This window comes from Undibacterium sp. Ji42W (genome assembly GCF_049340405.1).
Classification (GTDB): domain Bacteria; phylum Pseudomonadota; class Gammaproteobacteria; order Burkholderiales; family Burkholderiaceae_D; genus Undibacterium.
On sequence record NZ_JBMPOV010000003.1, the window covers coordinates 287,452 to 510,690 of the forward strand.

Genomic DNA, 223,239 nt, shown 5'->3' on the forward strand with positions numbered 1-223,239 from the left:
GGCGACACCGACGGTCGCATCGGTAGCAACAGCAACTGCCGTTACCGTTCCAGCGGCGGCCAGTGCTACACCAGTCACACCAGTAGCACCTGACAAACCTGTTGCACCTGTCAGGCCGGAATTCAGTGCAGCGGTGCCAGCACCAGCAGCAAAACCAGTCATGTCTGCCACGGCAAACGAAGTTGTGGCAGAAAGCAAGCCAGAATCCAAGCCGCAACTCAAGCTGGAACCCAAGCCACTGCCAGCAGAACATCTGTCGTCCCTGATCGAACCTGAGCCCAATTTTGAACAGACGCATATAGTGCCGCCGTCTCCCGTCACTCCTGTGGGTCGCTTCTTTCCGCCCGATGCGCTGCCGCAAGAAGACATGCTCTTACCAGACAGTCTGGTGCCACCAGAAAGGCCCGCAGCTGTCGGCAAGCCAGCAAGCAGCGCGACTGCCAGGCCTGCAACAAAAGTGCTGGCTGCCATCAGCAAAGCCGAGCTGGAATTTGAGGCAGAAACTTTTGACATGCCCAGGGATATTCCTCCGGCAGTCAGGCCCGCCGTGGTTACTCCTGCCGCTGTTACTCCCGCCGTTGTTGCTCCAATCAGCACAACGCTCACCACCGCAGAGACGCAAAAACTTGAGCCGGTGCTTGACCCGCTCAGCCAGTTCAAGGCTGACCTTGAACCGGCAGGTTTAAAAAAAGAACCTGTCATCACTAGCTCATCGGCTCTCGATTTTGACCTCGGTGATGGCGGCTTCCTGTTGCCGTCTGAAGAAGTGCAGGAAGCTGATTTGTCCCGCATGGAGCTGGAAACCCGCGCCGCCCTGATGGACCCGCCAACGGCTGACTGGTCAGTCAGTGAAGGTGCAGATGACGCGGCAGACAGCAAAGAAAAACTGCCAGAATTCCCTGCCACAGAAATAGCCGATGCACATAATGCCAGCAAGGTCTGGCGTCATAAAGACCATGCTGATGTGGCCGCGCCAGATGATGCTGTGTCCATCAATGACGAGGTCGCGGCGGGGCCTACCGGCAATACTGCCGATGGCTTACAGGGGGCATCCTATATAGGCGAGGCCGAGGCCGCGCTCGCCCAGCAGGCCGCCGCCAATGAAGACTCCAGCAGTGATCCTGAAGAAGAGCCGGCCAAACCCAATTTTGTCATCCAGGCAGAAAAACAGCGTGCCCGCAAACGTATGGCCAGCATCATGCTGGGCCTGATGGTCGGCTTGCTGCTGCCTTTATTGCTGGGCCAATCTGCCTATATCTTCCGTAACCAGCTTGCTGCCCGTGTGCCGGAAACCAAACCCTGGTTGCTGCTGGCATGCAAATACCTGAATTGCCAGGTGACTTTGCCTGCACAGATAGAAAAGATTGCCGTTGATTCAAATGAATTGCAAAACCTTGCACCAGAACGCAATGTCTTCATGCTGGTCATGCAAATCCAGAATCAGAGCGACGTTGTGCAGACCTGGCCAAATATAGAGCTGGTCTTGAACGATGTCAAAGACAAACCCCTGTTGCAGCGCGCTTTCACCCCGGGTGATTACATGGCAGAAAAAGACAAGCTGGCAAAAGGCTTTGCTGCTGGCGGCGAACAAAGCATCAAACTGTATTTTGAGTTACCGGTACTGAAACCGGCAGGCTTTCATGTGGGTGTGTTTTATCCTTGATGTGCATGACATAAATATGCTGATAAGCACATACTGCCCAATACATCCTGATGCGCATACCCTGATACAGCGAAGCTCGAAAAAATTCATTTGCATCTGATCTCAAATAAAAATTATATCCATGTTCAGAAATGCAGATCTATCGAGAAGCCGAAGTCGGGCAACCCACAGTCCCCCTGGTTGAATACCAGGAATGCACAAATGAAGATATCAGTCCTTTGCCTGCTGCACCCGCCACAACCGCAACCATGGCCAGCAAGGCCAAACAGCCAAGCATGCCTGACTGGTATTAACTTAGTTTCATCAGGCACATGAATGAAGAAGGCTTGCCACCCGCCCGCCTGGCTGATGCACTGGAACGTATGGAGAAAATGCACAAGCGCAAAGCTGCACAGGAACCCACCAACAAGCGTATCACGCAATGCATGTCCAGCCATCCTGTGACTGAGGACAGGGTGGCAAGGTTCAGGGCGGCGGCAAAATAATTCTATTAAGTAACGCTAAGATAAAGCAACGATAAAGCAACGATAAAGCAACAGCGCGCATAAAAGTATGTAACAAAATTTTACAAAATCATTTATCTTATGTTATTTTGCTCTGCCCCTGCCAAAAGTGCAGGGCAAAAAACATCAAACCATAAGACCGTAAAGATTTTCAGGCATGCAAATACAAACCGCCGCTACAGCTATGTGGCCGCCTGCTATAGATACCCAGCCCGCAACGGCCATTTCAGACCACCATGCAGCGGCAGTTGCCAGTATCGCGGTGGCGAGCGAACAGCAGACTGAATACCATCTGACATTCACTGGCACAGGCAAAGAATATTTTCGTATCTGGATCGTCAATCTCTGCCTGAGTATGGCGACTTTGGGTATGTATTCCGCCTGGGCAAAAGTACGCCGTCTCAAGTACTTTGACCGCAATACGCAATTGAACGGCGCGGTCTTTAATTTCCATGGTGATCCCAAAACCATCTTCCGCGGCAGGGTCATCGCAGTGATACTACTGTTTTGCTATCACTATCTGTTCACTTTTTCAAAAACCCTGGCACTGAGTTTGTTTGCGATGTTGTTGCTGGGCGTGCCGTGGATGATACGCAGTGCCTTGCGGTTTCGTCTGCGCAATACCAGTTACTTTGGTTTGCGCTTGCAATTTCATGGCACGCTTGCCGGTGCTTACACGACGTATTTGCCGGTTGCTCTGATTACCTTGTTGCCGGGTTTGCTTGGCGTTTTCTTTCCCTATCATGTGGGCATTTTTGCTTTCACATTCATCCCTTATCTGAGCTGGCCATGGCTGCATGCGCGCATGCGTATCTACCAGCACAAAGAATTGGCTTTTGGCGAATTGAGAAGTAGTTGCAGCCTCACCAAAGGATCATTTTTCTTACCGTATTTCATCTCTGCCGTGGCCTTGCTGATCTTTGTCATGATGATAGGCATGGGCAGTGCGGTCTTTTTGTCGTCACTCAAAACGCGATCTCCTGCGGATTACCAACTTTTCATGGACGCCTATAGCTGGCTTTTGTTGCCGCTGGGGTTTCTGGCAGTTTTGCTGGTATATGCCATCTTCCTCAGTTTCAGCGCCTTGTTGCAGGTCAAAGTCTGGAACAAATCCTGGAACGCAACCCGCTTTCCTGGCATAGAAATAGATTCGCATTTGCCTTACAGAGCTTATTACTTTTTACAGGTAAAGAATCTCATCCTGACCATGTTGACGCTGGGTCTGTACCGGCCTTTTGCGGTCGTGAATATTTATCGCTTCCGCTTGCAACATGTCAGTCTTAACGCTGCTGACTTTGGGTAATTACTGGCCGCCCAGCATGCCCAATCTACGCAAAAAGGACAAGCGGGCCAGGTAGGTCAGGCTAGTGGTGACAGCACTGCAGACGTGTTTGGTTTTGATTTGTCCTGGTAGGAGGCATTTATATGATACAAGCACATTATTTCGACCACCGTCAGGCCTTGCTGCACAAAGTCATTCTGTATTTCCAAACTACTGGCGTCAGTCTGGCAGGTGAGGGTATAGACAGACGAATAGACAGGAGTCAGTTGCAACTGGAAGAGGCATTCAAAGATGCTCCTTGCATACTTAATTTTGCCGATGGCAGCCATTGTGAGATCCATGCCCAGGCTGACAAGCAAAGCTTGCTTGCACACCTTGGTTATCACCCATCGACCATAGAGCGCTGGCAGCACAAATGGCAAGCAGCCTTGCTGGCTGTCATCATCATGGGTGGTATCGTGTTTTCGGCTTATCAATGGGGATTACCTGTGTTGGCGGACAAGGTTGCGATTCTGGTTCCGGTCAGCTATGAACGTGCGCTGGGCGCCGGAGTGATGAATGTGTTGGACCAAAGCATTTTCAAGCCGAGCAAGCTCAGTGACAGCGGCATCGCACGCGTAGAACAATTATTGCACCGTCTTCGCCCCACAGATACACGCGTACCTATACATCTGGAAGTGCGCAATGCGCCAGAAATGGGGGCGAACGCCATCGCTTTGCCTGGTGGTACGATAGTTGTGACAGATCAACTGGTTACGTTACTCGTCGGCGATGCAGACAGGGAATTGAACGGTTTTCTGGCCGAACAATTGTTTGGCGTGATGGCACATGAGCTCGGCCACATAGAGCAGCGTCACGGCATGCGCAGCCTGATAAGCCAGGGTTTCCTGACGGTTGCGCTGGGTAGCCTGTTCGGCGATGTCAGCTCAGTTGCGGCTCTCGCACCTGCGGCTTTAATCAGTAAGGAATATACTCGTGAGATGGAAGCCGAGGCTGATATCTATGCCATCCATCTTTTGACACAAAGACATATTTCACCTGGCCGGCTGGCTGACGCACTTGCTTTTATAAATAGCCAGAACAGAAGAAGCAGTAAAGAGGTTACGCCAAAGTGGCTACGCTCAGTGTATGACTATACCGCCAGTCACCCCGCCACAGACGAGCGTATTACACGCTTCAGAAAAGCAGCATTTGCGACGGAGTAAGGAGGCTGGCAAGAGCTTGGTCAACAACATTAGCGATTACAGTTGTAAGGTGCCAGAGCTTCGATCAACATATAGTCTTGTTTTTCATTTTCTTCATCGATCAGCGTCATGGTTTTACCATCCTTGCTGAGAATGACAGGCTTGCCTTGTTTCGCCGGGCGATCATTTTTACCTTGCAGCAGCAGGTGCCTGTCTTGTACTTTCCATGTACCGTCCAGACCGCTGTATGGAGAAGTGCCCATGATACCAGCACTGCTTTGCATGCTGCCATCTTTATCCAGGCGCACTATTTTTTGTGTGCTGGTACCTGTAAATACCCAGTTGCCCATCATCGCGCATGGCAAGCTGGAATCCAGACGCTTATCTTTTGGTATGCTGATTCTCCAATGCGCTATACCTATCACGGCAGCGATGAAAATTGCCGTACCTATTGCCCATTTTAGCGGGCGGCCAGGTGGTGGGCATATATCCTCATTCAGGCTGGCGCGCTGTCTTGCGGAAAGGCCCAGGATGCTTGGCCGCAAGCCCGCATCCTTGAGCTGGCGATTGACTTCATCATTAATGGCCAGCAAGATAAAGGTATTTACCAGCGGTACCATGGAGCCGTAAGCGATGACCTTTCTCATGGTGTTGTTGAAACCCATATTGGCAGCCAGTTTTAAATAACCGGCAAAGAACATGACTTCAATGGGCAGCAGGCAAAATGCAATCGTGAAAAAACCGATAACATCGCTCTTCATGCTGAGTACTGCAAAATTCAGCGCGACAGCATAAATCAACTGCTTTTGACCATCGGCCAGTTCCGCAATGCGGATATCGTCGTAGTTAACGATCTCCGGTTCAGGCTTGTCAGCCGCTTCTTTCTTTTTGCCCGTATTGTTATAAGCTATCCAGCGCTGCATGGCTTCGTCCGCGTCTGCGGACGGTGTCGTGGCTGCTGCTTGTTCTGTGTTTTCTATGGGTGCAGTGCTGCCCGGTTCTGCGGTGGCGCTGGTGCTGGCGACGATTATCTCTGGCTCCATGATGCAGACGCAGCCATATTGCACCAGGGTAGCCACATAGGTTTGGGCGACAATCTGCGTCAGGTCTTTTTTCAGCACCAGACCTTGTTGCGCCAACATGTCTGCAACGCGCGCCGGTGTGCGCTTGAACAAGGGTGCCAGTTTGTCAGCTACAGCATTCACAGTCATGTCTTCTTTGACACCCTGTAGCACGATGCGATAGCGCTGCGGCCTGTGTATCACGCCTTGCTGCTCATCAATCACGGTCAGCCCTAGCGTATTGCCAAATCGCAATATCTGCGGAATGACTTCTTCATGTCTTTGCGAAATGCCGACGACACCCATGTCGCCAACAAAATTATTGATCAGCGGACCATCCGACCAGGGGCAGGCATCCATGGCATCGTCATCCGCGCAACTGGACAGGCAGGGGAACAGGCGCGTAATGGCATCATGAAATTTGACCAGTACTTGGTCTGCCGCTGCATCATTGTTGTGATAGGTTTCCCGCTTGTCGTTCAGCCAGGCGTAGGTCTCGGCATCGCTGGCCGGTGTCTTGGCAGCGAAAATCGTCAGCATGTAACTCATGGCGGGCAGGAAATGAAAAAACGATATTGTATTTCAGCTACCCCTGATAAGGGTATTTAGTGGAAGGGGCGGTGCGATATCACCACAGGAGCACGTAAAGAATTGAGCGGGACTGCTGTGCGCCATCCCGCTTTATTGTTTATTTCCGTGTTGCCGGACTTATTCTTCTGCCCCGGCTTCCGCCATGATGGCACGCAAGTTAGAGGCATTGGCCCGCTCAGCAGTCTTGCCATGGCCGCTGCGTATGTCGTCCTGATCGCGCAAGATCAGGTGCACGCCTTCATTCTTGTACATGAAGCTCAGGGTTTCTATGCTTTCATTGCGGTTATTGAAACTTTCAGAGACCTCGAATTGCACGTCCTTGTTCAATAAATAAATGGCAACATCCTTGGTATTGTCCGCAAACAGATACAAATGAATGTCGGAATGGTTGCCTGCCGTGCCATTCAACACCGCACCAACCACATAGGGATTGTAGCGTTCCAGTTCTTCCATCAGTTCAAGAGTAAGTTGTCGTAAATGTAATAAACGCTGCGGCTGGGTATCGCCAAAGAACAATTCATTGTATTCGCGCACTTCTTGCTCAATTTGGGCATTGTCAGGCAGGACGTCGCCCTTGACTTTATGGTTGCCCAGCAACTGCTTGGCTGCTTTGCGCTTGGCCGAGGCATAATCTGCCCCATCCTCGGCGATCATGCGCGCCGCCAGCGCCGCAATCTCAGCACGCAGGCTTTCTGCTTCATTAGGTGTATGGATCATCATGGGGTAATCATAACTGAATACATAAGACCCCTCAACACTGCTTACTATGGCCGCTCTCAGGTAGAATTGCGGGATTCTGGAATTTGGTTCAATTATGCATATTCATATTTTAGGTATCTGCGGCACTTTCATGGGTGGCCTGGCCGTATTGGCAAAAGAAGCAGGTCATATCGTGACGGGCTGTGATACCAATGTCTATCCGCCCATGAGCACCCAGCTCGAATCCCAAGGTATCAGCCTGACCCAGGGTTTTGGCGCAGAGCAGATAGCGCTGGAACCAGATTTGTATGTCGTAGGCAATGTCGTCTCGCGCGGCAACCCGCTGATGGAAGAAATCCTCAACCGTGGCTTGCCCTATGTCTCTGGCCCGCAATGGATGGGCGAGCATATCCTGCATGACAAGTGGGTACTCGCTGTCGCTGGTACGCATGGTAAAACAACAACATCTGCCATGCTGGCCTGGATTTTGGAATATGCAGGGTATTCGCCTGGCTTTTTGATTGGCGGGGTGCCGCTGAATTTTGGTATCTCTGCGCGCTTGTGGGGCAACCATGCCTCTGATTTTTTTGTCATCGAGGCTGACGAATACGATACCGCCTTCTTCGACAAGCGTAGCAAGTTCGTGCATTACCATGCCAAGACTGCTGTACTCAACAATCTGGAATATGACCATGCCGACATCTTCCCGGATGTGGCCGCCATAGAAACCCAGTTCCATCACCTGGTGCGTACTGTACCTGGTTTAGGCCGCTTGATCGTCAATGGTAACAATGAATCGCTGGAACGTGTCCTGAAACGTGGCTGCTGGAGTGAAAAAGAATTTTTTGGCAATGACCAGGCCTGGCGTCTGGCCATGCAAGACGGTGAAGACTTTGATGTGTATTTCAATGATCATTTGCAAGGCCGGGTGCAATGGAATTTGAATGGCGAACATAACCGCCAGAATGCGCTGGCCGCTATCGCCGCTGCCCGCCATGTCGGCGTCACACCAGAAATTTCGATAGAAGCCCTGGCCCAGTTCGTCAGCGTCAAGCGCCGTATGGAAGTGCGCGGCGTGGCTGATGGTGTCACTGTCATCGACGATTTTGCCCATCACCCTACCGCCGTTGCCACCACTGTTGAAGGCTTGCGCCACAAGGTCGGCAATGCCCGCATCCTGGCTGTGCTGGAACCACGCTCAAACACCATGAAGCTGGGTACCATGAAACAGGCCTTGCCCGGTAGCCTGGAACAGGCTGACCTGGTTTTCGGTTTTGGCGAGGTAGATGGCAAGTCAGCTTTAGGCTGGGATCTGGCAGAAGCATTGGCACCCTTGGGTGACAAGGTCGCCTGCCATCACCAGATAGATCAACTGGTACAGGACATCGTCACCAAGGCCAAGGCGGGTGACCATGTACTCATCATGAGTAATGGTGGTTTTGGTGGCATCCACCAAAAATTGCTGGATGCCTTACAAAACCGCGCACAGCAGGCTGGTAATCAAGGCGGCAATCAGGCGATTGCAGCATGATTCTCTACCTGCACGGCTTTCGCTCATCGCCTGATTCTTACAAGGCGCGTGTCATGCTTGCGCATATGGCGAAGCTGGGCCGCAGCGATGAGATAGCCTGCCCCGACCTGTCACCTTCTCCGGCACTGGCAATACAGCAGGCCGAGGCTTTACTGGCCGGGTATAAGGCAGAAGACATTTGCATCATAGGCTCATCTTTGGGCGGTTACTATGCAACCTGGCTGGCAGAAAAATACGGCTGCAAAGCCATCTTGCTGAACCCCGCTGTCAAGCCACCGCGTGACCTGGAAAGCTATGTAGGTGTAACCACTTATTACCATAGCGATAGAGTCTTTGAATTCAAGGCAGAATACATGCCTGAATTGCGTGACCTGACCGTGGAACAGGTTACCCGGCCTGAGCGTTATTTTTTGATTGCCGCCACTGGTGATGAAGTGCTGGACTGGCGCGAAATGGTCGCTCATTATCCGAATGCCAGACAATTTGTGATTGAAGGCAGCGATCATGGCATTGCAGAATTTGCCGATTACCTGGATCAGGTGATGGCCTTTGCAGATGGCGGGGCCTGATTTGGAAGCTGCAATGTTGCATACGAGTTTGCGGGCAGGTCAGCAAATGCAGCGCCCACAGGCCGCGCAATGGTATGCGCATGTGAATGCTGTCGATAGCAGTGCATTGATGAAAGACTGGCTGACTAACCGCGATTCCCTGACTGCCAGGCTGGTGGCCCGGTGCCAGCAGTTTCGCGTACAGCGTTTATTGCAGCACAAGGCAGTGTGCCTGCAGGATGAATATGCTGCCATAGGTTTGGCCCGTGCCATGAAGGTGCATGAGCGCGAAGTGTTTTTGCGTTGCGATGGCGAGGCCATGGTGTATGGTCATACGATAGTGCCGTTGAGTGCCACGGCGAACGAATGGCCGCTGTTTCATGCGCTCGGTGAAAAGTCTTTGGGCAGCACCTTGTTCAATGACCCACTGGTGCGCCGCGGTGATTTGCATTACGCCAGGCTAAGACAGAGCCACCCGCTGATACGCCGCATCGTGGCGAGACAGCCTGAGCTGGCAGGCGTGCACAGCATGCTGGCAAGACGGTCTTTGTTCTGGCGCAAGGGCGGGTGCTTGCAGGTGACGGAAGTGTTTTTGCCGGGGGTTGAGGGTTTGCGTTTGGTTTAGCTTTAAAAATCTTAAGACCTCTCAATACAGAGACACTGAGACACCGGACACCGAGACACAGAGGTGTCACAAGAGGGCACAGAGAGCAATTAAAGAGTTGGGAGTAGAGCGCGAAAGAGAGCAATTAGCGTGACTCACGTTTCGATTGAAGCTGCACTCTCAAAGTCGTCATTCCTGCGAAGGCAGGAATCCAGCGGCGTTCGTGGCAAACAGATGCAGCCAAAACGCAAGCTGAAATGTATTTAGCTCCTCCCCCTTCAAGGGGAGGTTGGGTGGGGGATGGGGTCTAACGCAATTTGATGACGGACTGATCAACCGAACCCCATCCCCACCCTAACCCTGCCCATGAAGGGGATGGGAGTGAAATAGGTATATGAATGATTTCCCGCTTTGCTGATAAAAGCAAAGTCAATATAGAACAGCAGACATCTCAAGCAGAGACGCAGAGCAAAAACAGAACGAGTAAATGACAAAGATTTTCTCAGTGCCACCTCTGTGTCTCCGTGCCTCTGTGTTGAACTTTTTGGTCTTAAAACATAAAGAAGTATTGAATGAATTTATTTTTCGAAGAATCCGGTGATTTCAAGGCAGGCAGCATCATGACGCATGCTGGTGAGGCGTATCAGGTCGAGATGGCCAGCGGCAAGCGCACGAAGGTCAAAGCCAAGGATGTGCTGCTGCAATTTGCCTCGCCCGATCCCGCCAGCCTGATAGAGCAGGCGAAAGCCGCTGCGGCTGAGATAGACCTGGAATTTCTGTGGGAAGTCGCCGGACAGGAAGAATTTGGTTTTGCTGAACTGGGTACTGAATACTTTGGCCATGCACCACAACCGGTAGAAGCGGCAGGCCTGATCTATGCCCTGCATAATGCGCCAGTGTACTTTTACAAAAAAGGCCGTGGCCGCTACAAGGCTGCGCCTGAAGCATCTTTAAAAGCCGCACTGGCCGGTATAGAAAAGAAAAAACAGCAAGCTCTGGTGCAAGCTGGCTATGTCGAAGAGCTCAAGCAAAACCATCTGCCAGATGCAATGAAATCGCTGGCCCTGCAACTCTTGTTCAAGCCCGACAAGAACAGCATAGAGTACAAAGCCCTGGCTGAAGCCTGCGATGCCATGCAAATGTCACCGCAACGCCTTATGCTGGCTGTGGGGGGCATTGCCAGCCCCAAGCATTTGCACCTGGCCAAATTCCATTACGAGCATTTCCCCAAGGGCGTGGGCTTTCCGGCGATTACCTTGCCAGCTTTGCCCACTGATTTGCCGGTGGCAGATGTACAGGCTTTCTCCATCGATGACGTCACCACCACCGAGATTGATGATGCTTTCTCTGTCGTCGATCTTGGCAATGGTCAGTTGCGGGTCGGCATACACATTGCCGCGCCAGCCCTGGGCATACAGCGTGGTGACGGGATAGACCAGATCGCCCGTGGCCGCATGTCCACCGTGTATATGCCTGGCGATAAAATCACCATGCTGCCGGATGAACTGGTCAATGTTTATACCCTCGGTGCAGGCCAGACCCGCCCGGCTGTATCGCTGTACGCAATCCTGAATACCGAAGACTGGTCCGTCATCAGCACCGAGACCAAAGTAGAAGCCGTACCCATGGCCAGCAATCTGCGCCACAATGACCTCGATGCGCTGGTGACTGAAGATAACCTGGCTAATGACGCCGGTGAATATCCGCATAAGGCCGACATCGCCCAATTGTGGAAATGGGCGTTGGTGCTCGAACAAGGCCGTATGGTCAAGCGCGAGAGCTTTGGCATGAAGCCCGAGCAAAACAACCGCGTCGATTTCAATTTCTATGTAGAAGAGGATGTAGTCTCCATCGTTCGCCGCAAGCGTGGTGCGCCGCTGGACAAGATCGTCGCCGAACTGATGATCTTTGCCAATAGCACCTGGGGCAAACTCATGGCAGACCATGGCATCCCCGGCATTTACCGTGCCCAGGGCGTGGCAGGTGGCCGTGGCCCCGGCGGCTGGACAGCGCGCATGCAGGTACGCATGCTGACCCATGCCGCGCCGCATCAGGGTCTGGGTGTCGATCAATATGCCTGGAGCACATCACCACTGCGCCGATATACCGACCTGGTCAATCAATGGCAAATCATCGCCTGTGTGCAACATGGCATCACGGCACCGCTGGTCGCGACCTTCAAACCCAAGGATGCCGACCTGTTTGCCATCGTCTCAGGCTTTGATGCCGCTTATGCCGCTTATGCTGATTTCCAGAACAATATGGAACGCTACTGGTGCCTGCGTTGGCTGGGCCAGCAAGAGCAGCGCCAGGTAGAAGCTGTTGTTTTGAAAGACGAAGTCTTGCGCCTGGTCGATATTCCGCTCATCATCCGTTTGCCGGGCATGCCGCAGACAGCACGCGGTGCCCAGGTGCGCCTGGATATCCTGCGCTGGGATGAAGTTGATCTTGAAATCGAAGCGCGCCTGCTGGAATTGTTATCTACCGTCACCGAGCTTGAGGAAGAAGAACTGGATGACGAAACCAACACTGAAGTTGCAGAAGACTTCAGCGCAGAAGAAGGCGCACCTGCAGCAGAGACAGTAGCAGAGGCGGAGAACGCGACAGCAGAGGTGGCAACTGAGCTTAGCAATGAGCTTGCCAATGACGACGCGAATACTCCAGACAAAGAACAGCCACAAGCCTAGTAATGAAAAGTCAGAATAAGAAAACCAAACCTGTAAAACAGGTTAAACGAGAAAAACAGCCTGATGAGCAGGTTCAGCTTGCCAAGGCAGGGGATGGTGTCACTGCGGCTATTGCCGCGACTGGGAGCAAAGCTCCTGTAGTGAGCACAAGTACAGGTAAAACTGCGCAGATCAGTGCAGGCAAATTGAGTTATGAAAAACTGATTTTTGGTGTCGCCATCACAGCGTCGCTAGTATTGCACGCAACGGCTTTGCTGATACATTTTGTCGCGCCCAGGACGGCAGACAATAAGCTGCGTGAGCCAGATCTGGAAGTTATCCTTGTCAACGCAAAACATGAAAAGCGACCCGTCAAGGCTGAAGCGCTGGCACAAGCGGATCTTGATGGTGGCGGCGCGCACGATAGTGGTCGCAGCAAGTCACCTTTGCCGGACATGAAGCTGAGCCAGGATGGCGATGCAGTACGTGCTGAAACCCGTCGTATCACTGAGCTTGAAGAACAGCAAAGACAATTGTTGGATCAGGCAAAGCGACAAGAGAAACTGCGCGTTGAAGAGCAAGACAAACGCTTGAAAGATGATAGGCCCAAACCTGCAAATGGTACTGACCAGGCAGATACAAGTAAGCCTCTGTCCCGTACCGCGGCGGAGATTGATCAGCACATTGAAGATCAAAATAAACGTCCTCGCAAAACCTTCATTACACCGAGTACCCAAAAAGCTGGTTATGCGCAGTATTACAAGCTAATGACAAAGCGCATCGAAGATATGGGAACACTCAATTTTCCTCAAAAAGACGGGAAAAAAATGTATGGTGAATTGACCGTATATATTCCAGTATTTCAAGATGGCACCATCTTTGAAGCTGAGGGCGGTCCAAGAGTTGAAAAATCTTCCGGCAACAGGGCTCTTGACGCTGCGGCTTTGAATATTGTGCGTCGTTCAGCACCATTTGGCGTATTTCCCAAAAATATGCGCTCTGAGGATAAGACGGATGTATGGGCTGTCATCACTAAATTTACTTTCAATCGCGATCTTCAATTGCAAACCGAACTGCGTGGGGCACCAGAATGAGCACTGACCACTACGTTGTCATCGGCAACCCAATTGCACATAGCAAGTCACCTGCCATTCATGCCCGCTTTGCAGAGCTGACAGGCCAGCAAATTGATTACCAGCGTCTGCTGGCGCCGCTGGACAGTTTTTCCCATTCAGTGCATGACTTCATCGCGCAAGGTGGCAAGGGCGCCAATGTGACCCTGCCATTCAAGCTCGAAGCCTTTGCTCTTGCGACAGAATTGAGTGAGCGCGCCAGGATTGCCGGTGCTGTCAATACCCTCAAGTTTGAGCACCGCCATATCTATGGCGACAATACAGACGGCATAGGGCTGGTGGCCGATATCGTGCGCAATGCCGGTGTCAGCCTGCGCGGCAAGCGCCTGCTCTTGCTGGGTGCCGGCGGTGCTGCCCGTGGTGCCTTGCTGCCGCTGTTGCAGGAAGAACCCGCTTCATTGACGATTGCCAACCGTACGCTTGCCAAAGCCCAGGATTTACAGCAACAGGCCAGCAGCCTGAGTGATCGTTGTGAGCTGCAAGCCTGTCGTTTTGAAGATTTGCAACAGCCTTTTGATGTCATCATCAATGCCACCTCGGCCAGCATCAATGATGATGTGCCGCCCCTGGCTACGATAGTATTTGGCAAAGCCACACTGGCCTATGACATGATGTATGCCGCTGCACCCACCGCATTTTTGCGGCTTGCTGCCAGCCACGGTGCGCAATGCCGTGATGGTCTGGGCATGCTCGTCGAGCAGGCAGCAGAAGCCTTTGCCCTATGGCGTGGCGTGCGCCCGCCATCGGCACCGGTACTGGCAGAAATGCGCGCCGCCCTGCAAGCGAGCTTGTGATGAAATTATTTGGCCGCATCCTGTTCTGGCTGGTACTCGTACCCCTGCTGCTGTTCACGCTGTTGCAGGCCTATTACCTGGCGCATGTATGGTGGTGGATAGACCATAACCCTACCTCTACCAGCTTCATGCGTCAGCAACTCAGTGTCTTGCAAGAGAAAAAGCCAGACTTCCAGCTCAAGCATAAATGGGTGCCTTATAACCGTATCTCCAATCACCTCAAGCGTGCTGTCATCGCTTCAGAAGATGATGGCTTTGTCGATCATGAAGGAGTTGACTGGGAAGCGATGCAAGCCGCCTACGAAAAAAACCAGAAAAAAGGCAAGGTCGTTTCTGGTGGTTCCACCATTACCCAGCAATTGGCCAAGAACCTGTTTCTTTCGCCTGACCGCAGCTATTTCCGCAAGGGCGAAGAACTGATCATCACCTATATGCTGGAAAAATGCATGGACAAGCAACGCATCCTGGAGATTTACCTCAATGTGGTGGAGTGGGGCGTCGGTGTCTTTGGTGCAGAAGCAGCAGCCCAAAATTATTACCATACAACTGCTGCCAACCTTGGGCCATCTCAAGCTGCCAGACTGGCCGTGATGTTGCCCAAGCCACGCTATTTTTATAAAAACCCAGGCTCTGGCTATTTGCAAAGACGTAGCGAAGTCATTCTGCAGCGCATGAATAATTCTGAACTACCATGAAATATACAAAACAACGCGGGCTGAGCCTGATCGCCGTCGCCATTCTCTCCATGCTGGTCGCTTCATTAGGTATGGGCTTTCTCTACTACATGCGCTACGGCCACCTGCCCATGCAAGATATATGGGCACGCTTTGGCAAGGCGGCTGCTGTCATCAGCAATGACGTCAAAGAAACCACAGGTCTGCCAACCGGCAGCAGTGAGGGCCCCGGCATGCGCCAGGCTGCCACCACCAGCGAAGGCGTGCGTCGCTGTACCATTGATAGCAAGACCGTGTATTCAGACACCCTGTGTCTGGACAATAACCCTACGACCAAAAAAATCAAGCTCAACGACTCCAAGGGCATGGAGCCGCCAAAAACTGCGGTTGCCAGAGAAGATGGCGGCAAAGGCGCAGATAATAACTACCCGGCTTCCATGAGCAATGAAGAAATGAAGAAAAAAATCATGGAGCAGGCACTCGGTAAAAGCGCCCCGGCATCCAGTGCTGAGGAAGACCTGCATCTGAAAGCCATGAACCGTGCGATTGATAAGGCAACGAAATAGGTTGGACAGGGCTGCTTACAGCACGACTATCGCTTGCCCATACCTTTACTGATTCGTAGGGTGCGCCATGCGCACCATTCGTTTTACGGCGATAAATTGACTGGAATCTCAATTTTTATAAGATAACGACATGGAATATGAGGATATATTGGCTGCTTTAAATGTGAAGCAGTTAAATAAACTAAAAGATTCCAATCTACGATTTAGCGAAATTCTTGGGCTTGAAATTCCATTTCATGATGGTTTCGGTTTTCCTCCTGCCCTTATACCCATTGCAAATTCAATTGGGTCCTTTCAGTATTTTGGTGCGTTTTTGTATGACATCGTTGATTCTAAAGTTAGGGAATCTCTGATTAAGTAAACGCAATCTGATTCAGAAACGTTAATAGAAGCATCATCCACCGTCAATGATTAAAGCCATGAGACAGACTACATTTGCCCAAGGAAGCTTTGAACGTTACGCGAAGACGACGAAGCGGGCGGTATTTCTGTCCGAGATGAATCAGGCTGTGCCCTGGTCAATGCTGTGCGAGCTGGTTGAGCCTCATTATCCGAAGGCTGGAAACGGACGTCCGCCGGTAGGTGTAGAGCGTATGCTTCGCATCTACTTCCTGCGGCAATGGTTCAACCTGTCTGATCCAGCCGTTGAAGAAGCCTTGTACGAATCAGTTTCCATGCGCAGTTTTGTCGGCATAGACCTGGGCAGCGAGCCTGTTCCTGATGAAACGACGGTGTGTAAATTTCGGCACTTACTGGAACGGCATGCACTTGGCAAACGTATTTTTGAGGAAGTAGGCCGTCATTTGCAAGAGCGTGGGATGAAGGTGTCGGGCGGCACTATCGTTGATGCCACCATCATTGCTGCCCCGTCTTCGACCAAGAATAAAGAGGGAGAACGTGATCCGGAAATGCGTCAAACCAAAAAAGGGAATCAATGGCACTTCGGCATGAAGGGACACATTGGTGTGGACAGCAAGACCAAATTGATACACAGCGTTGTCGCAACGGGTGCCAATGTTCATGACAGCCAGGTATTACCGGACCTGCTGCACGGACAAGAGACGCGTTATTGGGGTGATTCCGCCTACCTGGGCCAAAAGCAGGCTGCGCGTAGTAAGGCACCCAAGGTGAAAGATTTTACTAACTGCCGTGCTACACGCAGTCATGCATTAACAGATGCAGAACGTCTGACCAACCGTCGCAAGTCAAGCATCCGGGCCAAGGTAGAACATGCCTTTGGGATCATCAAGCGCGTGTTTGGATTTGCGAAGGTGCGTTATCGCGGATTGCAGAAGAACGCGCATCGCTTGTTTGTCACTTGTGCGCTAGCGAATCTGTTCATGGTCCGCAGGCGCTTGATGCACATGCAAGGGGCATAGTGTGCCGATTGCGCGAGAAATCGCGCAAGAACAAGGGAAATTCGGAGAAATCTGTCCCAATTCCCACTAAAAAACATGCTCTTGTGAGCATGTTTTATGAATGAGTAGCACTTGGTTTCGAAGTTTAAGAAAATTAGAACTTAATCAGATGTTCCTTAGTTTTGTTGACTTGATGATTGATGACTCTGAACTTTTTGAAATCGGCCTCAATGAAAAGCAGTTCTGTTATTACTTAGCTAGAAGGTCTTTACAAGATTATTTGGAAGAAGATTCAGATATTTCTAGTGAGATTTATCAGTTGTGCAGCTTATTGGGCGTCGATGAATTCAATAGCTTACAAACAATCGACGAACAAAATTATTTGAGACTGGATGTCTTCAGATCGGGTGTTCCAAAATATCTTCAGAACCGCCAAGGTGGAACTACGTATGGGAAGACCGGCTTTGACTTAGCCAGCAACGGGATGCAATTGAACTTTGATCTCAGTGCAAGTTTCAGTGACGCAATCAGTAATAGTGATTATCAGCTGGCTTGGGAGGTATTAAATAGCCCTGGATGGTTACTTGAGGATGCGAAAAGCGCATTTAAGAAATTAGTTGACCATACTGGTAATCAACTATTATCTGGCATGTATAGCAAATGGGCATCACTCAATCATCCTCAACAAGGCTATTGACTCGTATGAAGATTCTCAAGGATGAATATTGCTGAACACGCCAGCGGTTTCTTCAGTTGGTGAATACCTTAAGCCATCCTCTTGGCCTGATGTATCAACTCAAATACCTGTTTCGCCCCGGCGATGGATTGAAACTGCGTCATCGTCTTCGCATTCATCCTGCCAGGCAGGCTTGAGAGTCCGCCAAACAGGGTTGCCAGTGGGTTATTGCCAAACACGATACTGCCTTCGCCCTCTTTAGCCTCAGTCAGGCTGATTTCACCCAGGTTTTTGAGGTCCAGTGATTTCAGATTGCTGTTGAACAGGCCGGAGACGATCAGTATGCGTTCACTGGTGACGGCATAATAAGTGCCAGCTCTTTGCCTTGCTTCAAGAAAGAAGCGGCCCCCTATCATGTGCAAACCTATCAGTACAAAAGGGATGCCCCACAAGCAAAAAAACAGGGGAGCGCCAGAAGTGATGACGCTGTATTCCCAAAATAGCGCAAAGCCACCCCATAGCAGGCTGAAGGGCACCATGAACAAATCAGTGAACTGGAACATCATGCCCTGGCGCGGCTGGCCTGACCATAGCAGGCGTTCATGGGAGAATAATGCAGAATTAATTTGCGGGAACTGGTTGGTAGTCATTGTCCGGTAGTCATGTAGTTTCTGGAGCACTGCAAAAGCTGCATTGATAAAATTTTTCAGAAGGCTGCTAAGAGTGTGCGCGCATGGGTCTAATAATTATACCTTCGGCGCATAGAAACGCAGATGCAAAAAAAATGCGCTGCTGCAGAAATGGAAGGACGCCGGCGGCCAGCAAACCAACCGCATGTTCATCGGCAAGACCCATGGCAAATCATCTGCCATCATCATGGCCAACGCCAAAGGCAAGCCGCGCATCATGATGCTGGTGACACCAGAAGGCCCAGGCCATGTTGAATTTCCTGCATGACAAAGGTGAGGTGATACAGAGTTTTCCGCAGGTAGAGCAGGGGGCTGTAAAAAACAAATAGAAGTTAAATGATTTGGGGCTTCAAAATCCTGGTAGGGTGCGCCGTGCGCACCGGTTTTGCGTAAGCTGCACGAACTGTGCGCACGGCGCACCCTACCAAATTTATCCTACAAATACAGCATCTTCTGTCTTTGCTCCTCAGTCAGATTAATATCCCTGGCTTCGTAAAACGCAAAAATCGCATCGACGATATTGGCTGGTTCATCGATGAGTTGTACTAGGTTGAGGTCATCATGGTTGATCATGCCGTTGCCTGCCATTTGCACCCTGATCCAGTCCAGCAAACCTTGCCAGAAACTAGTGCCTACCAAAATCACCGGGATGTTGCGGGTCTTGCCGGTTTGTATCAGTGTCAAGACCTCACTGACTTCATCGAGAGTGCCAAAGCCACCAGGGAAAACCACATAGGCATCGGCATATTTGACAAAAGCCACCTTGCGCGCAAAAAAATGACGGAAGGAGAGGCTGATGTTTTGCCAGGGATTACTACGTTGCTCATGTGGCAATTCTATATTCAGGCCGACTGAGGGCGATGCCCCCTCGAAAGCGCCCTTGTTGGCAGCCTCCATGATGCCGGGGCCACCGCCAGAGATGACAGCAAAACCTTCGTCCGACAAACGACGCGATAAATCCACGCATTTGACATAATCAGGGTGGTCATCCTTGGTACGGGCAGACCCAAAAATCGTCACTGCAGGGCGGATCGATGAAAGCCTCTCGGTGGACTCGATAAATTCTGCCATAATCGTGAACATATGCCATGATTCCCGCGCTTTCAGCGAAGTTGCTTTTTCCTGATCGATAATCTGGCGCAACCTCGTTACATCTTTTCTGTTTCCGTTCATATGCAAAATACTCTCTTGTTAGTTGATGGCTCTAGCTATCTGTACCGCGCCTTCCATGCTCTGCCCGACCTGCGTAATGCACAAGGCGAGCCAACGGGTGCCATACACGGCATGATCAATATGTTACGCCGTTTGCGTACTGATTACCCGGCAGCCTACATCGCCTGTGTGTTTGATGCCAAAGGCAAAACCTTCCGCGACGACCTGTATGCTGAATACAAGGCCCAGCGCGCGCCCATGCCTGACGATTTGCGCCTGCAGATAGAACCCATCCACATCGCCGTCAAGGCCATGGGCTGGCCTATCCTGATGGTCGAAGGGGTAGAGGCTGATGACGTTATCGGCACACTGGCAGTAGAAGCCACCAAGCTGGGCATGAACACCATCGTCTCTACCGGTGACAAGGACCTGGCGCAACTGGTCAATGCTAATGTCACCCTGATCAACACCATGAGCAATGAAAAGCTCGACGAGCCCGCCGTGCTGGCCAAATTTGGCGTGCCACCCAACCGCATCGTCGATTACCTGACATTGATAGGCGACACCGTCGATAACGTACCTGGCGTTGCCAAATGCGGCCCCAAGACCGCCGTTAAATGGCTGGCTGAATACGACAGCCTGGATGGTGTCATCGCCAATGCCGACAAGATCAAGGGTGTAGTGGGCGACAACCTGCGCAGTGCGCTGGACTGGCTGCCACAAGGCCGTGTGCTGATCACCGTCAAGACCGATTGCGACCTGACCGGACATTACACGTCCATACAAGACAGCCTGATCGCCAAAGAAGAAGACAAGACAGAACTGGTTGGCTTTGCCGGCCGCTGGGGCTTCAAGACCTGGCTGCGTGAACTGACTGGTGACGCTACTGCCGGTGCGACGCCGCTACCTGCCGCCAAAGCAGCCACCAGTGGCAGTAATTCAGTGCAGGCTGGTTTGTTCAATGATGATGCGACAGACACTGACAGTCCCGCTACGCCAGTTCAACAGAACTATGAGACCATCCTGACCGAAGCCGCATTGGATGAGTGGCTGGCCCGCATTAATGCTGCGACGCTGACATCGGTGGATACGGAAACCACTTCACTGGACCCGATGACGGCACAAATGGTCGGCATCTCGCTATGTTGCGAAGTAGGGCATGCAGCCTATATACCGGTCGCCCACAACTACCCTGGCGCGCCTGATCAATTGCCCAAGGCATTGGTGCTGGATAAACTCAGGCCATGGCTGGAAGACGACAGCAAAGCCAAGGTCGGACAAAACCTCAAATATGACAGCCACATCTTTGCCAACCAGGGCGTGAATTTGCGCGGCATAGTCCATGACACCCTGCTGCAATCCTATGTCTTTGAATCGCATAAATCGCATGACATGGACAGCCTCGCCATGCGCCATCTCGGCAAGAAGACCATCAGTTTTGAAGAAGTCTGTGGCAAAGGCGCAAGCCAGATCTGCTTTGACCAGGTAGACATAGAACGCGCCACCACCTATGCGGCTGAAGACGCCGACATCACCCTGCAACTGCACCTGGCCATGTGGCCAGAGATAGAGCCGGATGCCAATTTGCTGCGCGTTTATCGCGAGATAGAAATACCGACCTCGGTCGTCTTGCAAAAGGTAGAGCGCAATGGCGTGCACATCAACAAAGACCTGCTCGATGTCCAGTCACATGAAATTGGCAAGCGCCTCATTGAACTCGAAAACAAGGCCTATGAACTGGCTGAGCAACCCTTCAATTTGAATTCACCCAAACAACTGGGTGAGATTTTCTTTGGCAAGCTGGGCCTGCCTGTCGTCAAGAAAACGCCTTCCGGCGCACCATCGACCGATGAAGAAGTCTTGCAAAAACTGGCCGAGAATTACCCCCTGCCCAAAGTCTTGCTTGAATACCGTGGCCTGGCCAAACTCAAATCCACCTACACCGATAAATTGCCCAAGATGGTCAACGCCAGCACAGGCCGCGTCCACACCAATTATGCGCAAGCCGTGGCCGTCACTGGCCGCCTGTCATCGAATGACCCCAATTTGCAAAACATCCCCGTGCGCACTGCCGAAGGCCGTCGCATACGCGAAGCCTTTGTGGCAGGGCCGGGCAATGTCATCATCTCTGCCGACTATTCGCAAATCGAATTGCGCATCATGGCCCATATCTCTGGTGATGCCAGTCTGCTGGCCGCCTTTGCCAATGGCGAAGACATTCACCGCGCCACGGCTTCCGAGATTTTTGCCGTACCGTTGACAGAAGTAACGAGTGAGCAGCGCCGCTATGCCAAGGTCATCAACTTTGGCCTCATCTACGGCATGAGCGCTTTTGGCCTCGCCAGCAACCTCGGCATAGAACGATCAGCTGCGCAAAGCTACATCGACAAATACTTCCAGCGCTACCCCGGCGTCGCCCAATACATGGCCGACACCCGCACCAAGGCCAAAGCCCACGGCTATGTAGAAACCGTCTTCGGCCGCCGCCTGTGGCTGGCAGAAATCAATTCCCCCAACGGCCCCCGCCGCGCCGGAGCAGAGCGCGCAGCGATCAACGCCCCCATGCAAGGCACAGCAGCTGACCTCATCAAACTCGCCATGATCGCCGTGCAAAATTGGCTGGAGACAGACAAGCTGCAATCCAGAATGATTATGCAGGTACACGATGAACTGGTGCTAGAAGTGCCAGAGGCCGAGCTGGAACTGGTCAAGCAAAAACTGCCAGAGTTGATGGCGACCGTGGCGAAGCTGGATGTGCCTTTATTGGCTGAAGTGGGCGTGGGGGGGAATTGGGAAGAGGCGCATTGAGGGGCAGCCGTAGTTTGTGCCCCTGGTTAGTTAATCATGTGTTTGCAATCTCGTAGGTTGGGCTACGCTTTATCAGCCCAACATTGGGCGCTTGATAAAAGTACTCATTAAATGAGGAAGTGAAGTTTCAATAGTAATGAATACCTCTGAGCAAGTTAAATTTCTATTCAATTGGGAGAGGAATTGTTTTTTAGAAAAATGTTAAATCAAAATCCTATAATTGAAATAATAGCTTCTGCTGTTCAGCCACTAGTTTTTGAAACCGGAATTTCAGAATTTCCGTATTCTTTGAGTGGCACAGTATTTCTGGCCGAATTCAATGGGAAACCCTTTGTAATAACAACTCGCCACTCCCTTAGACCTGAATCACTTGGTCCGATTTGTATATTTCCATCGGATCAATGCTCAAGATTTCTTCCTTTAAAGGATGTTTTTTTTGTTTCAGAAGCGTCCGCAGACGACGATTTTGTGGACATTGCAGTAATTGCAGTAGACACTTCCAAAATTGGTAATCAAGATTTTCCTTTGATGTCTTTTATTCGCTTATCAGACGATTTAGAAGATTGGCTAGCTTGCAAAGATAACTCGAATTTTTTCTTATTAGGATATCCAGAAGAAAAGAATTTTATTCAAAATGACGAATCAATGATTTGCAATGAGCGAATAATACTCAGAGGAAATTATCTGGGCGAGTCGCAAAATTTTATTCACGAGTTGGAAATATCAGATACATTTGGATTGTCGACCTTTAGTGGTTTTAGTGGAGCTCCAGTTTTCACAATTGTTGCAAACTCAAATGAAATATCAAAAGTAGTTTTTTGTGGAATGGCAATCCGAGGTACGCCCACTTCCAAAAAAATTCATTTTTTAAATCGATCTGTACTTATCGACGCGTTGAAAGTAAAACAAAGTCTTCCTCAAAACAATGTAGGATAGATAGAGACTTCATTGCTTATGAATAAGCATATTCATCAAAGCGTGAGTGTTGGACTGGTGAAGCGTAGCCTGGCGAGGCCCGGCCCAACCTGCGTGCTAATACGGCGGCAGTAAACGCCTGAAACCATGCAGTAAAACAATCACCAAAAAAATAATATTGCGTGGAAATAGCCAAAAAGAAAAATGTAGCCCGGCTTTCACTTCAGGATCATTCACCTTGCTAGCCAATATCTGTAAGTATTGGCGGCTATGTGGCCAGTCCATCAAACCATCACGCCACTCTTGCGGGATGCCAGCTAGCCCTACACTGGCACCTGCCAATGCACCTGCAATAGCGGCTACGCTATCTACATCTCCACCAGCATTTACCACTGCGTCTATCGTATTGTGATAGCTGCCAAAATGCCGGTACCAGGCAATGATGGCGAATGGCACCGTATGCATGGTGTAGCCCGAGATGCCATGCTTGCCGCCAAAATGGTTTTGCGCAATTAATGCAGGATCGGGTGCAAGACAAGATTCTTGTATGCCTTTAACGGCAGCTTGCCATTCAGTGTCGTCTGACAAACTGTTCAGCAGGTTAATCAATTCATCCAGAGAAGGCCTGGTTTGCCATGTCTGATTGACCAATCGTGCTGCGATTTCGGCAATCGCCAGTGCACCAGTAAAAGCCTTGGTGTCAGTATGCGTAAGCAGGGTAGATGTCTGTACATGGGCATTGCGTGCTGAGGCGTCATTTGAGAGTATAGCTCCTATCATGGCGCTGCGCATGCTGGGGCCGTTGCCAGCCGAGTAGACTCCGCTGTTTGTAAACCCCAGCCACAGCTTGATGATGCTTCGCAGGGTAGCAAACCCTAGGCCCGCAGGCAGGCATATCAACCAAAGGCGCAAACGCCAAGACAGAGACTTCTTGAATTTACCGATATCTCCCTTGCTCTTGATCAGCGCCTGCGTGACAAAGATCGCGTGATCAGTATCATCACTGATCATGCCATGAGCAAAGAAGAAACGATATCGTAGTGACCCTTTACGCAAACGCGCTATCCTGCGTGGCGATAGGCCTTCAAACGGCAAGCCCATGGCATCGCCTACTGCGCCGCCCATCAGGCAGCCCGCGATTGCATCAGATGCTGAAACTGGCATAGCCTCTTTCTGGATAGTTATGGATCGCATTGCGTCATCATCATCTTGCAAGAGTAATCGGGTTTCAAATGGCATTAAATGACATCAAACCGCACAAGCGTATGATCCATGCCATCCAGTTCTTCTTCAATGATGGCTGCAATCTTTACCCAGTCGCCACCAGCAAGGCCAGCACATATCAATGGATACGCAATACGCAAGCCATCGAATTCTTTACGTATTGCGGCAAATGCCTTGCGTATTGCTGCATAGTCGGCTTTCACCCCCTGACCACGCCAGTCAAATTGGGTATAGGCATTGAGGATGACAAACTGCCTGTCGCCTCTTTGTATCCTGGCCTGGCTATAGCTGCCCAGCTTGGCATGATCGGCAGGCAAGGTGGTTTGATCTGCTGTATAGGCTTCAGGGAACTGTTTTTTGATGCTCTTGGCGATGCCAGCGCCCATATTGCAAAAACAATTGCAGCCATGGACGATAACGTCAAACTCCCCTTGCAGGGCGAGTACCAATAAGTCTCCTGTGCATTCTTTCATGCTGACTCTCTTGCTGGTGAAATGTCTCTCCTACCAAACCTCTCATACAAGTCCCGCGCCATGCGCAATATTTCTTCGCGCATGGCGAGGCGCTCCAGCCATTTTGCAGGGATGCCTTCTACCCCGTAATAGGCACCGGCAATTTGCCCTGTGATGGCGGCTGTGGTATCTGCATCGTCACCCAGGTTGGTAGCGGTGAGGATGGCGCTTTCAAAGCTGTCGGTGTGCATGAAGCACCATAGCGAGGCTTCGAGGGATTCAACCGAATAACCGCTGCCGCATATTTGTGTACTGTCTTTATCAATGAAACCAGCTTTGCTGAGAGCTACGATTTTTGGCTCGGTCGGCGTGAAAGACAGGTCCGTAAATAAGTCAGCCTTGCTACATCCGGCAAACAACTTGCACAGTATCGCCGCCAGCAACTGACAGCTTTGTATGGCTTCTGGCGCGGCGTGGGTGGTGCGTGAACTTTCTCCTGCATAGTGGATGGCTGCTGGTATATCCGGGTAACCAAACATCACGACCGGGGCAAGCCGCATCAATGAACCATTGCCAGCCGTGCTGGGATGTTCTGCGCCAGCGTAGGGTTCACCGCTGCTAGCATAGCGCGACAGGGCAGCACGAACGGTATTGCCTATGTCAAAGCAGATACCGGTAGAACTCAGGTAACCCCATTTCCACCAGTTCAGGTAACGTCCCATCTGGTCTTTGGCGTCGAAGCCATCTTTCGTCAGCAGGCTTTCTGCCAGGCACAATGCCATCGAGGTGTCGTCTGTCCACTCACCAGGCAGCAAGCCAAAAGGGCCCTTGCCAACCATGTCAGTCACAGGTGTGAAACTGCCGCGTGCTGAGAATTCTACCGTCGTACCTACGGCATCACCGCAGGCCAGGCCAGCCAGTGTACCGAGATAGCGTTGTTCTAAAGTGATACCCATGATTTATTCCATTCTTGGCACGCTCAAAGCTTGCGTTAAGTAGTTCTATCAACAGATATTAATCTTGTTAGTATTTAATTGCAACTATCTTAGTTTTATTTTGAATAAAAGAGAGATTCCTGCACAACTATTAACCTGTTGCGAGCCCCGCGCGCACTAATATGTACAAACGCGGTGTAAATACGGGAGGAAAATTTGGTACGCATGGCGCATCTGATTGACTACACCACCAGATAACCGCGTCTATCGGCAACGCCTATCTCTGCCGTCAGGCCTGCGTTAAATTCCAGGTAATCCGCTTCTATGCCATCGCTGAAGATGACCCCATGTTCCGGCATCAGGGAGGTGACTTGCAGCTTGCTGTCTTCCTGGATTTGACCACGGACTAAAGTCGCAGATGAAGTCTTGCTGGGGAAGGGTTCGCGTACGGCGAACATCAGTTCGCGGGTATCCCAGTCTGCGGTGTGTGTCAGCGGCTCGGTGGCGATGTTGTATATCATCTGACGCGGATCATCAATCTGCTCGTGCAGGGCTGCTGCACCTGTCAGTATGCTCTTCATCCAGCCTGTGGAACCCATGCCGGTAGAGATGATGATGCCGCTCGATGATTGTCGTTCCTGGCGTTCTTGCAGTTGTATGGTGTAGCTCGCAGAGATATGGGATTTGGGCCCGATGAAGATGTCGTTCACGCCCAGCATGGTCTGGCCGTTGTTCAGCCTGGCCATGGCCATGGTGACTTCGCGCACCGGGCGGCGCTGTTGCAGTACTTCGGGGACGATTTTGGGTAAATCCCTGACCTGGAAAGGCAGCAGTACGCCATCCCAGCGCTGCACATCAGGGTTGATGCCTATCAGGCGCTGGCCATCCAGATATTTCATGGTGTTCACGACCAGGCCGTCCTGTCCGAGGGCGATGATGATATCGTCGCGGCCAAAGATCATGTTAGGCAAAAAGCTGCGATCTATCTTTTGCAGACGTGCAATTTGCGTGAGACTGATTTCTGCCGCACTGACACAGGCCAGGTAATTGTCATGCTCAGCCTGGTAGGCGGCAAAATCACCACCCAGATGCTCTATGTAAAATCGCGCCTGACCGACCGTGTTGTACTTGACAATGAGTTCTTCCAGCCTGGTCTTGCGGGTGATCAGGATGATTTTGTTTTCTGTCAGGCGCGCTGAGATACTGGTACTGTTGCCGATGCTGCTCATATTATTTCCCCGGTTCATCCAGGCTGGTTCATCAATTCACGCAACAGGTCTGGTGTGATATTCAACTGGCCTATGGAGCCCGCTTTTTCTGCCAGTTCCTGGAAGGCGAGGGCGATCAACTGGCCGGATTGCATATTGCTCATGGACAGGGCCTGCAAGACTTTAGGATCAACACCGTTATAGGCATTCATCAGAGTTTGTGCAGCATAGGCGCGGCTGTCGGCTTCTGCCCTGGCATTTTCTGTCGATAGTTTGACGAGCGTGGTTTGCTGGTTTTCTTCTGCGATTTTGGCTTGTACCTGGGCGAGTTTCAGTTCGCTTTGCTTTTGTTGTATGCTTTTTTCTGCTTCCATCTGGGTCTCGCGTATCTGGCGTTTTTTGCTTTCGACAGCGATTTCGGTATTCAACTCATTCTCGCGTATGCGGCGCTCTTGTTCAACGGCGGCATTGCGGCGTTCATAAATGGCATCATCCGCGCATTTGAGGATTTGTTCGCGCGCCTGCGCTTCCAGTGCCTTGGCTGCTTCTGGCGTGGGTTTGAGGGCCAGAAAACTCAATCCTAGCAACTCCACCCCCAGTGCCTGCAATTCCTTGCTGTCGCGTACTGCCATGGTCACCGCAGAACCCAGCGTATCAGCCGCTTTCAGGGCGTCACGCAGGGCCAGGCTTTGCAAGCCCTTACGTGTCAACACTTTCACCAGGTTGACGATGCGTTGTGGGAGTTTTTGCGGGTCATCTGAAATGTATTGTTGCGTCACTGGATTGATGGCGAAATTGAGCAGTGCGCCTACCTTTTGCGGATCGCTGATGCGGTAAGTGACTTGCCCCTGCACCGTGACAGTCTGAAAATCAGCTGTGTTTTCTTCAAAGATAAAAGGTGTATCGGTACTCGCCATAGGGATGGCGAGCATGGTGGTTGTCGGAGCATAGTAAAAGAAAGCCAGCCCCGCACCTTCGCGTCTGATATGACCATTCTTAAATTGCAGCACATAGGTAGTGGGCTGGAACTTGATGAATTTGATGCTGAACATGGCTATTCCTTTTTTTTGTTTCAAGTACGCAGAGTTGTTTTGGGTTCATTTATGTAGATGAGCGGCAGCATTTTCCCTCTGCTTGAATACAGAATAGTCTACTTAAATATAAAATGCAACTAAGTTATTTAATTATTGTAACTAAGATGATGAGGCGATTGAAAGATTGCACACTCTACAGTTTCGTTATCCTGAAATTTATAGGCAAAAAGCGTGGGCTTGTTTACACTGCCGAAGGTATTCACATTCGATTTAATACTCCAGGTGACAGTTTCATCAATGAAAAATAAAACTCCTCCAGCGGTAACGTCATTGCTTGCAAAAGTGGTTTGGCGCGAGTGGTTGATCTGGCGGCACGCGCCGGCATGACCAAGCAAAGTATGGGCTATCTGGTTGATCAGATGCAGGCTGCAGGCCTGCTGGAGATAGCACCTGACCCGCATGACAAGCGCGCCAATATCGTCAGGCTGACAGCGCGGGGAGAGAAGGTTGTGAACGCCAGTATAGAATTATCCAGACAGGGTGAGGCTTACCTGTCAACGCTGGTAGGGGAGGGGAAGATCAGGCAATTGAGAAGTATCTTGCAAGAGATTTATCAGCATTTGGAAGAGCCAGATCAGGCAGGTAAATCCTAGCAATATCCCGGTTTGTTGGCAGCTTCATACTGTATCTGGCGGCCCTTTCAATTCGACGACGTTACTTTCCGGGTCACTGATGTAGATTGATAAGCCTTCCCCTTCGGCCCCATAACGCTGGCCGACTTCGCCAACGGTGACGCCATGTTTTTGCAGATGGGCTTGTATGCTGACCAGATCAAACGGCTCAACGCGCAGGCACAGATGGTCCATATTGCGGCCTTCTTTACCAGGTGCTGCACCACCCATGCGGCCCAGTTTACATGTAACCGTTATCAGGTCTATCAGTGACCTGCCTGCACGCAACTGCGTCAGGCCAATCTCTTCCTGCCTGCGTTCGGTAGCGCATCCCAGTACATCACAATAAAAATGCAGCATGCTGTCCAGGTCTTTTACCCGTAGGACCAGATGATCGATTTCGCGTATCTTGAACATGGTTAAGATTCGTCAGTAGTGGCGATTTCTTATATTAAACCTGTTTGATCGATTGTGCAGGGGACGTAAGTAGGGTGCGCTTGACGCACGCGCAGCACCGTGGGCGGTGTTCACAATCGGTGCGCACGGCGCACCCTACAGGATATCGAAGATCGTAGGGCGCGTTGTAATGCACCCTGCAAACATATATTGCGACGATTGTGCGTTGATGAAGCAGGCAACAAGTCTTACTCAAACATTCTCAGAAAAATTAAGCTCTATGCCATTGCCTTCAGGGTCACTAAAAAATACCTGGTGCTGGGTTGCAAAACCTGCTGATGCTTCCACCGTGGCATGGCGATACACAATGCCATCGGCCTGCAATTTTTCCAGCATGGCAGGCAAATCCGTACAGGCAAAAGCGACATGGTCGAAGCCGGTTTTCAATGCAGTCTGGCGCGTTTCACCCGGACGGTTTTCTGACAGGTGCAAGACATCGCGGCTACCGGCATATAACCAATAGCCAAAGCTCTTCAGTGGCCGGGGACCTTCTGTCAGGCCCACATAGCGTATATAAAAATCCTTAAGCTTTTCCAGCGTGGCACGGTCGCCGCGCAGATTGTAGTGACCAAGAGCGATGGCAGGCATATGTTTTCTTCCTAAAATCTGTTTTTAATAGGACTTATGCAAAATTGTCCCAGCAAGGCTATTGCTTTAAGAGGCATCCCTTGCAAGGGATGCCCGTTACGTCGGCGGGCAACATGTTCCCTGAAACCCCGACTACACCGCGGCGACGAAGACAGTACTTTAGTACCGAATTTTACTAACTACTGGAGCTGCAACGCAGCTGGAGCGATTTTGCGTAAGTCCTGTCATTTGAGCCAGCCGCGACGGCGGAAGTACCAGAACGGCGTAATTGCAGAAGCCAGCATCAGCGCCAGTGCGAACGGGTAACCGAGTTGCCAGTCCAGTTCCGGGAACCAGCCCTTGAAGTTCATCCCATAGATACTGGCGATGAGGGTAGGCGGCAAGAAGGCCACGCTGGCGACCGAGAAAATCTTGATGATCTTGTTCTGGTTGATGTTGATGAAACCAACGGTCGCATCCATCAAAAAGTTGATCTTGTCGAACAGGAAGGAAGTATGACCATCCAGCGATTCTATATCACGCAAAATCTGGCGTGCTTCTTCAAACTGGTCGGCATTGAGCAAACGGCCGCGCATCAAAAAGCTGACAGCGCGGCGGGTGTCCATCATATTGCGGCGTATGCGGCCATTCAAATCTTCTTCTACTGCAATCGAGTTCAGCGCGGCGGCGGCATCCTGATCGCTGAAGTTTTTTTGCAGTACACTGCGGCTGACGTCTTCCAGGTTTTGATAGATGCCTTCAAGCGCATCCGCAGAATATTCTGCATCTGTCGCATACAGGTCGAGCAGCACATCCTTGTAATCAGCGATAGAGCCGGGCCGTGAACGTGCACGCATGCGCACCAGGCGGAACACTGGCAGGTCTATGGTGTGGACAGAAAATAAAATATCGCGCGCCAAAATAAAGGCCACCGTCACTGTACGCGCTGGCTCATCATCATCGTCAATCAAGAAATCGGTGCGCAGATGCAAGTCGCCATTATCGGCTTCGTAATAACGTGCCGATGCCTCGATATCCTTGACCTCGTCTTCGCCCGGCAAGGTCACGCCATAGATACTTTTTACCCATTCACGCTCTTCTTCATTGGGGTCAGTCAGATCGACCCAGATAGGAAGGGTATTTTCAAGATCAGCGCGGTTTTCCACATTGATCTGGCTCAGGCGGCCATTGTGCAAGACGAAGACATTAATCATAGGCAAATTCCAGGAAAGCAAAGTCTTTGGTTTGGCTGGATTGTAAACCCGTTTTATGCCTGTGGGCTGGTTGGGCCAGTATTTTATTTGGGTTTTTGGTGGGGATTTATATGTCTTTTGTTTAATTTTTTCTGATTGAAGGGGATTTGACATTTTTGTAGGGTACGCCATGCGCACCATTGCCATGTCTTTAAACCAGCGTAGATGTCCTGGGCGAACTATTGGGGTTGATACGAACCGGTGCGCATGGCGCACCCTACTGGGTACTGGCACACATTCCTTGCCTATCTGTGATAAATTTCTCTGCTCATTGAAATGAACAAACCAGTGTAAAAATTAATTTGAAGAACAGCATGAGCACAAACACTTACCAGGCGGTTGCCGCCATCCCTGATATTGCCACCTACTGCCACTTGCGCAAGGCATCCGGTTTAAGCACAAAGACAGTAGAAGCGGCGGCGCGTGGTTTGCCAGCCAGTCTGTTTGCCGTGCAAATCATGCAGGGCGAGTTGGTCGTTGGCATGGGGCGTGTTGTTGGTGATGGTGGCACTTCATTTCATGTCGTCGATATCGCAGTCTTGCCAGAGCATCAGGGCAAGGGCCTGGGCAAGATGATCATGCGCGAGATCACGCATTACCTGCAAAAAAATGCGCCAGAGTCAGCCTATGTAAGCCTCATTGCTGATGGTCCGGCGCAAGATCTGTATGCGCAATTTGGTTTCAAACATACGGCCCCCGCCTCGGTGGGCATGGCTTATAAAATCTGATTTTAATGTAGCATCTAATTTACGGAAACATGCATGGAAGAATTTCTGGCAAGCAGCATCTACATAGACTGGCAACATCCCGCCGTACTGGCACAGGCACGGCAACTGGCTGCCGTCGGTGGTGATCAGGTTGAAGTCACACGACGCTGTTTTCATTTTGTGCGCGACCAGATCAAACATAGCTGGGATTACCACCAAAATCCTGTGACCTGCAAGGCATCTGATGTGCTGAAGCATGGCACCGGTTATTGCTATGCCAAGAGTCATTTGCTGGCTGCCCTGCTGCGTGCCAATGGCATCCCCGCAGGCCTGTGTTATCAACGCCTGACCATAGGCACGGAACCACCATTTTGCCTGCACGGGCTAAACGCGGCCTACTTGCCAGAACATGGCTGGTACCGGCTGGATGCGCGTGGCAACAAGCAGGGCGTGGATGCAGAATTTTGTCCGCCAAAAGAGCAGCTGGCCTTTGCTATTGCCATGCCAGGCGAGCAAGATTTCGCAGGTGTCTGGGCAGAGCCGCATGCAGCAGTATTAGCGTCATTGTTGACGCAGCCAACGGTAGAAGCGGTGATGGCCCATTTGCCTGATGGTGATTTGAGTACTGATCCCACACCCGCCCGCCTGGCGCATTTACTGTAATAGGATTACCTGAAACCATGACAACCAACAATGACCTGAGTCCTGAAACCGTCGTCCAGGCGCAGCTCGATGCCTACAATGCCCGCGATATCGAAGCCATACTCAAGACCTATGCTGTCGATGCGCAACAATTTGAATTTCCGGGCAAGTTGCTGGCAACAGGCCACGCAGAAATACGCCCACGCATGGCGGTGCGCTTTGCTGAACCCAATCTGCACGCCAGGCTCATACGCCGTGAAGTGATAGGTCACATCGTCATTGATCATGAAGAAGTCGCGCGTACTTTTCCTGAAGGCACAGGGCGCATGGAAATGATCGCGATTTATGAAATTAAAAATGGGCTGATACAAAGCGCTTCCGTGGCTTTGGGTGCCAAGATACTGGATTGATGCCGGATTAGCATCGTAGTAGCCACTGATGGTCAACAATGGTCAGCTATGGTCACCGATTTGCGGGCATATTCAGGTCTTCGCGGTAAAATAAGGCTTTCCCAGTCTTACTCCCTATCATGGCCCGTCTGCAACTGCATTTCCCCGAAGACCAATATTATTTCACTACCCAATTGACAGTCAGGGTGACTGACATCAATGGTGCCAACCACCTCGGTAATGATTCCATGATCTCCATGATTTCTGAAGCGCGGGCACGTTTCCTGTATGACTTTGGCATACGCGAAACTGCCGCTGGTGGCAGTGGCATCATCGTGACTGACCTGGCAACGACGTACAAGGCCGAAGCCCATGCGCGTGACCAGCTATTGTTTGAAGTGGGTGTCATGGACTTTAACAAATATGGTGGCGACATTACCTTCCGCATCAGCCGTCCGGCAGACCAGACCGCCATTGCGATGGCGAAATCAGGCTTTGTATTTTTTGACTACCGTGCCGGACGCGTAGTGGAAATGCCGGAAGACTTCAAGGCCAAGTTTGCACGGGTGAATTTTCTGGATTAATTTTCCTGAAACGCAGGCCATGTCTTTCTTAGCTAAGATATGTGGCCAGATGAAGGAGACATGCCTGCAACGTGGGTTTAGCAGCTGGAGTCCTGCGCCAGCATGCGGCTGGAAGGGCTGTCTGCCACCGTCAGCAAGCCAGATCAAGTGTATGTTTAAAATGAATGCCATCTTTTGAGCGCCACTCCATTTCTACCGGGCCAGCGAAGGCTCGATAATCACCCGAGGTAAACCCGGGGTACCGCGTTTCATCTTCCGTAGTTTTTTCCCTTGCCGTTCTGCCTATTGCTATTTCATGAGGAGAGCCAGCATACAAAAGTCGAAAATCACCTGCGCTATATATTTGGAGATCGAGTTCGTGTGCATCGAATTTCAAAAACTTCATCTTCTGCTGCCATGGCGAGGCTTCCCATTTGTGTCTGTAAAAGAATAGTCAGTATAGACGTCGTCCATTTCAGCACTTTTCTTCTTGATACAGTGTTAGTTTTTACCGTTAACATTTGCAATTAGATCGTGATAGTGCACATTGATCGTATCAGTTAAGGTTAAGAAATGAGTGTGGAAATAAAATAATTTTTGTGCACTCGCAGTGCGAAATTGCCCATAGCTCCTTGCATCATTCCGGCACGCAATATCTATAGCACTGATGGTGTGGAAGGATCTATCTTTGAGGGATGCCTGCATCATGGGGTGACCATGTCGCGTGCCAGTGGGAGATTGAAAGGGAAATGTACATCAGCCAGCGATTGCTACTCTCCAGGCCGAAGAGTAGCAATAAGTACTAAATCATCATGCGCCAAACTTGTAATTGACTTCCACCCAGCCCTGGCGACCAACCGGGCTGAATGAACCAACCGGGTAGTTAGGCCAGCCGCCGCTATAGTCATACTTGATCTTGTTCAAGACATTGTTGACGATGACAGAAACGCTCAGGTTCTTATTGGCCTGATAGACTGTGCTCCAGTTGGCGATGCCTGTCGGTGACAGGTAATACTGGCCAGAGCCATTCGGTATCTTGCCATAGCGCGTGACTGTCAGGGTATTGGAAAAATCTCCTTTTACCCAGTTGATGCTGGTGATGAGCTTGTCGCGCCAGTCGCTGTTGCCAAGGTCGGCCAAATCATCATACAGGGCATCGCCTTCAAACTGCTTGGATTTTTTGCTCAGGGTCTTGCTGTAATTGGCCTTGACGATGAAGCTGCCATAAGCGCTGGTCTTGAGCTGATACTTGCCGCTGATGTCGATGCCGCTGGTGGCCTGGTAAGCCGCATTGATGGGGTTGACCCAGATCTCCTGTATTTCACCGGCATGGCTCAGTGCATCTTTTGGATAACGCTTGATGCGGTTGATGGTATCGGCACACAGGCTGGAGCCTATATCGCGCTTGCCGGTGCGGCAATCAGCTTCATCGCGCAAGAGCTGGTCGGCACTGAGGTTGACCACCATGTCACTGATTTTGATATTCCAGTAATCGAGCGAGACATCAAACTGATTGCTCGGCGACCAGACCACGCCCAGGCCAAAGGATTTGCCTTTTTCTGACTTCAGGTCGGGGCTGCCAAACTGCACATAGTTGGCACCTGGTGAATAATTCGCATAATCACAATCCTTGAGTTCCTGGCCTTCAGCCTTGCAGCGGTAATAGTCAGTGGTGCTGGAATAATAACCTGTGCCACGCGCCTTGAAGATATAGTTCATGTCCGGTGCGCGGAAGCTGGTGGCGTAATTGGCACGTAACAAGAGTTCAGAGGTAGGGCGAATCTCAAGGCCACCGTTATAGGTCAGCTTGCCATCCTTGCGGCCAGCGAAGTGATAATCATCGTAGCGGCCAGCCAGGCTGGCAGTGACTTCCTTGAGCAGTGGTACATAGACTTCTGCACCGAGTGCATAACGCTGGCGCGAGCCACGCACATCATCTGATTTGGTGACAGTATTGAACACACCCTGGTTGATTTTTGGATCAGGCAGGTTATCAAAACTCTGGCGGCCTATCTCGGCAATGGCCGCAGTCTTGACAGCGCCTGCGGGCAGTTTCCATAATTCAGTGTTGACAGCCAGGCTCAGGGTCTGTGTGCGTGAACTGTCTGAGCTGCGTGATGCCGAGGTGATCTGGTCAAATTCTGCCGGTGTCAGTCTTTGCGTCAGGCGTTTTGGATCAGGTGCATAGATGGCGATGCCTGCGGCATCCAGACCTAGTTTTGGTCCCAGAAAAAACTGGTCTATATTGGCCAGCGTACGCGGTGCCACGTTTTCGCTGCGGTAAGCAGAAGCGCTATAAGCTGCTTCATAATTCCAGTGCGTGCCAGGGATCACGCCTTTGATACCGAGATTGATACCAGCAGACTGGTCATCCCAAAGGCGGTTGAAGCGGTTCACGCCATTGATTTCTTCCGGTGCGAATACTTTGCTCCAGGCTTCATAGGCATTGCTGTTCTTGTTCCAGAAATAGCTCTGGTTGGTCGAGGACGATACCCAGCTTGGCGAGCGGGTATCGTTTTCTGTCTTGTTCTTGCCCAGTAAAATATCGGCGAACAGAGTCGTGTCAGCATTCAGATCCAGGTTACTGCTGGAGAAAAAATTCAGGCTCTGGTTTTTTGTTTGTACACTCCAGTGCATGGGGCTCAGGCGTGGGCTGGCGCAATAACTGCCCTTGCTGGTTTTATAGCTGATTTGCGTGCCTTCAAAAAGATCACTGAGCTGGCTACAGGCATCACCGAGATCCAGGTATTTGCCAGACTTGATATCCTTGCGGTACAAGGTTGCGCTGGGGGTGCTGCGGCTCGCCATGAAATCACGCTGGGTCGCACGCAGTGGTTCACGCTCGCTGTATTCCAGGCTGAACAGGCTGCGCAACTGATCAACATTGGCGGTGCCAGAGAGTTGCACGCGCTTGTTGCTGCCGCCACCGCGGTCAGTATCGCCGAGTTTGACATTCAGGTTATAACCCTGGCTTTGTTTTTTCAGGATGATGTTGACCACACCGGCAATCGCATCAGAACCATAAATTGCCGACGCACCACCATTCAGAATTTCTATGCGCTCGACAATATTCGAAGGAATATTCGCCAAATTGGTAAAATTGACCGTGCCCTCATAAGCAATAGGGAAATCAGCCATACGCCTGCCATCAAGCAGTATCAGGGTATGGTTGGGCCCCAGACCGCGCAGGCTAATGGTATTGGCGGAAGGCGTGAAAGTATTGCCGAAATCTTCGCCCTGGGTAAAGCCAGAGTTTTGTACCGAGTTATTGATCGCATCATAGACATTCTTGTAGCCTTGCCTGGTGATTTCTTCTGCGGTGATGATGGTGACTGCGGCTGGCCCTTCCAGGCTGGCGCGGGGTATACGTGAACCGGTGATGACAACGGCTTCAGGTTTGCTTTCTGCGGTCTGGGCAAAGGCAGTGCTGGTATAGGTCTGGCTGTAAAAGAGTGCCAGTAAACACGCTGTTATTGGCTTCAATACCGGCTTCAATACCGGCTTCAATGCGGTTTTAAGTACAGGCTTAATGGTAAGTTTAAGTGCGGGTCTGGTTGCAGGGTGACAGGAGTGGGTTTTATGTTGCATGAGTCTTCTCAGAAATGAACGAAGACCGAAAAATATCAAGGATATATCTATATTAATACGAATATATCCGTATATCCACATGCATAGCATGATTGGTATTACTACTTATACTCCGGCCCTAATCAACATTCGCATAGGGAATGTGTGGCACACTTACGAAAGTGGTTTCGTTTCCATTAACATCAGAATACACGCAGTGCTTTTCAAAAAAAACTTGCACAATATGATTTGCATCCTGCTGTGCTGCTTCGCCAGTCTGGGTAGCATGCACAGCCAGGCAGGAACTATCACGCTCGTCGGTGAGGATAGCTGGTATCCGTATTCTGCCGTCAAGGATGGACAGAACCGTGGCTTTGCCGTCGATGTCATCAAGGCTGCCTATGCGGCGGTGAATGTTGATGTCAAATTCATCTCCACCCCATATTCACGCTGCCTGATGCTGGTCAAAAGCGGGCAGGAGCTCGGTTGTTTCGACAGCCTCAAAGACACTGCACTGGAACCGGATTTTATCTTCCACAAGGAAGCCATCTTCAAGGCCAGTGTCGGCATTTACGCCAGGACAGACAGCCCACAATCAAGAGTCAGCAAGATCAATGTGCAGGAATTAAATAAATATATCATCGGTGTGACCCATGGTTATACCTATGGCAGCGCATTTGAAAACGATACCCGCATCGTCCGTGAAAGCGCACCAAATGACATGTCCAACCTGCGCAAACTCTTGCTTGGCCGCTCAGATTATTCCCTCATCTATACCCGCATTGCAGATTACCTGAGCAGCGTCCACCCTGATGAGTTTAAAGGGAAAATCCAGCAAACCGGTATCCTGCTGGAAGACAGTCTGTACGTGAGTTTTTCCAAGCGCCGCCCGGAATCTCAGCAATATGCAAACGCCCTCGACCAGGGCCTGCGCCAGATCAAGTCGAATGGCGTGTATGCGGCCATAGAAAGGAAATGGGCCCGGCCTGAGCCATGAACGAACAACAAGCTGCGTCTCTAACGGCAAGATGCGCTTCCATCATTAAACAATCTCTTTGCCGTTGAAAACGGCAAGCATCCAAACTATTTCATGTCTGAACATTCAAGCAAAACAAGTCTTATCAACAAAACTGACTCGGCACATCGCCTTTCCACCCGCCTCGCTTTCCTCGCAGCTGGCCTGGTTGTTTCTGCATGGGCGCCGCTGGTGCCGTATGCCAAAGACAGACTGGGTCTCGATGAGGCTGCCCTGGGTTTGCTCTTGCTCTGTCTCGGCGGCGGTTCTTTATGCGCCATGCCCATGACAGGCATGCTGTGCGCGCGTTTTGGCTGCCGCAAGGTGATCTTGGCAGCAGGTGCGCTGACTTGCCTGATTCTGCCATGTCTGGCGGTGGTAAGCAGCCCCTTGTTGTTTGGCCTGACACTATTCCTGTTCGGTGCCTCGGTAGGTACGCTGGATGTGGCCATGAATATACAGGCGGTGATCGTAGAAAAAAACAGCGGTGCCGCGTTGATGTCCGGTTTTCATGGCATGTTCAGTGCCGGTGGTTTTCTTGGTGCGGGCACCATGGCCCTGCTGTTGTGGCTGGGCATGCCTGTCCTGGCCGCCAGCATCTGCCTGAGCTTGCTGGTCGCATTGATGTTGCTGATTGCCAGCCCGAATCTGCTGCATGAACTCGAAGCAGCCGAGCGTGATGGCCCGCAATTTGTAATACCGCACGGTGCAGTGATTTTTATCGGTGTCTTGTGTTTTGTGGTCTTTCTCGCTGAAGGTGCCTTGCTCGACTGGGGCGCACTATTACTGACCGCAGGGCGTGGGCTGGATGCCGGGCAGGGTGGCATAGGCTATGCCGCATTTTCGGTCGCCATGACACTCGGTCGCCTCACGGGTGACCGCGTAGTCGCGCGTCTGGGTGGCAAGCTGGTCATGCTGGCTGGGGGCGTGTGTGCGGCGCTGGGTTTTTTTGCTGCCGTACTGGCCAGCTCAGCCGTCATTGCCATCCTGGGCTTTATTTTGATAGGCATAGGTGCATCGAATATCGTGCCTATCTTGTTCAGCGCGGCAGGTAAGCAAAATGCCATGCCTGCCAGCCTGGCCATTGGTGCCATCACCACCATAGGCTATGCCGGTGTGCTGGCTGGCCCGGCCCTGATAGGCTTTGTTGCCCATACCATTAGCCTCAACATGGCATTTGCAGGACTGGGTGTGGCGATGTTGCTGGTGGCTGCCAGTGCAAGGTTGACACTGTTTGCCGGTAGCTCAGTCTGATTGATTTGTTGGCGTCAAGTTGTTTAAAAAAATCTTCAGCTACAATAGGCTTTCATTTTTCAGCCTACAATTTTCGCCATGATTTCATCTGCATACCGTAAATTCGCCCAGCCACAATTATCCGAAGCCAGCATACAGGCCGTGGCCGATGTGCTGCGTTCCAACTGGATCGCGACTGGTCCCAGGGTCAGTGAACTGGAACAGGCGTTATCAGTCACTTTCGGGCATCGCCCGACCAGGCTGCTGACTTCGGCCACAGGGGCGATGGAGGTGGCGCTGGCACTGTGTAATATCGGCGAGGGCGATGAAGTCATCACGTCTGCCCAGACTTTTTTCTCAGCCATGAACATGATTGTCAAATGTGGTGCCAAACCCGTGTTTGTCGATTGTGATCTGGTCACCCGCGCCATTGACCTGGCCCAGGTCGAAGCTGCCATCACGCCTAACACCAAAGCCATCATGCCCACGCATTTCCCCGGTGCGCTCGGTGATATGGATGCGCTGTATGCACTGGCAAAAAAATATCAATTGCGTGTTATTGAAGATGCCGCGCTGGTGCAGGGTTCGAAGTGGCAAGGCAAGCCTGTAGGTTCATTTGGCGATATCGCCATCTTCAGCTTCCATCCAAACAAAAACATGACGACGATAGAAGGCGGCGCGATTGTCGTTAACGATGAGGTTGAGGCACAGCGGGTAGATGTACTGCGCTTTCACGGCATTGCCAAACTGCCAGACCAGACCCGGGATGTGGTAGAGGCCAGCGGCAAATTCAATATGTCGGACGTATCAGCCGTGATCGGCCTGCATCAACTTACACAGTTCGACGACTTCATGGCCCAGCGCCTGGTGCTGGCAGATCGCTATTTCAACAGCTTCCCGCAGCTACCTGGTGTCGTGCTGCCACCGCAGGGCCAGCCAGACCAGACCTGGAATATGTTTTGCGTGCTCATCCCTTACGAAAACTTTGGCCACACCCGCAGCAGCTTCCGTGCGGCGCTGCATGATGCCGGTATAGGTACGGGCGTTTCGTATGAAGCCTGTCACACGACCACCGTGGGCAAGAGTTTTGGCTATGGCGATGGTATGTTCCCGAATGCAGAACGCATCGCCCGCGAAACTGTGACCCTGCCTTTGCATGTGGGTTTGACGGTGGGGGATGTGGATGAGATTTGTGCGGCGGTGAAGAGGGTGTTGGTGGGGTGAACATCGCAAGAATTGGATAAACGCTCGAGAAAAACTATGGCAGCAATAACTTTATTTAAAACAATAATCGCTACCTGCTCATTTTTTTTTGCGGCGGTAACAAGCTTTGCAGCGCCGCCTTCAACGTATAACCAGGTACAGGCGGCTTTGCCGTATTTGGATGCGGAGTTGACCAAGAGTTCTGCCGCATTGTATCCGCGCGTTTTGGCTAGAGTCCGGGATGGTAAAAAGAATGAGATTTTTTGGTTAAGTGGTATCCGTAAGGCAGGAGATTTTTATACTGGCAAACTGGAAACAGCGCCCGTACAAATTGCGAATGTGGAACTGGGTCAGACTATATCAGTCGCAAAAAAAGATATTCTTGATTGGAGTTATCAAGATCCAATCAGCCGGAAAATCTACGGAAATTACGGGGTCTGCATGGAGCTACAAGCGCTTCCTGCTGAAGAGCAATTAGAACGAATGACTTTTTGGGGTCTTGAATGCAAACCAGCAAAGTAGATCAACTGTTTCATTCGGTTATGTAAATATCGTAGGGCGTATTGTAATACGCCGCATGAGATCGTGAAATGAAGGCTACCTGCTGCCCTGGCAAACGTGCGGCGCATTGCAATGCGCCCTACATTCAGAGTAATGCGTTGGCCTGGGCAGTTTTACTACTGACTCAATCACCCGCGTCCTTGCGCTTTTCCGGCGCATCCGGTACTACCACTTTTTGCCCATCTACGCCTGCCTTGCTGAGCTGGCCTTTTTCCCAGAACAGCATTTCACCCTTGACACCGCCCTTGATGCCGGAATCTATAGAAATGACTTTGCCCTGGTAGTGGGAATACACACCATCCATGGTGGTGTGGCCAACGACGATGCGTTCGAGCTTGAGTTGCTGCAACATTTTATCAAGGTCGGCAACAGGTAATTTGGGGGCATTGAAATAGCCACGGTACCAGAGTGGCCCTACGCTGCCATACAGCCAGCTCAGCACATCGTCAGTCTTGATTTGTGCTTTGCTCAAACCCAGTGTGCTGCGGTATTTTTCATTGATTTGTTGCAGGCTCATGTTGAGGTTTTGATGATCGGGATGCAGGCCGCCATGCATGAAGAGCATGTCATTGACCTGAACGATCACAGGCTTGCTGCGCAGCCAGCGGCCAAGCACGCTGCTATTGTCAAACATTTGCTGGTAACTGATATTCAGGTGCTGGGCGACGGCGGCATATTTTTTATTCAGGTAACGCACGTCGCCTGCCATGGAGATGGCTTCATGGTTGCCCAGCAGCAGATGCACGCCGCCACCAGCGGCGCTGGCCTGTGCTTCAAGTGCATATAGCAGCCACAGGGCTTCAGTAACTTTAGGGCCGCGATCCAGCACATCACCAGTGATGACGAGATGGCCTTTGCCATATGTCCATTGCCAGTCCTGGTTGATGATGCCATTGGCCTGCAAGAGCTTGAGCATGAGGTCAAACTGGCCGTGGATGTCACTGATGGCGGCGAGCTTGTCGGTCTTGAATTTGATGGTCACGGGAAAGGCAGTTTCTGCCGGACGTATCGTCAATGCCTGCGGATAACCGCAAGCTGCAGGCAGGCTGATGTTGGCAGAAGTGCTGAAGCTTTGCTTTTGCAATTGATCATTGCATATCCAGTTCACATCCAAGCCACCCTTGTCGGGCTGGTTCGGCGACTGGTAAAACGCATACGGGCCATCATTGATACCAGTGACCGGTGTTGCGGACGTTGATACCGCAGATGCCGTAGATGCTGCAGCCGCAGCCGATGTAGGCACTGGCGCAGCATTTTGCGCCAGCGCCGTACTCAGCATTAAGAGGCTGGCGAGGGCGGCAACGCTACTGCGCAATGCGAATGAGTTGAATGAATTGAACGAGCGAAGGCGAAATAGTGATGCTGATGCTGACATGATCTATCTGGAAAATTTTTGCTTAGTTTTTTAGATAATAAACTTCACCCCGATAAATCTCGGGTTTGGCTTGATTCGTGTTCAAGACAGGCAAGACCAGCCTCGGCGGCAGGTTGCCGAGCTTCCATTCGCTGGCCAGTGTCATGGCTTGCTGTATTTCTTCTGTCTTCAGGCGGAAGGCCAGACCCAGTTTTTGTTTGTTGGGCATGTCCTGCATTTCCTTGTTGGTATCGAGCCTGTCGGCGATAGAGAAATACAGGTAGGCGCGGGGTAGGTCGGCGGCAATGCCATTGCCTTCACTATAGACATTGCCCAACCAGGCAAACGCCCGTGCATGGCCCTGGCGGGCAGCCTGCGCCAGCAGGTGGATGGCAAGATTGACATCGCGTGGCATGCTGGCACCCGACAGGTATTGGGTAGCCAGATAAGTCAATGCCTGAGGGTGGCCTTGGCCGGCTGCCTGTGCTGCATAAATATTGGCAACACGTTGATCGACCTCAGTACCCAGGCCCAGGGCAAAGATGCGTGCCAGACGGAACTGGCCCTCTGCATCTTGCTGGTCAGCAGCGGCCCTGTACAACTTGTTGGCCTGCTCCATATCCTTGGGCACACCCAGACCCATTTCATGGCAGATACCCAGGGTGACCTGGGCGCTGGCCAGACCTTGCGCAGCAGCTTTCTGATACCAGGAGATGGCTTGCGCCATGTCTTTTTCTACACCTATGCCAAGGCGATAACCTTCTGCCAGGTTGAATTGTGAACTGGCATAGCCAGAAGCAGCGGCCTTACCGAACCATTCCATGGCCTTGGCCTCATCCTTGTCCGGCCCTTTGCCACTCATGTACAGGGTGCCCAGGTTATGCTGGGCTGCGGCTTCGCCACTAGCTGCCCTGGTACTCCAGTCCTGGAAGGCCAGAGAAAAATTACCCTCTCTGAAGGCTGCCGCTCCCACATCCGGTGTAGCTGCGGCAGCAGGTTTGGCCGGTGCGGTGACGGCATTGGCAGTCAGAGCATGGGCTGAGAGCAGAGAGCAGAGCAGGGTAGCGATGAGTGTGGATTTGTACATGGATGATGAGATAGGCTTGCGGGCGTACGGCTCAGGTTTGCTATTGAGGGTGGTAGTGTAATTCATCTTGCTCTGTGCAGGTGAAATCAGCGCTGCTCCAGGTTATCGTCCAGCATCTGCTGCCACTCTTCTGACCAGGCCAGCAGGGGCAGCATTGCTCTGACCAGGTTCAAGCCTGATGGGCTGAGGCTGTAACCGCCAGCAGTACCCATCTCGACGATGCGGGTTTCGCGCAGTTCACGCAGACGCTGGTTGAGCACGGTGGGCGACATGGCGTCGCAACGATCACGCAATTCACGAAAACTCAGCTGCTCGCCCTGCAATTCCCAGATCATGCGCAAAGTCCAGCGGCGGCCCAGCAAATCCAGCAGGGCCATGATGGGGCGGCCAGTCTGCGATCCCCGCACTGCCTGCCCTGGTTTTGGTGCCGTCATATTTTCTCCTTGCGCTACATTAAATGTAGCGATATGCTGTTTGCTACTGATAGCGTAGCGGTTTATGGATTTTAACACCGGGTAATGCCTTGTTGGCATTGGCCCCTATTTCATTGCGATTTTTTCAGGAGAAGACCATGAGCATGCCAAGAATTGCCCCGCTGGAGCCGCCATATGACCTCGACGTGGGCCAGGCTTTTGCACGCATCATGCCACCCGGCATGCCACCCTTGACGTTATTCCGTACCCAGGCGCACAACAAGCGTGTCTTGCTGCGCATGTTTGCCGGCAATCTGCTGGATAAGGGCGAGATATCCCTGCGGGAACGCGAGCTGCTCATCTTGCGCACCTGTGCCCGCTGCGGTTCGGAATATGAATGGGGTGTACATGTCACCTTGTTTGCCGACAGGGCCGGATTGAGCGAGCAAGACATTGCTGCCACGCTCAGCGATGCGCCAGTATCAAGTACTTTGTCGGCCTGTGAATTGTTATTGCTCAAAGCCGTCGATGAATTGCATGAAATGTCAAGCATCACAGACATTCTATGGGCGAAGCTGGAACAGCATTTCAGCCAGGCGCAGCTACTGGAAATCATCAGCCTGGTTGGCAGCTATCACACCGTGTCCTTCGTCACCAATGCCGCAAGAATAGAGCTGGAAACTTTCGCCGCGCGCTTTGAGCAGTACCGATGAACATCATTTGTGCTGCCTCATACGCCAGTCTTTCGCATCACTCCTTGCAACTGAAACAAGTTGCTGATGGTATGCAGGCCGACTGACGCACCCAGTTGGCTCTGGTCAGGTTGGTCAGTGATGCCCGTGGCAATCAAGTGGAACTGGTTAGCAGGGTCTGGTACGTGGCGCATGCCGCAGACTGCATGTAATGAAATGCGCGTCTTGCCATCATTGTAGGTTTCACCCTGCGCAGCGCATCCCTGCAAGGCGGCCATGTCTGGCCTGTGTTCAAAACGCGCCCGGTAAAATTCGATGATGGGGTATTCATTAAAGCCCGAGATTTCATGCACATAGGCGGCGTAATAGTACTGTTCAAGCTGGATGGCAACCACATCTTGTGCACGCAGGAAGGTCAGGCTGTCTCTGGTCGATGGCCGCTTTTTCAACGCCAGGGCAGGGGTGTTCAGCAAAGCCTTGATGGCATCGGTATTCCGAAAAAAAGCATCGCTGAGTGCCACTGCTGCGTTCAAGTTGTCTATAGCCTGCAATGCACGTTTGGTAATGGCCGTTTCAGTCATGCCGTGCTTGTGCAAGAGCAAGGCCAATGCAAGTACAGTCTTGTCTCTGTATAAGGGCGTGGCTTCATCATTGCTGGCGTTGAGCACACAATTCCAGCGCGCCAGCAGTCTGGGCAAGACATAGCCAGCCACGGTCAGATGCTGATCATGTTTGGCATAGCTCATGGCAGTTGACGTCAGGCTGGCGACATCATCTTCAATGACTTGTACCAGTTGGTGGGCGGCCAGTCTGTCGAGGGCTTGCTGGTGGGTGATAGCGGGCATATATCTCCTGCGGGTCTGTTCAAGGTCTTATAGCAACGATTTGGTCGCGCCAGCAAAAACAGATTTTCATTTGCTCACACTTGGATTATTGCGCAAACGCTGGCTGACGCTGACCAGCATCGCTTCACTGTAAGGCTGGCCGCTTTGCCCTGTTTCGCTGATCAGGCTGCGCCATAGCAAAGGGATATCCACATTCAGGGCCATGAATTTTTGCAAGCCACATGCGTAGGCATAATGGTAGGGATCACTCTGGCTGGTGATTTTTTTGCAGGTGGCGCTGGCGTTTGTCTGATAAGTGACAGCTTCTTCTGCTGTCCATATACCTGTGTTTTTAAGCGCTTCGATTGCCATCGCTTCCGCGCCGCCTTCATGTATCCAGGCTGGTTCGTCACCTATGCCACCCTGGCTGACATTTTCTTGCCAGATATGTGCCATTTCATGGGCGACCAGTTTTTGTACCAGGTGGCGTATCGCAGGATGTTCGTTGAGCATGGCTTTGCCGCTGAGGCGGAAAGTGATTTGCCCGTTCGTCGCACCACCTTTCATGGAGAAACCCGGACTGCTCGTATCAGTGACAGAAATCATCAACACCAGTTCACGCAAAAGAGGGCGCTGGTAATTGCTGGAAAAATAGGCAGACATGGTACTGGTAGTGTCGAGAATAAGTCTGGCCAGCCATTCAGGTGTCGCCGGGTCCAGCACCAGTTTGGCCGCACCTGCAAGGACGGGTTTTTGTGGCCCGAAATAAGCATAGGCACGCAAGCTCCGTTCTGCATCGGAGAAGCTTGGTGGGGGTATGACAGTCTCGCCAGGCAGGCCCTGGTAGCTGACTGTCAAATTCATGCCGCGTGTCTTGCCGCCTTCTTGCACATCACCGTCAAAAAATCCCATGTAGATGCCGGCACCCCCATTACTGTAGCGATTGTTCGGCGAATAGTTTTTTTGTGCAAAGCCGTTGTAAGAGGTGATTTCAAAACTGAGCTGGCGCGCAGGCTGCGCCAGGATATAACTGTCGATCGGCTGATCAGGCTGGGCAGATGGCTCAGCCTGATAGTGCACACCTGTTGTCAGTGGCTTCCAGGCGGTGCTGCGGTAGTCGCCAGCGGCAGGCATGCTGAACCGGGAGATCGCTTCGCTAAAACTGTAGTCTGCACGCCATTTGTCGGCTGCTATGCGGGTCAGTTGCATCTGTGCAGGCAACTTACCTGGTTCACTGGCGATAGCGGGCAAGTTGATCAACAGGTTGATGCCGGTTGCCATCACTGTGAGAATCAGGAAAGTTCGCATGAGGACCATTCAAGAGTTGTTGAATATGTCAGCATTCTATAAGAAAAAAATCAGATTAACGTCTTGGTGCGAGCTTATACTTAATTGATAACAGAGCATCCTGCGCTACACAAGATCATTCCACTGGCACGGTATTTGTACATCACCGCCTGGCAAGCAAGAGAGCCGGATACCTATTCCGCAAAGCTATGGCCGATTGGGCAATCCACATGACTTTGCACAAAATGACAGCCATGTCGTCTGCATGTGCTGCAATCGGCAGGACTGAGTTCGCGCTATTGCTACCGCATCGTCACCGCCAGCAGCACAACTGCCAAGGTCGGTCATTTCATCCACAGGCTGCATGATGAAATGACCGCGATGCAAAACTATTTGGAGCACTATAGCGCTGGGGCTGGAGACTTAATGCAGAACAGAGATCATGCCGCCGCAAGCTGACGCGATTTTTTCCAGAAACCTGATTTGACTTCACCCTTCTTCCAGGCCAGGTACAGGAATACGACACCCATCAAGGTCGCCAGAAAAACTGCCAGCACTGACGCTTCCGCCCCAAAAGCGCCACCGCTGAGCCATTCAGAACCCGTCATATGGGTTTGCAGCCAGCCTTTGCTGTCTGTGCCGGATACTGCGACAGAAAACACCGCGCCTTGGGTAAAATTCCAGGAAAAATGCATGGCGATACACAGCGCCAGGCGACGTGTCAGCATATAGGCAGCACCGAATGCGATACCCGCTTCCAGTGCAATCGCCACCGAACTGAAGACGGTAGCACCCGGGTTGGATGCATGGGCAAAACCAAAGGCCAGGGCAGAGATCAGGATGGCGACGGCACTACCCAGGGATTCTTCCATCATGCGAAAGATCATGGCGCGAAAAAACAGCTCTTCCATGACCGCTACCACCACAAAGATGGGCAGGTATTTGAGCATCAGCCTGGGGTCATTATAGCCATCGACATGAAACACGCCCAGCAAGGACAAACTGCCCAGCACCAGTACAAACAGCATGGCGCCCAGCACCAGGCCGATCAGCCATTCTTTCCAGGCAGAGAATAGTGCCAGCTCCGTTGGCTTGCGCTTTTCTATAAGGCGCACATAGAAAGCGTAGCTTAGCAAGCCAAGCACCATGGCTGCCATATTCCTGAACATGACCCAGTCCGGCCCGGCGAGGAAATGTGACATGGCTTTGCGGGAAACAAATTGCACGCCACCGACGATGAGTACCGCCAGCAGGAATTTGACGATGGTAAATTGCAAAAGTTTTTGATGCCAGACTGGCTTGTCCAGGCTGGCGTTGATTTCTGCTGTGGTCATAAATATCCCCATGGATTTTGTTGTGAGTATAGTCCGCGTCGGCCACGCCCAGCAATACACAGTAATGCGTTCATGGATGACTGGCTGGCACTATAAACAGATGACAAACTATTTACATCCACGATAAGACCAAGTGTAAAAAACAGGGATTGAATGGGAAAATACGGCGATAAAAAGCAAGCTCGGGATTGAGTGCCTATCAATCTGCTACCCGGCGGCCAGTCATGCCGTTTATTGAAAATCCCTGTATTTTGTCTGCTTCCTGCCAATCCTGAGGATTAAGTTGCAGTTGACCAGCGGATTCCTGACACAGACAGGGCAGCGCGCATTACACTTTAATGATGCACGGGCGCTGCCGAAAATCTTTTTATCCAGGACATCAGATGAAATTGCTCAGACTGCTGACACTGCTATGGATGACCATGGGTTGCCTGTACCCTGCGCACGCCAGTGATGCTCCCGGCAATTCCATTAATGCCACCAGCAATACGGGCAAGCTCATACGCTATCCACGTTTGTCTGCCCAACTTGATCCACATAGTGACTATGTACTGGAAATATTAAAACAGGCGATCAAGGTCAGTGGCCAGCCTTATCAGTTGCAAGCCAGCGAGGCACCCATGCAACAGGCGCGCAGTATTTATGAACTGAGCTCGGCGCAGGGGAATGTCGATGTTCTCTGGACCATGACGACAGATGAAAGGGAGGCGCAGCTTATTCCCATCCGCATCCCCATCGACAAGGGCCTGATAGGCTGGCGCATCGCCCTGCTAACGGCAGCGAATGCAAATATTTTCAAGGACGTCAAAAACCTCAAGGACCTGGCCGCCTTCACTGCCGGGCAAGAACTGGACTGGCCTGATGGGCCTATATTGAAAAGCAATGGCCTGCCGCTAAAAACCTCGGCATCCTATGAACCCCTGTTCAATATGCTCAAGGCAGGGCGCTTTGATTATTTCCCGCGTTCTGTTTTTGAAGTGCAGGTAGAACTCAATGGCCGCCCAGGCCAAAAACTGGTCATCGACAAATACATTGCCCTGTATTATCCATCGGCCCTATACTTTTTTGTCAGCCCACGCGAACCCAAAATGGCAGAAGACATACGGAACGGCCTGGAAGAAATGATCAAGAATGGCAGCTTTGAAAAAATATTCCAGCGCTACCAGCAAGCCACGATCAAAAACATCAACCTCAAATCGCGCACCATCATCAGCTTGCGCAACCCCTTGCTGAGCACGGAAAAGATGCCGTTGAACAGGCCGGAGTTGTGGTTTAAACCGTGAGAAGCAACGACACTCTTATTGCTGAAAAATTGGGGTAAGGTGCGCCGTGCGCACCTCTCAAAGCTTACCCACGGTTTCTTGCACAGGCAAATCTCGGTACAGTTTCAAAAACTTGAACATCTTCGGCCATTCTTCTCGCGGCTTGAATACAATCGCGACTTCCCGGTGATCAAGTGCGGATTCTGTCAGCACTACGTGATCTTCAACCAGTTTGGCATTCTCAAATTCTTTGACATTGACACGGCATACCGCCTTAAAAAATGGCCCGGCCAGCCATGCTTTGACTTCAGGGGTATCCTGAAAGCGCAAATAGCCCGCCAGGGAGGCATGGGCCACCGCCACCATTGCAAAGCCAAGAGGGACGTCATCTTTGACGAGGATATACATTTTCATAGAGGAACTTCAGCAAAAATGAAATATGAAAGCTGGTTAAATTGCATAAGCCAGGGTGCGCCGTGCGCACCGTTTATCGCTACATGGCAAATCTATCGATGCGCACTATGCACCCTGCAAATTGCCATGATCCATAAAACGCTTATACGCTGTCTTACAAAGTCGATTCCGTCGCCGCATCCAACTTGTCTTGCGCCGGGAACCCTGTCACCAGATAGCGTTCTGGATAACCTTCCGTCTTTTGCATGAGCTCACCCGCTGTGCTGCACAAGTCATTCCAACTCAGGATCTTGCTGGTGTATTCACCCTCCTGGCTGCCGGGGATCACCATGGCGACCAGGTCGGTTTTGGGCAGCAGCGATACGACGCCCTGGGTCCAGGTCGAGAGTGAAGTCAGCTTGTCGGTATCATTGTTCTTGAGGACGGTATAGCTGGCGACAAAAATATCTTCCCCAGTCTTGTCATGCAGGGCTTCGAGCAATTCTTTTTGCGAGCTATAATCTTCTGCTCTTTGCGCGGTCTGCAAGTTCTTCAGGCGATCAAGCACATCAGCATTCTCAGGCAGATAGCTAACGGCTTTGCCATCCCTGAGCTTGTACATGCCAGCTGAGACTACCCGGCCTTCCTGCTCCATGCAGGATTGTGCATGCTCCAGCATCGCTAATTGCGAGGTGCTGGAATTGGCGTTGCAGAGCAATAACCTGCCACGGGTGGGCACCATCAATACCGGGTCACTGCCGCAACCGGCGCGGTAAATCAGGTCAGGCAACAGTATGCGTGAAGAGTCATAGGCATCTTCCCACACCCCGGCGACGACACCTTCACCAAGATTGACAAACTTGTCTTCAGTGCGGTCACGCAAATTATCCAGTGCCACTTTCAAGGCATCTTCCAGGCTGATATTCCAGCTTTCATAATTGCTCTGGTTGACCAGTGCCATCGAATGCTCGGTATCGTAGGCCAGCATCAGCATGGCATCGTCGCCAAAGGGCAGGGCAGCCTGCTGATAAGACATGGGCTTGTCCTGCATCAGCGAAGTCAGGCGCAGGTATTCACCCTGGCCGCAGGGTTTGAGACTGGGCATCAGGTGTTTGCTGGCACTGGCAAAATCGTCGGGTATGCCATTCACTTGCAGGCCTGCGGTGTATTTCAGCAGCACATGGTCGCGCTGGCTTTTGGCCGCAGCACAGTAATCACGGTAGGCATTGTGCAGGTTCAGGATGTGCGAACCATTTTCACCAACCACCAGACGGAACTCTGCCTCATCAAAATGCATGGTCTGGGCTATGCCCTGGTTGCGGGCATACTTGATGACGATCTGGGCAAATTTATGCGTCGATGGCTTGGACTTGAATAAATCGAAGAATCCCATGAATTTCCTGTCTGCTTAAGTAATGATATTGTCTTGTCTTCAAGAAACCACCAAACAATAAAGTGCGCAACAGAATGCAACTATCGCGCCGTCTATTTCCTTATGATAACCTCAGCGGCGAAATCTGATTTTATTGTGCTGTCAATCCAAGGTGACGTAGGGCGCACCCTCGTCAAACTCACATACATAAGGAAACGGTGGACATGGCGCATCCTGCACAATGATCACCGCCCCCGTCCACTCGTTTCGACAATAATTTCATTGTCACACTTGTCGGTCTGGCGGTTAAATCCCTCCGCATCGCCAACCAGTTTTGCCAGGCCTTTGCCCGTCTCAAAATTCGTGGGCAACTTCAGGCGTATCTCTTGCAGGTATTTACCATCGGCGCAACTGAGCATGAAGTTTTGCGCGATTTTTTCGCCTTCCTGTTTCTTGAGCATTTCAAAAAAATCTTTCACCGCGAAAGATTTTCCCGCATGATCCAGAATGAACTTGCCTACTGCTGAATTATTGACTTCCTCGACGGCTGCAGCAGCAGTCTTGAAATAAGTATCCGCATCGCGTGCCTGGCAAGTGCCATGCTTGCTCCATTCATATTCACCAAACTTGTTTTCAAACTGAAAGTTAGGCATCCACTTGGCGATGCGTTTTACCGTGTCTGAAGACAGCTTCATGGGCTCGGTAGAACAACTGCCGTAATTGATGCCGCATTCTTTTTTATTTGGCCACAGACCATGCAGAGTCAGGTTATTGATCTTCAGTTTGCCACTGTTGATGGCATCACATTCAGGCTTCTTGCCGCGATAGGCAAAGTGTTCGCAAAAGCCCGGCTGCCAGGTGATCGCCAGCACATAGCTGTCTTCAAGATTAGGTGTGCTGCACATGGTTTGGCGGTCAGCTTCCCGATTCGCCTTGGCCCGGCCTGCTGGCGGATTGTCTTGCGGCACCTGGTCCAGCATAGCCGTACCACAGTCCCGCGCCACCCAGCGCAAATTAGGATTGGCTCCATCCACATCCACCCGCAACCAGGCATAGTCGCCAGGCTTGTTGATCTCCTTCACCGCATAGCTCCTGCCGACTACTGTATGCACAGTACCAGGGTTACTTTGCTTGTTGAAAGACGAGTACAGTTCACAAGATTTGCTGGCGGTGAAGCTGCCATTCACGGGTTCGCTGGCGTAGGAGGAAATACTTACAGAGACGATTAGGAATGATAGGATGATCGTTCTTTGTGCTTGAGTCATTTTTTACAGCCTTGTTTGTGCAGATATTTGGACATTAATTCAAACAATTCACCAAGCTTTTGCTACTTTCGTGGTCGAATGCTGAGCTTATCGAGAGAAAATTTTATCTAAATAGAGCCCTGATGAGAGTTGTCTTGGCAACCTTAATCAAAAAAACAGTGAGAGCAACTGGAGCGGGTGAAGGGAATCGAACCCTCGTATGAAGCTTGGGAAGCTGCCGTTCTGCCATTAAACTACACCCGCGATCTCCACATTCTACGCGGGTTTCAAGGGTGTTGACAACTTCACTAGATGGCAGGTGTGATGGAAAATGTGATGGCCGCTTTCATATGGACGTATTTGTTTTCACAACAAAGAAACATGAAATTCCAATAGATACCATTATCAATCCTGACACAGCTTTGCATGTGTTCAACAGGGGATGTATAAGATACTTTTTTCTTCTCTGAATGAAAAAATAGAGCCAGATCGAATATACACTTAGCTTTATGATTTGTTTTAACCAAGGGCGGCTTAAGCCGGAACGATTATGTGTCATCAGTGCTCCAACGAGAGCCAGGATGCGATAGCAATCGGCCAATAGCAGGGGCGCGCAAAGCAGTTGTTGCGAGTTTTTTACTGATATTCAGCACTTAATGGCGAGCCCTGATTGAAAAAAATCAAATCAAAAATTGTAAAATTCTCTCTGTTTATATTTATTATTGCATCCTGTTTAGCGGCAGCAGCATTGTTAAATCAGCCAATGTTATTAAAAGCTGTGAGGGCAAAATTTAAGTCGACGGATAACTTCATCGTACTCTCCGCTGACCCTCGGATCCGATATGAGGGGAACTCAAAGTCAAATGCCATTGCCTTACAAAAAATATTGCAAAGCAGCCAAAGCAGTGTAGAGCATCTTCTTAAATCAGAATTTAAAAAACCAATAGAGGTCTACGTCTGCGCTACCCAAGAAACATTCAATGAATATGTTTTCTTGTCGACAAATGTTAGAGGTGCTGTCTATTGGGGGAAGCTGTTCTTATCACCGGGGGCATTCAGCAGTGGCCATTCGTCGCTCATCGAGCTGACTACGCACGAACTGACCCATTACATTTTTTATACCCACTTGGGTGAAAAGGCGTCTGTTGAAAACATTCCGCTCTGGTTCAGAGAGGGCTTAGCTGTTTTTGTTGCAAACGGAGGGGCTGCTTACACCGATGAAAAAGATGTTTTCCATCAATTCAGTCTAGAAGAAAAACAGAGATTTCAATCTGGCTCTATTGATTATTGGTTTCATAGCAAAGACGCAGGTGATGCGGTGAGCAAGGCTGGCCGGGCGAATTGGATTTTATATAGAGTGAGCGCATTGTTTGTTCACTATCTACACGATTCGCAGCCTGCCAACTTTGAAAAATTGATCAGCCTGTTATTTTCAGGTACGGAATTCAGCAGGGCCGTGGAGCTCTCATATAAACGAACTATTGAATCATTGCTTGTAGAATTCCAGCAGAAATTGTCCTTGGTTTCAGATTAAAAAACAAGTGATAAGCGATGTGCTGGATGCAGCCGGTCATCGCTCTCCGGGTACCAGGTCAAACCTGATCTTGTACAACGTAGTCCTGCAAATGTAGCGAGATAAAGCAGTACAGATATTTAAAGTACTGCATCCTTGAAATGAAGAATTACCTCTTAAATATTGCATGCCATGTTCAATTGATACATGAAACTTCAGTCAAATTTAAACCTTGGTCATTGTGCCGCAATATTTTTCATTACATAATTTCATGTAGACTACGCACATTTTTCTGGCGCTGACAATGTGCGCATGTGACAGCTTCAGGCTATTCGCTGATCACTGCGAAGAATTCAACTTTGCCACTGCTTCAATCTCTATCAGCGTATCCACAGTCGCCAAAGACGCGACACCGATGCCGGTTAATGCCGGGCGTGACGTGCCCAAATTGTCAAGCAACACAGGCACGACTTTTTCCATGTGATCGGCGAGTTCGCCCCTGACATAGATATAGATGCGTAGTTGCAGGATATTGGCGACCGAGGAATTTGCTGTTTCCAGCACAGTCAGCAGGTTTTTGATTGCTCCTTCTGCTTGCGCTGCGATGTCTTTATGTTTGACCTGATAGCTGCTATTCCAAGCGACCTGGCCTGAGATCAAAGCCAGGCCGCTGTCGGTGTCAATTGTAGCCTGTGACATACCGAATGGCGCACCGTCATACAGCGTGGCAGGGGTGATTTTTTTGATTGTCATATGAGCTCTCTGTTGAATAAATATGTAGAGAGTTTAGAGGAACGGGCTGCGCTTCACCATCAAGGCAGGTTTGTAAGCGATACAAGCAGCATTTGGCCCGGTCGTACAACCCAACCACATACAATCGTATTTTGAGAAACCATGGAAACTCGTGCGTTACTGGAAACCGCAAAATCCCACGAGTACCCTGTGGGAATTGTATAACCTCGATGCTGATCCAAATGAAAATCACAACCTGCTGCAATGGGATAAAAGCACAGGTGCGCCTATGCTGCGCTCAGGCCAGATCGTTGAACCGGGGCTGAACCTGGCGCAGACAGAATTTGACCTCGCCTATTTGCGCAAGACCTTGAACCAGGCACTGATCAAAGCTGGTTATACGCCGCAGAACATACAGGACATGGGCAAGGTGGCAGATGGGCAGGCACCGAGCTGAAACTTGAATTGGCAGGGTGCGCCATCCGCACCGGCTGTTGATTTGATGTTTGTGAAGTATTTGCGGGAGTGTTGCGCATGGCGCACCCTGCTGCTGGTGACCATCTTCTGCATCGATTTGGAAGTGGGATGTTCCCATGCGGCGCATTACAATGTGCTCTACGTCACGGCTTTGATTCGGCATTGTCGGGCATTCCCTGTGGATGGGTTCTGGCAATGACAGATATTTTATCGCACATGAATTTGCCGTAATCTCCTCTCCCTTCAAGGGAGAGGCAGGGTGAGGGATGGGGTTCGTTTGATCACTCAGGTTTGATGCAGGTTTATCTGAGCTCTTCAGATAGTTTTATCGTGCCAAATTGACTTTCCAAAAATTCAGTCATCGCCTCGACAGTTGTCCCCAGCCAAGGATCAAACAGCCAGAAGCTGTGCGGTGTGTCCGGTAGCAGCACGGTCTGATTGGCGATGCCAAGGGCATTTAATTTCTCCACCATCTCATTCCGACCCAGACTGAAGCGCTTTTGTGCACTGCCTATGAACAGGATAGGCGGCGTATTTTTGCCGACATGTGTTAGTGGCGATGCCTCTTTCCATACTTCAGGCATTTCTGCATAAGTACCACCAAACCAGGCACTCGCCGCAGATGGCTGCTTGCGTGGGTCGTCTTCATACTTGCGCGCTTCTTCTGACGTAAAGTCAGACAGGCCATCAATATTGATGATGGCTTGCACAGCGCTGGAAATGGCACCGGGCTGTGTCTGCGGGTCAAACTCTGGCCTGTCATTGGTGACACCCACCAGGGCGGCGATCTGGCCGCCTGCCGAGCCACCGGCCACGGCAATGTATTTGGGGTCTAGCTGGTATTCAACCGCATGCGTTCGCAGCCAGCGTATCGCCGCCTTCACGTCATGGACGGCGGCAGGGTAGCGCGCTGCATCTGACAAGCGGTAGCTGATGGCGGCAGCAACATAGCCGCGTTCTGCCAGCCGTATCGCCATGGGGGCAAGGTTGTCGCGTGTGCCTGAGCGCCAGCCGCCGCCATGCACGAGGACTATGCCCGACAAGGCCGGGCTGTTGCTGCGGGCTGGCATGAACACATCCAGTTGCAGGGCTTGGCCCTGATTACTGACATAGCTGATATTGCGCAAGACCCTGACAGTTGCAGGTGGCTGCTTGCTGGCGATGTGGATGTATGGGTAAGTGCTCGCCAGCTTTTTATAGGTGTTCCCGGCTGTATAGGCATTGTCTGCAGGCGTTGGCTGGGCAGGTTTTGCGCATGCCGTGAGCAGGCTTGCTGCCATGCATACAGAAGCAAACGGGGTGATGGTGGCTGGCTTCAAGCACTGCTCCTCATATGTTTATGTCAATACTGCTTGTCCGTAGCAGGCAAGCGCAAGAATTATCGCATAATCATAGAATAAGCGGCTAGTCCACATTGCATTATTGGACAGACCAATTTAGAATGGTCTGACCAATTAAGGAAAATAATATCGCATCAAACTATTAGTTCAATAAAAACGCAGACGAGACAACTCAACAATTCTTCCAGGCAGGCGCACATGAAATCAAGTTCTATCCTCATTAAAAACTTAATGACCAAAAGCTTATTGACCACGGTCATCGCATCCTTGTTTTTGTGTGGCACGGCCTATGCTGATGGCGGCTACCGCAATAGGGACAATAAAGATCTCAAGGATGCAGGCGAGGGCACTTACCCCGTGCCTTACCAGAAACCGGACGTGGCAGAAATTACAGAAGCCCTGCACCGCATACGCGCCTACATGGAATCAGTCACACCTACTCGCGTGATCCAGAAAACTACGGGTGCAGAGATCACAGACTTCAGCAAGCCCCCGGTTGCCGATGCGATTTTTGAGCCTAGCAAGGGTGACTTTGGCATCCTGGTCTATGAAATGGGCGTGGTGCACGCAGGTTTGATGAAGGCCGCAGAAGTCACTGGCGACAAAAAATTCACCGCCATGACTGAGCGCCATTTTCAGTTCTTTGCCAAGACCATGTCTTATTTTGATGCGCAAGAAAAGCAGTTTCATCTTGAGCGCGCCAACAGCTTTGCACGCTTCCTGGACCCGCGCTCGCTCGATGATGCTGGCTCCATGTGCGCAGCATTGATCAGGGCAAAGTTTGCCAATATTGGGCCTGACCTCGGCAATATGATCAAGGTGTGCAGCAATTTTGTGGCCAAACAACAATACAGGCTGCCTGACGGCACGCTGGCCAGAAAGCGCCCGCAGGCATCTTCTTTGTGGGCAGACGATATGTATATGGGCGTCATGCCACTGGCCGAAATAGGGCACCTGACCAAAGACCGCAACCACTTTGATGATGCTGTTAAAAACGTGTTGCAGATGACTGCCTATCTGTTCAACAAGCAGGCTGGTATTTACACCCACGGCTGGAATGCCAATAACCCTGACGCGCCGCGTTTTTACTGGGCGCGCGCCAATGGCTGGGCAGTGCTGACCATGTCTGATCTGCTCGATGTGCTGCCCAAGGATCATTCAGGTTACCCCAAAGTGCTGGCGCAACTGCGTGCCACCCTGAATGGCGTAGCCGAGTTGCAGTCTGGTCAGGGCCTGTGGCACCAGATGCTGGACCGTAATGACTCTTACCTTGAGACCTCGGCCAGCGCCATGTATGTGTATGTGTTTGCCCACGCCATCAACCAGGGCTGGATCAGTCCGACGACCTATGGCTCCATTGCCCAGGCTGGCTGGAATGCCCTGTACCCGCGCATCAATGCCAAAGGCCAGGTTGAAGGAACTTGCGTAGGCACCACCTTTGCCAGCGACCAGGTGTATTACTACAACCGTCCCACCAGTGTTGATGCCCTGCATGGCTATGGCCCCATGCTGCTGGCTGGTGCTGAAATGATCAAATTGCTCAATAATCCGGCGATAGAAATTCAACACAAGGTACGTACCTACCACTACCTGCCTGCTGGCAACAGCAAGACAGATTATCGCGAACATCATTGATGCCTTACCTCTTACGGATACCAACAGGACACCAACAATGAAATCCATCGCCATGAAACAGGCTCTGCATCTCTCGCTGCGCTATCAGATACTTCCTCTCGTTTTGTTCAGCCTGTTTGGTGCGGGAACGGTGCACGCTGCCGACAAACTCAGTATCCAGGTCAGCCATGATCTTGATGCCGCGCGCCCATCCGAAACCATCACGCTGCCTTGGTCAGAAGTCAACAAGGCCTTGCCAGGCGCGCTGATACAACGCATCGCCGTCAAAGATGCCAAGGGCAAAGTGCTGGCGCACCAGGTCACCAATGTTGCGCCTCTGTCCAAAGACCCCAAGGGTGAAGGCGTTGCTTATGGCGAACTGATTTTCCAATATGATTTTGCTCCTGGCGAAAAACAGGCAGTCTTCAGCGTAGAAAAAATCGATATGCTGATCCCCGTATTTGACACCAAGGCCTTTGCCCGCTACATACCAGAACGTCTCGACGACTTCGCCTGGGAGAATGACAAAATAGGGCATCGCACCTATGGCCCGGCATTGGAAGCGCCCGCACCGGCAGGCAGCAATAAAGAAGTCTTGCGCAGCAGTGGCCTCGACATCTGGTTCAAGCGCGTGTCTTACCCCATTGTCGATCGATGGTACAACAAGGGTCATGACCATTACCACAAGGATGAAGGCGAGGGCATGGACATGTACAACGTTGGCCGTTCACGCGGCTGCGGCGGCACTGGTATCTGGGACGGCCAGACCCTGTACACCAGCGCCAATTATGCCACCTGGAAAATCATCGCCAACGGCCCCATACGCACTGTGTTTGAACTCAATTACGATAACTGGGATGCGGCTGGCGTCAAAGTCTCTGAAGTCAAACGTTTCACGGTCGATGCCGGTCATTTGTTTGACCAGATGGAAAGCACTTTCACCTTCAGCGGCCCGGCACAACTGAAGGTGGCACTGGGCCTGAACAAGACGCCAACAGACAAGGGCCAGAACCCCGTCATCAAACTGAGCAAAAACCAGGCTACGCCATCCATCACACAATGGGTAGATCAGGCCAGCAACGGCTCTATAGGTACGGCCATTATTTTGCCGGGCGCGGAAGGCTATGCAGAAGACAAGCTCAATGACATGATCGTGGCGACAGTGTCATCCGGCAAGCCACTGCGCTATTACGTAGGCGCAGCTTGGGAAAGGGCCAGCCCCTATAACAGCAATGAAAAATGGCAAGCCTATGTCAAGGCGCATGCTGAGAGGATGCAGCATCCTCTCAAGATTGTGGCTGTGGGTAAGCCTTGACATTCCGATTGGCTCAGGTAGAGATCGTTTCGATGCCGGTGAATGACTTGCAGGGGATGCTGTAACGCACCATCTTTGGTACAACAACGGACGGTTATCGTGATTGGCGAATCAATTTTTAATGCGAGTAGATTCTTCGCAGGAATTGCCATGCCGTTGATTGATCGCTATGGCAGCGCCTACACCTTTGAATTTTTCATCGGCGGTGCCAAATACCGGGAACCAGACGCTGCTGAATATGGCTTCGCCGCAATACCTAAGTGAGAAGTGGCATAAGCAGATTCATTTTTACGTGAACGGTGATATGCCCAGCTCGCAGACTTCTTCAGAAATTACATGGACTTCAGTATTTCCTGTCTTTTCGCTTCGTGTTCAGCCTTGGTGATCAAACCATCTTTGAGCAGAGCATCAATTTCTTTGAGCCTGTCAGCGGTGGATGGCTGCGCCAGTTTGGCCTTGACCAGATTCTCTGCTTCTGCCTTCCTGGGACAAGACTGCGCGCACGTTTCCATGGCTGCCTTGCAGACAGATTCATTTGCTAGTGGAAATATCTTGAAGCCACTCATGCAACTACTGTGATTCGCTGAGCATTGTTGCGCACAAGCGCTGTCTATGTGGGCGAAATCAACTTTGGGCGCGCCAACGCAGCCTGCCAGCAATAATGCGATTACAGAAATCAGAGGCGTAATTTTTTTCATTTTAATTTTTCAGAACCTTGAAAATATCAATGAATAAGTGCTCATTATTCTATTTCATTTTCTTAAATTCTCGAAGCCTCCATATCCCTGACCGGTGGCAAACCGAACATACGGCCATATTCGCGTGTGAATTGCGACACGCTTTCATAGCCTACCGCAAAGGCGGCGCAGCTGGCTGTCATACCTTCTGCCATCAGCATGCGGCGTGCCTCGATCAGGCGTAATTGCTTCTGGAATTGTAGTGGTGACAGTGAAGTGATGGCGCGAAAGTGGCGATGGATTCTTGCCTCGCCCATCGCTGCCACAACCCCAATAGTCATCGTTACCTGTATTTTCTACTATTTTTGCAGCGCCTGTGCTTAACAGCTGTGCTTTTAAACCTTCATGCTGCTGGAACTTCGCGATCAGCGCATCCCGCATGACTTGCACTTTGACACATTCCCAATCCGGGCGTAGCTTTTCTGTGCGTGCACGTCCCAAGCGGGCTGCAATGGCAGGCGTGTTGGCTTTGCGTATTTTTTCGCGATATGTCGCACCCACAAATTTTTGCGCCTGGAAATAATGTTCGCTAGTGGACTGTAACAGTGAAATCGAGAGTGAAGGACATGTGCCCGACGCATCATGGCAAGCACTTTGATTTCCACTGTTACAGTTCACTAATAGGCCAGGTCTTGCCTTTGATGGAGATGGAATAGCGAGCGAAGTTGGAGAATTCCCCATACTCATCTTCGGCCGAATAGAATTTAATGATCGTTTCCAAAATGCTTTTATTTACCATGTGGGTTTTTTATAAGTCTGTTTATTGAGCGGAAAATAGAGCGGCGCTTATCGCACAATGGAGCGGTGCTCATAGCCCTTCGAAGGCTCATTGTGTATCTGCAGACTTCAACTTTCAAAAAAGGCAGAGGAAACAGCATATTTCAGCTTAGTTCTGCCATGAACTTAAGAGTTTCTGTATCGCTGCACAATCATATTCTGCGCGTTGCCATTGAATAGAGTAGTGCTTTATTTGCAGTTTGAAACAGATTTGAAGGCATTGATGCATGACTGCTACAAGTTCGCGACTATTTTCATTTTTATATTGATAATTGTATTATTGATATTTCAATTAAACATTAATAATTATCATAATGGCACTGCCAATAAATCCGTTTTGTTGAGCACCTCAATTGAATCAGGGGAAGTATCTCTGATATTTCTAATAGCAACTACATAGCTTACTGGGGAAAATAATGAAAAACCGATTTACACTATTCCGTTTCAAGCTGCATTGTGCAATTGCTTGTGTCACGGCATTATCTGGCTGTGCAACACCCCATTCGACAACACCTGCCGTGTCGATTTTTGAAAGTCCTGACAATACCTTCAAGATGCAACGTTCTGATCAGGCGGCAATTGATAACAAGGTTTTTGCACTCAATCCGTACGTTGGCTATTCGAAAGCAATTGATGCAACAAAAAGTGATCCTTCAGACTCTGGCAAAAACCGGGAATTGCTGACAGAAGGGATGTCTGCCATTGAATACCGTTGTGGTGTTTATTTTGATGCACTTGGAAAAGCCTTGCAGTCATTGTCATTTGCGCGAAAAGAAACCTCAATCGTAGGCGGCCTCGTCCAAGGAACGATGGGGTTGGCAAATCAGTCAGCAAAAGCCATCGCCAACACCGGGGCAATTTTTGGATTTACCACTTCTTCATTAGATGCTTACCAGGAGGCCTTCCTGTATACACCAGACATTGATTCGATACGCCGACTGGTCCTGCAAATGATGGAGACCAACGCCAGCCAGATTAATACCTCGATAGGAGACAACAAATTAAGCTATGGGCAGGCTATCAGTTATCTCAAGCAATATGAATCCAATTGCCAGCCCGCCTCTATCCGCACCCTGGTAAATCAAGCTGTAGGCAGTGCCACAAACAGCAACGCACCAGATGGGCAAACTACCGTTGCCACGGCTGCGCTTGCCATTGGCGTCAACATGAAGACACTGACACAAGACCAGGTTTTTTATCTGTACTGGCTGCAAAGTGATCAATATGATGCCAGCACTGACAGCGCAGTGGCAGCAAATCTCAAAGAGATAACAACAGTTTCAACCAAGAATGCAGCAGCTGTGTCAGATGCAAAAAAACTGGTGGCCCCTTACTTCTTGCTTTTCCCCAAGGCGCTTACTCAGGCATGGGCAACTAAAATCACCACCATGAAAGCGGCGGCAAAGAAACCTGATGACAATAAAGTTGAGGAGGCCACACCGCCAAAAAGCAAATTAGGCTCTGTTTCACCTACTGCGAATATCACCAAATGATATTTGAAAGAAGTGTCTTCTGAAATTAAATCCATACTGGCAGGCTGACTTCACATTCAAGCCTTGCCAGTATGGGCCAGGATAAAAGAAAACATATCCAGATGCTTGGCAATGCCGCTCTTTTTGGTCGTAGAATAATGCCCTGAATCATAATCAACCCGCATCAATACCGGACGCTTGGGATCATAATTTTTTTGCATGCGGGCAGCCATTTTGGCGATTTGCCATGGTTCTACCCGTAGGTCGTTCGCACCTGTCATCAACAGCGTGGCCGGGTAACTGGTTTCAGGCTGTACATGGTGATAGGCATCCATCTCCAACAGGGCACGAAATTCATCTTCTTTCTTGACCGTGCCAAACTCTTCATCATTGCCGGGGCCATTCGATGTCAGCTCAAAGCGCAGGGTGTTGAATACCCCGACTTCACCTATTGCTACGGCAAACAGATCTGGCCTTTCAGTGATGGCGCGGCCCACCATGATGCCACCGGCAGACGTACCCCAAACGGCAAGCTTGCCGCGTGCAGTCCAGCCATCCTTGATCATTGCCTCTGCTACATCGATCACATCGCGCCAGGTATTCGGTTTGTTGGATTTTTGTCCGGCAGTATGCCAGTTCTCACCCTTCTCACCGCCGCCACGTACGTGGGCATACACGATCACACCACCCTGGTCCAGGAAGGCCAGCATGGCCCCCTGAAAACCTGGGTCAAGTATGATGCCGTAAGCACCGTAGGCAATGATCAATAGCGGGTTCTTGCCATTCAGTTTGGTATTGTTCTTGTGGAGTATTTCTATCGGCACAGCCGTGCCATCACGCGCCTTGATATCCTGGCGCGTCGTCAGGAATGAGGATGTGTCGAATGCTGCTTTGGGTGTCAGGCCTGTGTCTTTGGCGACCAGGTTGGCACCTGTTTGCAGAGTGCGCGCAGACCAGGTCAGGTCGTCCATGCCAAACCAGGCGCCTTCTATGGCCGGGTGGCATTGTATATTCCATACTGCACCTGTCAAAGGCAATTTTACATCCTCTACCTTGCCGGTACCAAAGCTGTACCGCCGCAAGGCACCGACCTGACCGCGCAACTCATGGATGTATAAACCATCTTTGGCCAAACTCAGGCTGTCGATGACATAATCGCCTTGCGGCACCACCATCACACGCTTGTTTTTGTCGGCTTCACGCAGGCTGACCTTAAACACTTCACCACGCTCAGACTTGCCTTTGGCCAGTACATACACATCGTCACCGACGGTTAGCGCGTGGGTTGCAATATCGTCCTTGCGGAATACCTCTGCCCAGCCCGGTTTGCCTGCCAGCAGGTCATTGAGACGTGCGACCATGCCATAGGCAGGCCATTCACCATTGCTGTAGATGGCACCCAGTGCCCAGTCACTGGCGGCATTCACATGCACGACCGGCATTTCACGTTCTGTCTGGCCCATGGCCGGGCCATCTGACCAGCGGAAGACCAGCATGTCTTGCGCCGGGTCTTTATCCAGCTTGTGCAACCAAGTTGCCGTATCGAATGAAAAATCGACTTTACCTTTGACTGCACCATCGCGCAGGCGTGCATAAAACAGGCCGCTGGAATCGGGCAGCCAGCTTGCTGGCATGCCGTTCAAACGTGTGATCATTACATCCTTGCCACTATCCAGTGTCAGCACATGCAACTCATGCATCTCGTCACCGCCCTTGTCGATGGCGTAAGCCAGATACTTGTTGTCAGGAGACATCAGCACGTCCGTCACGCGTCTTGGTGGGCCACCCTTGTTACCTGCTTCTGGATCAATCAACAGTCGTTCTGCACCACCCGCATGGGCGATAGCATAAATCTTGAGTACCTGCTGCTCTGGCGAGCGACGTGCAAAAATCAGATGAGTAGGGGTGACCTGGCGTATCGCCAGCGTTGTCGTCGCCGCGCTGAAGCGTTGAAGGGATGCTTCTATGGCGCGCCGCCCCGGCAGCTTGTCCAGCACTTGCCGGGCGAACGCACCTTGTGCTTTAAGGTAATTTGTGAACTCCGCAGTGTCTGGTTTTTGTTCCATCCAGCGGTAGGGATCGACGATACTCTTGCCCCAAAGACTGTCGGTCACCGCTTCCTCCCGCGCCAGCGGTGGCAGCAAGGGCGTCGGTATTTTTCTGACCGCAGCATGCACATGTGCGCTGAGGGGTGAGAGGGCAAATGCGGACAAGGACAAGGCAAACTGGCGACGGGAAATCATAATCTGCTACCTCTCAGTATTGGATGTGTCAGGGAGTATAGACGGATTTGTAAGCCACAGGCAATGTCATCACTATGCGATTGCAGGTACGACACAACAGGCAGGTATGCCACCTGCCAGGCTTTGACTAGGTCAGTTGCTGCAAGTCGACGACATGCCTCATCCTGGTGTGCGCGAAGCTGAGTCCCTGCTATCATGCTTGCGTTGCCGATTTACTTTCTAAAAGAGGGAATGTCATCGCTGAAAACAAAACCAAAGCAACAGACCATAGCGTAGATAATTATCTCGCCACAATAGAGGACGAGACCCGCCGCAATGACTGTGCAATACTGAGCAAACTCATGTCCAGGGCCAGCAAGCAGCCCGCCGTCATGTGGGGCGGCAGCATCGTCGGCTTTGGCAACTACCACTACGTCTATGAAAGTGGCCGCGAAGGTGATATGTGCCTCATCGGCTTTGCATCCCGCAAGGGTGACATCAGCCTGTATGGCCTCAATGCTGCGCCCAATCATGCCCAGTTATTGTCTGAACTCGGTAAGGAGAAATCTGGCAAAGGCTGTCTGTATATACGGAAATTAAGTGATGTGAATCTCTAGGTGCTGGAGACTTTGATCAGGGAAGCTGTTTCGGCAAAAAAATAAAGGAAATACCAGTGTTATGGGATGACATCCCAACGCCAAATATGTTGCAGGGTGCGCTATGCGCACCGTTTTTTTCAAATTTCTTGAAACATCTCGCGGTTGAATTGGTGCGCGCGGCACACCCTACGTACGGTTTTTTAAAACAGGCCAATAAAAATCTTCATCATGAAATTTCATTTATTCGCTGCTGCAATATGTGCATGTTTGTTGGCTCAACAAAGCCATGCCTCTGAAGTCACCGTCCACCTTAAGCTGATCTCTCCACAAAAGCTGGAAGTCACTTATCAATTGCCAAAGACATGTGATGCCATTCCATTTTTGAACCAGGAAACCTTGTCCAGGTTTGGTAGCGAGATCCGTGCAGCTTGGCAAGCAGTTGATGATTGTGGTACCGCAGATGGAAAGGTACTCACCAAAACCAACAAGACATGCTCAAACATACGCTTTAATGTGCCCGCAACGAGCAAGTTCTATGATCGGGTAGCACCCGGCTCCTTCCCCATGGGAGAAGGCATGTATGTCCATACAACCAGCTATGCAGTCAGCGACAAGTGCGGCAGTGTAGGTTACCAGTTTTCGTCACCCGGCAGTGTCGCTTTCAAGGGGCAGCTCTTTCAAGGGAATGCCTCTTACGATGCATATGATGGTCCCTACATGGCAGTGCTGTTGTTGCAAAAAAAGATTGCATCGACATCTGGCACCATCAGTTATTTCAATCCAGCGCTGGGTGCAGAAAATATTCAGTTATTACAGAACATCGCCAATCAAGCAGTGGATTTTTATCATACTGCGTTACCGGATGTTGCTTTTCGCAAGCCCATATTGGCAGCAACCATGGAAAAAGACGGCGGCACGCCCAATTTTTGGGGCGATGCTGGCGATGTACTGCGGTTGGCACTGTATAACTGGCCGGAGCACCCCACTCCTGATAGTGACGCGCGGCTAAGAAAATTTGTCTGGCATGAATTTGCCCATCGCTTTCAAGCACCCACCGCCAAAGACAGCGAGCAGCGTGCGGCCTTTATTGGTGAAGGTGGGGCAGAATATCTGCGCTGGACAGCAAGTTTGCAGACCCAATGGTCGAGCCCTGATGATGCAGCAACAGAACTCAGTACTGCCATTTCCAATTGCATCTCCAGAGCAACTGGATATAGCTGGAAAACACTACCCAAAACCCTGGCAAACAGTGGTTCTGTACCTTATGAATGTGGCCTGGCTTTACATGTCATGGGCCTGGCAGTCAGACAGAACGATGCCAGCCCATTGCAGCAAATAAACAATTATTACCACGGATTTGAAACTGGCAAAGTTGCCAGCTTTGAGCAAGCACTGGAATGCGGGGAGAAGAAAGATTGCACACCAAAATGGCTACCCAAACTCATGGGTGAGCAAGCGATGTCAATCGCCTGGTCCGATTTTTTTTTCAGTACAAAGTTGGCAAAAACGGCGCCGCCACCACCCGCACAATACGCCAATATCCAGCGCATGGCATTTGCATCTCTGATGGAAGAAGACTGCAATGGCAGCGCCAGTTTTTATACTGATAAAGATGCCTTCCTCGTCGGTGAAATCAAGGGCTGCAGTGTTTTTAAAGAAGGTATGAAAATCCAGAAAATGGATGGCAAGGGCTTATTTTCTTCATCATTAGTCGCTGATGAAATGATACAAGCCTGCATCTCACAAGGCAAAGTCAGCGTGGGTTTACAAAGCGGTGAAACGTTGTTCGTGCCATGCAAAGGTACTTTCAAGATACCGCAATTTTATGAAGTCGATATGAAGCGCTTGATGCGGAGCTTGGATTTATAGATGCGGAGATCGCTATCAAAATGAGGGAATACTGACCGACAGTGGGTAAGAAAGAAGTCCGTACCTTTTTGACAGACTCGAGAACATCGTTTCTCATCAGCGAAATAAAGTGTGGAGTGAATCTATGGCGCGTGACAAAGGGCTGGAAGAGTTGATTAATAATGACCTGGAATCAGAACAGGAGATTTCTGCAAAAGCAATGTTTGGTGGCTGGGCCTGGTTGTCTGGTGGACATTTGGTATGTGGCGCACGCGAAGATGGAATGCTGGTCCGACTAGGTAAAGGTCATGAAAACTGGGCACTTCAACTAGAGGGTGTAGTCCCGATGATGTCTCGCGGAAGACTAATGGCTGGTTGGGTGCGTGCCGACGCTCGCGCTTTTGGCGACGATGAAATTCGCCACAACTTGATGAGTGCTGCTTTAGCTTTTGTTCGGACACTACCAGCAAAAAAATAATCAGCGCGTAGATGAGGTTAGCCCAGCGTAATCGTCAGCATGGCAATCATCGCTATACTCATTTTCCAACATCTGCGTGACGTAGGGCGATTGTAACGCGCCGCTTGGCGTCACAATGTTCGCGTTGAATATTTATACCGTGCATGACGCACACATAAGGCGCATTACCAATCGCCTCTAGAGCGGCTTTTGCATGTGCAGGGAGACTTTTATTCCTTAGCGCGGGCAGGGTAGCTCAGCTTCTCAGTATCCCACATGTTTTCTTCACGCTTTCGCCAAGTCAGTTGTCCAGGTAGCTCACCTTCAGGATCCTACAACCTCATATTAGCTGCGCTAATTACACCAGGGCCTGATCCGCAGTATGAGCCAGGCCAAAAGTACTGGGCTTCCATATAGTCGAAATCGCACTCTGCATACGTGAACAAAGGCAGGGCGACATCCATGAATTGGTAATTTTCGCCGCCGCAACAAAGCGCATGCGCTGTTCGTCTGCGTGACATTCTCCAATGCAGAAAAGTCTTTACCTCATGCAGTGCAGTTTCATTGTCCAGGTTTCCTGTTGCCCTCGGATATTCGACAGTTTTTCCACTACGTACAGCACCATAAGCATTTTCAAAATCCCGTAACGACCGGATGTCTTCGACAATGCAAATAATCGCGCAATCCTTGCACCACGTCGGGCGCACCGGTATCAGGTACAGATCTTATTGTCTATCGGCATCCCTATGGTTTCGCTGCCCATGTAGTAGTAATTCTCCGCACTTGGGATGGCTAAACTTTCGTTGCAACTGCTACAGGTAGAGTGGCTTGGTATCATTTTCTAATCTTCCTGAGACTCAAACATTCATAACCGCGATATAGTCTTAAAAACCAGGAAGCGGTGGCTTAATGGGAAGATATGCATGTGACCTGCATGCCCGCTGTTGCTGCGCATCTCCACGCGATAAATTTTTCGGCATGAATAATGATCGGTGATCATGCCTATCAAATCTTCTATCCGGGTGACCATGCCTTCCCGCGTCGCTTTGACCTGCCTGCTTTCATGTTCAGTCAAGCCGGCAAACGGATGCCTGAAAAAGAAAGCGTCCAAAGCGATAACCACTTGCCTGCTCCAGGGATCATGAATTTCTGTCATCTCGCCATAGACATACTGATCCCCTGGGGCTTGTTCGAGATGCCTTCGTAAAGACTCCAGCAAGTCATTTTCATCCAGATCGAATATGTGGGCGTTAGCAATCGCGTCACCGGGAATTCCATCAATATGAGCCATGGCCATGACATAACCGTTGAGCCTGCTCGTCATCCATTCTTGTACTGTACTATCCATGCATGACACCGTTGAGTTTTGCTGCATTGAAGAGTCGTGTTAAGCCAGTTGCGCAAGTCATGCATTTACACATGCAAAGCCGTAGCCACACTGGCGCGTATTACTTCAATGAACCTGCGCAGCCGCGCTGGGTAAAAGCGTGCATAGGGATAAACCAGGTTCACTGGCAGTGGCGTAGCCTGCCATTGCGGTGCCAGTTGTATTAGCTTCCCTTCAGCAATGTCGTCGGCTAGTATCCAGGTAGAACCGATGGCGGCACCCAGGCCTTCGAGCGTGGCGATACGCAGGGCATACAGGTTGTCTGTGCTCAGGCGCGGGGTAAAGGCCACGCGCTGGATTTCGCCGGTTTGTACATGGTGCAGGAATACCTCGCCCCGGTAAAAGGTACGCAGCGATAACCAGGGCAGGCCGACCAGGTCAATGGCTTGTTGCGGCATGGGCCTGCCAGCCAGGACGGATGGTGCAGCCACTACGATGCGTGGCACCTCGGCCAGTTTGATGGCGACCAGGTTGGTGTCTCGGAGCTCGCCTATCTGTATGGCGCAGTCTATGCCCTCAGAAATAAAATCCTGCAACGAGGTATCGTCATGCAGCAGCCACTCTACCGACACACGCGGATAGCGCCGCAGGTAATCTGCCAACGGTCTGACCAGGCGTTCCTGGCCAAAGGCGTGCGGTGCAACGACGCGCAGCACGCCTTCAGGTTCATCATTGGTGCCGCGTAAATCAGATTCAAAGGCCGCCCAGCCTGCTAGCAGGTTGCGTGCATGTTCGTAGCAGCGTTCGCCATCAGCAGTCAGGCGCATGCTGTGGGTGGAACGGTTCAACAGGCGCACCCCGAGGAATTGTTCCAGCGATTGCAGGCGACGGCTGACCGTGGGCTGGGTCGTGCCCAGTTGCGCCGCCGCAGCAGACAGGTTGCCTGCCTCAACGATACGTACAAAGGTCTGCATGAGTTCGATGCGGTCGCCTGCTCCAGACATGAGGGCAGCGGTGGCAGAATTGTCCGGGCGGCTTGTCAGGGTCTTGGTCATACGTAAAATGTATAACAAATCTGCATGATAAGCCACTACCGTTTAAAATGCGCGGGTCTTACACTGAAAGACATCAGTTAAAGCAGAGGGAAAACCATGTCTTCCATTCAAAATTCGCATAATCATATGACTACCATAACACCAGCGACAGATACCCAGGTACATCAGCAACCATCGCCCGCACTGGTATTTTTGCTGGCTTGTGGCGCTGCCTTGTCGGTGGCGTCGCTGTACTATAGCCAACCCATGCTGGGCATACTGGCGAGTGACTTGGGTATCAGCAATGTCGCGGTTGGTTATGTTCCCACGCTCACGCAACTCGGTTATGCACTCGGCATCTTGCTGCTGGCACCACTGGGCGACAAGCATGACCGCCGCAATATTATCCTCATCAAGGCCGGTTTGCTGGTGGCTGCATTGCTTGTGATGGCTGCTGCACATTCCCTGAGTCTGCTGCTGCTCGCCAGCCTGGCGATAGGGCTGACTGCGACCATGGCGCAAGACATCGTGCCTGCTGCGGCCACTCTCGCGCATGAATCGCGCCGTGGCAAGGTCGTGGGTACGGTTATGACAGGTTTGTTCATGGGCATCCTGCTGTCGCGTGTGGTCAGTGGCTTTGTGGCTGAGCAGTTTGGCTGGCGCAGCATGTTTGTGCTGGCAGCGGTAGGTGTCACCCTGATTGCCGTCGCGGTCTGGCGTGGTCTGCCACACTTTGCACCAACCACCACCATGAGCTATCGCGCCTTGCTGGCTTCCTTGCTTGATCTCCTACGCCGCCACGGCAAACTGCGCCGCGCTGCACTGGCGCAAGGTTTGCTGGCGATGGGCTTCAGCGGCTTTTGGTCCACCCTGGCCGTCATGTTGCATGCCGAGCCCTTCCACATGGGCAGTGCATTCGCAGGTGCCTTTGGCCTGGCCGGAGCCGCAGGTGCGCTGGCAGCACCGCTGGCTGGTCATCTGGCAGACAAGCATGGGCCAGAACTCGTCACCAAGGTAGGTGCCAGCATCAGTACCATCTCATTTGCAGTGATGAATCTGAGCCCGCTATTCCCGCCCACTGCACAACTGTGGCTGCTGGGGATAGCTACGGTAGGTTTTGATCTCGGCGTACAAAGCACCTTGATCGCCCACCAGACCATCGTCTATGGCATAGACAACGCCGCCCGCAGCCGCCTCAATGCCGTATTGTTCGTCGGCATGTTCATCGGCATGGCAGCCGGTGCCACCCTGGGCAGCGCCCTGCTGGCGCAATGGGGCTGGATAGGCGTGACGGGCATGGCAACAGTCACGTCACTGGCAGCACTGGCGGTGCGTTTTTGGCGGGTGCCTGCTGACAAGGCATGATCAGCATAGATGCCAGTTAGTTAGCGGCGGCATGTAGCCCATTTTGTTTAATGGAATGAAAGCCAGTTGAGTACAAACTCAACTGGCTTTTTTGTCGTCAGGAGAATGCTATGCGACCGTCTGAATTTGAGAATTTCTGACAGCTTTGCCTGTTTTAATTAATGATTTTGCAATAATGAAATTTTATAAATAATTGTTTGAAATCAAATAGATGGGAAACATTATTTTACAATAGACATGCTTTTATCATATAATCCCGCACAATTTTCATTGTTCTGCAAGTAACTAATTGCTGATAGTGCAATTATTTAATGCAGTAAAAGCTGTTTGTACACGCTGCGTCTTTTGTAGTGATACTTTTTCCTACTCCCGATCCCGGCACCTGGTTAATTTAACCAGCGTTATATGGAAGCGAGTCTGCTGATTTTTGTCGCTTGCGTTTGAAGTTCATGACGGAGATGTGTATTTCCGTCGGGGATTCGCCTGGCTTCCTGCATTTTCTTACCTAATTGATTTTTGTTCAACGATGAGCCTGTCCCGCCTGCTCAGGGCTGGTTTTAGCTCTGATGGAGTTACACCTTATGAAGTATATGCAATCCTTTTCATCCCGCCTGTCATTGTTGCTGATGCTGGTGTTCGCATTTAGTGCATGGTCTGCGCATGCAGAAACTGTTGCGCCTAAATATGGCTACTGGCATACGACTGGCTTCAGAACAATGGGCGAAGCTGCGAATCAGATCATATCAGAGCAAACTAATGGAACCATGACATCTGAGTATTGGACATTTGGCGGAGCAAAGCCCGATGTCGATCCGATCACGATCAACGGAAAACAAAGAACGTTTTACGTGGCTGCCTATCCAACACAAAAAGCAATCGACGAATATCATATCCCCCCTGGTGAATATAAATGGCAAGGAATTACATTGTTTGCCGTATGCCCTAAAGATGGGGGATTTAGCAGGGCAGAATATAGTGGAACAGGCAATCTGAATGGGCCAGATTTTTACGTCTACTGTTATCGTCCCGATCCGTGTCCAAAATGTGATCCGAAGGATAATAGGGATAAAAAAGGCAACCCTGTATCAGTGTCTACCGGAGCCAAGACAGAAGAAGCACTGGATTATAGCGGCGCACCAGACCTGGACTTCGTACGTGACTATCGCAGTGACAGCCAGGGTTGGAGCAATAACTTCCAGGTAGTTGGATTTGATGCCGCTGCCGCTGCACAAAACGGCACATCTGCCACCATGTATTCCTTGCTGCCTTGCTATGCAGGTGTCGATACATACTTCAATGAGCAATATTGCTTCCCCCAGGTATCAAGTGCTTTCACCAAACCCCCAGGTACTGTCACCAATGAGTTTGTCCAGGTGCGCGGTAATGGTCGTGTACAAGTCTTTGGTAACGGCAATAACTTCAATCCACCTGCCGACATTAATGACCGTGTCGTCCAGCTTTTTGACGGTAACGGCGCTCTGGCAGGTTGGTCAGTGTATAAAGCAAGTACTGATGCAACCGAGTTTTTTGATCTGAATGGCAGATTGCTGCGTATCGTACAACGCAATGGCATGCAAAAAGTGTTCACTTATTCTGATGCATCGACCCCACTGAATATCGCCCCCAAAGCGGGATTGTTGCTCACAGTAAGCAATCATTTCAACCAGAAACTCACTTTCACGTATGACCTGCAAGGTCGTATGTCAACCATGAAAGACCCCGCTGGCGGTATCACCAATTACGCCTACGATGAACCCAGTTCTATTGTCGTATCGGGTGTTCCTGCCAATAATCTCACCTCTGTCACTTACCCTGACAGTAAAAAGCGCGTGTACTGGTACAACGAACAAGACAAGACGAATGGTGTCAATTTACCTTTGGCGTTGACCGGCATTACCGATGAGAACGGCGTGCGTTTTGCTACCTGGACTTATGACAGTGCGGGCCGTGCGCTCAGTTCTGAACATGCCGGAGGTGTGGAGAAATTTACTTTTGCAGGTCGTGGCGCAGGTGAGAACCCAAATTTTACAGATCCTCTGGGGGTTAAGACTGAATTCGCCTATACCCCAGTGTTGAACCAAATGAAACTGTACTTTGAGAGGCGCACGGCTGGTTCCAACGTCCTCATGAAGGAGACGGGTTACGACGCCAGAGGCAATATCTCCATGATGCCTGACAACAAAGGCAACCGCACCAGCTACACCTACGATGTCCGCAATCTGGAGATCAAACGCGTAGACGCTGTTGACTCTTATTACGATGCCATCACTACCACCACCAGCTGGCACCCGCAGTACCGCATCCCAGTCCAGATCAACACCCCGTTGCTCAAAACAAGCTACACCCACGACACCAATGGCAACGTCCTGACCAAGACAGAACAAGCCACCAGCGACACCAACGGCAGCCTGGGCGCCAGCGCCCCCGTGGTTGGCAACGCCCGCACCTGGACCTACACCTACAACACCATAGGCCAAGTATTGACCGTCACCGGCCCGCGTACCGACGTCGTCGATAAAACCACCTACACCTACGACAACCTCGGTAACCTCGCCACTGTCACCAACGCCGCCGGTCATGTCACCACGTTGAGCAACTACGACGCCAACAGCCGCGCAGGCCAGATCACTGACCCCAACGGCCTGGTCACCACCTTGACCTACACCCCCCGTGGCTGGCTCAAGCAACGCGTCACCAATGCTGACGGTGTCTCTGAAACCACCACCTATGATTACGACGGTGTCGGCCAGATGACCAAAGTCACCCTGCCAGACAACAGCAGTATCAACTACGTCTATGACGATGCCCACCGCCTCACCAAGATCACCGACAACCTCGGCAACAGCATCAACTACACCCTCGACGTCATGGGCAACCGCGTCAATGAAACCGTCACCGATACCGGTGGCAACCTCACCCGCCAGGTCAGCCGCGTCTACGACATCCTCAACCGCCTGCAAACCGTCACAGGAGCAGCGCAATGAACCGTATCCTGAAGCACACCATGACACCAACATTCACAGCGACTGTCCTCAGCGTTGCCATGGCACTCGCCTATGGCCAGGCAGCGGCCCAATCCGCCACCACCGTCTACCAGTACGAATACGACCTCAACGACAACGTCACTAAAATCACCAACGGCAACAGCGCAGCCACCAAGCAGACCTATGACGCCCTCAACCGTCTGCAAATGCAAACCGATGCCGACAACAAAAACACCAGCTACACCTACAACGGCCAGAATCGCCTCACCCAGGTCACCGATGCCCGTAACTTCAGCACCATCTACAGCATAGACGGCCTTGGCAACCAGCTCAGCCTCACCAGCCCCGACACAGGTGTAACCACCACCACCGTCGATGCCGCAGGCAACATCCTCACCAAGACCGATGCCAAGAGCCAGACCACCCGCTATGCCTACGATGTGCTTAACCGCATCACCAGCATCACCTGGCATGACAACAGCGTCACCAGCTACACTTATGACCAGGGGCAAAATGCCAAAGGCCGTTTAAGCCAGATCAGCGACCCCAGCGGCACCATCAGCTACACCTACGATGGCCGTGGCCGCGTATTGACCGAGACCCGCATCATCAATAGCGCCAGCAACATCACCCGCTACCAGTACGACAATGCAGGCCGCCTCAGCAGCACCACCTACCCCAATGGCCGCTTGATCAGCTACACCCGCGACAGCCTCGGACGCATCACCCAGATCGACACCACCAAAGACGGCATCGCCATGACCATCCTCAGTCAGGCCACTTACCGTCCCTTTGGTGGCGTCCAAAGCTACCGCAACAGCGCAGGGCAAACCTCCACCCGCAGCTTCGACAACGAAGGCCGCATTGCCAGCTACACCCTCAACAACAAAGTACAAGCCATCAGCTACGATGCCGCAGGCCGCATCACCGCCATCAACGAAACCAACAACCCCAGCCGCCAGGCCACCTACGGCTATGACACCGTCGACCGCCTCACCAGCTATTTAACACCCCAGGTCAGCCAGGGTTTCACTTATGACCCCGTCGGCAACCGCAACACCAAGACCAATGGCGCCGCCAACACCAGCTACACCTATGCCGGTAACAGCAACCGCCTCACCCAGGTCACCGACAGCCAGGCCAAACCCGTCGCGACCGACCCCAATGGCAGCATCACCAACAACGGCACCAACCAGTTCACCTACGACACCCGTGGCCGCATGACCTTTGCTGTCACCTCCGTAGGTACTGTGCAATACCTGATCAACCCAGTGGGCCAGCGCGTACAAAAGAACGTACCCGCCAATGGCAGCAACCCCGCCAGCAGCACCCTGTATCACTACGACCAGGGTGGCAAACTGATCAGCGAGCGCACCGGGCAGAACGATGTCGATTACATCTACCTCGGTGATTTGCCTGTCGCGGTCATCAAATAAGCCAGGCGAAAAAACTAAACCTGACAAAAAAACTGGTCATTACCCAATAGCCATTACTCAAAAAACCGCCCGCCGCTCATCCACGAGAGATGAGCCAGGGCAGGGGAGAAAAATTTGTTTTACCAAAAATTACTCAGCAGAGCAGTCCTCAGCACCGCCCTGATCTGCATCACCGGACTGGGGCTAGGTAGCTTCACCAGCCCGGCCTTTGCAGCCGTACCCACAGTCGGCCTGAACACCCCAACGACCAATGCCCGCTACGCCTCACCAGCCGCCATTACCCTGACAGCCGTTGCCGCCAGCAGTGGCGACACCATCAGCAAAGTCGAGTTCTTCCAAGGCAGTACTTTGCTGGGTACCGTCACCACTCCCCCCTACGTCTACAACTGGCCCAACGTCACCACAGGCAGCTACAGCCTCACCGCCAAAGCCACCAACAGCCATAATGAAACCAAGACCTCCACAGCAATAGCTGTCATCGTCAACAATGCCCCCACGGTTAGCCTGACTGCACCCGCCAACAACAGCAGTGTTGTCGGTAAAGCCAGCATCACCCTGTCAGCCAATGCGGCTGACACTGACGGCACGATCAGCAAAGTCGAGTTCTACAACGGTGCGACATTGCTCGGCAGCAGCACGACCGCTCCCTACAGCTACAACTGGAACAATGTCGCCCCCGGCAGCTATGCCATCACCGCCAAAGCCACCGACAACCTTAGCGGCACCACTACAAGTAACTTCGTCAGCATCACCGTCACCAACCCGATTACCGTCAACCTGACAGCACCAGCCAACAATGCCAGCGTCACGGTAGGCACGCCCATCGCCATGACAGCCACAGCAACAGACAGCAAAGGCACGATCTCAAAAGTCGAGTTCTACAACGGAGCCACCCTGCTCGGCACCAGTACAGCCAGCCCCTATACCTTTAGCTGGACCAATGCCGCAGTCGGTACTTACAGCATCTCCGCCAAAGCCACCGACAGCCAAAGCCTCACACAAACCAGCAATACCGCCAGTGTCCAGGTCAAGGCCGCAGCGACAACGCCACCCACAGTCAGTCTGACGCCCGCACTCAAGCAAACTACCCAGACTGTACCCGCGAATGGCACCTTCGTTGCACCGGCAGGCATCAGCCTCGCAGCCACAGCCACCCCCGCATCCGGCAGCACGATTGCCAAGGTCGAGTTTTACCAGGGTGCAACACTGATAGGCACAGCCACCGCACCAACGACCACGAACGGCAGCACCTACAGCGTCAACTGGAGCAATGTCACCGCGAACAGCTATAACGTCACTGCCAAGGCGACCGATAACAAGAGCGCCACTGCAACCACAGCACCTGTCACCGTCAACGTCATCAACAACACAGCACCCACGGTCAGCCTGACAGCGAATCCAGCCAACGCCACAGCACCAGCGACCATCATCCTGAATGCGACAGCAACGGATAGTGATGGCACGATAGCGCAGGTGGAGTTTCTGAATGGTACGAACAGCATTGCGACTGTGACGCAGGCACCGTACACGACCAACTGGGCGAATGTGGCGCAGGGCAATTACAGCCTGACGGCAAAAGCCACAGATAACCTGGGCGCAACGACGACTTCAGCAGCACTACCGGTGGCTGTAACGGCGAATACACCGAAGGCGTATGATATTCATGCGGATCATCTCAATACGCCGAGGGTGATTACAGACAATACGGGAACAGAAGTCTGGCGTTGGGACAGTGCGCCGTTTGGGGAGACCTTGCCGAATGAGCAGCCGGCCAGTCAACCAACCAAGTTCGTGTTTAATCAGCGGTTTCCTGGGCAGTACTTTGATGTAGAGACTAATCTGCACTATAACTACTTCAGGGATTATGATCCGCAGACGGGACGTTACATCGAATCTGATCCGATTGGACTCGATGGCGGCAATAATACATTTGCTTATGTTGAGGGACGCGCATTAACTTATGTAGATCCTTTTGGCTTGATTAGAGTATGTGTCATGCAGTTGATTTTGGTAACTTCATACAATGATCGTGGCCCTGGGAAAGATTGGCCTTACTTTAAACCTAAAACTAAAGGAGGCAAGCCTGGAAGTGTTGGACCAGGAATTGTTGCTGTTGGAAATAGTTCAAATCAACCGTATCCATATGGTTCAACAGTGACTATCTACAATGACCAAGATCCTAATAAGGTCGATTACAAAGGTGAAGTCCATGATACTGGGGCTGGATGGAATTCTAAACATCACAATGTTGCACCAGATCAGTGGATGGATATATGGCTTCCTGGAAAGGAAGCCATAAAATGGGGTAAACAATGGCGATTGGTGGAGATATGCCATGAAGAAGAATGTAAAAAGTAAATTTGCTATATTTGTGATTGCTGTATTTGCGACCTCCTGCGGTATCGCAAATACAAATTTTCCGGGGCTAACTTCGAGATTAAACTCTCCCAGTTCTAGATATGCCGTAATTAATATTGATTCAGACACGCTAGATGAAAGTGGAAATAATCACTCTTTATGGATATTAGATAATTTAACAAAGAAGAAAAATAAAGTATTTTCTTATGGTCGCCATGTGTCTGTATTTTGGTCTCCCAAGGGAAATTATCTAACTATTAATAATAAGGAAGGAAGTGATTTTAGTAACTGCATTTTGATCTCAATGGATGAAGCATTTAAGAAGATGGATTTTGCTGGTAATATAAGCTCTCAATTTAAAGAGCAGGAAACATTTAAAGGGGATCACATCTATATTAAGTGCAATAGATGGACTAATGAAACTAGCATAGAGATATCTTTTGTTGAATATGAATCTGGAAAAGCGTTGATAAAAAAACTTAAGTTTATGTACGACGTGAGAACAAAACTATTTACAAAGCTTGAGTAACCTGCGTAACTCCGATTAACTACAACTAAGTGCAATCGGAGACGCTCGAACGAAAGAAGGCGGCACCCATTAGCCCCAGCTAGTCAAGTAGTCAAACAATATACTCGCAACACACCGCGATCATATTTTCTACGCCACCACATGATTGTTTCAAAATGCCGTTGTGTCTTTTGCTTCGACGTGTGGTTGCGTGAATCCGCACCAGTCACCCATCCGGATCTAGCGAAACATGAAGCTGCATTTCGCCCATTAGCACAGCTACTCCAGAAGCATCTCAGTACCACGTTGCGTCCAGGTGATGGGCCGATCTGTGGCTACTGGATTCACTCCAACCCCTTCCGGCTCGCATTGCAGACGACTCATTGTAAAACAAGGCTGGTGATGGTAAATATTGCGTGTCCAATCAATTCTGATCGCCTGTGATCCAGCCCTGCGTTTGCAAATCCCTGCTCGCAAATGATTCACGCTCGAAAAAGCGCAGACCCAGGAAACGCTGATGATATGCTCCTGTAATTGGAGTGCAAAAAAATTAAACCCGGACATCATGGGTAATCTCCTTTCCCGTCTTAACACCGCAGAACGCCTGCAGTTTTTTATCAATACAGGGTTTTATTTTTCGATGCAGATTCGTGGCAAATATAGCTTGCATGCCCAGCATGAAGACCACGAATATCGCGCCATCACCGAATGTTTCCACCGTATCTTCCAGTGCTTGCGTGGCATAGGCGATAGCCCAGAACCGCGCATGCCAGAGGACGCCGTCCTGCTCATGTTAAACGACATCGCCAAAGAGGCGCGCCTGCAAGAAGAATTAAATTGGGCAATTGAAGAAGCTACAAAGCTGCTTGCAAAGAGTGATATTTAATCTGTAAGAATTAAGCTGTAAAAAACCGAAGCGTGTGAATACCCATGTCTTATTTAACAGCGCTTTTCAGGCTACTCTGACTATTGACCAGTTCATCTCAAGGCAACTGGTCGATAGCAAAGGCCAGATTTATCCTTTTGCATAAGCAGAACGGCTGCCGTGAGCCGTATTTTCCAATTGCAGCTGCATATCCGCGATCACAAACTCATGCATGGTCTTGATCACTTTTTCAATAAAGTAAGATGAAATCAGCCTTGGGGCAATGCGGTTGTCATAGTAGGTAAGCATGCGGACGATACTCTGCTCACCGTCAATCTGTTCCACTTCTATATACCCGCCCAATAGTTTGATCGTGTCTTTATAACGGATATTCTGCTCGATAATCTCAAACTCGATACGGCTTTGATCAATAATATTGGTAATTCTTTTGGTCAGGTAACCGCCATCACTATATTTGCAACGGCAAGTATCGCCTACTGCGGCATACTTGCCTTCCACTTCCTGCGGCACCGGCAGGCTTAATTTTAACAACCACGATGCCGGTTTTTTGACATGCTCATAAAAGCCGACTTTTTGCCAGACATCGGCTTTATTCGCCTTAATGATGCTACTGGTCACTGCACTGCTGGTAGTTTGCTGTTTCATGATTTTTCTCGCTTGTTGATTTATGTTATTTGAAAACGCCTGCTTCATTTACATGGGGTACGGGCGCTAAACAATGCTATGCATCCGACGGTGCTGACTTCAACGTTCTGGAATCGCTTTTCTAATGCGGACTTCAATTGGCCCGCTGAATCCTGATCGCCATTGATTACCTTGAGCCTGTGCAACACTGCATAAACACAGCGGCTGAGCATGGTTTTGGCGATATCGTGATTCAGTATGGTGTAACCGAATACCTGAGTGCCGGCATGCATCAGCGGCCTGATGGCATCAAACACCGCGCCTTTTTCCAGCATGTCACCAGGAATGCAATGCAGAATGCCGCCCAGCGCAATTGAGTCGAAACGCCCGGCAGAAGTTGGCATTGGTTCCAGCGCATTGCAGAGATAAGTCTCTGGTTGAAAGCGCGCAATTCTTGCGGCGGTAAAATTCAGGCAGTTTTGCTGTAAATCGAATAAACCTATGCGTACCTCACCTGGCTGGTAGTGGCAACGGTCTAGAAAATAGCCGGTACCAACGCCAATATCCGCGTGATTGCGCGACATCATGAGATGGTAGAGGTCGGCAAAATACCTGCTTTTGCAGCGCCAGACATACGGTGCCAGCAAGCGGTAAATCAGAATGTCATAGCACCGGAGCAATAGCATGCTGTAAATCCGGACACCGTCATCGATTGTTCTGCTGGTAATGGTGCTCAACATGGTTGTCTCTTGTATAGATAAATGGTCGGGACCCGGATATCTGGAAAAGAATTCGCAATCCAGACTCGTACTCTAAACTATGCAACTGGCATGCCAATTCAATAAAATTGCTAAGCTGCTGTTTTTAAACAATATTTATTTTGTTGGTGGACATGTGACTGTAAGGTATCTGTACGTTGCCGCAAGTTTCGCTGTAAAGAAGCTTTGCAGTGAAAGCGATTTTGCAAAACTTCTTTGTAAAAAAATGGGTTGACCTGCCCCAGAAAACCTTGCGTACGTATTACTGACATCAAATGACTCTCACCAGTGAAAAATAATCTTATTGACATCCAAATTCAGCCCGATAGGATGTCGTCAGTCGATATAGCGTTAATCCATATAAGCTGAACCACATCAACAAACCAGCAATCATGAAAGGTGCAGATGGAAGCAATTAATTACTTCATGCCTGGATTTCTCATCAAGAAAAAATTTCTCTTCCTGTCTTTCCTGCTCATTTTATTTTGCGCAGCCGGATGCTCCTATAAGATTGAAATTACACCTTTTGAACTGCATGCCGAAAAGCCCATATTCATTTTCTCCAAACCAATAACAGCATCACCGATAGGGAAAATGAGGATAGTTCCATTGAATAACTTTAAGATCGTGCAGAAAAAAAATGATCGCTGGGATTACGACAATCCACTGTGGGATTTTGGATTGCAGCCAGGAGCTACTTTGGAGGTGGAAAAACTTCGTTATGCCAGTCTTCCTGCAGGTTATGTTGAGACTGTTAAGGCAAAAAAACTGGAACGTGGCCTAACGTATATGGCAATTGGATTTGGGCCGGGTTCCAGTGGCAGTGTTGAATTTAGTTTGGTACCTTGAGTTGCAAGGCCATCTAGGGGATGCGAATGAAACGAATACTACTTTATATCTTTTTGGTCTTGAATGCCGCAGCCTGGCACAATTGCCTTGCTGGCACTGAGTTCAATCAGAAGCCGGGAATTGTTCTTCCAGGAGCCCTGGTCAAAGCAACCGCGCTTGCGTATGCTCAATTTGAGCAAGAGCTTGATAAACAAGGCAAAGCGGCAAGGAATGATTTCGCACGATCCATGTCAAAATTGGAAAGCTACGATGCAAAAATTTCTGTAGAAAAAAGGCATTACATCATTCGTTTTACTCCTAAAGATAAAAACGTGCGTGGTGGCGAAATTGCTTACACTATTAAAAAGGATGATTTTTCTATATCCGATATTGAATATTCTAAATAAATGCTTTGGTTTTAATTCGAAACGCGCAGTCCGCAATCCTTAATCATGTGAATGAAGCTTCGAGTTCAGAAGTATCAAATTAAAAGAGTTTTAAGATGAAAGCCAGGGCTTTGAAGTCGACAATGATGTTTCATTCCAGATCAGATGTGACGCAGGTTTGCTACGATCTGGGGAAATTGACCGTTACGGTTGAGTCATTGGAAGAAAATAAAAGCTATCAAGCGAGCTTTGCAGAAATCTGTGGATTCCGTCTTTTGGATGAAGGTGATTTACTTGAATTTTGGCCTACATGTTCGGATGCTGAACACTGGGTGTTTCAAATTGAAGAGGGCGGCTGGTATGCGCAAGAATCATTGCGGCCTGGTTTTCTGAGAAAAGATATCGCCGCCATCCAGGAATTTTTAATCACCAGCAGCACTGGTTGTGTAAGCGTGCTGGCCTGGGACGAACCAGAAATCAAAAGTTGGCAGGTCTAAAGCGGAGCCAGGGCATTACAATGTCAGTTATCGATTTGTAATCGCTCTTTATGTGAGGGATGATCGCTTGTGCTGCCAGTCAGGCCTTCTCTCATTCATAATATATAAGGTGAATGCCCAGTTACGATTGTTTCTGTCGTATCAGATAAGTTGCATATTGCTGCTGACACTAGCTCGCCTTATGCCCAGAGAAAATTTTTTGCTAGAATTTGATGCAACATGCGGCGCATTGCAATGCGCCCTACATTACGGCTGCGCTTGAGGCTTTGTTTCTTTATGAAGTCCTGGGTAGTAACTCGATAAATAAATTACCGCTACCCGGTACTCTCAGGCACTGCCATCATCAATCCCCGCATCAATAAATGCGCATCGCTACGCGCATATTTGCTGTGGCTATACACAAAGAGGAGTTCCAAAGAGGGGGCAGGTCTTAGATTCATACATTTTAAAAAAAAATGATAAGTTTGAGAATGGCCAGTCCCCTACGACTAGACTTTGCAGGTGCGTTGTACCACGTCACTTCTCGCTGAGATAGACGTGAGGATATCTATCTGGATGAAGAAAACAGGCAAGCCTTGCTGACAGACCGCGTAGCTCCGATTAACGAAGTGGAATCGGAGGCATGGCTTGGAGACCATTAGCATTTGCCCCCGGTAGTCAAGTAGTCGAACAATATACTCGCAACACACCGCGATCAGATTTACCACGCCACAACATGATTGTTTCAAAATGCCGGCATGCGTTTTGCTTCAATGTGTGGTTGCGTGAATCGCAGCTTCACCAATGTGTATCTAGTGAAACATCATTCTGGTTTTCGCCCATCAGCACAGCTACTCCACAAGCAACTCAGTACCGCGTTTCGTCCAGGTGCTGGGCAGACGCTTGCATAGAAGATCAACGAAAGGCCGATTGAGAAAATACTCAATCGGCCTTTTCGCATTCGCGGCATTAAGTGACATGATGGTTGACCACAGATAAGCAGAAATTCCTGCGTACGTAATAGCTACATCGCATTACTTACACCACCGGGGAAAATAATTTAATTGACATCTAAAATCTCTCTGATACTATATCGATAGTCGATATAGCGTTAATCGATATAATGCATGGTGAAACCAATAGTGCAGCAAGTGTCAAAGGTGCGGATGGAAGAAATTAATTATTCAAAATACCTGCCACTGTCAGAGGCGACCTTTTACGTGCTGCTGGTGCTGACTGAGCCCCTGCACGGCTATGCCATCATGCAAAAGGTGGAAGACATCAGTGAGGGTAATGTCGTCATTGGCCCTGGCACTCTGTATGGCGCGTTTGCGACTTTGGAAAAACAGGGTTTGATCAGCAAGGTCAGGGAAGAAGAGCGGCGCAAGTATTATCAACTCAGCGACAAGGGGCGACTGGTGCTGGCCGAGCATATCCGCCGTCTGGAAATCATGTTCCATAACGCGCGATTGGCACTGCCAAAATTAAAAACGGGAGGGGCAAAGTGAGCGAGACATTAATCAAAAAATTCAAATGCTTCTGGTCATGGGAAGATGAGAATGAGCAGCAGTGGCTGCAAGAAATGGCACACCAGGGTTTACATTTGCAGGGGCGCAACCTGTTTGGTCTCTACAGTTTTGTGCAGGGTGTGCCCGCTGATGTTGTCTATCGCCTCGACTATGTCTCTGATACCAGATGGGGTGCTGCAAACGTCGTCGAACCAGATGGCAGCTACCGTCAGTTGCTGACCGACGCAGGCTGGGAGCATGTGCTGGCGGCATCTGGCTGGCAGTACTGGCGCATGGCTGTGAGTAATGGCAAACAGGGCAAACAGGGCAAACAGGGCAGCCAGCCAGAAATTTATACGGATGCAGCTTCAAAACAAATGAAATACAAGCGTCGCATGCTGAGTCTGACTTTTTGGATTTGCCTTTGCATTGCTCTTCTCAGTAACCCGCAATCCATGCTGCGTACCTTGGGCGATGGCAGTCTGGCTTACACCATCGTCTATGGAATAGCTGTGCCCGCAGCTTTGTCCATGGCGTATGCCATGGCGCGCATCTACTTGCGGATCAGGCAGTTGCGGCACTGATGATGTCAACGACGCGGCGATCGCAATCATCGCATAGAACAGAGTGATGGAGAAACAATGGAGGGGTACCTGATCAAAAAATTCAAATGCTTCTGGTCATGGGAAGATGAAGAAGAACAGCAGTGGCTGCAAGAAATGGCTAGCCAGGGCATGCATTTGAAAGCACGCAGTTTCTTCGGTATCTATCGTTTTTTGCAGGATGCGCCTGCTGATATTGTCTATCGCCTTGACTATGTGTCCAATTTCAATTGGAACTACGTAAAGACTCTGGAGCCAGATGCTAACTATCAGCAGCTCATTAGCGATGCGGGCTGGGAGCATGTACTTCAAGCCTCAGGCTGGCAATATTGGCGCATGCCTGTGCGCAATGGAAAAGTGCCAGAAATATATACTGACCTCACTTCTAAAAGAGGTAAGTACCAGCGGCTATTGCTGGTTATGTGCGTCTGGAATTTGACCTTTCTTCCAACTGCTCTCTATCCTCAAGGCATGCTCAATCATTGGGATCATGCCGTGCTGGCGTATATCGTCATGTACGCTATCGTCATGCCTACTTGCCTTTGCTTTTCTTATGCATCATTGCGGATTTTAATGCGGATGCGGCAATTAGTGAAAATCTGACTTTTTTTAGCTGTTTTGTCCAAGATCGAATTTGCGCTAGTCGGCGCGGCAACAATCAAGGTTGGGTAATGTTGAAGATGAAATTATTTTTGTGGTTTGATTTTTTTTCAAAACACATTCAAAAAAATGACATCAATTGTGGGTCATGCACGGCAAAAATATTTTTATCGGAAACTTGATGCAACATGCTGCGCATTGCAATGCATCCTACCTTACGGCTGCGCTTGAAGCTTGTTTTTTTTATGCAGTTCGGGCTTCAGGTCGATAAATCAATTACCACTGACCGCCACCTTCCACCACTTCCATCATCAAGCTCCTTAGCCATAAATGCGCATCGCCACTTGCATATTTGCTGTGGCTGTACACCTTGAGGGTGTAAGGCGGTATCGCAAAGGGCGCAGTATGGATGGTGATGCCTGCGGTTTGTGCAAGGGTGGTGGCAGCGTGGCGGGGCAGGGTCATGATGAGGTTGCTGCTGGCGATGATGAAGGGAGCAACCAGGACATTGGGTAGCTGGATTGTGACCTTTCTTTGCAGGGCCATGCCGTCGAGTACATAATCGATGACACCGCGGCTTTCATTCCAGGGGGTGACGACGACATGGCGTGCCAGCAGATAGGTTTTTAATGTAAGTTTGCGTTTGATCAGCGGGTGGTTTTGGCGGGCTATGGCGACATAGTCGTCTTGCAGCCAGTCAAATTCTTCCAGGCCTGCGGGTAATGGGTTGCGCTCTTCATCGTAGCCGAGGGCAAAGTCGATATTGCCTGCGGCCAGTTCAGCGATGGCGAGTTTCTGGCTGGTGTTGATGATGCGCAGGGTGATATTGGGCGCGACCTGTTGTAGCTTGTTGATAAGGCGGGGCAATATTACAAAGGCGGTATAGTCACTGGCTGAGATGACAAAGTTACGCTGGCTAGTGGCAGGGTCAAAGCGTTGTCTGAGACTGAGCCCAGCAGACAATTGCGCTAGTGCCGTGCTGATGGGCTCAGCGATCTGATCGGCGCGCAAGGTTGGTTGCATCTGGTTGTCGAGCCGCACGAATAATTCATCACCGAGGGCGGTGCGCAGCCTGGCCAGTGCATGACTGAGGGCTGAGGGGCTGAGTGCCAGTTCATGTGCGGCAGCCGTGACCGAGCGTTGCTGGTACAGGGCATTAAATACCAGCAAGAGATTGAGGTCGAGCTTGCGCAGGTCAAGATGCATGTTCTGCATGATAGTCTGAAGTAATTGCATTTGCCGCATTGTAGGCTGGCTTGTTAGGATGAGGCAAATGTAAGGTGATTGCAAGCTATCTTGTTACATCACCTGAAGAGTTCCCAGTTCTTTTCCGGACAGGATTGACTGAACCCCACCCTAACCTTTCCCCTTCATCTTTGAAGGGGGAGGGGACACAGAATGAGATATTCATGAATATAGTAATCCGCCCAGCCCAACCTGAAGATGCAGCCCTGATCCATGCCTATATCACTGAACTGGCCATTTATGAACGGGCAGCGCATGAAGTCATTGCCAGTGTCGATGATGTCAGGCAAAGCCTTTTTGCGGCTGACAGCCCGGCGCGTGGCCTGATTTGCAGCATAGATGACGTACCGGTTGGTTATGCGGTTTATTTCCTGAGTTATTCCACCTGGCTGGGGCGCAAGGGCATGTATCTGGAAGACTTGTATATCTCGCCCGGCCAGCGTGGCAGTGGTGCGGGAAAAGCATTGTTGCGGCATCTGGCGCAGGTGTCGGTTGAGAGTGGCTGCGGCCGTCTTGAATGGAGTGTGCTGGACTGGAATGAACCGGCGATACAGTTTTATTTATCGATAGGCGCACAGCCTCAGGATGAGTGGGTGCGTTACCGTCTCGCAGGTGCAGGTTTGCAGGCCTTTGCGGCGGGTTGATTGTTTGCTGCCTGAGTTGTTCTCGTTGATTCTTGTTGGTCCTTGCGGTTTTTTGAGAGTGTTGTTGGCATTATGTTAGCATCCCGCTTGCCTGGGTGATCAAAATGCAAATAATGCATCTTGTATGCGCTGCAGGCTACTGTCTGCTGGTACCGGTTTTTCCAGGCAGAAACAGACAGCTTGATCAATCTTTGTGATGAAATTTTGAGATGAAATAAGGCGGCGTGATGACTATCCAAAAACATATAGTGACAGTTTTATTATTGGCAGGCAGCAGTGCCTATGATGCTTATGCGGGCGATGTATCGGTCAGTTTGCCAGGTATCAGTGTCAAGGCACAGGATAATGGTGCCAATACGAATGTGAATGTCAGGGCACCAGGCGCGAGTGTGAATGCGGTGCAGGGCAATGGCAATGGTAATGGCCCTGGCAAGCAGGCTGGGCGCATTGATGGCGGGCGTATCATGGGCAATGACATAAGCAAATCTACACAATGCAATGGCCAGCCTGTGAACATACAGGGCAATGGCAACCAGATCATCCTCAACGGCGTTTGCCCTCAGGTCAGTGTGAACGGGAATGAAAACCAGGTGACGATAGAACAATTGGGTAAAGTGCAGGTGGTGGGTAACGATAACCAGGTCAGGTGGGCGCAGGCACTGAATGGGGCTAAGCCGCAGGTGCAGAGCTCGGGGAATGATAACCAGATCAGCAGGCAGTAAGCATACAGGCTGGTTTATTTGAAAAGGGTGTGGATAATCGAAGCAGATATCCACACCCTCTTTATTTACCCATCGATTTACCCATCGATTTACTCATTGTTGGGATTGCGCAATGAGCGGCTGAGTTGCGTGAAGTGAGGCAGGGCGGTTTCTTCGGCATCGGCTGTTTCGTGCGTTACGGGTACCTGCACTGCCTTGAGTGCGATGACGGGTACTTTTTCTGCGAGGTCGGCTTGCTCGGCGGCTGTCAGCGCACTCAGTGGTTTATCCAAAAACTTGTACAGCAGGCTGCGCTGACCTGCCGTCATGTCGCGTGTCACTGGCATGAACAAATAGCTTTCAAATGCAGCCGGGGCTGTCAGGCGGTGAAGGATGCTGGCATATTGATGCACCTGGGCCGGATTGGCCAGATCCAGCCAGTTGTCCATGCAGGGTGCCATGGCATTCCAGTTGATGAGTACGTATTTATAGACATTGTCCCAGGTCGGGGCCATGGCTGCGATATTGCTGTCTGCCTGGCGCACGCGTACATAAGCATAGGTATTGGTCTGGGTATCCAGACCCTGGGTGGGTGCCGGGGCGCTTTTTGCTGGCACTGGCAGGTAAGCATAGACCGTGCCCTTGGTGGCGCTGGAAGTGACGTTTAGCACGCCTTGTGCATCGGTCTTGAGGTTTTGTGTACCGGTCACCTGGCCACCGCTGGCCGACAACTGGAACAGCGTGATATCGCTGACCTGGTGCAGCGGCTTGCCGCGCGAATACAGCGTGAACTTGACATTGCCAGCAGGGCCCTGGTCCAGGTACAGGTTGGGCGTATGCGGGATCAGGCGCAAGACGCTCTCTTGCAGGAGCAGACCGTATTTGGAGCTGTGCAGTTCAAGCTGGCCTTTTTCTATATCCACAGGGTTGGCTTTGCTGATGTCAAAAGTGACGATGCCAGCACCTTTTTCATAGGCCTTGCGGTCATATTTGTCGTAGTTGATGCTGGCGATAGGGTCGGTCTTGCCAGTCAGGAAGAGCTGTAATGTACCCAGGTCCTGCTTGGTCAGATCCATGCCAGTTTCGCTGACGCTATTCGACAAATCTACCGTCATGATGTCCTTGCCCTGGCGCGCGTGGGCGGCAGCGACAAAGGCCTTGTCATTATCGACTGGCAGCAGGGCGCGGTCGCCAGGTTCGTGCATGGGTTCGTCCTTGCGCCAGACGCCTATGGTACCGACCACTTGGCTGCGCGCAGGATTGGGCTGGAAGCCGCCTTTGATGAGCTTGTCACGCAGTTGCTGGAATTGTGCCGTCGTGGCTGGTGCGCCTGCGGTAGCCAGGTCTGCATCATCAAAATAGACGGTGCAATAGGCATTGAAGCTGACAACGATGCCTTGTGCATCACTGTCTTGCAGTGCATGGTGCAGGGCTGCCAGGGCATCGCTTTTGTGTACATCAATGTGCAAGCCCTGCTTGGAGAAAGAAGTCTGCCAATTGACCGAGGCGATGCCAGCGATAATGCCTTCTGCATTGCGCTGGAAGTTGATATAACGCGCCGTAAAGCGCTGGTTGCATGGCGCCGCGATGCGGCAGCCGCCGTCTATGCCAAAGCTGATGCCATCAAAGAATAATTGCGAAGTACAGGCTCCATAAGGTTCCAGGTCAATCAGCATGGCGCTGAGCTTGGCGGGGGCACCAACGAGTTTGTCTGTGGTAACCGGGCCCTTGCCCAGATCGACACTGGAGACCTCAGTATTGAAGAATTGCACGCGGTGTGTGCCATGCGGGTTCCAGTTGCCGCCACCAGTACCGGTCTTGACCGATTCAATCGCACTCTGGCGAAACTGCTGCATGGTCTCGGTTGGTGTCATGACGGTTTGAGAAGTGTTCTCGTCATAGAAGCGTTTGTAGTTATTCGTAACGATGGGATCCCAGGAAATTTGTCCCTTGAAATGGATGCGCGGCGTTTGCAGGATACTCATGCTGTTTTCTCCCAATTCAGATTTTTTTGTAAATGAAGGCTGGTCCGGCGACTTTGTGCTTGTCGTTCAGCGGCGTATGCAAGGCTTCGATGGCAGCCATGCGCAAGTCAAACATCTTGCGCACCGCTATACCCAGTTGTGCCGCATCCCCATTCAGCGCCAGGTTCAGTGCATCGACCATGGCGCTATAGGCCTTGGTGCAGGCATCCTGTGCGGCCCTTGCAGCAGCCGGTTCCTTTGAAAAATCATGCAGTTGCGGATCAGCAATCGCTGGAAAGACCCCGGCATAATCCACGCCTAGCGGTCCGCCCCAGGAAAAACCTTGCGGCGAATCACTGGCCGTCAATACCTGGTTACGGTAGATTTCTTCAAAGCGGTAGAAGTGCGCGAGTTCATTGCTGAAGTCCAGGGGACTGGTACTGGCACCTTCACCTTCAGAGACGATAACTTGTATCGCCTTGTGGGCATCTGCATAATTATTCACAGCAAACAACTGGCCAGGGAAGAATTGCTTGTCATCGATCTGGTTGCGTTTTGCCTGCCAGGCGGTGGCGGGCAGGGTTTTCAAATACGCATCCAGTGCATCATAAAACTGGCCTATGGTGACAGCCTTGACCACAGGCATTGCAGCCAGTTTCAGTTGCGGGAAATCGATGGGATCTACCGGCATTTCAATATTCATGCCTTGCTGCATCGCGGGCTTGCCAAACGGCAGTATGTGTACGGTCAGCACCTTGCCATCATGGCCTATGTCGCCGGGCAGCGGGCCGGGGTATTTAGGTGGCTGCAGTTTGGGGCTGCCACCGAGGGCATTGAGGATATTCGCCGCCAGACACAGATGGATCATCTCTTGATGCGTGATAGACCGCAGGCGCGCAGCAGCAGGTACATTAGAGCCCGGCAGTATCGTCAGTTGCGCATACAGATAGGGTGGCAGTGTGCCAAATTCTACATTGATGGCAGTCTCCAGCATGGCCTGTGCCTGTGCCACGCTGGTGATGGGAGAAAGTTTAAGTAAGATCATGCTTGCCCCCTGCAGGCATAGCGGCAAGCAAGCGTCAAATGTGTATTCATATTACTGTTCTCCTCGGCAAGAATTGATGTGGTATAGACAAACATGGACGACAAGTGAGGCTGCCTGTTGGCAATCCCCGGATTATCCTGCGACAGATCGTGCGAGCCGCAGGCAATGCGCATACATGATCAAAACCAGACCTGTGCCATGGCCCAAGCCTGCACCGCTTCCAGGCAACAGAAGCACAGCATGCAGGCAGCAAACAATGAAGACGGTACATGGCAGCTGGCCAGAACAAGACTGGCTGGAGCGACCATGTTGTTTAATTGAAAGATTTCCCCTGTTTGCGGCGGCTACAGAAGTCAGATAAATTAATAATTTGAATTTACTATATGATAATAGTTGAGGCTTTGCTGTTTTGTCAAATTTGCATTAATGAGACATTCTTTTCAGACAAGTTGATGCCTGATGCGAACTAGGGAGGCGTTGATACCTGCCGCCTGGCCAGATGAGCTGGCAGGCAGGCGGTTATGTGGGGCGCGGTGATGGCGTTACAAATTCATGGAGACTGTGCCATGCACCTTCATTATGTTTTGTAAATCGTGTAGATGAAATTCACAATCAAGCCTATCGACACCGCCCAGCGTGTCAATAAACCCAGCTTGTGGATTTTCTTTTTTATAAAAGGGTTCTGCTTGTTCCCAGTCTGTTTGTGGTAAGCATGTATCTTGAAACCTGCCCAGATAATGACAAACAGTATGACGATTAAAAAAATGCTTAGCGGGTCCCCCTGCATTTATTTCCTTTTATTTAAAATCAAGGGGCTTAATCTGCTCGTTCCAGCAAAGCAGCCTGGGTAGCTTCTATATTCCCATCGGACGCCAGTGCAGGCACTTTGATGAGTTTCATCAGCAGCGGATACACATTGACATTGTCAAACGGTGGCAATACCGTTGCCTTCTTGAAGGCCGGGCCATGCGCAATGAACAGGGCCTGCATTTCTTTGCTCAGATTGTCGTAGCCGTGTGAACCGTTGTTGGCCTTGGTGGCAGCTTTGGCATCGGGCACTACCAGCCAGCCTACATCTGCTGAACAGACGAAACGTTGTACACGGGCGTTTTGCCCGAAATGGAAGCGTTCCGGGATGTCTTCTTTTTTCCAGCACTGCATGTGTTCATGCTTTTTCAGCAGTATCCTGGCGAGCGCATCCTCTTGTCCGGCTTTGGGATTGATGCCTGCATAGCTGCCATAATTGACGACTTCATAGCCAGCTGGATCGGCAAGCTGGTCCAGCAATATCGTGCGTTCAGGGCCAGTGGCGGCCATGCCGTGGTCAGATACGATAACGATATTCGCCTTGATGTTGCGGGCGCGCAGACCTTCCATCAAATGGGCAATGGCGGCATCCACAGCAGCGGCAGCGTCCGTCACCTCCTTGGTGTCCGGTCCAAAATCATGGCCTGCGTGATCGACCTGGTCGAAATACACGGTCAAGAATCCAGGGCGGTCGGCGACAGGTTTATCGAGCCAGCTAAGCATGGTATCAACCCGTGTGACGGCAGGCAGTTTTTCATCGAAAGGACGGTATTCACTCGGGCGTACGCCTTGTATGGCGGCCTCGGAGCCGGGCCAGAACATGATGCCTGTTTTTACCTTGTTCTTTTCTGCAGTGACCCAGACAGGTTCAGCCCCGTCCCACCAGCGTCTGTCGAGCACGGCTTCTTTATTGCTGAGCTTGAAGCGCACACCGGGTATCTTGCTGTCTTCCATGGTGTTGCCGACGATGCCATGATGGTCTGGACGCAAGCCTGTCACCAGGGTGTAATGATTAGGGAAGGTGATCGATGGAAAAGAAGGGTGCATGGCCTCGGTGCGCACGCCTTCTGCTGCCAGTGCATTGAGTGCGGGAGTCACACCACGCGCCAGGTAGTCAGGCTTGAAACCATCTATCGATACCAGGATGACTGGGCGGTAGTTGTCGTTGACATTGCGGACAGATTGCCGTTGCGTAGAAGAGCAGCCAGCGATGACCAGGCTCAGCAAGCCGTAGCTCAGGATTTTTTTGCAAGAGGATTTGATCATGGGTGAATCGAGGTGTGAGCAATATGTAATAGTAGGGTGCAATGCATTGCGCTTGGTACGTTATAACGAACTACTACGCAAGCGGTTTACTATGCGATGACTGGCCCGAGAAACAACACGGTTGCTGGCCCGGTACGGAAGCTTAGGCTGTTGGCATCGGCTTCTATCATATAGGGCATGGCGTCATGTGCATCCAGCGCTGCCTGGGATGTCCAGGTTTCTATGAGGACGAATTTGTTTTCATCGCCAGCAACCGTATGCATTTCATATTGCAGGCAGCCTGTTTCGGCACGCACCAGTGGTGCGAGTTGTGTGAAGGCGGCGATCTGTTCGGCAGCCTGACCAGGTTTGGTCTGTATCAGGATGACGAGTTTGAGTTGTTCGGACATGCGGTTTCCGTTCTGTGTTTTGTGTTGGGCGGGGATAGTAGGGTGCGCCATGCGCACCACCTTGTGTGCAAAAAATTAGGGCGGTGCGCACGGCGCACCCTACAAAATTAAGCATCGGATTTTAAGTCCGATGCGTGGTCATCAAGAACAATACTAAAACGGTGATTACACCATATCCTCAGGTCTGACCCAGCCATCAAATTCTTCTGCGGTCACATAACCCAAAGCCAGGGCTGCTTCGCGCAGTGTCGTACCGTTGGCATGGGCATGTTTGGCGATGGCCGCAGCGCGGTCATAACCTATATAAGGATTGAGCGCGGTCACCAGCATCAGCGAATTGTCGAGCAATTCCTTGATGCGTGTGCGGTTGGCTTGCATGCCACGGGCGCAGTGTTCCTCCAGGCTGGCCATGCCATCGGCCAGCAGGCGGCAGCTTTGCAGGAAGTTGTGGACAATCAGCGGTTTAAAGACATTCAGTTCAAAATTACCGGATGCACCACCTATACTGAGTGCCACATCATTGCCCATGACCTGGCAGCACAACATGGTCACTGCTTCGCACTGGGTGGGGTTGACCTTGCCCGGCATGATGGATGAACCCGGTTCGTTTTCTGGTATTTGTAATTCACCGAGGCCAGAACGCGGGCCGGATGCCAGCCACCGTATGTCGTTGGCAATCTTCATCAGTGCAGTCGCCAGGGTCTTGAGTGCACCGTGGCTGCTGACCATGGCGTCATGCCCGGCGAGCGCCGCAAAGCGGTTGGGGGCAGCGTCAAAGGCAATGCCGATATCGAGAGTCAGACTGGCGGCAACCAGTTTGCCAAAATCTGCATGCGTGTTGAGACCAGTGCCAACTGCCGTGCCACCGATTGCCAGCTCTTGCAGGGCGGGCAGAGTGTGGCGTATGGCGCGTTCTGCATAATCGAGCTGGGCGACCCAGCCGGATATCTCCTGGCCCAGCGTCAGTGGCGTAGCATCCTGCAAATGGGTGCGGCCTATCTTGATGATGTCGGCGAATTCTCTGGCCTTGGCATCCAGCGTGGCGCGCAATTTGGCGAGTGATGGCAATACATGGCTACTCACGGCGATGCTGGCAGCCACATGCATGGCCGTAGGGAATACATCATTCGATGACTGGCCCATGTTGACATGGTCGTTCGGATGTACAACCCGGTTCATGCCGCGTGTGCCACCTAAAAATTCTGAGGCACGGTTGGCCAGCACCTCATTCATGTTCATATTGCTTTGCGTGCCAGAACCGGTCTGCCATACCGACAGCGGGAATTCTGCCGCATGCGTTCCAGCCAGCACTTCTTCCACGGCCCGGGCAATCGCTGCCGCCACTTTACTGTCTAGCAGGCCAAGATCGCTATTCACTTGCGCACTGCTGCGTTTGACACGCGCCAGTGCCAGCACCAGTTCTGGTGGCATGGTTTCTGTAGAAATGGCAAAGTGATGCAGCGAACGCTGGGTTTGCGCGCCCCACAAGGCGGCTGCAGGGACGGCGATTCCGCCAAAGGTATCGCGCTCTGTTCTTTGCGCGACGGTAGTATCGGTTTTCATTTACACCTGCTCCTGAATGAGTTCTAAGATTTGGCGATGGCTGCCAACATTGTAGCGCTGAAGCCTTATGTCTGCCGAGACAGCGTCTGAATACGATGCGGGCTACCGTCTCACTTCGCCTGCATCAGCGCACTCAGGATGATATGCCGGTCAGTGTCCTGCATCCGCAGGATATTGCGGTACATGCCGATGACTGCATCGCACTGGAACATGGGCTGGTCGTCATAGGCTGCCAGATTGGCAGTGATTTGCCGTTGCAGCGGGCTCAGGTGTTCTTGCAGTTTGCTGGCACTCCTTGCAAATTCTTTTGAACCCATATAATAGCTGACGCTGCGCGGGCTGCTCGTCAGCATCTTTTCCATCAGGGCAGTATCACGTTTGATCAGTTCTTCCGGCATGGTGCGATCCATGCTCAGCCTGCCCTTGATCAACTGGCCGCAGGCTTGCGGGCTGATTTGCCGGGCGGCTTCCAGCTGTTCGGACAATAGCTGCGCGTATTCATCAAGTAACTCGTCAGGGGCACTTTTGAGCACGCGCAAATAGATTTGTGCTGTTTTTGTCTTGATTGCTGCTTGCATGGCATGCAAGTCTTTACCTTCCTGCTTCATGTTCCAGATCAGGTCAGTTACTTCATTGATCTTGCCGGGAGAGAGACGCTCATAGGATTGCCAGGTGCGATTTTTGCCGAGATAGGCAAGCACATCGTCGCGCGACTGCATTTCCAGTAAGGTACTACCCTCACCATCCAGTGTGATACGGGTAATGACACCCGCGCTGAGCATCTGTTCGCGGGTCGGGTACCACATGCCTTCGGCGCTGGTATTGATGACCTTGCCGATGAAATCTTCAGGCAGCTTCGCTGCGCGATAATGTCGCTCCATGGCACTGTTGGCAATGTCACGTTCCGTATTTCCCATTCCAGGAAAACTGGATTGATGAAAGCCGATATGGGCATTTGGCGTAGCTGCACGCTCCTTGCCCGCCAGAAAAATATAAGTGCAGGCACTACTACATTCACCTTCTACATAGGTGTTAAATTGTTTCTGACGGATAAGCTCGGCGATTTGCCGCGCTTCGCGTAAGCGGCCACCCGGCGAGCTCAATGCGACGGTATTAATGTGCGGATATTGCTTCATTGCTGCCGCAAACGCGTCCAAGCTGCCTTCACCGATGGTGCCGCGCAGGCTCAGCGCTTTACCCCCAGGCTCTGCGACTACCGCGATTGTCTTCATTCTGTCCTGGCCTGTGGCCAGCAATGCAAATTCTTTTAATTGTGGCATGTAAGAGTGTTGGGCATTCAGCAAAACCGCAAGAATATTTAACAATATCAGCAATTGCACCAAAGCGACGGTAAAGCCTGAGCCACCGCGTTGTTTGTGTCTGCCCGCTGAACGCAAGATGCCGGTCACTGACCACAGCCAGATCAATAGCGCAGATACCAGACTCAGTATGCTCACCATGGACAGGGTGCGCAAACTGACATCGCTGGCATCGATTAATCTACCGAGAACAGTGACACACAATGCTGTCAACAGATTACCTATCAGCACGCCATTGAGCCAAAATGATTTTTCCAGGGAAAGCTGGCCGCGCCAGTGAGCCAATACATAGCTGTCCTCGGCTGTGGGAACAGGGTGAGAAGCCGATACGTTAGCGACCTGACGCGCTGTCAACTTTTGATGCAGGGCGATATAACTCAACAACACAGGCAGGCCCGCGGTGATCATGGTAGTTCCGATCTCTTGCACATTATCGACGTGTGCATTAAACATGATGCAAATAGGGCCAATCAAAGTAAATACCATGGCGATTGCCATAAATCCCCGGGCAATGCGCTGCATACGTAGCGAGGTAGTATCGTTTAACGCATACCAGGGGATCAGATATACCGATAACAGAACGAACATTGCGAACCAGCTGATTCTCAGTGGGCCAGGATATCCAGAAAAGTTTGCCATGATCTGCAGCAGCGCCACTATACCCAGCAATAGCATGAACAAGAGATTGGCAAGACGCATGAACTTGATCATCGGTGATGCAGTCCTCATATAGGAGAAAGTAAGAGAAAAGAGATAATGCAAGAGCATCGCATAGCTGATGAGCCTGTGGCAAGGTATAGTCGGTGGAATTGCCCGATTTCTTCCATTCCGGGCAGGAGGCATTTTTGTAATAAAAAGCAGCCTGCTCTGTTCTGATAGAGTCTGAGCATGCTTGATATATCGTGCCGGAATGCAGTGTCATCAGATGATAATCATCACTAAAAAAGGCTTTTTAAAATGCAAGCTGAAACTGCTCAAAACCTGCTGACGCTGATGCCACCGGGCCCGCGCATTGCCGTTATAGGCAGCACTGCCTTCTGGCATGCTGACAGTGAGCTAACTTGTCAATTATTGGGGCAGGCATTGGCATCTGTCCCTGGTCGGGTGCTGCTGACTGGTGGCGTTAGTGGTGTAGGCGAGGCCTGTGGCCGCAGTTTCTACCAGCGCCGCCAGCAATTGCAAGTGCCGCCTCAGGTGTTCCACATTTTGCCGCAAGGCATGGCTGTCTGGGATTATGGCCAGACCCTGCATGCAGGCAAGGACATGCAGGAACGCCGCGCCATACTGGCGTGCATGGCACCCGTGTACATCGTCATCGAAGGCGGGCCTGCGACGGCAGATGAAGTGCAGATCGCGTTGAAAAACGGCGCACTCGTCATCCCCATTGCAAGATCAGGTGCTTGTGCCCGTGATGCGTATGCCCAGATCAGCAAGCCAGCAATTGTGCCTGCAGACTTATGGGCAGTGCTGGGCAATGATGAAGCGAACGTAGAGCAGACTGTGGCAGCGGTGATGGCGATAGTCGCTCAACATGTTGCTCAATATGTTGAACAATGAACTCTATGCATTGCGCTGCTTATTGTTCTCCTTATTGTTCTGCTTATGGTTCTGCTTATTGTGCTGTTCGCTGGCGGAACATGACAGCATAGTAAAATCCCCATGGCTGTACTGACGCAGACGAAGAGCCTCTTTTATTCATGAAACCTATATGCAAAAATCCCTGATCGCCTTTTCTTTTTTCTGTACGATGTTGTTCCCCATGATGTCCAGCGCCGAGCCTGAACTCATCATCCTGGTGCGCCATGCAGAAAAAGCAGTAGAAAACCCTGCTGACCCCAGCCTGTCGGCAGCAGGGCAGGCGCGTGTGCAGGCACTGGCGCTGGCTTTGCAGTATGCAGGCGTCAGCAGCATTTTCACCACCCAATTCAAACGCACCGGCGAAACGGCACAGCCGCTGGCGCAGGCCATGAATATCACGCCGCAAGTGCTGTCTGCTAAACGTGGTGCCGAACATATTAAAGAAGTGGCTGATGCCGTGCGCGCCAGCAGTGGTACCGTGCTGGTCGTGGGGCATGGTAATACCGTGCCAGCAATTGCCACTGCGCTGGGTGCGCCTGCGATGAAAGAATTTTGTGAAAGCAGCTTCAGTCATATGCTGGTTTTGCGGCCTGCCGGACCGAACATGCATGTAGTGCAATCGCGTTATGGCGAAGCAGATACGGGCAAACCTGGGTTAGACTGCCAGTAAATCATTATCAAAGGGAAAAGCATGACTATCTCCAACATCTTGCCACGCTGGTCCATGATCATGCCTTTTGCTGCCTGGGTCATCCTCGGCGGCGGCATGTTGATCACCGCACCCTTATATGCAATCCTGCTGACCATCGCCCTGTTTGGTGGTGTGCTGACGGCTGTCTATCATGCTGAAGTAGTCGCGCATAAAATTGGCGAGCCCTTTGGCACGCTCTTGCTGGCCCTGGCCGTCACCCTCATCGAGGTGGCGCTGATCGTCTCTTTGATGCTGGCCGGTGGCGAAGTCACGGCAGGCCTGGCGCGCGACACCGTGTTTGCCGCCATCATGATCATCCTGAACGGCATCATCGGCTTGTGCCTGCTGGCCGGAGGCAGCCTGCACAAGGAGCAAAGTTTCAGCCTGCGTGGTGCCAGCACCTCACTTGCGACCCTGGCTGCGCTGGCGATACTGACCCTGGTCTTACCCAACTTTACATCGACAGCACAAGGGCCGGTGTATAGTGCCAGCCAGCTGGCTTTTATTGCTGTCGTTTCGCTGGTCTTGTATGGCACGTTTGTACTGGTGCAGACCGTGCGCCATCGCGATTATTTCCTGCCCGCCGCATCCAGCGGTGATGAAGAGGCGCATGCAGAGCCGCCCAGCAATGGCGTCGCATGGGCCAGTGCCGGCCTGCTCATGCTATGCCTGGGTGTGGTGGTGTTGCTGGCCAAAGCCTTGGCACCTACGCTGGAAAATGCGGTTGCTGCTGCCGGTGCACCGCAGGCGCTGGTGGGTATTATCATCGCCATCGTTGTGTTATTGCCTGAGGGTGTTGCCGCCTTTCGCGCTGCCCGCGCCAACCGCTTGCAAACTAGCATCAACCTGGCCCTGGGTTCTGCCCTCGCCAGCATAGGACTGACCATCCCTGTCGTTGCCGTTATCTCACTGACCACGGGCTGGTCACTGAACCTGGGCATCGATGCGAAATCGACGGTGTTGCTGCTGTTGTCGCTGATGATTACTTCTTTATCTTTGGGAACGGGACGGACGACCATCATGCAAGGTACGATTCATTGCGTGATCTTTGCGGTGTATTTGTTTACGACGATAGTGCCGTAAGCTTTTCTTGAGATTTGGTGTGATGATGGTAAAGGCGTAGTCGTAACCATAGCCGTAACCATAGCCGTAACCATAGCCGTAACCATAGCCGTAACCATAGCCGTAACCATAGCCGTAACCATAGCCGTAACCATAGCCGTAACCATAGCCGTAACCATAGCCGTAAACTAGGATGCCTTGCAATGCACCCTAGGTTACTGAGATGACGATGATGACTTTATCTATCCTGATATCGTCTTCCCATCAGCTTCCAGAAACCGTGTCCGCCATCCGCGTTTTTCTATGGCACGGATATTTTCTGCGTGCTTCAACTCCTGCAGATAGGCCATGGCCAGCTTCAATTCATCGTCTTGGGTATCACCCTCAAACATGTTCATGCGCACCAGATTGCCATAGTTGCGGCGCAGTTTCTTGGGGGTGTCATCCAGCATGATGACATGCTCCAGTAGATAGCCACGTCGCCTGACTTTGTTCAAATCCTTGACCCATTCAAAGTCCTGGTATTCAGGATCGAACACGCGCGTGCAGCGTTGCCTGGCCCAGACAAATTTTAATGGCGGCTCTTCACCAAACAGATGCTTAACGATGACAGCAGCGTAGCTCTCGGAAGCAGATGTCCAGACAGCACAGTCAAAATGCTCAAGACAAAATGCAAGGAACTCCCTGACATGGGGGCGCAGATAGACATGATAAGTAAAGAAGCAAAAATCAGCTTCATGTGCGAGTTGTTTCTTCGTTGCGAAGATCAGGGTTTCGTCCAGATCCAGTATCAGTAATTTCTTGTTCATGGAATGTCAGGCTTGATAAAAAATGTTGCCATGACATAGTAGCATTACTTGATTTGGTGAGACGATAGCAAATAATTATTCGTAGCCGTAACGGGAGGTGCTTTGCAATACGCCCTGCATTACTGCGTTGAACCAAAGCGCATCATTTTAAAATCTGAATTGATCCCGCGGCGGCACATCAACCTCATCTTTCGCAAAATACGAAGCAGCCGTCCCCAGGGCCTGCACGCTGATTTCATGCGCCTGTGGGTTGTTGTACTCAAGTTTGAGTTTATAGGTTTTTGCTGAATCTACCGTCAACACGGCGAGGACAGGTCTGTGCGTGGTCTCGACCTGCATTTCATCAAACAGTGATTGCATCAGCGGTGCCAGCAAGTCGGTGTATTCAGGCTGAACCGCCAGGGTGTAGATGGTTCTGCCCCAGCGTATGACGAACTCAAAGCCGGGCCGGGTTTGATCTTGCGCTAAAAAACGGCAATACGACTGATCCCAGGCTTGCGGGGACTCGGAAGTGAGTTGTAAAAGAACTTTTGCCATCAGCAGGGTCAGTTCGTTTTTCTTGGGCATGCAAATTTCCAGTAAGGAGGTATGACGTAATTTTACTATGTTCAGCAGCTTTTTCTATTGCCTCGCAGTATGCCTTGACTGAACTACTGCCATTGTCATGCATGGCTTAGCGGGGATGCACTGGGAAAATAAGTATCTTGGGTTACACTATTGCTAATATTTTTCATCAGGAATATCCATGGCAGCCGAGCAGACGCCGTATAACACTCGACAAGTTGCCAGCAATCGTGGCTTGGGGCACAGGCGCATGTTGCTGTCGTTGATGGCGGTGTTTTTCCTGTTGTGGATAGTCTTGCCCTTGCTATTGCCTGCCCAGGCGTATTTACTGTACTGGCTGACAGCGCCGCTGCGCTATCTGGGGGTATTCGTGCATGAGATGGGGCATGGGCTGGCCAGCCTGCTCAGTGGTGGCTCGTTTTACTGGTTCCAGATGGATGGCGATGGCGGTGCGGCCATTACCAGCGGTGGCTGGCAAAGCCTGGTCTTGCTGGGCGGTTTATTGGGTCCAGCGGTGTCTGGCAGCATCTTGCTGATGGTCTCGACCCGGGCCAGGAAGTTACGGATGGCGTATTTGATTTTGCTGCTCTTCTTTGTTTGCGGTGCTTATTACATGATCAAGCCGGTCTTCATGAGCAGCAGCACTTATCTCATACTGGCGCAATGGCATGCCACGCATTTGCTGGGTCTGATTTTACCCATCAGCCTGATACTGATGACGGTCATGCTGATGCGCGCCCCAGACGCCTGGCAGCGGCTGGTCTTGCAATGTCTAGGCATTGTCATGTGTTACTCGGCCTTCAGTGACACGAGTTATATTTTCCAGTATGAAGCCCTGCGCAATGGTATGTATTCAGATGCGCGGGAATTTGCTGCACTGTTTTCACCCTTCAGTGTGCAGGGCTTGCCCTGGCTGGTGTTTGTATTTTTTGCTGCCTTGATCGCCGTACTGAATTTTGCTTTGCTGGGTCTGGGAGTCGGGCGGGCATTACGTAAGCCGGCTTAGCAGGGGCAGCCACACTGTCTGGGTTGCGTGCAACTACTGCAGGATCAGCGCAGCCCGGGCTGATCGAGATGGGCCGTGGTGAAGTCCCCAATAGGGACAGGTTTGCCAAAGTGATAGCCCTGGTAGGCAAAGCAACCCTGGCTGGCGAGGTAATCTCTCTGTTCGGCGCTTTCCACCCCTTCGGCAATGACGGACAGGCCCATGCTCTGGCTTAAAGCGACGATGGTCCTGGCGATGGCGGCATCATTGGGGTCAGTCAGGACATCGCGCACGAAGGACTGGTCTATCTTGAGCTGATCCAGCGGCAGCCGTTTCAGGTAAGTCAGGGAAGAATAGCCAGTGCCAAAATCGTCAAGAGAGAAGCACAGGCCTGCGGCTTTCAGTTGCTGCATCTTGATGATGGTTTCTTCTACGTCATCGACCAGCAGGCTTTCTGTGAGTTCCAGCTTCAGCAATTCTGGATTGGCGCCGGTTTCATGCAATATGCCCAGGATCTGTTCGACGATATCAAGCTGCCTGAACTGGCGGGCGCTGACATTCACGGCAATGGTCAGTTGTGCGCTCGCTGCGTTGCCAGACCAGTTCAGTAATTGCTGGCAGGCAGTACGCAATACCCATTGGCCTAGCGGCAGGATCAGGCCGGTGGTTTCTGCCAGCGGAATAAACTCGGCGGGCGAGATCATGCCGCGTTGCGGGTGTTGCCAGCGTACCAGGGCTTCTGCCCCTAGCAGTTCACCATCGCGGCCAACCTGAGGCTGGTAAAACAGACGTAATTGCTGCTCGCGCAAAGCATCGCGCAATTCTTTTTCCATCTGCGCGCGTGAGCTGACCACGGCCTGCATGGCAGGGTCAAAAAAACGCAGGGTATTGCGGCCCGCGGTCTTGGCTGCATACATGGCGAGGTCAGCCTGCTTCATCAACTCCTCATAACCATTCTCGTGGTCGGCAATCAAGGTCGCGCCTATGCTGGGCGTGCTATGGCATTCATAGCCTTCGAGGTCATACGGCTGGTTCAGTGCGGCAAGTATCTTCTTGCCTACCATCTCTATCTGGCTGGCTGCTTCATGGGAAGATTCGCTGAGGTTTTCCAGCAAGAGCACAAACTCGTCGCCGCCTATGCGTGCAACTGTATCGCCTTCGCGCACGCCACTGGTCAGGCGTTCTGATACCTGCTGCAACAACAGGTCGCCCTTGTAGTGGCCCTGGGTATCATTGAGTGTTTTGAAATTGTCGAGGTCAATATACATCAGCGCGCCCTTGCGGTCGCTGCGGGCGCAGGCCAGCAGGGCTTGTTGCAGGCGGTCTGTCAGCAGGCGGCGGTTGGGCAGGCGGGTCAGTGGATCATAGAAGGCCAGGGTCTTGATTTCATCTTCCGCTGCCTTACGCATGGAGATATCAACCAGGGTGCCGACATAATGCAACAATTCATTATTGCGGCCATACACGGCGGTAATGGCCAGCCATTGCGGGCTGATATGGCCATCCTTGTGGCGGTTCCATATCTCGCCTTGCCAGGAACCACTCATGCCCAGATGTATATCCATATCGGCAAAAAAATCCTGGTCGTGGCGGCCAGAGTTCAGAATTTTGGGGCTTTGCCCTATTGCGTCTTCACGGCTGTAGCCAGTGATCTCGGTAAAGGCGCGGTTAACTTGCTGGATGATCTTGTTGGCACTCGTGACGAACATCCCTTCATGCGACTCAAACACGGTGGCAGCCAGGTGCAGGCTTTGCTCTGCCTGCTTGCGTGCCGTGATATCGCGTACAAAGGCGGGGAACAATTCCTGGCCGGGCAGGTAACGCACCGAGACTTCTACATCGATGATATGACCATCCTTGCACCTGTGCCTGGCCTCGAATTGCTGTGCTCCGGCGCGGCGTACGCTATCGAGCCTATCATGCACCAGCTTGCCTTCATATTCATCGAGTACATCGACATCATCTACGTTCAGTTTCAGCATTTCTTCACGGCTGTAGCCCATCATGCTGCAGGCAGTTTCATTGACGGCTTGCAGGTTGCCTTTCTTGTCAACCAGCCAGAACGCATCCATGGCGGTTTGCAGTATCAACTCGTCGAGGTCGGTCATGCGCTTGCGCTCGGTGATATCCACAGCCAGTCCGCCAAGCTGGCGTTTGCCGTCCGAGCCGGTAAACACAAATTTGTTGACCAGCCACCAGTTGACGCTTTCATCAGAATTATCTGACGGCCAGATGGCTTCATCCTGTTCGCCACTGGCCAGCAGGGTAAGATCACTGGTGCGATAACTGTCGGCAATCTGTGGCGGTAAAATATCGTGATCAGTCTTGCCTATGACCTGGCTGGTCTGGAATGAGAAGCGCCGCAAGAAATTATCGCTGACAAACTGGTAGCGACCTTCTTCGTCCTTGATCCAGGCGACAATGGCGCTATTGTCGAGAAAGGCGCGGAACAATTCATCGCTATGCTGTTGTGCCGCGAGCATGCGGTTGAACTCATTTGCCACAGCCTGCAACTCACCCGGCCCTGTCAGGCTGGCCCTGGCACTGAGGTTGCCGCGTTGCACCGCACGGGCAACTCTTTCCAGTGCTGTCATGGGTTTGGTGATGCGCTGCCCAAAGGCACGCGCGACTGCCAATAGCAGGCTGATCATCACCACGGCCAGCAGGATGGCCTCGGCAGCACGCGTCCGGGCCTGTGCGAATATCGTGTCTGCCGGTACGCCGACAAAGGCGATCATGCCATATTCTGGCATGGGCATGACAGAGAAGAAGCGCGTCACACCATCCACTGCCTGGCTTTCAAATTCACCTTTCCTGGTGGCGACGATGCGCCTGGCGGCTTCTGCATCCGGGCGGGTGCCTATGACCTGGTCCGGGTCCTGGTTGCGCCAGACCATGATGCCATCATCTCTGAAAAAACCAAAACGACTGGCTTCTGGCAAGAACTCGGCAGGAATGCCGGGATCATAGAAATTCACATCCAGCGACAAGACCACCACCGCGATGATCTGGCCTCCCTGATTATGCACAGGCAGGCTCATGATCGTGCTCAAGGGCGCCGATGCCTGTACCCGGTGCGGTGCCGAGATAGTCAGGTGCCCGGTCTTGACGGTTTCTGCAAACTCGGCAACGTTGACCATGTCCTTGACCACGGTAGCGGGGATGTCTTGGGCGCTGCACAGGATAGTGCCCTGCAGGTCCACGATGGCCAGGCGTGCATACGCAGGGTCGAGGCTGGCCAGGCTGGTCATTTTTTCACGGCAATCCTGTAACTGCAATTGCTTCACCAGCGGCAGGCTGGCAACCCCCGTCATGATCTTGTGCGCCTGGTCCAGTTTGTTATGGGTATTCTTGATCATGACACTGGTCATGGTCTTGAGGGTGGTCTTGGTGAAATTGGTCGATTGCTGGAAATCGTAGTAAATGCCAAAAGCCATCACAAACAGTAGTGGCAGGGAGATGGCCAGTACCAGCATCAGCAAATAACTGCGTATAGACCTCGCAGGCGCTGCTTGCGCCGGTGCTGGTAAGTCTTCACGCGTTTCTGTCATCTTGCTTTCCCACAGGGCAGGGTCTGGAATGAAAAACCGTTTGAGATCAATAATTTAACATGAAGCGGTCACTATATCCTTTTCAAAAGGTGACTTGCGGCAAGATTTGATTTGATGAGAGGTGACTTGTATTGATCTTAACCATCTCTGCATGGCTTGACCAGTGCTTAGTAAGTGCTGCGTCAGTGCTGAGTTGCACCGGCAATTCAGCAGGAAATCCAGACGGCAATCCAAAGGGAAGTTTACAGCATTTCAGGCGACACGTTGCTGTGGTGTCAGTGGGTTGATGACTTCTCCATGGGGATGGCGCATGACCAGCAATTCATGGTCTGCCGGAGACGCATCTTTATCGATAAACAGTTTTTTGACCAGATGGGCAACACGGTTTCTTTGAAAGTCATCAAATACCGCCAGAACCCTTTGCACGGTCGCGGCCTGCGACAGCAGTTCAGTCTCTACCATGGGTGAAATCCAGTCGGTGCGCCAGACCATATCACTGCCATCGCCCAGTGGCAGGTGGGCAATTACCCCGGTCCCGTCTGCATTACTGTGGAGCGGGCTGGCCAGTGCAGGCTTGAAGTCGGCAGCATAGTGCTTTTTGAGTGAGCCCAGGCCAAAATCGATGAGGTATTTGTCTTCTACCAGGCAAACCGCATGGCCTTCTTTTTGTCCCTGATGGGCAAAGCCCTGATAGCCTAAGTAGAAAACGTCATTACCCTGCCTGATCTCGCCGTAACAGCCCTGCACTTTAGCCTGATAACCTTTAGCGGTGAGTATCTGTGCCAGCATGGCTGACATGCCAAAACAGGAGCTGCCAAAGTGATGGAAAAACCCCAGTATGTCAAAATCATCCGCAATCCGGCTCAAGTCTCTGGCCAGGTCCGGGTCTTTTACTACGTGTAGAAATGCTGTGTTCATTTGCAAAAAAATGGTCAAACCCTAGCTTCTGGCTAGCTCGCCATTTCTAAATCTATTTACCAGCAGCAATACTATCAAGTTTACATTGTTTAACAATATTAATTGAGTGACACTTTATGTGCATTTGTAAGCAAATATGTCGGAAGCCAAATAGTGGCGGGATTTAGCTGTGATTCTGGTCAACTTTGATGCAATTTCCATGACTAAAAGGTAATTTGTTATTTCTTTTATACTTTAATGAGAGATGATCAACATTCCCCTGGTCCGGCCATGGCTGGCTCGCTTTGTCTTGTGATTACACAATAGGCGCTTTTTTTCGTACCATCAATGTGGGATGGCGAACAGACATGCAAGGCAGATCAGTGTTTCCCTGTTGCTCATAGTTGAGCACAGTTGGACATAGTCGAACTACAGTTTTCTGTTCAGGAGCATTCCATGAAGCACCACCGTCAGCACTCATACCTCATCCGTACTTGCGTTTTTTTAAGCATGCAAACCTGCGCGCTGGCGACTGTGGTTGCAGCAGACGCGCCAGGTTTTGGCAGCCAGCCCACTTTGCCCGATCCAGAGAAGAAAAAACTGCTGCCTACCGTGAACATCGCCAAAGCCATAGGATGGGCAGAAGGGGAGAAACCTGTCGCTGCAGATGGTCTCGCTGTTTCTGCTTACGCAGATGGGCTTGATCACCCGCGCATGCTGCATGTCTTGCCAAATGGCGATGTGCTGGTGGCTGAAAGCAATGCGCCTGCAGTGCATGATGCGGTAGGCGGTATCAAACGTATCAAGAATTGGGTGGAGTCACTGGTAAAGGGATCTGCCGGGGCGAATGTAAAAAGTGCCGACCGAATTACCCTCTTGCGAGGTTTCGACAGCCAGGGCAAGGCAACGACTCGCACCGTATTTTTAGAAGGACTCCATTCGCCGTTTGGTATGGCGCTGGTGGGTGAGTACCTGTATGTCGCCAATACTGATGCCATCATGCGTTATCCCTACCAGCGCGATCAAACTCAGATTACGGCACCCGGCGTCAAGCTGGTCGATCTGCCCGCCGGGAAAATCAATCACCACTGGACCAAGGACCTGGTTGCCAGCCCCGATGGCTTGCGCCTGTATGTCTCGGTAGGCTCGAACAGCAATGTTGGTGAAAATGGCATTGATAAAGAAAAAGACCGTGCTGCCATTCATGAGATTGATATCGCCACTGGTCGCATGCGTGTATTTGCTAGCGGCTTGCGCAATGCCAATGGCCTGGCCTGGCAACCGCAAAGCGGGGCTTTGTGGGCCGCGGTCAATGAAAGGGATGAACTCGGCAATGACCTCGTGCCCGACTATATGACTTCAGTTACCGATGGCGCGTTCTACGGCTGGCCCTACAGTTACTTTGGCCAGCATGTGGATGTGCGCATGAAGCCGCCAAGGCCAGATCTGGTTGCCAAAGCCATCGCCCCTGACTATGCCCTGGGTGCGCATACGGCATCACTGGGTTTGACATTCTATAGCGCAAAAATGCTGCCAGAGCGCTATGCAGGTGGCGCCTTCATCGGCCAGCATGGCTCCTGGAACCGCCAACCGCATAGCGGCTATAAGGTCATCTTTGTACCATTCGCAAATGGCAAGCCGACTGGCATGCCGCAGGATGTGCTGACAGGTTTCCTGACTGCCGATGGCAAAGCCAAAGGCCGCCCTGTCGGTGTCGCGGTGGATACTGCGGGTGCAGTGCTCGTGGCAGATGATGTCGGCAATATCATCTGGAGAGTAACTGCAAGATAAGTCAGGTGCCAGGCTTACAGCATGGTAGTTAGAGAATGCTATTACGCCGCGGCAGTTTGCTTTTGATCCTGCAAGCTGCCCAGTGAATACGCATACTGGCGGGTGAATTCTGCACCTAACAGGAAAATCTGGGCCGAGTAATATACCCACAACAAAATCGCGATCATTGATCCGGCTGCACCAAAGCTGTTGGCAACACCGCTATTACCTATGTACAGGCCTATCGCATATTTACCTGCATGGAACAGGCCTGCTGTGCCTAGCGCGCCCACCCAGACATCATTCCAGGACAGTCGCACTTGTGGCAGCATCTTGAAGATGACCGCAAACAGGCTGGCGATGGCGGCAAAGCTGGTCATCGCAGACAAGGGCAGGAAGACGAGGGAAATAGCAATCTGGCTACCGCTCCAGTAATGCTCAAGCGCCGCCAGTACGGCATTGATGACCAGTGACACCAGCATCAGAAATGCCAGTACCAGCACCAGGCCAAATGAGAGCAGGCGGGTACGCAGCAAATTCCAGATGCTGCTATCAGTTTTACGTGGCACTTGCCAGATTTCATCAAGGCTTTCCTTGAGTTCAGCAAAGACACTGGTGGCACCGACCAGCAGCAACCCACTGGCGATCAGGGTTGCCAGCCGCCCTTCGGCCTCATTGCGTGCACCGGCCAACATGGCCTGAATAGCCTCAGCACTGGTACGCCCGACCAGGCTTTGCAACTGATGAAATAATTGTCCCTGCGCCGCTTGCTGGCCATAAAAGAAACCGGCAATTGCAAGCACCAGCACCAGGATAGGTGCCATCGAAAACAGGGTATAGAAAGCCAGTGCCGCGCCTTTGCTGGCGGCGCGGTGATGTAGCCATTCACTCAGGGTCCGTCGCAGAATACGGCCGATCTCCGGCAACAACATTGGCAGGGAGATGCCACGTTTCAGCAGCGACCCGAGTGTGGAAAACAAAGGCTTCAGAGTCGTTCGCCGCGTATCACGCGAACCAGTATCATGACGATAGCGATGACCAGCAGGATATGAATAAAGCCACCGATGGTGTAAGCCGACACCATGCCAAGCAGCCACATGATCAGTAAAATAACAGCGATAGTATAAAGCATGATTTTTTCCTTTAATAGTGCACAAGTCTGAAGCGCATGCACAGGGTTTAAGAATGCTGCATCCAGACAGATAAATAAATTGTATCGAAGCTATTTTGATTGTCCTGCCACTCAACAATTTGCTCATTATTTTTTGCCTGAAGCACACCTGCATCGTGATGCACGGCCACATGAGCGTCTGTTCGCCAGCGCACGGACGCATGCGAGGAAAATGGCAATGATCATGTCAGTTAAATCTTACTGATGAAGTCTGATCAAAAAGCGCAACGAAAAAAAGAGCATTTACGCAAGACCACTCCAGCACAAACGGTGGCCCACAAGGTAGGCGCATCAATGCCAATATTCATGCAAATACTGTAGTGCGTCGCTGGAGTGGTTTTGGGTAAGTGCTTGTTTGCTCTGTTTCTGCTCAGTTGCTGAGTACGCCAGCGCACAGATTAAGTCTCTGCAAAACGGCAATCTGTTGGGCATGTGCAAATAAAAAGAATCCATCATGCCTGCTGCTCCTACCAGTCCCTTACAGCCTGCCACTGAGGTGACAAGTAAAGTCATCAACCGCGAGGCTGCCAACAATACTGCCCGTTTGCCAGCACGCATCCTGCAAACTGCGCCAGGTGTGCTGCAATTTTCTGGCACCTGGACAGTCTGCCAGCTCGGCAATGTCATGCGCCAGCTCGATGGCCTGCTCATGCGACATCCCGATAGCGTAGAGCTGCACGGCGAACAAATACAAAAGATAGACAGCATTACCGCCTGGGTCTTGCAATCGCGCCTGAAAAAATTGCGCGACAGCGGTGTGCAGATCAGCATGCAAGGCTGGCCCGCACAATACCAGCAAATGCTGGACGGATTAGGAGCACTGCCACAGGATGCCAGCCCTGTCATTAAAGCTCCGGGCGGGCTGGAGAAAATCGGCAAGGCCACGGTGGAGGTAGTCAAGGATAATCTGGCCTTGCTCGCCTTCATCGGTGAAACTGCTGTCAGCCTGCTGGTCGTGCTAATGCACCCGCGGCGCTGGCGCGGCCGCGCCATCCTGCACAATATCCAGCTTGCGGGTTTTGAGGCCTTGCCCATCGTCGGAGTCACTTCTTTTTTACTGGGCATAGTCATTGCCTACCAGGGAGCTGACCAGCTCAAGCATTATGGCGCCAATATCTTTGTCGTAGAATTGCTGGGCTACGCCATGTTGCGTGAATTTGCGCCGCTGATCACTGCCATCATCATCGCCGGGCGTTCTGGTTCTGCCTATGCAGCACAAATAGGCACCATGGTCGTGACAGAAGAAATCGATGCCCTGCAAACCCTGGGCATCAAACCCATGGAATTGCTGGTCCTGCCCAAACTGATGGCACTGATGCTGGCCTTGCCTTTGTTGACCCTGTTTGCTGATCTTATCGGCATCACCGGCGGCATGCTGATGGCGGCCAGCCAGCTTGATGTGGGCATGCATGAATTTGTCGATCGTTTTGCTACGGAAATTCCGCTCAAGACCCTGCTCATCGGTATAGGAAAATCGGTGGTGTTTGCAATGGTCATCGTCGTCATCGGCTGCTACCAGGGGTTCCGTACCAAAGGCAATGCCGACAGCGTTGGGCGCCAGACTACCCGTAGTGTGGTGCAGGCGATTTTTATTGTCATCGTGCTGGACGCGGTGTTCTCGGTCATCTTTAATTTGCTGGGACTTTAATGAGCGCAGACCAGCCCACCAACCCGGCGCAAGAGTATGAATACGCCATAGACATGCAGCAAGTATGCACCCGCTTTGGCGACAAGATCGTGCATCAAGGCCTGGACCTGCAGATACGACGCGGCGAGATTTTCGCTATCGTTGGCGGTAGCGGATCAGGTAAATCAACTTTGCTGCGTGAAATGATTTTGCTGCATAAACCTGATTCGGGCACGGTCAAAGTACTGGGCCTGGATCTAGCCGGTGTCAGCGATGAGCAGGCCAGCTCTTTACGGCAGCGCTGCGGCGTGATGTTTCAAAAAGGTGGTTTGTTCGGCACCCTGACTGTCGCAGAAAACATAGGTCTGCCTTTGCGTGAACATAGTGAACTCGACGACAAGAGCATCAACGATATCGCCGCGCTGAAACTGGCGCTGAGTGGTCTCAAGCCTGAAGCTGCGGGCCTTTATCCGTCTGAATTAAGCGGTGGCATGCTGAAGCGGGCGGCATTGGCCAGGGCGCTGGCGCTGGACCCGGAACTCTTGTTCCTTGATGAACCTACCGCCGGGCTGGACCCGGCCAGTGCCGGTGGGCTCGATAGTCTGCTGCGTCATTTGCATGAACTGTACCAACCCACCATCGTCATGATTACCCACGACCTGGATTTGCTATGGCAAGTCACGCACAGAGTCGCCGTACTGGGGGAGGGCAAGGTTCTGGCGGTAGGCAGCATGGAAGAATTATCGCAACTGCAGCACCCCGTTATACGCGATTATTTTGATGGTGCACGCGGCCGTGCCGCACAGCAGCAAGCGAAACAACAGGCGGAGCAGAAATCAGGCCATAAAGAGGATGTCAAGAATGAAGCAACTCAGCGACGAGTTCAACAAGAAAATCACCAAATGAGTCAACAAGTGAGTCAACAACTGAGTCAACAACTGAGTCAACAACTGAGTCAACAACTGAGTCAACATCAGCATACACAGGAAAATCCATGGAAACCAAAGTAAATTACGCCGCCGTCGGTGCTTTTGTCCTGGCTCTCGGCGCTTTGCTGATCGCTGCCGTGCTGTGGCTCTCAGTCGGTCTGGGCAAGCGCCAGCAAACCATTTTGTATCAGTCCGTCGTCAGCGAATCGGTGGCAGGCCTGAACCTGGATGCACCGGTCAAGTACCAGGGCGTGAATGTCGGCAAGGTGCGCAATATCAATCTTGACCCTGGCAATCCACAACAGGTGCAACTGGTTTTCTCCATCATCGCAGGTACTCCTATCAAGACCGATACCCTGGCCGTGCTCAAAACCCAGGGCCTGACTGGCATTGCCTATGTAGAATTAAGCGGCGGCTCACCAACAGCGCCGTTGCTGCAGGCCAGGGAAGGCCAGACTTATCCGCAGATACCAACCAAACCATCCCTGAGTGCCAGGCTGGAAAATGTCCTGAGTGCAGTACTGGCCAATCTTGACCGTACAGCCGCCAATGTCAATGCAGTCCTGAACGATGAAAACCGTGCCGCCTTTGGCAAAATCCTGCATGACACCTCAGCCGTCATGGATGCCCTGGCTTCGCAAAAAAATGCCATGCGCATGGCCATCAGCAATGCTGCTGTCACCACCGCCAACACCGCTCAGGCCAGTGCCAAAATCGATGGCCTGTTCCAGCGCTTAGGCAAGAGTGCCGATGCCGTTGCCAGCATGGCCGACAAGGCTGGCCAGGCCAGCGACAGCACCAGAAAAGCCGCAGATGAACTTGGTGGCGGCGTACGGCAGTTGAGCAGCGATACCCTGCCAGACCTGCAAAGGTTGATGGCAGAACTGACGACGCTGTCTGCCTCCATGACTCGTCTCATAGAGCAGACAGAACATAATCCCAGCAGCCTGATCAGAGGGCGGCAAGCACCACCGGCAGGTCCGGGCGAATCCAAAGGAGCTACACCATGAAACACTTACCCGCAAGCAGCCTCGTACCAGTCCTGGCGCTCGCCCTGACTGCCTGTTCGGCCCTGCAGCCTGCCAATGTGCCACCTGTTGCAGTCTACCGGCTTGAGGCAAGCGCACCTGGCAGCTCAGTTGCACCCGCCAGTGTCACGACCAGTATCCTGGTCGGCAATATCCGTGCGGCTGCCGGCTTTGATACCAGCCGCATGCTTTACTCACGCCAGCCGTATCAGGTAGAAGAATTCCAGCAAAGCCAGTGGCAAAAACCACCCGCTGCGATGCTCATGCCCCTGGTCGCAACAGCGCTGGAATCGAGCGGCATGTTCAAGGCAGTCTTGCAGGCCCCTAATGCGACGCTGACAACTTACCGTCTGGACCTGGAGCTGTTGAGCCTGCAACAGGACTTCAGCAGCAAACCCAGCCACATCCAGCTCAAGCTGCGCGCCCATTTGTCAGACCGCCAGAGTCAGCAGGTCATTGCCTGGCGTGAATTCAGTATCAGCATTGACGCGGCAAGTGAAGATGCTTATGGCGGTGTGCTCGCCAGCAACCAGGCAGTAGCCCAGGTCTTGCAGCAATTGCGGGTATTTTGTGTAGAACAGATTACGCTGGCAGCGCAGACAGGAAAAAAGCAGCCTTGATACATACAACTCATTTCATCAATAGGAATGAGGCGCGTTTGCCTCATAACACGGATTGGCAATGCGGATTCGGCCGTTAATAGTGGCACTATCAAAGTGACACTATCAACAATAAATTCCATGCTGTCTGGCACATGTTATGAGATAAACCCTTCGGGAACTGACGATTTGGGCGCATTGCTGCGTTGCGTCCTTTGCGAAGGCATGAGCATTAGGCAAAGCCACGCCTTGCACTGCATCCCAAATCGACTGATTCGCACTCATCCCTGTTGATGAAATGAGTTCTCGCTGCTTTTGATGAGAGGTTTAGAAGCTCTGGAATTTCTCCAGAGCTTATCTGGTCAGGATCTGCGGCTGCACAGCAAGCCTACCAGCAAGCCCACAGTGGCGGCGGTGGTCAACGTGCCCCATGGATGATCCTTGACATAGTTATCGGTAGTTTTAGCCACCTGCTTGCCAGCGGCAATCACTGATTGCTGTGCATCTTGTGTCATCTGCATGGCGGTATCGACCATCTTCATGCCGCGTGCGCGCATTTCATCCGCTTTTTCGCCAGTCAGTTCTGCTGCTGCAGTGAACAGACCCTGTGCGTCTTTGAGCAATACTTTGATATCTTTGTTGACAGATTTGAAGTCGGATTCGAGCATGATAATTTCCTTTGTCTTGGTGTCATTTAGGGGAACTGCAATTTCTGAAACTGCTTGTCAAGCTTGTTACTTTAGCGTTGCTGATGTTGCTCTAATGTTGCTCTGATGTTACATTGCTATTGCCAAGTTCCTGTTGCTATTTTTACTCCAGCAGATCTCTCATGTCATCTGCATGTTCTTCTTCCTTCGCCATGATGCCGATCAGCATCTGCCTTGTCGTAGGATCGCTGTCCCCGATTTTTGCCAGCATCTGGCGATAGGATTCTATGGCGACCCGTTCAGCGATGAGGTTGGCTTTGATCATCGATGCGATGTCTTCGGTATCGTCATATTCGGCATGACTGCGCTCAGCCAGTGAAGCCGGGTTGAAGTCGGGTTTGCCATTCAACTGGACAATGCGTTCTGCCAGCAAATCTGCATGTGCCTGTTCTTCTGCCGCATGCTCCAGAAATTCTGCCTTGACGGGACCATTGTGTATGCCCGACACAGTGTAGTAATGGCGCTTGTAGCGCAGCACGCAGACCAATTCAGTGGCCAGCGCACCATTGAGCAAAGCGATGATTTCTTCGCGATTGCCCTGGTAGCCATCAGTCACTGCACCGTCATCAAGGTTTCTGGCTGCTGCGCGGATGGCTGCGGTGTCCATGCCATTGCGTAGATTGCTATTGATTTCATGCATGATGTTTTTCCGGTTAAATTAAGCTTGGGTTACTAAGCTTGAGTTAAGCTTGAATTAAGTTGATTAAGGAGATGAAAGACAGCGACTATCAGCAAATTCTTTCGCCTTGCTTACTTTATAAGCCTGTGACGCGATGATTTCAGTACGCTGGCGTACATAGAGCCATACAGATTTGCGGTAGTCTGTAGGCTGGCAAAAAAAAGATCATTTATGAAACCCAATAATAAAATATTGCGTATTAGCCTCTGGCTGCTTTCTGGCATCATCGTCGTGTTGGCCGTTGCTGTGGTGATTCTGCTCAATATGGACTGGAACCGCGCCAAGCCTTGGCTCAATGAGCGCGCCAGTGAAGCAATGGGTCGGCCTTTCAGCATACGTGGCAACCTTGCACTCAGCTGGGAAAAACAACTCAGCGGGCCAGAGACTGCGACAGGATGGCGCGGCAAGATACCGTGGCCACATCTTCAGGCGCAAGATATCCATATAGGTCAGCCGCCGGATAGCCCGGATGCTACTGATGATGCTGATGCGGCATCAAAGGCCACGGCAAAAGTCACAGGAAAAACTACCGCGAAAGCCACAGAAAAAAATACCGTAAAACCCGTCGCCGTGACACCTGCAGAAGAAGACATGGCACAGATCAATGAAGTCTCGTTTTCGCTGAACCCGCTGGCCCTGCTCGACAAACGTCTTGAGGTGCCCTTGCTGCGCTTTCAGGACAGCAGCCTGTCATTGCAGCGCTTTGCTGACGGCAGCAATAACTGGACCTTCAAAAAAAGTACCAGTGCGTCGCCATGGCGGCTGGAATTGCGCAGGGTGGTACTCGCCAAGGGCAAGCTGCATTATGTCGATGCCATCCGCCATGCTGACATCAATGTTGATATAGAAAGCCTGGCCACGGAAGCCAATTACGGTATCAGCTGGAAGCTCCAGGGCAAGCTATATGGTGAAGCGGTCACTGGCAGCGGCAAGGCCGGGGCTATCCTGAGCCTGCAACACCAGACCCAGCCTTTCCCCATCATGGCGCAAGTGCAAATGGGCCAGACCAGGGTCAGTGTTGAAGGCAGTGTCACCAAACCCAGCGAGCTGGCCGCAGTCGATATGCAATTGCAAATCACCGGCAACAGCATGGCGCGCCTGTATCCGCTAACAGGCTTGGTTTTGCCTGAAACGCCGGCATACAGCACGGCGGGCCGCCTCAGTGCCACCCTGGGCAAAATCGACAATCATTGGAAATATGAAAAATTTACAGGCAAGGTAGGTACCAGTGACCTCGCTGGCAGCCTCGATTACCAAACCAGGAAGGTCGACAAACAGCGCCCCCTGTTACAAGGCAATATGAGTTCACAAGTACTGCAATCTGCCGATCTGGCACCGCTGGTCGGTGCTGACTCCAATGCCAGCAAGGCCAAGCGCGGCATGGCTGCGGTCCAACCAACGGATAAAATCTTGCCGGTAGAAAATTTTCGTACCGAACGCTGGCGCAGTATCGATGCAGACGTCAATTTGAGCGCCAACAAACTGATACGCCAGAAGGAGCTGCCGATACACAAACTGCAAACCAGGTTGCTACTAAAAGATGGTGTCATCACCATGCAGCCACTGAGTTTTGAACTCGCAGGCGGCCAATTGCAGGCATTTATTACCCTTGATGGCAGTGGCGGTGCCAAGAGCAAAGTAAATGAAGAGGTCGGTGAAGAGACAAAGGCGCATGCCATACGGGCGAAAATGCGGCTTACCGCCAGACATATACAGTTGCAAAAATTCATCCCCACACTGGCCGCATCGAAGCTGACCGTAGGCGAGATCAATGCCGATGGCAATCTGACTGCCACCGGCAATTCCGTAGCTGTCCTGCTCGGGTCTTCAAATGGTGAACTCAGCAGCATGATAGACCATGGCTCGGTCAGTAAACTCTTGCTGGAAGAAATGGGTTTGAATATAGGCAATATCATCCTGACCCGCCTGTCTGGTGACAAGCAGGTCAAACTGAATTGCATGCTTGCTGATTTTGCCGTGACCGATGGGCAAATGAATGCACGCAGCTTTCTCATCGATACGGACGAAGCCTTGATCGATATCAGCGGCAGTGTCAATTTGCAGAAGGAAGACTTGAACCTGACCATCAAACCCAATAGCAAAGGCTTGCGTGTATTCTCCTTGCGCGCCCCTTTATATGTACGCGGCTCTTTCTTGCATCCACAGGTGTCTGTCGATAAGGGCGTGATGGCCTTGCGTGCCGGTGGTGCCATAGGCCTGGCCTTGCTGACGCCATTTGCCGCGTTGCTGCCCCTGGTAAGTGCCGGGCCGGATCAGCCTAGCGGTTGTGAGGCTTTGCTCAAGGCAGCAAAAAAATAGGCTTATAAAATAAGCCTGTAAAATAATACGAAGAATCAATGAAAAAAATAACAGTCTTTACAAAAAGACTGTTATTTCTTTTAAAGACAGCAAGTTATTTCAACAATTATTTAATACCTGCTGCTCCTGATCATGCTGGCAACTTCACGGGTCTCGGCCAGCACATCATTGACGGCCATTTGCAGCGTGTATTTTGCTTCTTCTGCTTCGCGTACCGATTCCGGCGTGCGTATCAGATGACGGCTGCGCTTATTGAGGGCTTTTTCATATACCTTGAAGGCAAATTGCATTTCTGTGTAATCCATATCATTCTCCTGTTCTCTTGCTTATTAGCTCATCACTGCTTCATGTTTTCGTGATGTAATGGGCATGCACTGAATCCACCCAAATGTCGTCTGCCATGTCTGGCCATTGGTCGGGATCAAAGCCCGGCGCACTGTCGAAATGGCCTTTCTCTATATTCAAGATGAAGCGTTTATTGACTGTGTCCAGCGCAAGGGCAGACCAGGGTATGGCAAACAGTTTCTCGCCTATACCCAGCAATCCTCCGTGAGCGATGACCACATAAGCGATCTTTCCTGTATGCGTATCAAGCATGATTTCTTTGACGTCACCCAGGTATTCATCAGCATGGTTGACGACATTGTCACCTGTCAGAGTACGTGCACCCATCAAACCGGGGCCAGGCCCCTTATGCGCATTGTTGCCCTGGCCTGTATCATAAATGTTGGAATTAATATCAATCATTATCTTTTCCTTCAAAAGCATTGGAGCTTTCAGTATGTGCGCGGCAGTGGATGTGATCAGTTCGATAGCGCACAAAGAAAACAAATGTTTAGCGCCAGTTTGAACTATAAAAAGACAAGCGGAGAGGGAACTCGCGAGATAGAAATCGATGAGTCCTGCAATGAAAATTTGTAATTTATTAACAAAAATGGCGCTGCAAAAGCCTTAGCTTGCAGCGCCAATTTTATTCATCATCCACAAAAACGAAGTGCTGCTGTTCATGGATCAGCGTCGTCATCCTGACGCTTCTGATCTGCTCATGCAGTGCCTCGTCTTGCAGTCACACTGTCATGCCGTAATAACTGTGTATGGAATCTGCCCAAGCCTGATTTGCCATATCTGGCCATTGATCAGAGTCAAAACCAGGCGCATTTTCAAAGCGGCTTTTTTCTATATTCAGGACAAAGCGTTTATTGATAGTGTCCAGTGTCAGTGCTGACCATGGTACAGCAAACAGTTTTTCACCTATGGTCAAAATGCCACCAAAAGCCACGACCGCGTAGGCAACACGGCCAGTGCGCATGTCCAGCATGATTTCTTTAATGTCACCCAGATTTTCATCGGCCTGATTGACTACATTATTACCCGTAAGCGTGTTGGCACCCATCAGTTCAGGGCCTGGACCTTTATGACCATTGACTGGGTCACTAGGGATGTAAGTACTTGAAGTAGTATCAATCATTATCTTGTCCTTCTGCGTGAGTAGAGAACACAGCATGCGCGCTCATGCAATTCTTAACAGTTCGATAGCACACATAAGAAGAACTTTTTGACAGCAATTTTGAATAGACCCTTGCATGTTTGTATCCAGCCCGCTCCTTCATCTGGCCAATTTGTTGAAAGAACAAGTCGTGGTGGACGGTTTATGCACATACTGATGATGCTAATTCTCCACGAATGTGAATTCATATTGCATACGGTCAAACATTGCTAAATTCGGTTTTCCATCAGGCAATTTTCTTATACCTTCTTATCTCATACAGTAAATGAATTCCGGCAGCCATCAGGTCTTGAAAAATAATAAGAAGATGCCAAGAATTCGGCGTGCAAGGTATTTGATCATCAATTTTTTTTATTTTATTTATACAGTTTCGCGATCGGGGCAGGGCAATGAAGATAAAGTTAAAAACCAGACTTATGCTGGTGATGGGTAGCATGAGCGCGCTCATGCTACTGGTCGGGCTGACTGGTCTGTATGCGATGAAAGCCTCGCATGACAGTTTAAAAAGCAGCCATGAAGAGCGCAGCCTGGGCCTGTATAAACTCGCCAGTATGGATAAATTATTATTGGCAAACCGCCACGCCATCCTGGCAGCGCTGGCCGAGCCGGACAGCGGAAAACTCAGGACAGGTGCCGATATCGTCGAGCACGACAGTCGTACCATAGAGCAGTTATGGCTGGATGTTGCGACACTCCCCATGTCAACGGATGCCAGAAAAAAAGCTGACGAACTCAGTGCAGCACGTCTCAGCTTTGAGCATGCCGTGACCCTGCCGGCGATCAAGGCCATGCAGGCCGCAGACATGGCCGGCCTTCGGGAAATCAACCAGGTCGCAGATAAACTCAAGGGCGCCGTCATCAGCGCCATGGACAGCTTGCGCACCCTGCAACTTGAAGCACTCAATAAAGAATACGGCAGTGCCGAGGCTGACTATGCCAGGATAAGCAATCTGATGTGGGCCGCCATCGGCCTTGGCCTGGTGCTGGCCGCAGCACTGGCTTATTTCTTCATCCATGACATCTACCAACAGCTCGGCGGTGAGCCTGCTTATGCAGCGCAAATAGCCAGACAAATGGCAGATGGTGATTATGCAGTCAGCATCACGCCAGATGTGCATGACGATGCCAGTTTGCTGACTTCGTTGCAGCATCTGCAAAGAAGGCTGGAAAAAATCGGCGGGGACATGTATCTCCATACTGGCAGCATTGCCAGGACATCCGTGCAAATACAGAGTAGCAATGCGCAATTGTCCTCACGCATGGATCAGCAGTCCGCCTCGCACACGCAGATTAGCCTGGCCGCCAGGGACTTGAGCACGGTCATACGCCAGAGTTCAGAGCAGGCGCGCCAGGCCATGCAGCTTGCTGACGAAGCCAGCGAACTTGCCAGTAAAAAAGCGCAGGCGGGCAGCGGGGCAATGGCTGCCATGACAGAATTGCGGCATACCTGGGACAAGCTGGACACCAACATCCAGGTGATAGATGAACTTGTTTTTCAGCTTGATACTGCAGTGCTCAGGAATACGGTAGAGGGCAAGGCTGTTGAGGCGGCAGAAGGTGCCGTTGCCACCGTCGCATCTGAAGTGCGCGGCCTTGCACAAGGCGCTGCCTGTGCCGTTCATGAAATCAAGAACCTGCTCAATGAATCATGGGAAAGCCTTGACCGCGCTGGCAGGCTGACCAGCCAGAACAATGCCGATGCAGAAAAGTTGCTGTTCGCCTTGCAGCATGCGAATAAGCACATGGCAGGAATCGATGCCGCAGGCAAAAAACAGGAAGCAAACCTCAGGCAGATCAGGCATGCCGTCAGTGATCTCGACTATGCCAGCCGCAAGGACGCTGTCCTGCTCGGCACCGCCATGACAGCTGCAAAATTAATGGAACAGCATGCCAGTCATCTTACGCAACTGAGTAATGGATTCAAACCTGGCGCAGGACATAAGGTGAAGTCGCAATTGCAGGTGGTCAGTGCATTGGTGACCGAACATGTGCAACACAAACGCCCGGACTTGCGTATCGTGCAGACATAGAAAAATTTCTGTGGTCAGGCTTGCATAAATTAATGTGTGCGGAAAATTGGAATTTGAAGTTCATGGTCATGTTTTTATAGCCATACATCATGTAATATGATGCAAGCCGTGATTTTGTAGAGTCACCGCCCAAGGCCTATTCAAAGAGCCGGAACCATCCCGAATAAACATTGCAGACGCACGTGTACGGTTCGTGCATCTTCCTTTATGTGGCAAGCCCATGAAAAAATTATCTCTTCTGATTCCCGTATTGATCTTGTCCGCGTGCGCATCATCGTCTGGTGTGGTAGCAACGGGCAGTGACACTTATATGATTTCAAACTCAAGAAAAGGCGTTGATACTACTGGCTCAAAGGTGAAAGCGGAAGCGTTGAAAGATGCCAATGAGTATTGTGCTTCGAAAAATAAAACGATAGAAATCATCAAGGCAACACAGAAAGACATGGTGCCTTTCACATCGGATGCGCAAGCTGAGATCGAGTTCAAGTGCGTCGCCAATAAATAATGGTAGATATCCGGGGTGTGCATGGCGCATCCTGGCACCCTGTTCAATATTTTTTTAAAAATAGCTTGCAAATAAATAGTGTGCTATTTAAAATGCAAGGCATGAAAACCGCAAACGCCAAATCAGCTGCAAAAACAGAGCAAACGGCAACGCCGCAACTCGGTGATCAGCTTTGTTTTGCCCTATATTCGACTTCGTTGGCAATGAACAAGCTGTACCGCAAATTGCTTAAGCAAATGGGGATCACCTATTCGCAGTATCTGGTGCTGATGGTCTTGTGGGAGCAAGATGAACAAACCGTCAATGACATAGGTGAACGCCTGATATTGGATTCAGCCACGCTGACACCCTTGCTTAAACGCATGGAAGCGCAGGAGCTGGTCACCCGCGTCAGGTCAGCAGCGGACGAACGCCAGGTGATCATTTCACTGACCAGGGCTGGCAGTGATTTGCGCAAGCAGGCAGCCAGTTTGCCGACCTCGGTCTTGTGTGCCGCAGAATGTTCAGCCGATGAGGTGCGCGACCTGAAGCAAGAGATACTGGCCCTGAGGACAGCTTTGATGAAGAATGTCTGATGGCATAGTGCAGATTTTCTGAATTTAAAATAAATAGTGCGCTATTTAATAGCTTGGTGCTTAGTGATTATTTTGTGCTTATTTATTCTCCTAAGTAGTGATGAGGTAGGAGCGGCTTTGGCCGCGAATGTTTGCTCAACCTGAATAATCGACACGGCGGAATGTTCGCGGCTAAAGCCGCTCCTACGGAATATTACGTGACATGGCTGATGTTGACGAGATGGCTACTGACGCTTTGAATATGGTCGATTTTGTCTGCCCGGGAGTTTGTTACGCATTCAGCAGTTTTGCAAATATGTAGTGCGCTATTTAATAGTTAATTATTTAAATTGATAATTCAAAAAAAGATCTTAGCAAGAATAAAGAAAACCAGTTAGTAGCACCCCAACGTAGTCACCGCGCAGTAATCACACTGCGATAACATGCAAAGGAAATGACCATGACACACCTGAAATCCCTGCTCGCTGCAACCGCCATCAGCCTCTCCATCAGCAATGCTTTTGCGGCAGGCAGCCCCGGTGTTGAACCGACTACCCAGGCTTTCTTACAGGCGCTGGAAGCAGGGGGCGGCAAGTCGCTGGAACAATTGCCAGTGGCTGATGCACGCGGCGTACTGGTCGGTGCACAGGCAGGCGTCAAGCTGACATTGCCTGCTGCCGATGTATCCGAGAAAACCATCAAGGTCGATGGGGGCGAGATCAAACTGACGATCGTGCGTCCGGCTGGCGTCAAAAAAACCTTGCCCGGTTTTATGTACTTCCACGGCGGTGGCTGGGTACTTGGCGATTATCCTACCCATGCAAGACTGGTGCGCGACCTGGTGGCAGAATCCGGCGCGGTTGCCATCTTCGTCAACTACACACCCTCACCGGAAGCGGGCTATGGCGTCGCCATCCAGCAGGCGTATGCCGCCACCAAATGGGTCGCAGAACATGGCAAGGAAATCCAGGTCGATGGCAGCCGCCTGGCTGTCGCAGGCAATAGCGTAGGCGGCAATATGGCGGCAGTCGTCAGTCTCATGGCCAAGGACAAGGGCGGCCCCAAACTGCGCTCACAAATCTTGTTGTGGCCAGTAACAGATGCCGACTTCAATAATGAATCCTATAAGCAGTTTGCTGATAGCCATTTCCTGACACGTAATATGATGAAATGGTTCTGGGACAATTACACGACCGATGCTGCCAAACGCCAGGAGATTTATGCATCCCCATTACGTGCGACGAGTGAGCAACTGCAAGGCTTGCCACCAGCCCTGATACAAACCGCAGAATTCGATGTCCTGCGCGATGAAGGCGAAGCCTATGGCCGCAAACTCGACGCCGCCGGAGTCAAGGTCACGACCGTACGCTACAAGGGCATGATCCATGATTTTGGTTTGTTGAATGTGCTGGCCAAAGTACCGGCAGTGCGCTCAGCGATGCTACAGGCAGGTAGTGAATTGAAGGCGAGTTTAAAGTAAGGGCAGGATGCTTCGCATTTCGTTGAAGCTTGATGGCTTGTCCAGGTTTGTAGGGTGCGCCGTGCGCACCGTTTATCTTGCAAGGTGCGCTAATGGTGCGCACGGCGCACCCTGCAAAATCGTAATTCCAGTGTTGTAGGTTGGGCTACGCTTCATCAGCCCAACACTCGGCGTTCAAATGACGTGTACGCTGCAAATGTAAAGTGTTGGGCTGATACCCCGTAGCCTAGCGAGGCCGGCCCCACTACGTGCTAATGGTGCGCACGGCGCACCCTGCAAATGGACGGTAACGAAAGAAAGATTCCCAACTACCTTACCGCTTAAACGCCAACAACAACACCCCGCCCGCCACCATGCCTATCCCTGTCCATTCCCGCAAGGATGGCCGTTCATCCAGAAACACAAACGCAAACACCGCCACCAGCACCAGGCTGAATTTATCGACAGGCGCGACCTTTGATGCATCACCAAGCTTCAATGCACGGAAATAGCATACCCAGGAGGCACCCGTGGCCAGGCCAGACAACGTCAGAAACAGCCAGGTTTTTCCAGACAACGTCAGCGGGTTTGCCCATTTGCCAGCATACGCCACAAACAGGGACAGCACGACGATGATGATGGCGGTACGGATCAGGGTGGCGAGGTCAGAATCAACGCCCTGTATGCCTATCTTGGCAAAAATGGCGGTCATCGCTGCAAACATCGCCGACAGGGCGGCCCAATAAAACCAGGTGTTGGATGTACTCATTGTTTGCCCCCTGACTTTCAAATTTTTGATTGAACCACGTCCAGCCGGTAAAAACCTGCAGCAGGGTCGTGTTGCACCGTCTCTGCTGTAATCGTCGCATTCTCGTCACTGAAATGCACAGGTGGCAGCGTAATGCCATTGATGACAGCTTGCAGCGTATAAGCAGGCCCGCTGCGCAAATTGTAGGGAATAAAGCCGCGTGACTGGGTAATTTCCTGCTCGAACAGGCCATGCATCTGAATGATGAAACTGACTGGCGGTGTACAGGTCTTGTACAACTGCATGAACGGTGGTGCACTGCTGCCGCTTTCCACCACGCGCAAGACATAAGATTTGTTTTCCAGGTCCTGCTCTATCTGGGCGACATAAGCGGCGGTGTCGTTCAACTGCATCCTGTCCGACACGTATTCCCGGTTCTGAAAGTTGGCCTTGGCAAGGATAGTGCCTATGACATGGGTCGGGATTTCCAGCGAGTGGCTGCTCCCTGTACGCGCCCAATTCGCAATGACAAGGTCGCCTTTGTTAATGCTGAGAAACGCTTCGTAGCCAGTATTGTTGACTATCGTGATCGCCATGGGGAGGCTCCTTGCTGAAGGTAGACAGGCTCGGGGACAGCATTATTTTACCTTGTATTTTGATTAAGACAAGCCAGCTCCCTCGTGCATGCGCAAGACACTGCGCATTTGCCTGACTTCTTCCAGCGGACTGCGGCCAAACAGGCGCTTGAATTCACGGCTGAATTGCGAGCTGCTTTCATAACCCACGGTATTTGATGCAGTATAGGCATTCATGCCTGAACGTATCATCAGCAGGCGCGCCTTGTGCAGGCGCATGGCCTTGATGTACTGGATAGGCGTGGTACTCGTGACCTGCTTGAAATGCAGATGAAAGGCGGGCAGGCTCATGCCTGATTCGCGCGCCAGGCAGTCAACATCGAGCTTGTCACTGAAACCATCGTGGATCTTGCGCAGGGCACGGGTGATTTTGTGAAAATGGCTGCCCTGGCTCAGCGCTGCCCGCATCGCTGCACCCTGTTCACCCATGAGTATGCGGAAGTAAATTTCCCGCACGATGGCAGGCGCCAGTATCCTGGCTTCCAGCGGTGATGCCAGTGCCTGTAGCAGGCGCAATACGGCGGCTGCCAGGGTATCGTCCACCTCGGTGGCATACATGAAGGTGGGGGTAAGTGTGGCGTTGACAGGCACATCGACTTGCAACTGCTGCGCTTCCTGCACCGCCAGTGCCAACTCGGCAGCCAGTGCCTGCTGTATGCCCAGGTGTATGCCCAGCATGGGTTGTTCGGCGCTGGCCTCGGTATCCGCCTCAAAAGGCAGGGGGGCAGATACCACCAGGTATTGCCGCGCATCATAGGCATACATGGCATCGCCCAGATAAGCCCGCTTGCGGCCCTGCACGATGATGCAGATGCAGGGTTCATACATCACCGGCGTGCGGCTGTAGGCTTGCTCGCTACGCATGAAATGCACATAGTCAAGTGCAGATGCAGTAAAGCCTTCCTGCTGCGCCATGGTGGCGACCATGGCGGCCAGTTGCTGATTGATGTCGTCCTTGTTTTGCATTTTTTTCTTATATATTGCTTATATATTTTTTATATATTGCTTATCGATGGCCAGAGAGGAACAGGCATTCATCATAGCAATAATCCTGGGCACTTTGCTCGCCGAATGAAGCCAGAAATAGGATTAGGCAAGAATCAGAAAGTTTCCGGCATTTAGCTTATGCCGCTGTCTGCCTATCATGGCGACTTTCCGCAATCAGCGGTCATCCTTGAAAGGCAGATCATGAAACAAAAAACCTGGTTAATTACTGGTGCCACCCGTGGCATAGGCGCAGCCATCGCCAAAGCCGCACTCGATGCTGGCGACAAGGTCGTCGTCACTGGCCGCGATATCAGCAAGCTGCAAAGCCAGTTCGCCAGCGATGGTGACAAGGTGCTGGCATTGACACTTGATGTCAATGATGAAGTCCAGGCACAGGCCGCCGTCAAGGCAGCATGCACACAGTTTGGCACCCTGGATGTGCTGGTCAATAATGCTGGCTATGGCCAGTTGGGCCTGTTTGAAGAAATCAGCACGGCAGAAATCCGCCAGCAATTCGACACCAATGTGTATGGCAGCATGAACATGGTGCGCGCTGCCTTACCCGTCATGCGTGAGCAAAGACGCGGGCATATCTTCAACCTGTCTTCGATAGGTGGTGTCGCCGGTTTTGAAAGCGCATCGGTGTATTGCGCCAGCAAGTTTGCCATAGAAGGTTTTTCAGAATCACTGGCGCTGGAAGTGGCACGCTTTGGCATACACATCACCATCGTTGAACCTGGCTTTTTCCGTACTGATTTTCTCGACCAGACTTCGGTGCGCTATGGCGACAACGCCATCGCCGACTATGCCAGCAGTGGCGTGAACAGTCGCAATACCTACGACAGCTACAACCACCAGCAAGCCGGTGATCCGGTCAAACTGGGGGCTGCTGTGGTGACCATCAGCAACATGGTAGAACCACCATTGCGTTATGCGGCAGGTTCAGACGCGATAGAGATTGTTGGCGCCAGCCTCGAAAAACACCAGCAAGAGTTGCAGCAATGGCGGGTCTTGTCGGTATCGACAGATGGGGATTTTGCATAACGCGGGTATCACAGCAGGCTGCGCCGTGCGCACCGTCTTTGAAGCATGTTGAACAAAAACGGTGCGCATGGCGCACCCTACAAAAGCACCTCTCCACTATCTTTGTCAAACTGACAAAATGTGACATACTGGCACGATGTTGTTGTGTAACGGTGACCAGGGAGAGGGTGGATGCAGCTTGTTCCATATCTATCAACGCGCGCAGGAAAGTGGATCAAGGGCTCTGCCCTGATCGCCAGCCTGCTTGCCAGTGGCATGATACAGGCTGCAGGTCAGGCTACCTTCGAGATCAACTGGTATGTCTTTCCCTTGCCACCTCTGTATATTCCCGAAGGACCGGGTAAGGGTGAGGGCATCGTTGATCTTGCCCTGCAACGCCATCTTATTCCCAACCTGCCAGGCTACCAGCACAAGTTCATCAACGTGCCACTCAAACGCCTGGAGCTCATGCTCAGGGATGAAAACAATGCCTGCGCCCTCGGCCTGTTCAAAAATGCCGAGCGCGAAAAAACCATGGTGTTCTCAACGCCGTTTTTCGCCCAGATACCACCCGGTGCCATGATACCGCGGGCGCAGATTGCCCAACTGCGGCCATACCTCGTCGCGGGTGATAAACTTAATTTCAGCAAACTGCTGGAAGATGAAGTGCTCACTGTCGGTGTGCAAAGTGGCCGCAGTTACGGTGCGGTGATAGACGATCTGCTGGCAACCTACAAGGGCAAGAAAAATATCTTTTTGAACAGCGCCCCGAATGCAGCAAAGAGCCTCTTCCAGATGAATGTCCTGGGCCGTGTCAACCTCATCCTCGGCTACCCGTATGAAGCCAATTTCCTCAATAACCGCGACAGCGCTGATTTTGTCGATCTGAAATTCTATCCGCTGCAAGAGCAACCGGCTTTCCTGTCCGGCTATGCTGCCTGTTCCAAAGGCCCGTTTGGCGAGCAAGTCATCGAGCAGATCAATGCCATACTCGCCCGCCGCGACATACTCGAAGCCATCGCCGCCTATTACGAAGGCTGGCTGCCAGAAGATGCGCACCCACTGGCGCGTCAGGTGTTTAACCTGGCTTTTCCTGTCAAGGCAAGGGCGCGTAAATAAAGCGGGCGATAAATAATCTTTGCAGGCGCAGACCTGCCACGTAATTGATTGTAGAATAATTACCCTCACTCCTTAACCTTAGCTATCCTACTTACTGGCTTATTCATGATGGCAAACGACACGACGACAATATTCAGTACTTCAAGCACACTTAACTGCATAGTCAAAACCGATTTTCAGACGTCAAGCACGCGCGTGATGGCGACCGATGCCAATGCGCCTGCCGGTCTGGCATTTGATGCTGATAATCAACTGTATTTTGCCGACAGCGGTACAGGATCCATCCGCATTGCCAGTGAGACAGGGACGCGTGTCTTTGCCACTGGCCTGGGTAATCCCAGAGGCATCGCATTTGGCAGCGACAATCTTTTATATGTCGCAGATACCGGGGCCAATATGCTGAAAGTGATAGACCAGCAGGGCAAGGTGCGTGATCTGGCTGCCATCAACCGTCCCGTCTACATCAATGCGCATGGCAATGATCTTGTGGTTGAATCCAGTGACGGGCAGATCAGCAGGTATGATCAGAGCGGCAAAGGTGCAGTGTTCCACAAGCTGGCGACACCCTCCACCGGCATGGCTATTGATGCCGAGGGTAATATTTATTTCGGTGGTAACTGGGACGATAAACATCGGCCCTTGATCCACAAGATAAGCAAAACTGGCCAGACCAGTGTGTATATGACTGGGCCATGGTCCCGCAAGTTCGATGTATTGGGTTTTACAAAAACGGGATACCTGTTCTTTGCGCAAGGCAATGACATGATCCACTTGTGGCAATCAGAAGAGATGAGTTTCGCCAGGAGTGCTGCTTACCCTGGCTATGCCGCTGTCAGGCGTGATTTCAATTTCCCGCCAGGCTGAGGTCATGATGACTTTTGCCTCAGCCCCTGTTCACCATGCAACTTGACCGGTTCGACCGCCAGCTACTCAATCTCGTGCAACAAGATTCCAGCCTGGCGGCTGAGCGCCTGGCTGAACAGGTGCCGCTGTCACCGTCTGCCATACAAAGACGCTTGCGCCGCATGCGTGAGCAGGGCGTCATCCTGCGTGATGCGGCTATCGTTGATCCGCTTAAAATTGGCCGCCCGAATTTTTTCATCGTCTCACTCGAAGTTGAACGCGAACGGCCAGAATTACTGGCACAACTGCGCGTATGGCTCAATGCTCAGGAACATATACAGCAAGCCTTTTATGTGACGGGTGAAGTTGATTTTTTCCTCATCGTCACTGCACCCCATGTGCAAGCCTTTGATGCCTTGATGTCGCGCCTCATGCAAGAGAATGCCAACGTCAGGCGCTTTACGACCAATGTCAGCCTGGGTCTGGTCAAGCGCGGTCTGACTATCCCTGTACCACTCGACGAGGCAAAGTAAATATAGCTCAGTCCTGGGTTTCACCTGATAAGGGTGTCGCCAGCATGGAAGGTCGGTGGATGAATGTTTCATACCATGCCACCAGCCTGGGGCGACCATTCCTGAAGCCGGGCAAGCCGCGAAATTCCAGCCAGCTCAAGGACGTTGCCACGGCGATGTGGCCAATATGGACTTGGCCATCCACATCCAGCTCTTGCTCCAGCCAGTCATAGCTGGCCAGCAGCTTTTGCGTATGACCATCACGTAGCGGCAGGTAGCGCAGGGCTTCCGGGCGGCGCGAGGTTTCCCAGCGCACTGCGATGCCAGAATCTGCCATGCCCTTGGCCACCGCCTGCACCCGCAAGGCATGCCAGTGCGCCTCGCCTTCGCGCGGGATCAGCGCTCTGCCAGTGTGCAGGGTATCCAGATACTCACAAATCACGTCAGAATCAAACAGCGGCGGCAAGCGGGAGCGCAGCAACACTGGCACCTTGCCCAAAGGGTTTTGCGCATACACGGCTTCATTACGATTGGTCGGGCTGGTTTCGTGATGGATAACTTCGATCTGCCCGGCCAGGCCAGCTTCGTGGGCGAATACCAATGCCTTGCGGGCATAGGGGGAATGGCTTTGGTAGAGTAGTTGCATAATGAAAGCGTCCTGAGTTTGCATGAAAATATGACAAGCCAGAGAGATATTTCCCTGGTTGTGCTGAAAAGACATGCTAAATCAGAGTGTCTGAATTTCCCCCGCATTTGTCGTATTGCCATTGCGGCTTTTCTGCAATATAGCTTGTCTCACCCATGCGACTTGCCTATACTGAGCCAAGACCAATACCCTACACGGAGACACCATGAAACGTTTTGCGCTGATTTTTCTGGCTTTGTTAAGTGCCATGATTTTCCCCAATGCCTATGCCGACAACCGGTCTGATGCTATAGATATGGTGGAAAAAGGCCTGGCCTATGTCAAGAAAAACAGCGTTGAAGCGCTCATCAAAGAAGTCAATAACAAAAATCCGGAGTTCATCAAAGGTGACCTTTATCTGGTCGTGCGCAGTCTTGATGGCACCACGCTCGCTCATCCCGTCAATCCCAAGCTCGTCGGCAAAAACATGATCGTGTTGCCAGATGCTGATGGCAAATTCTTCCGCAAGGAAATCGTCGAGGGCGCAAAAACCAAGGGAAAAGGCTGGGTTGATTACCGCTACAATAATCCCGTTACCAAACAACTGGAAAACAAATCCACCTATTATGTACGCAGCGGCGACTACACGCTCGAAGCAGGGATTTATAAAGGCAATTGATGCAGCATTGCTGTGTTCAGACCTGGTGGGCGTAAAAGCCGTAGTTCAGTAGGGTGCGCCATGCGCACCGCTCTTTGCATACATCAAAAAAATCCCGGTGCGCATGGCGCACCTTACCAGGAGTTGATCATCAATTCCTGGACACTGCGATACGCATTGCAATAAGTAAGACGTATTGCAATGCCTGCATGTACGTGGCGTGTACGCCGGCATGTACAACATCGATATTTCTCCCACGTTTGCAATGTTCTCATGCGGCGCATTACAATGCGTCCTACGGTCACGGCATCAATGCGATAAACCCTTACTTCATTTGCTTCCACTTGTTAAAGCTAGTAAGATCGGCATCGCAATTGTGGCTGGTACTGTTACGCCAGGTTGATACTGTGCGCAAATTTCAATGGAGTGTAGGGCATGTTTTATGGTACCAAATTCTTTGGGCAGGTTGAGTCTGTTGATCGTCACTTGCATATAGCGACGCGTTTCCATCATTTTTCCTTGATACCACTGGTTTATCAGGGTAGCTATATTGTGATCGACAATACGCATGCCCTGCGTATTCCCATCAACTTCAAATCTATCGCCTTTGCATATTTGAGGTTACTGATAGGCGCTGTGATTATTGTGTCGATTTTATCTATGGTGATCATACTGTCCGGCAGCCCAATCGACCGCGACGCATGGTGGTTTGTCGCCGCTTGCACGGGTGTGATCGCCCTGTCTTTCACCGTTGCCTACTACAGCTTTAAATTCGGAAAGGCAAGCGCAGAAAAAAAGGCGCAGATGATCGCATTCATAGAAAAGAACAAAGAAAACATCGTCAAACTGGGGCCTATGCGGGTACATGCTTATTGAATAAAGATATGGCAGGCGAGTGCAGGGTACATGGTGAGCTTGTCAGACTGGTAGGGTGCGTTGTAACGCACCGTTTTAAGATAAAAAACTGTACGCATTAATGGTATGACGGAAAAAAACTGCATACGATTTCCCACATTAAATATGATCCTTATTTTTAACGGTACATGTGGTGCGTTGCAACGCACTTTACAGGTGTAAAACCCTCAGTGGCGCCACACGTTCAGACGTACGATATCAAAGGCGATAAATTGTCCCAGGCATTCGGGATCTGATACTTCTAGAGGAATGGGGAGCAAGCATCCACCGCAATCTGCCAGGGCGACCCTGTTTTCACCGTCCAGGCTAATCAGTTTGCCGTTTGCATGATAAGACCATAAACCTGTAGATCGCAGTACTTGTTCTTGCTGCGGGTTGGCATTGAACATGGCCAACCAATCTGTAGTCGGAACGAATTAATTTTGCGTGCATGAAATGATACGTGATGCGTGAAAGAGTGAGAATTCGTGAAGGCGAACTACAATGCGCATCGCAATTACAAGCCAGTAAAAATATTCTCTTGTGAAGATGGTATTGCCGGTGTGTCAATATTGATGATCTGCACTCCGGCATTCAGCATTTGTCTGGTTGTCGCAGCCACTACAGCATAGCTGGCTATCGGAGATGGCTTGATGTGCAGTTGCGCCTGCTCGTGCACGGCGGCAATCAGATACTGCTGTAATTCAGCTGGTGAAACGGGATTGCCTTTCCAGAGTATGGTGTCGTCAAAATCCACCTCGATATTGACACTGGCTGAGATTGGATTGCACCAGTGGTAACCGGATGGCATTGACAGCAGCAACATATCCCGTTGTCTGGGGACGCTGAAAATCATCGTCATCATCAGCACCAGAATGACGCCGATCAAGGCGTGTCACATTCATGGCCAACAAGCGATCACTGTCTTCGTCTGGTCTGGCGAAGTGGAAAAGAACATGATGGCATCCTGGTGGCCGTGTCATGATTTGGCACTACATTAATCTGAAGAGGATGCAAGCAGCTGTCGCTTGGGCAGGTACAGTTTAATGATACCTACTTCACAACCGGCAAATCACCACGGCTGGAGGGAGATGCCGTTACCTCAAGATCAGCAGACTGGCTGGCTGAGGCTGAGCTTTGCTCAGTGACAGATGCTGCGACGTTTTCTGTACTGGCTGCCGTAATCGTATCGGCCAGGGTTTTGGGGGCTGGTACGTTGGCCAGTTGTAGAGGTACGCCGCTGGCCAGCAGTTGCTTTTTCTCTGCTGGCAATTGCTGGTATAGCTCCCATTGCCTGGTTTTTTGGGCAGTCTCGATTTTCTTGGCCTGTGCGTAGTTCAGGCGGGCGATCTGTTTTTGCTCTGGGCTCAGTTGCGCCCACAGTTCCATGCGCTTTTGTATGCGTTTTTGTTCTTCAGGTTTCAGGCCTGGGTAGCGATCTGCAATGGTGATCCACTTTGCCTTGTTCTTGTCGTCAAGCTTGCCCCATTGGCTTAGCAGAGGGGACAGGGTCTTTTGTTGAGCTGCGCTTAATTGTGACCACACTGCTTTACCAACCAGGCGCGAGGCTGGCCTGACATTGCCTGCGGCCATTTTAGCGGCATTGCTGGCCTGCATGTCTGCAACAGCAGCCTGCCCGGTTTCATGGATATTAAAAAGCAGCAAGCCGGCCAAGGCCGTAATGCCCACAATAGCGCTCAGGCTGGCTATATCTATGGTGTTGTTCACTGGTTTCATGACGCTACTCTCGAATTGATCGAATCAGAATTACTGCAACAGGCCCTGAGATTGCGTTTGTAACATCTCGCTTGTATGAACATGAGACCACATTGCAGAGATGAAGTTTCTTCCATTGTAAACTTCATTTGGATTTTCGTCAGCGTCACAGTGCATCGCGTTGAGCGCTGGCTGCTTGTTTCACGCAGTAATCTGTCAATTAAAGCAATCAGTTCCATCACAGTGATCGCTTTGTGGGCATACTTAGATACTTATCATCCCTGCACGACCTGATGCATGCTGTCGAATTTGTCCATGTCCATCTGCCACAGTCTGGACTGCTCACGTAGCCAGGTGGTAAAGGCCAGCACCTCGGGCAGTGCCGCACTGTCCTCCCGCAAGACCAGCAGGTTGTCGCGAGAGGTAGGGCAGATGGTAGCGTTAGCCAGTACCAGGCTGCCAGCCTGCAGGCGCCTCCAGGCGATCGACAGGCGGCCCAGGGCGATGCCCTGACTGTTCTGGGCGGCTTCCATCAAGACATCGGCATCGTTATAGGCCTGGCCTTGCAAGTTAAAATCTTCTGGCAGGCCAGCGGCAGCCAGCCAGCGGGCCGGGTCCAGTGACAGGTGTTGCAGCATCATCGATGCGGGCCACCGGCGTGCATCTGTACCCAGCCTGCACTTGAGTTCTGACGATGTCACTGCCAATAAGCGGTCCGTGAACAAGGTCTCGCAAATCTGGTCTGTACTTTGCCTGGCGCCGTGGCGTATCGCCACCATGGCCACACGCGGGGCAGGGCGCACCAGCGCATAGTCGGTATCAATGATCAGGCGTATATGCGGGTGAGCGGCACTGAAGCTGGCCAGGCGTGGCAACAACCATTCCTTGGCGATGGATGCCAGGGTGGAGATGTGCAGGGTCTTAGTTGCGGCATCTGCCGGTGGGTAAATTGCCTGGTGCAAGGCAGACAGGGGGCCGGCAAGGCGAGTCAGCAAGGCTGCGCCGTCATCGGTCAGGCTGACTTTGGGGCCGTGGCGCTTGAACAGGGTCAGGCTGCTCCAGTCTTCAAGCTGGCGTATCTGGCGGCTGATGGCACCCGGTGTCAGGCTCAGTTCATCGGCAGCCTTGCTAAAACTGCCCAGGCGCGAAGCCGCTTCAAAGGCTTGCAGTGTGAACAGGGGCGGCAGTTTTCCTTGCATATTGAGTTTCCCTCACTTTCATGTTGCGAAAGTATCGTTTTTTACCTGCCTATCTTACGACAATAATAGCTGCATCGAAACTCGACAGGGAAAAGACCATGCAAGCTATCATCGTGAGCCAGTTTTGCGGGCCGGAGCAATTGAAATTGCAGGAAGTGCCCGCCGCTACAGGTGAGGTCATCGTCAATGCCGCCTGGGCAGGTGTAAATTTTGTCGATATCTACCAGCGTGAAGGCCGCTACCCCGGCGTTAAACAGCCATGGCCCATGGGCATAGAGGGTACAGGCATCATTGCTACTGCACCGGCGAGCAGCGGCTGGCAGGCCGGTGACCGGGTGGCCTATACCACGGGTGTACAAGGTACCTATGCCAGCCAGGTAGCTGTGCCTGCCGCTAACCTGATACGCATACCGAATGAAGTGAGCCTGCGTGATGCCTGCGCCGCCATAGAACACGGCCTTACCGCTATCATGCTGCTTGATAATGTGGCGCGCTTGCCGGCATCTGGATCAGTACTGGTCCACGCTGCCGCTGGTGGTGTTGGCGGCTGGCTGGTGCAATTGCTTGTGGCGCGCGGCCTGATGGTATTTGGTACGGCATCGTCCGCCAGCAAGGCTGACTGGTTGCGCAGTGTTGGTGCGCAACCAGTGTCATATATAGACGACAAAGACTGGGTTGCTCACATCCGCGATCAAACCCAGGGGCGCGGCGTCGATGTGGTGTTTGATTCTGTCGGTAAAAGCACTTTCACCCAAAGCCTGGATGTCGCCGCCTCTTGTGGCCATGTCATATTATTTGGTGCCGCCAGCGGCCAGCCAGATCCTGTCGATGTCCTGCAACTCATGCGTAAGAGCATCACCCTGACGCGCCCGGTCTTACCCCATTACCTGTCGACTCCAGCGGTCTTGCAGGCGCACGCCAGCAAGGTGTTTGATTGCCTGTTCAATGGCACGGTCAAGCTGCGCATCCATGCCGAATATGCACTGGCAGATGTGGCACAGGCCCATGCCGCACTGGCGGAACGCGGTACCCAGGGCAAGCTTTTGCTTGCAATTAATTCCACCCTCGTTTAGGAAATACCATCATGACGACGATCGCAAAAAAACTGCAAGAACTTGGCCACGCTTTACCACCGGTCAAGACACCAGCGGCCAATTATCTAAGCTACACCCTGCAAGGTAATCTGCTCATCATCGCCGGGCAGATCGGTCGCCCCGGCGCAGCAAAGGGCGTCGTGGTTGGCGCCGGCCTGTCGCCAGAACTGGCAAAACAAGAGGCAGAAATTGCTGCACTAGGCGTGCTGGCCGTGATCGACGTTGCCACCAATGGCGACATCAGCCGCATTGCCCAGGTACAGCGACTCGGTGTCTTCATCGCAACGACGCCGGATTTTGATGGACACAGCGCCATCGCCAATGGGGCATCTGATCTCTTCGTCGCAGTCCTCGGCGAGCGTGGCCGCCATGCGCGCACGGCGATAGGTGTATCCAGCCTGCCCACAGGGGCAGCGGTAGAAGTCGATGCCATTGTCACTCTGGTGGCTGCATGATCAATAACGTACCCACTATTGAACAACTCGCGCAGTTACGCGCGCAAACGCCCGGCCTTGATCAAGGTACGCACCTGAATCATGCCGGTGCCTCGCTATTGCCACGGGCTGCCCTGCAAGCCATACACGCACACCTTGATCTCGAAGCGCAGGTCGGCCCCATGGAGGCTGCCCTGCTGGTGGCTGACAGACTGCAAAACCTGCGTGAAGATGCAGCAGCACTGATCAATGCCAGCAGCGATGAAGTCGCCCTCATGAGCTCAGGCTCCAGTGCCTTTGGCAGTGTATTTGCAGCCATGCCACAATTAAAACCGGGCGACAGAATACTGACAGGACGGCAGGAGTGGGGCGGCAACCTCGCTAATTACCAGCGTGCAGCACAGCGCGCAGGTGCGACGGTAGAGACTATCCCCAGCCATGCTGACGGCAGTGTCGATGCAAATGCCCTGGCACAAATGATCGACAAACATGTACGCCTGATTTCACTGACCTGGCTGCCCGCCAATGGTGGCCTTATCAATGACGCCGCTGCCGTTGGCCGTGTCGCAACTGCGGCTGGCGTGCCCTACCTCATCGACGCCGGGCAAGCGCTGGGGCAAGTAGCGATTGATGTCAAAGCCCTGCAATGCGATGTATTAAAAAGCGCAGGCCGCAAACACTTGCGCGGCCCACGCGGCACCGCCTTGCTGTATGTGCGCAAATCATTTCTCGACAAGCTGGAACCCACCTGGGTCGATGTCTCATCCGCCCCCATTGCGGCAAATAAAATCCATCTGCGCAATGACACCCGCCGCTTTGAAACCAGCGAAGCCGCAGTCGCCCTGCAACTGGGTCTGGCAGAATCAGTCAGGCTGGCATTGCACATGGGTGTTACCAATCTGGGCGCTGCCAGTGCTGCGTTGGCAGCAGCTTGCCGCGAACGTCTGGCGAATATCCCGGCCATCAGCCTGCATGATCTGGGGGAGGGGGCACGATCCGGCATAGTCTCGTTCAACTTGCGCGGGCATGATGCGATGGCCTTGAAAAACACACTCGCCCAGCAACGTATTTACATAGGTGCAAATGGCGTCCCCTACACACCGCTGGACATGCAGGCGCGCGGCTTGCACAGCATAGCGCGGGCGTCGTTTTCTTATCTGAACACTGAGGATGATGTGGAGATGTTGGCACGCGTGCTGGAAGCGCTTTGATTTTGTAGGGTGCGCCGTGCGCACCGCCTGCTATCTTATGCAAAATTCACGGAGCGGTGCGCACGGCGCACCCTACAAGGGATTTGTCTCTGTTGCACACATGCCCCACCTGACGAATTGACAAAACTCCCGCCCGTATGGTTTCATCTGCACTCCTGTCTCTTGCGAGGCAAAGAGAAAACATAAAAAAATCCGGGGCGACATCATGGGACTATTCGACTTTTTCAAAGGCAAGCCACCCGCACGCACTTCGCTGGAGCAATTGTCTTATAACATCGCCTACCAGATATTGCCGCACTATGTCTTTCGCCAGGCCGCGCAATTGTTTGATATTGTCGAAAAAGCCGACGAGAATTCTCATTATCTGTTTTACCACCTTGGCTGCAAAGCGCAGGAAATACCCAGCTTGCAGGAAGAAGCCACGCAATACCGCTGGCATCAGTGCGAACTTGATGCCAACCATACTCTGCTGCTGTTAGCTTATCCCCAGGCCACGCCAGTTGATCTGACGGGCAAGTCGCTGGAAGAAGTCAAGCAAAGCGCAGGCACCTGGGTGCTGGCACCGCATTTCTCGGGCATCGTGCGTAACAAATCCAGTCAACATATCCGTTACTATGTATTGGGCCAAACCTCCATGGGGGGCGGCACGGTCTTGCGCGAGATTGATGACATGGGGACGAATGCCAATCTGGGTGCTGGGCCTCAACCGACGCTGGAGGCTTTCGTTGATCTGATGCGACAGCGGCTTGGTCAGCAGGCCAGCATGCCCTGATCATTCCTGATCAATACACATACCGCGCCAACACCTGCCTGAACTTCTCCAGCGCCACTTTGAGTACATCCATCTCCAACGAGCCCAGTGCCAGGCGCAAGGCATGCGGTACCTGTTCTGTGGTTGCAAAGGGTTCTGCCGTTGAGACGGCAATCTGCTCGCGTTCCAGCGCCATGGCTATCTGATCTGCGCGCAGCTCTGCCGGTAGCGGCAGCCAGATAAAATACGATGCCGGATGGCTGATGTAGTCAAATCCGGTGAGTACTTTTTTTGCCAGGGTTTGCCTGGCTTTGGCATCGGCACGCTTTTCTTTTTCGAGGCTGGCTACCGTGCCATCACCCAGCCAGTTGCAGACCAGGCTGGTCATTAGAGCAGGTGTGTTCCAGGTTGTGGCCCGTATCGCGCGTTCAATTGCGGGCAGGTGTTGTGTGGGTGCGGCGACATAACCCACTCTGAGCCCGGTAGAAATATTCTTGGAAAATCCTGATATATACACGGTCAGCTCAGGTGCCAGTGCCGCCAGTGGTGCGGGTGGCCTGGTCGCCAGAAACGCATAAGCAGCATCTTCCATGATCAGCAAGCCATGTTTGCGGGCGATGCGCACCAGCTCTTGCCGCCATGGCAGGCCCATGACCAGACCCAGGGGATTGTGCATGGTGGGCATCGTATATACCGCCCGCACCTTGCGTTGTCTGCATAGTTTTTCCAGCGCGTTCAGGTCGGGGCCATCTTTGCCCATTACCATCGGCAGCAATTCGAGGTGCTGTGCTTGTGCAACAACTTTGAAGCCGGGATAAGTCAGCGCATCCACAGCGACTACATCGCCCGGTTGCAACAAGGCCATAGCGGTCACTGCCAGCCCATGTTGCGCACCGCTGACGATGGCTACTTGCTCAGCACTGACATCAAGACCACGACTCGCAAGATGGCGGGCCATGGCGGCACGCTCATGTTGTCTGCCACCATGCGGCTGGTAACGCAGCAGTGCATCTATATCACCTGAAGATGCCAGCTGGCGCAAGGCGGCGCGCAATAATTCGGCCTGGCCCGGCAAGGATGGATAATTAAAATTCAGGTCGGTCATCCCTGTCGCGGTCGCATGCTGGTCTATGCCCATGCCGGGTGCAAGCGTCGTTTCACGCACAAAGGTGCCGCGCCCGGTTTCACCACTGACCAGACCCATGGTTTCGAGTTCGGCATATACGCGGCTGGCCGTGACCAGCGCCAGACCATGTGTTGCCGCGAGTTTGCGGTGCGTGGGCAGGCGGGTGCCTGGTGCCAGGCGACCAGAACGTATCTCGCTGGCGAGTGTATCGACTAGCTGTTTATAGCGACTATGCACAAAGCGTATCCATGACAATTATTTGATTGTATTGTTTTGCCGGCTTATTATGCCTCGTCACCATTGCAAACCCAAAGAGAGATTATGCATATCGCCATCCTGACATTTGAAGGTTTTAATGAACTTGATTCCCTGATTGCTCTGGGCATCCTGAACCGCATCAAGACACCGGGCTGGCGCGTGTCTATCGCCAGTCCTGTGGCGCAGGTGCGTTCCATGAATGGCGTCTTGCTGGAATCGCAGATATCCCTGGAGGAAGCAAATGCAGCAGATGCCGTCATCATCGGCAGCGGCATCCGCACGCGAGAAGTGGTGGAAGACACCGTCCTGATGGCGCAACTGCAACTTGATCCAGCCCGGCAAATCCTGGGGGCACAATGCTCAGGCACGCTGATGCTGGCCAAACTGGGTTTGCTGGGCAGCGTGCCAGCCTGCACTGACCTCACGACCAAACCCTGGGTGCAGGCAGCGGGTGTTGAAGTCTTGAACCAGCCCTTCTTCGCCAAAGATAATGTCGCCACCGCGGGCGGCTGCCTGGCTTCGCAATACCTGGCTGCCTGGGTCATCGCCCGCCTGGCGGGCACCGAGGCGGCAGAAAGTGCCATCCACTATGTTGCCCCGGTCGGGGAGAAAGAAGATTATGTGGAGCGGACCATGCGCAATATCACACCATATTTGTGAAGCCGGAGAAATGATCAGGATAAGGTAGTATCTGCGTTTTCGATGTAAGACGCGACCGTATATGAACGAACACCTGGCCTACTTCAAGGAACTTGTAGAACCCCGGATTCCAGCTTCCTATGTCCTTACCTGGACTGAATATCTGGAAGGGGATTTTGGGGATTTGAAAAGACTGGAATTTATTTCATCGTCCAAAATCGGTGCGATCGATTTTTGGTCCAAAGACTGGCTGGCAATCGATGTCGTCGATCTTGATCTGGACGATCAAGTGTTGAACGTGCTTTATTCGCCAGATCAGATGCATGAAATTCCAACAGGTTTTGCGCGGCTGCTGGAGATATTGTCGGCGCAGTAATGCTATTTTTGCGTATCGTTCAAGGCACTGTCATCAAGCGGTGATGCATACAGACTCATCGTTCTGATCCTGCCGCCACATGTGGTGTAAGTTGCCTCAGCGAGTACAAATAAACCAAAAAATTTAAAAAACAAGACGCCTAAATTCAATTCGCTGCGATGAAAATTGACGTTACCCTCATTACCCCGGGCGGCCCGATTGCGGCCCTGTGTGGCATGAAGAATTTTTTGATGCGCTGATTCATGATGGACTTTCTATATTTGAAATATCAATATCGCGTATTTGTGGATGTGGTAGAGCTTTGCAAGAGGCTGCTTGATGCTTTATTGAAAAGTGCATACTGCGAACAGATATCCCCGCCATGCACATCACCTGCGTACTGCACATTACCATGTGCCCTCCATTTACTACGCTGACGGCGCGCCCTACAAATCTACGTATCCTGGGTGCTGTTAAGACACGGCAGCCCCAGCGCATCCAGATACTGCGCCAATTCTTGCGGTGCTTCGTGCATGATGAGTATATAAGGATACAGCGAGGTTTCTTTTTTGTAGAACAAAGTTGCATGCTGTCCGCTCAGGTAGCAGTGCTTCAGGCTTCTGGTCCAGGCAAGTTTGCTGCCGGTGCTGGTGATGCGGTAATACGCGATGATATCGTCGCGTAATTCATATTTTGCCGTGAAGGGCCAGGTTTTTTTTGCCATCCTGAGCATACTGGAAGCCCCACTTCTTGCCAGCCATCCCCAGTAGGGCTTGACCAGATTGTCGCGTCTGGCGATGAACTTCTCCATATCCCAGGTGAGAAAAAAAATAAGCGAAAACAGGATAAAGAAAGCAATATCTATTTTGATACTCTGTCTGCTGATACTGTCGAGGTAAATCATTGCTACAGACAGACTTAGCCCGAGGGCGACCACATATTTTAGCGAGCTCTGCATGCGCAGTTGGAATTTACTGCGCCTGAATCGCTGGCGAAATGCCGTGAGACGTTCATGCATCATTGCCGCCAACTCTATTTCCAGGGCAGTGCCAAAATCCGCTGTTACCTGCACCTGCAAATGCATGCGCCGCGCGCCTTCTTTCATAGACTCAGGCGTTGTAGGGAACGGATCGATGCTTTCATTCATGGTTGTAACATGCCTGGTGCTAGCCTTGTTTAGTTGGAGCCATATTTTGTAGATGCCAGTTTATCATGTGGCATGGCAATGCTATCATTGCCACCATACAAATAACGCAGAGGCAGGCATGAAAGCATCTAATTTCTTTTGCAAGCTGGCATCCTCGACGCTGGCTGTTTGCTGTCTTGTGCAGCCTGCCTGTGCCGCACCTGCCTGGCAGCGTTTGCATCTTCCTGTACCTGGTCAGCAGGCTGGGTATGATTTTCCGGTGTATGCGAATCAAAGGCTCGATGGAAAACTGGAGACGATACGTGAAGTGATCATCGTCCAGCATGGCATACAGCGTAATGGCGATGATTATTATGCAGCGGCGATGGCCTTGTTGCAGGCGTCGGGCCGCTCATCGGATGAAGTGCTGGTAATTGCGCCCAATTTCCCAGGCAAACCGGATACCGGTTTTGATGGCATGCCGGTCTGGTCGGTGCAGGGCTGGACTGGCGGCGATCCTGCCTTGCCTGGCACGGGCACGCAGGCGGGTCTGAGTTCATTGCAGGTCATTGATGATATTGCCCAACTGCTTGCCGACAAGTCGCGTCTGCCTCTGCTAAAGAAAATCACTTTCGCCGGGCATTCTGGCGGTGGGCAATTGATACACCGTTATGCCATCCTCAATCACGTCGATGAAGCCTTGCGGGCGCGGGGGCTGGATGTGCAGTATGTGGTGGCGAATCCCTCATCGTATCTGTATTTCACGCCTGAGCGGCCCGCATCCACTGGTTTTGCGCTCTACGATAAAGCAGTGTGCCCCGCCTATGATGACTACCGCTATGGCATGCAAAACATGGTGGCTTATGCAAAGGGCATGACTGGCCTGGATTTATACAGCCGCCATCTGCAAAGACAGGTCACTTATCTGGTTGGCAGCTTAGATACTGATCCTAACCACCGCGTGCTCGACAAGTCCTGCGGTGCTGAGGCAGAAGGGCCAACACGCTATGACCGCGCCCATGCCTACTGGGCTTATGAACAATACCTGGGCAAGCAAACCCCGGTCGCCAAAGCCCTGCCTGCCAGCAGCCATCATTACTTCGATGTGGAAGGCGTGGGGCATGACCAAAGCCGGATGTTCGGTTCGCAATGCGGCGTGAAACTGCTGTTTGGCGACAAGGTGCTTGTCGATAAGCAGGCCGCAAAATGCAACGAAATAAAGTTAAAGTAAATGAGAGTGTTTTAAATTTAATAAAAATGATAGTAGTACTGATGAAAAATCGTCCCAGCAAGGCCATGCGTTAAGAAGCCACCTTTGCAAGGATAGTTCGTTACGTCGGCAGACAATATATGGTTTGAAACACCGACTCCACCGTTGCGACGAAGACCGTACTTTAGTACCGAATTTGTCTGAGTGCGGGAGCTGCAACGCAGCTGGTGCGGTTTTCTCGTAGGTACAAAAAAATGCCCTCGGACAGCAGGGCATTGTAAAGAGCAACTCCAGATGGGGACCTGGAGTACTACCGGGTGGGATTCATGCGGGGCTTCTTCAAATGCACTCCATGTCCGCAGAGTAGCGATGCGCGCTTGAAAAAATTCCGCATGAGAAAAAAATCGTGAATGCTTAATTATCTATGCTTATTTGTATGCTCAATTTTGTATGCGCAATTTTGTATGATTAATGATGAACCTTAGCGATGCATGCGGTTGCTTGCCTCTATCAATTCATTGTAGGCCTTGGTGACTTTCTCCTGGCTGCCTTCTACCATCCAGGCTGAACCTGGCTTGAGCATCATCTTGTCACCTTCACTGTAGGGCACTTTGTCACGGATGCGGCGCACGCGTTCTTTGGCGGCCTTGCGGTAATCTTCGCAGGCTCTCTCCAGGCTGGACCAGCCGCTGGCCGCACTTTCGCTATTTTTTTTGACATAGGCAATCGCTTCGTCAGTCAGGCTTTCATACTCGGCCAGTGCCTTGGCAGCAGTGGCGGCATCGAATTTCTCTTCGCTAATCAGGCGTATGAGGTGCTTGGCCTTGCTCATCAGCGCCATTTGCAGATAGGGTAGCTGGCGGCCCTCGTTTTTTTCGAGTTGCTGCATTTCTGCATCCAGTACCTTGTCGTTTTCCGCTTCGATTTCATCCGAAAAAATATTACTCTTTTCTTCAAACAGCTTCATCGCTGCAGTCAGCGGTGCATGCATTTTCTTGCCCTTGGCAAAGGCATCGTCCTTGTAGTTGTCGCGGCTGTAGTACTGGTCAGCATCGGCAACCAGTGTGCCCAGCTCTGCCAGGCTGTTGATGTAAGCCGTAGCAGCCACATCAAGTTTGCCCGGTGCTGTCTTGCCTGCCTGGGTAAAGCTGACCTGGCATTTGGCGATCTCATCGACATCGATTTTATACAGGCCATACACTACTGCTTCTTTGCCGCTGGGGCCTGCATCCATGTCCTTGACCCAGCTACGGTAACGGGCAATGCTGCGATGGGCGTTTCTGTCGAGCTGGTTATAGCAGGCGATATAGTCTTGCAGTTTATCTGAGTTGCTTGCCGTTGCCGGTGCTGGAGCAGCAACAGGTGCAAGCTGGGCCTGGCTTGCTGCAGCGGGCTGGGGCGCGGGGGTCACTTCGGTTTTTTTACTGCAAGCCGTCGCCAGCAAGAACAAGCCAAGTCCAGCCAGCATGCGTGTCTGGATTGTGAATTGTTTTGTTCTTGAAGTGGCAACTACAGCAGTGTGAGGCAAAGTCATGCTAGTCAAATTCAAATTGGATGGATCATCTTAGCCGCTTGGTGTTTTTAAAGTTGCAACAATTTGTATCCATTTGTGTGCTTGGTTTCAAGCTATTTTATTTCCGTAATTTAGCTTGAGAATTCCAGGGCAGAGCAGCCTGGGGCGTGATGGGAGCACGCATGCACGGTATGGAAAACGAGCCCATACCGTGCTTTGTCGATGAAGATAAAAGATGATGCTAGCGTAAGCTGCTGACCTGAGCCAGTCTCGGATGCTACGTCGGCTTATTGTTTGCTTATTTGTCTGCTGGTTACTTGCTGGTTACTTGCTGGTTACTTGCTTATTAGGTGTTCAGTACTTCATTATTGCGCAGGCAATGCCCGCACGGTATAAAACTCGCTGGCGATTTTCCAGTTGCCGTTAACCTTCAACAGGTGCAACAGCTTCCAGCCAAAGCCACCTTTTTGCGTGCCTGTTTCTTTGGTCACGAAATCCAGCGACACTTGTGCCAGAGCACCATCCTGCTTGATATCGACATTGTAGAAAGCCTGCTCCAGCTTGCGCCCGCTGGAAAATACGCCCTGGCGAAAATCGGCGTAACGGCGGGTGTCGATGGTATCGCCAGTGGCGATATCCGCGACGCCACGCACCGCCATGAAAGGCACTTGCTCATCGAGCAAGAGCGTGGCAAAGGTCTTGCCATCACCCATGCTGACCGATATCGTGTAGCTGTTCAGCAGACGCGCTATGGCCTGCTTGTCTTCAGCGCTGTTAAGGTAATGGGATTGAAAATCGACAGGGGATGGAATGGCGGCAGTTGCGGGACTGGTCATGGTGATCGTGCTTGCTATAGTGATGGTCAGGATGAAAACAGGGACAACTCGAGGAAACTGTTTCATGACAGGTTTTCCTTCAAAAGAGTACATTCGGCTACTATAGTGAGCTGAAAGCCATTAATAAATCGAATATTCGTAATGCAAGGTATTACAAAGCTTAATGATTGTTACTGCCCATGAAAAACCTCGACATAGGCTTGCTCAGGACTTTTTTGCACGTCGCAGAGACGCACAGTATGACCTTTGCTGCGCAAAGGCTGCATATGACGCAGGGCGCAGTCAGCCAGCAAATCAAGCGGCTGGAAGAAGTACTCGACAAGCGCATACTGGACAGGGGCAGGTCGGGTGTCTCCTTGACAGTGGAAGGACAGGTCTTGCTGCAAAAGGCGCGCAGCCTGGTAGAAATGAATGACGCCATCCTCGCATCGATGACGCTGGCCGAAGTCGCAGGCACAGTGCGCCTGGGCGTGCCACATGATCTGATGGTCATGCACCTGCCCCATATCCTGCCTGCCTTTGTCAAAGCCTATCCACTGGTAGAGATATCCTTGCTCGCAGGTTCTTCGAACGAATTGATGAAAAATTTTGACAGTGGCCTGCTGGATCTGGCCATCATTGAAGCACCTGCTGGCTCTGCTCAAGGAGAGTTGCTGGCATTGGAAAGACCAGTATGGGCAGGCAAGCGTGACGGCAGTGCCTGGCAAAAACGACCATTGCCGATTTGCCTGGTATCAGAAACCTGTGTCTTGAAACCCACGGTAATACGCGAACTCGCCAGGGCCGGCATAGACTGGCGCAATGTCGTCGATTACCCCAGCATGGAAGCCATCAGCGCCACGGTACAGGCAGACCTGGCAGTGACAGCCTTGCTGCCATCAACCGTGCCGCCCGGGCTTGACGTAATTGGTGCGGAAGCAGACCTGCCAGTGCTGGATGAGTTCGCCATCAGCCTGCGCATGCCCGCGCATGGGGCCAGTGCGGCGAGCATGGCGTTGGCGAAAGCGATACGGGGTGCTTATGCTGTTGAAGAGAATGGTTCTTGACTTGCTTTGAGTGTAGGGGACATGCGGGGGAACTTTGTAATTCCGTAGCCCAACCTACAGGCCCGGCCCTACCTACGATGAGAGGTGATAATCAACCGCAATCACCCACCCACATAAACAGGCAAACTCAACAAGCCTTCCAGCTTATCTACCGTACCAGGAATACGTTCCAGTCGAGGGTAGCGCAGCGAGCCGGTATAGTTGATCGCAACGCTACGTGTTTTACCATCCTCCATGACAGTCAGTTCTATCGCTTCCTTCGATACCGCTGCCGACTTGATCGCCTGCTTCAATACGGTATCTGAATACGCCTCCTTGCCGACATTCAGCAAGCGCGCACCCAGGCTGATACCAGCGCGAAAGGCCCGACCTTCCCATGTCACACTGCTGACCACGCCTTTGCTATTGACCGTCAGGCCCAGCGAATGAGAAAAATCTGTCGTACCTGCATCCACTTCCATCTTCGTGAAATAGTCTGTGGGTTCATCGGTGTAAATCAGGCGATAGCCACTGCGTGTCAGGCCATCCAGCGCGTGGCTGGCATCGTGGGCTTGCAGGCGGGTAGTGAAATAGGCAGCCCAGTCGTAAGGCACCAGCTGATTCAGCCCCTTGCAGATATCCGCAAAGGTATAGGTGCTGATAGCACTGTTCGCTTTGCCACCGCCAAAGAAACTGCCAGCAAAATCAGCCAGCCCTTTTTTGCCAGATGATCGTTCGCGCATCAGCATTTCTACATCCAGCCACAGCATCACACCTTCGACATAATAGTCTTCGCGGCGTTGCCAGTCGCGCCAGCGCACTGCGGCCTTGCCGCCGGCCATGTAGACCGGGTCTATGGTGCTGTCTTGCAGCGACTTCCATTGCCTGCCCACGCGGGCGCTGACAAAGGCGGCATCCATCGCGAGTGCATCCAGGCTTTGCTGGCGCGTCATGAAACCCAGGTGCGATGTCAGTATGCGGCCCCAGAATTCTGTCTGCCCCTCATACATCCACAGCAGGCTGCCGCGCATGGGCGTGTTCAGATTGGGTGTCCATAAATCCGCTGGCTGGCGGTAGCGGCCATTCCAGGCATGGGCATATTCATGCGGATGCAGGCTGGCAATGCGTAATTGTGCATCGGGGTTCACGAAAAAATTAGCTGGCAGATTGATCTCTGTCGATTCTGAATGTTCGGCACCACCGCCAGAAAATATCGTATCCGACAGCGTCACCAGAAAATCAAAATGCGGATAAGGCTGACCCTTGAACAGTTTAGGAACAGTCGCCACCATGGCCTGGTACCTGGTCAGAAATTCTGGTGTGATGGCGATGGCAGCCTCAGAGTCGCCCAGCATATTCAAACGTACCGACACAGCCGTACCCGCAGGCGTGAGTTCTACCCGTTTGAAATACCGCCCTGCATAGACAGGCGCATCCATGAGTTTTTCAACACTGGTTTGTTTGAAGCTGATCTGGTTGCCACTGACGACATCGCTTTCCAGTGCAGTGGCGAATTGAAAATCCTTCGGCAAAGTGAGGGAGGCGGCGCTGGCAATATTGCGCAGATACCAACCCGCCGGATACAACGCCAGCTTTGACCATTGCAATTTCAACATATCCGGCGACAAACCACGGCTGGCTGGCAATATCTGGAAATCCAGCCTCAGTTCACGCGCAGTTTTTGGCACGGTGATATGAAAGGCATACGGGTTCACGGTATCGCGCTGCCATTCCAGTTTTGTCTCACCTGCCATGATGCTCAGGCCAGCCAGGTCTGCGACGGTTTGCGTGGCAGCATGGCTGGTGGTCTCCCATTCGGGATACAGCAAAACCATGTCGCCACTTTTTTGCACTGGTATTCTTTGCCGCACATGGATGATCTTGTGCACCATATCAGAGGCGTCCACCTCCAGTTTTATGACACCATGAAATACCCGGTCACGCGGTGCTTCTATCTGTGGCGCTGGTGTTGCTGCCCTGGGGCCAGTGCCAGCTTGCACCGCCTGTGTAAAGGCGATGTGCGAAAAAGACAGAATAAGGATGGGTAGTATTTTGGTCATGGGCAATCTGTTAACAAAAATTCTCGATAAGTTTGCACTTGATGTTGTGCACTTATTGTTTTCAGAGTGTCAGGCCATTTTTAGGGCATAAAGTTCCATCACAAACATACTTGCATGGCTTGCCAGCATGTTTATCTCAAGGCTCGGCTAAATTGCCGCAAGTCTTCAGCATAAGTCTGCGTTTGCTCCCATGCCGGGAAGTGCCCGCCGCGGGCTGGGCTGGTATATTGGACGAGATGATAAAAACGCGCTGCCCATTCTTTTGGGGCGACTACCAGCTCCCTGGGCCACATGCACACCGCCGTTGGTACGCTGACCCTGTCGTGCAACTGCAAGGCCGGGCGGAAGTGGCGCGCCTCATAGTAATAGCGCATGGACGACCCTATGGTTTGCGTAATCCAGTACAGCAGCAAATTATCCAGCAGCATCTGTTCAGGGAAAACCGCAAACAGATTGTCACCCACATCGCTCCAGTTCCTGAATTTTTCCAGTATCCAGCTCGCCAGGCCCAGTGGTGTGTCATTCAGCGCATAGGCCAGGGTTTGCGGTCTGGTTGCCTGCAAATGCAGGTAGGCACCTTCCTTGTCGCTCCATTGTTTGACGCTCTCCATATAAGCCAGCTCTGCCTTGCTGAGGTCAGTGGCACTGGCTATGCCAGGTGGCTCTACCACTGCCGATAGATGTATGCCTTTGATGGCCTGCGGATATTTCAATGCCATGCGGGTTGCCACACCTGCACCAACGTCCGTGCCGGACACCATATAGGTGCTGTAACCCAGCCCCTCATGCATGAGGCGGTGAAACAGGTCGATGGTCTGCACCTGGTCAGGCATGGACGGGCGCGCAGACAAACCAAAACCAGGATGGGCAGGGATGATCACATCAAAAGCATCGTCAGCACTCTCAGCATCGCCACCATGGCTGGCAGGATCAGCCAGCATAGGCGCGAGCCGGGTATATTCGACAAAACTTGAAGGCCAGCCATTACTCAGCAGCAGCGGTTGCGGCTTTTTAGTCTTGCTCCTGCCTTTGAAATATAAAAAATGAACACGAAAACCATCTATCTCTGCCTGGTAGTGCGGCAGCGCATTGAGCCGGCTTATCGCCTCGTTGATGTCATACCGCGTTTGCCAAAAATCAATCAGATGGCGTAGCGGCTGCGTGGCCGTACCATATGACCAGTCATCGACAATGGCATCCGCCCAGCGCGCATTGCTTAATCTTTGCATGAGATCATTTGCTTGTGAAGCATCTAATGGTGCTTGCCATGGTGTGATTTTCATTTTGGGTCCTTGCGGTTTGTAGGCAGACGCAGATGCTGGCTGGCCTGTGGATGCTTGTGCACTTATCCCCAGCGCAGTGGCGAGCAAAAACTGGCGACGATGCATGCTGTTTTCTGTGAAGTTCTCTAATCTGGTAAGATTAATTTAATCAAGTACATCTCAAAAGCAATCATTTTTAATGAATTGGTAAGAATTGCTAATCAATAATGCGTATTCCTTTGCAATTTCTTCCTGCTTTTCGCGCCGCTGCCCAGTTGCAGAGTTTGCGTGCGGCTGCATCGTTGCTGAACCTGACACCCAGCGCCATCAGCCAGCAGATCAGTGCGCTGGAACAGCAGCTTGGTTTTGCCTTGTTTGAGAGACAGGGCAGGCGGGTGTTGTTGAATGCGGCTGGCAAGATTTTCCTGCAAAGCGTAGATGCTGCCCTGGATGGGCTGGAAGCAGGTGCCAGGGCTGCCAGGGCTGGAGAAAGCGCCGGTGCCGACACCGTGCTGCGCCTTACCGTCGTGCCCTCGTTTGCCCAACGCTGGTTGTTGCCACGCATAGGCCACTGGCGCGAACGTCACCCGAATATCCGCCTGAGTATTGAGGCTACCCAGCAAAGCCGTGACTTGCAGTCGCAAGACCTGCATGCTGGCATACGCTTTGGTAACGGCCATTGGCAGGGGCTGGAGGCAGAGATGTTGTCAGACCTGGACTTGCCCTTGCTGGTGGTGGGCTCACCTCATGCAGCGCACAGGCTCAAGGATTACACACCAGAACAAATCGCCCGCGAACCCCTGCTGGGCGACCCGCTGGTGTGGCAGCGCTGGCTGGACGCGGCAGGCATCAAGGGCAAGGTCGTGCCAGTTGCCAGCTTTGCCGAGACTGGCCTCATGTTGCAGGCTGCAGAGCATGACCTGGGGTTGGCGCTGGCGCGTGGCGTCTATACGGTGGATGCGCTGGCAAATGGCAATCTGGTGCAAGTCTCGCAAGTGATTGCCCGGCACAATGTGCGGCAACGCTACTATCTCGTCTACCCACCCGCACTGCGCAACTGGGCACCCTTGCTGCATTTGCGTGCATGGCTCTTTGAAGAATTGCAGGAATCACGCCAGCACATGGTCGCCATGGGCATCATGCCTGAATTCTTATCTTAACCATGCATGCACTGGCCCTGCATCGTTGGCATACACATCCCACACACTGTTTTCTGGTGCTGATGTTGCGGCGGCGACCATCGCAGTAGCCAGGTCAGGCCTTGCTATTGTGCGCTTCATGTCGAGGCGATGATTGGCCTGGGCAGATAACATGGCTGCTGTTGCTGGTCTGGTCGTTTCAGTTCCATTTTCTACTACATCAACCAGCCGCGGCGCACGCAGTATCACATACGGCAAGCCGCTATCGACTAGGGCTTGTTCCCTGTCCACGATATTCTGTTGCATGCCGCGTTTTGCCAGGTTCAGCAAATGCCAGGTCAGTGATGATTTGCCCGGCCCCATGACCGAGAGCAGGATAATGCGTGGAGGCATTGTGTGACGCTGTACACCATTCAGCACATTCACGAAACCATCAAACATCACCGAGCGTATCAGCTGTTTTGACGCAAATGCCTTGTGGATATCCACCGTAAAAAATACTGCCTCCAGCTCACCTGCCAGTGCTGCGGCAATGGCTTCTGGCTTGCCCACATCGGCAACAACGGGTTTGATCAATTCTGTTGCTGCGGGTGGCTTGCGTGCAATGGCACGCACAGTGTGACCCTGGCTGGCCAGCAAACGGGTGATGGCCAAACCTGTGCCGCTGCTGGCACCGACGACTGCGTACTCTTTCATCATTATTCTCTTTTCTCTTATTGATTAGGACAAACGTAAAATTGACCTTGACGGTTTTTGCCTCAGCCATGCATGGATGGCAATGAGCACGATGAGCGCAACCAATGTAGCGCACCCCAAACCGTCATTACCGCAGGCTTTTAGTGGGAATCCATCCTTGATCAACCGCACAGGCAGTAAGACACGTAAGGCCGATCGGGCATGGATACCCGCCTGCGCGGGTATGACGAATTGGGACGTACGGCAAGCTGCAAGCTTTGGGGTGGTTTTGCCTAAGTCCTATTGATATATTGTTTATATGTTTTTTAAAACGTTGACCAACTGGTCATTCATGACAGGCGCGCTGGCAATAAAATTGGGGCTGGATAAAGTCCAGGGCTGGCCAGTCCAGTCTGTTACCTGGCCACCGGCTTCAGTCACCAGCAAGGCACCACTGATGAGGCCAGACAAGACATTGCCATGCTGCCAGAATGCATCGAGTTGTCCGTTGGCGACCTGTACCAGTTGCATGGTCGCAGGCACAGCCATGCGCACCAGCAGCGCATGTTCCAGCATGGCCGTGACAGACTGGCCTATCTTGCTGTAAGCCAGCTTGCCTTCACCCGGCGTCGCCTGGCCAGTGCTGACCAGCGCCGCTGCCAGGCTGGGTTTTTGTGATACATGCAGGGGCTGGCCGTTTAGATAAGCACCGCCGCCAAGCACTGCCATATAGAGTTTTGCCGCCAGCGGCTCAGCAACCACCGTCAGCACCGGCACATTGTCACGTACCAGCGTTGCTGTCACTGCCCACTCAGTCGTGCCGTGGATATGGTTGACATTACCTTCTGCCGGGTCAGCCACCCACCATTCACCCGCAGGCAGCGGACCGCTGGATTTTTCATCGTCCAGCCATTGCGCATCTGGGCGCAGGGCCAGTAAAGACGTACGCAATTGCGACGTCACGGCAGTGTCATTGTCTTCTATCATCGTCAGCAGTTGCGGCAAGTCAGCAGGACGTGCATCTGGCTTGAAACGCTGGAGCAGCAGGTCAGCCGACTGGCGTACGGCGATGATGGTTTCATCCAGCAATTGCTGATCGTTTTTCTGTTGATGGTGGTTTTGTGTTTGCATGATTATTTGCTTTCCCTAAGTTCGTTAAGTTGAATAAAGTAGAGATATAATATGAGCTATCGCTCATTTTAGAAACTCGCATTCATGACCAAGCCCATCAAGCAGGCCGCCACCCCGCTGGCCCCTCGCAAAAGCCCCACACAAGCCCGCTCTGTCGCTACCGTAGAAGCCATATTGCAAGCTGCTGCTCACATTCTCGAAACTGAAGGCCTCAGTGCCTGCTCCACCAATGCCGTGGCAAGAAAGGCTGGCGTCAGCATAGGTTCGCTGTACCAGTACTTTCCCTCGAAAGACGCCATCAGCAGGGCGTTGATACTGGAGCAAACCACGGCACTGGTTGAAGATGCCGGGAAAATAGATCTGGAACAAGGTGGCCGCAAGGCACTGGAAGACTTGATCGACATCGCCATCACCCACCAGCTAAAAAGACCTGCGCTGGCAAAGATCCTCGACGCAGAAGAACTGCGCCTGCCCGTCGCCGCAGACCTTAAACGCCAGTCCACCCGCTTGCGCAAAACCGTGCACGACATACTCTCTCAGGCCGATATGCCAGATGGTGCAAACGATGCAGATGTCATGGCCGATTTAATGGGCATCATCAAGGGCCTGGTCGATGCAGCAGGTGCGCGTGCCGGTTCAGACTCCCCTGCCAGCGCCGCCAATTTGCGCAAGCGGGTGAGGAGGGCGGTGTTCGGGTATCTAGACGCGGGGGGAATGAATTTTCATACTGACAGCGGTCGATTAAGCTGAAGCCATAGCAGATTGAGGTGTTTGCTCTGGTAGGGTGCGCCATGCGCACCATCTTCGGTGCATGCAGATATCACCGCGCGCGAAGTGATTGTTTCTAAAAATTTGCTGACATTGAGAGCGGTGCGTACGGCGCACCCTACGTCACTAACCTCATCGCGGAGGTAGAAATAAATTTACAGCCTCCAACATTTCTCTGTGCCTCTGTGTCTCTGTGGTGAGCGTTCAGGTCTTATGTTTTTTCGTTTGACGCTTGAATGTTTTGCAGCAGGTCGAATCCTTTCCTGGACGCCACCGCAACGTAAGGCCAGCAACCTGAACTTTAGTCTGGTTCACATAAACACAAAAGAGGCTTATCATCTACCTGGCTTTCGTCTATCAAGAATCATGGTTAAGCTGGTGTTTAAGCAGAACTTTGCTGCCTTGCCAGATTGCCGTACCTGAAAATACGTGATAAGTCGTAATGAAGGGCAAGACTACCGCATCGTGTGATCAACTTTCGAGAAATAAGCACCATGAATCCATCAATGAAACCAGCCGTGTTCTTATGTGCAGCCATCGCGCTTGCCAGTTCCCCCTGTGTCTATGCCGCCGATAAACCGGCTGCTCCGGCTGACCTGGCGCTCTCCTGCCAGAATCCGGTAAAAAAAGGCGATACCGCACAAAGCCTGAAGAAACGCTATCCAGGAAACACCACGGTGCAGGAAGTGGATGGCGCGGAAGGCGCAACTCAAAAAGTACTGGTGCTTTATCCGCAAAACCTGATGAAGCCCTACAGGGTAGAAGTGTACTTTGATGATGACGCAATGACCCGCCTTGTTTCCGTCAATATCAATGCTGAGAAAAGCCAGTGGACTTACCAAGGCTTGAAGATACTCGATTCCATCCAGGCAGTAGAAAAACAGAACGGCAAACCGTTCACCCTGTATGGTTTTGGCTGGGATTACGGCGGCCACGTCACCAGCTTCAATGATGGCGTTTTTTCAAAACCATCCGGCGACTGCACCCCGCATTTCCGCTTCCAGCTACGTACTGATAAAAATGTACCCAAGGCGATAGTTGGCGAACAAAAAATTAAATCCAGCCTGCCCGCAGTGATTCAGGCGCAACCTTATCTGAGCGAAATATCACTGGATTTTGTTGAGCAAAAATAGCGAGGAAATTCGCAATTCCTGCGTAGATACGATTAGCGCAGCGTAATCGTACGCATGAGATGGCGGAAATAGCTATGGACCTCAAGCAAATCCCATGATTGTCGCCTATGCATCTCTGCACGAGATTGATGTATCCTTGATTCAAAGTCATAAAGCGGGAAAATTGCGGCTGACCATGCGTACGATTACGCTACGCTAATCGTACGTCCCTCTCTACCATAAGGATGCACCATGGTAAATATTGATGAATACAAAATTGTTTTTGAATTAATCTCAAAAAAAGATTCCAGAATGAATTGGTACAATCTGGAGATAGCATTGTCTCGTCAAGGGTTTGGAGGGAGTATAAACGCATTGCAAATTTTGGAGCGTTTGTTATCCGAGGGACTTCTTGAGACAATTTCTAATCAACAGTTGCCATATCCGATTTATAAAATTACGGATGCTGGCCGAGCCCGCTTGTGTACAAGCGCAGCGTAGTCGTACACAACCGAGTCCAAAGAAAAGGAAAAGACCTCAAGCAGATCGCCTGATCATTGCTAGTCCATCTCAACATGAACATGATTATTGCTGACTGAAAACTATAAAGCAGCCATGTTGCAAAAGCAGGCTGGAACAGGCAACATGCATACGATTACGCTGCGCTAATCCTGCCTATGTCCCTCCGTTTTCAATCTCACTCAAACACCCCACCCTCATCCGCATCCAGTATCACCGACAAAGTAATATGCCGTGGCCGCGTCAGTGCGAACAGGACGGCATCTACCACGTCCTTGCTGGTCGCCCGTTCACCTTTCTTGCGGTTTTGCACGGCGTCCCATTCTGGCTGCTGCGGTGTGACATCATCGAGATAAGGCGGGTGTACGCTGATGGAGCGGATGGGGCTGCCTGTCAGCATTTGCCTGAAGCCATCTGCGAGGCCCGCCTGGGCGCGTTTGGCGGCGTAGAAGGGGACGGAGACGCTTTGCATTCTCGCGTTTGGCAAGCCGCTGATGGAACCTATGGTGAGAATGTCTGCGCCACTTGATAGCCTTAGAAGTGGCAACAGGCCCTGGGTCAGCAGGAAGGTGCCGGTGACGGCAGAATTGATGACACCGAGTACTTCGGCTGCCGTGTAGGCTTGGTCTCTGGCTTCTAGCCACATGGTGCCGTTGTTGATCAGCAGGTCGATGTGGGTGTGCGATTTGTTCAGCGTATCGATGGTGGCCTGTACGCTGTGCATATCGGCCAGATCGGTTTCTACACATACCGGCATTTCATGTCCCAGGCTTTGTATGATGCTGGCGGTGTCGGCAAGCTGTGCAAGTTTGCGGCCACATAAAATCACTTTACAGCCAGCCTCTGCCAATGAGATCGCCAGCGCGGCACCCAGGCCGCGTCCTGCACCGGTGATCACTGCGGTTTTTCCAGCCAGACCAGTCATACATTCTCCTTAGGAATTTTTCTCATGAATTTTTCTCATTAAGCGAGTGGAAAACTATACAGCAGTCTTGTCGAGCATGCAGTCGGCAAGGCTTATAGGAGCGGCTTTAGTCGCGAACAACTGGGCCGTAGCATGGGATGTGGCTGCTCAGGCATTTGCGGCTCAAGCCGCTCCTGCAGCGGTAACTACATTCCTGCAAAAGAAAAACGGCTGCTGAACATGCATCTGTTCAGCAGCCGTTGCACTTATTGCCAGGTGATTACAAAGACTTCAGGAAAGCCAGTACTGCATCGCGGTCTGCTTTAGACAAGCCTTCAAAGCGCTGGCGTGCCTTGTCTGCTTCGCCGCCGTGCCAGAGGATGGCCTCGGTCAGGTTGCGGGCGCGGCCATCGTGCAGGTAGCCTACCTTGCTGTTATTGCCCATGACTTTGTCGGTATAGCCTATGCCCCACAGTGGCGAGGTACGCCACATATTGCCCTGGGCCTGGCCTTCTACCAGTTTGTCGGCCAGACCTGTGCCCATGTCATGCAGCAGCAAGTCTGTGTAGGGCTTGATGGTCTGGTTGCGCAATTCAGCCAGCAAATGGCCGTTGCCAGTTTTCATCTCCACCGTGTGACATGCCGAGCAGCGCATGTTCTGGAACACCTTGGCACCGGCACTGACTTGCTGCGGATTGACGACATGTTCATCCATCGGTGCCACACCTTTGGGGAAGCCGCTGGCGATGCTGCGTTGTGCAGGCACGGCCACCAGACCCAGGTAGCGGGTGATGGATTGCAGGTCAGCTTCCGAGATGCCTTTTTGCGCTGGTGCGGTGGAGCAAGTAGCCGGGTCCGTGATGCAGCTACGGTTAGGATAGGGGGCAGATGTCACCGCCATGTCCTGCAATAACGCAGCAGCAGCCTGGTGGCGCAGGGTTGCCTTGGATGCCTTCCAGCCAAAGCGGCCTACACGTACTGCACCGGTCTCTGGTTCAAACACATAGTTGGCAATACCGACGACACCATCAGCATCGGGTGCAGAACGCACGCGGGCCAGGATGTCAGCTTCAGGCACGGCTTCGAGCAAGCCCATGCCTATCATGGGTTGGGCAGCGCGCAGTGAATACACAGTGGGTACTGCACCTTCAAATGCCAGCGTAGGTTTGCGCAACTCAACATTGCTGCCATCGGCCAGTTTGGTGGTGCGGGTTTCAAATCCGGCCACGTTGACATTGGTGCCCCAGTTTTGCGGCACACCGCTGGTCGAGAAAGCATTCATCTGTACCACGGTGCCATACTGCGGATGCGGCAATTGCTGGCCTGCTGTATTGGTGGCTGCTACCCTTACCGACATGCTGTCAAGACGCTGGTTGATGGCGGTAGGCGCAGGGCTGCGGCCATTATTGACGTGGCAGGCAATACAGGCAGACTGGTTGAAACGCGGCCCCTGCAATCCTACTGCCTGCTGGTAACGGTCATTGCCATTCTCATTATGGTCACCGGTCGTAAAGTTGGTATGCACCAGGCGGCGGCCCTCAACAAAGCGCTGTATGTTTTGCATGCCCGCATTATTGTGCGGCTGCTGGAACATGAACAGACCATTGTCAGAATAATTGTAGGAGACTGAACCCTGGCCACCCGACAAAGTTTCATCAGGCAAAGGCACCGAGTTCAGGCGTGGCTGCACGCCATACCATGGCTTGAGACCAGTGCCGACCACATAAATCCATTCGGCTGAGTAATAACGTACACCGCCGCTGTCACCCTTGACAGCCATGCCTTCAGGCGTGGAGAACATCGATGGCGAGACTTCGATGATGTCACCTGCCACCAGCGGACGTGCCGGGATATTTTTATCATTCGGGAAGCCGTTTGCATCCAGGTCGCTATGTCCTGGATAGTCTTTCACGCGCAAAGTACAGGCACCATTCACACCATCAGGGCTGCTGAGCTTGTTATTGGCAGGGTAGGGTACAGGTTTGCAGATGGCGACATTACGATCGACCAGTTCACCCGGATTCATCCAGCCATAACCGGTGACGCCCACGCGGTCAAAGCCGCGGAAAAAGGCTACGCCACCCGGCAAAAAGTCTACGGTATTGTATTGGTTGACTGTGAGCACTGGCTTGGTCACACCAGCCACGCGGCTATTGTCGATGATCTCAAAACCCCAGGTGCGGTTCTTGAAGTATTGCGGTACAAAGGTCAGGTAATTGCCGGGGCCTTTATCGACTGGAAGGCCGGTGACCGCATCGACAGTTTCATTCGGGCCATAGCCAATTTCATTCCACTCTTCACCACGTTCACGGCCATGGCGCGCCAGGCCGCGCGCGCCAAAGCGCGTGACCAGCGTGCCATCAGGCAGGCTGAATTGCAGGCTTTCCAGCGGTTCTGCCGCAGCAGGCAAAGGTGCCCAGCCACTGCCGCTGTTAGGGAATTTCAAGGCAGATGTCGTCGCGTCGGCAATAGTGTTGTCGCTGCCTGGTGACTTGAATTCAACTTCAAACAAAGAGTAACCATACTGGGTAGCGCGGACCACACCTTGCAGGCGTATGTAGCGGGCATTTGCACCCAGGTTAAAGAATTCTTCCGTGCCGCCCTTGCCACCACTGACATAGCGCAGTTGCGTCCAGGTCTGGCCATCGTCAGATACGCGCAGGGCGTATTCCTTGCCATAGGCATTTTCCCATACCAGCTTCATGTAGCCGACGGGTGTCTTGGTGCCAAAGTCAAATTGTATCCAGGCACCGTCTTCCGAGATGCTGCCCCAGCGGGTATTGGCTTTGCCATCAATTGCCATGGCGGCGGACATGGCCTGGTTTTCTACGGCGGAAGATGTCGCGGCGACAGGCTTGACTGCAACGCCAGGTTTGGTCAAATCTATCGTTCCAGGGTTGCCTGGCTGACTGGGTTGCGTTGGATCTGTACCCGGCTGGGTAGCCACCGGTGTGCCAGAGAAAGCCTGTATCTCAATGATGGAATAGCCATATTGCGTAGAACGCTTGATGCCCTTCACACGCAGGTAACGACCCTTACCGTTCAACTCAGTCAGGTCCTCGACACCGCCCTGGCTGTTATCGACGGTCTTGATCGTCGTCCAGTCACTGTTATTGTCAGAGACCTGCAACAGGTATTGCGTGGCATGGGCATTTTCCCATTGTATGCGCACGCGGGTGATGGTTTCTGATTTGCCAAAATCCAGCGTCAGGTACTGGTCATCGGTAAAAGCACTGCCCCAGCGGGTATTGTCGCTATGGTCGATGGCCGCTGCCGCTGACAGATCACCACGTTCAACAGAGCTGGCAGTGGCTGTGACGGGTGTCAGCGCTGTTTCTGTCGGTGCGCCTTGCGGTGGCGCAGCCATGGGCGTATTGCCTGCGCCATTCTGTGCGGAATCAGCGCTGCTGGACCCACCACAGCCTGCCAGTTGTAAACAAAGTAGCGATGAGGCCAGGTAGATGGCCGTCATGCGGTTGGATATTTTTTTCACGTAAGAACTCCTGGTTGGTACGTTTTGTATTTGGATGCGACAGGTAGTCCACATCCTAGTGTCGTGCATGGAACATATTGCATGTCTGGAGAGTGCGCAGACATGGGAAGTGTCGGTAGTGCGATGACTTCAAAAAAAGACAACGACGCTTAAATGTGTTTCTCAACTCGTCGAAGCACAACATTACATAAATGCCCTACAGCACGCAAGCAAGCGGGCGGCACTAAACAAGTCACCAAATGGTTACCTATCTCTCACTAAAAGGTAAGTATTCAGCCTTTAGCTCCGCCCCAAAATTGGGCACGGCACCTCTCATTTTTTGTCAGTCGATTGACATAATTGGTCAGTTTTTGGAAAGCATCCCACTTGGGCATGGGTGGGATGGACATTGGGATTGGAAACTTTTCCAGTTTTTGTGCTTGATTGTGTGATGTTAATGGTTCTTTAACCGGGAATTTGACTCCTCTTCAAGGGGAGCGCAGCGAGGTTTCACGAACTATGCCTTGCGCCGCAAACTTGCAAGCGGCGCGGTGGATTGGTTGGGATGGGGATGGGTTTCTTCAGCAAATGAAACAATATTTCATCAGCCGAAAACCATCCCTGTCCTAAGCTGTCCACTACGCCGCTGATAGGCTGCTTAGATTCTGTCCGCACAAAACAAGCTTTGTGAAATTCCGGTGCCATCCCTTGAACCGGAGGGAATTTAGTCATCAACAGTAAGAACAGTGCAGATATGTTCAACGTGGTGGCGGTAAAAAATTCCAGTTTTGAGGTTGATCGTAAATAGAAAAATGCACACAGAAATCTTGCCGGTGTTCGAGGAGCCTTGTGAATGGGCATCATGTGCATCATCGCTCATTATGCTATTGAACCTGCTGACAAAAATCGTCCTCCAATTATGCAAATGAATTCCCAGTCAGTTAATTTTTTTAAAAAAAAGAAAATGCTGTTTAGTATTCAACTCATTTATGACAAGCTTGCAAGAAACAAATTGATTTCCCTGTTACAGAAAACTTACAAATGCTCAAGGTAAAAAATGACGCCAGCAGCATTTTGCAACACACTTTAATTTTCCCGTGTCCAATAACTTGAGGATTTAATCCATGCTTCTGGCTGCCCGCACTGTTCCACCATATAAGTACGCAAAGCCCGCGCAGCCTGTTTTTCGGCAGCGATCCAGATGTAACCCTCTCCGGGTGGGAAAGTATAAGCAGCCGCTGCTGCCAGCAGGGCCTGTTCGTCATTGCCTGAATCGTGCTTGCGGATCAGCCATTGCGCTTGCCAGTTGGCTGCTGCCATACAAGCCTGTTTATCTGCCGCATCTGCAAGCATGACGATGCTGGTGACGTGCACGCCAGCGCGCAATTGTTCAACACGTCTTGTGATTGCGGGCAGGGCAGTGGCATCGCCAATTAACAGGTACCAGTCAAAATCATCTGCTACAACGATGGATTTACCCGGCCCGCTGACGATCAGCGTGTCGCCTGCTTTTGCCTGCCTGGCCCATGCATTGGCTGGCCCATGCTGATGCAAGGCAAAGTCCAGCACCAGCGTGCGTGCCTGTGTATCGAAATATCGCGGCGTATATTCGCGTGTAACAAGGCTGTCTCCTTCGCCAGCAACGGGCAGCAAGATCTTGACGTGGTCATCATGCGCGAGGCTGGCAAAGTCATGCAGATCATCTGAATAAAAAGTGATGCGTTGCATGTTCGGTGTCAAACGCGTGACGCTGGTGACGCGCAGGGTTCTGCGGCGTTTTTCCCAATGCAGGCGTTCGATGTGGTGTTTGGTGTTTGTGGTCATGATGTTTTGATTTTGTGAGTATTGGTTCGTATTGATTAGTTTTCGTGAGTTGGGCCAGGTGCAGGTTGAATCGGTGTAGGTTGGGCCGGGCCTCGCTAGGCTCCGCTTTACCAGCCCAACACGCGGCGTTTACATGACGTAGACGTTTGCAGGGGCCAAGTGTTGGGCTGATGAGGTGTAGCCCAACCTACACCTCGGCCCAACCTGCACCCAAGCCCAACCTACGGGGTTTTCTCTCCCCCGCACCGCCTGACATTAAACGCCAGTGCCAGCGTCGCGCAAATGGCGACAGGTATCCCTACCATCCATGGCAGACGCACGGCGATTGCATATAGCGATGTGCCCGCCGCCGGGCCTACGGTATCTTTCAAATCTGCCGCTACCGAAGCTGCTGCCATGTAAGTAGCCCGTGCATGCGCAGGTGCCAGTTCCATGATCAGGCTTGGCAGCAAAGGGCCAAACAACATTTGCGATAGCGACAGCAAACTTACGCCCAGCACCAGTGCCGCCAAAGTGGATGAAAACAGCAGGCAGATGAAAGCACCCACCAGCACGCAGCCGCTGGCAATCACCATCCTGACATTGGACACATGTGCGAGAACAGCGCTGATCTTCAACTGGAACAGCACCGTCAGTACCGCAGCATAGGTAAACAGCAAACCTATCTGCGAAGGTGTCAGGGTGCCTGCATCTACTGCATACAGCGGCAAGACTGAACTTAACCAGCCCGCCGATATCTGCAAGCACATCGACCACAACAGCAAACCGGCAAGACGCGCATCCCGGAAGGCGGGCAGAATGCCGATCAAACTCTCTTCATCTTCATCCGGTAAAGTATCTTTTGTCAGAGTCTCCGGGAGCCACAGCGCAATGATCAGCGTACTGATGAGTATCGCCAGTGCAGAGCCCAGAAATACGGCACCCAGCGAAAACAGTACCAGCACAGAGCCCACCGCCGGGCCAGCCACACGGCCTGCGCTCGACATGACGCGTGCGATGGAAAAGTAATATCGATGCTGCTCCGCCGGTATCGCATCGGCGATGACGGCAGAGATGGTGGGGTGCAAGACGCTTTCAAACGCGCCTATCAAGATCAGCACCAGGGCAGATGCCCATACACCGTGCGTAAAGTAGAGAATCGCAAAGCCTATCCCCACGCCTGCAGTGGAGATCAGCAAGACAGGGCGGCGGCCGACACGGTCAGCAATGCCGCCCACCAGGGGCGTGGCCAGCAATTCGCCGCTAGAATAGCAAGCCAGCAGCAAGCCTATGTGGCTGGCAGAAATGCCTGCATCCTTTTCTGCCCACAAGGCAAAAAATGGCATGAGTACACCATCAGCAAAGCCGATAAAAAAACAAAGGAAAATGCCAACAGCAGTGGCTAGAGGTGCATTCGCGAAAATGCGGAGAGAGGCAGAAAGCCTCTCGGGTAGTTGTGAGAGTAATCGCATATACATTATCCATGGCGCGACAAATCTGCTTGCAAATGCAGGACAAATTTGTTTGCGCGTTGGCTAACGTAAACGCTTACGTCACTGTTTCCAGTGATATGGGGTGATGTTAACAAAGAAAAAACAGGCAGTCAATGCGCTGATTTTATGCCAGCGTCGCTGGAGTGACTGGACTGATTTCTAATGAACACCCGATGGTAACCCGGCTTAGCCGGACTGACTTGACAAAATAGATAAGCAAATAGCATCGCAATTTCAAATGTAACCAATTGTAGCCTGGGCTATAATCTGCCATTGTTTTTACGCAAAAACATTGCATTTTTAACTATTAAAAGACAATAAAATTTGCTCACCGTCACTTTATATTATGAAAAAATCATTCCTGGCTTGTTTGTCTTTCCTGGTTTTTGCCTGGCCCAGCCTGTCGCAGGCCGAGGTGCGCAAATGTGTGACACCTTCAGGTGAAACGATATTTACTGACCAGCCCTGCAATGCCAAGATAGGCAGCAATGCGACCGAAGTTAAAAACGATGCGACTCTGCGCAAGATCACGGCCATGCAAAAAGACCGCGATACCGGCAAAAGCTGTTGGGTGCTGGAGCACAGATATAGTCAATGCGATGTCAGCGTAGATCACACTCTGATGACCAACTTCAAAGAAAACTGCACCATACCGAAGAACCAGTTTATCAAAGAGCGCGCCAACGACAATGTCAGCACCAGCTATAGAACTTACAGGGAGCGCCGGGAATACAGAGATTCATCGCAAGAAATCGATGATCTGGAATATAGCCACAGGGATACACGTAAAAGCCGCGCTGTCTTGCAATGTGAGGTACTGGAAAAAGATATGTGGTCTTATCTCAAGCAAAACTTCAACGGCAAAGTTCCACCCCAAGACGCCAAGAATATCGAAGTCAAATTAATGGGTTTGCCTGATCCTGAAAAAAGCAGCAGTTCTTATAACAAAAGAAGATAATTGCCCTTGCAGACTTCATGCACAGAAAGCAGTTCGCATTTGCACTCTCAACCTTAGAAAAAAATCACCTGATGAACGACCATAATGAGCGCTCCTTGCAAGTTCTTGACAAGGCCAGGCAGACGCATGCCGCAAAAGAATATGAGACATCGCTGGTATCTTATGAATGGTTTTTTGATCACGCACTGGATGAGGATAAAGGTTCACTCTATGGTGTGCGCTTGTCGTACTGCCTTTTTGGATGGGTGGAATTGGGCCAGGAATATGAGCCAGCCAGAATTCGCCTTGAACAAAAGCTTGAACACAGCCTCCTTGCACTGGAGCAGTCACGCAATCCGGAATATTTTCATGACTACGCCTCAATAGGGGCCTGTCTTGACCAGCACGAAGCTGTATTGGACAAATTCATCGCTTATCATCATGCAGATCCCAGGCTCGCCAGGGAAATCGTCCACTTCATCTGGGATGAGCTGCTGGCCTCACCCCACATGCTTGTTTGCGCCACTTATATTGATAATGCGTCGGCACTCTATGAGGACAAGCTTGAAAAACATGATGAAACAATGAAAGTCTTTGCATCCAGACCAGAACTTGCTACGGACGATTTTATGCAGGGAATGAGGGACAGGTTCATCCAGGAGGCCACCAATATCGTCAAGGTATTGCAGGCTGCTGGACGTAATGATGAGGCTGGCTCTGTTTCTGCGAAGGCGAAAGCGGATATGGAAAAAAGAAACTATATTCATTCTTTACCAGGATGATTTTTTTCGGGCTTGTGAGGTATGACATTAATGCAGGAGCGGCTTCAGCCGTGAACACGGGGTTTGCTGTTTGCGGCTGAAGCCGCTCCTGCGGTGAAGCATGACAAGTCGGGCAATTCAATGCATGGCAACTGAGCTTGTTTGTCCAGGAATGAAGGAAACCCCATCAACCCTGTCCAGTTTTCCCGCCAGCGTTGTCAGGCCCCAGGCACCTACTACGACCAAAGCGCCTATCCAGGGTGTATGCATCAAGCCAATGTGGCTGACGATCAACCCACCCGCCCAAGCACCAAAGGCAATACCGACATTAAAGGCTGCGATATTCAAGCCTGATGCAACATCCATAGCCTGCGGCGCATCCTGCTCTGCACGTTGCACCACATACACCTGCAAACCCGGCACATTACCAAAGGCTACTGCACCCCAGGCCAGCACGGTCAACAAGGCCAGCCATTTGTTATGTGCAGTAAAAGTCAGCACCAGCAAGACCAGGGCAAGCAAGGCGAACACGATTTGCAATGCTGCGACCGGGCCTTTTTTATCGGCGAGTTTGCCACCCCAGATATTGCCAAACGTCACCGAGACACCATACACCAGCATCACCAGTCCCACCGCATTGGCGCTAAAACCGCTGATGTCTTGCAGTATCGGAGCAAGATAGGTGAAGGCGATAAAGCTGCCGCCATAACCCAGCGCCGTCATCGCATATACCAGTAACAGGCGCGGTTTTTTGAGCACTGCCATTTGCGTCAATAAAGAAGCGGGCTTGCTGCTGGCGATGCTGGAGGGAATCAAAATCGCACAACCAATAAAGGCAATCACACCCAGCGCCGACACCGCCAAAAACGTTGCCTGCCAGCCCAGATGCTGGCCGATGAAGGTACCCAGCGGCACGCCCGTCACCAGCGCCACTGTCAGGCCGCTGAACATCAGCGCAATCGCACTGGCCGCCTTGTCCTTGGCGACCAGGCCAGTGGCTATCGTTGAACCTATCGAAAAGAACACTCCATGCGCCAGCCCAGTCAGCACCCGCGCCGCCATCAGCGAGGCATAGTTGGGGGCCATCCAGGCCACCAGGTTACCGATGGTGAACAAGGCCATCAGGCCCAGCAATAACTGCTTGCGCGGCACCCGTCCAGTCAGTGCTGTCAATACGGGCGCGCCGACTGCAACGCCCAGCGCATACAGGCTGACCAGCAAACCGGCAGAAGGAACAGACACCGCCAGGCTGCTGGCGATGGTAGGGATAAGGCCGACAATCACAAATTCTGTCGTACCGATGGCAAAGGCGCTGAGTGTCAGCGCCCACAAAGCAAGTGGCATATGGACTCCATGCAGGGGGAAATGAATAACAGGCTGAAGTCTGCGCCCATGCAAGGCAAAGAAAAATAGCTTAAGCTACACTTTACTTATGACTCGGAGTCAATAATGCTAAGCCTGGAAACCATGAAAGCCCTGGTCGCAGTGGCCGATACCGGCTCATTCTCAGCCGCAGCAGAGCGCCTGGGGCAGACCCCGTCCGGCGTCAGCCGCAGCATTTCCCGCCTGGAAGCACAACTCGGTATGACCCTGATGACGCGCACCACCCGCAAGCTGGAGTTGAGCGAGGAAGGTCACTGGCTCTTGCAAAGGGCAAAGAAGATACTCTGTGATATTGATGACACCGAAGAACAACTGACAGCCAGATTGTCGCAACCATCCGGCCTGGTGCGGGTAAATGCCGCCACCCCCACGCTTGATCATCTGCTGGCCCCGCTGGTAGCAGATTTTCTCGATGCCTATCCCCTCATCAGGCTCGAACTGGTCAGCGGTGAAACCTTTGTCGATCTTATCGAAGAGCGTGCCGATATCGCCATACGCATAGGCCAGCTCACCGATTCCAGTCTGCACGCACGCCGCCTCGGTAGCAGCCGCATCCGCCCGGTAGCTGCACCGCATTACCTGGCACGCCATGGTGAGCCCCAAACCGTAGCCGACCTGGCGCAGCACCGGCTACTGGGTTTCACCGCCCCCGCCATTCTCAATACCTGGCCTCTTCCCAAAATCGATGGTGCAGATAATGAAGGCTACACCATAGACCCTATCGTCAGCGCCAGCAACGGCGAAACCTTGCGCCACCTTGCCGTGCAGGGGGCTGGCATCGTCTGCCTGTCTGACTTCCTGACCATGGCCGACCGCGCCCACGGCAGGCTCAAACCCGTGCTGGCTGACATCAGCCTGCCGTGGACGCAGCCGGTCTGGGCAGTATTCTATAAACAGGAAGCCATACCGCCACGCGTGGCCGCCTTGCTGGATTTTTTGATGACGAGATTGCCGTTGGACAGGGTGTGAGGGGACGGATTACGTCAATTTTCAGGTTGAAACATGCAAATCGCATCGCCCGCTAATTTGCCTACCCTCAAAATCGTCATTCCTGCGAAGGCAGGAATCCATCGTATTTGTGCCGTGAATTTTGATATGCCCTACGGTGCGCACGACAATATCCAGCAGAAGCGGCTTCAACCGCAAACGCGATACCGTATCCCTATTTATGTGTGAGAAGGAATTAACTCTAACCCATTGCAATTTATGCCCGAATATCATTAAATTGCAGCGACCCTGGCAAACCACATCCTTACATCCATCCCAGCCTGATGCCGCATAAAAATAAACTCCACCGCCTTGGCATCATGGCCTTGTTGATGACGACAGCCAGCCTCGTCGCCTGTAAAAAGACTGCCGACACGACTGCCAGCATGGTAGCAATGTCATCTGCCAGCGCGCATGCACCCACGATAGAAACCAGTACTGCCGCAGAAACAATATCAGACACAGTGCCTGCATCCGCCGACACCGGCCCCTTTGGTCTCTCCATGGCCATCAGCGAAACCGAGCTCTCCAGCAAATTGGGCTTTGTCAAATCCAGCAAGGCCAAACATCTGTTCGAAGGCCCACCACCCAAACCCGCAGATGATTTCAGTGACTACTATGCCGTCACCGCCCCCATCAGCGGCGTCTGCAAGGTCGGTGCGTCGCGCACCATCACCGCCGTTAGCGGCACCGGCGAGCAAATTAAAGCCGCCGCCGACCGCATCGCCCAAGCGCTGGAACAGCAATATGGCAAACCCAGCCTCAAAAAAGACAAAGTCAAAACCGACATCTACAGCCGCCGCCCGCAATTCTGGATGGTCGGCCTCAAAGAAGGCTCGGTCAGCTACGGCTACCTGTGGGCCAACGGCAAGACCGAGCGCGAACTGCCGAATAACATCCTTAACATCATCGTCTTCGCCCAGGCCCACGCCATCAACCGCGGCGAAGTGGGCGTCAGTTATGAGTTTGCGAATTATGCGGATTGCCAGAAGGAGTGGCGGTTGGAGAAGGGGAAGAAATCTTGATCCCCACAAAGCGAAAAATACCCCTCGGACAATGAAACTGCAAGAATAACAACACAGAATCAATTTTAGGAAAAAATGACATGCAGGAAGAGATAGGCGCAGTTTTGAATATTTTAAAATTTCCTCCAGCAATGCGATGCGTTGCAGAGGGCGAGTCAACTGAGCAGCGATATCAGGCCGTACATCAGTTTGGCGACAAGCTGCCTGCCAGGAAGCTGGCCACATGGTTGCCGCCTTCGATGAAGGAATTATTCAAGAATTTTAATGGTGCCAATTTATTTCGTCCCACTGCTGAGGCTAATGCAGGCTTTGTTTTTTTCGACCTGGAAGAAATTGCGCAAGAACAAATTGACCTGCAAGACGAATTTAGTGACGATACAGAATCCGGCGGTTACGATGCTGAAGGACTTGCATGGATGGCTGGTCTGATACCCATTGCCGCTCCCTTTTATTCAGGCGATCGTTTTGCCATTGATACTTGCAACCGCCGCTCAGATGGTGAATGCAGAGTTGTTTTTATTGGCCATGAATTGAGATATGGCGGGCCGCTACAGCCAGATGATGTTGAAGAAATTGCCGCAAGCTATCTTGAATTTTTCACGGCAGTATTGAATGACCCTCTCCGCTATATCACCAAGGGCTGGAGAGATGAAGTCACAGAACAGCATTGGTATATTTCTGGATTGGCCGTAGAAAATACTGAAAAATCCGATGATTAATCTTTATTGAATACGCATCCCCATGATGAACAACCCAATTGCTGATCAACTTGAGAAACAGTTGCGCGCGTTCTCAAATGAACATATTCGCGATGTCGATAGCGTAGCGTTCAGATTTGAGATCGATTCTGGAGAATGCAAAATTGCCTATCGCCAGCAACGCAAAGTTGAGAATTTTCAACCACCTGCCCAATCGCGAACACAAATAGAAGAATTCTCTGGTTTGATAATGCAGATGATTGCATTTGTTTGTGCAGGAAAGCAAGAACCGAATGTGGTAGTGATGGATGTTTCGCACAGTGGCTGCTATACAAAATTCTCTTACAATGAATTGCACGCATTTTCTATATCTAAAGAAGATGTAGGATTGCCAAATTCTTTTTATCACCCCAGCACTGTCATACTTCCTCAGCAGATGCGGCAAAAAAATAAGGAGAACATTGTGACTGGACGCGTCATAAGCAGCGTTTGGTCTCTTGTTGCTGCATCGGATATACACCAGCAAACAATTGATCCTTTATTCGTGCGGGCTCTTCTGCTGGATGGGCGCGCAGACTTCGCACCACCAGAACGCAAAGCGATGGAAGGCTTACAGCTTACTATTTATGAAGATGGCAGTTTTTACGATGAAGCGATGGATCCATGTTTACACGTCAATTGGTTCAATAATGATGGTGAGCTAAATGCCTACCATACAACTTGCCAAGGACGAGTCAGCCAGTATGAAAGTAAGTTGTTCTTGCTGCCTGATATTCCTTCTTTCTTGGGCACCCCAGCAGAGAGTGAGGCGGGATTTGTGCGTTTTGACGACACCAGCACAAAGATAGTCGATGCTATCAACATAGACAAGCAAGCGCTGTCCCGTACGATATCTGTATTAACAGACGGCATATATTTATGCCGCTTGTATTACAACTATGAGTTGAAATCATTGTGAATTCATAAGCGATTAACTATAAGCGATTAACTTTAAGTAATCGCACGCGTGATGATGATGGATAAAGGCATCTTTTACCAGAATGGGAAAATTGTGCTATGTAATAACAATCTGTAGGGGGCGTTGCAACGCACCACATACGGGAATGTATAAAACTGATGGTATTTGTTTGCGTGCACCCATGCGGTGCGTTGCAACGCACGCTACCGGATACGGCTTTAAAGTGAACGCGCGGCTCTTATAACCGTATCGAAGCCGTGGAGTTTAAAGTACCGCAACACATATTCAGGTCATCCCAGCGCAGGCTGCGATCCATCTGCGCAAATGCTGTCATCAACGATAGTGAGAAGCCTCAAGGAGTATAGGGACAGGCCACATCACGATGCCGCGGCAATATGAGGTTCCGGCATTCATGTAGCCAATCTCAACCATAAACCGTCCCCGCCATCGCCGCCTTGATCCCCACGCTACCTCTATCAACAATCGCCAGAAAAACTGCTTTCGCTTCTGCCGCATCCTGCTTTTGCCTGAAACTCTGGTGAGCCTGGACAAGTGCCACCGTCCATGTCGCCAGCAATAAATTAGCCGCCAGTGCGGCATCGGCGTCACTAGCTTCACGCTTCAGGGATAGCGCCAATGACTCTGCCACGACTTGTGCTATCTCATCGCGTATGGCCCTGGCGCGTGCCTTCAGGGTGTCGCTGCCTTCTATGGTTTCTATGAAACCCTGGCTGCCTGGCGAGATAAAACCTTTGGCACCGGCGGCAAACCTGACATAGGGGCTTTCTTCTGCCACGAGTTTGTGCGCGAGCAGGCGCAGGGTCTCGATTGGGGAAATGGCGGGATCGCGCTGGCGCAAAGCCTCGCGCAGCAGGTCGCGCCCCTCTTCATCACGGTCAAAGAACATGTCCTCTTTGCGGGGGAAATGATTGAACACCGTCATCCGCCCCACGTCAGCCGCGGTCGCAATGTCGTCTACCGTCACATGATCAAATCCACGCTCCTGGAAGAGCAGGGTGGCAGCATTGGAGATGCCCTGGCGCATGGCCAGACGTTTGCGGGAACGGAGATCGGATGGATTTGACATGCTTCGAATCATAGCATATATTAAATGTACTCAGTATATAATTATATTTGGTATATAAATAAGAAGGTGAGTGTTATGACCAAAATTACAAAAGCAAATGTGCTATCAAATCGCTGCTGTGCGATGCCGCAAACTATGTGCGCCCTTGCTGCCAATCGACAACGCATGTCCAAAAAATCAGGCTGTACAGGAGCAGGGCAATGACTGAAGCAACTAACATCACAACTAACATCACAACTAAGACCGCAATGAATCACGCGACGAACAAGACAAGCAGCAAGGCATTGAGCGTTATCTTCGCCGCCATCGGTCTCGATGCGGTTGGGATAGGTCTGATCTTCCCCATCCTGCCGCGCCTGCTGGAAGAGGTCACCCATGGCGACAATGTCGCGCCCTATATAGGGATCATGACCGCGCTATATGCAGTGATGCAGTTCATTTTTGCACCTGTGTTGGGTGCATTGAGTGACAGGCTGGGCCGCCGCCCGGTGCTGTTAATCTCCTTGGCCGGCGCGGCCATCAATTACCTCGTCATGGCATTCGCGCCACAACTCTGGATGCTGTTCCTGGGTCGCGCCATCGCCGGGCTGACCAGCGCCAACATGGCGGTGGCCATGGCCTATATCACCGACATCTCACCAGAAGACCAGCGGGCACGCCGCTTTGGCCTGTTCAATGCGGTGTTTGGGGCAGGCTTCATCATCGGTCCGATACTGGGTGGTGTGCTGGGTGACTACTGGCTACGCCTGCCATTCATCGCGGCAGCGATCTTGAACGCGGCCAATCTGCTGATGGCATACTTCGTCTTGCCAGAATCACGCACACCCAGCCGGGAAAAGCTGGATCTGGCAGCGCTTAACCCGCTGTTGCCCATGCGCTGGATATTCTCCATGAAGAACCTGGTGCCCGTTACGGTCGTCTTCTTCATCCTCAGCATGACGGGTGAAGTGTATGGCACCTGCTGGTCACTATGGGGCAATGATGCCTTTCACTGGAACGGTCTGTGGATAGGCCTGTCTCTGGGCACCTATGGCCTGTGCCAAGCACTCGCGCAAGCCTTCTTGCCCGGCCCTGCTGTCAAGTTGCTGGGTGAGCGCGGCACCATACTGACGGGGTTTGCGGGAACATGCCTGGCCCTGGTCGTCATGGCTTTTGCAAAGCAGGGTTGGATGGTGTTTGCAGTGATGCCCATCTTTGTCATGGGCGGCGTCGGCATACCCGCCTTGCAATCCCTCGCAAGCCGCATGGTCGATGAGGGCATGCAGGGGCAATTCCAGGGGGTGCTGGCATCCGCTGTCAGCCTCGCGTCCATCATTGGCCCGCTGATGTTCTCGACGCTGTATTTCGTCGTGCGCTCACAATGGCCCGGGGCGATCTGGCTCAGTGTGATGGTGGTGTATGCGCTGGCGGTGCCGCTTGTGCTAAGCTTGAGATTCCGTAGCGCTGAGTGAACTAGAAAATCTTATGCAAAGCTTTTTATCCTGGCTATCGACTATCTATTGATATGGCCTATCGTCATCGAACAGCATAAAAAGACTGCGACCAAAAATTCAAATAAATTTATTGTCTGGGGATTGGTGATGATGGTGATGCTGGTTGTGGGAAGTATGGTTTTCTTGAATTAATGGCGGCAAGGTGGCGTGCAATGACATGAAAACCTTGCTCCTATAACCGTATCGAAGCATTTTCGTCTGCAACTCTGTAATAAATATTCAGTCCGTGTAGGTACGATTAGCGCAAGCGTAATCGTACGCATGCGATGTCTCAAATTGCATGTTGCTTCAAGCAATCCACTTACCCTCCTGCCCCATTGTGATGTGAGCGTGTTGCATGCCAGATTCTATCTCATCGCATGAACAGGGATTGTCAAGCAGCATGGGAGCTGGCCGCTGACCATGCGTACGATTACGCTTGCGCTAATCTTACCTACTATCCTGTCTTCGTTTAAGGTTCCTTGCCGTGCCAGAATCTTCTCTTCCGGGCCTCACCCAGGCAATATCATCATCACTTGCCGCTGTCATCGCAGCATCCCGCTCTTCGTCTGAGTTGAATCCGCCGACTGTCTCAAGCCCAAACGCGCAGTTTCTAGGTTTCTCAAACATATGATATACCTTAATCTTGTCGGTATATAAGACGAGATACCCTTGTGCCATTTCATCTACTCCCCGTGCATCGCCAACCACAAATGAGTCGCCCCGCTCCAACGCCTCTGCTAGTTTGGGGACATAATGCTCGGTGAATTCTTCGTTTGAAATCTTTAAATGACCGCTGATGTATGCTGTTTTCATATTTCCCAAGTAAATTTGTCGTAAGTTTTCGGCGTCTTACACCAAAATGCTCAGCAATCCAGAATTTTGCCGTTCCAGGCACGCCGAGCAGCTTGCGTAGATACGATTAGTGCATACGTAATCGTACGCATGCGATACCTCAAATTACAAGTCGTCTCAAGCAATCCATTTGTCCGCCTGCCCCATTGCGAAGTGAGCGTGTTGAATGTCAGATTTTATCTCATCACAAGGCCAAGGAGTGTCAGGCAGCATGGAGGATTGTCGCTGACCATGCGTACGATTACGCTAGCGCTAATCGTACCTACGGCCCTTAGGTTTTTAAATTCTATTATCTGCATTTTAATTTCCTCTACCTCGTGCTAGAGGCTGACGTAATCGGCGCAGGCTGTGGTCGTACCGACTGCCTGGCCGTTGGTTTTACCGCGTCAACCTATACAAATAAATCGCCGTCCTGATCGTCGCTCTTTGTATCGAAGAAATATCCAGGTCTTCATCCGGTGAATGCGCACCTCTGCCGGTGGCGCCGAGGCCATCCAGGCTATCGACATAGGGCGCGACGAATTGTATATCGCCGGCGCCGCGTTCACCCGGTGGGATGGCCTTGATCTCACCGAGACCTGCATCAAAGCTGGCTTTGGAATACAGGTCCAGCAGGGCGTAGTTGCCGGGGGTGGGGGACATCGGTGGGTAATTTTCGTTAAAGCGTATCGTTGCGCTGGTGCCAGCCAGGTTTTTGCTGACGATGTCTTTCATGTGGTCTCTGGCGCGCTGGCCCTGTTCTACACTGAGGTAACGTAAATCGCCATGTACCTGGGCACTGGGGGCGATGACATTGGTTTTGCCAAAGGCTGTGCCCTTGCTGCTCAGGTTGTCGTAACTGATTTCGGTGCCACCGACGATATTGCCGGGGTTGAAGGTCAGGTCAGGTTCGATCAAGGTTTCGCGAAAGCTGTTCAGGATGCGTGCAGTTTCATAAATCGCGCCATAGCCATTGTGGCCAAATACGGAGGCTGAATGGCCTTGTTTAGCCGTCACATCCAGCACAAACCCGCCAGAGGCACGGCGGCCTACGGTGCCGGTGGCATTGCCGTTTTTATCGAGTGCCGTACCCTCAAAGGCCAGGGCTACGTCACTGCGTTTGGCGGCGTTGATAAGGTCGTTACGGGCGGTGGCAAGCGGGTGGCCCGGGCTTTCTTCATCACCGCTAAAGATCACCTGTATGCGGGTATTGTCGAGTGCACCAACGGCATGCAGGGCGCGCAGGGCTTCTATCATGATGACGTCGCCACCCTTCATATCATTGACGCCCTGGCCGCGCACACGGTTGCCTTGCTTGTCCCATAACTGCACGGCGCTGTCTTTTTCAAACACGGTGTCGAGGTGGCCTATCATCAGCACCCGCTTGCCTTGTTTGCCTTCACGCTCGGCCAGCAAATGACCTGCACGGTTCATGGCTGCTGGCATCTCAGACCAGCTGGTCTTGAAGCCCAGGCCATCAAGCTCGGCGCGGAACAGCTTGCCGACATCACGCACGCCCGCATGATTGAGTGTGCCGCTATTGATGTTGACGCTGCGCTCCAGAAGTTGCAGTGAAGCTTCAGAGCGTGCTTGCACGGCGGCGACGATTTTTTGCTCGGTCGGTGACAGGCCTTGCGCGTTGGCATTGAATGTCAATGCACCTATGGTCAAGGCGATGCAAAACGGGAGCAGTTTTTTGATGAGCATGGCGCGTTCCTGAATTGGGGTGGACGATTTAGATAAATGCATAATGTACACGGTTTTTAAGGAACAGGTTAGAGCGAAAACATCAGTACGGTACACCGTGCGCACCGTTTTTTAGACAAGGTGACGGTGCGCACGGCGCGCCCTACAGGTCATTTATTTGTGGTTTTTGTAAAAGTCCAAAAATCTCACCAAAGAGACACCGGGACACAGAGGGATATAGTAGAGAGCATGTGCATGCCATGGGTGGTAAGGCGAGTCGTGCGCAACGTCAAAACCACAGCGCTACCTTTGTGTCTCGGTATCTCGGTATCTCGGTAACTCGGTGTCTGTTTGTCTCTGTGGCGAGTGGTCTGGAATTTGTGAGCATGGCGACCTGCACATGGCGCACCATACAAATTGACAAAATTTTCTTGTCTGCTACACACCATCCTCACGGCTGCCCAATAAAGCCATCCCCACGATCGCCAATAACACGCAGGCGATACCGGTGATCTGGCTGCTGCTGACGGCTTCACCCAGCACCATGATGGCGAGCACGACGGCGGACACTGGTGCCAGCGCCGTGAAGAGGGCGGCTTCGCTGCCGCTGACTTTGGCGGCGCCTGCATACCACAGCAAAAAGCCCGCCACCGTCGGCACCATCGCATAATAGACCACTGCCCATACCGCATTGCTGGTAACGTGTGACTGCCATGGCATTTCAAATAGGGCTGGTATGATGGACAAAGCCAGCCCCAAGCCTGTCATGATGGTGGACAGGGCAAGTGGTGGTATCGCAGTCTTCAGGCGTTTATTCAGCAAGATGAACAAGCCTTCACAGACGATGGCCGCGAAGATCAGCGCATTGCCTAAAAGTGAATGCTGGCCGTTGCCATCTTTCCGTATCGCGATTGACAGCACCCCCGCACCTGCCAGCAGCACAGCCAGCAATAAGCTGGCTTGTGGCCTTTCATCCAGCAAGACGATGGCAATTGCCGCAGAGACGATGGGCAGGGTACCGATAATCACGCCTGCATCGGCAGCAGATGTCAGATGCATGCCGCTGATAAGCAGGGTAGTGTAGCCCACACTGCCCGCACCCGCCTGCAAGACCAGCAAACCCCAGTCGCGCTTGCCCAGCCTTGGCAGCCGTGCGCCGGTGACATGCATCAAGAGTAAAAAGCAGGGGAGGGCAATCGCAAAACGCAGTGACGTTGCGGTGAATGCCGGCAAGCCACTGCCTATCACTTTGCTGGCGACCACCGTGCTGCCGACGACGATCATTGCCAGCGCCAAATATGCATATCCCAAAAATCTGTCTGACATTGCTTGCCTCATCCTAGATGGAAAAGCCTCAGCGTGACAGCTTGACATAGTGCCGTCTTGAATAAAATTGCAGGCTAGCGCTTGATGCTATAAATGCCGGGAGACATCCCAAAATTGCGCACGAACAGCCGCGTCAGATGGCTTTGATCAGCAAAGCCGCTATCTATCGCGGCTTGTACCAGTGGCATGCCCGCAGCAATCAGGCGGCGGGCGTGGTGCAGGCGGCGTTGCAGGATATAGGCATGCGGCGTCATGCCGGTAGCCTTGGCAAAGCCACGCAAAAGCTGGAAACGGCTCATGCCGCTTTGCTGCGCCAGGTCCTGCAGGCTGAGGTTGGCAGTCGGGTCATCATCAATGCGGCTACGCGCATGGTGTATGGCCTGTGGCACTGTCTGGTTGAACACGTTGGCTGCTTGCATGACGCGGGCGAACAGTATCAGCATTTGTTGTTCTGCCGGCATATGCATACCAGGTGAAGCTGTCATCGTCATGAACAATTGCTGTACCGTCTGGCTGATGTGCGTATCACGCATGACTGGCAGACTGAATTCTGCCTGCGTGGTTTTTCCTTCGCTGATATCCATTATGATGCTGCTGATCAGGGTTGGTTCAAAGTACAGCATCTGCCAACTCCGCCCGCTATCACCTATGGGTGTGCCATCATGGATTTCACCAGGGTTGACGGTAATGGTATCCCCGGCCATGGCCTCGACCATGCCAACGCCACTCAGGGATTTTTGAGCACCTTGTACCACCACGCCTATGCCAAATTGCTCATGCATGTGCCGACCAAAACTATGCCTGGATTGCGCCCGCACCGCTTCCACCCCAGCCTGGTGGCATGGCAGCATGGTGAATTGTTTTTGCAGGCTGGCGGGCATGGTGGCGTCTGGTGAGCTTGATGGATAAGGATAGCATTTTTGATGAGAGCAGGTAACAGGCCTTGATGCGGTGGGGCGATTAGCATCGCGTAATCGCGCTCATCCGCCTGGTAATAACAAGCGAACTACGCTTGACCGTGACGTAGCCGTCATGGGAGGCGTATTACAATGCGCCCTGCGCTGATCCATTTTTCGTCGAGGCATGCGTACGATTACGGTGCGCTAATCGTCTCTACTCGCTTATCCTCAGTGCTTACTCTGCGGTGTAGCAGGGGATTCGTGCGGCTTGCCACGCCTGCGTGAAGAAGGACTGCTTGCAAGCAGCCTTCCTTCCTCCGTGTCTCTGTGCCGGGAGGTCTTGGTCCTTGCTTTACTACACTGATATGTTAACCCTTCACAAACCCAACACTGCCTTCACATAATTAATCGGTGCATGATCTGCCATTGAGCGAAAACCCACATTCTCACTGCGCCACGCATAGGCTAGCAGATAATCTGCCTTGGCGATGGTCTGGTCTTGCAGCATGTCCAGGTTGCTGGCGGCTGCAATCAGTTCGCCGTGGCGGTCAAGATAATGCATGCCGCGCAAGTGGGCATAATATTCGGATTCTGGCGGCAGGATGGTGACGATATCGGCGCAATTCACGTAACGGTCAACCTGGCGGTTTTTAAACATGGCGGCAAAGCTGGCATTGCCCACGCGCGGTGAACCAAATGTCACCAGGCGGCTGTCAGGCAGCAGGGCAGCGGCCAGTGTGGCGACTGCTGCACCCAGGCTATGCCCGGTGATATAGATTATTTTTGCCGTGCAGTTTTTCAGCCAGTCGTTCAACTGCATGGCGATGCTGTCGTAAGCGCGCAAAAATCCATCATGCACCTGGCCATCACCCTGCCAGTTCACTGGCCAGAACAAACCATCAATCAGGATATCAGTAGGGTCATCCGGCTGCGTACCGCGGAAGGCAATATACGCAGTATCACCCTTGACGACAGCAAAGCCCTGGGTATGGGTATTCACACCCAGCAGCAGGCTGGCCTCGCCAAACTGTGCCTGCATCAATATGCCCTGGAAGTGGTCCAGCACCTGCCCGCCTTCTTCATAATGCCAGTAAGCCAGCCGCGACAATTCGGCGCAAATGGCATGCGTAGTCCACGGCAATTCCGTCCCCAATAAGCTTGGCTGGGATTCAGGATGGAACAAGGCGGTCTTGCTGGGATCGTATTGCATGATGCCTTCTGTCGGTTAGGGAGAGATGGTCGTTTTAAGATAGTGTAAAATTAATTATTTTGCAAGTAAATCATACTTGCTGATTCATTCGCCACATTCATCCTCGCGTAACACCCGCATCAATCCCCATCTCAAATGCATTGCAAACTCTTCTCATACTCCCCCGGTGTCATTCCCACCAACTGCCTGAAATCCCGTACAAAATGGGCCTGGTCAAAGTAGCCCAGTTCCAGCGCCAGATCAGTCCAGCTTAGGGTCTTGCCTGCTTGCACCTGGGCTACCGCTTCGTGCAGGCGGTAGCGTTGTATCACCCATTTGGGGCCTATGCCCACATATTTCTGGAACAGTCTTTGCAGGCTGCGTTTATCCATGACTGCAATTGCCATCACGTCTTCAACGGTGATGATATTGCGGTCCTGTTCTATACGAGTCAGCCAGTCGCTAATGCGGCCAACCTGTTCATCAGCGGGTGGCAGGCGGTGCAGCAAGAAAGCTTCTGCCGCAGTGGACATGGTTTGCACATCATTTGTCGCCAGTATCTTTGCGCAAAAGTCTGCACCATGCCTGCCAAAACAAGCGCTTACATCGATGGAGGTGTTACCCAGTTGCGCCACCGCCTGCCGGTAAAACGGGTAAAACCCGCCAGGCTTGAACTTGATGCCAAATACGCGTCCCTTGCCCTGCAAAGTGCGCATGAAACGCCCGCTGTGTATGCCATAGATACGCGCCTCGCCATTTTCCACCACCAGATGCACATTCGGATGTGGCAGGGTCGCTTGCTCTTGCGCTGGCAGGCCGCGTAAATCCCAGGCCACATGCCAGTAATGCGCGACCAGCCCGGCCAGCGCGGGCGACGGCAATTGCCGGTGGTGCTGGAATTCACCTTCGCTAAAGGCCGGGCGCAGCACGCCGCGTGTCTGGCCGGCGTCTGTGCTGGTGATTGTGGATACAGGCTGGGTCATCTTTTTGTCTCTCTTGCTTCATTTTCCGCTTGTCGCGTTTTTACTATCCTGTGCATGAAGACTCTGGTGTAATCCTGTTCATGTAATCTTCCATAGTGAGCAGAGATGACAACCAATGTACCCAGCGCAATCGCTTTTGTCGTTGCCAGCACAGTCTGCCTTTATACTGGTACCTCCCGGGCGCAAACTGCAGTATCACCATCCACCATTGTAAAGGAGCAGCGCATGCAAAACACGCACAAGGTCAACGGCACATTTGACGTCAAACTCAATCCGCAAGCTGCCGCACCCGGCATAGAATCCGCCAAACTGGGACGCATGACCATAGACAAGCAATTTCATGGCGAGCTTGAAGCGCACAGCCTGGGCGAAATGATGTCAGCCATGGCCGAGGTCAAGGGCTCGGCAGGCTATGTCGCCATAGAAAGGGTGACTGGCACCCTGGCTGGCAAGAAAGGCAGCTTTGTCCTCATGCACACCGGCATCATGAACCGTGGCCAGCCACAGTTGACGATACAGGTCGTGCCTGATTCTGGTACTGATGAACTGACTGGTATCAGCGGCAGCATGGGTATAGACATCAAGGAAGGTCAGCATTTTTACAGTTTTGAATATAGCTTGCCTTGAAGACAGTTGTGATCATCTGTCCCCTGTTTTGCAGGCTATTTGTGAATTAGGCTTGAGATTTAATTAATTAACAATTATTCTTGTGTTAATTAATGGCATCCGGCCTGCTTGCTCTGCTGCCTGAAATTGCCTGATACTCTCGCTGTGCAACTCAAACAAGAAGGAATGGATGATGACATATACGACGGATGCCGATATCCCCGCCGACACTGGCTCGGTGGTTGCCCTGATCGCCATGCCGGTTGGTACGGTAGTCAGCTTTTTGGGGCAAAGCGCGCCGAATGGCTGGCTGCTCTGTGATGGTACGCGCATAGACCAGGCAACCTATCCTAACCTGTATCCACTATTGGTCAATGGTGCCCTACCAGACCTGCGCAGCCGCTTTGTTGTCGGCGCAGGTCAGGGTGCCGGGTTGAGTAACTACGCGACCAGCGCAACTGGCGGTGCAGAAACAGTGACGTTGACCACTGCGCAACTGCCATCTCATTCGCACACCATTAACGGTGGCAATTTTGGCTTGCACAACCGGTCGTTTGAGGGCGATGACGATACTGATCTTCCCTATGAAACCAGGTATAACACACCTATTAATGGCACTGACAAAACCGGTAATGATCAGCCCCATGAAAACCGGCCTCCGTATTTTGCGCTGACGTATATTGTCAAGTATTGAGCGGGGAAGAAATTATCCTGTAGGGTGCGCCGTGCGCACCGTTTTTGTATGTCACGACGGTGCGCATGGCGCAACCTACCAGGCGATGTTGCGACTGGTTGTTTGTATTAGAATCGATGCTTTCGTCAACATCATTCATGATCAATGCATCGCGCCTGGAATCCCACCCGCAGAAATAAAAATATAGGCACCAAGGCCCAAGGTCACGGCAACGATAACCGCATGGCCGTGCCCGAAGCCTGGGGTAAAATTTTTTACGAAAAGCTCACTACGCATGTGCTGGTCAGGCGCGATATCGCCGGACGCGACATGCGTTTCTTTGTCGAACCAACCCGGTCTGATTGCTTTTATGCCTGCAGCATAGACGATATCTGCAGGGTACTTGGGCATTGCCCGCCAGAAGTTTTATCCGCTTTTGATTTCATCGTGTTGCGCCAGCCCACCCGCAAGCAGCGCATCTTGCGCCCGGTGTGGGGAAGGGCAATTTTCTCATTTGAGATACGCCAGCAATGTGGCGCTGCTATCGTCATTGAAGCCCATAATCTCGATGGCTATCAATGGCCCAAATCGCTGAGCCAGGAAAGCCAGCGCGAACTGGCGCGCTTGCAGCAAGATGGCCATGCTATCGCACGCACCCGCCAAGGCTATTCAATATCGTCTGACTCCCCGTCACTGCGCCACACCATATTGTACCGGACACTCTTGCATGAGATAGGCCATCATGTTGATCACAAGCACAGCACGACTGAAGAGTGGGCAGATAAAACCAAGGCCACCAAAGAAGATTATGCACACCGCTTTGGTGCAGAGTTGTATGCCAGACTGGAGCAACAGGCCGTTGTGCCGTTTTCGCCCATATTGGACGAGGCTGTGATGGCACAGGACGGACTTGATCTTGCATGGTTTTGCCCACCAACTCTGCGAGATTCGCCATCATCGCCGTAAGGGTAGCGGTAACGGGAGGGCATTCCAGTGCGCCGCATGATTATTCCTTTTTGCCAGGATTGCCGCAGTATCTCTGGCATCAAAAATCGTGGACAGCTTCATTCAGGGCTGAATGAAGCTGGCTACTCATTTGCCTTTACATATTGTTCAACGCCACCAATGCCGCCTCATCAAGTTGCAGCGCCCCCGCTGCAACGTTGTCGCGCAGATGTGCCACTGACGAAGTACCGGGGATGACGAGGATGTTAGGTGCGCGTTGCAATAGCCAAGCCAGTGCCACTTGCATGGGCTGGACTTGCAAGCTTGCAGCCACCTGCGTTAACACATCAGACTGCAATGGCGTGAACCCACCGAGCGGGAAAAACGGTACATAGGCGATACCCTGTGCTGCCAGTGTGTCTATCATGGCGTCGTCACCGCGATGCGCCAGGTTGTACTGGTTTTGTACGCAGACGATGTCAGTGATCTGCTGCGCTTCTGCCAGTTGCTGCATATCGACGTTGCTGAGTCCTATGTGGCGGATCAGACCTTCTTGTTTCAAACGCAGCATGGTGTCAAGCGTTTCGGCGAGTGAAGAACCGTCCGGTCCAGCCACGCCAGGCGCACGCAGGTTGACCACGTCAAGCACATCCAGCCGCAGGTTGCGCAAGTTATCGTGGATGGCATCACGCAATTCCTGCGCAGATGCGGCGGGCAGCCATGATTGATCATCGCCGCGCTTGAAACCTATCTTGGTGACAATGGTCAGCTCTTCGCGGTAAGGATGCAGCGCTTCGCAAATGATCTGGTTGGTCACATGCGGCCCATAAAAATCTGAGGTATCGATATGGTTGATGCCCAGCTCTATTGCCGCACGCAGTACTGCCACGGCGGCGGCACGGTCTTTGGGCGGGCCCCACACATGCGGGCCCGCCAGTTGCATGGCACCGTAGCCCATGCGATTGAATGTCATATCGCAATAGGCCGGTGTGAACTGGTCGCGGGAGGGGGAATAAGTGCTCATAAAAACTCCGGGGTGATGGTTGACAATTTTTGCCAAGTCCCTGTTCGCGGTCATCGCGTGGTGGGGCAGGGCATGGATACATCATAGCGAGAGTCTTACTGTGTGATAATCAGGGCAATTCCGCACGGCTTGTACGATATTTCGCACAATGGAGCATTCCAACCATGACCACAGACTTGCATTCACTGGCTGACCTGTCCACCTTTGCCTTGGTCGTACAGCACCGTGGCTTCCGCCAGGCTGCACGCGCCAGTGGGCAATCAGCCTCGGCACTGAGCGAGTCAGTTAGGCGGCTGGAAAGCCAGCTTGGCATACGGCTGTTATTGCGAACTACCCGCAGCGTCACGCCAACCGAGGCCGGGGCGCTATTGCTAAGCCGCCTGCAACCCGCACTCAACGATGTTGCCAGCGCGCTCGATGTATTGAACGATTTGCGCGACAGCCCGCGTGGCACGCTTAGGCTCAACGTGCCAGTCAGTGCGGCACTTTTTTTCCTGCAACCCATCGTCGATCAATTCATGCGCAAGTATCCGGATATCTTGCTCGATATCGTCATTGACAATAACTTTGTCGATGTCGTGGCGAGCGGATGTGATGCGGGCATCCGTTATGGCGAGCGGCTGGAACAAGACATGATCGCCGTCCCCATAGGCCCGCTCATGCAACGTTTTGCTGTCGCTGCCGCGCCAGCTTATCTGGAGAGGCGCGGCATACCTGAGCACCCGCGTGATCTGCTGCAACACGCCTGCTTGCGTGGCAAATTTCTCAGCGGCGCTATTTTCCCTTGGGAGTTTGAGCGCGACGGGCAAAAATTGAGCCTCGACCCCAGCGGCCCCCTGATCGTGACCCCCACCGTGATGGATCTGGCAGTGAATGCAGCGGTGGCTGGCCACGGCGTGATTTATCTGTTTGAAGAATGGCTTGCTCTCTACATGGCATCAGGCCAGTTGCAACCCATATTGCAGGATTGGTGGCTGAGTTTTCCGGGGCCGTTTTTATATTATTCTGGGCGGCGGCACCTGCCCGCACCCTTGCGTGCATTCGTTGATTTTATTCGTGCGCCGGATGGTGCTGGTCACAAATCTGCCACAGCTGTTCAAAAAAAGAAAATTGCCAGGTAGTGGGGATTGCATGAAGATAGACATGCGAATGTGTTCATATTGCGGCGTGTAGACTGCGTTCGATTGCACGGTGCTCATCGTATCTACATCCGCCATTTTCGACCGTTACCGTGATGTAGGGCACATCACAATGCACCTCCCGTTACGGCTACACTTATCCTTCTCGTCAATATGGTCGCAAAAAATCGCTGCGAAATAACGCTGTAAAATATCGCTATAAAATATCGCTGAAAAAACGGCATTACTTCCCTACCAGCCTTGCCACATAAGGATTCAAAAACATCCCCGAAGGATCACAACTCTGGCGGTATCCATCAAAAGCTTGCACCCGTTCTTTGCGGCGGCTGTGTAGTTGGCTGATGAATGCCGGGTTGAATGGCAATGTGCCTTTGCCGGGACTGGCTACCGGGTCGTAGAAACCATACATCTTGCCGTTATGTGGCCAGCCGCCCAGTGCGACCCATTCGCTTTCGATATCGGCAAAAAAATTCAGCAGCTTGGTCGGGTAGTCGAGTCCGCTTTTGTCTTCATGTACGGCGACAAAGGCGATCAGGTCAAGATTGACGAAATAAGCATCGGCATTGCTGCTATAGGTGCCTGCCATGGCAGTATTGCCACCTTTGATGAAACGAAACTCCATCGGTGCGGCGATGTGGAAATTGCTGCTCTTGTTGACCTTGTCGCTGACTGATGTCAACGCACCCCAGACCGTAGATAAACTTTCTGCACCCAGGTCAGGCAGCTCGATAAAATAAGACATGAAAATCACCCTGGCAGCTTCGCTCAGCCATAGATCAGAATTCTTTTGCGCTGCCGCTTTGACTTCTCCCTTGATGACGGAGATTGCAGTCGATGTGATCATCGCTGCCGCTGCGGTGCCAACGATAGGTGCGTCAAAGCTCTGTGCATAGATGGCAGCATCCTCGGCGATTTTTGCTGCATAAGGCAAATAGGGCGCGCCAAATTCATTCTTTTGCGCGAGCTGGCAGGCATCTGCTGCAGGATCTGGTACAGGCGCAGCACCTGAGCCATTGTCCACATTCCACCACGCTGCCATGAAGTTGTTGGTGCCAGTCATCGCATAGGGATTGAAAAAAGTTTCTACCCTGGACTTGGACGCCAGCAGGGCAGACAAACCTGCACCAAAGTTGGCGGCGTTTTCCCACACATAATCATTGATGCCGGATGTCAGGCAATTCGCAAACGGGCGCGGCAAAACCTTGATGGTAACGGCAATGACCACACCCAGTGCACCGAGTGACACACGGGCAAATTGCAACGGTGACCAAGCGCCCACCTTGGGTGTGCTGGCGTCTATGGTAGTGACGATGCCATTGGCGCCCATGATGGCAAAGGCTGTCACCGTCTCAGCAAAGATTGGTGCCTGCACCGTTGCGCCATGCACATCTACCGCAGTCATGCCACCCAGACTGAAAAAGCCACCAGCCGTCACGGTTTCCAGCATCAGCTTGTTTTGGGTTAGAAAGGCATCGAGTTCATCTTCGCGTACACCAGTGTTGACGGTGACGCTTTTGCCATCGCTGCTGAGCTGCATGCGCTGGTCACCTTCACTGCCCAGGTCTGCATAGCAAGACAGATCAACGATGATGAACTTGCTGGAAGGCGCTTCAGTGCTGGCAACCAGCGGCGTTTGAGAGTGGCGCTGACCGGATACGCGTAGCCGTTTGTTTTGTGCCGCGGCACTGGTGACGATGGCTTGTAATTCTTCGCGTGTGCTTGGCGAGTAGTAATAATTATCGCCCTGGTAAAACAGGTTCTGGCTCCAGTTTTGCCAGGCGGGGGAGGTGGGCTGGGTGTTGTCTGTACTGGTTTGCGGCATGGCTTATTCCGGTAAGGATGCAAGTGAGGACGTTTCCTATCCTATTGAAGGAAAGGGGATTAAAGCATCACTTTTGCGATTGGCATCGTTAAGTCAAGCACATGTGCAATGCAAAAATCTCTTTCAAAGCATCACTTTCAAGCATATACAAAAAATATTTCAATGTAATTTACTCTAGCATAAATTTCAATAAATCAAGACACTTTCATCGTATGGACATGCATATGCTCATAGTTTAATTTTCCGAAAATGCCCACCCATTGCAAAAATATATCAATTAATTGAATAAATTCGTCATGCCATGCTTGTTTTATTTAAAAAGCTATGGCAAGATACATCCATCGAATACAGCAACACCCCAGATTAATACGCCATCATAAAGAACAGGACATATTGTGAAAGCAACGCTACTCCAACAACTGCACCATACCCTGCGCCTCATCGCGCAGGGTATGGAACAGGCTGGTGCAGCGCTGCTGAATGTAGCATCGCTCCCATCCCATTTGGCCACTGACCTGCAGTCGCAGCCAGCCTTGCAAGCACAATTAGCACCACCCAGCCCGCTCTTCGCCTTGCCCTTGCATCATCTCGGCGCATGCGTGCAATTCAACATCCGGGGGGAAACCCCACAGGGAAGTCTCACCAATTAAAGGTGTAGATCAACTGTAGCGACAAGCCCGGATGCGATCAGCACACCGGGCTTTTTAGTTTTTAGGCAGGGCTTACGCAAAACCGCCCCAGCTGCGTTGCAGCTCCCGCATTTAGCAAATTCGGTACTAAAGTACTGTCGTCGTCGCTGGCGGTGTAGTCGGGGTGTCAGACAATATATTGTCTGCCGACGTAAGGAACCTCTCCTGTAAGAGAGGTTTTATAAAGCGATAGCCTTGCTGGGACAATGTTGCGAAAGCCCTGCGGAGCGCAGAATTTTTAGCCTGATGGCAGATTGCAACAGGCATTAACAGTCATATCGGAGTATGGCGCAGCCTGGTAGCGCTACTGCCCTGGGAGCAGAAGGTCCGAGGTTCAAATCCTCGCACTCCGACCAGTTTGAACGTTGCATCGTTCTGTAGAGGGCGTCGTGGTAAACGGCGTTCTCTACACCCTGAATTAGCAGCTTGGTAGAGTGCGCCGTGCGCACCGTCGTTGATCAATGAAACGTGTGCGTTGGTGCGCGCGGCGCACCCTACAAGACCAAGTAAAGGTTCAGCAATGTAAGGAAAAAATCAGCCTGCTTTGGGGTGACCATAACTTAATGGTGAAAGTCGTGGATTGTGAATCCGCTTATCCCGGTTCGACTCCGGGTGGTCACCCCAAAGCAGGTTGAAGAATGATTAAGCGCATGTGGTGGAATTGGAATACACGCTGGTCTTAGAAACCAGTGCCGAAAGGATTGAGGGTTCAAGTCCCTCCGTGCGCACCAGTTATATAGGGGATTAGCCAAGAGGCCAGACATCGGAATTTGAGCCCGGCATCAGTGGACCGTGATAGTGAAAGCGAATGTGAAGGACATGTGCCCGGCGAACAGGGTAAGGCGCAAAACGCAGCGATAGTGGGACTATCGCGAGTATTTGCAACGCCGCCATGATCGACGCACACATGGCAGGCACTTCGTTTTTCACTGTCACGGTACGCTAGGGTTCGAATCCTTGATCCCCTTCCAGTATTGAGTAGTGAAAAGTTTTTTCGGTGTGTAGCGCAGCCCGGTAGCGCAGTTGCTTTGGGAGCAGAAGGTCCGGGGTTCAAATCCTCGCACGCCGACCAGTTTGAGTCTTGCATGATTTTGTAGGGTGCGCCGCGGGCACCATCGTTGATCAACGAAACGCGCGTGCCGGTGCGCACGGCGCACCCTACGAGATCAAGCAAAGGTTCAACGATGAAAGAAAAAAATCAGCCTGCGTTGAGATGGTCATAAATGACGGACAAAGTCGCGGATTGTGATTCCGCATATGTCCACTTATCCCGATTCGATTCCGGGTGTCACCCCAAAGCAGATGGAGTTCAATGATTTATGCGCGTGTGGTGGAATGGTATACACGCTGGTCTTAAAAACCGGCGCCTCTGGCATGTGGGTTCGAGTCCCGCCACGCGTACCAGCATAGCCATCAATATTACCATCGTCACGCCAGACTTGATCTGGCATCCAGCGACGTTCGCTGCCAGGCAGGACGAGATTGAGCAGAGATAAAATTTGCGCGTACCGAGTATGTGGCAACAAAGAATTTTGAGAACGTGGCAGAGTGGTCGAATGCACCTGTCTACATACAGCAATCGCTGTCGGGGGCCGTGAGTTCGAATCTCACCGTTGCTGAATTCGTGTATGTTAACAGGTATCGCAAGTATACCGAGCTATCTGTTTTTCATAGGAGAAATCGCAAATGTTCGTTCCATCGTATACATGATACCTTCTAAGTTAACCCCACTGGAAAATGGTATAAATATGGTACACCTACTCGTATACCATGATCATGAAACTCACTGTAAAAAGTATTAACGCAGCACATCCAAAAGCCGCGGCCTATAAACTTACTGATGGCTGCGGTCTATATTTATACATCACGCCGGTGGGCACAAAAGTTTGGCGAGCAAACTATAAAGACGATGGCAAACAAAAGACGATTACATATGGTCGATACCCAGAAATTGGGCTGGCACAAGCTCGTCATATGAACCTTGAGCGGAAGCTTTTTGTGGAGGAAAAGAAAGTCGCTGTGCCTACCTTTAAAGAAATGACTGAGCGTTGGCTGCTAGTAAAACTTCCATCACTTAGTAGTGAGTCCCATAAACATCAAGTGTCTTCTACGCTCCATAATTTTGTGATTCCATTTATTGGAGACAAGCGCATGGATGAAATTAAACGTTTTGAGCTTGTAACTGCTATTCAAAAAATGGTGCACATTCCTGAGTCAGCACATCGTGTAGCTGGGCGTATTTGTGCCGTGTTTGACTACGCTCAGGATTGTGGCGTTTTGGAGTCTCATCCAGCCAGGCGGCTGACTCGTGTACTGCCTAGTAGGAAAACAAAAATACCGCGCCGTAGTATTTCAACTGATGGTGATGAAGTGAAAAAACTTCTAACAGCCATAGATACTTATTCCGAACCAATAACAAAACTTGCGTTAAAACTGATGGCGTATACATTTGTTCGTACTAAAGAGTTGATTGGGATGAAGTGGAGTGAAGTAGATTTCGACAACATGGTTTGGGTAGTTCCTGAAAACAGGATGAAATTGAGGATGCCTCATGTAGTACCGTTGACGCCGCAAACGGTGGCGATCTTATATGAACTGAAAAAATATGAGACTGAAAGTGGGTTGGTGATCGAGTCTATGGTTCGCCCAGGTCACCCACTGTCTGGAAACACCTTGCTGTTTGCGTTATATAGGCTCGGCTACCGTGGTGTAATGACTGTGCATGGATTCCGTGCGTTGGCAAGTACGATACTGAACCAGCAACCTCAATTCAGTGCTGACGCCATTGAGCGTCAGCTTGCGCATAGTGAAACTAATATGGTCAGGGCAGCTTATCATCGTGCGCAATATCTGCCCCACCGTCGTGAGATTATGGCTTGGTGGTCTGATTGGCTTGACCAGCAATATACTGGTTAATTTCTTCAGCCACCCAGCGGTTCAGCCTGCCGATTTTGATGGGGGCTGGAATCGTTTTTGATTTAATCAAGCGCCACAGTGTGGTGTTGCTGATGCTCAGTATATGTTTTATCTCACGTGAGCTGAGTAGTTTAGTTGGTATTGTCATTTGAATTTTCTTCCAAAGTTATTTGCTTATTGAATTCGCTATTAGCGATGTTGCGTTGCGACTCTAGGTATTCTGCAACATCCCTGAAGTCTGCCTGTAACGGGTTGCCAGTCATTGGTATGGGGAACTTCCCCCTTGAACGTAACTGGTAGCCCGCTTGCACCGTGATACCCAGGCATTCACACACTTCTTCTATGCGCAACCTGGGTTTATCGTATCGGCTGAGAATGTAGTACACCATTTTCATGTCGCTGTTTCCTCCTGGGCGTCATTGTTTTCTACCAGTGTAAGAGCTGGTATGTTGGAGCCTTCATATAATTTGGTAACGTCAATGACTATGCAGGTTGCGTTGATCTGAGGCTGATTGATGATGCCTTGAGTGAGCGTGTATCTTACCCCTCGAGCCTGACCGTACAAACAGTTTTGGTTCACTAGCGATGTCATCAGGTTTTTGAAAGAGTATCTATTCTCAACGCAGAAATGACGAAGATCACCTGTTTTTACAATCAGTTTTCCTGCCATGGCACCACCTTCATCACCGCCAGTAACATAGCGACCTACAAATGGCGCGGATACCCCAGACGATAACTGTTCACCAATAACAACCGCACGTCCACCGTCTCTCATGTTCCCACCGCGCAGACTGTTGAAGTATTTAGAGACAATAATATTGCGGCCAAACTCATTCATGAAGTCAGACATGATGGCTTCAGCAGACTGTTCATTCTCGTTCTTGATGTTGTCACAGCGTTTCTCAAGGTACGCAATAATCCAGTCGTACATTGCCTGGGTATTGAACGAAATCAATCCCAACTGTTTCATGATCTTCGCTGCTGCCATGGTGCATGTAGCGTGGCCTATATAGAAGCGGCGTTCGGCATGGCCTTCACCGATGGCTGTTTCTATTTTCATGTTGATAGCACGAAGTAAGCTCTTTACAGCCTCCATGTTGTTCAGGCAGTAGTTAATGAACACAACTGCTGGTGTGCCTGCTGCTGATGCGATTTTACCCAGCGCTTCGATGGCGACTTCCCTGGACTGCATGGGCGGTTCGATATCATCGGCATAGATTTCAATCAGCCGCACTGACTCCGCTTCTGAGTTCTTGCCCTTGGCAGACATGGTGGCGCTGATGTCGCCATTGCCAGTCATGAAACAGGACATGGCCCAGCGGAATACAGGCAGTGGATTACCTGCCTTGTCACAGCGTACTTTGCTCTGACCGTTGGCTGTGCAATACATCAGTTCACTGAAGTCTTTTGCCAATGAGTTGGTCACTTCGTCGATCAGCAAAGGAATGTTCTGAAGCGCGGCAAAGCTGGCATACAAGCCGTTCTTGGTGGTGCCATGGCGCAGGCCATTGATGGTCAGATTGTTGGAGTTACCCAGTGCGGACAGCGCCGAAGCACACACCGTGGTTTTACCGGTACCGGATTTGGTGCCAGTGAATGCCAGCGGGATGCCGTTGTACTTGTCGATGGCTGCTATGGGTGTCAACAGCGAACCCAGTGCCGTACAGATTGCATACTGATACGGCTCCATGCCATCATGGTTGTACATGGTGTTGATGCCTGCAATCCAGTCGTTAACATCACCCTTCGGTGTAAGTCCTTCCCTGTTGGCTGCGCCAGACAAGGTGGCTTCAACAGTCTCACCACCTGCACGATAAATCGTACTGCCCAGAGCGAACTCGGTCAGGTCGGCGTTCCAGCCCAACTGCGTCAACTGTTTTCTTGCTGCAGCGGCTTCTTTCAGTTTCAAGACTGAGGAGGCTAAATAAGAAGACATAACGTTGATTGATTCTCTGTTGTTAGTTAATAAAACTGCGTTTTTACCCAGGTGCTTACGTAGTCCACTGGACCCTTCAGCGATCAGTTCGATGGGTAACTCGAACTCCCGGATACCACCATGCTTTTCGTGTGTCCTGGCCTTGGTGAGATAGCCTTCAGATGACTTCGCCCACTCAGTCAGGTAGAACAGGGAGTTGGCAAACGCTACTGCAATCTGGTTCCCTTTTTTGTCAAAGCCCATGCCGTACATGACGCCATCTTCAAACCAGTATCCTTCGGGTAGTTGTGGTACCTCGACTTCTACAACCTCCGTATCAACCACCACAGTGACAATCTCAGCAGGTTTAACCGGCGGCGCAACCGCACCCAACTGCACTGGCGACGTCACTTGTTCTGCATGAGGACATCCTTCGCAGCTCTTGGGGTTATCAGACCTGAACTTCTCGCATGTGGATGGGCCAGCGTTATACGAGTCGTATTTGAACTGTGTCTCGTGCGCGGTGTACGACGTGTGCTTGGCGCTCCATTCATGGGCTTTTTGTTCACCGTTGGTGCAGTGTTTCAGTACACCTATTGCTGCAAACCAGACTGGATACTCCACCGCGCCAGTGGCTCGAAACACGTTTATCTGCTGACATCCGTCTGCCACTTTATCTGCATCAGAAGGCAGGAAAGCGCGTGAATGTGACGCTGCTGTTTCGTCTGCTGTGGCCTTCAGATAGTCGGGTAGCGGCTTACTGAAAAGCGATAATGCACTAACATCTTCGTGTAAAGCAGCAGTCACTATGCTATCGAAATCAGTAGGTGCTAACACTATTTTGTGTGTGAGTAGTACTTTTACTTCTAGTGGTGCAGCCTTTTTGTTATGTGTTCCGACTGGGCGCAGTATGGACGCTGCGTCTGCTGTACGTGTTGGGTCAGCTAATAGCTTCTCCTGCGCAGCCAGCATCTTGAACTTCGTGGCTGTCGCCTCCCACTCAGTGAAACTAATTGCCTCAGTCAGTGGCCAGTAGGCATGGATGCCTCGGCCTGAGCTTACTACCAGTGGCATGGGTAGCGCCACCGTCTTACAGAACTCTAACAATGCTGCAACTGCTTCTTTCTTGTCTTTGTATCCTTTCCCGTCTGCTGCCTTCTCCTCGCCGCAATCCAGGTCAACCCAGAAGGACTTTACATCCATCCGGTTTTTGTTTACACGCCACTGCTTGACCTCTTCGCCTTTGCCGTTGATACCCATAACGAAGGGTTCACGGTACGTAGCCAGGGCGAAATAGGCTGTCAGGTCTTCAGGGTGGCGATCAACAGATATGACTTTATTGGCGAGTTCGGTCAGGTCTTTACAGTAGATGTGGCGAGGCATTGCCCCAGCACGAACGACGACAGCGTAGCTACCACCAGTGGGTGGCATGACACTCTGAAAGAACTCTAATGTATTCATCCTAACCTTGCGATACTGGATTTGTTAGCCGCCATACCTGCGGTGATTGTTTGTGACAGGTGACTGAAGGCTACCTGGGCAATCTGTTGGGCTTGTATGGGTGTCTCTGCAGAATCAACGATGCAGCGTCCTGCGTATTCAGCCAGGCCGAGTATGAGTTCCAGTCTGGTAAAGCCTTTGCCTGCTGCCACCTGGTTCAATTCATTCACTACGCCTGCCAGCTTTCTGGCGTCTATGCTGTACTCTACTTGATTTGTCATAATGTTATTCCTTCATGTTCGGCCAACAGTTGGATGCAATGGATGGCTTTGCGCAGGTCTTCTGCTCGTTTAGCGGCATCCCCCTTTTTCCGCGTCACGTACTTGATGACGTTGGATGTGGCGTAGTCGAACTTATTCTTCATGCAAAACTCCATCGGTTGGATGGGCATGTCTTTGTAGTGGGTGCCGCCTACCTGTGTTGCTGATGGTGCTAATTGGTCGCTCATTGTTCCTCCTGGAAAAAGAAAAGTGGGGGCGAACCCCCACCAGGTCAGGCTAATGGATTAGTCGAAACTGAGATTGTCCAGGTCGATATCTTCCAGCGAGGTGACTACAGTTGGCGTACCATCAGTATCTGCTGCTTTATTGGCGGCATTGGTTATCAGCACAGCTTCTTGTACCGCAGCGATCACTTCAACTTCCCTGACTTCTTTCGTTGCCTGCGTGATCTTTGGCGCAGTTGCGCCCTGTGCTGCAGCCTGCGCAGCTACTGGTTGGGATGGTGCCTGTTGTGGTGCTTCTGCATATTCCTCAGCGCTGCCGCCGATGATGTTCTGCACCTTGTCACCAGTAGAGATTTCCAGGGCTTCAGTGACCTGCTCTTGGGACAGAAACCCCACTGGTTTAAACGTCAGCAGAGGTGTTGGCGATTCATTGTCGAACGCCATGCGGGTAACAACGCCTGCCGGGCCAACGCCATGTTGTTTCAACAGTTTGCCGTAGTCAGCCAGGTTCTTGATCGTCGCTGGTGGGATACGTACCAGCATGGCGTCGTCCAGCTTGTCAGCCGGTGCTACTGCAATGCGGATGGAGTCTTGGCAGGCTTTGCCCTTGTTACCATTTTCGCCAATCTTGCTACCCCAGACATTACGTGGGCAGGCTGCGCAAGTGGAGCATTGAGGCTTCGGTACTGTCGGGTCTGGCTTGATGCCATCGTTGGACATACAGTCAGGCTTACCGTCTGAACCATCTGCATAACCGGCGGCGTAGAACACCTTGGCTTTGTGTGGACTGACTTTCAAGATCACTACTTCAACGTACTGTGCTACGCTTTCCGGGTCTTTAGGGTTCATGACCAGTTCGCGTTCTTTACCACGGACGATGGCGAAAGTTTTACCTTTGATACTCAGCGTCGTCATGCCCTTGCTGGCATGTGCCAACATGGCGTCGGCGGATGTTGCAGTTTGTTGCAGATACGCTGGTACTGCTCCAAAGTCGAATGGAATAATCGCACTCATTGTGTTTCTCCTGTTAGGTGGTAAATACTACTATGATCTTCTAACGTTGACTACAATTTCTTCTGACCAATTGATACCTGGTGGAAGTTCATGAGTACGTTCTTTGAACTCCTCAATGCCAGACTTCAATGGCCTGATATCCAGCAAGTCCCATTGTTCATGTTCCCGCACATAATCGAAGAACACGGACTTGTCTGCTGCGCTGGCGCTGGTACGTTTGGATGTGTAGGCTGTGCCTATACCGCGTACTGTGAGTGAGTCTGTGCCGTTGGCCTGGAACTTCTTCATGAACTCTTGTTCCAGTTTGTCTTGTATGGCTTTGTCGCCTGCGTCCTGCTTTGTGTAGTCTTCTTTGCGTTTAGAACGCCTGTCTCGCACCGCGATGTACAGTTCAATTCCTTCTGCCTCAGTCATCTTTCTGTTCCTTTAGTAAATCCAGCAATACGTTCTGTAATTCCTGCTTGCCTTGCAATCGTTCAAATATCACCCGTTCAATGGGGCTGCCTACTAGGTGCACGATCACCGTGGTACGTTTCTGGCCTGGCCTTCTGACACGGGCGCAAGCCTGTACATAGGTGTCGTTTGAGTTCGTCGGGCCGCACCACACGATGGTGGTAGCTGCTGTCAACGTCAATCCGTGGGACATGGTGGATGGATTCGCCACCAGAACATGCGGGTCTTTCGAGCGTTGGAAATTGTGGAAGATTTCATCACGCTGTGACTTCGATGTTGCACCACTTACGGTAGCGACTGTCCACTCACTGCGCAACTGTTCTGCCACATATTCCAGTGCACCTGTGAGTGGTACAAACACAATCACTTTGCCTTCCGACTCTTCGATGATTTCGCGCAGTACATTGATGCGGTGCTGCGACGGAATAACGACCAACTCTTTGTTCGGACCATACGCCACACCCAGGCTGATCTGCAACAGCTTGGCGGCTTTGACGGCAGCGTTCACAGCCAGAATCTCACCATTGGCATACTCAGTCTTCAGGCGCTTCATCATGTCCTTGTACGCCTTCTTCTGCTCTGGAGTCAGTTCTACTTCGCGGGTCACCAAAGTCTGGGGTGGCAAGTCCAGGCAGTCATCCAGTGCGAACCGTATGCTGGGCTGCATGAGGCCAAACACAGTCTGTACAGCGTCTTCCTTCGGCACCCACTTATGTGGCCCTACAGGACGCATTACCAGTTCACGGAAGCGCACAAACGAACTGGATATCGCCGTGCTTGTCGGTGTCACCAGTCGAATCTGTGACCATACGTCAGTTGGTAAATGTGGCATTGGTGCGCCAGTCATGCCCCACACTTTTCGTGGAGTCTGCTTGTTGCACACTCTGTTCATTGCCTTCCAGCGATTGGTCGAGGCGTTGCGGTACAGTGCCAGTTCATCAATGATGATCAGGTCAATGTCAGGACGCTTGGCCAGCGCGTCGGCAATAATCTCTACGCCATCGGTGTTGATGATGTAAATGTCTGCCTCTTGTTCCAGCCGCTTAAGACGTTGCTTGGCTGTACCGTAAATCACGACGACCGTCTTGTCAGGGAAATTGTAGAACGCCTCGTTTGCCCAGGTGTCTTGCATGGTGGAGAGTGGGCAAGCCACCAGTATGCGGTTGACCCGCTTGATGCGCTGCATGTAGTCCGCTGCCCACAATGAACTGATGGTCTTACCAGTACCCATGCTGTTCAAAATGAAACAGCGCGAGTTCATGGATGCGAAGTTAGCCGTGGATATCTGTGCCTTGAACGGAGTCTTACCGCCAGGGAAATCGTAGTACATCGGTAGCGGGTCTGGTGGGTTATACCCCATGTTACGCAGGACAAGCACTTCGTCAGGACGATGTGGTACCGCTACAATGGGCCAGCCCTTATGCATGACTTCTTTTGCTGATGTGATCACTGACGTGATCTTGGACGGCTCTTTTAGTTTGAATATCAGAGCCTGCGATTTCTCGTTTATAAGCATGGGCCTACCTACGCTGAATTGGGTACGTGTGCATCATTCTACGCCTTTTTAGGTGCGTATGAACTCTGACCTTTACGCCAACCACGGTTTTGTTCCTCACTGATCACACGAAGATTACTTCGTTTATTTGTCCCGCCACCACTCAGTGGCTTGGTGTGATCAACTTCTTTGCCATCACCCTTACGTACCAGACCCTGTTTCTCTAACTCTCGTCGTGCCTCGTTTCGCATGGCGCGTTTCTTTACTTGTTCCGGCCTGGCTTCATAGGCGGCATCGTATGCTTTTGCATGTGCTGTCTTTGGCATTATTTCCTCCGTCGTGCTGCTTCCCAGGCGTCTCTGCAGTCTGCATCGCACCACCGTCGGGTAGGTGATACGTCTGCGTCGCAGTAAAGGCACTGCCCTGTGGCTGCAACTTCCTGCCTGGTGGTTATCCTGCTGCGTGCTGCTTCTAGCACGCGTTCTATGTTTTTGTCTGCTATATCTGCTTCACAGCTCATTTAAAAATGCCTCCAACTGACTAACATCATCGATCACAACTGCTAACCCGTTATGCCCTTTGATGTCTGAAATCGTATGATCTTGTAACTCTGATGTGTTAGAACGTTTGCCAGGGGCTTTGGCTTCGATGGCTAGGAATTTTCCATTGAGACAACAGATGTAGTCTGGGATGCCATGCTTACCAAAGCCGTTGTTGGCGGGGAGAAAGTACCAGATGCCTCTCTCCCGAAGGACTGCAGAAATTGCGTCCTTTACCTTTCCTTCAGGTGTGCGGGCCATCGGTGTCCTCCACGTCGTTGGCCTCGGCATCCAGTCGACTTCTTAATCTGAACATCAACTCCAGCTCAAGGTCACTTGCACTGCCACTCACTTCGGCTATTTCTGTTTTTCGTACCAACTCTTCATCCGTCAGCACTGCATAAACTGTATGTTTCATCCGCCTCTCCCACAAAACTCGCAACTGGTTACAGGACAATAGCTCTTGCATAACCCTGATGGTGTAGCTGGCCATTGATTTTTCTCGTGTGCTATTTCGATGCGCCGGTAGCGCGCCAGGAGTTTCTGCCAGTGATGTGGCATGTCTTCTCTGGTCACTGTTTCGGTATCGACTTTTCTTTCTTTGAGCCATACAAAGGAGGTATGGACTTTTTCTACTGCTGGGTTGTGTATTAAGACATAGCCTGCATAGAGGTATGTCTGATCGGTTAATTTGCGTTTGCCAGTTTTCCAGTCGGTGACCATTGCGGTCTTACCACACACCACGGAGAGGTCAATGTTGCCACGGCTCCATGCGTTTTTTGCGAAGTAGTCACAAGGCTGGAAGTCACTTGTGATCGCAATTTTCTGTTCGGCTATCTTCTTGCCTGGGAGTGCAGCGAACTTGTTCACGATGCCTTCCCACTGGTGCATCCCTTCAGGAAGAGGGGTTGCGTTCATTATTCTGTGTTCAATGGCTTTGTGCACTGTATCCCCCCACTTGGCTGATTCGTTCTGTACGTAGGGGATACTCTTTTTTACACGTACTTCATAGTATTGCCTGGGGCAAGTTTCAAATGCTTCTAGCTGGGAATACGTCCATGCCATGGGCTTTCCTTAAGGAAAAACCCACCGTTTCGTTAGTGGGTTAAATTTAATATGTTAGTAGAATACCGCATTTTATTTGTTTCTCTTAGTTTTTTCTGCTGCTTCTAGTGCGGCAGTAAGCTTACGGGCAACTTCAGTTTCTGGAATGTGTTTGTCGACTTCAACTTTGTATTTTTTAGCAACCCGGACTTGCTCACTTTTTTCTACTGCTTCTTTTTTCAGGCGCACCAGTAATGTATCAATTCTGTCCCAGAAAAGCTTAATAATTTCACGTCTTGTTTCATACGGAAGTGGTTCCCCAAATTTCTCTTCGTGCTTCTTGGTTTCTTGTTCAAGTAGCATGGCTCGTTCGTTGGACCAGTTAGTCCTGATGCGACGTTCAGCCTCATAGCGTTCTTCATGGGTGTACTTGACTCCAGCCATTGTCTGTTCGACAAACAATGCATCTTTGACACGACGACGTTGGGCAGCCATTAATGTTGCCATGTAGGTTTTGTCATCAACATTGCGCTTGAACTCGGCAATAGCAATGAGCTTTTCCAGGGCCAGTGGAGACTGACGGCCAATCAAAACCAGTTCGTTCAGCACTTCTTTTTCCTCCTTAAACGGAAGCACGAAAGGGCGCGCTACGGCACTTCGTAGTTTCTTGTACCTGGACGCTGCATATGAGTCATTAACTAAAAACTGCACGGCTGCTGTCGCACGAGCCACGTTGTAATTAACTGTGAGCATGTATCTCTCCTTTTCATCTTGCAGGAATGATAGTGACATACACACGTCATGGCAAGTACCTAATCACATTTTTCGTAACAACCTACTTACATTCGCCATAATTAGCACCAATTTCAGCCTCACAAGCTACCGGTAAATCAGGTGCCCAGACGGGCGGTTGGCTCATTGTCTTCACCATCATCTCCTTTACTTTCTCTGCGGCCTTGGCTGGTGCCACTGTCACTGCTTCATCGTGTACAGACAGAACGATCTTGAACCTGGATTGAGGTTTGTCGTACTTACGCAACTGCTTGTCAATCTTGCATGTTTGATAGAACACGATGATACGGGCCAGCGCCTGAACGACGTTCTCAATGATCTTGCCTGCATAAATCCTGTTGCGCTTGCCGTAGCGGTCGTCATAAACAAAAGACTCATACTCTGCATCGTAGCGCAGGCCAGGGTAGCGCACGATCATGCCGTTGGGCAAGTGAACGCCTTCACTGGCCCAAATCAACTTGATGCCCACGCCGAACTCGGCAGTGCCACCAGCCACCACAATCTTCATGGCGGTATCGGCGGCGTCCCACAGTTCGCTGATGCGGTAATACTTGCTGCGGTACAGGTTCACGACACGTTTGGCGTCAGCCTCTGAGATGACAATGCCTGACATGGACTTGACTTGCTCAGCAAAACGCTTCCATCCCATCTGGAAACCCAGGCCCAGGATCGCTGTCTTACCCACAAAACGCTGGTCTGTCATGGACTTGTTGACTTCATAGCCGTAAACATCAGACGCAAACGACGAATAGATATCGACCTTATTCCTGAACGCTTCCAGCAAGTCTTCCTGTCCAGCCAGCCATGCAACGACACGCGCTTCGATCTGCGACGAGTCACAGGCGATGACCTTATACCCAGGTGGTGCTTCGATGGCTTGACGCAGGGTTCCGCCACGGGGCAGGTTCTGCAGGTTCATGGACTCCGCACCACTGGCCCGGCCTGTATGAGCGCCATAGTAATTCAATGCAATAGGCAGAGTCCCGCGAACGGCCATGGCGATGAAGTTACGTGTACGGGTTTCCTCCAGTGTGGACTTGACCCCCATACGTGCTGCGACCACTGCCTGCACCCGGTCATCTGGATGCGCCAGCAGTTCCTTCATGGGTGCATCTGTCTTGGCGAACGCGAAGGTTTCCTTGCCTGTGCTTTTACTGATCTTGGTCGGTGGAACTACGCCCAGTTTTTGCAGCACTGCTGCGAACTTTGGGTTGGACATGAGACCATCTTTACCTACTATGGCTTCGACCTTCGCCAACAATGCTTCCTTGCGCTCCACGACGTTCACTAAATGCTGTTCCAACAATGGTTTGTTTAGAACCAGAATAGGGTCAGTGTACAGACGCAGGAACATATCGATGACGTACATTTCCTGTGGAGTACTGTACTCGCGCAGCGTATTAAATAAAGCGTAAGTCAATGCAACGTCGTTGTCACAATACCCGCCGTACCGTGCCAATTCTTCTGGTGTGAAGTCCTCACGGCGCTTACCCATCGCAGCTACGACTTCCTTGCCCTTGACCCCCAGTTTGAAGTGCCTGGCCAGGGCATCCAGCGATTTACCTTTGGTGATGGACTGAATGGGCGCGGCCATGCTCATTGTGTCAATGATGAACTTGGGGTGAATGCCGTAATGCCAGGACATAATCGACGCGTCGAACAAAGAGTTTTGTGCGATGAGTGTGTGCTTCTCCAGCTCCAGGGAATGAAGGTGTTCGGCCATGTACTTGTCGCTGCCTGTAATCCACGTGGGCTTGCCATCATCGATCTGGTAAGAGAAACCGATCAGTTGGAACCGCGGGTCACGGATGTATTCCTCAGTCGTCATCTTGCTCAGGCTGTACTCTTTGCTGTAGTAGGTTTCCTTGTCGAGGGTGATGATGCTCATGCTCACTCCGCCAAAGTTTCCAGCCACTCAGGAGAACGGCCCACAAACGTGCCATCCCATTTGCCCTCGTACTCAGGCAGCATGTCCAGTAGTGGCAGGTCTTTTGGTGCGATGTGCCACGATATCTGGCTGCGGTCTGGTAACTCGACGTACACAACATGACGCCATTCATCTGCCCAGTCTTTGGTTTTATCATCGTCAAACCCGCGACCTACTTTATGGCCTAGTGCTTCCATGGCCAGGGCGAAGGCAACTACCAGGGTGTTGCGCTGGGTGTAGACGTTGTCGAGTTTGTCTTGATTGACGGCTTGCTTTTGTTCTTGTGTGATCTTTTTCAAAGTTGGCCTCTGTGGTAAATGGGGGTAGCCACCTTCCATCAGCAGCAAGTTGCTCTGGCGGGATTCCCATTCTTGTATGTTTTTATCTACTGCGTCTGGACTCATTGCATAGTCTCCGGTGCCTTGTGTACGTGCTGGCCTACGCCTGTTTTGCGCAGTGCCGTCATCATGGTGGATAGCGCACGCGCCATAACTTCTTGGTACATCTGACCACCCAGGGCATACACTGAGACCTGGTACTGACCTGACGGACTACTGATGACAAGTACAGCTTCCTGATCGCCTTCCAGTGTGTTGCTTAAATTCTCTAGCGCCTTCATGGTGATCGGGTCGATTTCCATGTTTTGTGCCATTATTTACCTCCGCATAATTCCCGCTTCGCGGCTTTCATATCTGTTGTGTCTGTCCACCACTTGGCGGCTGCCTGCACGGTGCAGACTTCCTTGACTTCGGTGTTGATAACAGGTGATTGTGCTGGTGGAGCAGGGGCGTCATAGCCGGTTATTACCATTAGGCCGATACCACAAACGACGCCCACTGCGTACACTACGGCGCAATCTACCCATGTTGTGGCACGATGCATCAGGACACTCTCAGCAGTTCTACCTTGCCATCTTTACAGGTGGAAATGTGTGCACCTGGACCCCACAGTTGGGCAGCACGCGCTGAGATGGTGCTGCGCAGGGCTTCTGGTTTGTCGTGCTCGAACTGAACTACGTCACCTGGCTGCATTTCTGCCATGCGCTCTTTGTAGAGATAAGCAAACTTGTTGGTACGCACTTGCTTGTGTTTGTTCAGCTCTACTGCCACCAGTTCGCCGTACTCCTGACCTTCAAAGATGATCTTGTACTTTGCACCAGATGCGTTCAACAGGCTCACTGCACGTTGTACAGCAATGTCTTTTGTGTTCTGCGATGTCATGTTTGTTCCTTGATTAAATGAGTTGACTCACGATTTTGCGACTATGGCGAGACGCGCTAACTCTGCGTAGTCTGCCCGGCCTGCTAGCTGCTCTTTCTCCAGCACACCATGGAGTTGCCCCCATGTGAGTGTGGCCAGGTATTGCTGAAACTCTTGTTTATCTTGCTGGGTCACGGTGTTATTCCTTCTCCTTCACCAACGCAGCAGGAGGCTGGGCTGGTTTATCCAGGCGCTGACCACCAGGGTCTATGCCTACGCTGAGCATGAAGTGCACTAAACGGGACTCAATTCGTGCCAGTCTGCTATGCACTTCGTCTGTCTTGTGTTGCTTGTTTTTGTCGTGTGCTGACATTCTACCTCCTATTAACCAACATACACAATTCTTTGTGAGCCAATAACTTTTTAGTGTAACCTTCTAACGGTTTCGTATAGGCCCTATCGATTTTTGGTGCCGTATTAAAGACCTTACCTGGAATGTAATAGTGCACCGCGCAGTTGGTGGCGTGTTCTCTTTTTAGTTGTTGTTCTACGACCATGGCATGCAGGGCTTCACGAACTTTTTTCATGGGCAGCTTGGTTGCGCTGATGATATCTGCTGTGCTGAAGTATTTCGTGTTGCTCTGCTGCATGTACGACATGATGTCTGTTTGTACTTGGTCCATAATTCACACTCGTGACTCAAACACGCCGCCTTCAGTGACCTTCAGGCCCAGGTGCTTCATGGCCAGAACAGGGTCGAGCATCATACGAACAGTTTCATCTTCATCGATGGCACCCATGACCGCTTCTTCCAGTATCTGTTCTGCACCGATTGGACCCAGGGCGTTCAGAAAGCGGGAGCGTTCTGTATGGCTGACACGATTGCCTACGCGCTTCAGCTCGTCTTCCAGCAGGGAGTGGATATAGGCCAAGTCATCCAACAGCGATGGGTTGACGCCTGGGTTCTTGGCGTTCTTCTCGCGCTTTTCCTGCTTCGTGGTCTTCTCACCTTTGACCAGAATCTCTTTGTCTTTACTGCCAGCAGTGAGGTTGGTGTGACCTACACGACGTACACCTGTTTGGTGAAAGTCTGCGAACTCGTCGTCCCAACGGCTGCTGTAGTAGCTGCCGCCAGTGTAACCAACATACTTACCTGCTGGACGGCCAGGGTAGAGCTGGTCGTTAAATGCATCCCAGGCATAAGTGTTACTAAACCACATGCCGTTCCACTCAACGCCTGCGGATTTATTGACGACAGCGAGGCGACCATGTGCATCCATGATGGCGAACTTATTGCTGGAGCCGATGTGCTTGCCCAGGATATCGATCATCTGAGTCGTGAACAGGATGTCACCGCTGTGCTTGATCAGTGGGTGAATGAAGTCACGGATGTAGTGCCAGGTGTCTGACTTGGTCGTATCTGCTGCGTTACCGGTGTTCAGTATGCCGTTATGCATCAGGGCCAGTGGCAGTTTAGCTGGGCCATCAAACCCGGCGACAGGGTAGGGGTGCACATTCTCCAACTCAAAGCTGCCATGGGTACGCATACGCAGGTGGAAGGCGGCGTCGCGGTGTTCGTGCTTGCGGTAGAACGCAATCCAGTCTTCAACTGTGCCACGGTTCTTCTCCGTGTACAGGACGTTGTCCTTTGCATACATGACACCGAACCCGTCCTTATTGCTGTCGTAGAAGTCAGCCAGTTGTGCATCTGTGAGGTTGGATTTACGGGTTGCTGGTGTTTGTGTGAATAATAAGCACATATTGTTTCTTTCTAAGTAAGTAAATAAATGAGTGAGTGAGTGGGTGTTGATGGCGGGTGGCTGATCAGGTCTCGCCTGTTACTGCTACTGGTGTTGCTGGCTTCCTTACACCAGGTTTTACGTTCGGCGCTGGCATGCGACCACGGGCTATGAGGTATGCACGCAGATAACCGCTCTCTTTCAAGTTCTCGGCGCGCTTGATGTACTTGATGAACTCAACTTCGTTCAGCTTCTCGACGCTGGTGTCGCGGGCAAACATCCACACCATATACGCAAACTCCATACACGCCAGGACTGTCGTCGGCAGCATAGAACCCTTGAACATACGGAACTCAACGGTGTGCGTATTGTTGTAGTTGATCGCGCTGTAGCGGCTTTCATCATGCAACTGGTTGAACCTGGTCTTGATCGTTTCCGGTTGAACATTGCCGTCATAGTTCTTGCAATTCTTCGCAATCTTCCCAGCCTTGCCTATCTGCGCCTTGGTCGTTTCGTTCTTGATGGCTGCATACTGGTTGTTGTAACGCCGTGCCACGCACTCCACCAAGTCTTTATTCTGTGCGCTGTTGATGAACGCATAGATACGCGATGCATGCATCAGGGACTTTGGCTTGGTCAGGTGCACATGCAGGCCGCAGGATGAACTTGCATCGTGGCTACGCAGTACCTTGGCGTAGGGGTACTTGCCCTCTGCGTTCGGCCCCATCGCTGTGGCGATGATGTGGCGGTGTGTCTCCATTGGTCCGTAGTTGGAGATGACTTCAAACCCTTGGTCTACTGAGCCATCGTACTCATAGAAGGCATAGCGGTTTGCCTTGCCACACACGTCCTTCATGGCGCTGCCGAAGGCATTGTGGAGCATTCTTGCTGCGGCATTCTGGGCGTTGTCATCCCCACGAGAATCACCGCTGGTGTACTCGTTATCGTCGTCATCATCGTCCTCGTCACGCTCTTCTGTGCCGTGCTGAGAAGCGAATTTAGGGGTACACTGTACCTCCAGTTCTATACCGACCTGCACACCAAAATGATGGGTACCATCTAACAAAGGCAGTGCAGTGAACTTACTTTTGCTGCTGTGGTAATTACGTACTAACGCTTGTGGCGGTGTAATATGAACAAGATCATCGCCATGGTCGAAAGTGCGGATGCTGTTGGCACGGATATAGTCTGGCTCAACACGTCTTGGTGACTCGTTGTGATACACCGTTTCTGTGAACGCCTTATCAGCGCAGTGTTTGCAGATGCGCAAGTCCTCGCTGTTGGACAGCTTGACATACATGGTGTCTTGGTCTTTTACAATGTGGCCACAACCAACGTTTGTCAGGTCAACATACTTATCGCTGATACGTTGTATGACACTGATGGCATCTGCACAGGAGTTGTCACCCCTGTACACTTCACGATATGCATCACCTGACTTCTTGCCCGCCTGCATGTGGTCGAGCAGGGTCTTGCCACTACGGGTCCATGTGGGTACCCCGCCTTTGCGCAGCGCAATCAGCAGATCACTGACTTTTTCCGCCTGTTGCTGGCGTTGCTTGATACCGTACTGGATGTTCTCGTAGGTCATACCCGACGCAGCTATGTCACGGTTACGCGACATAATCAGGTTGCCAGGAGCCAGTCGTGCCAGTTTCTGGAATATACGCACACCAGGCTTTGTGTTGTAGCGCAGTTCACGCATTGTGTTCATGGAGCGGAGCAGCGATGATGTAGCAAAGTCATTCAACTTTACTTTGTACACGAACTCACGCGGCATGTTGACCACATAGGTGCCGGTATTGACACATGGGCTGTCTGGTGACACGCGGCTGTCGCGGTATGCATCCAGCCACTGGCTCAGGGATGAACCGTTGATGGTGTTACGTGCGAGACTGCGGTGCACGATGTAGCTGTTCGTCCAACCGCTAGGGATAGCGGAACCACTACGCAATTCTGCTGTTGACTGCAGCGGCAGCAGGTCATATGTTCCATCGTCATGCAGTGCAGTGACTACACCAACAAACAGCTCGGTGACGTTGCTGTTTGTAGTGACACGGCCTATGACCAGTTCGTTGATGCTGATGTCATTGCCGGGTGTGGACACGAAGCTTTCTGCTTTGATGACCTCGGCTCCACAGAACGTGGTGCGTTCTTGAGCATTGGGCTTACGGAATTTAATCGCGCTCATTTCTGTTCCTTGTTGAGTAAATGAATTTGAAGGTGTTGTGCTGAGTGTGCTGATTGCCTGTCTTTCCAGGCTGTCGGCAAGATCATGTGCACGTAAATCTGACAACCGAAAGGAGCTGCACACTCTTGCTGCGGGTGTTTGCCCACCTCCCGCTGGGGCGTTCAACCGTTATGCTGCTATTGCTGTTACTTGTTTGGTCGGGTTCACTGGTCGCCAGTACCATCCACGTTGTGAGTGGCTTTCAGACTTCTCCAGAAACTGTGTGTAGGCACGGCGCACGCTCATGGCGCTGATGTACCATGTTCTACCATCGAAATAGCTCAGCGTTTTGATGTTGGCTACCTTTGACGGAATCCTGTAGTAGATGCCAGGTGTGTCGGGCATATAGGAGGTGCCATCAAACCACAGGTGTTCAGCTTTTTCATACTCGCTGAGGTAGAACCATGGTGCCGTTTGAAAGCCGGACTTGCTGCCGCATGAGACTTTGTAGTTATGCTCTGCTGCTCCAACAGTGGGTGCTGACAGGTGCCACACTTCGCCGTCCCAGTAGCTGTACTCTTTGACTACACGCCCATTGGCATCGTAACCTCGGCGGTACACGCCTGGTTCTTTTGGGTTAATAAACTTATTCATGTTCTGCTCCTGCTTTTTGCCACTCAATCATGCTGTTGCTCTGGTAGTCTGAGACATTATTTCTCAAGGCGCTGTCTTCAGCTTCCTGTAATTGCGCCGTGTATCCATACCATCTGCGTCCGTCCCACATGGCATACACCGCACGCGACCCATGTATCAAACGAAGGTACAGTCCACGTTCTGGTGGGGTGCCTGTGTGCCATGTATCAGCCATCGTTCACCTCTATGCGTTTCCAACGGACGCCGTTCAAAGAGCGAGTACCCAGATGCAGGGCATGAATCTCTGCTGATATCACGTCATGTCGGGGGCGACACCATTCACATCCAGTCCATAAAGAGAATCTTGGGGTGTCACCTGACCAATTACCTACTGCTTTGATCTTATAAACCCCTGGTTCCGGTGGGTTACCGGTTTTGTATCTTGTTCTGTCAACCATTATGTAACTCCTTCCACTCAAGGCTCTGTGAGATGTTAAGCTCCCTTACCAGTGCATAGCGTTCTGCTTCATATGGATTGAATGCAGGAGAAAACCACTTGCGGCCACTCCAGTGCGCATATATCGCGTTGTTGCCATACCCGGCGTAAAACACATGATATAAGCCTGGTTCTGGTGGGTTACCTTTGTTAAATGCTGTTGTCATTTGAGTTCTCCAGCGGGAGCCAGTAGCGGTCTTGAATAGCTGCGCGACCACCATGAACAGCTTCTTCCTCAGCACGTAGAAGCGCTGACATAGCCGTTGCCCAGTAAGTACCCGTCCATACTGCATACACTTGGGCAGCATCCAGATAATTGCTTCGCAATACACGATACACGCCAGGTGTTTCTGGGTGGCCTTCTTTCCATTTAAGTGCCATGGTTTTCTCCTGCCAGCATTTTTAAGTACGCTACTGCTGCAATTACTGCCTTCTGTCGTTCACGTAGTGCCATCATGGCGCTGAGGTGCATAGCCACTGTGATGATGAAAGAAACTGCACATGCCGCAGATGCCAGGCATATGAAAAGGCTCAAACCATAGCTGATTGCAGGTAGACATATTGAGGCAAGTGCTAACATGAATGCAGTTAAGGTACAAACAACGTAGTACACGAAACCGCTGACGTGCTTACGCTTTTGGATCGGTAGTAACGCCAATTCCTGGGTCAGTTGTTGGAGATGGGCTTTATAGGCAGCGCGCATGATAGGTGACTCGGCCTGGCCAGCGATGATGAGTTTCATTTCACACCTCGTATGCGTAGTGTTGTTCTTCACCGAGCCATTGAATGAACGTATTTGATGATTCAATCATCTGGTAGTTGCATGGAAGTATCGCGCCAGGAGTAACTACCTCTTCCAATTGTAGGAGGGCCAAGCGGAATGTGATGGTGTGCGTTTCTTTCTTGATGCGGTATTCGTAGTGCCGGAAGTTGAAGCCAATGTCACGATCAGCGTTTTTATCGAATGGCCCCCAGGCGTTACTTGTGAACATACGACGAATTTCAACTGGTTTGCCCTGTGCCACAGCGTCAAGAATAGACGCTACATACTCCCTGAAAGTTGGTGTGACTGACTTCTGGATAGCGCTAATGACAGGCGTGCCGCCATCGGTATGCAGGGATGGGAAAGGATTGTGGGCTGGAAACTGGTTGCGTGATGACATGGTGCTGGCTCCTGTAAATGAATAAATGTGTGGCTACGCCACGATCAGCCGCGCATGGCGATGGTTTTGCCGTAGCGGGTAATACGCACACGTCCCCACTCAATGCCGTAGCATGCTGCCCAGCTCAGTGCATCTTGGTAGGAAACCGCGCCATGTATGTAGCCATGCGCCAGGATTTCCACTTTATAACCAAGGGCAACTGCAATGATTCTGTGGGTAACGTGCTTCGCTTTTTTGATGAAGCTACTAACAGTTGTGCGTACAGGCGTAAACATACACACCTTCCTTTCGTTGGTAAAGTTTAAGAGGGGTCGAGATTTTGGTGAGCGGCTGGGGTTTAGTCAACCGCATGTACTACGTCACTGCCGGGGTATTACGGTGTGGTGCGGGTCCAGATCCAATCGAGGTAGTTGGTCTGGCACAGTGTGCCGGATGTGCCACCCAGGAAGAAGTATGTCGCGCACTTGGTGCCAGGTACGCCTGTTTGGTATGTGATGTTGTTCTTGACGAACGCTACCGCGTCATACCCTGCATCCAGCCCTGCTGTAGCGCTTGTGCCAGTGGCTTGTGCGCCATCATAGGACTGGAAGACCTTCTGGCTGCCACTGATGATGCTCCAGCCGTTTGACAGCGTCGTGGTTGAGCCATCGGTGAATTTGATGGCTGCGTCTGCTGTACCTGCTGGTCGTTGAATCTTGGCGACTGTGGGGCCGAATGGGTCAACGCCATAGACGCTGGTGCCACTGGTTACTGAACCTACTTGGTAGACTGCTGCTTGTGATACTGCTGTTGCCGCCAAAATCGCGGCCAGCACAATGCTCTTAGAAAACTTCTTCATATACATTTCCTTGTATGGTTGAATTGTGAAACGGGTGCTGCTTTACCTCCATTCGAAGGTAAACTTGTTCAGGCGTTACAGTGACGACGATCAGTCATTGCTTTGCGTGCCTGTGCCTCACCAGGAACTCCATGAGGGCTTCTTTCTTTGCTGCGTCGTCCATGCCATTGATGAGGTCTACTGCGGCTTGTGTGGGCAGCGTAGTGAGGGTATCCATGCACTGACCAATGGGCATCGCCTGCAGATGCTTTGCGTTGGTTGGACGTGTGTTGAACGTCAGTTTGACTTCGGCAGTGACACTGCTGCATGCACGGGGTGGGTAGAATCCCTCGCGCTTTAGATATGTCTTCAACAGTGTCCTGATGAGGTCAGCCATTGACCATCCACGATGCGCGCAATATTGATGGACCGCCAGCTTCAGGTCTGCGTCGCAGGTTGCGACAAGTGTTTGGGTCATTCGGTACTCCAATCGTTTGTTTGTGAAGTGGTTGAATGTGCGAAGCCAACTGAACGCCGGTGTGAGCGGCGTCGGTTTTTGGTCTGCATACACACTAATAGCACTTTTGATTTCATGTGCTGAATCCACTTGATGACAGGTGCGCCTTCGGCGCGGCTTAGAATCACATTGGTAGGCCCTCCAAAAGCGTTTATGCGAAGATGCAAAGATGTAAGTGAATATTATTTATAAGTGGAATTTTTGAAGAAATTTGTGTGTGTATATAAGAGTAGTTGTCAAAATGATAACGGTCGCATGCGAGGTTTAAATTTTATTAATTACTTCATATACGATATATATCTACATCTTTGATGGCATTTTTCTTGTTAGTGGTTACTAACATGACGCACGTAAAAAAGTCACTTATAAATTTTTTCTACCTACATCTTTGCATCTTCGTATTTTCGGCATCAAATCGAGCGAAGTGCAGAAAAATTTATTACATCTTCGTATCTTCGCTACCGGACATGCAAAACGCATGGCGAAGATGCAGCGCACTTTCTGCATGCTATTGTTAAATCCTGTGAAAATAAATTTAACAAAATTCCGAACATGATTTTTTTTTGCTACATCTTTGCATCTTCGTATCTTTGCATCTTCGCTATGGACTGACACCACTTAACAATTAAGCAACCAAATCAGTCGCAGGATTTTCCATGTGGTAAGCAGCCAGCGCATCTTTCAGATGTTTGGCGAGACCAATGTTCTTTACTTCATGGTTGAGCTTGGCTTCACGTTCCAGTTTGGCAAGCAGTTGCTTAACACCAGTTTCAACATCAAACATGGATACCACTTGCTCAGGTTTGACGGTCGTCCAGTCCACTGAGTAGATTTCTTGCATGTAGCTGACGATGCCGTCGAAGTTATCAGCCGCTGGCAAGTCGTCGCGGGTTTCGTGCTTGGTGAACTTCGCAGGGTTCTTGCGTGACTTGGCTTCATACTTCATGCCGCCGTGCTGTTCCATGAAGGCAACGAATGTCTTTGCGCCGAGGGTGTTGTCGCTGAATGTACTGAGCAGTCGTGTGGCGAAACCAGTGTCGCCGTGACGCAGGAAGTGACCGACAGCTTGAGTGGCGGCAACCTGTACTGCTTTGGTGAATTTACCCTTGGCCTTGACGACGGTGTCAATGAGGGCTTTGTGGCTTGATGTTTCCATCAGTTTGATCTGTTCCATGATGCTACTCCCTGTAAATGAATGAGTGGGTACTGCGGGTTTAACTTCTGAGTACAGCAAGCGGGTACGGCGCAGGACGTAACTTGATGGACGTAATGCGCTTGATGCCTTTGAACTCGGCAACAGGTACTTCATGCACTGCACGACGATGTTTCTTGCCTGCTCCCGCTTTGTGCATGTTGTTAATTGTGTGGGCTGTTTTGGTCAGCATGATCTACTCCTAAGTAATATTGCTAAATGCACGGAATGCACTTAGAGATACAACCTATATAGATTCTTCGTTTCATGTCAGCTATTGCGACAAGGTGCCTCCCGATCTACGCAATGGTTCTGCGTTTTGGGTTCGTCTCTTTCGGCCACGTCAGATAGTCTTGACGCTTCGCTACTCGCAACTAGGCGGCTTTATTCTCCTGCACAGGTACTTGTTTTCCCCACGCAATCCCTTACGGGACTAAGCCAATTTAATTCGCGTTATTTCACGCACCAAGTTATCTATCTTGGCGTACCAATATTGAGAGCATTGAGTCATGTAGTTCGTCGCTGCCCGTCGTATAGACTCCACCACTATGCGACTTAGTGCGCTGGATGGCGTCATACACTAGGGGCATTGAGTCATGTGGTTCGTCGCTGCCCTACATCAACGGGGTTTTGAGTCAGTCGGGGGGGGGGGGATGGACAACGGCCAGGGCCAGCCCGGTAGGGCGGGTAGTCGGCTTAATACACAGGGTATTTTCATACATACACACGTAGGCATACGCTGCGTCCACCCCAACAAAGTATTGCCAAATCCATGCCACCGCTCTAACATGCGTATATGTGCTAACAGTTAGTTAGTATTGATAAATATTACTAATGCGGGGCGATGAAAATGAGTAGCGAACCAACAGCCAATGGCATGACCAGGCGCAATTTCTTTGTTCCAGATGTGATGTACGCAAAACTGCAGAAACGCGCAACGGCGACAGGGATTTTGGTGTCTGAGCAGTTACGACAAGCACTGGATGACTACGTGAAAAAACATGAGCGAACTGACGAACCGGGTTAGGAACATTCCACCGGAAATGCTGTTGGATATTGCAGCAGGCATTGAAGAACCGGTGGATATTGCGTTTAGGTATGGCTTCTCGGCCTCTGAGTACATTAAGTTGTCTCAGAGCCAGGAGTTTTTGCGCGAGATAAACATACAACGTGCTGAGAATGACCGCACGGGTGTCACTGCGCGTAACAAGGCTGGCCTCTTTTACGATGTGCTGGCTGATGCCTATTTCAAGCGTCTGTTGGCTGAGGATGTGTCAGTGGCGCAATTGGCTGCGGGTGTCGATACATTCGCTACCCTGGGTGGACGCAAGCCTAAAAATGACGCAGTGGGTATGAGCGGGGCGCAGTTCAGTATCACGTTCAACATTCCTAACGCCGCAGCGATGCCGCAGATTAAAGACATCAACCAACCGGTACCGAAGAAGGAAGCAATCCTGTCGGGTATCAGTTTCGGTGTCACAGATGTAGAGGATACCGATGGCGAAAGCGAAGAATAAAGGTGGCCTGGCGTTCAACCCGGTGCCGACCGTGGTGCCGTTTCTGTTGGGTGACAAGTTCATTGAGCTGATTGTTGGCCCTGTGGGGTCCACCAAGACGACAGCGGGGATTATGAAGGTTGCGTACCACGCGAAGAAGATGGCGGCGTGTAGCGATGGTGTACGGCGTTCCAGGGCGATCTGGATACGTAATACCCGCGAGCAGTTGCGCGATACGTCGATACCTGACTTCCTGAAGTGGTTCCCCGATGGCCAGGCGGGTGTGTACATGAAGTCGGAAGCGAAGTTTTTACTGAAGTTCGATGATGTGGAGTGTGAGGTGTTGTTCCGCGGGCTGGACGACGCGAATGACGTACGCCGGTTGCTGTCGTTGCAGGCCAGTTTTGCCATCCTGGACGAGTTCCGTGAGATAAATAAGGACATCTTTGAAGCGGTGCAGGGGCGTCTGGGGCGATATCCTGATGGAATGATGGTGCCGCACCGTGAAGAATGGGGTTGTGACGATAAAGGGAACCCAATCCAGGGCTGCGTGACCGACGAAGGGAAGTCGAACAAGCACATTTGGGGCATGACGAACCCGCCAGACATGGATACCTTCTGGGAAACGCTGTTGAGTGCTCCTCCAGGGACCGCAGAAGTGCACTTTCAGCCCTCTGGACTGTCTCCAGATGCTGACTGGGTGAAGTATTTGCCGCCGAATTACTACGAAGATCTGGCAGATGGCAAGTCACAGGACTATATCGACGTGTATATCAACGCAAAATTCGGGAAATCGCTGTCTGGACAGCCTGTTTTTCGTGCTTTTGACCGTGATTTGCACATAGCAAAATCGACTTTACGGCCCATAAATATGTCTACAAACCCCATTTTGGTGGGGTTTGACTTCGGTTTGACGCCTGCATGCACGATTGGACAGATAGACCCGGCAGGCAGATTGCTGGTTTTTGACGATTTGGTGTCAGATGGTATGGGTGTTTTGCGGTTTTGCAGGGAGAAATTGAAGCCGCTGTTGGCGCGGAAGTTCCCTGGCATGCCGGTACTGGTGATTGGCGACCCAGCTGGGGTGCAACGAGCGCAGACGGACGAACGAAGTGTGTTTGATGTGTTGAAGTCTGAAGGCTTCCGGGCGATACCGGCCAGGTCAAATAGCATCGTGGCTCGTATCAATGCAGTCGACGCATGGCTCACGCGTATGGCCGACGGCAAGCCAGCAATAGTAATAGACCCTGAAGCAAGGAATTTGATCACTGCCATGGCGGGCGGTTATCGGTACAAGATCAAGACGAATGGGGAGTTGATGGATACACCGGACAAGAACAAGCACAGTCACATAGCGGACAGCATGCAGTACCTGGCGCTACATGCCAACGGAAACGCTACTGGGCAGTCACTTCAGGCAGCGGCCAGGCCGGTTGAGAGGGTCACATACGCATGGTCCTAAAGATGACAAAGATAGACGCAAACTATTTTTTACTGGCGGCACCAAAAATAAAGCTTAAAGCAGAACTAATAATCCCAACAATAAGTTTTTGGGCATCTGCCAGTTTCTGAGCTTCAGCTGTAATGCAAAAACTGATAACAAGGCAAACTAAGCCAATAACGGCTACTAAACCCGCAATATTAGTTGCTGCAGAAGTGCCGCTACCAAAGAATCGACCTAGCCACCCTAAGTCCTGACTGCGATGTTGTAACCTATATGCTTCCCCAGCTTGTCGATAGAAATCTTCTTCGTCCTTCCCTGTTGGTGATGTAGCAGTTGTGGACTTAGCTTTTGTTGATTTAACAGGCTGTTTAGAATTTTCTGCTGACGGGTCGATAACAATCGCAGTTTGCTCTCCGTTGTTGAGAGCTTTAGGAGGTCGACCCATCAGTTAACGCCTTGATGGTTCTGTTGATTTACGCGCGAAACGGCCTCCGCAAAATGTTGGCGAATTAACTCAAAGGGAATATCCGAACCGTGCATACCGTGAGTTTGTTCCCATGTAAGGTCCCAAGGTCCCCCATCTGCGTGCGTCATCTCGGACAGCCTAATGCCAGTATATTGACCATAGCTTTTCCAAATGTTATGCAAAAATTGACGAATAGTAGGATCAGCAGGAGCCGGTACTTCCCGAAAGGTGCCGTTCTGGTATTCAATAGCTTTATTACCAATGGGTCCTGCGCCAAACGGTTTGAATTCGTGATAAAGAGTTGGGATTACAGGGCCATATTGCCATGCTTCTACGTTCTCATTAATCAATGGCGCATTACGATACCCCGCGTACCAACCATGTGCGTAATAGACGAGCTTTTGTAATTTCATTGGATCAATACTTTGGCCTTCAGCGGCCGCCAACTCCAAGAAACAATTGGCAATCGACTTCGGATCAAACATGACTTTCTCCCATTTGCAACGCATGTACAACATTTTCTTACATATCGCATTCTAGCAGGAATTTTTCAAGGCTAAGTTTGTAACTGTGTATATATTCAGTGAAAATTTATCATTAAATAAGTATATGGAGCATTACAGTGACAACTCAACTGAACTAATATATAGCTTGATGTTAGTACATCGTGTAAAATTTAATTAGTAGATAAATAGAGGTAGCTAATATGGCGATGGGGACTGGCTTGAATATTACGGGTGCAAACGCACCGGGAATTACATCTGTGGGCGGTATTATGCAGATGAAGTCTGCACGTCAGTTGCGCCAGGAAGAGCGTCAAAAAGCAACGCAGTTCAACAATACTCCGGTGATTCAGGGCTTGGCCAGTTATGTTCGCAAGTGTTGGACGGTAGCACGTACAGCGAAAGAGCAAACGGTGGAGCAGCGCATGTTGCGTTCACTGCGTCAGCGCCGTGGGGAGTATGACCCGGATAAGTTGTCCATCATCGGGCAGCAGGGTGGTACGACGATTTACATGATGCTGACAGCGAACAAGTGTCGCTCCGCAGGCGCATGGATTCGTGATGTGTTATTGACTGCATCGAACAATAAGCCCTGGTCAGTTCAACCCACAACGCTACCAGATATCAAGCCTGAGCAGGTGCAGGAAATCATGGGTAAGGCCCAGGGAGTAATTCAGCAGATGCAGTCCTCCGGGCAGCAGATGTCCGACGAGGATGTGCGCAATATGTTGCTGATGATGAAGGACCAGGCTGTTTCTCAAGAGCGCAATGTAGCGCAGCAAGCCATGCACCGCATGGAGTATAAGATGAAGGACCAGCTTGAAGAAGGCGGCTTCATCACTGCACTGTCAGAGTTCATTGACGACCTGACGACGTTTCCAGCGGCTATGCTCAAAGGGCCGATCATTCGTAAGAAAAAGCGGCTAGCCTGGGGCAAGGACAAAAAAGGTCAGACCGCGCCAGTGATACAAGAGGAACTGGTCACAGAGTGGGAACGGCTTGACCCATTCAATGCATACCCTGCACCCGACTCAGCGAATTTTGATGATGGATTTTTCATTGAGCGACACCGCTTGCAGCGCAGTTCTCTTACAGAACTGATTGGTGTAGATGGATACAGCGATGCGTCAATACGCCTGGTGCTGGATGAATATGGTCGTGGTGGTTTGCGTGACTGGATAAATGTGGACAACGCCAAGGCATCTGCTGAGGGCAAGTCTACGATGGCTATTGGTAATAATCCATCTGAGTTGATAGATGCACTCCAGTTTTGGGGCACGGTACAAGGCAAGATGCTGCTAGAACATGGCATGGCCGAAGACCAGATCACGGACCCGTTGGCTGAGTATCCCATTGAGGTTTGGTTGATTGGTAACTATGTGATCAAGGCTGTAATCAATAAAGACCCGCTCGGCAGGAAGCCGTATTACAAAGCATCCTATGAACAGATTCCTGGTTCGTTCTGGGGTAACTCCGTATCTGATTTGTGTCGTGATACGCAAGATGCATGCAACGCTACTGCACGGGCGCTGATCAATAACATCGCTATTTCTTCTGGTCCACAGGTTGTATATAACGTCGACCGGTTGCCTGCTGGCGAGAATATCACGCAGTTGTACCCTTGGAAGACCTGGCAGGTTACGTCTGACCCCATGAATGGTACTGGCCCACTGATGCAGTTCTTCCAGCCTGACTCACGTGCGCAGGAGTTGCTGACTGTATTTGAACGCTTCTCGACGATGGCCGATGAATATACAGGCATACCACGATATATGACTGGCGACTCTCCATCAGGTGGTGCGGGGCGTACAGCATCTGGTATGTCCATGTTGATGGGTAACGCAGGTAAGTCGATCAAGCAGGTAATTTCGACGATTGATATCTATGTGACGTGCCCTCTGGTGTCGCGTTTGTATGACCACAATATGCAGTACGCAGAAGACCCTGACTTGAAGGGTGATATTCGCGTCGTAGCAAATGGTGCAGCAGCTTTGGCGGCACAAGGTCAGTCTGATCAACGTCGCAATGAGTTCTTGCAACTGGCAACACAGAATGATGTAGTCAAGCAAGTGGTTGGTATGGAGGGTATAGCCAGAATTATTCGTGAAGTAGCGGGTACCCTTGGCATGAATACCGACGAGATTGTTCCACCGATTGAAGTGTTGCGCATGCAGTGGGCGAAAGACGCTCAACAAGCGCAGCAACAGCAGGCGGCGCAGGCTCAAACACAGGGTGGCGGTAAAGGTGCGCCCCCTCAAGGTGGGCAAGCATCATTGCCAAATGCAGTTTCAACTGGACAACAGTTACAGAACGGAGCACCAACAGTGAATAATTTCACACCGATGGCGAAATAAGTACAAAAACTGCTTAGTAGTTTCTAAAACAGTTTGATTAAAGAGCGAAATGTTAGTACATTATTTATTATTATGTTAGTACCTAATAGGAGGTAGTGATGAAGATTCAAAACAACGCACCAAAAACCGACACTGGCACAAGCATGACGCCAAAGGCGGACAACAGCACACTGACCAGCAATATCGGCCCAGAGTTCCATGAGCGTAAATCCACGACCCAGGGTCTGGAATATTCGTACAAAGTGAATGACGGCACTGGCCTTTGCAAATGAAGGGGCTGACAGCCCAATCAGTGCAGTGTTTAAGGCGGTTGCAAGCTCCTGAGTTTACCCCGCTAGTGACGCAGTTGCAGGCCATAGTTGATTCAAACCTGAGTTTTCTGGTGAAGGCGCAAGACGTAGACCAGATAAGGCGAATCCAGGGCGAGACAGCGTTTGTACAAGATTTTTTGAAGGCAGTTAAGGAAGCAGATTCCTTGGCTAAAAAAGTAGGCTGATACCCCATATCCGAAAGGACGGGGTTGAGGATAAATGAAATTTTTTATAGTAGCAGACCGTAGCATCCAATCAGGTTCTATGGCGCGAAGGAGATATAAATGGCGTTACCAAAAGCAGTGCAGCAACAAGTGGAAAACGCAGACCGTATGGTCGCGGAATTGAATGGAACACCGCCTGCTAATGCAGATACGGGAGCACCAGCAACACCAGTTGCAGCGGCACCAGTAACCCAAGAGCAGCCAGTACCGAAGCCAGTTTCGGAAGAAACCTGGGAAGCCAGATTTCATACGTTACAAGGGAAGTACAACGCTGAAGTTCCACGCCAGGCGCAGCAAATCCGGGAGTTGAACTCGGTAGTGCAAACCTTGGTGTCTGAGAACGCAGCGGCTAAGACTACACCCGTGGCTCCAGTTCAGGCAGCTCCTATTGTCACCGATGCTGAGAGAGAAGCATTTGGTGGTGATCTAGTCGATTTAGTAGGCCGTGTAGCGCAACAAACATCAGATCAGGCGAGAGCCGAAGCTGAGCGCATACGTGCAGAGAATGAGCAGTTACGCAAGCAAGTCAACGATATTTCTGGGCAGGTGGCAGCGGGGGCAAAAGACCGCTTCATGCAGCAACTCAGCGCAGCAGTACCGGACTGGCAGGCAGTCAACACAGACCATGGATTTTTGGCATGGTTGGGTGAGACAGACCCTATTTACGGGTTGCCACGTCAGGCAGGGCTTGACCATGCATATCAGAACTTGGATGCAGGGCGTGTTGCTCAGATTTTTGAACGATACAAGGCACTTTCTGAAACGACAAAGACACCACAGCAAAATCTTCAATCTCAGGTCGCACCAAGTAGTTCTCGCGCCGGTACACAAGTTAATACCGACCCGATGAGTGGACGAATCTGGACAAACGCAGAGATTGCGCAGGTTTATACAGACATCAGACGGGGTAATTTAGTTGGCGACGAGGCTACACGGTACATGGACGAAATTGATGCCGCCGTGTCACAAGGTCGAGTTCGATAGTAAGGCACGCGGCGAAACCTGATTTTTATGTGAAAGAGGTCTAGCCATGACTACAATTACCGCAGCAGCAACCTACCCGATTAATGCGGGTGGTTTTAATTCGCCAGCAGGCCAGGTTGCCTATGGTGGTACCGCGTACTCCGGTACGTTTATCCCAGCCGTATGGTCTGGTAAGTTGGCGCAGAAATTTTATTCTGCCACCGTGTTCGGTGAAATTGCCAATACCGACTGGCAGGGTGAGATTAATGGGTTGGGTGACACCGTCATTATCAACACCATTCCAACGATCAACGTGTACAACTACTCGATTGGTCAAAACTTGAACTACGACGTGCCAACACCGTCGACCATCACACTGACAATCACCAAAGGTAAATACTTTGGCGTCAACGTGAATAACCTGTTGGAACTGCAGTCCAAACCGAAGTTGATGGATATGTTCACCAACGACGCATCTGAGCAAATGAAAATTGCGATTGACCGCGACGTGCTGTATACAAACTTTAACCAGGGTGCAGCATTCAATCAAGGTGCGACAGCAGGTAAGATTTCTGCTTCGTTTAATCTGGGTACAGACGCAGCTCCGATCACTATGACTGGCGCTAACGTTTTGACATACATCACCACCCTGTCCTCTGTACTGGACGAGGCTGACGTGCCTGAGACTGACCGTTTCCTGGTTATCTCTCCACTGGAACGCCAACTGTTGCTGGCTTCTCCGCTGGCCCAGGCGCAGTTCATGGGTGATGGTGAGTCTGCAATGCGTAATGGCAAGATCGGTGTGATTGATCGTTTCAATGTGTTTGTGTCCAATCTGTTGCCTCGCGGTGCAGCGGGCCGCACATGGATGAACCCAAACACCGGTACAGACTCAGCGTCTGGTGGTACGTTGAAGCGTCATGCGATGATTGCGGGTCACAAGTCTGCGATTACTTTTGCATCGCAGATCACCAAGGTCGAGTCTCTGCAAAATCCAAACGACTTTGGTACGTTGGTACGTGGTTTGAACGTGTACGGCTCTCAGATTGCTCAAACTAGTGGCCTGGCGCTGCTGGTGGCCGCAGGCTAATTTGTGAGGGGGTTCGCCCCCTCCTTACTTACAAGGAGAGTCAACATGACGTATCAAAATAAGTTAGTAGCAAATGGCGTGTGGTCTGAAGAAGCACGTCTTTGCGCTGGTGGTGATCTTCAGAATGCAATTTCGCTAGCGACATCAGGTAATAATACGCCTACAGGCGCAGTAGTAATTACGGGTGATATGGCTGTTATTGGTACAGCCGCAGCAGGTACGAATTCTGCGATTTTGTCGAATTACGGTTCCGGTTTCTTGGTTGTATTCAACAACACGGCAGTTACAGTCAATGTATTCCCACCTACTGGTGGCAGTATTAATGGCTTGGCGGCGAATGCCTCATTTCCAATTACCGCAAACAAGTCGACTACATTCATCACACCAGATGGATTGTTCTGGTTGGCGCAGCACGCAGGGTAATCAGAATCAGTAGTGGGCCTTGTGGGGGTATAAAGCCCCCACTTTTTTAGGTACGATATGGGAACAATATTAGCCTCGGCTATTATCAATAAAGCGGCAACGCTGTTGCTTGATGAAGGCAATACACGTTGGACCCGCACAGAACTTCTGCAATGGCTGAGCCAGGCGCAGAGGGTTATTTCTATGCGTTTCCCAAATATGTGCAACTCCCTGACTATCTTGAAGCTGGTGGCAGGTACTAAACAGCGGTTACCACCTGATGGTTGGCTCTTGCTTGATGTCGTGCGTAACATGGGCACAGATGGGTTAACTCCTGGTTCCGCTATTAGGGTTGTTTCTCAAGAGCTTGTCGATAGTTTTGACCCAGCCTGGCACACAATAACTAAAGTGGCTGCACCGGATAATTTTGTCTACAACCCCAAAGACCAGACAGCGTTCTATGTATATCCTCCTGCAGATGGCACTTGTTATGTTGAAGTGAACTATGCGGCGGTACCACCAGAACTGACGGCTGAGAGTTCGCCAATTTACGTGAACGACATTCTGGAGCCTACTATCGTTGATTACATCTGTTTCCGTGCGCATAGCAAAGATGCTGAGTACGCTGCTGGCGTACAACTGGCGTCGCTATACCAGAATTCTTTCGCTCAGATGACTGCCGCAAAAGACCAGGCAGAACTACAGAATCAGCCGAATCTTGACTTGGCTCAGTTTGACCCAACCGTAAGGGGTAGTGCGTAATGGCGACAACTCCTTTTACATCATTCTTGAATGAAGTTCTACCTTATGTACATGACTGCCCACAGTTTGTGGCGGTGAATGCTATACGTAATGCGGCGATAGAATTCTGTGACCGTTCAGGTTATTGGCAGCTAGATGTACCGGATGTGGCCGAGGTCGATGGGCAGGCAACATATCAGGTGACCGTACCAGCAGGAACGCGGGTAGTGGATATCCACACCGCGTGGTTTAATGAAATACTGATCATTCCACATAGTATTGAAGAGTTGAACCGTTTGTTTCGTGGTGTGCATTGGCGCAACTTAGTTGGGCAACCGAAATTTTTATACAGCAGCCCAGACGGATTTGTGCATCTGGTACCAGCTCCTACAGTAAGCGGAGTTGTTCGCGTCAGGGTGACGTTGGCTCCAACACGCACTTCTACAGGCATCGATTCAGACATTTATGAGAAGCAGGCAGAAGTGATCGCGCATGGTGCCAGGGCTAGATTATTGGGTACTGCAGGTCAGCCGTTTTATGACCCGGTACAGTCTGTTTCACAACGAACTGCATTCCTGTCTGGATGTAATGATGCAAAGATCAGAGCAAACAAGGCCACTTCCAGAGCTTCAGTACAGGTAGAAATACCTCGTTTTATATAGGTGAAACATGGCTGGTTTGATTGTAACGAATAATGCGTGGTCGAATCTCTCAGTGGCGATTAATACCTCTGTGACGACTATTGCTGTCACTGCGGGCCAGGGGGCTAGATATCCTGTGCTTGGCGTTGGTGATTACTTCTGGGCGACACTGACTGACGCAACAAACGCAATTGAGATTGTGAAGGTCACTGCGCGTGCAGTTGATTCTTTTACAGTAGTGCGTGCACAGGACAATACGACGGCAAAGTCTTTTGCCATTGGTGACAAGTTCGAGATTCGCCCAGTAGCGGCAATGTTCGCTGACGTTCGTGCGGAGATAGCAAGTAGCGTTGCTCCAAAGCTCAACACAACAGATGCTGTGACAACTTATTTCCCATTAGCTGGCGGAACAGTAACAGGTCCGGCTACGTTTAACGCTGCGACGAAAGTACCAAACCTCACAACTGGCGACAATTCTATCTCTGCTGCAAACACTGCGTTTGTGACTACTGCGCTTGCTAATTCCAGGGATTCCATTCTTGCGCAGGCGACTACAGCCTACATTGGTACCTACAGCGGTACGTCTTCAACGACTGCAACTATCGCACTTGGGCCTCTGAGCATCGTCACTGGAACAGGTAAGGCATTTGCGCCGGGGCAGTCTTTGCGTGTGTATTACTCTGACACAGCATACATGGAAGGTTTAGTTTCGGCATACAACATTAATACAGGTGATTTGAGTCTGACGGTCACCAACAAAGTTGGTATCGGTACATATAGCTCATGGTACATCAGCACTTATGTTCCTACTGGTTCCAGTAAGGGGCTAATTTCTTTCATGGGGAGTAACGCATAATGGCTGCATACGGTCGTCTTGCTGGTGTCATGTCTGACACAACAGTGCAACAACTTTATAGAGTGCCGAATACAGTGAACTCGGCATCGTTTTTGGTCAATTTTTGTAATCAAAGTTTAACGACAGAAGGTACAGTGGCGATAGCAATAAGCGATGTTGCTTCACCAGTATCCGCTGACTGGTTTCTTATGAACAAGCTGATCGGTATTACCGGGGACCCTGTGACATTTACAGGTCTAGCGGCGGGAGCTGGGCAATATGTTTTCATACAGTGTTCCACCAACACAGTCTCAGTTAATCTTGATGGATATGCGGAGTAATCATGCCACTAAATTCAGTTGCGCAAACAGATAAATATGTCATTGGTGACGTAACCGAAATGGTTGGTCAGTCATCATTTTTTAAAAATAAGTTTGGCACATGGGCGCAGACTGGCACATGGCTTTCTGCTTCAAACTTTCTAGCACCCGCCAGGGCCGCGCTGAAAGGTGGTGCATATAATTTGGCTGCCGCAACGGATAATATCGCAGTAGCATCCCATGCTGCTCCATACCAATACAGTATGCTGTTGGGAGCAAAATCAGCTAGTGTGTTTGTGACTTCTGCTGTTAGTGGTGCTGCTGTGCTTACTGTTGATGCCAATGGATATCGTCCCATTACAACAGGGTTGTCGACCAGTACTGGGACTCTTTGCACATACGATGGGGCAAAGTTCTGGCAATGGGGTACGACAAGCGCCACTGCATTTGGCGCAAATAGCAGCACAGACGGTAACACTTGGGCCGGTGAAACTTTGACTGGCCAGGCTACCTTCGCAGGTTTAACAACTCTCTACCCTGGAACAGCAGGCGATCAGGCAAGCAATGGTGCAAATGGACTTGGAGAGCTGTTCTATAACGGGGCTTCATCGTATATTGGCGTAGCTGCATATTGTGGGGCACGTCATTTGCTTGTGGGGCTGAACGGGTCGAATCAGTATTTGGCACAACGCTCTACAAATGGTAATGCCTGGGGTGGTGATGAATCCACTGCTATCCTTGGTTCAACTACCGTGGGTGGTGTGGCCTATGCATGGTGGTATAAGACAGGAAATACCTTCTTTCTGACGGTAGGCAATATCACGAGGGTTACGACTGATGGCGGTGTTACTTGGTCTACACCAACTGGTTCTCCGCTCACCAATAGTACGAACGTTCGATATAGAACAAACCCAACAGACCCATTGAAACTGATGGCTGTCTCAGTTAGCAGTACTACTGCAGCGTATTCCGCGAACGCAGGAGCTTCATGGACAGCAAGGACTTTACCTATTACTCCTGTGACACCTGGTTCATTTTTTACTCGCGGTTCATTGCAAGTTTTGTGTAACCAGACAGTTGCTTACAAGTCTTTGGACGATGGCGCATCTTGGTCGCAACTTCTGGCACCGTCTGGTTTTACTGGGCCGATAAGTGCTGTTTATGCAGATGCGAATCGTTGGTACATGCTTAGCTCTATCAGCAACCAAGTTGCTATTTCAACGGACTTGGTAACCTGGGTGGTACGCAACATTTCTAACCCAGCACCGAGTGCTGTAGCAGCTTACATCACTCCTATGACTTTGGCGTCAACAGATGCAAATACCATTTTAGGGATTAGTCCAGTTAACACTATTCCGTGTTGCTTAATGAGTAGCGATGGTGGGACAACTTGGTACTGGGGTATAGGTTCTTCAAATGCTACATATACAGGCTTAGCAGCTTACGCGGCTGCAGTAACAGTAGGTACTCCGATGTTCGTTGGAGGTGGGAATGCTGCAACGTATAACACTACTGCATGTCTATTATTTGCACTTGGTTCAGATATCGCAATAGGCGGTAGGCAACTTAGATTGAGCGTCAATGCGGTCACTCCAGCCAGAGCAAATGCTTTCGCTTATTCGAGGGTTGCATGATGATTACTTACTACACCTTTGATACAATGGGTAGGTACGCAAGTACCTCCGAAACACAGACAGTTCGTTCTACTACTGTAGCACCACTGGCGCTAAAAGCTGAGTATGTATGGAATTTTACAAACTGGGTGCATGCGCCCCAGTCACCAGTTGGCCCTGTAAGCATAATTGCACCAGTACAGCCTACGGAATGGTTGATTGATGTAGGGTCATATTACGATCGTTTTGGCGCGTCTAAGTTAGCGGTGTTGTCTGCAAGTGACCTAGTAATACAAGCGTTCATCAAAGACACGCAGGCCAGGGCATGGATAGACCTGAAACACCCAGATGTCAGATCGTCGTTGATATACATAAGCTCTGTTATTCCGGCGATTACATCTATGTTAGTGGACACTATCCTTAACACTCCCGTGACGCCCGCTGAAAATATGGTGCTGCGAAGAAGTTACTTTTGAGAGGCCGCACCATGGAACCACACAACAGCTTTATTGAAACAGTGAAAAATATTCTCGACGTAGCAGCGTTTGGTACTGCATTTGCGACGGTGGCAAAGATGCTTCCCCCCTTGGCCGCTTTATTTTCCATTTTATGGATTTCATTCCAGTTCTATCACTCCGAGCCCATGAAGCGTTGGAGAGCAGGCAGAAAGGTAAGAGATGAACAACTTTGATATTTGTATTGCGCCAGTCTTGAAGAACGAAGGCGGCACCAGTAACCATCCTCTTGATGCAGGCAAGCTCACCAAGTTTGGTATCAGCCAGCGCAGTTACCCTAAGCTGGATATAGCGGCACTAACAGTTGAACAGGCCAAAGCACTATACAAGCGAGATTTCTGGGATAAGAACCAACTGGACCGCCTTCCCTTGGTAGTTGCATTTGAGTTTTTCGATTGTGCTATCAACTGCGGCGCGGGTACTGCCGCTAGGTTGCTTCAGCGTTCTTTGGGGGTGGCTGAGGATGGCATCATAGGCCCGGTCACCTTGGCTAAAATCGTTGATATTGCACCTGATAAATTGGCAAAGCGCATGTTGGCACATCGCATCAAGTTTTACACCAAGTTGTCGA

Annotated in this window: 227 protein-coding genes, 7 tRNA genes and 1 pseudogene (2 of these 235 cut by a window edge); 118 read left to right on the top strand and 117 right to left on the bottom strand. The window is 51.5% G+C overall.

The window, feature by feature from the left end:
- The 5 genes from ACO0LG_RS07540 to ACO0LG_RS07560 form a co-directional block, all read left to right on the top strand.
- Positions 1-1,663: the 3' portion of a DUF3426 domain-containing protein gene (locus ACO0LG_RS07540; RefSeq protein WP_423024902.1), read on the top strand. The gene continues 224 nt to the left of window position 1, outside the view; only the last 1,663 of its 1,887 coding nucleotides appear in the window; the start codon falls outside the window, past its left edge; it ends in the stop codon at positions 1,661-1,663.
- A 131-nt stretch (positions 1,664-1,794) separates the two neighbouring features.
- Entirely contained in the window at positions 1,795-1,956 is a 162-nt protein-coding gene (locus tag ACO0LG_RS07545) for a hypothetical protein (protein ID WP_423024904.1), read from the top strand.
- An 18-nt stretch (positions 1,957-1,974) separates the two neighbouring features.
- Complete coding sequence (locus ACO0LG_RS07550) at positions 1,975-2,148, top strand: hypothetical protein (RefSeq protein ID WP_423024906.1); 174 nt, start codon at positions 1,975-1,977, stop codon at positions 2,146-2,148.
- A 175-nt stretch (positions 2,149-2,323) separates the two neighbouring features.
- Entirely contained in the window at positions 2,324-3,469 is a 1,146-nt protein-coding gene (locus ACO0LG_RS07555) for a YjgN family protein (protein ID WP_423024907.1), read from the top strand.
- 122 nt (positions 3,470-3,591) lie between these two features.
- The gene (locus ACO0LG_RS07560; protein WP_423024909.1) at positions 3,592-4,653 is read left to right on the top strand and encodes a M48 family metallopeptidase; all 1,062 of its coding nucleotides are present in this window, start codon (positions 3,592-3,594) and stop codon (positions 4,651-4,653) included.
- 29 nt (positions 4,654-4,682) lie between these two features.
- Here ACO0LG_RS07560 and ACO0LG_RS07565 read toward each other — a convergent pair whose 3' ends face one another.
- Both ACO0LG_RS07565 and ACO0LG_RS07570 read right to left on the bottom strand, forming a co-directional pair.
- Positions 4,683-6,233: a hypothetical protein gene (locus ACO0LG_RS07565; protein ID WP_423024911.1), complete on the bottom strand. Its 1,551-nt coding sequence runs from the start codon at positions 6,231-6,233 to the stop codon at positions 4,683-4,685.
- A gap of 168 nt (positions 6,234-6,401) precedes the next feature.
- Entirely contained in the window at positions 6,402-7,004 is a 603-nt protein-coding gene (locus ACO0LG_RS07570) for a hypothetical protein (RefSeq protein WP_423024913.1), read from the bottom strand.
- A gap of 94 nt (positions 7,005-7,098) precedes the next feature.
- On the opposite strand from ACO0LG_RS07570, the gene mpl reads away from it, so the two are divergent.
- The 11 genes from mpl to ACO0LG_RS07625 all read left to right on the top strand — a co-directional run bounded on the left by mpl (position 7,099) and on the right by ACO0LG_RS07625 (position 17,554).
- Positions 7,099-8,514 (top strand): UDP-N-acetylmuramate:L-alanyl-gamma-D-glutamyl-meso-diaminopimelate ligase, encoded by a 1,416-nt coding sequence (mpl, locus tag ACO0LG_RS07575; protein ID WP_423024915.1) that lies wholly within the window; start codon positions 7,099-7,101, stop codon positions 8,512-8,514.
- Positions 8,511-9,083 carry a YqiA/YcfP family alpha/beta fold hydrolase gene (locus ACO0LG_RS07580; protein WP_423024917.1) on the top strand — a complete coding sequence of 191 codons (573 nt, stop codon included), beginning with the start codon at positions 8,511-8,513 and terminating at the stop codon, positions 9,081-9,083. The genes mpl and ACO0LG_RS07580 overlap by 4 nt, the downstream gene beginning before the upstream one ends.
- 13 nt (positions 9,084-9,096) lie before the next feature.
- Positions 9,097-9,687 (top strand): chorismate--pyruvate lyase family protein, encoded by a 591-nt coding sequence (locus tag ACO0LG_RS07585; RefSeq protein WP_423024919.1) that lies wholly within the window; start codon positions 9,097-9,099, stop codon positions 9,685-9,687.
- Between the two features lie 551 nt (positions 9,688-10,238).
- Positions 10,239-12,353: a ribonuclease catalytic domain-containing protein gene (locus tag ACO0LG_RS07590; protein ID WP_423024921.1), complete on the top strand. Its 2,115-nt coding sequence runs from the start codon at positions 10,239-10,241 to the stop codon at positions 12,351-12,353.
- Between the two features lie 2 nt (positions 12,354-12,355).
- Positions 12,356-13,426, top strand: a complete 1,071-nt coding sequence (locus ACO0LG_RS07595; protein ID WP_423024923.1) for a TonB C-terminal domain-containing protein — start codon at positions 12,356-12,358, stop codon at positions 13,424-13,426.
- Positions 13,423-14,259, top strand: coding sequence for a shikimate dehydrogenase (gene aroE, locus ACO0LG_RS07600; RefSeq protein ID WP_423024925.1), 837 nt, complete (start codon positions 13,423-13,425; stop codon positions 14,257-14,259). Before ACO0LG_RS07595 ends, aroE begins: the two co-directional genes overlap by 4 nt.
- Positions 14,259-14,954: a monofunctional biosynthetic peptidoglycan transglycosylase gene (mtgA, locus tag ACO0LG_RS07605; protein WP_423025567.1), complete on the top strand. Its 696-nt coding sequence runs from the start codon at positions 14,259-14,261 to the stop codon at positions 14,952-14,954. Before aroE ends, mtgA begins: the two co-directional genes overlap by 1 nt.
- Positions 14,951-15,499 carry a hypothetical protein gene (locus ACO0LG_RS07610; RefSeq protein WP_423024927.1) on the top strand — a complete coding sequence of 183 codons (549 nt, stop codon included), beginning with the start codon at positions 14,951-14,953 and terminating at the stop codon, positions 15,497-15,499. Before mtgA ends, ACO0LG_RS07610 begins: the two co-directional genes overlap by 4 nt.
- 130 nt (positions 15,500-15,629) lie before the next feature.
- Positions 15,630-15,860, top strand: a complete 231-nt coding sequence (locus ACO0LG_RS07615) for a hypothetical protein (protein ID WP_423024929.1) — start codon at positions 15,630-15,632, stop codon at positions 15,858-15,860.
- Positions 15,861-15,918: 58 nt separating this feature from the next.
- Positions 15,919-16,878 (top strand): IS5 family transposase, encoded by a 960-nt coding sequence (locus tag ACO0LG_RS07620; RefSeq protein ID WP_423024931.1) that lies wholly within the window; start codon positions 15,919-15,921, stop codon positions 16,876-16,878.
- A gap of 100 nt (positions 16,879-16,978) precedes the next feature.
- Positions 16,979-17,554, top strand: coding sequence for a hypothetical protein (locus ACO0LG_RS07625; RefSeq protein ID WP_423024933.1), 576 nt, complete (start codon positions 16,979-16,981; stop codon positions 17,552-17,554).
- A 68-nt stretch (positions 17,555-17,622) separates the two neighbouring features.
- On the opposite strand, the gene ACO0LG_RS07630 is transcribed toward ACO0LG_RS07625, so the two are convergent.
- Complete coding sequence (locus tag ACO0LG_RS07630; RefSeq protein WP_423024935.1) at positions 17,623-18,183, bottom strand: hypothetical protein; 561 nt, start codon at positions 18,181-18,183, stop codon at positions 17,623-17,625.
- Positions 18,184-18,367: 184 nt separating this feature from the next.
- Here ACO0LG_RS07630 and ACO0LG_RS07635 point away from each other — a divergent pair, with 184 nt between their 5' ends.
- The gene (locus ACO0LG_RS07635; protein ID WP_423024937.1) at positions 18,368-18,490 is read left to right on the top strand and encodes a hypothetical protein; all 123 of its coding nucleotides are present in this window, start codon (positions 18,368-18,370) and stop codon (positions 18,488-18,490) included.
- Between the two features lie 167 nt (positions 18,491-18,657).
- Here the strand turns inward: ACO0LG_RS07635 and ACO0LG_RS07640 are convergent, their stop codons facing one another.
- Positions 18,658-19,395, bottom strand: coding sequence for a TIGR00730 family Rossman fold protein (locus tag ACO0LG_RS07640; RefSeq protein ID WP_423024939.1), 738 nt, complete (start codon positions 19,393-19,395; stop codon positions 18,658-18,660).
- Here ACO0LG_RS07640 and polA point away from each other — a divergent pair, their 5' ends adjacent.
- Positions 19,396-22,182: a DNA polymerase I gene (polA, locus tag ACO0LG_RS07645; protein WP_423024941.1), complete on the top strand. Its 2,787-nt coding sequence runs from the start codon at positions 19,396-19,398 to the stop codon at positions 22,180-22,182.
- 183 nt (positions 22,183-22,365) lie between these two features.
- Positions 22,366-23,118, top strand: coding sequence for a hypothetical protein (locus ACO0LG_RS07650; protein WP_423024943.1), 753 nt, complete (start codon positions 22,366-22,368; stop codon positions 23,116-23,118).
- Between the two features lie 96 nt (positions 23,119-23,214).
- Here ACO0LG_RS07650 and ACO0LG_RS07655 read toward each other — a convergent pair whose 3' ends face one another.
- From ACO0LG_RS07655 to ACO0LG_RS07675, 5 genes are all read right to left on the bottom strand, one after another.
- Entirely contained in the window at positions 23,215-24,261 is a 1,047-nt protein-coding gene (locus ACO0LG_RS07655; RefSeq protein ID WP_423024945.1) for an ADP-ribosylglycohydrolase family protein, read from the bottom strand.
- Positions 24,262-24,335: 74 nt separating this feature from the next.
- Positions 24,336-24,794, bottom strand: coding sequence for a macro domain-containing protein (locus ACO0LG_RS07660; RefSeq protein WP_423024947.1), 459 nt, complete (start codon positions 24,792-24,794; stop codon positions 24,336-24,338).
- A complete protein-coding gene (locus tag ACO0LG_RS07665) occupies positions 24,791-25,729 on the bottom strand; it encodes an ADP-ribosylglycohydrolase family protein (RefSeq protein WP_423024949.1) in 939 nt (312 codons plus the stop codon). Before ACO0LG_RS07665 ends, ACO0LG_RS07660 begins: the two co-directional genes overlap by 4 nt.
- A gap of 221 nt (positions 25,730-25,950) precedes the next feature.
- On the bottom strand, positions 25,951-26,937 hold the full coding sequence (locus tag ACO0LG_RS07670) for a sugar kinase (protein WP_423024951.1): 987 nt from the start codon (positions 26,935-26,937) through the stop codon (positions 25,951-25,953).
- 14 nt (positions 26,938-26,951) lie between these two features.
- On the bottom strand, positions 26,952-27,968 hold the full coding sequence (locus tag ACO0LG_RS07675; protein ID WP_423024953.1) for an SPFH domain-containing protein: 1,017 nt from the start codon (positions 27,966-27,968) through the stop codon (positions 26,952-26,954).
- A gap of 338 nt (positions 27,969-28,306) precedes the next feature.
- Here ACO0LG_RS07675 and ACO0LG_RS07680 point away from each other — a divergent pair, with 338 nt between their 5' ends.
- Positions 28,307-28,603: a MarR family winged helix-turn-helix transcriptional regulator gene (locus ACO0LG_RS07680; protein WP_423025569.1), complete on the top strand. Its 297-nt coding sequence runs from the start codon at positions 28,307-28,309 to the stop codon at positions 28,601-28,603.
- Between the two features lie 24 nt (positions 28,604-28,627).
- On the opposite strand, the gene ACO0LG_RS07685 is transcribed toward ACO0LG_RS07680, so the two are convergent.
- From ACO0LG_RS07685 to corA, 3 genes are all read right to left on the bottom strand, one after another.
- Positions 28,628-29,038: a VOC family protein gene (locus ACO0LG_RS07685; RefSeq protein WP_423024955.1), complete on the bottom strand. Its 411-nt coding sequence runs from the start codon at positions 29,036-29,038 to the stop codon at positions 28,628-28,630.
- Between the two features lie 231 nt (positions 29,039-29,269).
- The gene (locus ACO0LG_RS07690) at positions 29,270-29,665 is read right to left on the bottom strand and encodes a VOC family protein (RefSeq protein WP_423024957.1); all 396 of its coding nucleotides are present in this window, start codon (positions 29,663-29,665) and stop codon (positions 29,270-29,272) included.
- Positions 29,666-29,889: 224 nt separating this feature from the next.
- Positions 29,890-30,858, bottom strand: coding sequence for a magnesium/cobalt transporter CorA (gene corA / locus ACO0LG_RS07695; protein WP_162043097.1), 969 nt, complete (start codon positions 30,856-30,858; stop codon positions 29,890-29,892).
- A 353-nt stretch (positions 30,859-31,211) separates the two neighbouring features.
- Between corA and ACO0LG_RS07700 the strand changes: the two genes are divergently transcribed.
- The 4 genes from ACO0LG_RS07700 to ACO0LG_RS07715 all read left to right on the top strand — a co-directional run bounded on the left by ACO0LG_RS07700 (position 31,212) and on the right by ACO0LG_RS07715 (position 33,219).
- On the top strand, positions 31,212-31,625 hold the full coding sequence (locus tag ACO0LG_RS07700) for a GNAT family N-acetyltransferase (protein ID WP_423024959.1): 414 nt from the start codon (positions 31,212-31,214) through the stop codon (positions 31,623-31,625).
- Positions 31,626-31,658: 33 nt separating this feature from the next.
- Complete coding sequence (locus tag ACO0LG_RS07705; protein WP_423024961.1) at positions 31,659-32,267, top strand: transglutaminase-like domain-containing protein; 609 nt, start codon at positions 31,659-31,661, stop codon at positions 32,265-32,267.
- Between the two features lie 17 nt (positions 32,268-32,284).
- A complete protein-coding gene (locus ACO0LG_RS07710) occupies positions 32,285-32,656 on the top strand; it encodes a nuclear transport factor 2 family protein (RefSeq protein WP_423024963.1) in 372 nt (123 codons plus the stop codon).
- Between the two features lie 119 nt (positions 32,657-32,775).
- Positions 32,776-33,219, top strand: a complete 444-nt coding sequence (locus ACO0LG_RS07715) for a thioesterase family protein (RefSeq protein WP_422953389.1) — start codon at positions 32,776-32,778, stop codon at positions 33,217-33,219.
- Positions 33,220-34,008: 789 nt separating this feature from the next.
- Here ACO0LG_RS07715 and ACO0LG_RS07720 read toward each other — a convergent pair.
- The gene (locus tag ACO0LG_RS07720; RefSeq protein ID WP_423024965.1) at positions 34,009-36,786 is read right to left on the bottom strand and encodes a TonB-dependent receptor plug domain-containing protein; all 2,778 of its coding nucleotides are present in this window, start codon (positions 36,784-36,786) and stop codon (positions 34,009-34,011) included.
- Between the two features lie 196 nt (positions 36,787-36,982).
- On the opposite strand from ACO0LG_RS07720, the gene ACO0LG_RS07725 reads away from it, so the two are divergent.
- The 4 genes from ACO0LG_RS07725 (at position 36,983) to ACO0LG_RS07740 (ending at position 40,738) form a co-directional block, all read left to right on the top strand.
- A complete protein-coding gene (locus ACO0LG_RS07725; RefSeq protein WP_423024967.1) occupies positions 36,983-37,762 on the top strand; it encodes a substrate-binding periplasmic protein in 780 nt (259 codons plus the stop codon).
- A gap of 93 nt (positions 37,763-37,855) precedes the next feature.
- Complete coding sequence (locus ACO0LG_RS07730) at positions 37,856-39,034, top strand: MFS transporter (RefSeq protein ID WP_423024969.1); 1,179 nt, start codon at positions 37,856-37,858, stop codon at positions 39,032-39,034.
- 78 nt (positions 39,035-39,112) lie between these two features.
- The gene (locus ACO0LG_RS07735; protein WP_423024971.1) at positions 39,113-40,237 is read left to right on the top strand and encodes a DegT/DnrJ/EryC1/StrS family aminotransferase; all 1,125 of its coding nucleotides are present in this window, start codon (positions 39,113-39,115) and stop codon (positions 40,235-40,237) included.
- Between the two features lie 36 nt (positions 40,238-40,273).
- Positions 40,274-40,738: a DUF2314 domain-containing protein gene (locus tag ACO0LG_RS07740; protein WP_423024973.1), complete on the top strand. Its 465-nt coding sequence runs from the start codon at positions 40,274-40,276 to the stop codon at positions 40,736-40,738.
- Between the two features lie 163 nt (positions 40,739-40,901).
- Here the strand turns inward: ACO0LG_RS07740 and ACO0LG_RS07745 are convergent, their stop codons facing one another.
- From ACO0LG_RS07745 to ACO0LG_RS07755, 3 genes are read right to left on the bottom strand one after another with little or no spacing between them, the layout of a single operon-like run.
- Positions 40,902-42,152 (bottom strand): metallophosphoesterase, encoded by a 1,251-nt coding sequence (locus ACO0LG_RS07745; RefSeq protein WP_423024974.1) that lies wholly within the window; start codon positions 42,150-42,152, stop codon positions 40,902-40,904.
- Between the two features lie 22 nt (positions 42,153-42,174).
- Entirely contained in the window at positions 42,175-43,284 is a 1,110-nt protein-coding gene (locus tag ACO0LG_RS07750) for a tetratricopeptide repeat protein (protein ID WP_423024976.1), read from the bottom strand.
- A gap of 20 nt (positions 43,285-43,304) precedes the next feature.
- Positions 43,305-43,652: a winged helix-turn-helix transcriptional regulator gene (locus ACO0LG_RS07755; protein ID WP_423024978.1), complete on the bottom strand. Its 348-nt coding sequence runs from the start codon at positions 43,650-43,652 to the stop codon at positions 43,305-43,307.
- 137 nt (positions 43,653-43,789) lie between these two features.
- Here ACO0LG_RS07755 and ACO0LG_RS07760 point away from each other — a divergent pair, with 137 nt between their 5' ends.
- Positions 43,790-44,344 carry a carboxymuconolactone decarboxylase family protein gene (locus ACO0LG_RS07760; protein WP_423024980.1) on the top strand — a complete coding sequence of 185 codons (555 nt, stop codon included), beginning with the start codon at positions 43,790-43,792 and terminating at the stop codon, positions 44,342-44,344.
- 17 nt (positions 44,345-44,361) lie between these two features.
- On the opposite strand, the gene ACO0LG_RS07765 is transcribed toward ACO0LG_RS07760, so the two are convergent.
- The 3 genes from ACO0LG_RS07765 to ACO0LG_RS07775 all read right to left on the bottom strand — a co-directional run bounded on the left by ACO0LG_RS07765 (position 44,362) and on the right by ACO0LG_RS07775 (position 47,768).
- The gene (locus ACO0LG_RS07765; protein WP_423024982.1) at positions 44,362-45,168 is read right to left on the bottom strand and encodes a hypothetical protein; all 807 of its coding nucleotides are present in this window, start codon (positions 45,166-45,168) and stop codon (positions 44,362-44,364) included.
- 66 nt (positions 45,169-45,234) lie between these two features.
- A complete protein-coding gene (locus ACO0LG_RS07770; RefSeq protein ID WP_423024984.1) occupies positions 45,235-46,455 on the bottom strand; it encodes a basic secretory protein-like protein in 1,221 nt (406 codons plus the stop codon).
- Between the two features lie 419 nt (positions 46,456-46,874).
- Positions 46,875-47,768: a lysostaphin resistance A-like protein gene (locus ACO0LG_RS07775; protein ID WP_423024986.1), complete on the bottom strand. Its 894-nt coding sequence runs from the start codon at positions 47,766-47,768 to the stop codon at positions 46,875-46,877.
- Positions 47,769-48,151: 383 nt separating this feature from the next.
- Between ACO0LG_RS07775 and ACO0LG_RS07780 the strand changes: the two genes are divergently transcribed.
- Complete coding sequence (locus ACO0LG_RS07780; protein ID WP_423024988.1) at positions 48,152-49,051, top strand: substrate-binding periplasmic protein; 900 nt, start codon at positions 48,152-48,154, stop codon at positions 49,049-49,051.
- A 57-nt stretch (positions 49,052-49,108) separates the two neighbouring features.
- Here the strand turns inward: ACO0LG_RS07780 and ACO0LG_RS07785 are convergent, their stop codons facing one another.
- The 4 genes from ACO0LG_RS07785 to ACO0LG_RS07800 all read right to left on the bottom strand — a co-directional run bounded on the left by ACO0LG_RS07785 (position 49,109) and on the right by ACO0LG_RS07800 (position 52,303).
- Positions 49,109-49,438 carry a hypothetical protein gene (locus ACO0LG_RS07785; protein ID WP_423024990.1) on the bottom strand — a complete coding sequence of 110 codons (330 nt, stop codon included), beginning with the start codon at positions 49,436-49,438 and terminating at the stop codon, positions 49,109-49,111.
- Between the two features lie 160 nt (positions 49,439-49,598).
- Positions 49,599-50,816, bottom strand: coding sequence for a hypothetical protein (locus ACO0LG_RS07790; RefSeq protein ID WP_423024992.1), 1,218 nt, complete (start codon positions 50,814-50,816; stop codon positions 49,599-49,601).
- A 224-nt stretch (positions 50,817-51,040) separates the two neighbouring features.
- Complete coding sequence (locus tag ACO0LG_RS07795) at positions 51,041-52,060, bottom strand: ribonuclease T2 family protein (RefSeq protein WP_423024994.1); 1,020 nt, start codon at positions 52,058-52,060, stop codon at positions 51,041-51,043.
- A 169-nt stretch (positions 52,061-52,229) separates the two neighbouring features.
- A tRNA-Gly gene (locus ACO0LG_RS07800) sits at positions 52,230-52,303 on the bottom strand.
- Between the two features lie 406 nt (positions 52,304-52,709).
- Between ACO0LG_RS07800 and ACO0LG_RS07805 the strand changes: the two genes are divergently transcribed.
- On the top strand, positions 52,710-53,573 hold the full coding sequence (locus tag ACO0LG_RS07805; protein ID WP_423024996.1) for a hypothetical protein: 864 nt from the start codon (positions 52,710-52,712) through the stop codon (positions 53,571-53,573).
- A gap of 318 nt (positions 53,574-53,891) precedes the next feature.
- Here the strand turns inward: ACO0LG_RS07805 and ACO0LG_RS07810 are convergent, their stop codons facing one another.
- Positions 53,892-54,305 carry a RidA family protein gene (locus ACO0LG_RS07810; RefSeq protein ID WP_423024998.1) on the bottom strand — a complete coding sequence of 138 codons (414 nt, stop codon included), beginning with the start codon at positions 54,303-54,305 and terminating at the stop codon, positions 53,892-53,894.
- Between the two features lie 151 nt (positions 54,306-54,456).
- Between ACO0LG_RS07810 and ACO0LG_RS07815 the strand changes: the two genes are divergently transcribed.
- Positions 54,457-54,741, top strand: a complete 285-nt coding sequence (locus ACO0LG_RS07815; protein WP_423025000.1) for a hypothetical protein — start codon at positions 54,457-54,459, stop codon at positions 54,739-54,741.
- 322 nt (positions 54,742-55,063) lie between these two features.
- Here the strand turns inward: ACO0LG_RS07815 and ACO0LG_RS07820 are convergent, their stop codons facing one another.
- A complete protein-coding gene (locus ACO0LG_RS07820; RefSeq protein ID WP_423025002.1) occupies positions 55,064-56,080 on the bottom strand; it encodes an alpha/beta fold hydrolase in 1,017 nt (338 codons plus the stop codon).
- Between the two features lie 252 nt (positions 56,081-56,332).
- Here ACO0LG_RS07820 and ACO0LG_RS07825 point away from each other — a divergent pair, with 252 nt between their 5' ends.
- Both ACO0LG_RS07825 and ACO0LG_RS07830 read left to right on the top strand, forming a co-directional pair.
- Complete coding sequence (locus ACO0LG_RS07825; protein ID WP_423025004.1) at positions 56,333-57,736, top strand: glycoside hydrolase family 88/105 protein; 1,404 nt, start codon at positions 56,333-56,335, stop codon at positions 57,734-57,736.
- 37 nt (positions 57,737-57,773) lie between these two features.
- The gene (locus ACO0LG_RS07830; RefSeq protein ID WP_423025006.1) at positions 57,774-59,030 is read left to right on the top strand and encodes a DUF4861 family protein; all 1,257 of its coding nucleotides are present in this window, start codon (positions 57,774-57,776) and stop codon (positions 59,028-59,030) included.
- Positions 59,031-59,362: 332 nt separating this feature from the next.
- On the opposite strand, the gene ACO0LG_RS07835 is transcribed toward ACO0LG_RS07830, so the two are convergent.
- The 3 genes and pseudogenes from ACO0LG_RS07835 to ACO0LG_RS07845 form a co-directional block, all read right to left on the bottom strand.
- Positions 59,363-59,728 carry an SHOCT domain-containing protein gene (locus tag ACO0LG_RS07835; protein ID WP_423025008.1) on the bottom strand — a complete coding sequence of 122 codons (366 nt, stop codon included), beginning with the start codon at positions 59,726-59,728 and terminating at the stop codon, positions 59,363-59,365.
- Between the two features lie 62 nt (positions 59,729-59,790).
- On the bottom strand, positions 59,791-60,048 hold the full coding sequence (locus tag ACO0LG_RS07840) for a helix-turn-helix domain-containing protein (RefSeq protein WP_423025010.1): 258 nt from the start codon (positions 60,046-60,048) through the stop codon (positions 59,791-59,793).
- 25 nt (positions 60,049-60,073) lie between these two features.
- Positions 60,074-60,454: pseudogene (locus ACO0LG_RS07845) on the bottom strand (NADAR family protein); the annotation flags it as partial.
- 506 nt (positions 60,455-60,960) lie between these two features.
- Between ACO0LG_RS07845 and ACO0LG_RS07850 the strand changes: the two are divergent.
- On the top strand, positions 60,961-62,037 hold the full coding sequence (locus tag ACO0LG_RS07850) for a hypothetical protein (protein WP_423025012.1): 1,077 nt from the start codon (positions 60,961-60,963) through the stop codon (positions 62,035-62,037).
- A gap of 56 nt (positions 62,038-62,093) precedes the next feature.
- On the opposite strand, the gene ACO0LG_RS07855 is transcribed toward ACO0LG_RS07850, so the two are convergent.
- Positions 62,094-64,259, bottom strand: a complete 2,166-nt coding sequence (locus ACO0LG_RS07855) for a prolyl oligopeptidase family serine peptidase (RefSeq protein ID WP_423025014.1) — start codon at positions 64,257-64,259, stop codon at positions 62,094-62,096.
- Positions 64,260-64,426: 167 nt separating this feature from the next.
- On the opposite strand from ACO0LG_RS07855, the gene ACO0LG_RS07860 reads away from it, so the two are divergent.
- The 3 genes from ACO0LG_RS07860 (at position 64,427) to ACO0LG_RS07870 (ending at position 67,163) form a co-directional block, all read left to right on the top strand.
- Positions 64,427-64,855, top strand: coding sequence for a DUF1801 domain-containing protein (locus tag ACO0LG_RS07860; protein ID WP_423025016.1), 429 nt, complete (start codon positions 64,427-64,429; stop codon positions 64,853-64,855).
- A 210-nt stretch (positions 64,856-65,065) separates the two neighbouring features.
- Entirely contained in the window at positions 65,066-66,706 is a 1,641-nt protein-coding gene (locus tag ACO0LG_RS07865) for a hypothetical protein (protein ID WP_423025018.1), read from the top strand.
- A 124-nt stretch (positions 66,707-66,830) separates the two neighbouring features.
- Positions 66,831-67,163, top strand: a complete 333-nt coding sequence (locus ACO0LG_RS07870; RefSeq protein ID WP_423025020.1) for a TfoX/Sxy family protein — start codon at positions 66,831-66,833, stop codon at positions 67,161-67,163.
- An 844-nt stretch (positions 67,164-68,007) separates the two neighbouring features.
- On the opposite strand, the gene ACO0LG_RS07875 is transcribed toward ACO0LG_RS07870, so the two are convergent.
- Positions 68,008-68,490, bottom strand: coding sequence for a hypothetical protein (locus ACO0LG_RS07875; protein WP_423025022.1), 483 nt, complete (start codon positions 68,488-68,490; stop codon positions 68,008-68,010).
- Between the two features lie 65 nt (positions 68,491-68,555).
- Complete coding sequence (locus ACO0LG_RS07880; protein WP_423025024.1) at positions 68,556-69,524, bottom strand: LysR family transcriptional regulator; 969 nt, start codon at positions 69,522-69,524, stop codon at positions 68,556-68,558.
- Between the two features lie 96 nt (positions 69,525-69,620).
- Between ACO0LG_RS07880 and ACO0LG_RS07885 the strand changes: the two genes are divergently transcribed.
- The 6 genes from ACO0LG_RS07885 to ACO0LG_RS07910 all read left to right on the top strand — a co-directional run bounded on the left by ACO0LG_RS07885 (position 69,621) and on the right by ACO0LG_RS07910 (position 79,040).
- Entirely contained in the window at positions 69,621-70,868 is a 1,248-nt protein-coding gene (locus ACO0LG_RS07885; protein WP_423025026.1) for an MFS transporter, read from the top strand.
- A 1,088-nt stretch (positions 70,869-71,956) separates the two neighbouring features.
- A complete protein-coding gene (locus ACO0LG_RS07890; RefSeq protein WP_423025028.1) occupies positions 71,957-73,852 on the top strand; it encodes an RHS repeat protein in 1,896 nt (631 codons plus the stop codon).
- Entirely contained in the window at positions 73,849-75,288 is a 1,440-nt protein-coding gene (locus tag ACO0LG_RS07895; protein ID WP_423025030.1) for a hypothetical protein, read from the top strand. The genes ACO0LG_RS07890 and ACO0LG_RS07895 overlap by 4 nt, the downstream gene beginning before the upstream one ends.
- Positions 75,289-75,402: 114 nt before the next feature.
- Positions 75,403-77,646 carry an Ig-like domain-containing protein gene (locus ACO0LG_RS07900; RefSeq protein ID WP_423025032.1) on the top strand — a complete coding sequence of 748 codons (2,244 nt, stop codon included), beginning with the start codon at positions 75,403-75,405 and terminating at the stop codon, positions 77,644-77,646.
- On the top strand, positions 77,624-78,175 hold the full coding sequence (locus ACO0LG_RS07905; RefSeq protein WP_423025034.1) for a hypothetical protein: 552 nt from the start codon (positions 77,624-77,626) through the stop codon (positions 78,173-78,175). Before ACO0LG_RS07900 ends, ACO0LG_RS07905 begins: the two co-directional genes overlap by 23 nt.
- Positions 78,176-78,719: 544 nt before the next feature.
- A complete protein-coding gene (locus ACO0LG_RS07910) occupies positions 78,720-79,040 on the top strand; it encodes a hypothetical protein (protein ID WP_423025036.1) in 321 nt (106 codons plus the stop codon).
- 129 nt (positions 79,041-79,169) lie between these two features.
- Here the strand turns inward: ACO0LG_RS07910 and ACO0LG_RS07915 are convergent, their stop codons facing one another.
- Positions 79,170-79,733 (bottom strand): hypothetical protein, encoded by a 564-nt coding sequence (locus ACO0LG_RS07915; RefSeq protein WP_423025038.1) that lies wholly within the window; start codon positions 79,731-79,733, stop codon positions 79,170-79,172.
- A complete protein-coding gene (locus tag ACO0LG_RS07920; protein ID WP_423025040.1) occupies positions 79,730-80,404 on the bottom strand; it encodes a class I SAM-dependent methyltransferase in 675 nt (224 codons plus the stop codon). Before ACO0LG_RS07920 ends, ACO0LG_RS07915 begins: the two co-directional genes overlap by 4 nt.
- Before the next feature lie 423 nt (positions 80,405-80,827).
- Here ACO0LG_RS07920 and ACO0LG_RS07925 point away from each other — a divergent pair, with 423 nt between their 5' ends.
- The 6 genes from ACO0LG_RS07925 to ACO0LG_RS07950 all read left to right on the top strand — a co-directional run bounded on the left by ACO0LG_RS07925 (position 80,828) and on the right by ACO0LG_RS07950 (position 84,825).
- The gene (locus tag ACO0LG_RS07925) at positions 80,828-81,271 is read left to right on the top strand and encodes a hypothetical protein (RefSeq protein WP_423025042.1); all 444 of its coding nucleotides are present in this window, start codon (positions 80,828-80,830) and stop codon (positions 81,269-81,271) included.
- Between the two features lie 26 nt (positions 81,272-81,297).
- The gene (locus tag ACO0LG_RS07930; RefSeq protein WP_423025044.1) at positions 81,298-81,657 is read left to right on the top strand and encodes a hypothetical protein; all 360 of its coding nucleotides are present in this window, start codon (positions 81,298-81,300) and stop codon (positions 81,655-81,657) included.
- A 95-nt stretch (positions 81,658-81,752) separates the two neighbouring features.
- Complete coding sequence (locus tag ACO0LG_RS07935) at positions 81,753-82,133, top strand: hypothetical protein (RefSeq protein WP_423025046.1); 381 nt, start codon at positions 81,753-81,755, stop codon at positions 82,131-82,133.
- A gap of 1,106 nt (positions 82,134-83,239) precedes the next feature.
- Entirely contained in the window at positions 83,240-83,620 is a 381-nt protein-coding gene (locus ACO0LG_RS07940; RefSeq protein ID WP_423025048.1) for a PadR family transcriptional regulator, read from the top strand.
- Complete coding sequence (locus tag ACO0LG_RS07945) at positions 83,617-84,204, top strand: DUF2812 domain-containing protein (protein ID WP_423025050.1); 588 nt, start codon at positions 83,617-83,619, stop codon at positions 84,202-84,204. Before ACO0LG_RS07940 ends, ACO0LG_RS07945 begins: the two co-directional genes overlap by 4 nt.
- Positions 84,205-84,261: 57 nt before the next feature.
- Positions 84,262-84,825 carry a DUF2812 domain-containing protein gene (locus ACO0LG_RS07950; protein ID WP_423025052.1) on the top strand — a complete coding sequence of 188 codons (564 nt, stop codon included), beginning with the start codon at positions 84,262-84,264 and terminating at the stop codon, positions 84,823-84,825.
- Positions 84,826-85,098: 273 nt separating this feature from the next.
- Here ACO0LG_RS07950 and ACO0LG_RS07955 read toward each other — a convergent pair whose 3' ends face one another.
- Entirely contained in the window at positions 85,099-86,028 is a 930-nt protein-coding gene (locus ACO0LG_RS07955) for a LysR family transcriptional regulator (RefSeq protein ID WP_423025571.1), read from the bottom strand.
- Between the two features lie 203 nt (positions 86,029-86,231).
- On the opposite strand from ACO0LG_RS07955, the gene ACO0LG_RS07960 reads away from it, so the two are divergent.
- Positions 86,232-86,711 (top strand): GNAT family N-acetyltransferase, encoded by a 480-nt coding sequence (locus ACO0LG_RS07960; RefSeq protein WP_423025054.1) that lies wholly within the window; start codon positions 86,232-86,234, stop codon positions 86,709-86,711.
- A 227-nt stretch (positions 86,712-86,938) separates the two neighbouring features.
- Positions 86,939-87,433, top strand: a complete 495-nt coding sequence (locus tag ACO0LG_RS07965; protein WP_423025056.1) for a DUF3060 domain-containing protein — start codon at positions 86,939-86,941, stop codon at positions 87,431-87,433.
- An 89-nt stretch (positions 87,434-87,522) separates the two neighbouring features.
- On the opposite strand, the gene ACO0LG_RS07970 is transcribed toward ACO0LG_RS07965, so the two are convergent.
- The 7 genes from ACO0LG_RS07970 to ACO0LG_RS08000 form a co-directional block, all read right to left on the bottom strand.
- Positions 87,523-89,397: a hypothetical protein gene (locus tag ACO0LG_RS07970; protein WP_423025058.1), complete on the bottom strand. Its 1,875-nt coding sequence runs from the start codon at positions 89,395-89,397 to the stop codon at positions 87,523-87,525.
- A 16-nt stretch (positions 89,398-89,413) separates the two neighbouring features.
- Positions 89,414-90,421, bottom strand: coding sequence for a ferritin-like domain-containing protein (locus tag ACO0LG_RS07975; protein WP_423025060.1), 1,008 nt, complete (start codon positions 90,419-90,421; stop codon positions 89,414-89,416).
- Between the two features lie 816 nt (positions 90,422-91,237).
- The gene (locus ACO0LG_RS07980; RefSeq protein WP_423025062.1) at positions 91,238-92,494 is read right to left on the bottom strand and encodes an ectonucleotide pyrophosphatase/phosphodiesterase; all 1,257 of its coding nucleotides are present in this window, start codon (positions 92,492-92,494) and stop codon (positions 91,238-91,240) included.
- Between the two features lie 89 nt (positions 92,495-92,583).
- On the bottom strand, positions 92,584-92,883 hold the full coding sequence (locus tag ACO0LG_RS07985) for a putative quinol monooxygenase (protein ID WP_423025064.1): 300 nt from the start codon (positions 92,881-92,883) through the stop codon (positions 92,584-92,586).
- Between the two features lie 165 nt (positions 92,884-93,048).
- Positions 93,049-94,446 carry a class II fumarate hydratase gene (gene fumC / locus ACO0LG_RS07990; protein ID WP_423025066.1) on the bottom strand — a complete coding sequence of 466 codons (1,398 nt, stop codon included), beginning with the start codon at positions 94,444-94,446 and terminating at the stop codon, positions 93,049-93,051.
- Positions 94,447-94,556: 110 nt separating this feature from the next.
- Positions 94,557-96,218, bottom strand: coding sequence for a hypothetical protein (locus ACO0LG_RS07995; RefSeq protein WP_423025068.1), 1,662 nt, complete (start codon positions 96,216-96,218; stop codon positions 94,557-94,559).
- Positions 96,211-96,687: a hypothetical protein gene (locus tag ACO0LG_RS08000; RefSeq protein ID WP_423025070.1), complete on the bottom strand. Its 477-nt coding sequence runs from the start codon at positions 96,685-96,687 to the stop codon at positions 96,211-96,213. Before ACO0LG_RS08000 ends, ACO0LG_RS07995 begins: the two co-directional genes overlap by 8 nt.
- Before the next feature lie 35 nt (positions 96,688-96,722).
- On the opposite strand from ACO0LG_RS08000, the gene ACO0LG_RS08005 reads away from it, so the two are divergent.
- The 3 genes from ACO0LG_RS08005 (at position 96,723) to ACO0LG_RS08015 (ending at position 99,117) form a co-directional block, all read left to right on the top strand.
- Positions 96,723-97,322 carry a hypothetical protein gene (locus ACO0LG_RS08005; protein WP_423025072.1) on the top strand — a complete coding sequence of 200 codons (600 nt, stop codon included), beginning with the start codon at positions 96,723-96,725 and terminating at the stop codon, positions 97,320-97,322.
- Between the two features lie 151 nt (positions 97,323-97,473).
- Entirely contained in the window at positions 97,474-98,013 is a 540-nt protein-coding gene (locus ACO0LG_RS08010; RefSeq protein ID WP_423025074.1) for a histidine phosphatase family protein, read from the top strand.
- Positions 98,014-98,034: 21 nt separating this feature from the next.
- Positions 98,035-99,117, top strand: a complete 1,083-nt coding sequence (locus ACO0LG_RS08015) for a calcium:proton antiporter (RefSeq protein WP_423025076.1) — start codon at positions 98,035-98,037, stop codon at positions 99,115-99,117.
- A gap of 221 nt (positions 99,118-99,338) precedes the next feature.
- Here ACO0LG_RS08015 and ACO0LG_RS08020 read toward each other — a convergent pair whose 3' ends face one another.
- Both ACO0LG_RS08020 and ACO0LG_RS08025 read right to left on the bottom strand, forming a co-directional pair.
- Positions 99,339-99,905 (bottom strand): NIF family HAD-type phosphatase, encoded by a 567-nt coding sequence (locus tag ACO0LG_RS08020; protein ID WP_423025078.1) that lies wholly within the window; start codon positions 99,903-99,905, stop codon positions 99,339-99,341.
- A 147-nt stretch (positions 99,906-100,052) separates the two neighbouring features.
- The gene (locus ACO0LG_RS08025) at positions 100,053-100,472 is read right to left on the bottom strand and encodes a hypothetical protein (protein ID WP_423025080.1); all 420 of its coding nucleotides are present in this window, start codon (positions 100,470-100,472) and stop codon (positions 100,053-100,055) included.
- 178 nt (positions 100,473-100,650) lie between these two features.
- Between ACO0LG_RS08025 and ACO0LG_RS08030 the strand changes: the two genes are divergently transcribed.
- Positions 100,651-101,475: a M50 family metallopeptidase gene (locus ACO0LG_RS08030; RefSeq protein WP_423025082.1), complete on the top strand. Its 825-nt coding sequence runs from the start codon at positions 100,651-100,653 to the stop codon at positions 101,473-101,475.
- A gap of 44 nt (positions 101,476-101,519) precedes the next feature.
- Here the strand turns inward: ACO0LG_RS08030 and ACO0LG_RS08035 are convergent, their stop codons facing one another.
- Together ACO0LG_RS08035 and ACO0LG_RS08040 are read right to left on the bottom strand one after the other, a co-directional pair.
- On the bottom strand, positions 101,520-105,005 hold the full coding sequence (locus ACO0LG_RS08035) for an EAL domain-containing protein (RefSeq protein WP_423025084.1): 3,486 nt from the start codon (positions 105,003-105,005) through the stop codon (positions 101,520-101,522).
- A gap of 252 nt (positions 105,006-105,257) precedes the next feature.
- Positions 105,258-105,923, bottom strand: a complete 666-nt coding sequence (locus tag ACO0LG_RS08040) for a hypothetical protein (protein WP_423025086.1) — start codon at positions 105,921-105,923, stop codon at positions 105,258-105,260.
- Between the two features lie 435 nt (positions 105,924-106,358).
- On the opposite strand from ACO0LG_RS08040, the gene ACO0LG_RS08045 reads away from it, so the two are divergent.
- Positions 106,359-107,693 (top strand): PQQ-dependent sugar dehydrogenase, encoded by a 1,335-nt coding sequence (locus tag ACO0LG_RS08045; RefSeq protein ID WP_423025088.1) that lies wholly within the window; start codon positions 106,359-106,361, stop codon positions 107,691-107,693.
- A 41-nt stretch (positions 107,694-107,734) separates the two neighbouring features.
- On the opposite strand, the gene ACO0LG_RS08050 is transcribed toward ACO0LG_RS08045, so the two are convergent.
- Together ACO0LG_RS08050 and ACO0LG_RS08055 are read right to left on the bottom strand one after the other, a co-directional pair.
- Positions 107,735-108,604, bottom strand: a complete 870-nt coding sequence (locus tag ACO0LG_RS08050) for a YihY/virulence factor BrkB family protein (protein ID WP_423025573.1) — start codon at positions 108,602-108,604, stop codon at positions 107,735-107,737.
- 53 nt (positions 108,605-108,657) lie between these two features.
- The gene (locus ACO0LG_RS08055; protein ID WP_162043001.1) at positions 108,658-108,804 is read right to left on the bottom strand and encodes a lmo0937 family membrane protein; all 147 of its coding nucleotides are present in this window, start codon (positions 108,802-108,804) and stop codon (positions 108,658-108,660) included.
- Between the two features lie 493 nt (positions 108,805-109,297).
- On the opposite strand from ACO0LG_RS08055, the gene ACO0LG_RS08060 reads away from it, so the two are divergent.
- The 4 genes from ACO0LG_RS08060 to ACO0LG_RS08075 are packed head-to-tail and all read left to right on the top strand — an operon-like array spanning position 109,298 to position 113,047.
- On the top strand, positions 109,298-110,491 hold the full coding sequence (locus tag ACO0LG_RS08060; protein WP_423025090.1) for an MlaE family ABC transporter permease: 1,194 nt from the start codon (positions 109,298-109,300) through the stop codon (positions 110,489-110,491).
- The gene (locus ACO0LG_RS08065; RefSeq protein ID WP_423025092.1) at positions 110,491-111,480 is read left to right on the top strand and encodes an ABC transporter ATP-binding protein; all 990 of its coding nucleotides are present in this window, start codon (positions 110,491-110,493) and stop codon (positions 111,478-111,480) included. Before ACO0LG_RS08060 ends, ACO0LG_RS08065 begins: the two co-directional genes overlap by 1 nt.
- On the top strand, positions 111,465-112,409 hold the full coding sequence (locus tag ACO0LG_RS08070) for an MlaD family protein (protein WP_423025094.1): 945 nt from the start codon (positions 111,465-111,467) through the stop codon (positions 112,407-112,409). The genes ACO0LG_RS08065 and ACO0LG_RS08070 overlap by 16 nt, the downstream gene beginning before the upstream one ends.
- Entirely contained in the window at positions 112,406-113,047 is a 642-nt protein-coding gene (locus ACO0LG_RS08075; protein WP_423025096.1) for an ABC-type transport auxiliary lipoprotein family protein, read from the top strand. Before ACO0LG_RS08070 ends, ACO0LG_RS08075 begins: the two co-directional genes overlap by 4 nt.
- Before the next feature lie 341 nt (positions 113,048-113,388).
- Here ACO0LG_RS08075 and ACO0LG_RS08080 read toward each other — a convergent pair whose 3' ends face one another.
- Both ACO0LG_RS08080 and ACO0LG_RS08085 read right to left on the bottom strand, forming a co-directional pair.
- On the bottom strand, positions 113,389-113,694 hold the full coding sequence (locus ACO0LG_RS08080) for a DUF883 family protein (RefSeq protein WP_423025098.1): 306 nt from the start codon (positions 113,692-113,694) through the stop codon (positions 113,389-113,391).
- 142 nt (positions 113,695-113,836) lie between these two features.
- Positions 113,837-114,373 carry a ferritin-like domain-containing protein gene (locus tag ACO0LG_RS08085; RefSeq protein WP_423025100.1) on the bottom strand — a complete coding sequence of 179 codons (537 nt, stop codon included), beginning with the start codon at positions 114,371-114,373 and terminating at the stop codon, positions 113,837-113,839.
- A gap of 210 nt (positions 114,374-114,583) precedes the next feature.
- Here ACO0LG_RS08085 and ACO0LG_RS08090 point away from each other — a divergent pair, with 210 nt between their 5' ends.
- Positions 114,584-116,731: an AsmA family protein gene (locus ACO0LG_RS08090; RefSeq protein ID WP_423025102.1), complete on the top strand. Its 2,148-nt coding sequence runs from the start codon at positions 114,584-114,586 to the stop codon at positions 116,729-116,731.
- A 110-nt stretch (positions 116,732-116,841) separates the two neighbouring features.
- Here ACO0LG_RS08090 and ACO0LG_RS08095 read toward each other — a convergent pair whose 3' ends face one another.
- From ACO0LG_RS08095 to ACO0LG_RS08105, 3 genes are all read right to left on the bottom strand, one after another.
- Positions 116,842-117,036: a hypothetical protein gene (locus tag ACO0LG_RS08095; RefSeq protein WP_422952967.1), complete on the bottom strand. Its 195-nt coding sequence runs from the start codon at positions 117,034-117,036 to the stop codon at positions 116,842-116,844.
- Between the two features lie 40 nt (positions 117,037-117,076).
- Entirely contained in the window at positions 117,077-117,478 is a 402-nt protein-coding gene (locus ACO0LG_RS08100; protein WP_423025104.1) for a PRC-barrel domain-containing protein, read from the bottom strand.
- Positions 117,479-117,797: 319 nt separating this feature from the next.
- Entirely contained in the window at positions 117,798-118,199 is a 402-nt protein-coding gene (locus tag ACO0LG_RS08105) for a PRC-barrel domain-containing protein (protein WP_423025106.1), read from the bottom strand.
- A gap of 428 nt (positions 118,200-118,627) precedes the next feature.
- Between ACO0LG_RS08105 and ACO0LG_RS08110 the strand changes: the two genes are divergently transcribed.
- The 4 genes from ACO0LG_RS08110 to ACO0LG_RS08125 all read left to right on the top strand — a co-directional run bounded on the left by ACO0LG_RS08110 (position 118,628) and on the right by ACO0LG_RS08125 (position 122,807).
- Entirely contained in the window at positions 118,628-120,268 is a 1,641-nt protein-coding gene (locus tag ACO0LG_RS08110; protein WP_423025108.1) for a Tar ligand binding domain-containing protein, read from the top strand.
- 220 nt (positions 120,269-120,488) lie between these two features.
- Complete coding sequence (locus tag ACO0LG_RS08115) at positions 120,489-120,773, top strand: hypothetical protein (RefSeq protein ID WP_423025110.1); 285 nt, start codon at positions 120,489-120,491, stop codon at positions 120,771-120,773.
- Positions 120,774-120,874: 101 nt separating this feature from the next.
- Positions 120,875-121,348: a MarR family winged helix-turn-helix transcriptional regulator gene (locus ACO0LG_RS08120; protein WP_423025112.1), complete on the top strand. Its 474-nt coding sequence runs from the start codon at positions 120,875-120,877 to the stop codon at positions 121,346-121,348.
- Between the two features lie 439 nt (positions 121,349-121,787).
- Positions 121,788-122,807, top strand: coding sequence for an alpha/beta hydrolase (locus ACO0LG_RS08125; RefSeq protein ID WP_423025114.1), 1,020 nt, complete (start codon positions 121,788-121,790; stop codon positions 122,805-122,807).
- A 313-nt stretch (positions 122,808-123,120) separates the two neighbouring features.
- Here ACO0LG_RS08125 and ACO0LG_RS08130 read toward each other — a convergent pair whose 3' ends face one another.
- From ACO0LG_RS08130 to ACO0LG_RS08140, 3 genes are all read right to left on the bottom strand, one after another.
- The gene (locus tag ACO0LG_RS08130; protein ID WP_423025116.1) at positions 123,121-123,555 is read right to left on the bottom strand and encodes an EamA family transporter; all 435 of its coding nucleotides are present in this window, start codon (positions 123,553-123,555) and stop codon (positions 123,121-123,123) included.
- 17 nt (positions 123,556-123,572) lie between these two features.
- Positions 123,573-124,130 carry a hypothetical protein gene (locus ACO0LG_RS08135; protein ID WP_423025118.1) on the bottom strand — a complete coding sequence of 186 codons (558 nt, stop codon included), beginning with the start codon at positions 124,128-124,130 and terminating at the stop codon, positions 123,573-123,575.
- 63 nt (positions 124,131-124,193) lie between these two features.
- Positions 124,194-125,135: an AraC family transcriptional regulator gene (locus ACO0LG_RS08140; RefSeq protein WP_423025122.1), complete on the bottom strand. Its 942-nt coding sequence runs from the start codon at positions 125,133-125,135 to the stop codon at positions 124,194-124,196.
- Positions 125,136-125,357: 222 nt separating this feature from the next.
- Between ACO0LG_RS08140 and ACO0LG_RS08145 the strand changes: the two genes are divergently transcribed.
- From ACO0LG_RS08145 to ACO0LG_RS08160, 4 genes are all read left to right on the top strand, one after another.
- Positions 125,358-126,200 (top strand): oxidoreductase, encoded by an 843-nt coding sequence (locus ACO0LG_RS08145; protein WP_423025124.1) that lies wholly within the window; start codon positions 125,358-125,360, stop codon positions 126,198-126,200.
- A gap of 171 nt (positions 126,201-126,371) precedes the next feature.
- Complete coding sequence (locus ACO0LG_RS08150) at positions 126,372-127,298, top strand: TIGR02285 family protein (protein WP_423025126.1); 927 nt, start codon at positions 126,372-126,374, stop codon at positions 127,296-127,298.
- Between the two features lie 105 nt (positions 127,299-127,403).
- Entirely contained in the window at positions 127,404-128,162 is a 759-nt protein-coding gene (locus ACO0LG_RS08155; protein ID WP_423025128.1) for a hypothetical protein, read from the top strand.
- 35 nt (positions 128,163-128,197) lie between these two features.
- Complete coding sequence (locus ACO0LG_RS08160) at positions 128,198-128,674, top strand: Lrp/AsnC family transcriptional regulator (protein ID WP_423025130.1); 477 nt, start codon at positions 128,198-128,200, stop codon at positions 128,672-128,674.
- 7 nt (positions 128,675-128,681) lie between these two features.
- Here ACO0LG_RS08160 and ACO0LG_RS08165 read toward each other — a convergent pair whose 3' ends face one another.
- Positions 128,682-129,299, bottom strand: a complete 618-nt coding sequence (locus ACO0LG_RS08165) for a glutathione S-transferase (RefSeq protein ID WP_423025132.1) — start codon at positions 129,297-129,299, stop codon at positions 128,682-128,684.
- A gap of 205 nt (positions 129,300-129,504) precedes the next feature.
- Between ACO0LG_RS08165 and ACO0LG_RS08170 the strand changes: the two genes are divergently transcribed.
- Entirely contained in the window at positions 129,505-129,957 is a 453-nt protein-coding gene (locus ACO0LG_RS08170) for a cache domain-containing protein (protein ID WP_423025134.1), read from the top strand.
- 414 nt (positions 129,958-130,371) lie between these two features.
- Positions 130,372-130,812, top strand: coding sequence for a hypothetical protein (locus ACO0LG_RS08175; RefSeq protein ID WP_423025136.1), 441 nt, complete (start codon positions 130,372-130,374; stop codon positions 130,810-130,812).
- 535 nt (positions 130,813-131,347) lie between these two features.
- Here the strand turns inward: ACO0LG_RS08175 and ACO0LG_RS08180 are convergent.
- The 3 genes from ACO0LG_RS08180 to ACO0LG_RS08190 all read right to left on the bottom strand — a co-directional run bounded on the left by ACO0LG_RS08180 (position 131,348) and on the right by ACO0LG_RS08190 (position 133,745).
- Complete coding sequence (locus ACO0LG_RS08180) at positions 131,348-131,719, bottom strand: ExbD/TolR family protein (RefSeq protein WP_423025138.1); 372 nt, start codon at positions 131,717-131,719, stop codon at positions 131,348-131,350.
- Between the two features lie 164 nt (positions 131,720-131,883).
- The gene (locus tag ACO0LG_RS08185; RefSeq protein ID WP_423025140.1) at positions 131,884-132,567 is read right to left on the bottom strand and encodes a DUF3106 domain-containing protein; all 684 of its coding nucleotides are present in this window, start codon (positions 132,565-132,567) and stop codon (positions 131,884-131,886) included.
- Between the two features lie 254 nt (positions 132,568-132,821).
- Complete coding sequence (locus tag ACO0LG_RS08190) at positions 132,822-133,745, bottom strand: LysR family transcriptional regulator (RefSeq protein ID WP_423025142.1); 924 nt, start codon at positions 133,743-133,745, stop codon at positions 132,822-132,824.
- Positions 133,746-133,843: 98 nt separating this feature from the next.
- On the opposite strand from ACO0LG_RS08190, the gene ACO0LG_RS08195 reads away from it, so the two are divergent.
- From ACO0LG_RS08195 to ACO0LG_RS08210, 4 genes are all read left to right on the top strand, one after another.
- Entirely contained in the window at positions 133,844-134,818 is a 975-nt protein-coding gene (locus ACO0LG_RS08195) for a quinone oxidoreductase family protein (RefSeq protein ID WP_423025144.1), read from the top strand.
- Between the two features lie 11 nt (positions 134,819-134,829).
- Positions 134,830-135,294, top strand: a complete 465-nt coding sequence (locus ACO0LG_RS08200) for a RidA family protein (protein WP_423025146.1) — start codon at positions 134,830-134,832, stop codon at positions 135,292-135,294.
- Positions 135,291-136,484 (top strand): aminotransferase class V-fold PLP-dependent enzyme, encoded by a 1,194-nt coding sequence (locus tag ACO0LG_RS08205; RefSeq protein ID WP_423025148.1) that lies wholly within the window; start codon positions 135,291-135,293, stop codon positions 136,482-136,484. The genes ACO0LG_RS08200 and ACO0LG_RS08205 overlap by 4 nt, the downstream gene beginning before the upstream one ends.
- A 205-nt stretch (positions 136,485-136,689) precedes the next feature.
- The gene (locus ACO0LG_RS08210; protein ID WP_423025150.1) at positions 136,690-137,256 is read left to right on the top strand and encodes a hypothetical protein; all 567 of its coding nucleotides are present in this window, start codon (positions 136,690-136,692) and stop codon (positions 137,254-137,256) included.
- 10 nt (positions 137,257-137,266) lie between these two features.
- Here ACO0LG_RS08210 and ACO0LG_RS08215 read toward each other — a convergent pair whose 3' ends face one another.
- Complete coding sequence (locus ACO0LG_RS08215; RefSeq protein WP_423025152.1) at positions 137,267-138,598, bottom strand: PLP-dependent aminotransferase family protein; 1,332 nt, start codon at positions 138,596-138,598, stop codon at positions 137,267-137,269.
- Between the two features lie 84 nt (positions 138,599-138,682).
- On the opposite strand from ACO0LG_RS08215, the gene ACO0LG_RS08220 reads away from it, so the two are divergent.
- Positions 138,683-139,279 (top strand): DJ-1/PfpI family protein, encoded by a 597-nt coding sequence (locus ACO0LG_RS08220; protein ID WP_423025154.1) that lies wholly within the window; start codon positions 138,683-138,685, stop codon positions 139,277-139,279.
- A 61-nt stretch (positions 139,280-139,340) separates the two neighbouring features.
- The gene (locus ACO0LG_RS08225; RefSeq protein ID WP_423025156.1) at positions 139,341-139,634 is read left to right on the top strand and encodes a hypothetical protein; all 294 of its coding nucleotides are present in this window, start codon (positions 139,341-139,343) and stop codon (positions 139,632-139,634) included.
- A 433-nt stretch (positions 139,635-140,067) separates the two neighbouring features.
- On the opposite strand, the gene ACO0LG_RS08230 is transcribed toward ACO0LG_RS08225, so the two are convergent.
- Positions 140,068-140,760: a hypothetical protein gene (locus ACO0LG_RS08230; protein ID WP_423025158.1), complete on the bottom strand. Its 693-nt coding sequence runs from the start codon at positions 140,758-140,760 to the stop codon at positions 140,068-140,070.
- A gap of 118 nt (positions 140,761-140,878) precedes the next feature.
- On the opposite strand from ACO0LG_RS08230, the gene ACO0LG_RS08235 reads away from it, so the two are divergent.
- The gene (locus tag ACO0LG_RS08235; protein WP_423025160.1) at positions 140,879-141,970 is read left to right on the top strand and encodes a hypothetical protein; all 1,092 of its coding nucleotides are present in this window, start codon (positions 140,879-140,881) and stop codon (positions 141,968-141,970) included.
- A gap of 460 nt (positions 141,971-142,430) precedes the next feature.
- Here the strand turns inward: ACO0LG_RS08235 and ACO0LG_RS08240 are convergent, their stop codons facing one another.
- Together ACO0LG_RS08240 and ACO0LG_RS08245 are read right to left on the bottom strand one after the other, a co-directional pair.
- Positions 142,431-143,417 (bottom strand): YiiG family protein, encoded by a 987-nt coding sequence (locus tag ACO0LG_RS08240; RefSeq protein WP_423025162.1) that lies wholly within the window; start codon positions 143,415-143,417, stop codon positions 142,431-142,433.
- 410 nt (positions 143,418-143,827) lie between these two features.
- Positions 143,828-144,364 (bottom strand): hypothetical protein, encoded by a 537-nt coding sequence (locus tag ACO0LG_RS08245; protein WP_423025164.1) that lies wholly within the window; start codon positions 144,362-144,364, stop codon positions 143,828-143,830.
- Between the two features lie 113 nt (positions 144,365-144,477).
- Between ACO0LG_RS08245 and ACO0LG_RS08250 the strand changes: the two genes are divergently transcribed.
- Entirely contained in the window at positions 144,478-145,344 is an 867-nt protein-coding gene (locus ACO0LG_RS08250) for a LysR family transcriptional regulator (protein ID WP_423025166.1), read from the top strand.
- 101 nt (positions 145,345-145,445) lie between these two features.
- Here ACO0LG_RS08250 and ACO0LG_RS08255 read toward each other — a convergent pair whose 3' ends face one another.
- Entirely contained in the window at positions 145,446-147,383 is a 1,938-nt protein-coding gene (locus ACO0LG_RS08255; RefSeq protein ID WP_423025168.1) for a peptidase M61, read from the bottom strand.
- A gap of 131 nt (positions 147,384-147,514) precedes the next feature.
- A complete protein-coding gene (locus tag ACO0LG_RS08260; protein WP_423025170.1) occupies positions 147,515-148,771 on the bottom strand; it encodes an epoxide hydrolase family protein in 1,257 nt (418 codons plus the stop codon).
- 101 nt (positions 148,772-148,872) lie between these two features.
- Between ACO0LG_RS08260 and ACO0LG_RS08265 the strand changes: the two genes are divergently transcribed.
- Positions 148,873-149,805 (top strand): LysR substrate-binding domain-containing protein, encoded by a 933-nt coding sequence (locus ACO0LG_RS08265; RefSeq protein ID WP_423025172.1) that lies wholly within the window; start codon positions 148,873-148,875, stop codon positions 149,803-149,805.
- Here ACO0LG_RS08265 and ACO0LG_RS08270 read toward each other — a convergent pair.
- Both ACO0LG_RS08270 and ACO0LG_RS08275 read right to left on the bottom strand, forming a co-directional pair.
- A complete protein-coding gene (locus tag ACO0LG_RS08270) occupies positions 149,797-150,480 on the bottom strand; it encodes an SDR family oxidoreductase (protein WP_423025174.1) in 684 nt (227 codons plus the stop codon). The two genes, ACO0LG_RS08265 and ACO0LG_RS08270, sit on opposite strands and share 9 nt — an antisense overlap.
- Positions 150,481-150,774: 294 nt before the next feature.
- A complete protein-coding gene (locus ACO0LG_RS08275) occupies positions 150,775-151,590 on the bottom strand; it encodes an inositol monophosphatase family protein (protein ID WP_423025176.1) in 816 nt (271 codons plus the stop codon).
- 84 nt (positions 151,591-151,674) lie between these two features.
- On the opposite strand from ACO0LG_RS08275, the gene ACO0LG_RS08280 reads away from it, so the two are divergent.
- The 3 genes from ACO0LG_RS08280 (at position 151,675) to ACO0LG_RS08290 (ending at position 153,971) form a co-directional block, all read left to right on the top strand.
- Positions 151,675-152,340, top strand: a complete 666-nt coding sequence (locus ACO0LG_RS08280; RefSeq protein ID WP_423025178.1) for a TetR/AcrR family transcriptional regulator — start codon at positions 151,675-151,677, stop codon at positions 152,338-152,340.
- A 512-nt stretch (positions 152,341-152,852) separates the two neighbouring features.
- Positions 152,853-153,491 (top strand): hypothetical protein, encoded by a 639-nt coding sequence (locus ACO0LG_RS08285; protein WP_423025180.1) that lies wholly within the window; start codon positions 152,853-152,855, stop codon positions 153,489-153,491.
- A gap of 231 nt (positions 153,492-153,722) precedes the next feature.
- The gene (locus tag ACO0LG_RS08290) at positions 153,723-153,971 is read left to right on the top strand and encodes a hypothetical protein (protein WP_423025182.1); all 249 of its coding nucleotides are present in this window, start codon (positions 153,723-153,725) and stop codon (positions 153,969-153,971) included.
- 196 nt (positions 153,972-154,167) lie between these two features.
- Here ACO0LG_RS08290 and ACO0LG_RS08295 read toward each other — a convergent pair whose 3' ends face one another.
- The 4 genes from ACO0LG_RS08295 to ACO0LG_RS08310 form a co-directional block, all read right to left on the bottom strand.
- Positions 154,168-154,914, bottom strand: a complete 747-nt coding sequence (locus ACO0LG_RS08295) for an SDR family oxidoreductase (RefSeq protein WP_423025184.1) — start codon at positions 154,912-154,914, stop codon at positions 154,168-154,170.
- Positions 154,915-155,173: 259 nt separating this feature from the next.
- Positions 155,174-158,260: a di-heme oxidoredictase family protein gene (locus tag ACO0LG_RS08300; RefSeq protein WP_423025575.1), complete on the bottom strand. Its 3,087-nt coding sequence runs from the start codon at positions 158,258-158,260 to the stop codon at positions 155,174-155,176.
- Between the two features lie 1,191 nt (positions 158,261-159,451).
- Positions 159,452-160,189 (bottom strand): siderophore-interacting protein, encoded by a 738-nt coding sequence (locus tag ACO0LG_RS08305; protein WP_423025186.1) that lies wholly within the window; start codon positions 160,187-160,189, stop codon positions 159,452-159,454.
- A gap of 221 nt (positions 160,190-160,410) precedes the next feature.
- Positions 160,411-161,646: an MFS transporter gene (locus ACO0LG_RS08310; RefSeq protein WP_423025188.1), complete on the bottom strand. Its 1,236-nt coding sequence runs from the start codon at positions 161,644-161,646 to the stop codon at positions 160,411-160,413.
- A gap of 361 nt (positions 161,647-162,007) precedes the next feature.
- Here ACO0LG_RS08310 and ACO0LG_RS08315 point away from each other — a divergent pair, with 361 nt between their 5' ends.
- Both ACO0LG_RS08315 and ACO0LG_RS08320 read left to right on the top strand, forming a co-directional pair.
- Complete coding sequence (locus tag ACO0LG_RS08315) at positions 162,008-162,619, top strand: hypothetical protein (protein ID WP_423025190.1); 612 nt, start codon at positions 162,008-162,010, stop codon at positions 162,617-162,619.
- Between the two features lie 17 nt (positions 162,620-162,636).
- Positions 162,637-163,380: a hypothetical protein gene (locus tag ACO0LG_RS08320; RefSeq protein ID WP_423025192.1), complete on the top strand. Its 744-nt coding sequence runs from the start codon at positions 162,637-162,639 to the stop codon at positions 163,378-163,380.
- A 117-nt stretch (positions 163,381-163,497) separates the two neighbouring features.
- Here the strand turns inward: ACO0LG_RS08320 and ACO0LG_RS08325 are convergent, their stop codons facing one another.
- Positions 163,498-164,703, bottom strand: coding sequence for an MFS transporter (locus ACO0LG_RS08325; protein WP_423025194.1), 1,206 nt, complete (start codon positions 164,701-164,703; stop codon positions 163,498-163,500).
- A 105-nt stretch (positions 164,704-164,808) separates the two neighbouring features.
- Here ACO0LG_RS08325 and ACO0LG_RS08330 point away from each other — a divergent pair, with 105 nt between their 5' ends.
- The 4 genes from ACO0LG_RS08330 (at position 164,809) to ACO0LG_RS08345 (ending at position 168,410) form a co-directional block, all read left to right on the top strand.
- On the top strand, positions 164,809-165,711 hold the full coding sequence (locus tag ACO0LG_RS08330) for a LysR family transcriptional regulator (RefSeq protein WP_423025196.1): 903 nt from the start codon (positions 164,809-164,811) through the stop codon (positions 165,709-165,711).
- A 302-nt stretch (positions 165,712-166,013) separates the two neighbouring features.
- The gene (locus ACO0LG_RS08335) at positions 166,014-166,754 is read left to right on the top strand and encodes a hypothetical protein (protein WP_423025198.1); all 741 of its coding nucleotides are present in this window, start codon (positions 166,014-166,016) and stop codon (positions 166,752-166,754) included.
- Between the two features lie 131 nt (positions 166,755-166,885).
- Positions 166,886-167,473, top strand: coding sequence for an SMI1/KNR4 family protein (locus ACO0LG_RS08340; RefSeq protein ID WP_423025577.1), 588 nt, complete (start codon positions 166,886-166,888; stop codon positions 167,471-167,473).
- 25 nt (positions 167,474-167,498) lie between these two features.
- Entirely contained in the window at positions 167,499-168,410 is a 912-nt protein-coding gene (locus tag ACO0LG_RS08345; RefSeq protein WP_423025200.1) for a hypothetical protein, read from the top strand.
- A gap of 424 nt (positions 168,411-168,834) precedes the next feature.
- Here the strand turns inward: ACO0LG_RS08345 and ACO0LG_RS08350 are convergent, their stop codons facing one another.
- A complete protein-coding gene (locus ACO0LG_RS08350) occupies positions 168,835-169,497 on the bottom strand; it encodes a TetR/AcrR family transcriptional regulator (RefSeq protein WP_423025202.1) in 663 nt (220 codons plus the stop codon).
- A 200-nt stretch (positions 169,498-169,697) separates the two neighbouring features.
- Here ACO0LG_RS08350 and ACO0LG_RS08355 point away from each other — a divergent pair, with 200 nt between their 5' ends.
- A complete protein-coding gene (locus ACO0LG_RS08355) occupies positions 169,698-170,948 on the top strand; it encodes a TCR/Tet family MFS transporter (protein ID WP_423025204.1) in 1,251 nt (416 codons plus the stop codon).
- A gap of 471 nt (positions 170,949-171,419) precedes the next feature.
- Here ACO0LG_RS08355 and ACO0LG_RS08360 read toward each other — a convergent pair whose 3' ends face one another.
- The 6 genes from ACO0LG_RS08360 to ACO0LG_RS08385 all read right to left on the bottom strand — a co-directional run bounded on the left by ACO0LG_RS08360 (position 171,420) and on the right by ACO0LG_RS08385 (position 177,886).
- Positions 171,420-171,785, bottom strand: a complete 366-nt coding sequence (locus ACO0LG_RS08360) for a hypothetical protein (RefSeq protein WP_423025206.1) — start codon at positions 171,783-171,785, stop codon at positions 171,420-171,422.
- A 417-nt stretch (positions 171,786-172,202) separates the two neighbouring features.
- Positions 172,203-173,510, bottom strand: a complete 1,308-nt coding sequence (locus ACO0LG_RS08365) for a M20/M25/M40 family metallo-hydrolase (protein ID WP_423025208.1) — start codon at positions 173,508-173,510, stop codon at positions 172,203-172,205.
- 417 nt (positions 173,511-173,927) lie between these two features.
- Entirely contained in the window at positions 173,928-174,815 is an 888-nt protein-coding gene (locus tag ACO0LG_RS08370; protein ID WP_423025210.1) for a DMT family transporter, read from the bottom strand.
- A 74-nt stretch (positions 174,816-174,889) separates the two neighbouring features.
- Positions 174,890-175,696, bottom strand: coding sequence for an AraC family transcriptional regulator (locus ACO0LG_RS08375; RefSeq protein WP_423025212.1), 807 nt, complete (start codon positions 175,694-175,696; stop codon positions 174,890-174,892).
- A gap of 394 nt (positions 175,697-176,090) precedes the next feature.
- Positions 176,091-176,924, bottom strand: coding sequence for a lipase family protein (locus tag ACO0LG_RS08380; protein WP_423025214.1), 834 nt, complete (start codon positions 176,922-176,924; stop codon positions 176,091-176,093).
- Positions 176,925-177,055: 131 nt separating this feature from the next.
- Positions 177,056-177,886, bottom strand: a complete 831-nt coding sequence (locus ACO0LG_RS08385) for a DUF6597 domain-containing transcriptional factor (protein ID WP_423025216.1) — start codon at positions 177,884-177,886, stop codon at positions 177,056-177,058.
- A gap of 225 nt (positions 177,887-178,111) precedes the next feature.
- Between ACO0LG_RS08385 and ACO0LG_RS08390 the strand changes: the two genes are divergently transcribed.
- From ACO0LG_RS08390 to ACO0LG_RS08400, 3 genes are all read left to right on the top strand, one after another.
- Positions 178,112-178,513 carry a DUF3224 domain-containing protein gene (locus tag ACO0LG_RS08390; protein ID WP_423025218.1) on the top strand — a complete coding sequence of 134 codons (402 nt, stop codon included), beginning with the start codon at positions 178,112-178,114 and terminating at the stop codon, positions 178,511-178,513.
- A 172-nt stretch (positions 178,514-178,685) separates the two neighbouring features.
- Positions 178,686-179,186 (top strand): phage tail protein, encoded by a 501-nt coding sequence (locus ACO0LG_RS08395; protein WP_423025220.1) that lies wholly within the window; start codon positions 178,686-178,688, stop codon positions 179,184-179,186.
- A 144-nt stretch (positions 179,187-179,330) separates the two neighbouring features.
- Positions 179,331-180,131, top strand: a complete 801-nt coding sequence (locus tag ACO0LG_RS08400) for an ImmA/IrrE family metallo-endopeptidase (RefSeq protein WP_423025222.1) — start codon at positions 179,331-179,333, stop codon at positions 180,129-180,131.
- Between the two features lie 136 nt (positions 180,132-180,267).
- Here ACO0LG_RS08400 and ACO0LG_RS08405 read toward each other — a convergent pair whose 3' ends face one another.
- The gene (locus tag ACO0LG_RS08405; protein WP_423025579.1) at positions 180,268-181,083 is read right to left on the bottom strand and encodes an oxidoreductase; all 816 of its coding nucleotides are present in this window, start codon (positions 181,081-181,083) and stop codon (positions 180,268-180,270) included.
- Positions 181,084-181,298: 215 nt separating this feature from the next.
- Between ACO0LG_RS08405 and ACO0LG_RS08410 the strand changes: the two genes are divergently transcribed.
- Positions 181,299-182,255: a LysR substrate-binding domain-containing protein gene (locus tag ACO0LG_RS08410; RefSeq protein WP_423025224.1), complete on the top strand. Its 957-nt coding sequence runs from the start codon at positions 181,299-181,301 to the stop codon at positions 182,253-182,255.
- Positions 182,256-182,496: 241 nt separating this feature from the next.
- On the opposite strand, the gene ACO0LG_RS08415 is transcribed toward ACO0LG_RS08410, so the two are convergent.
- Positions 182,497-184,095 carry an FAD-binding protein gene (locus ACO0LG_RS08415; RefSeq protein WP_423025226.1) on the bottom strand — a complete coding sequence of 533 codons (1,599 nt, stop codon included), beginning with the start codon at positions 184,093-184,095 and terminating at the stop codon, positions 182,497-182,499.
- Positions 184,096-184,490: 395 nt separating this feature from the next.
- Here ACO0LG_RS08415 and ACO0LG_RS08420 point away from each other — a divergent pair, with 395 nt between their 5' ends.
- From ACO0LG_RS08420 to ACO0LG_RS08455, 8 genes are all read left to right on the top strand, one after another.
- Entirely contained in the window at positions 184,491-184,745 is a 255-nt protein-coding gene (locus ACO0LG_RS08420; RefSeq protein WP_423025228.1) for a hypothetical protein, read from the top strand.
- A 318-nt stretch (positions 184,746-185,063) separates the two neighbouring features.
- Positions 185,064-185,140 (top strand) — tRNA-Pro (locus ACO0LG_RS08425).
- A 193-nt stretch (positions 185,141-185,333) separates the two neighbouring features.
- Positions 185,334-185,408, top strand: a tRNA-His gene (locus ACO0LG_RS08430).
- Positions 185,409-185,430: 22 nt separating this feature from the next.
- A tRNA-Leu gene (locus tag ACO0LG_RS08435) sits at positions 185,431-185,515 on the top strand.
- A 264-nt stretch (positions 185,516-185,779) separates the two neighbouring features.
- Positions 185,780-185,856 (top strand) — tRNA-Pro (locus ACO0LG_RS08440).
- A 249-nt stretch (positions 185,857-186,105) separates the two neighbouring features.
- Positions 186,106-186,188 (top strand) — tRNA-Leu (locus tag ACO0LG_RS08445).
- Between the two features lie 130 nt (positions 186,189-186,318).
- Positions 186,319-186,403 (top strand) — tRNA-OTHER (locus ACO0LG_RS08450).
- 157 nt (positions 186,404-186,560) lie between these two features.
- A complete protein-coding gene (locus ACO0LG_RS08455; protein WP_423025230.1) occupies positions 186,561-187,700 on the top strand; it encodes a tyrosine-type recombinase/integrase in 1,140 nt (379 codons plus the stop codon).
- Here the strand turns inward: ACO0LG_RS08455 and ACO0LG_RS08460 are convergent.
- From ACO0LG_RS08460 to ACO0LG_RS08625, 34 genes are all read right to left on the bottom strand, one after another.
- On the bottom strand, positions 187,654-187,848 hold the full coding sequence (locus ACO0LG_RS08460) for a helix-turn-helix transcriptional regulator (protein WP_423025232.1): 195 nt from the start codon (positions 187,846-187,848) through the stop codon (positions 187,654-187,656). The genes ACO0LG_RS08455 and ACO0LG_RS08460 overlap by 47 nt on opposite strands.
- A complete protein-coding gene (locus tag ACO0LG_RS08465) occupies positions 187,832-188,095 on the bottom strand; it encodes a helix-turn-helix domain-containing protein (protein WP_423025234.1) in 264 nt (87 codons plus the stop codon). The genes ACO0LG_RS08460 and ACO0LG_RS08465 overlap by 17 nt, the downstream gene beginning before the upstream one ends.
- Entirely contained in the window at positions 188,092-191,046 is a 2,955-nt protein-coding gene (locus ACO0LG_RS08470; protein ID WP_423025236.1) for a DUF927 domain-containing protein, read from the bottom strand. The genes ACO0LG_RS08465 and ACO0LG_RS08470 overlap by 4 nt, the downstream gene beginning before the upstream one ends.
- A gap of 26 nt (positions 191,047-191,072) precedes the next feature.
- Positions 191,073-191,336 (bottom strand): hypothetical protein, encoded by a 264-nt coding sequence (locus tag ACO0LG_RS08475; RefSeq protein WP_423025238.1) that lies wholly within the window; start codon positions 191,334-191,336, stop codon positions 191,073-191,075.
- Positions 191,333-191,563, bottom strand: coding sequence for a DUF3310 domain-containing protein (locus ACO0LG_RS08480; protein WP_423025240.1), 231 nt, complete (start codon positions 191,561-191,563; stop codon positions 191,333-191,335). Before ACO0LG_RS08480 ends, ACO0LG_RS08475 begins: the two co-directional genes overlap by 4 nt.
- Positions 191,564-191,620: 57 nt before the next feature.
- Positions 191,621-192,574, bottom strand: a complete 954-nt coding sequence (locus ACO0LG_RS08485) for a hypothetical protein (RefSeq protein WP_423025242.1) — start codon at positions 192,572-192,574, stop codon at positions 191,621-191,623.
- A gap of 30 nt (positions 192,575-192,604) precedes the next feature.
- Positions 192,605-192,988 carry a hypothetical protein gene (locus ACO0LG_RS08490; protein WP_423025244.1) on the bottom strand — a complete coding sequence of 128 codons (384 nt, stop codon included), beginning with the start codon at positions 192,986-192,988 and terminating at the stop codon, positions 192,605-192,607.
- Positions 192,981-194,477, bottom strand: coding sequence for an SNF2-related protein (locus ACO0LG_RS08495; RefSeq protein ID WP_423025246.1), 1,497 nt, complete (start codon positions 194,475-194,477; stop codon positions 192,981-192,983). Before ACO0LG_RS08495 ends, ACO0LG_RS08490 begins: the two co-directional genes overlap by 8 nt.
- 104 nt (positions 194,478-194,581) lie before the next feature.
- The gene (locus tag ACO0LG_RS08500) at positions 194,582-194,848 is read right to left on the bottom strand and encodes an HNH endonuclease signature motif containing protein (protein WP_423025248.1); all 267 of its coding nucleotides are present in this window, start codon (positions 194,846-194,848) and stop codon (positions 194,582-194,584) included.
- Between the two features lie 183 nt (positions 194,849-195,031).
- The gene (locus ACO0LG_RS08505; RefSeq protein ID WP_423025250.1) at positions 195,032-195,322 is read right to left on the bottom strand and encodes a hypothetical protein; all 291 of its coding nucleotides are present in this window, start codon (positions 195,320-195,322) and stop codon (positions 195,032-195,034) included.
- Complete coding sequence (locus ACO0LG_RS08510; RefSeq protein WP_423025252.1) at positions 195,306-195,479, bottom strand: hypothetical protein; 174 nt, start codon at positions 195,477-195,479, stop codon at positions 195,306-195,308. Before ACO0LG_RS08510 ends, ACO0LG_RS08505 begins: the two co-directional genes overlap by 17 nt.
- On the bottom strand, positions 195,476-196,126 hold the full coding sequence (locus tag ACO0LG_RS08515; protein WP_423025254.1) for a PD-(D/E)XK nuclease family protein: 651 nt from the start codon (positions 196,124-196,126) through the stop codon (positions 195,476-195,478). Before ACO0LG_RS08515 ends, ACO0LG_RS08510 begins: the two co-directional genes overlap by 4 nt.
- Before the next feature lie 72 nt (positions 196,127-196,198).
- On the bottom strand, positions 196,199-196,858 hold the full coding sequence (locus ACO0LG_RS08520) for a hypothetical protein (protein ID WP_423025256.1): 660 nt from the start codon (positions 196,856-196,858) through the stop codon (positions 196,199-196,201).
- Positions 196,859-196,940: 82 nt separating this feature from the next.
- The gene (locus tag ACO0LG_RS08525; protein ID WP_423025258.1) at positions 196,941-198,785 is read right to left on the bottom strand and encodes a DNA polymerase; all 1,845 of its coding nucleotides are present in this window, start codon (positions 198,783-198,785) and stop codon (positions 196,941-196,943) included.
- A gap of 2 nt (positions 198,786-198,787) precedes the next feature.
- Positions 198,788-199,228 carry a hypothetical protein gene (locus tag ACO0LG_RS08530; RefSeq protein ID WP_423025260.1) on the bottom strand — a complete coding sequence of 147 codons (441 nt, stop codon included), beginning with the start codon at positions 199,226-199,228 and terminating at the stop codon, positions 198,788-198,790.
- Positions 199,225-199,476, bottom strand: coding sequence for a hypothetical protein (locus ACO0LG_RS08535; RefSeq protein WP_423025262.1), 252 nt, complete (start codon positions 199,474-199,476; stop codon positions 199,225-199,227). The genes ACO0LG_RS08530 and ACO0LG_RS08535 overlap by 4 nt, the downstream gene beginning before the upstream one ends.
- The gene (locus ACO0LG_RS08540; RefSeq protein ID WP_423025264.1) at positions 199,476-199,706 is read right to left on the bottom strand and encodes a hypothetical protein; all 231 of its coding nucleotides are present in this window, start codon (positions 199,704-199,706) and stop codon (positions 199,476-199,478) included. The genes ACO0LG_RS08535 and ACO0LG_RS08540 overlap by 1 nt, the downstream gene beginning before the upstream one ends.
- Entirely contained in the window at positions 199,706-200,044 is a 339-nt protein-coding gene (locus ACO0LG_RS08545) for a hypothetical protein (protein ID WP_423025266.1), read from the bottom strand. Before ACO0LG_RS08545 ends, ACO0LG_RS08540 begins: the two co-directional genes overlap by 1 nt.
- Before the next feature lie 27 nt (positions 200,045-200,071).
- Entirely contained in the window at positions 200,072-200,218 is a 147-nt protein-coding gene (locus tag ACO0LG_RS08550; RefSeq protein WP_423025268.1) for a hypothetical protein, read from the bottom strand.
- Between the two features lie 4 nt (positions 200,219-200,222).
- Entirely contained in the window at positions 200,223-200,396 is a 174-nt protein-coding gene (locus ACO0LG_RS08555) for a hypothetical protein (protein WP_423025270.1), read from the bottom strand.
- Position 200,397: 1 nt separating this feature from the next.
- Entirely contained in the window at positions 200,398-200,706 is a 309-nt protein-coding gene (locus tag ACO0LG_RS08560; protein ID WP_423025272.1) for a hypothetical protein, read from the bottom strand.
- A gap of 3 nt (positions 200,707-200,709) precedes the next feature.
- Positions 200,710-201,783, bottom strand: a complete 1,074-nt coding sequence (locus ACO0LG_RS08565) for a hypothetical protein (RefSeq protein ID WP_423025274.1) — start codon at positions 201,781-201,783, stop codon at positions 200,710-200,712.
- A 64-nt stretch (positions 201,784-201,847) separates the two neighbouring features.
- Positions 201,848-203,953 (bottom strand): amidoligase family protein, encoded by a 2,106-nt coding sequence (locus ACO0LG_RS08570; RefSeq protein WP_423025276.1) that lies wholly within the window; start codon positions 203,951-203,953, stop codon positions 201,848-201,850.
- Between the two features lie 168 nt (positions 203,954-204,121).
- Positions 204,122-204,586, bottom strand: a complete 465-nt coding sequence (locus ACO0LG_RS08575) for a hypothetical protein (protein WP_423025278.1) — start codon at positions 204,584-204,586, stop codon at positions 204,122-204,124.
- A complete protein-coding gene (locus ACO0LG_RS08580) occupies positions 204,579-204,800 on the bottom strand; it encodes a hypothetical protein (protein ID WP_423025280.1) in 222 nt (73 codons plus the stop codon). The genes ACO0LG_RS08575 and ACO0LG_RS08580 overlap by 8 nt, the downstream gene beginning before the upstream one ends.
- A gap of 215 nt (positions 204,801-205,015) precedes the next feature.
- Positions 205,016-205,228 (bottom strand): hypothetical protein, encoded by a 213-nt coding sequence (locus ACO0LG_RS08585; protein ID WP_423025282.1) that lies wholly within the window; start codon positions 205,226-205,228, stop codon positions 205,016-205,018.
- A complete protein-coding gene (locus ACO0LG_RS08590) occupies positions 205,212-205,442 on the bottom strand; it encodes a hypothetical protein (RefSeq protein WP_423025284.1) in 231 nt (76 codons plus the stop codon). The genes ACO0LG_RS08585 and ACO0LG_RS08590 overlap by 17 nt, the downstream gene beginning before the upstream one ends.
- Entirely contained in the window at positions 205,432-205,803 is a 372-nt protein-coding gene (locus tag ACO0LG_RS08595; protein WP_423025286.1) for a hypothetical protein, read from the bottom strand. The genes ACO0LG_RS08590 and ACO0LG_RS08595 overlap by 11 nt, the downstream gene beginning before the upstream one ends.
- A gap of 1 nt (position 205,804) precedes the next feature.
- The gene (locus ACO0LG_RS08600; protein WP_423025288.1) at positions 205,805-206,224 is read right to left on the bottom strand and encodes a hypothetical protein; all 420 of its coding nucleotides are present in this window, start codon (positions 206,222-206,224) and stop codon (positions 205,805-205,807) included.
- Positions 206,225-206,268: 44 nt separating this feature from the next.
- A complete protein-coding gene (locus tag ACO0LG_RS08605) occupies positions 206,269-206,499 on the bottom strand; it encodes a hypothetical protein (RefSeq protein WP_423025290.1) in 231 nt (76 codons plus the stop codon).
- 98 nt (positions 206,500-206,597) lie between these two features.
- Entirely contained in the window at positions 206,598-207,062 is a 465-nt protein-coding gene (locus tag ACO0LG_RS08610) for a hypothetical protein (RefSeq protein ID WP_423025292.1), read from the bottom strand.
- 94 nt (positions 207,063-207,156) lie between these two features.
- On the bottom strand, positions 207,157-207,519 hold the full coding sequence (locus tag ACO0LG_RS08615; protein ID WP_423025294.1) for a hypothetical protein: 363 nt from the start codon (positions 207,517-207,519) through the stop codon (positions 207,157-207,159).
- A 664-nt stretch (positions 207,520-208,183) separates the two neighbouring features.
- Entirely contained in the window at positions 208,184-208,732 is a 549-nt protein-coding gene (locus ACO0LG_RS08620; protein ID WP_423025296.1) for a hypothetical protein, read from the bottom strand.
- Between the two features lie 40 nt (positions 208,733-208,772).
- Positions 208,773-208,943, bottom strand: a complete 171-nt coding sequence (locus ACO0LG_RS08625) for a hypothetical protein (protein ID WP_423025298.1) — start codon at positions 208,941-208,943, stop codon at positions 208,773-208,775.
- A gap of 657 nt (positions 208,944-209,600) precedes the next feature.
- Here ACO0LG_RS08625 and ACO0LG_RS08630 point away from each other — a divergent pair.
- Genes ACO0LG_RS08630 through ACO0LG_RS08640 form a run of 3 tightly spaced genes read left to right on the top strand, consistent with a single transcriptional unit; the run spans position 209,601 to position 211,708 of the window.
- Positions 209,601-209,777: a ribbon-helix-helix domain-containing protein gene (locus tag ACO0LG_RS08630; protein WP_423025300.1), complete on the top strand. Its 177-nt coding sequence runs from the start codon at positions 209,601-209,603 to the stop codon at positions 209,775-209,777.
- Entirely contained in the window at positions 209,752-210,267 is a 516-nt protein-coding gene (locus ACO0LG_RS08635; RefSeq protein ID WP_423025302.1) for a hypothetical protein, read from the top strand. The genes ACO0LG_RS08630 and ACO0LG_RS08635 overlap by 26 nt, the downstream gene beginning before the upstream one ends.
- Positions 210,248-211,708 carry a hypothetical protein gene (locus ACO0LG_RS08640; protein WP_423025304.1) on the top strand — a complete coding sequence of 487 codons (1,461 nt, stop codon included), beginning with the start codon at positions 210,248-210,250 and terminating at the stop codon, positions 211,706-211,708. The genes ACO0LG_RS08635 and ACO0LG_RS08640 overlap by 20 nt, the downstream gene beginning before the upstream one ends.
- Before the next feature lie 22 nt (positions 211,709-211,730).
- Here the strand turns inward: ACO0LG_RS08640 and ACO0LG_RS08645 are convergent, their stop codons facing one another.
- Together ACO0LG_RS08645 and ACO0LG_RS08650 are read right to left on the bottom strand one after the other, a co-directional pair.
- A complete protein-coding gene (locus ACO0LG_RS08645) occupies positions 211,731-212,135 on the bottom strand; it encodes a hypothetical protein (RefSeq protein WP_423025306.1) in 405 nt (134 codons plus the stop codon).
- Entirely contained in the window at positions 212,135-212,641 is a 507-nt protein-coding gene (locus ACO0LG_RS08650) for a Panacea domain-containing protein (protein WP_423025308.1), read from the bottom strand. The genes ACO0LG_RS08645 and ACO0LG_RS08650 overlap by 1 nt, the downstream gene beginning before the upstream one ends.
- Positions 212,642-212,862: 221 nt before the next feature.
- Between ACO0LG_RS08650 and ACO0LG_RS08655 the strand changes: the two genes are divergently transcribed.
- The 12 genes from ACO0LG_RS08655 to ACO0LG_RS08710 form a co-directional block, all read left to right on the top strand.
- Positions 212,863-215,013 (top strand): portal protein, encoded by a 2,151-nt coding sequence (locus ACO0LG_RS08655; protein WP_423025310.1) that lies wholly within the window; start codon positions 212,863-212,865, stop codon positions 215,011-215,013.
- Between the two features lie 98 nt (positions 215,014-215,111).
- Positions 215,112-215,285, top strand: a complete 174-nt coding sequence (locus ACO0LG_RS08660; protein ID WP_423025312.1) for a hypothetical protein — start codon at positions 215,112-215,114, stop codon at positions 215,283-215,285.
- A gap of 323 nt (positions 215,286-215,608) precedes the next feature.
- Positions 215,609-216,532: a hypothetical protein gene (locus ACO0LG_RS08665; RefSeq protein ID WP_423025314.1), complete on the top strand. Its 924-nt coding sequence runs from the start codon at positions 215,609-215,611 to the stop codon at positions 216,530-216,532.
- Positions 216,533-216,578: 46 nt separating this feature from the next.
- Positions 216,579-217,601 carry a hypothetical protein gene (locus ACO0LG_RS08670; protein WP_423025316.1) on the top strand — a complete coding sequence of 341 codons (1,023 nt, stop codon included), beginning with the start codon at positions 216,579-216,581 and terminating at the stop codon, positions 217,599-217,601.
- A gap of 45 nt (positions 217,602-217,646) precedes the next feature.
- Complete coding sequence (locus tag ACO0LG_RS08675) at positions 217,647-218,024, top strand: hypothetical protein (protein ID WP_423025318.1); 378 nt, start codon at positions 217,647-217,649, stop codon at positions 218,022-218,024.
- Positions 218,025-218,081: 57 nt separating this feature from the next.
- Positions 218,082-218,765 carry a DUF6682 family protein gene (locus ACO0LG_RS08680; RefSeq protein ID WP_423025320.1) on the top strand — a complete coding sequence of 228 codons (684 nt, stop codon included), beginning with the start codon at positions 218,082-218,084 and terminating at the stop codon, positions 218,763-218,765.
- Entirely contained in the window at positions 218,765-219,406 is a 642-nt protein-coding gene (locus ACO0LG_RS08685; RefSeq protein WP_423025322.1) for a hypothetical protein, read from the top strand. Before ACO0LG_RS08680 ends, ACO0LG_RS08685 begins: the two co-directional genes overlap by 1 nt.
- 7 nt (positions 219,407-219,413) lie before the next feature.
- On the top strand, positions 219,414-220,241 hold the full coding sequence (locus ACO0LG_RS08690) for a hypothetical protein (protein ID WP_423025323.1): 828 nt from the start codon (positions 219,414-219,416) through the stop codon (positions 220,239-220,241).
- Positions 220,241-220,561, top strand: coding sequence for a hypothetical protein (locus ACO0LG_RS08695; protein ID WP_423025325.1), 321 nt, complete (start codon positions 220,241-220,243; stop codon positions 220,559-220,561). The genes ACO0LG_RS08690 and ACO0LG_RS08695 overlap by 1 nt, the downstream gene beginning before the upstream one ends.
- Before the next feature lie 2 nt (positions 220,562-220,563).
- On the top strand, positions 220,564-222,174 hold the full coding sequence (locus tag ACO0LG_RS08700; RefSeq protein WP_423025327.1) for a hypothetical protein: 1,611 nt from the start codon (positions 220,564-220,566) through the stop codon (positions 222,172-222,174).
- Positions 222,175-222,640: 466 nt separating this feature from the next.
- Positions 222,641-222,844 carry a hypothetical protein gene (locus ACO0LG_RS08705; protein WP_423025329.1) on the top strand — a complete coding sequence of 68 codons (204 nt, stop codon included), beginning with the start codon at positions 222,641-222,643 and terminating at the stop codon, positions 222,842-222,844.
- A protein-coding gene (locus ACO0LG_RS08710) for a glycoside hydrolase family 108 protein (RefSeq protein ID WP_423025331.1) crosses the window boundary here: on the top strand, positions 222,831-223,239 show its 5' portion. Its footprint extends 74 nt past the window's final position; 409 of the gene's 483 nt are visible here — the first part of the coding sequence; the start codon lies at positions 222,831-222,833; its stop codon lies beyond the right edge, outside the window. Before ACO0LG_RS08705 ends, ACO0LG_RS08710 begins: the two co-directional genes overlap by 14 nt.

Excerpts from the sequence above, each read along its gene's own strand:
- ACO0LG_RS07980 (WP_423025062.1), bottom strand. The coding sequence starts at position 92,494 with ATGATCAAATCCTCTTGCAAAAAAATCCTGAGCTACGGCTTGCTGAGC.
- ACO0LG_RS08595 (WP_423025286.1), bottom strand. The coding sequence starts at position 205,803 with ATGAAACTCATCATCGCTGGCCAGGCCGAGTCACCTATCATGCGCGCT.
- ACO0LG_RS07675 (WP_423024953.1), bottom strand. The coding sequence starts at position 27,968 with ATGTTCAGCATCAAATTCATCAAGTTCCAGCCCACTACCTATGTGCTG.
- ACO0LG_RS08505 (WP_423025250.1), bottom strand. The coding sequence starts at position 195,322 with ATGGCCCGCACACCTGAAGGAAAGGTAAAGGACGCAATTTCTGCAGTC.
- ACO0LG_RS08135 (WP_423025118.1), bottom strand. The coding sequence starts at position 124,130 with ATGGCGATCACGATAGTCAACAATACTGGCTACGAAGCGTTTCTCAGC.
- ACO0LG_RS08370 (WP_423025210.1), bottom strand. The coding sequence starts at position 174,815 with ATGTCAGACAGATTTTTGGGATATGCATATTTGGCGCTGGCAATGATC.
- ACO0LG_RS08285 (WP_423025180.1), top strand. The coding sequence starts at position 152,853 with ATGAATCCATCAATGAAACCAGCCGTGTTCTTATGTGCAGCCATCGCG.
- ACO0LG_RS08570 (WP_423025276.1), bottom strand. The coding sequence starts at position 203,953 with ATGAGCGCGATTAAATTCCGTAAGCCCAATGCTCAAGAACGCACCACG.
- ACO0LG_RS07735 (WP_423024971.1), top strand. The coding sequence starts at position 39,113 with ATGATTTCATCTGCATACCGTAAATTCGCCCAGCCACAATTATCCGAA.
- ACO0LG_RS08350 (WP_423025202.1), bottom strand. The coding sequence starts at position 169,497 with ATGTCAAATCCATCCGATCTCCGTTCCCGCAAACGTCTGGCCATGCGC.
- ACO0LG_RS08645 (WP_423025306.1), bottom strand. The coding sequence starts at position 212,135 with ATGGGTCGACCTCCTAAAGCTCTCAACAACGGAGAGCAAACTGCGATT.
- ACO0LG_RS08415 (WP_423025226.1), bottom strand. The coding sequence starts at position 184,095 with ATGCCGCAAACCAGTACAGACAACACCCAGCCCACCTCCCCCGCCTGG.
- ACO0LG_RS08140 (WP_423025122.1), bottom strand. The coding sequence starts at position 125,135 with ATGCAAAACAAGGACGACATCAATCAGCAACTGGCCGCCATGGTCGCC.
- ACO0LG_RS08075 (WP_423025096.1), top strand. The coding sequence starts at position 112,406 with ATGAAACACTTACCCGCAAGCAGCCTCGTACCAGTCCTGGCGCTCGCC.
- ACO0LG_RS08160 (WP_423025130.1), top strand. The coding sequence starts at position 128,198 with ATGCAACTTGACCGGTTCGACCGCCAGCTACTCAATCTCGTGCAACAA.
- ACO0LG_RS08635 (WP_423025302.1), top strand. The coding sequence starts at position 209,752 with ATGAGCGAACTGACGAACCGGGTTAGGAACATTCCACCGGAAATGCTG.
- ACO0LG_RS08005 (WP_423025072.1), top strand. The coding sequence starts at position 96,723 with ATGCAAGCTGAAACTGCTCAAAACCTGCTGACGCTGATGCCACCGGGC.
- ACO0LG_RS08390 (WP_423025218.1), top strand. The coding sequence starts at position 178,112 with ATGCAAAACACGCACAAGGTCAACGGCACATTTGACGTCAAACTCAAT.
- ACO0LG_RS08320 (WP_423025192.1), top strand. The coding sequence starts at position 162,637 with ATGCACAGAAAGCAGTTCGCATTTGCACTCTCAACCTTAGAAAAAAAT.
- ACO0LG_RS07660 (WP_423024947.1), bottom strand. The coding sequence starts at position 24,794 with ATGAAAGAATGCACAGGAGACTTATTGGTACTCGCCCTGCAAGGGGAG.
- ACO0LG_RS08115 (WP_423025110.1), top strand. The coding sequence starts at position 120,489 with ATGAAAAAATTATCTCTTCTGATTCCCGTATTGATCTTGTCCGCGTGC.
- ACO0LG_RS07775 (WP_423024986.1), bottom strand. The coding sequence starts at position 47,768 with ATGACCACAGCAGAAATCAACGCCAGCCTGGACAAGCCAGTCTGGCAT.
- ACO0LG_RS07585 (WP_423024919.1), top strand. The coding sequence starts at position 9,097 with ATGTTGCATACGAGTTTGCGGGCAGGTCAGCAAATGCAGCGCCCACAG.
- ACO0LG_RS08340 (WP_423025577.1), top strand. The coding sequence starts at position 166,886 with ATGCGATGCGTTGCAGAGGGCGAGTCAACTGAGCAGCGATATCAGGCC.
- ACO0LG_RS08500 (WP_423025248.1), bottom strand. The coding sequence starts at position 194,848 with ATGCCAAAGACAGCACATGCAAAAGCATACGATGCCGCCTATGAAGCC.
- ACO0LG_RS07720 (WP_423024965.1), bottom strand. The coding sequence starts at position 36,786 with ATGCAACATAAAACCCACTCCTGTCACCCTGCAACCAGACCCGCACTT.
- ACO0LG_RS07790 (WP_423024992.1), bottom strand. The coding sequence starts at position 50,816 with ATGGGATTCTTCGATTTATTCAAGTCCAAGCCATCGACGCATAAATTT.
- polA (WP_423024941.1), top strand. The coding sequence starts at position 19,396 with ATGCAAAATACTCTCTTGTTAGTTGATGGCTCTAGCTATCTGTACCGC.
- ACO0LG_RS08290 (WP_423025182.1), top strand. The coding sequence starts at position 153,723 with ATGGTAAATATTGATGAATACAAAATTGTTTTTGAATTAATCTCAAAA.
- ACO0LG_RS08650 (WP_423025308.1), bottom strand. The coding sequence starts at position 212,641 with ATGTTTGATCCGAAGTCGATTGCCAATTGTTTCTTGGAGTTGGCGGCC.
- ACO0LG_RS08700 (WP_423025327.1), top strand. The coding sequence starts at position 220,564 with ATGCCACTAAATTCAGTTGCGCAAACAGATAAATATGTCATTGGTGAC.
- ACO0LG_RS07985 (WP_423025064.1), bottom strand. The coding sequence starts at position 92,883 with ATGTCCGAACAACTCAAACTCGTCATCCTGATACAGACCAAACCTGGT.
- ACO0LG_RS07635 (WP_423024937.1), top strand. The coding sequence starts at position 18,368 with ATGTTCATCGGCAAGACCCATGGCAAATCATCTGCCATCATCATGGCC.
- ACO0LG_RS08480 (WP_423025240.1), bottom strand. The coding sequence starts at position 191,563 with ATGAGCGACCAATTAGCACCATCAGCAACACAGGTAGGCGGCACCCAC.
- ACO0LG_RS08145 (WP_423025124.1), top strand. The coding sequence starts at position 125,358 with ATGAAACAAAAAACCTGGTTAATTACTGGTGCCACCCGTGGCATAGGC.
- ACO0LG_RS08045 (WP_423025088.1), top strand. The coding sequence starts at position 106,359 with ATGAAGCACCACCGTCAGCACTCATACCTCATCCGTACTTGCGTTTTT.
- ACO0LG_RS08065 (WP_423025092.1), top strand. The coding sequence starts at position 110,491 with ATGAGCGCAGACCAGCCCACCAACCCGGCGCAAGAGTATGAATACGCC.
- ACO0LG_RS08615 (WP_423025294.1), bottom strand. The coding sequence starts at position 207,519 with ATGACCCAAACACTTGTCGCAACCTGCGACGCAGACCTGAAGCTGGCG.
- ACO0LG_RS08120 (WP_423025112.1), top strand. The coding sequence starts at position 120,875 with ATGAAAACCGCAAACGCCAAATCAGCTGCAAAAACAGAGCAAACGGCA.
- ACO0LG_RS08185 (WP_423025140.1), bottom strand. The coding sequence starts at position 132,567 with ATGAAACCAGTGAACAACACCATAGATATAGCCAGCCTGAGCGCTATT.
- ACO0LG_RS07910 (WP_423025036.1), top strand. The coding sequence starts at position 78,720 with ATGGGTAATCTCCTTTCCCGTCTTAACACCGCAGAACGCCTGCAGTTT.
- ACO0LG_RS08610 (WP_423025292.1), bottom strand. The coding sequence starts at position 207,062 with ATGAAGAAGTTTTCTAAGAGCATTGTGCTGGCCGCGATTTTGGCGGCA.
- ACO0LG_RS07975 (WP_423025060.1), bottom strand. The coding sequence starts at position 90,421 with ATGATCTTACTTAAACTTTCTCCCATCACCAGCGTGGCACAGGCACAG.
- ACO0LG_RS07785 (WP_423024990.1), bottom strand. The coding sequence starts at position 49,438 with ATGTATATCCTCGTCAAAGATGACGTCCCTCTTGGCTTTGCAATGGTG.
- ACO0LG_RS08155 (WP_423025128.1), top strand. The coding sequence starts at position 127,404 with ATGATGGCAAACGACACGACGACAATATTCAGTACTTCAAGCACACTT.
- ACO0LG_RS08085 (WP_423025100.1), bottom strand. The coding sequence starts at position 114,373 with ATGCATGAAATCAATAGCAATCTACGCAATGGCATGGACACCGCAGCC.
- ACO0LG_RS07925 (WP_423025042.1), top strand. The coding sequence starts at position 80,828 with ATGGAAGCAATTAATTACTTCATGCCTGGATTTCTCATCAAGAAAAAA.
- ACO0LG_RS08675 (WP_423025318.1), top strand. The coding sequence starts at position 217,647 with ATGACGTATCAAAATAAGTTAGTAGCAAATGGCGTGTGGTCTGAAGAA.
- ACO0LG_RS08050 (WP_423025573.1), bottom strand. The coding sequence starts at position 108,604 with ATGTTGTTGCCGGAGATCGGCCGTATTCTGCGACGGACCCTGAGTGAA.
- ACO0LG_RS07880 (WP_423025024.1), bottom strand. The coding sequence starts at position 69,524 with ATGACCAAGACCCTGACAAGCCGCCCGGACAATTCTGCCACCGCTGCC.
- ACO0LG_RS08525 (WP_423025258.1), bottom strand. The coding sequence starts at position 198,785 with ATGAGCATCATCACCCTCGACAAGGAAACCTACTACAGCAAAGAGTAC.
- ACO0LG_RS07550 (WP_423024906.1), top strand. The coding sequence starts at position 1,975 with ATGAATGAAGAAGGCTTGCCACCCGCCCGCCTGGCTGATGCACTGGAA.
- ACO0LG_RS08510 (WP_423025252.1), bottom strand. The coding sequence starts at position 195,479 with ATGAAACATACAGTTTATGCAGTGCTGACGGATGAAGAGTTGGTACGA.
- ACO0LG_RS08515 (WP_423025254.1), bottom strand. The coding sequence starts at position 196,126 with ATGGCATGGACGTATTCCCAGCTAGAAGCATTTGAAACTTGCCCCAGG.
- ACO0LG_RS07625 (WP_423024933.1), top strand. The coding sequence starts at position 16,979 with ATGAGTAGCACTTGGTTTCGAAGTTTAAGAAAATTAGAACTTAATCAG.
- ACO0LG_RS08280 (WP_423025178.1), top strand. The coding sequence starts at position 151,675 with ATGACCAAGCCCATCAAGCAGGCCGCCACCCCGCTGGCCCCTCGCAAA.
- ACO0LG_RS07935 (WP_423025046.1), top strand. The coding sequence starts at position 81,753 with ATGAAAGCCAGGGCTTTGAAGTCGACAATGATGTTTCATTCCAGATCA.
- ACO0LG_RS08385 (WP_423025216.1), bottom strand. The coding sequence starts at position 177,886 with ATGACCCAGCCTGTATCCACAATCACCAGCACAGACGCCGGCCAGACA.
- ACO0LG_RS07920 (WP_423025040.1), bottom strand. The coding sequence starts at position 80,404 with ATGTTGAGCACCATTACCAGCAGAACAATCGATGACGGTGTCCGGATT.
- ACO0LG_RS07865 (WP_423025018.1), top strand. The coding sequence starts at position 65,066 with ATGAAATTTCATTTATTCGCTGCTGCAATATGTGCATGTTTGTTGGCT.
- ACO0LG_RS08360 (WP_423025206.1), bottom strand. The coding sequence starts at position 171,785 with ATGAAAACAGCATACATCAGCGGTCATTTAAAGATTTCAAACGAAGAA.
- ACO0LG_RS07580 (WP_423024917.1), top strand. The coding sequence starts at position 8,511 with ATGATTCTCTACCTGCACGGCTTTCGCTCATCGCCTGATTCTTACAAG.
- mtgA (WP_423025567.1), top strand. The coding sequence starts at position 14,259 with ATGAAATTATTTGGCCGCATCCTGTTCTGGCTGGTACTCGTACCCCTG.
- ACO0LG_RS07730 (WP_423024969.1), top strand. The coding sequence starts at position 37,856 with ATGTCTGAACATTCAAGCAAAACAAGTCTTATCAACAAAACTGACTCG.
- ACO0LG_RS08245 (WP_423025164.1), bottom strand. The coding sequence starts at position 144,364 with ATGAAACAGTTTCCTCGAGTTGTCCCTGTTTTCATCCTGACCATCACT.
- ACO0LG_RS07780 (WP_423024988.1), top strand. The coding sequence starts at position 48,152 with ATGAAATTGCTCAGACTGCTGACACTGCTATGGATGACCATGGGTTGC.
- ACO0LG_RS08530 (WP_423025260.1), bottom strand. The coding sequence starts at position 199,228 with ATGAGTCCAGACGCAGTAGATAAAAACATACAAGAATGGGAATCCCGC.
- ACO0LG_RS07750 (WP_423024976.1), bottom strand. The coding sequence starts at position 43,284 with ATGAATTACACTACCACCCTCAATAGCAAACCTGAGCCGTACGCCCGC.
- ACO0LG_RS08585 (WP_423025282.1), bottom strand. The coding sequence starts at position 205,228 with ATGACAACAGCATTTAACAAAGGTAACCCACCAGAACCAGGCTTATAT.
- ACO0LG_RS07690 (WP_423024957.1), bottom strand. The coding sequence starts at position 29,665 with ATGCCTGCCATCGCTCTTGGTCACTACAATCTGCGCGGCGACCGTGCC.
- ACO0LG_RS08705 (WP_423025329.1), top strand. The coding sequence starts at position 222,641 with ATGGAACCACACAACAGCTTTATTGAAACAGTGAAAAATATTCTCGAC.
- ACO0LG_RS08130 (WP_423025116.1), bottom strand. The coding sequence starts at position 123,555 with ATGAGTACATCCAACACCTGGTTTTATTGGGCCGCCCTGTCGGCGATG.
- ACO0LG_RS08015 (WP_423025076.1), top strand. The coding sequence starts at position 98,035 with ATGACTATCTCCAACATCTTGCCACGCTGGTCCATGATCATGCCTTTT.
- ACO0LG_RS08660 (WP_423025312.1), top strand. The coding sequence starts at position 215,112 with ATGAAGATTCAAAACAACGCACCAAAAACCGACACTGGCACAAGCATG.
- ACO0LG_RS08535 (WP_423025262.1), bottom strand. The coding sequence starts at position 199,476 with ATGGCACAAAACATGGAAATCGACCCGATCACCATGAAGGCGCTAGAG.
- ACO0LG_RS08330 (WP_423025196.1), top strand. The coding sequence starts at position 164,809 with ATGCTAAGCCTGGAAACCATGAAAGCCCTGGTCGCAGTGGCCGATACC.
- ACO0LG_RS08150 (WP_423025126.1), top strand. The coding sequence starts at position 126,372 with ATGCAGCTTGTTCCATATCTATCAACGCGCGCAGGAAAGTGGATCAAG.
- ACO0LG_RS07710 (WP_423024963.1), top strand. The coding sequence starts at position 32,285 with ATGACAACCAACAATGACCTGAGTCCTGAAACCGTCGTCCAGGCGCAG.
- ACO0LG_RS08375 (WP_423025212.1), bottom strand. The coding sequence starts at position 175,696 with ATGCCCGCCAGCCTGCAAAAACAATTCACCATGCTGCCATGCCACCAG.
- ACO0LG_RS07875 (WP_423025022.1), bottom strand. The coding sequence starts at position 68,490 with ATGGATAGTACAGTACAAGAATGGATGACGAGCAGGCTCAACGGTTAT.
- ACO0LG_RS08220 (WP_423025154.1), top strand. The coding sequence starts at position 138,683 with ATGCATATCGCCATCCTGACATTTGAAGGTTTTAATGAACTTGATTCC.
- ACO0LG_RS08695 (WP_423025325.1), top strand. The coding sequence starts at position 220,241 with ATGGCTGCATACGGTCGTCTTGCTGGTGTCATGTCTGACACAACAGTG.
- fumC (WP_423025066.1), bottom strand. The coding sequence starts at position 94,446 with ATGAAAACCGATACTACCGTCGCGCAAAGAACAGAGCGCGATACCTTT.
- ACO0LG_RS08485 (WP_423025242.1), bottom strand. The coding sequence starts at position 192,574 with ATGAGTGCGATTATTCCATTCGACTTTGGAGCAGTACCAGCGTATCTG.
- ACO0LG_RS08125 (WP_423025114.1), top strand. The coding sequence starts at position 121,788 with ATGACACACCTGAAATCCCTGCTCGCTGCAACCGCCATCAGCCTCTCC.
- ACO0LG_RS08190 (WP_423025142.1), bottom strand. The coding sequence starts at position 133,745 with ATGCAAGGAAAACTGCCGCCCCTGTTCACACTGCAAGCCTTTGAAGCG.
- ACO0LG_RS08560 (WP_423025272.1), bottom strand. The coding sequence starts at position 200,706 with ATGGACCAAGTACAAACAGACATCATGTCGTACATGCAGCAGAGCAAC.
- ACO0LG_RS08265 (WP_423025172.1), top strand. The coding sequence starts at position 148,873 with ATGCGTATTCCTTTGCAATTTCTTCCTGCTTTTCGCGCCGCTGCCCAG.
- ACO0LG_RS07995 (WP_423025068.1), bottom strand. The coding sequence starts at position 96,218 with ATGTTTAATGCACACGTCGATAATGTGCAAGAGATCGGAACTACCATG.
- ACO0LG_RS08575 (WP_423025278.1), bottom strand. The coding sequence starts at position 204,586 with ATGAATAAGTTTATTAACCCAAAAGAACCAGGCGTGTACCGCCGAGGT.
- ACO0LG_RS08685 (WP_423025322.1), top strand. The coding sequence starts at position 218,765 with ATGGCGACAACTCCTTTTACATCATTCTTGAATGAAGTTCTACCTTAT.
- ACO0LG_RS08655 (WP_423025310.1), top strand. The coding sequence starts at position 212,863 with ATGGCGATGGGGACTGGCTTGAATATTACGGGTGCAAACGCACCGGGA.
- ACO0LG_RS08620 (WP_423025296.1), bottom strand. The coding sequence starts at position 208,732 with ATGGAACAGATCAAACTGATGGAAACATCAAGCCACAAAGCCCTCATT.
- ACO0LG_RS07595 (WP_423024923.1), top strand. The coding sequence starts at position 12,356 with ATGAAAAGTCAGAATAAGAAAACCAAACCTGTAAAACAGGTTAAACGA.
- ACO0LG_RS07830 (WP_423025006.1), top strand. The coding sequence starts at position 57,774 with ATGAAATCCATCGCCATGAAACAGGCTCTGCATCTCTCGCTGCGCTAT.
- ACO0LG_RS08260 (WP_423025170.1), bottom strand. The coding sequence starts at position 148,771 with ATGCATCGTCGCCAGTTTTTGCTCGCCACTGCGCTGGGGATAAGTGCA.
- ACO0LG_RS07630 (WP_423024935.1), bottom strand. The coding sequence starts at position 18,183 with ATGACTACCAACCAGTTCCCGCAAATTAATTCTGCATTATTCTCCCAT.
- ACO0LG_RS07850 (WP_423025012.1), top strand. The coding sequence starts at position 60,961 with ATGAAAAACCGATTTACACTATTCCGTTTCAAGCTGCATTGTGCAATT.
- ACO0LG_RS08060 (WP_423025090.1), top strand. The coding sequence starts at position 109,298 with ATGCCTGCTGCTCCTACCAGTCCCTTACAGCCTGCCACTGAGGTGACA.
- ACO0LG_RS07610 (WP_423024927.1), top strand. The coding sequence starts at position 14,951 with ATGAAATATACAAAACAACGCGGGCTGAGCCTGATCGCCGTCGCCATT.
- ACO0LG_RS08625 (WP_423025298.1), bottom strand. The coding sequence starts at position 208,943 with ATGCTGACCAAAACAGCCCACACAATTAACAACATGCACAAAGCGGGA.
- ACO0LG_RS08205 (WP_423025148.1), top strand. The coding sequence starts at position 135,291 with ATGATCAATAACGTACCCACTATTGAACAACTCGCGCAGTTACGCGCG.
- ACO0LG_RS07960 (WP_423025054.1), top strand. The coding sequence starts at position 86,232 with ATGAATATAGTAATCCGCCCAGCCCAACCTGAAGATGCAGCCCTGATC.
- ACO0LG_RS08170 (WP_423025134.1), top strand. The coding sequence starts at position 129,505 with ATGAAACGTTTTGCGCTGATTTTTCTGGCTTTGTTAAGTGCCATGATT.
- ACO0LG_RS08590 (WP_423025284.1), bottom strand. The coding sequence starts at position 205,442 with ATGGCACTTAAATGGAAAGAAGGCCACCCAGAAACACCTGGCGTGTAT.
- ACO0LG_RS07745 (WP_423024974.1), bottom strand. The coding sequence starts at position 42,152 with ATGTCAGCATCAGCATCACTATTTCGCCTTCGCTCGTTCAATTCATTC.
- ACO0LG_RS07930 (WP_423025044.1), top strand. The coding sequence starts at position 81,298 with ATGAAACGAATACTACTTTATATCTTTTTGGTCTTGAATGCCGCAGCC.
- ACO0LG_RS07870 (WP_423025020.1), top strand. The coding sequence starts at position 66,831 with ATGGCGCGTGACAAAGGGCTGGAAGAGTTGATTAATAATGACCTGGAA.
- ACO0LG_RS08680 (WP_423025320.1), top strand. The coding sequence starts at position 218,082 with ATGGGAACAATATTAGCCTCGGCTATTATCAATAAAGCGGCAACGCTG.
- ACO0LG_RS08095 (WP_422952967.1), bottom strand. The coding sequence starts at position 117,036 with ATGGATTACACAGAAATGCAATTTGCCTTCAAGGTATATGAAAAAGCC.
- ACO0LG_RS07765 (WP_423024982.1), bottom strand. The coding sequence starts at position 45,168 with ATGCCCGCTATCACCCACCAGCAAGCCCTCGACAGACTGGCCGCCCAC.
- ACO0LG_RS08195 (WP_423025144.1), top strand. The coding sequence starts at position 133,844 with ATGCAAGCTATCATCGTGAGCCAGTTTTGCGGGCCGGAGCAATTGAAA.
- ACO0LG_RS08025 (WP_423025080.1), bottom strand. The coding sequence starts at position 100,472 with ATGCCCAAGAAAAACGAACTGACCCTGCTGATGGCAAAAGTTCTTTTA.
- ACO0LG_RS07885 (WP_423025026.1), top strand. The coding sequence starts at position 69,621 with ATGTCTTCCATTCAAAATTCGCATAATCATATGACTACCATAACACCA.
- ACO0LG_RS08300 (WP_423025575.1), bottom strand. The coding sequence starts at position 158,260 with ATGGCTGCGCCACCGCAAGGCGCACCGACAGAAACAGCGCTGACACCC.
- ACO0LG_RS08270 (WP_423025174.1), bottom strand. The coding sequence starts at position 150,480 with ATGAAAGAGTACGCAGTCGTCGGTGCCAGCAGCGGCACAGGTTTGGCC.
- ACO0LG_RS07795 (WP_423024994.1), bottom strand. The coding sequence starts at position 52,060 with ATGACTCAAGCACAAAGAACGATCATCCTATCATTCCTAATCGTCTCT.
- ACO0LG_RS08580 (WP_423025280.1), bottom strand. The coding sequence starts at position 204,800 with ATGGCTGATACATGGCACACAGGCACCCCACCAGAACGTGGACTGTAC.
- ACO0LG_RS07665 (WP_423024949.1), bottom strand. The coding sequence starts at position 25,729 with ATGGGTATCACTTTAGAACAACGCTATCTCGGTACACTGGCTGGCCTG.
- ACO0LG_RS08355 (WP_423025204.1), top strand. The coding sequence starts at position 169,698 with ATGACTGAAGCAACTAACATCACAACTAACATCACAACTAAGACCGCA.
- ACO0LG_RS07760 (WP_423024980.1), top strand. The coding sequence starts at position 43,790 with ATGAGCATGCCAAGAATTGCCCCGCTGGAGCCGCCATATGACCTCGAC.
- ACO0LG_RS07705 (WP_423024961.1), top strand. The coding sequence starts at position 31,659 with ATGGAAGAATTTCTGGCAAGCAGCATCTACATAGACTGGCAACATCCC.
- ACO0LG_RS08470 (WP_423025236.1), bottom strand. The coding sequence starts at position 191,046 with ATGCCACCCACTGGTGGTAGCTACGCTGTCGTCGTTCGTGCTGGGGCA.
- ACO0LG_RS08080 (WP_423025098.1), bottom strand. The coding sequence starts at position 113,694 with ATGCTCGAATCCGACTTCAAATCTGTCAACAAAGATATCAAAGTATTG.
- ACO0LG_RS07905 (WP_423025034.1), top strand. The coding sequence starts at position 77,624 with ATGAAGAAGAATGTAAAAAGTAAATTTGCTATATTTGTGATTGCTGTA.
- ACO0LG_RS08275 (WP_423025176.1), bottom strand. The coding sequence starts at position 151,590 with ATGCAAACACAAAACCACCATCAACAGAAAAACGATCAGCAATTGCTG.
- ACO0LG_RS08690 (WP_423025323.1), top strand. The coding sequence starts at position 219,414 with ATGGCTGGTTTGATTGTAACGAATAATGCGTGGTCGAATCTCTCAGTG.
- ACO0LG_RS08400 (WP_423025222.1), top strand. The coding sequence starts at position 179,331 with ATGCATCGCGCCTGGAATCCCACCCGCAGAAATAAAAATATAGGCACC.
- ACO0LG_RS08490 (WP_423025244.1), bottom strand. The coding sequence starts at position 192,988 with ATGACTGAGGCAGAAGGAATTGAACTGTACATCGCGGTGCGAGACAGG.
- ACO0LG_RS08460 (WP_423025232.1), bottom strand. The coding sequence starts at position 187,848 with ATGACAATACCAACTAAACTACTCAGCTCACGTGAGATAAAACATATA.
- ACO0LG_RS08105 (WP_423025106.1), bottom strand. The coding sequence starts at position 118,199 with ATGATTGATACTACTTCAAGTACTTACATCCCTAGTGACCCAGTCAAT.
- ACO0LG_RS08630 (WP_423025300.1), top strand. The coding sequence starts at position 209,601 with ATGAGTAGCGAACCAACAGCCAATGGCATGACCAGGCGCAATTTCTTT.
- ACO0LG_RS08090 (WP_423025102.1), top strand. The coding sequence starts at position 114,584 with ATGAAACCCAATAATAAAATATTGCGTATTAGCCTCTGGCTGCTTTCT.
- ACO0LG_RS08540 (WP_423025264.1), bottom strand. The coding sequence starts at position 199,706 with ATGCATCGTGCCACAACATGGGTAGATTGCGCCGTAGTGTACGCAGTG.
- ACO0LG_RS08325 (WP_423025194.1), bottom strand. The coding sequence starts at position 164,703 with ATGCCACTTGCTTTGTGGGCGCTGACACTCAGCGCCTTTGCCATCGGT.
- ACO0LG_RS08295 (WP_423025184.1), bottom strand. The coding sequence starts at position 154,914 with ATGACTGGTCTGGCTGGAAAAACCGCAGTGATCACCGGTGCAGGACGC.
- ACO0LG_RS08010 (WP_423025074.1), top strand. The coding sequence starts at position 97,474 with ATGCAAAAATCCCTGATCGCCTTTTCTTTTTTCTGTACGATGTTGTTC.
- ACO0LG_RS07770 (WP_423024984.1), bottom strand. The coding sequence starts at position 46,455 with ATGCGAACTTTCCTGATTCTCACAGTGATGGCAACCGGCATCAACCTG.
- ACO0LG_RS08410 (WP_423025224.1), top strand. The coding sequence starts at position 181,299 with ATGACCACAGACTTGCATTCACTGGCTGACCTGTCCACCTTTGCCTTG.
- ACO0LG_RS07590 (WP_423024921.1), top strand. The coding sequence starts at position 10,239 with ATGAATTTATTTTTCGAAGAATCCGGTGATTTCAAGGCAGGCAGCATC.
- ACO0LG_RS08365 (WP_423025208.1), bottom strand. The coding sequence starts at position 173,510 with ATGCTCATCAAAAAACTGCTCCCGTTTTGCATCGCCTTGACCATAGGT.
- ACO0LG_RS07620 (WP_423024931.1), top strand. The coding sequence starts at position 15,919 with ATGAGACAGACTACATTTGCCCAAGGAAGCTTTGAACGTTACGCGAAG.
- ACO0LG_RS08000 (WP_423025070.1), bottom strand. The coding sequence starts at position 96,687 with ATGACACTGCATTCCGGCACGATATATCAAGCATGCTCAGACTCTATC.
- ACO0LG_RS07655 (WP_423024945.1), bottom strand. The coding sequence starts at position 24,261 with ATGCCAGTTTCAGCATCTGATGCAATCGCGGGCTGCCTGATGGGCGGC.
- ACO0LG_RS07615 (WP_423024929.1), top strand. The coding sequence starts at position 15,630 with ATGGAATATGAGGATATATTGGCTGCTTTAAATGTGAAGCAGTTAAAT.
- ACO0LG_RS07755 (WP_423024978.1), bottom strand. The coding sequence starts at position 43,652 with ATGACGGCACCAAAACCAGGGCAGGCAGTGCGGGGATCGCAGACTGGC.
- ACO0LG_RS07560 (WP_423024909.1), top strand. The coding sequence starts at position 3,592 with ATGATACAAGCACATTATTTCGACCACCGTCAGGCCTTGCTGCACAAA.
- ACO0LG_RS08665 (WP_423025314.1), top strand. The coding sequence starts at position 215,609 with ATGGCGTTACCAAAAGCAGTGCAGCAACAAGTGGAAAACGCAGACCGT.
- ACO0LG_RS08345 (WP_423025200.1), top strand. The coding sequence starts at position 167,499 with ATGAACAACCCAATTGCTGATCAACTTGAGAAACAGTTGCGCGCGTTC.
- ACO0LG_RS08545 (WP_423025266.1), bottom strand. The coding sequence starts at position 200,044 with ATGACATCGCAGAACACAAAAGACATTGCTGTACAACGTGCAGTGAGC.
- ACO0LG_RS07835 (WP_423025008.1), bottom strand. The coding sequence starts at position 59,728 with ATGAAAAAAATTACGCCTCTGATTTCTGTAATCGCATTATTGCTGGCA.
- ACO0LG_RS08395 (WP_423025220.1), top strand. The coding sequence starts at position 178,686 with ATGACATATACGACGGATGCCGATATCCCCGCCGACACTGGCTCGGTG.
- ACO0LG_RS07670 (WP_423024951.1), bottom strand. The coding sequence starts at position 26,937 with ATGAGCAGCATCGGCAACAGTACCAGTATCTCAGCGCGCCTGACAGAA.
- ACO0LG_RS08255 (WP_423025168.1), bottom strand. The coding sequence starts at position 147,383 with ATGACCAAAATACTACCCATCCTTATTCTGTCTTTTTCGCACATCGCC.
- ACO0LG_RS07810 (WP_423024998.1), bottom strand. The coding sequence starts at position 54,305 with ATGACAATCAAAAAAATCACCCCTGCCACGCTGTATGACGGTGCGCCA.
- ACO0LG_RS08055 (WP_162043001.1), bottom strand. The coding sequence starts at position 108,804 with ATGCTTTATACTATCGCTGTTATTTTACTGATCATGTGGCTGCTTGGC.
- ACO0LG_RS07965 (WP_423025056.1), top strand. The coding sequence starts at position 86,939 with ATGACTATCCAAAAACATATAGTGACAGTTTTATTATTGGCAGGCAGC.
- mpl (WP_423024915.1), top strand. The coding sequence starts at position 7,099 with ATGCATATTCATATTTTAGGTATCTGCGGCACTTTCATGGGTGGCCTG.
- ACO0LG_RS08175 (WP_423025136.1), top strand. The coding sequence starts at position 130,372 with ATGTTTTATGGTACCAAATTCTTTGGGCAGGTTGAGTCTGTTGATCGT.
- ACO0LG_RS07740 (WP_423024973.1), top strand. The coding sequence starts at position 40,274 with ATGGCAGCAATAACTTTATTTAAAACAATAATCGCTACCTGCTCATTT.
- ACO0LG_RS07570 (WP_423024913.1), bottom strand. The coding sequence starts at position 7,004 with ATGATGATCCATACACCTAATGAAGCAGAAAGCCTGCGTGCTGAGATT.
- ACO0LG_RS08040 (WP_423025086.1), bottom strand. The coding sequence starts at position 105,923 with ATGAACACAGCATTTCTACACGTAGTAAAAGACCCGGACCTGGCCAGA.
- ACO0LG_RS08335 (WP_423025198.1), top strand. The coding sequence starts at position 166,014 with ATGCCGCATAAAAATAAACTCCACCGCCTTGGCATCATGGCCTTGTTG.
- ACO0LG_RS07700 (WP_423024959.1), top strand. The coding sequence starts at position 31,212 with ATGAGCACAAACACTTACCAGGCGGTTGCCGCCATCCCTGATATTGCC.
- ACO0LG_RS07840 (WP_423025010.1), bottom strand. The coding sequence starts at position 60,048 with ATGACTATTGGGGTTGTGGCAGCGATGGGCGAGGCAAGAATCCATCGC.
- ACO0LG_RS08070 (WP_423025094.1), top strand. The coding sequence starts at position 111,465 with ATGGAAACCAAAGTAAATTACGCCGCCGTCGGTGCTTTTGTCCTGGCT.
- ACO0LG_RS08165 (WP_423025132.1), bottom strand. The coding sequence starts at position 129,299 with ATGCAACTACTCTACCAAAGCCATTCCCCCTATGCCCGCAAGGCATTG.
- ACO0LG_RS08405 (WP_423025579.1), bottom strand. The coding sequence starts at position 181,083 with ATGACATTCAATCGCATGGGCTACGGTGCCATGCAACTGGCGGGCCCG.
- ACO0LG_RS07565 (WP_423024911.1), bottom strand. The coding sequence starts at position 6,233 with ATGCTGACGATTTTCGCTGCCAAGACACCGGCCAGCGATGCCGAGACC.
- ACO0LG_RS07545 (WP_423024904.1), top strand. The coding sequence starts at position 1,795 with ATGCAGATCTATCGAGAAGCCGAAGTCGGGCAACCCACAGTCCCCCTG.
- ACO0LG_RS08240 (WP_423025162.1), bottom strand. The coding sequence starts at position 143,417 with ATGCTGGCTGGACTTGGCTTGTTCTTGCTGGCGACGGCTTGCAGTAAA.
- ACO0LG_RS07940 (WP_423025048.1), top strand. The coding sequence starts at position 83,240 with ATGGTGAAACCAATAGTGCAGCAAGTGTCAAAGGTGCGGATGGAAGAA.
- ACO0LG_RS08475 (WP_423025238.1), bottom strand. The coding sequence starts at position 191,336 with ATGACAAATCAAGTAGAGTACAGCATAGACGCCAGAAAGCTGGCAGGC.
- ACO0LG_RS07970 (WP_423025058.1), bottom strand. The coding sequence starts at position 89,397 with ATGAGTATCCTGCAAACGCCGCGCATCCATTTCAAGGGACAAATTTCC.
- ACO0LG_RS08110 (WP_423025108.1), top strand. The coding sequence starts at position 118,628 with ATGAAGATAAAGTTAAAAACCAGACTTATGCTGGTGATGGGTAGCATG.
- corA (WP_162043097.1), bottom strand. The coding sequence starts at position 30,858 with ATGATTAATGTCTTCGTCTTGCACAATGGCCGCCTGAGCCAGATCAAT.
- ACO0LG_RS08230 (WP_423025158.1), bottom strand. The coding sequence starts at position 140,760 with ATGAATGAAAGCATCGATCCGTTCCCTACAACGCCTGAGTCTATGAAA.
- aroE (WP_423024925.1), top strand. The coding sequence starts at position 13,423 with ATGAGCACTGACCACTACGTTGTCATCGGCAACCCAATTGCACATAGC.
- ACO0LG_RS07855 (WP_423025014.1), bottom strand. The coding sequence starts at position 64,259 with ATGATTTCCCGTCGCCAGTTTGCCTTGTCCTTGTCCGCATTTGCCCTC.
- ACO0LG_RS08555 (WP_423025270.1), bottom strand. The coding sequence starts at position 200,396 with ATGTCAGCACACGACAAAAACAAGCAACACAAGACAGACGAAGTGCAT.
- ACO0LG_RS07715 (WP_422953389.1), top strand. The coding sequence starts at position 32,776 with ATGGCCCGTCTGCAACTGCATTTCCCCGAAGACCAATATTATTTCACT.
- ACO0LG_RS08520 (WP_423025256.1), bottom strand. The coding sequence starts at position 196,858 with ATGCTCACAGTTAATTACAACGTGGCTCGTGCGACAGCAGCCGTGCAG.
- ACO0LG_RS08210 (WP_423025150.1), top strand. The coding sequence starts at position 136,690 with ATGGGACTATTCGACTTTTTCAAAGGCAAGCCACCCGCACGCACTTCG.
- ACO0LG_RS08305 (WP_423025186.1), bottom strand. The coding sequence starts at position 160,189 with ATGACCACAAACACCAAACACCACATCGAACGCCTGCATTGGGAAAAA.
- ACO0LG_RS07825 (WP_423025004.1), top strand. The coding sequence starts at position 56,333 with ATGACCAAAAGCTTATTGACCACGGTCATCGCATCCTTGTTTTTGTGT.
- ACO0LG_RS08605 (WP_423025290.1), bottom strand. The coding sequence starts at position 206,499 with ATGTTTACGCCTGTACGCACAACTGTTAGTAGCTTCATCAAAAAAGCG.
- ACO0LG_RS07955 (WP_423025571.1), bottom strand. The coding sequence starts at position 86,028 with ATGCATCTTGACCTGCGCAAGCTCGACCTCAATCTCTTGCTGGTATTT.
- ACO0LG_RS07950 (WP_423025052.1), top strand. The coding sequence starts at position 84,262 with ATGGAGGGGTACCTGATCAAAAAATTCAAATGCTTCTGGTCATGGGAA.
- ACO0LG_RS08380 (WP_423025214.1), bottom strand. The coding sequence starts at position 176,924 with ATGCAATACGATCCCAGCAAGACCGCCTTGTTCCATCCTGAATCCCAG.
- ACO0LG_RS08035 (WP_423025084.1), bottom strand. The coding sequence starts at position 105,005 with ATGACAGAAACGCGTGAAGACTTACCAGCACCGGCGCAAGCAGCGCCT.
- ACO0LG_RS08100 (WP_423025104.1), bottom strand. The coding sequence starts at position 117,478 with ATGATTGATATTAATTCCAACATTTATGATACAGGCCAGGGCAACAAT.
- ACO0LG_RS08200 (WP_423025146.1), top strand. The coding sequence starts at position 134,830 with ATGACGACGATCGCAAAAAAACTGCAAGAACTTGGCCACGCTTTACCA.
- ACO0LG_RS08235 (WP_423025160.1), top strand. The coding sequence starts at position 140,879 with ATGAAAGCATCTAATTTCTTTTGCAAGCTGGCATCCTCGACGCTGGCT.
- ACO0LG_RS08315 (WP_423025190.1), top strand. The coding sequence starts at position 162,008 with ATGAAAAAATCATTCCTGGCTTGTTTGTCTTTCCTGGTTTTTGCCTGG.
- ACO0LG_RS08455 (WP_423025230.1), top strand. The coding sequence starts at position 186,561 with ATGAAACTCACTGTAAAAAGTATTAACGCAGCACATCCAAAAGCCGCG.
- ACO0LG_RS07915 (WP_423025038.1), bottom strand. The coding sequence starts at position 79,733 with ATGAAGCAGGCGTTTTCAAATAACATAAATCAACAAGCGAGAAAAATC.
- ACO0LG_RS08020 (WP_423025078.1), bottom strand. The coding sequence starts at position 99,905 with ATGAACAAGAAATTACTGATACTGGATCTGGACGAAACCCTGATCTTC.
- ACO0LG_RS08225 (WP_423025156.1), top strand. The coding sequence starts at position 139,341 with ATGAACGAACACCTGGCCTACTTCAAGGAACTTGTAGAACCCCGGATT.
- ACO0LG_RS08565 (WP_423025274.1), bottom strand. The coding sequence starts at position 201,783 with ATGTGCTTATTATTCACACAAACACCAGCAACCCGTAAATCCAACCTC.
- ACO0LG_RS07685 (WP_423024955.1), bottom strand. The coding sequence starts at position 29,038 with ATGTTCAAGATACGCGAAATCGATCATCTGGTCCTACGGGTAAAAGAC.
- ACO0LG_RS08465 (WP_423025234.1), bottom strand. The coding sequence starts at position 188,095 with ATGAAAATGGTGTACTACATTCTCAGCCGATACGATAAACCCAGGTTG.
- ACO0LG_RS08640 (WP_423025304.1), top strand. The coding sequence starts at position 210,248 with ATGGCGAAAGCGAAGAATAAAGGTGGCCTGGCGTTCAACCCGGTGCCG.
- ACO0LG_RS07555 (WP_423024907.1), top strand. The coding sequence starts at position 2,324 with ATGCAAATACAAACCGCCGCTACAGCTATGTGGCCGCCTGCTATAGAT.
- ACO0LG_RS08310 (WP_423025188.1), bottom strand. The coding sequence starts at position 161,646 with ATGTATATGCGATTACTCTCACAACTACCCGAGAGGCTTTCTGCCTCT.
- ACO0LG_RS08600 (WP_423025288.1), bottom strand. The coding sequence starts at position 206,224 with ATGTCATCACGCAACCAGTTTCCAGCCCACAATCCTTTCCCATCCCTG.
- ACO0LG_RS07640 (WP_423024939.1), bottom strand. The coding sequence starts at position 19,395 with ATGAACGGAAACAGAAAAGATGTAACGAGGTTGCGCCAGATTATCGAT.
- ACO0LG_RS07895 (WP_423025030.1), top strand. The coding sequence starts at position 73,849 with ATGAACCGTATCCTGAAGCACACCATGACACCAACATTCACAGCGACT.
- ACO0LG_RS08670 (WP_423025316.1), top strand. The coding sequence starts at position 216,579 with ATGACTACAATTACCGCAGCAGCAACCTACCCGATTAATGCGGGTGGT.
- ACO0LG_RS08250 (WP_423025166.1), top strand. The coding sequence starts at position 144,478 with ATGAAAAACCTCGACATAGGCTTGCTCAGGACTTTTTTGCACGTCGCA.
- ACO0LG_RS08030 (WP_423025082.1), top strand. The coding sequence starts at position 100,651 with ATGGCAGCCGAGCAGACGCCGTATAACACTCGACAAGTTGCCAGCAAT.